210 protein-coding genes and 1 other RNA gene (2 of these 211 only partly in view) are annotated in these 230,686 nt (G+C 28.6%); 128 read left to right on the top strand and 83 right to left on the bottom strand.

The window, feature by feature from the left end:
* From rpsG to HRT41_01315, 7 genes are all read left to right on the top strand, one after another.
* Positions 1-92, top strand: partial view of a 30S ribosomal protein S7 gene (rpsG, locus tag HRT41_01345; protein ID NQY22655.1) — the 3' portion only. Its footprint begins 376 nt before the window's first position; only the last 92 of its 468 coding nucleotides appear in the window; its start codon lies off the left edge, out of view; its stop codon occupies positions 90-92.
* A gap of 9 nt (positions 93-101) precedes the next feature.
* Positions 102-2,210, top strand: coding sequence for an elongation factor G (gene fusA, locus HRT41_01340; protein ID NQY22654.1), 2,109 nt, complete (start codon positions 102-104; stop codon positions 2,208-2,210).
* 526 nt (positions 2,211-2,736) lie between these two features.
* Positions 2,737-4,710 (top strand): TolC family protein, encoded by a 1,974-nt coding sequence (locus HRT41_01335; GenBank protein ID NQY22653.1) that lies wholly within the window; start codon positions 2,737-2,739, stop codon positions 4,708-4,710.
* Positions 4,711-4,755: 45 nt separating this feature from the next.
* Positions 4,756-6,891 carry a type I secretion system permease/ATPase gene (locus HRT41_01330; protein NQY22652.1) on the top strand — a complete coding sequence of 712 codons (2,136 nt, stop codon included), beginning with the start codon at positions 4,756-4,758 and terminating at the stop codon, positions 6,889-6,891.
* Positions 6,884-8,224, top strand: a complete 1,341-nt coding sequence (locus tag HRT41_01325) for an HlyD family type I secretion periplasmic adaptor subunit (GenBank protein ID NQY22651.1) — start codon at positions 6,884-6,886, stop codon at positions 8,222-8,224. Before HRT41_01330 ends, HRT41_01325 begins: the two co-directional genes overlap by 8 nt.
* A 60-nt stretch (positions 8,225-8,284) precedes the next feature.
* On the top strand, positions 8,285-9,154 hold the full coding sequence (locus tag HRT41_01320; protein NQY22650.1) for an NAD(+)/NADH kinase: 870 nt from the start codon (positions 8,285-8,287) through the stop codon (positions 9,152-9,154).
* Positions 9,155-10,693, top strand: a complete 1,539-nt coding sequence (locus HRT41_01315) for an AAA family ATPase (GenBank protein NQY22649.1) — start codon at positions 9,155-9,157, stop codon at positions 10,691-10,693.
* A gap of 100 nt (positions 10,694-10,793) precedes the next feature.
* Here the strand turns inward: HRT41_01315 and HRT41_01310 are convergent, their stop codons facing one another.
* Positions 10,794-12,713, bottom strand: a complete 1,920-nt coding sequence (locus tag HRT41_01310; GenBank protein NQY22648.1) for an ankyrin repeat domain-containing protein — start codon at positions 12,711-12,713, stop codon at positions 10,794-10,796.
* Between the two features lie 267 nt (positions 12,714-12,980).
* Here HRT41_01310 and HRT41_01305 point away from each other — a divergent pair, with 267 nt between their 5' ends.
* The 12 genes from HRT41_01305 to rimM all read left to right on the top strand — a co-directional run bounded on the left by HRT41_01305 (position 12,981) and on the right by rimM (position 23,164).
* Positions 12,981-14,273: a U32 family peptidase gene (locus HRT41_01305; protein ID NQY22647.1), complete on the top strand. Its 1,293-nt coding sequence runs from the start codon at positions 12,981-12,983 to the stop codon at positions 14,271-14,273.
* Complete coding sequence (locus HRT41_01300) at positions 14,273-15,577, top strand: hypothetical protein (GenBank protein ID NQY22646.1); 1,305 nt, start codon at positions 14,273-14,275, stop codon at positions 15,575-15,577. Before HRT41_01305 ends, HRT41_01300 begins: the two co-directional genes overlap by 1 nt.
* Positions 15,578-15,625: 48 nt before the next feature.
* Entirely contained in the window at positions 15,626-16,120 is a 495-nt protein-coding gene (gene purE / locus HRT41_01295; GenBank protein ID NQY22645.1) for a 5-(carboxyamino)imidazole ribonucleotide mutase, read from the top strand.
* A gap of 120 nt (positions 16,121-16,240) precedes the next feature.
* Positions 16,241-17,170 (top strand): glycine--tRNA ligase subunit alpha, encoded by a 930-nt coding sequence (gene glyQ / locus HRT41_01290; GenBank protein ID NQY22644.1) that lies wholly within the window; start codon positions 16,241-16,243, stop codon positions 17,168-17,170.
* Positions 17,171-17,176: 6 nt separating this feature from the next.
* Positions 17,177-17,932, top strand: a complete 756-nt coding sequence (locus HRT41_01285; GenBank protein ID NQY22643.1) for a Nif3-like dinuclear metal center hexameric protein — start codon at positions 17,177-17,179, stop codon at positions 17,930-17,932.
* On the top strand, positions 17,925-18,644 hold the full coding sequence (locus HRT41_01280) for a hypothetical protein (GenBank protein NQY22642.1): 720 nt from the start codon (positions 17,925-17,927) through the stop codon (positions 18,642-18,644). Before HRT41_01285 ends, HRT41_01280 begins: the two co-directional genes overlap by 8 nt.
* Entirely contained in the window at positions 18,645-19,790 is a 1,146-nt protein-coding gene (gene waaA, locus HRT41_01275) for a lipid IV(A) 3-deoxy-D-manno-octulosonic acid transferase (GenBank protein ID NQY22641.1), read from the top strand.
* Positions 19,780-20,529 (top strand): RluA family pseudouridine synthase, encoded by a 750-nt coding sequence (locus HRT41_01270; protein NQY22640.1) that lies wholly within the window; start codon positions 19,780-19,782, stop codon positions 20,527-20,529. The genes waaA and HRT41_01270 overlap by 11 nt, the downstream gene beginning before the upstream one ends.
* 178 nt (positions 20,530-20,707) lie before the next feature.
* Positions 20,708-22,072: a signal recognition particle protein gene (gene ffh / locus HRT41_01265; GenBank protein NQY22639.1), complete on the top strand. Its 1,365-nt coding sequence runs from the start codon at positions 20,708-20,710 to the stop codon at positions 22,070-22,072.
* Positions 22,073-22,153: 81 nt separating this feature from the next.
* A complete protein-coding gene (rpsP, locus tag HRT41_01260; protein ID NQY22638.1) occupies positions 22,154-22,387 on the top strand; it encodes a 30S ribosomal protein S16 in 234 nt (77 codons plus the stop codon).
* 8 nt (positions 22,388-22,395) lie between these two features.
* The gene (locus HRT41_01255; protein NQY22637.1) at positions 22,396-22,635 is read left to right on the top strand and encodes a KH domain-containing protein; all 240 of its coding nucleotides are present in this window, start codon (positions 22,396-22,398) and stop codon (positions 22,633-22,635) included.
* A 4-nt stretch (positions 22,636-22,639) separates the two neighbouring features.
* Complete coding sequence (rimM, locus tag HRT41_01250) at positions 22,640-23,164, top strand: 16S rRNA processing protein RimM (protein NQY22636.1); 525 nt, start codon at positions 22,640-22,642, stop codon at positions 23,162-23,164.
* Between the two features lie 33 nt (positions 23,165-23,197).
* Here rimM and HRT41_01245 read toward each other — a convergent pair whose 3' ends face one another.
* The 3 genes from HRT41_01245 to flgG are packed head-to-tail and all read right to left on the bottom strand — an operon-like array spanning position 23,198 to position 25,953.
* Positions 23,198-24,742 carry a hypothetical protein gene (locus tag HRT41_01245; GenBank protein ID NQY22635.1) on the bottom strand — a complete coding sequence of 515 codons (1,545 nt, stop codon included), beginning with the start codon at positions 24,740-24,742 and terminating at the stop codon, positions 23,198-23,200.
* Positions 24,743-25,153, bottom strand: a complete 411-nt coding sequence (locus HRT41_01240; GenBank protein NQY22634.1) for a hypothetical protein — start codon at positions 25,151-25,153, stop codon at positions 24,743-24,745.
* Between the two features lie 11 nt (positions 25,154-25,164).
* Positions 25,165-25,953, bottom strand: a complete 789-nt coding sequence (gene flgG, locus HRT41_01235; GenBank protein NQY22633.1) for a flagellar basal-body rod protein FlgG — start codon at positions 25,951-25,953, stop codon at positions 25,165-25,167.
* A 145-nt stretch (positions 25,954-26,098) separates the two neighbouring features.
* Here flgG and HRT41_01230 point away from each other — a divergent pair, with 145 nt between their 5' ends.
* The 36 genes from HRT41_01230 to HRT41_01055 all read left to right on the top strand — a co-directional run bounded on the left by HRT41_01230 (position 26,099) and on the right by HRT41_01055 (position 63,983).
* Entirely contained in the window at positions 26,099-26,467 is a 369-nt protein-coding gene (locus HRT41_01230) for a response regulator (GenBank protein ID NQY22632.1), read from the top strand.
* 37 nt (positions 26,468-26,504) lie between these two features.
* Complete coding sequence (locus HRT41_01225) at positions 26,505-27,527, top strand: hypothetical protein (GenBank protein NQY22631.1); 1,023 nt, start codon at positions 26,505-26,507, stop codon at positions 27,525-27,527.
* A 3-nt stretch (positions 27,528-27,530) separates the two neighbouring features.
* Positions 27,531-28,250 (top strand): flagellar hook-basal body protein, encoded by a 720-nt coding sequence (locus HRT41_01220; GenBank protein ID NQY22630.1) that lies wholly within the window; start codon positions 27,531-27,533, stop codon positions 28,248-28,250.
* Entirely contained in the window at positions 28,250-28,654 is a 405-nt protein-coding gene (gene flgB, locus HRT41_01215) for a flagellar basal body rod protein FlgB (protein NQY22629.1), read from the top strand. Before HRT41_01220 ends, flgB begins: the two co-directional genes overlap by 1 nt.
* Before the next feature lie 16 nt (positions 28,655-28,670).
* Positions 28,671-30,374 (top strand): flagellar M-ring protein FliF, encoded by a 1,704-nt coding sequence (fliF, locus tag HRT41_01210; protein ID NQY22628.1) that lies wholly within the window; start codon positions 28,671-28,673, stop codon positions 30,372-30,374.
* Between the two features lie 2 nt (positions 30,375-30,376).
* Positions 30,377-31,387 carry a flagellar motor switch protein FliG gene (gene fliG, locus HRT41_01205; GenBank protein ID NQY22627.1) on the top strand — a complete coding sequence of 337 codons (1,011 nt, stop codon included), beginning with the start codon at positions 30,377-30,379 and terminating at the stop codon, positions 31,385-31,387.
* The gene (locus HRT41_01200; protein NQY22626.1) at positions 31,387-32,049 is read left to right on the top strand and encodes a flagellar assembly protein FliH; all 663 of its coding nucleotides are present in this window, start codon (positions 31,387-31,389) and stop codon (positions 32,047-32,049) included. The genes fliG and HRT41_01200 overlap by 1 nt, the downstream gene beginning before the upstream one ends.
* A gap of 138 nt (positions 32,050-32,187) precedes the next feature.
* Positions 32,188-32,472, top strand: a complete 285-nt coding sequence (locus HRT41_01195) for a FliM/FliN family flagellar motor switch protein (protein ID NQY22625.1) — start codon at positions 32,188-32,190, stop codon at positions 32,470-32,472.
* 9 nt (positions 32,473-32,481) lie between these two features.
* Complete coding sequence (locus HRT41_01190) at positions 32,482-33,162, top strand: hypothetical protein (GenBank protein NQY22624.1); 681 nt, start codon at positions 32,482-32,484, stop codon at positions 33,160-33,162.
* A 9-nt stretch (positions 33,163-33,171) separates the two neighbouring features.
* Positions 33,172-34,626 carry a flagellar hook-basal body complex protein gene (locus tag HRT41_01185; protein ID NQY22623.1) on the top strand — a complete coding sequence of 485 codons (1,455 nt, stop codon included), beginning with the start codon at positions 33,172-33,174 and terminating at the stop codon, positions 34,624-34,626.
* Between the two features lie 79 nt (positions 34,627-34,705).
* Positions 34,706-37,708 carry a flagellar hook-basal body complex protein gene (locus HRT41_01180; protein NQY22622.1) on the top strand — a complete coding sequence of 1,001 codons (3,003 nt, stop codon included), beginning with the start codon at positions 34,706-34,708 and terminating at the stop codon, positions 37,706-37,708.
* A 43-nt stretch (positions 37,709-37,751) separates the two neighbouring features.
* Positions 37,752-38,081 (top strand): hypothetical protein, encoded by a 330-nt coding sequence (locus HRT41_01175; GenBank protein ID NQY22621.1) that lies wholly within the window; start codon positions 37,752-37,754, stop codon positions 38,079-38,081.
* Positions 38,082-38,223: 142 nt separating this feature from the next.
* Positions 38,224-40,089: a tetratricopeptide repeat protein gene (locus HRT41_01170; protein NQY22620.1), complete on the top strand. Its 1,866-nt coding sequence runs from the start codon at positions 38,224-38,226 to the stop codon at positions 40,087-40,089.
* Positions 40,090-40,217: 128 nt separating this feature from the next.
* Positions 40,218-40,535, top strand: coding sequence for a flagellin (locus tag HRT41_01165; GenBank protein ID NQY22619.1), 318 nt, complete (start codon positions 40,218-40,220; stop codon positions 40,533-40,535).
* 2 nt (positions 40,536-40,537) lie between these two features.
* Entirely contained in the window at positions 40,538-41,446 is a 909-nt protein-coding gene (locus tag HRT41_01160; protein NQY22618.1) for a FliM/FliN family flagellar motor switch protein, read from the top strand.
* Positions 41,447-41,449: 3 nt separating this feature from the next.
* Positions 41,450-42,205, top strand: coding sequence for a MotA/TolQ/ExbB proton channel family protein (locus HRT41_01155; GenBank protein NQY22617.1), 756 nt, complete (start codon positions 41,450-41,452; stop codon positions 42,203-42,205).
* A gap of 8 nt (positions 42,206-42,213) precedes the next feature.
* Entirely contained in the window at positions 42,214-42,981 is a 768-nt protein-coding gene (locus tag HRT41_01150; protein ID NQY22616.1) for an OmpA family protein, read from the top strand.
* A gap of 1 nt (position 42,982) precedes the next feature.
* Entirely contained in the window at positions 42,983-43,294 is a 312-nt protein-coding gene (locus HRT41_01145; GenBank protein ID NQY22615.1) for a rod-binding protein, read from the top strand.
* Positions 43,284-43,661 (top strand): hypothetical protein, encoded by a 378-nt coding sequence (locus tag HRT41_01140; protein ID NQY22614.1) that lies wholly within the window; start codon positions 43,284-43,286, stop codon positions 43,659-43,661. Before HRT41_01145 ends, HRT41_01140 begins: the two co-directional genes overlap by 11 nt.
* Positions 43,645-44,043: a hypothetical protein gene (locus HRT41_01135; GenBank protein NQY22613.1), complete on the top strand. Its 399-nt coding sequence runs from the start codon at positions 43,645-43,647 to the stop codon at positions 44,041-44,043. The genes HRT41_01140 and HRT41_01135 overlap by 17 nt, the downstream gene beginning before the upstream one ends.
* Positions 44,040-45,209 (top strand): flagellar biosynthesis protein FlhF, encoded by a 1,170-nt coding sequence (gene flhF / locus HRT41_01130; GenBank protein ID NQY22612.1) that lies wholly within the window; start codon positions 44,040-44,042, stop codon positions 45,207-45,209. Before HRT41_01135 ends, flhF begins: the two co-directional genes overlap by 4 nt.
* Positions 45,210-46,043: a P-loop NTPase gene (locus tag HRT41_01125; GenBank protein NQY22611.1), complete on the top strand. Its 834-nt coding sequence runs from the start codon at positions 45,210-45,212 to the stop codon at positions 46,041-46,043.
* 70 nt (positions 46,044-46,113) lie between these two features.
* A complete protein-coding gene (locus HRT41_01120; GenBank protein ID NQY22610.1) occupies positions 46,114-46,431 on the top strand; it encodes a hypothetical protein in 318 nt (105 codons plus the stop codon).
* 9 nt (positions 46,432-46,440) lie between these two features.
* A complete protein-coding gene (fliE, locus tag HRT41_01115) occupies positions 46,441-46,740 on the top strand; it encodes a flagellar hook-basal body complex protein FliE (GenBank protein NQY22609.1) in 300 nt (99 codons plus the stop codon).
* A 9-nt stretch (positions 46,741-46,749) separates the two neighbouring features.
* Positions 46,750-47,211, top strand: coding sequence for a flagellar basal body rod protein FlgC (gene flgC, locus HRT41_01110; protein NQY22608.1), 462 nt, complete (start codon positions 46,750-46,752; stop codon positions 47,209-47,211).
* A 10-nt stretch (positions 47,212-47,221) separates the two neighbouring features.
* Positions 47,222-49,588, top strand: a complete 2,367-nt coding sequence (locus HRT41_01105) for a flagellar hook-length control protein FliK (protein NQY22607.1) — start codon at positions 47,222-47,224, stop codon at positions 49,586-49,588.
* Complete coding sequence (locus HRT41_01100; protein NQY22606.1) at positions 49,588-50,343, top strand: flagellar biosynthetic protein FliR; 756 nt, start codon at positions 49,588-49,590, stop codon at positions 50,341-50,343. The genes HRT41_01105 and HRT41_01100 overlap by 1 nt, the downstream gene beginning before the upstream one ends.
* 9 nt (positions 50,344-50,352) lie before the next feature.
* Positions 50,353-51,396: a flagellar biosynthesis protein FlhB gene (gene flhB, locus HRT41_01095; protein NQY22605.1), complete on the top strand. Its 1,044-nt coding sequence runs from the start codon at positions 50,353-50,355 to the stop codon at positions 51,394-51,396.
* A gap of 13 nt (positions 51,397-51,409) precedes the next feature.
* Complete coding sequence (locus HRT41_01090) at positions 51,410-53,404, top strand: hypothetical protein (protein NQY22604.1); 1,995 nt, start codon at positions 51,410-51,412, stop codon at positions 53,402-53,404.
* Positions 53,404-54,711, top strand: coding sequence for a flagellar protein export ATPase FliI (fliI, locus tag HRT41_01085; GenBank protein NQY22603.1), 1,308 nt, complete (start codon positions 53,404-53,406; stop codon positions 54,709-54,711). Before HRT41_01090 ends, fliI begins: the two co-directional genes overlap by 1 nt.
* Positions 54,708-56,831 carry a hypothetical protein gene (locus HRT41_01080; protein ID NQY22602.1) on the top strand — a complete coding sequence of 708 codons (2,124 nt, stop codon included), beginning with the start codon at positions 54,708-54,710 and terminating at the stop codon, positions 56,829-56,831. The genes fliI and HRT41_01080 overlap by 4 nt, the downstream gene beginning before the upstream one ends.
* Positions 56,832-56,846: 15 nt before the next feature.
* Positions 56,847-58,964 (top strand): flagellar biosynthesis protein FlhA, encoded by a 2,118-nt coding sequence (flhA, locus tag HRT41_01075; protein NQY22601.1) that lies wholly within the window; start codon positions 56,847-56,849, stop codon positions 58,962-58,964.
* Positions 58,964-60,421, top strand: a complete 1,458-nt coding sequence (locus HRT41_01070) for a BatD family protein (GenBank protein NQY22600.1) — start codon at positions 58,964-58,966, stop codon at positions 60,419-60,421. Before flhA ends, HRT41_01070 begins: the two co-directional genes overlap by 1 nt.
* Positions 60,418-61,125: a hypothetical protein gene (locus HRT41_01065; protein NQY22599.1), complete on the top strand. Its 708-nt coding sequence runs from the start codon at positions 60,418-60,420 to the stop codon at positions 61,123-61,125. The genes HRT41_01070 and HRT41_01065 overlap by 4 nt, the downstream gene beginning before the upstream one ends.
* On the top strand, positions 61,112-62,815 hold the full coding sequence (locus HRT41_01060; GenBank protein NQY22598.1) for a molybdopterin-dependent oxidoreductase: 1,704 nt from the start codon (positions 61,112-61,114) through the stop codon (positions 62,813-62,815). The genes HRT41_01065 and HRT41_01060 overlap by 14 nt, the downstream gene beginning before the upstream one ends.
* On the top strand, positions 62,757-63,983 hold the full coding sequence (locus tag HRT41_01055; protein ID NQY22597.1) for an MFS transporter: 1,227 nt from the start codon (positions 62,757-62,759) through the stop codon (positions 63,981-63,983). The genes HRT41_01060 and HRT41_01055 overlap by 59 nt, the downstream gene beginning before the upstream one ends.
* On the opposite strand, the gene bioD is transcribed toward HRT41_01055, so the two are convergent.
* Positions 63,980-64,618, bottom strand: a complete 639-nt coding sequence (bioD, locus tag HRT41_01050) for a dethiobiotin synthase (protein NQY22596.1) — start codon at positions 64,616-64,618, stop codon at positions 63,980-63,982. The two genes, HRT41_01055 and bioD, sit on opposite strands and share 4 nt — an antisense overlap.
* A gap of 72 nt (positions 64,619-64,690) precedes the next feature.
* On the opposite strand from bioD, the gene clpS reads away from it, so the two are divergent.
* The 6 genes from clpS to HRT41_01020 all read left to right on the top strand — a co-directional run bounded on the left by clpS (position 64,691) and on the right by HRT41_01020 (position 70,446).
* Positions 64,691-64,990: an ATP-dependent Clp protease adapter ClpS gene (gene clpS / locus HRT41_01045; protein NQY22595.1), complete on the top strand. Its 300-nt coding sequence runs from the start codon at positions 64,691-64,693 to the stop codon at positions 64,988-64,990.
* Between the two features lies 1 nt (position 64,991).
* Positions 64,992-67,205 carry an ATP-dependent Clp protease ATP-binding subunit ClpA gene (gene clpA / locus HRT41_01040; protein NQY22594.1) on the top strand — a complete coding sequence of 738 codons (2,214 nt, stop codon included), beginning with the start codon at positions 64,992-64,994 and terminating at the stop codon, positions 67,203-67,205.
* Positions 67,206-67,499: 294 nt separating this feature from the next.
* Complete coding sequence (locus HRT41_01035) at positions 67,500-67,766, top strand: c-type cytochrome (GenBank protein ID NQY22593.1); 267 nt, start codon at positions 67,500-67,502, stop codon at positions 67,764-67,766.
* Positions 67,767-67,837: 71 nt separating this feature from the next.
* Positions 67,838-68,275 carry a rhodanese-like domain-containing protein gene (locus HRT41_01030; protein NQY22592.1) on the top strand — a complete coding sequence of 146 codons (438 nt, stop codon included), beginning with the start codon at positions 67,838-67,840 and terminating at the stop codon, positions 68,273-68,275.
* A 205-nt stretch (positions 68,276-68,480) separates the two neighbouring features.
* Positions 68,481-69,416, top strand: coding sequence for a DnaJ domain-containing protein (locus HRT41_01025; GenBank protein NQY22591.1), 936 nt, complete (start codon positions 68,481-68,483; stop codon positions 69,414-69,416).
* Between the two features lies 1 nt (position 69,417).
* Positions 69,418-70,446: a leucine-rich repeat domain-containing protein gene (locus HRT41_01020; GenBank protein ID NQY22590.1), complete on the top strand. Its 1,029-nt coding sequence runs from the start codon at positions 69,418-69,420 to the stop codon at positions 70,444-70,446.
* On the opposite strand, the gene HRT41_01015 is transcribed toward HRT41_01020, so the two are convergent.
* From HRT41_01015 to panB, 3 genes are read right to left on the bottom strand one after another with little or no spacing between them, the layout of a single operon-like run.
* On the bottom strand, positions 70,443-71,495 hold the full coding sequence (locus HRT41_01015; GenBank protein NQY22589.1) for an AI-2E family transporter: 1,053 nt from the start codon (positions 71,493-71,495) through the stop codon (positions 70,443-70,445). The two genes, HRT41_01020 and HRT41_01015, sit on opposite strands and share 4 nt — an antisense overlap.
* The gene (gene ruvB / locus HRT41_01010) at positions 71,492-72,505 is read right to left on the bottom strand and encodes a Holliday junction branch migration DNA helicase RuvB (protein ID NQY22588.1); all 1,014 of its coding nucleotides are present in this window, start codon (positions 72,503-72,505) and stop codon (positions 71,492-71,494) included. Before ruvB ends, HRT41_01015 begins: the two co-directional genes overlap by 4 nt.
* Positions 72,506-72,552: 47 nt before the next feature.
* Complete coding sequence (panB, locus tag HRT41_01005; protein ID NQY22587.1) at positions 72,553-73,362, bottom strand: 3-methyl-2-oxobutanoate hydroxymethyltransferase; 810 nt, start codon at positions 73,360-73,362, stop codon at positions 72,553-72,555.
* 220 nt (positions 73,363-73,582) lie between these two features.
* On the opposite strand from panB, the gene trpA reads away from it, so the two are divergent.
* From trpA to HRT41_00985, 4 genes are read left to right on the top strand one after another with little or no spacing between them, the layout of a single operon-like run.
* The gene (gene trpA / locus HRT41_01000) at positions 73,583-74,323 is read left to right on the top strand and encodes a tryptophan synthase subunit alpha (protein ID NQY22586.1); all 741 of its coding nucleotides are present in this window, start codon (positions 73,583-73,585) and stop codon (positions 74,321-74,323) included.
* 2 nt (positions 74,324-74,325) lie between these two features.
* Positions 74,326-75,063 carry an arginyltransferase gene (locus HRT41_00995; GenBank protein ID NQY22585.1) on the top strand — a complete coding sequence of 246 codons (738 nt, stop codon included), beginning with the start codon at positions 74,326-74,328 and terminating at the stop codon, positions 75,061-75,063.
* Positions 75,053-75,268: a hypothetical protein gene (locus HRT41_00990; GenBank protein ID NQY22584.1), complete on the top strand. Its 216-nt coding sequence runs from the start codon at positions 75,053-75,055 to the stop codon at positions 75,266-75,268. The genes HRT41_00995 and HRT41_00990 overlap by 11 nt, the downstream gene beginning before the upstream one ends.
* Positions 75,261-75,587 (top strand): hypothetical protein, encoded by a 327-nt coding sequence (locus tag HRT41_00985; GenBank protein ID NQY22583.1) that lies wholly within the window; start codon positions 75,261-75,263, stop codon positions 75,585-75,587. The genes HRT41_00990 and HRT41_00985 overlap by 8 nt, the downstream gene beginning before the upstream one ends.
* 22 nt (positions 75,588-75,609) lie before the next feature.
* On the opposite strand, the gene HRT41_00980 is transcribed toward HRT41_00985, so the two are convergent.
* The 6 genes from HRT41_00980 to HRT41_00955 form a co-directional block, all read right to left on the bottom strand.
* On the bottom strand, positions 75,610-76,758 hold the full coding sequence (locus HRT41_00980; GenBank protein NQY22582.1) for a c-type cytochrome: 1,149 nt from the start codon (positions 76,756-76,758) through the stop codon (positions 75,610-75,612).
* Positions 76,748-77,644 carry a sterol desaturase family protein gene (locus HRT41_00975; protein ID NQY22581.1) on the bottom strand — a complete coding sequence of 299 codons (897 nt, stop codon included), beginning with the start codon at positions 77,642-77,644 and terminating at the stop codon, positions 76,748-76,750. Before HRT41_00975 ends, HRT41_00980 begins: the two co-directional genes overlap by 11 nt.
* Positions 77,644-78,612 (bottom strand): imelysin, encoded by a 969-nt coding sequence (locus HRT41_00970; GenBank protein ID NQY22580.1) that lies wholly within the window; start codon positions 78,610-78,612, stop codon positions 77,644-77,646. The genes HRT41_00975 and HRT41_00970 overlap by 1 nt, the downstream gene beginning before the upstream one ends.
* Positions 78,612-79,943 (bottom strand): thiol oxidoreductase, encoded by a 1,332-nt coding sequence (locus HRT41_00965; protein NQY22579.1) that lies wholly within the window; start codon positions 79,941-79,943, stop codon positions 78,612-78,614. Before HRT41_00965 ends, HRT41_00970 begins: the two co-directional genes overlap by 1 nt.
* A complete protein-coding gene (locus tag HRT41_00960) occupies positions 79,944-81,266 on the bottom strand; it encodes an imelysin (GenBank protein ID NQY22578.1) in 1,323 nt (440 codons plus the stop codon).
* Between the two features lie 112 nt (positions 81,267-81,378).
* Positions 81,379-81,786 carry a hypothetical protein gene (locus tag HRT41_00955; GenBank protein NQY22577.1) on the bottom strand — a complete coding sequence of 136 codons (408 nt, stop codon included), beginning with the start codon at positions 81,784-81,786 and terminating at the stop codon, positions 81,379-81,381.
* Positions 81,787-81,995: 209 nt separating this feature from the next.
* Here HRT41_00955 and HRT41_00950 point away from each other — a divergent pair, with 209 nt between their 5' ends.
* The 10 genes from HRT41_00950 to HRT41_00905 all read left to right on the top strand — a co-directional run bounded on the left by HRT41_00950 (position 81,996) and on the right by HRT41_00905 (position 89,586).
* Positions 81,996-82,442, top strand: a complete 447-nt coding sequence (locus tag HRT41_00950) for a transcriptional repressor (protein NQY22576.1) — start codon at positions 81,996-81,998, stop codon at positions 82,440-82,442.
* Positions 82,443-82,659: 217 nt separating this feature from the next.
* Positions 82,660-84,471: a GGDEF domain-containing protein gene (locus tag HRT41_00945; GenBank protein NQY22575.1), complete on the top strand. Its 1,812-nt coding sequence runs from the start codon at positions 82,660-82,662 to the stop codon at positions 84,469-84,471.
* 58 nt (positions 84,472-84,529) lie between these two features.
* A complete protein-coding gene (locus tag HRT41_00940) occupies positions 84,530-84,844 on the top strand; it encodes a hypothetical protein (GenBank protein NQY22574.1) in 315 nt (104 codons plus the stop codon).
* Positions 84,845-85,609: a DUF2202 domain-containing protein gene (locus HRT41_00935; GenBank protein NQY22573.1), complete on the top strand. Its 765-nt coding sequence runs from the start codon at positions 84,845-84,847 to the stop codon at positions 85,607-85,609. It begins immediately after the preceding gene.
* 3 nt (positions 85,610-85,612) lie between these two features.
* Positions 85,613-85,894, top strand: coding sequence for a hypothetical protein (locus HRT41_00930; protein ID NQY22572.1), 282 nt, complete (start codon positions 85,613-85,615; stop codon positions 85,892-85,894).
* Positions 85,894-86,223, top strand: coding sequence for a hypothetical protein (locus tag HRT41_00925; protein NQY22571.1), 330 nt, complete (start codon positions 85,894-85,896; stop codon positions 86,221-86,223). The genes HRT41_00930 and HRT41_00925 overlap by 1 nt, the downstream gene beginning before the upstream one ends.
* Positions 86,220-86,543 carry a YtxH domain-containing protein gene (locus HRT41_00920; GenBank protein ID NQY22570.1) on the top strand — a complete coding sequence of 108 codons (324 nt, stop codon included), beginning with the start codon at positions 86,220-86,222 and terminating at the stop codon, positions 86,541-86,543. The genes HRT41_00925 and HRT41_00920 overlap by 4 nt, the downstream gene beginning before the upstream one ends.
* 6 nt (positions 86,544-86,549) lie before the next feature.
* Positions 86,550-88,667 (top strand): heavy metal translocating P-type ATPase, encoded by a 2,118-nt coding sequence (locus tag HRT41_00915; GenBank protein NQY22569.1) that lies wholly within the window; start codon positions 86,550-86,552, stop codon positions 88,665-88,667.
* Positions 88,668-88,850: 183 nt separating this feature from the next.
* Positions 88,851-89,072, top strand: a complete 222-nt coding sequence (locus HRT41_00910) for a hypothetical protein (GenBank protein NQY22568.1) — start codon at positions 88,851-88,853, stop codon at positions 89,070-89,072.
* Positions 89,073-89,139: 67 nt separating this feature from the next.
* The gene (locus HRT41_00905; protein ID NQY22567.1) at positions 89,140-89,586 is read left to right on the top strand and encodes a transcriptional repressor; all 447 of its coding nucleotides are present in this window, start codon (positions 89,140-89,142) and stop codon (positions 89,584-89,586) included.
* Positions 89,587-89,618: 32 nt separating this feature from the next.
* Here the strand turns inward: HRT41_00905 and HRT41_00900 are convergent, their stop codons facing one another.
* From HRT41_00900 to HRT41_00875, 6 genes are all read right to left on the bottom strand, one after another.
* A complete protein-coding gene (locus HRT41_00900) occupies positions 89,619-90,116 on the bottom strand; it encodes a flavodoxin (protein NQY22566.1) in 498 nt (165 codons plus the stop codon).
* A 3-nt stretch (positions 90,117-90,119) separates the two neighbouring features.
* Positions 90,120-90,878 (bottom strand): hypothetical protein, encoded by a 759-nt coding sequence (locus tag HRT41_00895; GenBank protein NQY22565.1) that lies wholly within the window; start codon positions 90,876-90,878, stop codon positions 90,120-90,122.
* Complete coding sequence (locus HRT41_00890; protein NQY22564.1) at positions 90,868-91,206, bottom strand: DUF2325 domain-containing protein; 339 nt, start codon at positions 91,204-91,206, stop codon at positions 90,868-90,870. Before HRT41_00890 ends, HRT41_00895 begins: the two co-directional genes overlap by 11 nt.
* A gap of 271 nt (positions 91,207-91,477) precedes the next feature.
* Complete coding sequence (locus HRT41_00885) at positions 91,478-91,708, bottom strand: hypothetical protein (protein ID NQY22563.1); 231 nt, start codon at positions 91,706-91,708, stop codon at positions 91,478-91,480.
* Positions 91,709-91,821: 113 nt separating this feature from the next.
* Positions 91,822-92,115: a hypothetical protein gene (locus tag HRT41_00880; protein NQY22562.1), complete on the bottom strand. Its 294-nt coding sequence runs from the start codon at positions 92,113-92,115 to the stop codon at positions 91,822-91,824.
* Positions 92,116-92,450: 335 nt separating this feature from the next.
* Positions 92,451-94,736: a PAS domain S-box protein gene (locus tag HRT41_00875; protein NQY22561.1), complete on the bottom strand. Its 2,286-nt coding sequence runs from the start codon at positions 94,734-94,736 to the stop codon at positions 92,451-92,453.
* A gap of 202 nt (positions 94,737-94,938) precedes the next feature.
* Between HRT41_00875 and HRT41_00870 the strand changes: the two genes are divergently transcribed.
* Positions 94,939-95,133: a CPXCG motif-containing cysteine-rich protein gene (locus HRT41_00870; protein ID NQY22560.1), complete on the top strand. Its 195-nt coding sequence runs from the start codon at positions 94,939-94,941 to the stop codon at positions 95,131-95,133.
* Positions 95,134-95,260: 127 nt separating this feature from the next.
* Here HRT41_00870 and HRT41_00865 read toward each other — a convergent pair whose 3' ends face one another.
* The 3 genes from HRT41_00865 to HRT41_00855 form a co-directional block, all read right to left on the bottom strand.
* On the bottom strand, positions 95,261-96,019 hold the full coding sequence (locus tag HRT41_00865) for a hypothetical protein (protein NQY22559.1): 759 nt from the start codon (positions 96,017-96,019) through the stop codon (positions 95,261-95,263).
* Positions 96,020-96,202: 183 nt separating this feature from the next.
* The gene (locus HRT41_00860; protein ID NQY22558.1) at positions 96,203-96,895 is read right to left on the bottom strand and encodes a response regulator; all 693 of its coding nucleotides are present in this window, start codon (positions 96,893-96,895) and stop codon (positions 96,203-96,205) included.
* Positions 96,888-98,723, bottom strand: coding sequence for a hypothetical protein (locus HRT41_00855; GenBank protein ID NQY22557.1), 1,836 nt, complete (start codon positions 98,721-98,723; stop codon positions 96,888-96,890). The genes HRT41_00860 and HRT41_00855 overlap by 8 nt, the downstream gene beginning before the upstream one ends.
* A 179-nt stretch (positions 98,724-98,902) precedes the next feature.
* On the opposite strand from HRT41_00855, the gene HRT41_00850 reads away from it, so the two are divergent.
* Entirely contained in the window at positions 98,903-99,319 is a 417-nt protein-coding gene (locus HRT41_00850) for a DUF2779 domain-containing protein (GenBank protein NQY22556.1), read from the top strand.
* Here HRT41_00850 and HRT41_00845 read toward each other — a convergent pair.
* From HRT41_00845 to HRT41_00835, 3 genes are read right to left on the bottom strand one after another with little or no spacing between them, the layout of a single operon-like run.
* On the bottom strand, positions 99,303-100,415 hold the full coding sequence (locus tag HRT41_00845; GenBank protein ID NQY22555.1) for a HAMP domain-containing histidine kinase: 1,113 nt from the start codon (positions 100,413-100,415) through the stop codon (positions 99,303-99,305). The genes HRT41_00850 and HRT41_00845 overlap by 17 nt on opposite strands.
* Positions 100,397-100,765: a response regulator gene (locus HRT41_00840; protein NQY22554.1), complete on the bottom strand. Its 369-nt coding sequence runs from the start codon at positions 100,763-100,765 to the stop codon at positions 100,397-100,399. The genes HRT41_00845 and HRT41_00840 overlap by 19 nt, the downstream gene beginning before the upstream one ends.
* Before the next feature lie 2 nt (positions 100,766-100,767).
* Positions 100,768-103,323, bottom strand: coding sequence for a hypothetical protein (locus HRT41_00835; protein NQY22553.1), 2,556 nt, complete (start codon positions 103,321-103,323; stop codon positions 100,768-100,770).
* A 114-nt stretch (positions 103,324-103,437) separates the two neighbouring features.
* On the opposite strand from HRT41_00835, the gene HRT41_00830 reads away from it, so the two are divergent.
* Positions 103,438-104,133, top strand: coding sequence for an NYN domain-containing protein (locus HRT41_00830; protein ID NQY22552.1), 696 nt, complete (start codon positions 103,438-103,440; stop codon positions 104,131-104,133).
* Positions 104,134-104,160: 27 nt separating this feature from the next.
* On the opposite strand, the gene lipA is transcribed toward HRT41_00830, so the two are convergent.
* Both lipA and HRT41_00820 read right to left on the bottom strand, forming a co-directional pair.
* The gene (lipA, locus tag HRT41_00825; GenBank protein ID NQY22551.1) at positions 104,161-105,033 is read right to left on the bottom strand and encodes a lipoyl synthase; all 873 of its coding nucleotides are present in this window, start codon (positions 105,031-105,033) and stop codon (positions 104,161-104,163) included.
* The gene (locus tag HRT41_00820) at positions 105,020-105,772 is read right to left on the bottom strand and encodes a lipoate--protein ligase family protein (GenBank protein NQY22550.1); all 753 of its coding nucleotides are present in this window, start codon (positions 105,770-105,772) and stop codon (positions 105,020-105,022) included. Before HRT41_00820 ends, lipA begins: the two co-directional genes overlap by 14 nt.
* A 491-nt stretch (positions 105,773-106,263) precedes the next feature.
* Between HRT41_00820 and aceE the strand changes: the two genes are divergently transcribed.
* The 3 genes from aceE to lpdA are packed head-to-tail and all read left to right on the top strand — an operon-like array spanning position 106,264 to position 112,049.
* The gene (gene aceE, locus HRT41_00815) at positions 106,264-108,936 is read left to right on the top strand and encodes a pyruvate dehydrogenase (acetyl-transferring), homodimeric type (GenBank protein ID NQY22549.1); all 2,673 of its coding nucleotides are present in this window, start codon (positions 106,264-106,266) and stop codon (positions 108,934-108,936) included.
* 10 nt (positions 108,937-108,946) lie between these two features.
* Positions 108,947-110,593, top strand: a complete 1,647-nt coding sequence (aceF, locus tag HRT41_00810; protein ID NQY22548.1) for a dihydrolipoyllysine-residue acetyltransferase — start codon at positions 108,947-108,949, stop codon at positions 110,591-110,593.
* A gap of 37 nt (positions 110,594-110,630) precedes the next feature.
* A complete protein-coding gene (lpdA, locus tag HRT41_00805) occupies positions 110,631-112,049 on the top strand; it encodes a dihydrolipoyl dehydrogenase (GenBank protein ID NQY22547.1) in 1,419 nt (472 codons plus the stop codon).
* 39 nt (positions 112,050-112,088) lie between these two features.
* Here the strand turns inward: lpdA and HRT41_00800 are convergent, their stop codons facing one another.
* Entirely contained in the window at positions 112,089-112,733 is a 645-nt protein-coding gene (locus tag HRT41_00800; GenBank protein NQY22546.1) for an MOSC domain-containing protein, read from the bottom strand.
* 14 nt (positions 112,734-112,747) lie between these two features.
* Positions 112,748-113,389, bottom strand: coding sequence for a TetR/AcrR family transcriptional regulator (locus HRT41_00795; protein NQY22545.1), 642 nt, complete (start codon positions 113,387-113,389; stop codon positions 112,748-112,750).
* A gap of 134 nt (positions 113,390-113,523) precedes the next feature.
* On the opposite strand from HRT41_00795, the gene HRT41_00790 reads away from it, so the two are divergent.
* The 5 genes from HRT41_00790 to HRT41_00770 all read left to right on the top strand — a co-directional run bounded on the left by HRT41_00790 (position 113,524) and on the right by HRT41_00770 (position 119,796).
* A complete protein-coding gene (locus HRT41_00790; GenBank protein NQY22544.1) occupies positions 113,524-114,279 on the top strand; it encodes an outer membrane lipoprotein-sorting protein in 756 nt (251 codons plus the stop codon).
* 4 nt (positions 114,280-114,283) lie between these two features.
* Positions 114,284-114,847, top strand: coding sequence for an NAD(P)H-dependent oxidoreductase (locus HRT41_00785; GenBank protein NQY22543.1), 564 nt, complete (start codon positions 114,284-114,286; stop codon positions 114,845-114,847).
* Positions 114,844-116,052 (top strand): hypothetical protein, encoded by a 1,209-nt coding sequence (locus tag HRT41_00780; protein NQY22542.1) that lies wholly within the window; start codon positions 114,844-114,846, stop codon positions 116,050-116,052. The genes HRT41_00785 and HRT41_00780 overlap by 4 nt, the downstream gene beginning before the upstream one ends.
* Before the next feature lie 12 nt (positions 116,053-116,064).
* The gene (locus HRT41_00775) at positions 116,065-118,374 is read left to right on the top strand and encodes an MMPL family transporter (GenBank protein NQY22541.1); all 2,310 of its coding nucleotides are present in this window, start codon (positions 116,065-116,067) and stop codon (positions 118,372-118,374) included.
* 180 nt (positions 118,375-118,554) lie between these two features.
* Entirely contained in the window at positions 118,555-119,796 is a 1,242-nt protein-coding gene (locus HRT41_00770; GenBank protein ID NQY22540.1) for an MFS transporter, read from the top strand.
* Positions 119,797-119,801: 5 nt separating this feature from the next.
* Here HRT41_00770 and HRT41_00765 read toward each other — a convergent pair whose 3' ends face one another.
* Genes HRT41_00765 through HRT41_00745 form a run of 5 tightly spaced genes read right to left on the bottom strand, consistent with a single transcriptional unit; the run spans position 119,802 to position 124,029 of the window.
* Positions 119,802-120,230 carry a DUF3995 domain-containing protein gene (locus tag HRT41_00765; protein NQY22539.1) on the bottom strand — a complete coding sequence of 143 codons (429 nt, stop codon included), beginning with the start codon at positions 120,228-120,230 and terminating at the stop codon, positions 119,802-119,804.
* A gap of 57 nt (positions 120,231-120,287) precedes the next feature.
* The gene (locus tag HRT41_00760) at positions 120,288-121,535 is read right to left on the bottom strand and encodes an NnrS family protein (protein ID NQY22538.1); all 1,248 of its coding nucleotides are present in this window, start codon (positions 121,533-121,535) and stop codon (positions 120,288-120,290) included.
* Positions 121,532-122,281 (bottom strand): ATP-binding cassette domain-containing protein, encoded by a 750-nt coding sequence (locus tag HRT41_00755; GenBank protein ID NQY22537.1) that lies wholly within the window; start codon positions 122,279-122,281, stop codon positions 121,532-121,534. Before HRT41_00755 ends, HRT41_00760 begins: the two co-directional genes overlap by 4 nt.
* Entirely contained in the window at positions 122,269-123,051 is a 783-nt protein-coding gene (locus HRT41_00750) for an ABC transporter permease subunit (protein NQY22536.1), read from the bottom strand. Before HRT41_00750 ends, HRT41_00755 begins: the two co-directional genes overlap by 13 nt.
* A gap of 3 nt (positions 123,052-123,054) precedes the next feature.
* Positions 123,055-124,029 (bottom strand): ABC transporter substrate-binding protein, encoded by a 975-nt coding sequence (locus tag HRT41_00745; protein NQY22535.1) that lies wholly within the window; start codon positions 124,027-124,029, stop codon positions 123,055-123,057.
* A 146-nt stretch (positions 124,030-124,175) separates the two neighbouring features.
* Here HRT41_00745 and HRT41_00740 point away from each other — a divergent pair, with 146 nt between their 5' ends.
* Positions 124,176-126,428 carry a methyl-accepting chemotaxis protein gene (locus tag HRT41_00740; protein NQY22534.1) on the top strand — a complete coding sequence of 751 codons (2,253 nt, stop codon included), beginning with the start codon at positions 124,176-124,178 and terminating at the stop codon, positions 126,426-126,428.
* A gap of 36 nt (positions 126,429-126,464) precedes the next feature.
* Here HRT41_00740 and HRT41_00735 read toward each other — a convergent pair whose 3' ends face one another.
* Together HRT41_00735 and HRT41_00730 are read right to left on the bottom strand one after the other, a co-directional pair.
* On the bottom strand, positions 126,465-128,009 hold the full coding sequence (locus HRT41_00735) for a CDGSH iron-sulfur domain-containing protein (GenBank protein NQY22533.1): 1,545 nt from the start codon (positions 128,007-128,009) through the stop codon (positions 126,465-126,467).
* 131 nt (positions 128,010-128,140) lie between these two features.
* A complete protein-coding gene (locus HRT41_00730) occupies positions 128,141-128,443 on the bottom strand; it encodes a hypothetical protein (protein NQY22532.1) in 303 nt (100 codons plus the stop codon).
* A 172-nt stretch (positions 128,444-128,615) separates the two neighbouring features.
* Here HRT41_00730 and HRT41_00725 point away from each other — a divergent pair, with 172 nt between their 5' ends.
* On the top strand, positions 128,616-129,059 hold the full coding sequence (locus tag HRT41_00725; GenBank protein NQY22531.1) for a hypothetical protein: 444 nt from the start codon (positions 128,616-128,618) through the stop codon (positions 129,057-129,059).
* 41 nt (positions 129,060-129,100) lie between these two features.
* Here HRT41_00725 and HRT41_00720 read toward each other — a convergent pair whose 3' ends face one another.
* The gene (locus HRT41_00720; protein ID NQY22530.1) at positions 129,101-129,241 is read right to left on the bottom strand and encodes a hypothetical protein; all 141 of its coding nucleotides are present in this window, start codon (positions 129,239-129,241) and stop codon (positions 129,101-129,103) included.
* A gap of 132 nt (positions 129,242-129,373) precedes the next feature.
* Here HRT41_00720 and HRT41_00715 point away from each other — a divergent pair, with 132 nt between their 5' ends.
* The gene (locus HRT41_00715; GenBank protein ID NQY22529.1) at positions 129,374-129,622 is read left to right on the top strand and encodes a hypothetical protein; all 249 of its coding nucleotides are present in this window, start codon (positions 129,374-129,376) and stop codon (positions 129,620-129,622) included.
* Between the two features lie 9 nt (positions 129,623-129,631).
* Here HRT41_00715 and HRT41_00710 read toward each other — a convergent pair whose 3' ends face one another.
* From HRT41_00710 to HRT41_00685, 6 genes are all read right to left on the bottom strand, one after another.
* On the bottom strand, positions 129,632-130,864 hold the full coding sequence (locus HRT41_00710; protein NQY22528.1) for a Bcr/CflA family efflux MFS transporter: 1,233 nt from the start codon (positions 130,862-130,864) through the stop codon (positions 129,632-129,634).
* Positions 130,861-131,460, bottom strand: a complete 600-nt coding sequence (locus HRT41_00705; protein NQY22527.1) for a TetR/AcrR family transcriptional regulator — start codon at positions 131,458-131,460, stop codon at positions 130,861-130,863. Before HRT41_00705 ends, HRT41_00710 begins: the two co-directional genes overlap by 4 nt.
* A 103-nt stretch (positions 131,461-131,563) precedes the next feature.
* Positions 131,564-132,061 carry a hypothetical protein gene (locus tag HRT41_00700; GenBank protein NQY22526.1) on the bottom strand — a complete coding sequence of 166 codons (498 nt, stop codon included), beginning with the start codon at positions 132,059-132,061 and terminating at the stop codon, positions 131,564-131,566.
* Positions 132,051-133,634 carry a PepSY domain-containing protein gene (locus HRT41_00695; GenBank protein NQY22525.1) on the bottom strand — a complete coding sequence of 528 codons (1,584 nt, stop codon included), beginning with the start codon at positions 133,632-133,634 and terminating at the stop codon, positions 132,051-132,053. Before HRT41_00695 ends, HRT41_00700 begins: the two co-directional genes overlap by 11 nt.
* A gap of 2 nt (positions 133,635-133,636) precedes the next feature.
* The gene (locus HRT41_00690) at positions 133,637-133,936 is read right to left on the bottom strand and encodes a hypothetical protein (GenBank protein NQY22524.1); all 300 of its coding nucleotides are present in this window, start codon (positions 133,934-133,936) and stop codon (positions 133,637-133,639) included.
* Positions 133,937-134,027: 91 nt separating this feature from the next.
* The gene (locus HRT41_00685) at positions 134,028-136,067 is read right to left on the bottom strand and encodes a TonB-dependent receptor (GenBank protein ID NQY22523.1); all 2,040 of its coding nucleotides are present in this window, start codon (positions 136,065-136,067) and stop codon (positions 134,028-134,030) included.
* 151 nt (positions 136,068-136,218) lie between these two features.
* Between HRT41_00685 and HRT41_00680 the strand changes: the two genes are divergently transcribed.
* The 4 genes from HRT41_00680 (at position 136,219) to HRT41_00665 (ending at position 141,576) form a co-directional block, all read left to right on the top strand.
* Positions 136,219-136,962 (top strand): response regulator, encoded by a 744-nt coding sequence (locus tag HRT41_00680; protein NQY22522.1) that lies wholly within the window; start codon positions 136,219-136,221, stop codon positions 136,960-136,962.
* Positions 136,955-138,805: a histidine kinase gene (locus HRT41_00675; GenBank protein ID NQY22521.1), complete on the top strand. Its 1,851-nt coding sequence runs from the start codon at positions 136,955-136,957 to the stop codon at positions 138,803-138,805. The genes HRT41_00680 and HRT41_00675 overlap by 8 nt, the downstream gene beginning before the upstream one ends.
* A gap of 129 nt (positions 138,806-138,934) precedes the next feature.
* Positions 138,935-140,029, top strand: coding sequence for a saccharopine dehydrogenase NADP-binding domain-containing protein (locus HRT41_00670; protein ID NQY22520.1), 1,095 nt, complete (start codon positions 138,935-138,937; stop codon positions 140,027-140,029).
* A gap of 2 nt (positions 140,030-140,031) precedes the next feature.
* Entirely contained in the window at positions 140,032-141,576 is a 1,545-nt protein-coding gene (locus HRT41_00665) for an aldehyde dehydrogenase family protein (GenBank protein NQY22519.1), read from the top strand.
* 38 nt (positions 141,577-141,614) lie between these two features.
* Here HRT41_00665 and HRT41_00660 read toward each other — a convergent pair whose 3' ends face one another.
* Positions 141,615-142,910, bottom strand: a complete 1,296-nt coding sequence (locus HRT41_00660; GenBank protein NQY22518.1) for a sensor histidine kinase — start codon at positions 142,908-142,910, stop codon at positions 141,615-141,617.
* Positions 142,903-143,658 carry a response regulator transcription factor gene (locus tag HRT41_00655; protein NQY22517.1) on the bottom strand — a complete coding sequence of 252 codons (756 nt, stop codon included), beginning with the start codon at positions 143,656-143,658 and terminating at the stop codon, positions 142,903-142,905. The genes HRT41_00660 and HRT41_00655 overlap by 8 nt, the downstream gene beginning before the upstream one ends.
* A 22-nt stretch (positions 143,659-143,680) precedes the next feature.
* Here HRT41_00655 and HRT41_00650 point away from each other — a divergent pair, with 22 nt between their 5' ends.
* Both HRT41_00650 and HRT41_00645 read left to right on the top strand, forming a co-directional pair.
* The gene (locus HRT41_00650) at positions 143,681-145,819 is read left to right on the top strand and encodes a hypothetical protein (GenBank protein ID NQY22516.1); all 2,139 of its coding nucleotides are present in this window, start codon (positions 143,681-143,683) and stop codon (positions 145,817-145,819) included.
* Between the two features lie 82 nt (positions 145,820-145,901).
* Positions 145,902-146,156 (top strand): GIY-YIG nuclease family protein, encoded by a 255-nt coding sequence (locus tag HRT41_00645; protein NQY22515.1) that lies wholly within the window; start codon positions 145,902-145,904, stop codon positions 146,154-146,156.
* Between the two features lie 712 nt (positions 146,157-146,868).
* Here HRT41_00645 and HRT41_00640 read toward each other — a convergent pair.
* Positions 146,869-148,956 (bottom strand): EAL domain-containing protein, encoded by a 2,088-nt coding sequence (locus HRT41_00640; protein ID NQY22514.1) that lies wholly within the window; start codon positions 148,954-148,956, stop codon positions 146,869-146,871.
* A gap of 49 nt (positions 148,957-149,005) precedes the next feature.
* Entirely contained in the window at positions 149,006-152,197 is a 3,192-nt protein-coding gene (locus tag HRT41_00635; GenBank protein ID NQY22513.1) for a nitrate- and nitrite sensing domain-containing protein, read from the bottom strand.
* Positions 152,198-152,498: 301 nt separating this feature from the next.
* Here HRT41_00635 and HRT41_00630 point away from each other — a divergent pair, with 301 nt between their 5' ends.
* Positions 152,499-153,428 (top strand): AraC family transcriptional regulator, encoded by a 930-nt coding sequence (locus HRT41_00630; GenBank protein ID NQY22512.1) that lies wholly within the window; start codon positions 152,499-152,501, stop codon positions 153,426-153,428.
* Between the two features lie 79 nt (positions 153,429-153,507).
* On the opposite strand, the gene HRT41_00625 is transcribed toward HRT41_00630, so the two are convergent.
* The 8 genes from HRT41_00625 to radC all read right to left on the bottom strand — a co-directional run bounded on the left by HRT41_00625 (position 153,508) and on the right by radC (position 162,892).
* Entirely contained in the window at positions 153,508-154,356 is an 849-nt protein-coding gene (locus HRT41_00625; protein ID NQY22511.1) for a YitT family protein, read from the bottom strand.
* A gap of 84 nt (positions 154,357-154,440) precedes the next feature.
* The gene (locus tag HRT41_00620; protein NQY22510.1) at positions 154,441-154,668 is read right to left on the bottom strand and encodes a hypothetical protein; all 228 of its coding nucleotides are present in this window, start codon (positions 154,666-154,668) and stop codon (positions 154,441-154,443) included.
* 41 nt (positions 154,669-154,709) lie between these two features.
* The gene (locus HRT41_00615; GenBank protein NQY22509.1) at positions 154,710-154,994 is read right to left on the bottom strand and encodes an antibiotic biosynthesis monooxygenase; all 285 of its coding nucleotides are present in this window, start codon (positions 154,992-154,994) and stop codon (positions 154,710-154,712) included.
* Positions 154,995-155,651: 657 nt separating this feature from the next.
* Entirely contained in the window at positions 155,652-159,029 is a 3,378-nt protein-coding gene (locus HRT41_00610) for a DEAD/DEAH box helicase family protein (protein NQY22508.1), read from the bottom strand.
* 12 nt (positions 159,030-159,041) lie between these two features.
* Positions 159,042-160,226, bottom strand: a complete 1,185-nt coding sequence (locus HRT41_00605) for a restriction endonuclease subunit S (protein NQY22507.1) — start codon at positions 160,224-160,226, stop codon at positions 159,042-159,044.
* A complete protein-coding gene (locus tag HRT41_00600; GenBank protein ID NQY22506.1) occupies positions 160,223-161,677 on the bottom strand; it encodes an SAM-dependent DNA methyltransferase in 1,455 nt (484 codons plus the stop codon). Before HRT41_00600 ends, HRT41_00605 begins: the two co-directional genes overlap by 4 nt.
* Positions 161,678-161,831: 154 nt before the next feature.
* The gene (locus HRT41_00595; GenBank protein ID NQY22505.1) at positions 161,832-162,236 is read right to left on the bottom strand and encodes a type II toxin-antitoxin system PemK/MazF family toxin; all 405 of its coding nucleotides are present in this window, start codon (positions 162,234-162,236) and stop codon (positions 161,832-161,834) included.
* Positions 162,233-162,892 carry a DNA repair protein RadC gene (radC, locus tag HRT41_00590; protein ID NQY22504.1) on the bottom strand — a complete coding sequence of 220 codons (660 nt, stop codon included), beginning with the start codon at positions 162,890-162,892 and terminating at the stop codon, positions 162,233-162,235. The genes HRT41_00595 and radC overlap by 4 nt, the downstream gene beginning before the upstream one ends.
* 590 nt (positions 162,893-163,482) lie before the next feature.
* On the opposite strand from radC, the gene HRT41_00585 reads away from it, so the two are divergent.
* The 3 genes from HRT41_00585 (at position 163,483) to HRT41_00575 (ending at position 165,441) form a co-directional block, all read left to right on the top strand.
* Positions 163,483-164,256: an alpha/beta hydrolase gene (locus HRT41_00585; GenBank protein NQY22503.1), complete on the top strand. Its 774-nt coding sequence runs from the start codon at positions 163,483-163,485 to the stop codon at positions 164,254-164,256.
* A gap of 194 nt (positions 164,257-164,450) precedes the next feature.
* Entirely contained in the window at positions 164,451-164,831 is a 381-nt protein-coding gene (locus HRT41_00580; GenBank protein NQY22502.1) for a helix-turn-helix transcriptional regulator, read from the top strand.
* 10 nt (positions 164,832-164,841) lie between these two features.
* Positions 164,842-165,441, top strand: a complete 600-nt coding sequence (locus HRT41_00575) for a mobile mystery protein B (GenBank protein ID NQY22501.1) — start codon at positions 164,842-164,844, stop codon at positions 165,439-165,441.
* Between the two features lie 614 nt (positions 165,442-166,055).
* Here the strand turns inward: HRT41_00575 and HRT41_00570 are convergent.
* Together HRT41_00570 and HRT41_00565 are read right to left on the bottom strand one after the other, a co-directional pair.
* Positions 166,056-166,403: a hypothetical protein gene (locus HRT41_00570; GenBank protein NQY22500.1), complete on the bottom strand. Its 348-nt coding sequence runs from the start codon at positions 166,401-166,403 to the stop codon at positions 166,056-166,058.
* A 77-nt stretch (positions 166,404-166,480) separates the two neighbouring features.
* Positions 166,481-168,244, bottom strand: a complete 1,764-nt coding sequence (locus HRT41_00565) for an EAL domain-containing protein (GenBank protein ID NQY22499.1) — start codon at positions 168,242-168,244, stop codon at positions 166,481-166,483.
* Positions 168,245-168,889: 645 nt separating this feature from the next.
* Between HRT41_00565 and HRT41_00560 the strand changes: the two genes are divergently transcribed.
* The gene (locus tag HRT41_00560; GenBank protein NQY22498.1) at positions 168,890-173,815 is read left to right on the top strand and encodes a transporter substrate-binding domain-containing protein; all 4,926 of its coding nucleotides are present in this window, start codon (positions 168,890-168,892) and stop codon (positions 173,813-173,815) included.
* A gap of 182 nt (positions 173,816-173,997) precedes the next feature.
* Here HRT41_00560 and HRT41_00555 read toward each other — a convergent pair whose 3' ends face one another.
* From HRT41_00555 to HRT41_00530, 6 genes are all read right to left on the bottom strand, one after another.
* The gene (locus HRT41_00555) at positions 173,998-176,088 is read right to left on the bottom strand and encodes a HAMP domain-containing protein (protein NQY22497.1); all 2,091 of its coding nucleotides are present in this window, start codon (positions 176,086-176,088) and stop codon (positions 173,998-174,000) included.
* Between the two features lie 573 nt (positions 176,089-176,661).
* Positions 176,662-177,789: a Fic family protein gene (locus tag HRT41_00550; protein ID NQY22496.1), complete on the bottom strand. Its 1,128-nt coding sequence runs from the start codon at positions 177,787-177,789 to the stop codon at positions 176,662-176,664.
* Between the two features lie 300 nt (positions 177,790-178,089).
* Positions 178,090-178,483: a transfer-messenger RNA gene (gene ssrA, locus HRT41_00545) on the bottom strand.
* 70 nt (positions 178,484-178,553) lie between these two features.
* Complete coding sequence (gene lsrK, locus HRT41_00540; GenBank protein ID NQY22495.1) at positions 178,554-180,116, bottom strand: autoinducer-2 kinase; 1,563 nt, start codon at positions 180,114-180,116, stop codon at positions 178,554-178,556.
* 28 nt (positions 180,117-180,144) lie between these two features.
* A complete protein-coding gene (locus HRT41_00535; protein ID NQY22494.1) occupies positions 180,145-181,326 on the bottom strand; it encodes a class II aldolase/adducin family protein in 1,182 nt (393 codons plus the stop codon).
* Positions 181,327-181,332: 6 nt separating this feature from the next.
* Positions 181,333-181,617 (bottom strand): antibiotic biosynthesis monooxygenase, encoded by a 285-nt coding sequence (locus HRT41_00530; GenBank protein ID NQY22493.1) that lies wholly within the window; start codon positions 181,615-181,617, stop codon positions 181,333-181,335.
* Between the two features lie 101 nt (positions 181,618-181,718).
* Between HRT41_00530 and HRT41_00525 the strand changes: the two genes are divergently transcribed.
* The 5 genes from HRT41_00525 to ppk2 (HRT41_00505) all read left to right on the top strand — a co-directional run bounded on the left by HRT41_00525 (position 181,719) and on the right by ppk2 (HRT41_00505) (position 186,329).
* On the top strand, positions 181,719-182,918 hold the full coding sequence (locus tag HRT41_00525) for a saccharopine dehydrogenase family protein (GenBank protein NQY22492.1): 1,200 nt from the start codon (positions 181,719-181,721) through the stop codon (positions 182,916-182,918).
* A 114-nt stretch (positions 182,919-183,032) separates the two neighbouring features.
* On the top strand, positions 183,033-183,197 hold the full coding sequence (locus tag HRT41_00520; GenBank protein NQY22491.1) for a rubredoxin: 165 nt from the start codon (positions 183,033-183,035) through the stop codon (positions 183,195-183,197).
* Positions 183,190-184,326: a carboxynorspermidine decarboxylase gene (gene nspC, locus HRT41_00515; protein NQY22490.1), complete on the top strand. Its 1,137-nt coding sequence runs from the start codon at positions 183,190-183,192 to the stop codon at positions 184,324-184,326. Before HRT41_00520 ends, nspC begins: the two co-directional genes overlap by 8 nt.
* Before the next feature lie 9 nt (positions 184,327-184,335).
* On the top strand, positions 184,336-185,217 hold the full coding sequence (ppk2, locus tag HRT41_00510) for a polyphosphate kinase 2 (GenBank protein ID NQY22489.1): 882 nt from the start codon (positions 184,336-184,338) through the stop codon (positions 185,215-185,217).
* 5 nt (positions 185,218-185,222) lie between these two features.
* A complete protein-coding gene (ppk2, locus tag HRT41_00505; GenBank protein ID NQY22488.1) occupies positions 185,223-186,329 on the top strand; it encodes a polyphosphate kinase 2 in 1,107 nt (368 codons plus the stop codon).
* On the opposite strand, the gene HRT41_00500 is transcribed toward ppk2 (HRT41_00505), so the two are convergent.
* A complete protein-coding gene (locus HRT41_00500) occupies positions 186,326-187,990 on the bottom strand; it encodes a VWA domain-containing protein (protein ID NQY22487.1) in 1,665 nt (554 codons plus the stop codon). The two genes, ppk2 (HRT41_00505) and HRT41_00500, sit on opposite strands and share 4 nt — an antisense overlap.
* Positions 187,991-188,118: 128 nt before the next feature.
* On the opposite strand from HRT41_00500, the gene HRT41_00495 reads away from it, so the two are divergent.
* Genes HRT41_00495 through HRT41_00485 form a run of 3 tightly spaced genes read left to right on the top strand, consistent with a single transcriptional unit; the run spans position 188,119 to position 190,522 of the window.
* Positions 188,119-189,420 (top strand): trigger factor, encoded by a 1,302-nt coding sequence (locus HRT41_00495; protein NQY22486.1) that lies wholly within the window; start codon positions 188,119-188,121, stop codon positions 189,418-189,420.
* A gap of 2 nt (positions 189,421-189,422) precedes the next feature.
* Positions 189,423-190,007: an ATP-dependent Clp endopeptidase proteolytic subunit ClpP gene (clpP, locus tag HRT41_00490; GenBank protein NQY22485.1), complete on the top strand. Its 585-nt coding sequence runs from the start codon at positions 189,423-189,425 to the stop codon at positions 190,005-190,007.
* Positions 190,007-190,522, top strand: coding sequence for a peptide deformylase (locus HRT41_00485; protein ID NQY22484.1), 516 nt, complete (start codon positions 190,007-190,009; stop codon positions 190,520-190,522). Before clpP ends, HRT41_00485 begins: the two co-directional genes overlap by 1 nt.
* Positions 190,523-190,541: 19 nt before the next feature.
* Here HRT41_00485 and HRT41_00480 read toward each other — a convergent pair whose 3' ends face one another.
* The 14 genes from HRT41_00480 to HRT41_00415 form a co-directional block, all read right to left on the bottom strand.
* A complete protein-coding gene (locus tag HRT41_00480; GenBank protein ID NQY22483.1) occupies positions 190,542-191,585 on the bottom strand; it encodes a hypothetical protein in 1,044 nt (347 codons plus the stop codon).
* Positions 191,586-191,754: 169 nt separating this feature from the next.
* On the bottom strand, positions 191,755-192,294 hold the full coding sequence (locus HRT41_00475; protein NQY22482.1) for a pyridoxamine 5'-phosphate oxidase family protein: 540 nt from the start codon (positions 192,292-192,294) through the stop codon (positions 191,755-191,757).
* A gap of 51 nt (positions 192,295-192,345) precedes the next feature.
* A complete protein-coding gene (locus HRT41_00470) occupies positions 192,346-192,738 on the bottom strand; it encodes a biopolymer transporter ExbD (protein NQY22481.1) in 393 nt (130 codons plus the stop codon).
* Positions 192,735-193,238 (bottom strand): MotA/TolQ/ExbB proton channel family protein, encoded by a 504-nt coding sequence (locus HRT41_00465; GenBank protein NQY22480.1) that lies wholly within the window; start codon positions 193,236-193,238, stop codon positions 192,735-192,737. Before HRT41_00465 ends, HRT41_00470 begins: the two co-directional genes overlap by 4 nt.
* Positions 193,239-193,246: 8 nt before the next feature.
* Positions 193,247-193,978, bottom strand: coding sequence for an energy transducer TonB (locus HRT41_00460; protein ID NQY22479.1), 732 nt, complete (start codon positions 193,976-193,978; stop codon positions 193,247-193,249).
* Between the two features lie 73 nt (positions 193,979-194,051).
* A complete protein-coding gene (locus HRT41_00455) occupies positions 194,052-195,941 on the bottom strand; it encodes a TonB-dependent receptor (GenBank protein ID NQY22478.1) in 1,890 nt (629 codons plus the stop codon).
* Between the two features lie 140 nt (positions 195,942-196,081).
* A complete protein-coding gene (locus HRT41_00450; protein ID NQY22477.1) occupies positions 196,082-196,858 on the bottom strand; it encodes an ATP-binding cassette domain-containing protein in 777 nt (258 codons plus the stop codon).
* A 9-nt stretch (positions 196,859-196,867) separates the two neighbouring features.
* The gene (locus tag HRT41_00445) at positions 196,868-197,896 is read right to left on the bottom strand and encodes an iron ABC transporter permease (GenBank protein NQY22476.1); all 1,029 of its coding nucleotides are present in this window, start codon (positions 197,894-197,896) and stop codon (positions 196,868-196,870) included.
* A gap of 6 nt (positions 197,897-197,902) precedes the next feature.
* Complete coding sequence (locus tag HRT41_00440; GenBank protein NQY22475.1) at positions 197,903-198,733, bottom strand: ABC transporter substrate-binding protein; 831 nt, start codon at positions 198,731-198,733, stop codon at positions 197,903-197,905.
* A complete protein-coding gene (locus HRT41_00435) occupies positions 198,720-199,259 on the bottom strand; it encodes a pyridoxamine 5'-phosphate oxidase family protein (protein ID NQY22474.1) in 540 nt (179 codons plus the stop codon). The genes HRT41_00440 and HRT41_00435 overlap by 14 nt, the downstream gene beginning before the upstream one ends.
* Before the next feature lie 231 nt (positions 199,260-199,490).
* Positions 199,491-200,153 carry a response regulator transcription factor gene (locus tag HRT41_00430; GenBank protein NQY22473.1) on the bottom strand — a complete coding sequence of 221 codons (663 nt, stop codon included), beginning with the start codon at positions 200,151-200,153 and terminating at the stop codon, positions 199,491-199,493.
* A 161-nt stretch (positions 200,154-200,314) separates the two neighbouring features.
* Positions 200,315-201,388, bottom strand: coding sequence for a HAMP domain-containing histidine kinase (locus HRT41_00425; protein ID NQY22472.1), 1,074 nt, complete (start codon positions 201,386-201,388; stop codon positions 200,315-200,317).
* A gap of 107 nt (positions 201,389-201,495) precedes the next feature.
* On the bottom strand, positions 201,496-201,864 hold the full coding sequence (locus HRT41_00420; GenBank protein NQY22471.1) for a response regulator: 369 nt from the start codon (positions 201,862-201,864) through the stop codon (positions 201,496-201,498).
* 78 nt (positions 201,865-201,942) lie between these two features.
* On the bottom strand, positions 201,943-203,094 hold the full coding sequence (locus HRT41_00415) for an outer membrane porin, OprD family (GenBank protein NQY22470.1): 1,152 nt from the start codon (positions 203,092-203,094) through the stop codon (positions 201,943-201,945).
* A 520-nt stretch (positions 203,095-203,614) separates the two neighbouring features.
* Here HRT41_00415 and torT point away from each other — a divergent pair.
* The 11 genes from torT (at position 203,615) to HRT41_00360 (ending at position 214,635) form a co-directional block, all read left to right on the top strand.
* Positions 203,615-204,718: a TMAO reductase system periplasmic protein TorT gene (gene torT, locus HRT41_00410; GenBank protein ID NQY22469.1), complete on the top strand. Its 1,104-nt coding sequence runs from the start codon at positions 203,615-203,617 to the stop codon at positions 204,716-204,718.
* An 18-nt stretch (positions 204,719-204,736) separates the two neighbouring features.
* Entirely contained in the window at positions 204,737-206,251 is a 1,515-nt protein-coding gene (locus HRT41_00405) for a sugar ABC transporter ATP-binding protein (protein NQY22468.1), read from the top strand.
* A complete protein-coding gene (locus tag HRT41_00400; protein NQY22467.1) occupies positions 206,248-207,246 on the top strand; it encodes an ABC transporter permease in 999 nt (332 codons plus the stop codon). Before HRT41_00405 ends, HRT41_00400 begins: the two co-directional genes overlap by 4 nt.
* Before the next feature lie 10 nt (positions 207,247-207,256).
* Positions 207,257-207,988, top strand: a complete 732-nt coding sequence (gene pxpA, locus HRT41_00395) for a 5-oxoprolinase subunit PxpA (protein NQY22466.1) — start codon at positions 207,257-207,259, stop codon at positions 207,986-207,988.
* Positions 207,989-207,991: 3 nt separating this feature from the next.
* Positions 207,992-209,341, top strand: a complete 1,350-nt coding sequence (locus HRT41_00390; GenBank protein NQY22465.1) for an ATP-grasp domain-containing protein — start codon at positions 207,992-207,994, stop codon at positions 209,339-209,341.
* A 10-nt stretch (positions 209,342-209,351) separates the two neighbouring features.
* Positions 209,352-210,218, top strand: coding sequence for a carboxyltransferase domain-containing protein (locus HRT41_00385; GenBank protein NQY22464.1), 867 nt, complete (start codon positions 209,352-209,354; stop codon positions 210,216-210,218).
* Positions 210,219-210,228: 10 nt separating this feature from the next.
* Positions 210,229-211,212, top strand: a complete 984-nt coding sequence (locus tag HRT41_00380) for a biotin-dependent carboxyltransferase (protein ID NQY22463.1) — start codon at positions 210,229-210,231, stop codon at positions 211,210-211,212.
* Between the two features lie 9 nt (positions 211,213-211,221).
* Positions 211,222-211,443 carry an acetyl-CoA carboxylase biotin carboxyl carrier protein subunit gene (locus HRT41_00375; GenBank protein ID NQY22462.1) on the top strand — a complete coding sequence of 74 codons (222 nt, stop codon included), beginning with the start codon at positions 211,222-211,224 and terminating at the stop codon, positions 211,441-211,443.
* Positions 211,444-211,581: 138 nt separating this feature from the next.
* Positions 211,582-211,872 (top strand): cupin domain-containing protein, encoded by a 291-nt coding sequence (locus HRT41_00370; protein NQY22461.1) that lies wholly within the window; start codon positions 211,582-211,584, stop codon positions 211,870-211,872.
* Positions 211,873-212,189: 317 nt separating this feature from the next.
* Entirely contained in the window at positions 212,190-213,161 is a 972-nt protein-coding gene (bioB, locus tag HRT41_00365) for a biotin synthase BioB (GenBank protein ID NQY22460.1), read from the top strand.
* 178 nt (positions 213,162-213,339) lie between these two features.
* Positions 213,340-214,635, top strand: a complete 1,296-nt coding sequence (locus HRT41_00360; GenBank protein NQY22459.1) for an adenosylmethionine--8-amino-7-oxononanoate transaminase — start codon at positions 213,340-213,342, stop codon at positions 214,633-214,635.
* A gap of 173 nt (positions 214,636-214,808) precedes the next feature.
* Here the strand turns inward: HRT41_00360 and HRT41_00355 are convergent, their stop codons facing one another.
* Positions 214,809-215,645 carry an AraC family transcriptional regulator gene (locus HRT41_00355; GenBank protein ID NQY22458.1) on the bottom strand — a complete coding sequence of 279 codons (837 nt, stop codon included), beginning with the start codon at positions 215,643-215,645 and terminating at the stop codon, positions 214,809-214,811.
* Between the two features lie 564 nt (positions 215,646-216,209).
* Positions 216,210-217,511, bottom strand: a complete 1,302-nt coding sequence (locus HRT41_00350) for an aminotransferase class III-fold pyridoxal phosphate-dependent enzyme (GenBank protein ID NQY22457.1) — start codon at positions 217,509-217,511, stop codon at positions 216,210-216,212.
* A gap of 597 nt (positions 217,512-218,108) precedes the next feature.
* Here HRT41_00350 and HRT41_00345 point away from each other — a divergent pair.
* The 7 genes from HRT41_00345 (at position 218,109) to folE (ending at position 225,324) form a co-directional block, all read left to right on the top strand.
* Positions 218,109-219,623, top strand: coding sequence for a YifB family Mg chelatase-like AAA ATPase (locus HRT41_00345; protein NQY22456.1), 1,515 nt, complete (start codon positions 218,109-218,111; stop codon positions 219,621-219,623).
* Between the two features lie 112 nt (positions 219,624-219,735).
* Positions 219,736-220,614 (top strand): GTPase Era, encoded by an 879-nt coding sequence (era, locus tag HRT41_00340; GenBank protein NQY22455.1) that lies wholly within the window; start codon positions 219,736-219,738, stop codon positions 220,612-220,614.
* A 174-nt stretch (positions 220,615-220,788) separates the two neighbouring features.
* Positions 220,789-221,595 (top strand): hypothetical protein, encoded by an 807-nt coding sequence (locus HRT41_00335; protein NQY22454.1) that lies wholly within the window; start codon positions 220,789-220,791, stop codon positions 221,593-221,595.
* A gap of 106 nt (positions 221,596-221,701) precedes the next feature.
* Complete coding sequence (locus HRT41_00330; protein ID NQY22453.1) at positions 221,702-222,226, top strand: hypothetical protein; 525 nt, start codon at positions 221,702-221,704, stop codon at positions 222,224-222,226.
* On the top strand, positions 222,213-223,574 hold the full coding sequence (locus tag HRT41_00325; protein NQY22452.1) for a type II/IV secretion system protein: 1,362 nt from the start codon (positions 222,213-222,215) through the stop codon (positions 223,572-223,574). Before HRT41_00330 ends, HRT41_00325 begins: the two co-directional genes overlap by 14 nt.
* Complete coding sequence (locus tag HRT41_00320) at positions 223,571-224,743, top strand: type II secretion system F family protein (GenBank protein ID NQY22451.1); 1,173 nt, start codon at positions 223,571-223,573, stop codon at positions 224,741-224,743. Before HRT41_00325 ends, HRT41_00320 begins: the two co-directional genes overlap by 4 nt.
* Positions 224,744-224,754: 11 nt before the next feature.
* Positions 224,755-225,324, top strand: a complete 570-nt coding sequence (folE, locus tag HRT41_00315; GenBank protein ID NQY22450.1) for a GTP cyclohydrolase I FolE — start codon at positions 224,755-224,757, stop codon at positions 225,322-225,324.
* 14 nt (positions 225,325-225,338) lie between these two features.
* On the opposite strand, the gene mgtE is transcribed toward folE, so the two are convergent.
* Positions 225,339-226,691 (bottom strand): magnesium transporter, encoded by a 1,353-nt coding sequence (mgtE, locus tag HRT41_00310; GenBank protein NQY22449.1) that lies wholly within the window; start codon positions 226,689-226,691, stop codon positions 225,339-225,341.
* A gap of 8 nt (positions 226,692-226,699) precedes the next feature.
* Positions 226,700-227,869 carry a peptidoglycan DD-metalloendopeptidase family protein gene (locus tag HRT41_00305; GenBank protein ID NQY22448.1) on the bottom strand — a complete coding sequence of 390 codons (1,170 nt, stop codon included), beginning with the start codon at positions 227,867-227,869 and terminating at the stop codon, positions 226,700-226,702.
* Between the two features lie 190 nt (positions 227,870-228,059).
* Here HRT41_00305 and purL point away from each other — a divergent pair, with 190 nt between their 5' ends.
* Complete coding sequence (purL, locus tag HRT41_00300) at positions 228,060-230,273, top strand: phosphoribosylformylglycinamidine synthase subunit PurL (protein NQY22447.1); 2,214 nt, start codon at positions 228,060-228,062, stop codon at positions 230,271-230,273.
* A gap of 77 nt (positions 230,274-230,350) precedes the next feature.
* A protein-coding gene (purH, locus tag HRT41_00295; GenBank protein ID NQY22446.1) for a bifunctional phosphoribosylaminoimidazolecarboxamide formyltransferase/IMP cyclohydrolase crosses the window boundary here: on the top strand, positions 230,351-230,686 show its start. Its footprint extends 1,197 nt past the window's final position; the window shows 336 of its 1,533 coding nt (coding positions 1-336); it begins with the start codon at positions 230,351-230,353; its stop codon lies beyond the right edge, outside the window.

Below are 230,686 nucleotides of genomic sequence, written 5' to 3'. Positions count from 1 at the left end.
CAGCTAACGACAGAGGCGCATCATTCAAGAAAAAAGAAGATATGCATAGAATGGCAGAAGCTAATAAAGCATTTGCTCACTACAGATGGTAGGAATTTAATATGGCAAGAGTTACACCACTACACCAAGTTAGAAACATAGGAATCGCTGCTCATATTGATGCAGGGAAAACTACTACAACTGAAAGAATTTTATTCTATACAGGTGTTGAGCATAAAATCGGTGAAGTTCACGATGGTGCTGCTACAATGGATTGGATGGAACAAGAGCAAGAAAGAGGTATTACAATTACTTCTGCTGCTACAACTTGTCACTGGAAAAACCCAGTAGATGGTACGGATACTATGATTAATATCATTGATACTCCAGGTCACGTTGACTTCACAATTGAAGTTGAGAGATCTATGAGAGTTCTTGATGGTGCTGTTGCAGTATTCTGTTCAGTTGGTGGGGTTCAACCACAATCTGAGACTGTTTGGAGACAAGCAAATAAATACAGAGTTCCAAGAATCATTTTTGTAAATAAAATGGACAGAACTGGTGCTGATTTCTTCTCTGTTGAATCACAAGTAGCTGAAAGACTTAAAGCTAATCCTGTGCCTATTCAAATTCCTATTGGAGCTGAAGAAAACTTTGCTGGTGTTATTGATTTAGTTCAAATGAAAGCAATTGTTTGGGATTTAGATGCAGAAATGGGTTCTAACTACCACGTAGAAGAAATTCCTGCTAATTTAGTTGATAAAGCTAACGAATACAGAGAAAAATTAGTTGAAGCTGCTGCAGAACAAGATGAAGATTTAGAAATGAAATACCTTGAAGGTGAAGAAATTACTAATGACGAAATCATGGCTGCGATTAAAAAGGGTTGTTTAGCAATGAACATTACTCCTATGATTTGTGGAACTGCATTTAAAAACAAAGGTGTTCAAACGTTACTTGACGCTGTTTGTAGATATTTACCTTCTCCTGTAGAAGTTGAAGATATTAAAGGTGAAACTCAAGACGGCGAACCTGTTATTGTTGAATCATCTGATGAGGGTGAAGTTGCTGCTTTAGCTTTTAAAATTATGACAGATCCTTTTGTTGGACAATTGACATTTGCTAGAATTTATAGAGGTGTTTTAAAATCTGGTACTTACGTTCTTAATTCAACAAAAATGAAAAAAGAAAGAATTGGTAGACTTCTTAAAATGCATGCAAATAAAAGAGAAGAAGTTTCTGAATTATATGCTGGTGAAATAGGAGCTGTAGTTGGATTAAAATCAACAATTACTGGTGATACTTTGGCATCTGAAAAAGATCCAGTTATTTTAGAAAAAATGGACTTTCCTGAACCAGTTATATCTGTTGCAGTTGAGCCTAAAACTAAAGCAGATCAAGAAAAAATGGGTGTTGCTTTAGGAAAACTAGCTCAAGAAGATCCTTCTTTTAGAGTTAAAACAGATGAAGAATCTGGTCAAACTATTATTTCAGGAATGGGTGAGCTTCACTTAGAAATCCTTGTTGATAGAATGAAAAGAGAATTCGCTGTTGAAGCAGAAGTTGGTGCGCCTCAAGTTGCTTATAGAGAAACTATTAAAAATGCAACTAAAGTTGAGTACAAATATGCTAAACAATCTGGTGGTAAAGGTCAATACGGTCACGTATATTTAGAACTTACTCCATTACCTTCAGATAGTGAAGAAAACTATATCTTTAAAAACAACATTAAAGGTGGATCTGTTCCAAAAGAATATATTCCTGCTGTTGATAAAGGTTGTCAAGAAGCAATGGCTGGTGGAATTCTAGCTGGTTACCCAATGGTTAACATTCAAGTTGCATTATATGATGGTTCTTACCATGATGTAGATTCATCTGAAATGGCGTTTAAATTAGCTGCTTCTATGGGATTTAAAAAGGGTTGTAGATCTGATGCTGCAGGTCCTGTTATTTTAGAACCTATGATGAGAGTAGAAATTGAAACTCCTGAAGATTATATGGGTGATGTTATTGGCGATTGTAACAAAAGAAGAGGACAAGTTCAGTCTATGGATGACAGAGCTGGTATCAAATTAGTTGTTGCAATGGTTCCTTTGGCTGAAATGTTTGGATACTCTACAGATTTAAGATCTATGTCTCAAGGACGTGCAACTTATTCTATGGTATTTGATAATTATGCTGAAGTTCCAAGAAATGTATCTGATGAGATCATTAAAAAGAGAAATGGTTAATCAGGAATTATAAGAGTGAGTAATCTCACTCTTATCCTGATTAACGAGCTTTCTTTAATATAATTGAAATCGCAGATTTCATAATTATATAGAAAGGTCCGAGGGAAGTAATAATTACTTCTCTCATCAATTTCGATTATAAACCTCAATACTCTAAGTATTGAGGTTTTTTTTTACAAAATATTTTCCTTATAAGTATCAACTATTGATTCAATCTAATATTTAAATACGTAAAATTATAAGTAAATAAAATTCATGTTTTTTCTTCCTCTTTCTTTCATAATTCATAGAGTAAAAACTTTTATTAATACAAAAGATCTCTTCTTTAAAATTTCATATTAAAAACGTATTTATTAGTCAAAATGCAAAGATAGTTTTTTAAGTGTAGAATAGTCATCAAGAAATTAAGTAAAAATAATAAATAAATTATCTTACTAAGGCCAAAATACAAAAATAATAATAAAAACTTATATTAATTTAAAAGAGTTTAGCTAAAATAATTAAGACATAATTCATAGGATGCTGAATGTATACAAAGCTTATATTTGTTGGTTTTATCTTTTGTTCTTTACTAGAAGCCATTAGTCTTAAAAATGTGATAGAAAATACCATTAAAGAAAATCCAGAAATAAAATCTTTTCATAAAAATACCCAAGCCAATAAATATTATATTGACGAAGAACGTGCCTCTTTTTTACCAAGTTTAACACTTGATGCTTATTATGAAAAAAAAGACATTGAGGAAAAAACTCAAAACAGTAATAGAGACTCAACACAAAAGGGTCATAATGTAATTTTAAAAGTATCTCAACTTCTTTATGATGGTGGGAAAGCTGATGCCAGATACGATGAGCAAAAGAATTTGTATCTTTCCAAAAAACTAGCGAATGACTTTTTAATTGATAATATTATTCAAACATCACTTGAAACATATTTGGACTTAGTTAAATATGAAGAAAAATTAATTTTGGTTAAACATAATTTAGGGGTACATGAAAACTATTTAGAAATTGCAATCAATTCTGAAGAAGTAAGTGGTGAGAAATTAGATAGATTACAAGTTGAATCAAAATTAGCTACTTCTTATGTAAGGTATTATGAAGATGTAGAAGCTCAAAAAAACCTGAACCTTACGTTAAAAGAAGTCTCCAATTTAGAAATAAAAAATGAATTTATTTGCAGACCAATTGTTGATGAAAGTTTAATTGTTCTAAAAGAAGAAGCGTTTATTAAAGAAGCACTTTTTAACAATAAAGAAATTTTGGAGCAAATAACAAAGATTAGAAAACAAAATAACGTACTTTCACAAAACAGACTCTTTTTGCCAAGTATTAATGCTTACATTACACAAGAGTTTGATAAAGATTTGGACAAAGTGAATACTAGAAAAGATGAACTGTCTTTTAAAATTCAATTAACTTACAATTTGTTTAATGGTTTTAGGGATCAAAGTAAATATCTACAAGAAAAAACCTTTTTAAATGAAGCTCAGATTTTATTAGATTCACTTACTAATAAAGTTAAAAAAGAGTCTGCTCTTAGACATTTTATTTACTTTAATATAAAAAATAAGATTAAATATTTGAAAAATTATATTTTATATAACAAAGAAATACTTGGAATTTACCATCAGCAGTTTGAAGGTGGTACTAGAACTTTTCTAGATTTAGTTAATCAAGAAGCAGAAGTATTTAAAGCAAAAAATGATTTAATAGAACAAGAATTTTTGCATTTTAAAAATTACTACCAAATTTTAAAAGATTTAGGTTTATTAACTAGAACTATTCTAAAGCATCAAAATACTTTATGTGAAAAGATTGTACTTAGTTTTGATGAGTATAAAAGTGATTCCAATGAAGAAAATGATTTAATTGAAATATTAAATGATGACTTGAATGCTAGCGATACTTCGCTTTCAAAGGAAAAAAAACCAGATGAAAAAATAGATAGTATCACACAAGACAGTCTTAATCGAGCAAAAGATTTTACTAAAGATGGTACTGTTAATATGATGTTAGATGATATGTTAACAGATATTTATAATTTAGAAGTAGACAATGATAAAAAAAGAGTTGCTTCTTTTAAAATTAAAGTGAATAAAAAAGTCATTCCTCTTTCTTTTGAAAAAAAAGTGGAAGATAATAATATAAATAAAAAAATAGAAAAAAAACAAAATTATAATCTAAGAATTCTAAGTTCAGTAAAAGAGATTCTACCTTTAGAAATAAAAACTGAGTTCTTGAATGAATCATCAAAATTTTATACCATAGTTATTTTAAATGTTAATAAAAATATTAGCATGAAAGAATTTATCAGAAGATATTATTTAGATGATAATTATTACAATTTTAAAGTAAAAGGAAAAGAAAGAATACTTTATGGGGCATATATTTCTTCCAAAGAAGCCAAACTTGCAATTGAAGCTTTACATCCACATTTACAGAAAATGCAAGTTGTTGTTGATTTAATTAAAAATCAGAAATCCTTATATAAAAAATAAAGGCAAACTTTGAAACCTGAAATAAGCGAAAATGAACTCGAACAAATGACAAGCACTAGAAAAATAGATTCTCTTCTTGAATGTTTATTATTTTTATCAAAATATTATAATAGGCCCAGTTCTGCTGAATCCTTAACAAGTGGATTAGCTATTTATAATCAATTTATGAGCCCAAAAATGTTTGAGGAATCAGCCTTAAGAATTGGACTAAAAATCAAAACAGTAAAAAGAGAATTAAAAGAACTCTCTTCTTTAGCACTGCCTAGTGTATTAATTTTAGAAGGGAATTCTGCTTGTGTGCTTTTAGCTATTAATGAAGAAGATAATACATATAAAGTAATGATTCCTGAAATATCAACAGGAGAAATGACTATTACTTCTGCTCAAATGCACGGTATTTATGCAGATTTTACGCTTATTATCAAACCAGAATATAATTTTAATAATAGAATTAAACAAGATGTTAAAATTGATCAACCTAAATCTTGGTTTTGGGGAACTATGGTTAAGAGTAAACCCTTGTATATTAAAGTAATTATTGCTGCTTTAATTATAAATATGTTTATTCTAGCAACCCCTATGTTTACTATGAATGTATACGATAGAGTCCTGCCTAATAATGCTCTTTCAACCTTGTGGGTACTTGCTATTGGTATTTTACTGGTAATGACATTTGATTTTATTCTAAAATTAATGCGTGCTCATTTTATACAACTTGCAGGTAAAAAAAGTGATATTATAATGTCTTCTATGATTTTTGATCAGTTACTTAATATAAGGCTTGATCAAAAGCCTGCTTCAACAGGACAGTTTGTTTCAAGACTTCAGTCTTTTGAAAGTGTAAGAGAATTTTTCTCTTCAGCTACCGTTGCTGCTATTGTAGATTTACCTTTTATTGTTTTGTTTATTATTATAATTTTTATTATTGGAGGACCGGTAGGTTATATTTCAATTTTTACAGTTATTATAGCTTTTACTTTTTCTTATTTTATGCAAAAACCTATAAAAAAAGCAGTTGAAGCATCTGCAAAAGAAGATCAAATAAAACAAAGTACGTTAAATGAAACAGTTGCTGGTTTAGAAATAATAAAATCAGTACGAGCACAAAGCAGAATGAGAACTCATTGGGATAACTCCATTGAAAAAACAACTCATTATGGAAAAAAATCTCATTTTTTATCCCAAATAGTAACCTTTTTTACTGCATTTATTTCTCAGTTTTCTAATATCGCTATTGTAGTTGCGGGAGTATATTTAGCAAGTATTGGTGAGATGACTATGGGAGCTATTATTGCATCTATGATGCTAAATGGAAGGGTAATAGCACCTGTTTCCCAAATAGTTGGTATGATTATTCGTTTTGATAAAACAATATTATCTTTAAATAATATTGATGAAATTATGAAGATGCCAGTTGAGAGAGAGCATGATAAGAATTATTTATCCAGACCTGATTTAAATGGGGACATTGTTTTTAAAGATGTTGATTTTTCTTATAAAGATCAAAATTTCCTGGTTTTAAAAAATATTAATTTGACCATAAAACAAGGTGAAAAAGTAGGAATTATTGGAAAAATTGGATGTGGGAAATCTACACTTTGGAAATTAATCATGAATTTATATGAGCCTAAAAGTGGGTCTGTTTTAGTGGATAATTCTGATATTAGGCAAATCGATCCTGTTGATCTACGACGGGCTATTGGTTGTGTACCTCAAGAGCCATTTTTATTTATGGGCAGCATTAAAGATAATATTACTATTGGAGAAGAGCATGCCAGTGATACGGAAATTTTAGAAGCTTCTAAAATTGCTGGAGTACATGATTTTATTGGAAAACATGATGTGGGATATGATTTATTAGTAGGGGAGAGAGGTGAAGGATTAAGTGGAGGGGAGCGCCAAAGTGTTACTTTAGCAAGAGCCATTATTACTAACCCCAATATTTTAATTCTGGATGAACCTACTAACTCGCTTGATGGGCAAAGTGAAGAATTATTTAAGCGCCGTATCAAAGATATTGTTGCTGATAAAACAATGATTTTAATTACACATAAACCATCTGTTTTATCACTGGTTGATAGATTAATAGTAATGGATGATGGAAAAATAATTGCTGATGGGCCTAAAGAAGAAGTTCTTGAGAGTTTAGCAGGTAAAAGTAAAAGGGTAAATCATGCATAAAGAAGATGTTGATTTTGTGCATGCTTTGCAAGCACAAGTAAATGCGGAGCCTAGTAATTTTACAAATAGGTTTTTTTATTTAATAATAGGATTTTTCTTTATTGCAATTATCTGGGCTTATTTCTCAGATATAGATGAATTAGCAAGAGGTGAGGGGAAAGTAATTCCTTCTGAAAAAATACAAACCATACAAAGTTTAGATGGTGGAATTATTGCAGCTATTTTGGTTAAAGAAGGTAGTTTTGTTAAAAAAGGTCAAGCTTTGATCAAAATTGATACTACAAGATATAAAGCTTCTTTAGATGAAAACAAAAAAGCGTATTGGGGTTTGCTGGTTTCTAAAGTACGACTTAACAGTGCACATTCTATGAATATGAAGTATAAAATTCCTGTATTGAGATTTTCACGAGAATTAAAGCAGAATGTACCTGACCTGATTGAAAGTGAAAGAGTTCTGTACAGAGCAGAAGTAAAAGAACATAAAATTGCCTTAGAAATTCTAGAAAACCAATTGGGACAAAAAATACAAGAATTATTTGAATTAAAAGCAAAAAAGAAACAATTGTTAACTACCAAAATCTTAGTAAGAGAAGAATTTAAAACAATCAAGAGATTGGTTGATTCTAGGGCCAAATCTAAGATTGAACTTATTACTGTAAAAAAAGAATTAAATATAATTTCTGGAGATATAGCTGCAATTAATGCAAGTATTCCAAAAGCAAATTTAACCATAGAAGAAGCAAAAAATAGAATTATTGAAAAAATAAATAATTACAAAAGTGAAAACTTAAAACAGCTTCATGATGAAAACATAAAAATAAAAAAATACGAATCCATTTTGATAGAAGAAGAAGATAAACTGGATAAAACGGTTGTGAAATCGCCTGTAAATGGTGTTATTAAATTAATTAATGTGAATACAGTAGGTGGAGTTGTAAGATCTGGTGATAATTTAATAGAAATTGTACCTGAAAGTGATGTTTTGTTAATTGAAGCTAAAATTGACCCTAAGGATATTGCTTTTATTAATCCTGAACAAAAAACGGTTATTAAAATTACTGCTTATGATTTTTCAATTTATGGTGGATTAGAAGGCCAAATTGTTGAAATATCAGCGGATAGTATTATTGATAAAGAAGATAAAAACCAGAAACCATATTACCGTATTTTGGTAAAAACCAATAAAAATTATCTGGAAAGAAAAGGAAAAAAACATCCAATTATACCTGGAATGATTGCTTCAGTTGATATTATTACGGGACAAAAATCCATTCTAGATTTTTTATTAAAACCTATTTTAAAAACAAAACAAAATGCATTTCATGAAAGATAAGAATTATCTTTCATTTTGTAATACAAAGGGTTTCAAATAAATATTTTGTTATAATCGCATATGAAAATAACCAAAAACTTTGATAAACTAAAACAAATTAAAACAGTTGGCATTATTTTACGACCAAATTCGCCAGCACTTATTGAACAGTATGAAATAATTAAACAGCATTTTTGTGATGAAAACATTGAAGTACTGTTAGAAGACAAATCTTCTTTAATGATTTATAAGAAAAAAGCCTATTCTTTTGATGCTTTATGTCAAAAAAGTGATTTTTTAGTTTCTCTTGGTGGAGATGGTACCTTAATCTCAGTAGTAAGAAAATCTTTTGCCTGTGATATAGCAGTTTTAGGTATTAATCTTGGAACATTGGGTTTTTTAACGGATATTCCTTTTTCAAAAGTAAAACCTTTTATTCAAGATTTAAAAAAAGACATATATAAAATCGATTCTCGCATGATGATTGCAGGAGCAACAAAAGCGAATACTTTTGTTGCTTTTAATGACATAGTAATTTCAAGAAAATCTATTTCTTCAATGATTAGGATTAATGGCAAAATTGATGGAAAACCTTTTAACACTTATTATGGTGATGGTGTTATTATTTCTACCCCAACAGGTTCAACTGCTTACAATCTTTCTTTAGGTGGCCCTGTTGTATTTCCCTTAACAGATGCTTTTATTGTTACTCCTGTTGCACCTCATTCTTTAACACAACGCCCTTTAGTACTTCCAGCAGACTTTGAGATAGAATTTACTATTTTAAGCTCACAAGGTGCTGTTATTATTGTAGATGGGCAAGAATTTTACGGAATAGAACAAAATGAATCTATAAAAATAAAAATTGCTTCAAAAAAAGCAAAATTAATACACCGTGTTGAACGAAATTATTTTGAAGTATTAAGTGAAAAACTGCAATGGGGAAATTAAATGATTAGTAGGTTTTATTTAGAGAATTATTTATCCTTTTCAAAAGTTGATTTGGAATTTAAAAAAGGTCTTGTCGTTTTTACAGGACCTTCAGGTGCGGGTAAATCTATTTTAATGGATTCTTTGCTGGCATTGTTTGGTATTAAAGAAGGAAAAGCTACCTTAAGTGAAGTCGTATTAGAAGAGACAAATATATCAAATGATTTATTTGATATAAAAAACAATGATGATATTTATATCAAAGAAATAAAAAAAGATAAAACACGCTACTTTTTAAACAATCAAAGTCTTTCAAAAAAGAATTTAAAAGATTTTTCTTCTTCTTTGGTAAAACATATTCATGTAAAAGACAATTCTGATTTTGAAAGTGATAAACTTATTTATTTTTTAGATTTTTTATCTCAAAATGAGAATAAAAACTTTAATAAATTAAAAGAATCTTTTGCTATAAAATATGCAGAATTTATAAGCATTCAAAAAGAGTTAAATAAAATTATCCAGGATGAATCGAAACTAGATGAATTAAAAGAATTCGCTAAATATGAAATTGAAAAAATTGTTTCAATTGACCCTAAAATAAATGAATACGATGAACTAAAAGAAATCAGAAAAACCTTAAGTAAAAAAGACAAAATTGAAGAAGCAATTAATGAATCTAAAGAAATATTTTCTTTTACATCAAAAGTTTCAAAAACATTGAATTTAATGGAAAAAGACAGTTCTTTTTTTGATGAAGCGATAAATGAACTTAATAATATTTATGAGGGGTTTACTGATTCTTTATATGAGTTAGAAGATATGGATATCGAAGAGGTTTTAAATCGTATTGAATTATTAAGTTCACTTGAGAAACGTTTTGGTTCAATATCTCTAGCTCTTGAGTATAAAAAGAAAAAAGAAGAGGAATTAGAATCTTATGATAATATTATATTTTCTAAATCACAATTAGAAAAAAAAGTTCTTGTGCTTGGAAATGAAATTAAAACATTAGCAGATAAACTAAGTAATGAACGAAAAAAATCTGCTAAAATACTTGAAAAAAAGATAAATCACTATTTGAAATATCTTTATTTATCGAATGCAAAAGTAATCTTAGAAGAAAAAACACTAGATGGAACGGGTATTGACAAAGTAGTCTTTATTTTAAATAATGTTAAGTTGGATACTATTTCTAGTGGTGAATTTAATAGATTAAGGCTTGCTTTATTAACATCCATGAGTGAATACGAAATCAATGATAATGGTATTTTATTTTTAGATGAGATTGATGCGAATTTATCTGGAAAAGAATCTGCTGCAATTGCAACAGTACTTAAAAAACTAACACAAAAATATCAAATTTTTGCCATTTCACATCAACCCCAATTAACAGCTTGTGCTTCTCAACACTTTTTTGTTGATAAAAAGAATAATAAATCCAGTATTACGGAACTTTCCAAAATTGAACAGGAAAATGAAATTGCACGAATGATTTCGGGAGAAAAGATTACACAAGAAGCGCTTGTTTTTGCTAAGGATCTGCTTGAGGCTTCTTCGTAGTAATTGAGTTCTCTTGTTCTTTTGAGCTAAGATGCGCATATAAAAAGCAATCTCATTCGAGGGAAGTGATGCGCATATAAAAAGCAATTTCTATTGCTTTTTATATGCTTACATTAAACTCTTTTCTCATATTTTCAGTCAAAGACTTAAGTTTTGTCCAGTCTGTTGGGTTAGAAGTTTTCTCTAAAAGTGGGCTTAAGTTTTTGTGAAATTTTTTCAAAAAATTATGAATATATTCAGTTTTATTAAAAGGATTATTAATGTAAGCTCCATTATCAATTAATTCTACCACTAAATCCGTATAACCTAAAAAAGCCGCATAATTAATAGGTAAAACTCCGAATTTATCGGGTTTATTTAATAAATCTTTGTTAAAAGATAAAATTAATCTAAATACTTTAACTTTATTTTGCCACATACAGTTATGAATCATATTTCTACCTCGGGCATCAACAGCATTAATATCAGCTCCTGCATTTAGAATTATTTTGATGGTTTGAATATCATTGTCTAAAATTGCTTTATGTAAAGTAATGCCACCATGCGAATCTCTTGCATTAACATCAGCCCCTAAGGTAATTACTTGTTTTAACATTATGTAATACAAACGCTGATCAGAAACTTTTTTAAAGGCAATATTTTCTGCCATATACTTATAAACAATATTTGAATTCTCTCTGTCTCTTTGATTAATATCTGCGCCATATTTAGCCAAAGATTTAACCAAATCAATATTATTATGAAAAACAGCATCAAAAAAATAAGGTTGTTCTTCCGAATTTAACATTGTTAAATTAACTTCTCCATTTAATAAAATTTCATGCAATACTTGTCTATAGTTTTGTGTTTCATCTATATTTCTTTTTTCTTTTAATTTCATCTTTTTTTCATTGTGTAATACAAGCTCAATGGTAATAAGTTTTTCAATAATCGTTTTGTTATTATTATCTGTGATGTTGGGGCGTGCTCCATAATTAAGCAATAAAGAAACAGCTTCTATATTAGAACTACCTTTCATGGCAGCTGTTGATAAGGCTGTTGTATTTGAGGAGTCAATAAAGTTGGGATCTACGCCATATTCTAAAAGAATTTTCATGATATCTATATTGTTAATTGCTGTTACGTAGGTTAAAACATTTTCTCCATCGTTATTGTATACATTGTAATTTATTTCTTCTTCTATTAACCAGGGAATCATATCTATTAAATTGATTAATGGAAGTTTTTCATCTGCTGTTAAATCTTTAAGTCTGGGATAATCAGTGTTGATATATTTAATCAATTCCATTAAAACAGTATTTCCATCTTTATCTACATGGTTAATATCTAAACCCAAAGACAAAGCATACATAAATGTGTCTATGCTTGACGCACCCTTTTTAACTATATAAAATAAAGTTGATTTCCCATTTGGATCAGTTTCCTCTAAATTGAGTTTTGCTTTTGATAAAATTAATTTTAAAATAGCTGGTTTACTGTAGGTATTTTGATAAAATAAAATACTGCTATCAACTTTAACAAGTTTATTTACAATAATATCGTTTATAACTTCTATATTTTGTGAATCTACGGCATCAAAAATAAGGTTGTGATTTTCTAAATCAACATTATTGATTTTTTTAGCACTTTTCTTTAGAGAAATATAAATTGATTTTCTTGAATACTTTACTGCTTCTTGTATTGCAGTTCTTCCTTCATTATTTCTTTCATCAAGTTTTGCGCCTGCATTAATAAATAAGTTAGCTGCTTCAGTAGCGCCTAATTTAGAAGCTAATAATAAAGCAGTATTTCCATCTTCATCGCATAAATTCATATCAATCTTTTTAGATAGTAACCATGTAATTGCTTCTATAGAATTGTTTTCTGCACTCATGTGTAGAAAACCTTTTTTATGTTCATTTACATAATTTATTTTCACATCTTTTAAAATTGAATTTGCTTTTGATTCTGAGAATGTTGCATGATTAAGTACTGCTATTAAATCTTCTGCTGTATAAGTTTTAAATAATTTCGAAAACATAAAGGGTCCTTTGATTTAGATATTTTAGCAAAAGAATGTATTTTAAAAGATTAAAAAAATAAATAATTTTAAATAATTAGCAAAATAGCCTAAAATGGTAAAAAAAATGCTTTTTTCCTTATTATTTAATAATAAAAAAATAGATTTTATTTTTAAAAGACTGGATTTGCTTAAAATATTATCTATGATTTTATAACAAAGAAAAAATAAATAGAATTTAGCTATAATCGCGATAACAATATTACAGTGCAATGCACAAGGATTAAAATGAAGAAAGTAGAATTATTAAGTCCAGCAGGAAACTTAGAAAAACTAAAAATAGCAATTTCATATGGGGCAGATGCCGTTTATGGGGGTGTGTCACATTTTTCGCTAAGAATTAGATCAGGAAAAGAATTTACACTTGAAACCTTTCAAGAAGGTATTGATTATGCTCACGAAAGAGGAAAAAAAGTATATGTAACGATTAATGGTTTTCCTTTTAACTCTCAAATTAATTTATTAAAAAAGCATATTTTATCAATGGCAGCGTTAAAGCCTGATGCTTTTATTGTAGCAGCTCCTGGAGTTGTAAGGTTATGTAGAGAATTAGCACCCCAAATAGAAATACATCTCTCCACTCAAGCCAATGTACTTAATTATTTAGATGCACAGGTTTTTTGGGACATGGGTGTACGAAGAATAGTAGTTGCCAGAGAAATTTCACTAAAAGATGTTATTGAAATTAAAAAACATTTACCAGATATGGAAATTGAAATTTTTGTACATGGGTCTATGTGTTTTGCTTATTCAGGACGTTGTTTGGTTTCCGCTGTTCAAATGGGAAGGGTTCCTAATAGAGGAAGCTGTGCGAATGACTGTCGTTTTGAGTATACCTTATATGCTGCAAATGAAGATCATAGCTCACTGTTTAGACTAGAAGAAGAACCAGGAGTTGGTACGTATATTTTTAATGCAAAAGATATGAACTTAGCCTCTCATATTGATGAAATCTTGGAATCCGGAGCAGTAGATTCTTTAAAAATCGAAGGAAGAACTAAATCCCCTTATTATGCTGCAGTAACTGCAAATGCCTATAGAATGGCTATTGATGATTTTTATGAAGGTACTTTTGATGAAGCAAAATACCAAAAAGAATTGTTCACAACAAAAAACAGAGGTTTTTCAGATGCGTATTTAATTCATAAACCTTTTGATAGAAATGATACTCAAAACTATGATTATTCTTTATCAAAAGGTTCTTTTGAAGTATCAGGACTTGTTTGTGACGATGAAATACACTTTTTATGTAAATATAAAACATTACCTGGAATTGATGTTGAAATCTTTTTACCTCAAAATTCTTCTATTGATGAATGTGAAAATGAAATTGGAAAGATTTATAAAAAAGAGGATGGCAAATATTATATTAATTTCAAAAAGATTTTAACAGATAAAAATAAAGAGTTAGAAGCTGTTCATTCTGGAAATCTTAATAAAATTCAATTACCAGGGAAATTACCTTATTTAACCATGTTAAGAATAGAAAATGAAGGCGAAGCGGTTAATCCGTTCGCTTAATGGTTTATTTTAAAGTCTCGCAAAATATTAATATAAAAACGACGGATGGTTCTTTAGTAAAATATCATAAAGCTCCTCCTGGAATTACAAGTGATGACTTTATTTATTGTTCAACCTATAATGATTTTTTAGATTTGAAGAATGTATTTGCACGAGTAGACAAAAAATATCAAATTAAAGTTCTTCTTGAAGATCGAATTCTTTCTTCACATATTATGCCAATTGAATTAGGAATTACAAATAAGTTCGAATACCAAACTTTGAAAAAAATTGATTATCGCATGAAAAAAAACTTATATGTTGAAAAAAACTTAGAGCATAAAATAAAAGAAGTATCTTTTAATGAAGATGGTTTTGATTTTTATGAACAAATAAAACATTGTATAAAACCAGATATCAGCTTAGCAATTATTGGTGGAGTGGGTAGAAATATTGGAGAAATTATTTCTTCATGTTCTGCTTTAAGAATTTTATATGAAGAACTTGAACATAAATTTTTGAGTATTAAACTTGATATTTATTTAGAAAGTAGCGAGAATAAATACTATTCCAGAGATAAAGAACTTCTTCTTACTCAAGGTTTTATACATAAAATTGAGCCTTTGTCTTTGTCTTTAAAAAAACTTTTAAATTATGATTTTATTATTGACACTTCTTTATTGAATAAAAGAACCTACTTTTCTAATATGCCTTATGTTGACGCTTATCTTTATAAATTTGGAATTGACTATGAAAAAGTTAATAAACAAAGAAAATCGACTTTTATAGATAGAATTAGCACACCTTTAAATAAAAACTTAATTAAGAAAATAAAAGACCTAAAAAAAGTGGGAAAACTGCTTTTATTTCATCCTTATTCTGCAAACGAAAACAGAAGCATACCTAAAGAATTTGCAATAAAATATCTAAAAAAATTGATTAATAAAGCGGATGATTATACTATTGTATCTGCTTTAAATATTACAGAATTGCATGATGATCGTTATGTAAACTTAGCTGGATTATCTAAAAGTTTAAGTGAATTTATTTATATAATTTCGCAAGTAGACAAAATTATTACAGTTGATACTTCTACTTATCATATTGCAGATGCTTTTTTTGTTCCTACTTTGGTTTTGTTTACCGATGATAAAGCTGAAATCAGAACCAAATATTATCAGCAAACAAAAACCATCGAAATTGAAGACAAAACAAAAAATTATTCTACCTTTACTTTTGAGAATCCTAGTTTAGAACTTTATAAACATCAAGCATGGAAAGAGCTGAAAATATCGAAGGTTATGAAACTATTAGAAACAATTTGATATAATCCAAATATGTTCGAAAAAGAATTAATTATTAAGGAAAATATTATGAATTTTGTTTCAATTATAATGGGAAGTAAATCAGATTACGAAGTTATGAAAAACTGTAGCGATACGTTTGAAAAGTTTAATGTGAAGTATGAAATGATTATTTCATCAGCACACAGATCTCCAACAAGAACAAAAAACTATATTAAAGAAGCTGAAAGTAAAGGCGCTGTTGTATTTATTGCTGCTGCTGGAATGGCTGCACATTTAGCTGGAGCATTAGCTGCAACTACAACTAAACCTGTTCTTGGAGTTCCAATGAAAGGTGGAGCAATGGATGGAATGGATGCTTTGCTTTCAACAGTTCAAATGCCTTCTGGAATGCCTGTAGGTACTGTTGCTTTGGGACGTGCTGGTGCAATTAATGCAGCTTACTTAGCAATGCAAATTTTAGCTATTAGTGATAAGGAATTGGCAACTAAGTTAATAGAAGATCGTATTATTAAAGAAAAAGCAGTTGAAACAGATTCTTTAACTATTGAAGTTAGAATATAAAATCGTTAAAGAAAAAGAGAGATTTATCTCTCTTTCTTCAAATATAAATTAAAATATTTCTTTGATATGTTTTAGTTTTTATTTGTATTATATGAAATAATTTATTACAGGAAACCAAGCATGTTAACATTTTCACAAATGCTATTAAAACTACAAGAATTTTGGGCTAATCAAGGCTGTAATGTTCTTCAACCTTATGATATTCCAGCAGGTGCTGGAACTTTTCATCCCGCAACTCTCTTACGATCTCTTGATTCTACTCCTTGGTCTACTGCTTATGTAGCTCCATGTCGACGACCAACGGATGGAAGATATGGAGAAAATCCGAATCGTTTGGGTTCTTATTATCAATTTCAAGTTTTAATTAAACCAAGTCCTTCTAATATTCAAGATTTGTATTTACAAAGTTTAGAATTTTTAGGTTTAGATATTTCAAAACATGATATTCGTTTTGTTGAAGATAACTGGGAATCTCCAACACTTGGGGCTTGGGGTCTTGGTTGGGAAGTATGGTTAGATGGAATGGAAGTTTCACAATTTACTTATTTTCAGCAAGTAGGGGGAATTGTTTGTGATCCTGTTGCTGTTGAGATCACTTATGGTACTGAGCGTTTAGCTATGTATCTGCAAGAAGTAGATTCTATTTTCGATATTGTATGGAATAAAAATGCCCATGGAATTACTACTTATGCAGATGTGCATAAAGAAGGGGAATATCAATTTTCAAAATACAATTTTGAAATTGCAAATACAGAAATCTTATTCAGACATTTTGATGATGCTTTTGCTGAGTGTAAAGCTGCCTTAGAAGCACAATTACCTTTACCTGCATATGATCAGTGTATGATAGCTTCCCATGCTTTTAATACACTTGATGCAAGAAAAGCAATTTCAGTTACTGAGAGACAAAACTATATATTAAAAGTACGTGAACTTTCACAAGCTTGTGCTAAAATGTACAGTACACAAGAAGTAGAAAGAACAATAAGAATTGGAAATAAAAAAAACTTGGAAATTTTAAAAGAAAAATTTCCTGAAAAATTTGTTTAGGTAATTATGAAACTGGAATTAATTTATAATTTTTTAGATGAACTATCCCCTTTTTCTTTGCAAGAAAAATGGGATAATTCAGGCCTTTTGGTTGGAAATTTAAATGATGATATAAAAGAAGTGCATATAAGCATTGATTTAGATGAAGAGATGTTGGCTTTGATTCCTAATAACTCTTTGATAATTACTCATCATCCTTTAATTTTTAAAGCCTTAAAAACAGTAAATTATGATTCTTATTCTACAAAACTATTAAAAATACTTATTCAAAAAAATATTGCATTAATTTCTATGCATACAAATATTGATGTAAGTCATTTAAATAAATATGTAGCACAAGAAATCTTAGGTTTAGAAATAATTCCTAGTGAGGATTTTATTGTATATGCAAAAGTAAATATGCCCTTTGATGATTTTTCAAAATATATCAGTGAAAAATTAAATCTTAGCTATAACAAAGTTGTTAAGTGCAGTGATTATATTCAAAGCGTAGCATTAGTTACAGGTGCTGGAATGAGCTTTTTAGAAGAGGTAAAAGCAGATTGTTTTTTAACCGGAGATATTAAATATCATGAAGCTATGGAAGCCAAAAGTAGAAAAATCTCATTAATTGACATCAGACACTATGAAAGTGAACAGGCCTTTAGTACCCTTCTTATGGGACTTTTAGAAAAATATTTGGAAAATAATAAATTAAAAGCTATAATTACAGCTTCAAAAAACCCATTTGTGTTTTGTAAACAAGGAGAACCGATTGAATAAATATTTAGAAGACCTAGTTAAGTTATCAAGTTTTGATACAAAAATTTCAGCATTTGAACCCAGAATTGAAGATGAAAACAGTAAGTTGGCAGCATTTATTGATGTAGCAGAAGAAATAAAAGGTAAAATCAATACTTTATATGCAGAAATTGATGATATAAAATCAAAAACAACTAAAAATAACATTCACTTAGGTGAGTTAAAATCTAAATTAGAAGATATTGCTAAAAAACATTCTTCTGTTAAAACAGACAGAGAATTAAAAGCATTACAACTAGAAGAAGAAATTTCTAAAGAACAAATTACTTTTGCTAATGAAGAAATTATCAGATTTGACATTTTAAGTACTGCAAAAGAAGAACAATTAAAAGAGTTTCAATCAAAATTAAGTGAAGAAGAAGCTTCAATTGCTGAACTTAAAGTTCTAGTTGATGGTAATATTGAAAGCATTTCTAAAGAGCGAAATGAAGTATATGAAGACAGATCAAAATTATTAGAAAATTTTGATAATAAAATCTTAACATTTTACCAAAAAATCAAAAGATGGGCTACTGATGCAGCTGTTGTACCTGTACGAAAACAAGCGTGTTATGGTTGTTACATGAAAATAAATGATAAAATATATTCAGAAGTAATTAAATCTGATGAGATTGTAAACTGTCCACATTGTGGAAGAATTCTTTATAAAGAAAACGAATCTGAAGAGGCTTAATTGAGCCTCTTTAGTCTAATATACTTTTTAATTAGTCTATTTCTCTATCTTCTAGCACTTCCATTTTTACTGTACAAAGCTTCAAAAGAAAAATATAAAATTGCAATTCCTTCAAAGTTTTTTTTGAAAAATAATAAATTCTTTGATAAAAATGACATATGGTTTCATTGTTGTTCTATGGGAGAAACTAAAGCTATTGAAACAATAGTTAAAGAATTAAAAGAAGAAGTTAATATAAGTGTAATTACCAATACTGGATATGAAGAAGCTAAAAAGTTTTCTAGCAGTGTTAGGTATTTGCCTTATGAACTTTTTTTACCTTTTTGGATTAAACCCCAAAAAGTTTTATTGGTTATGGAAGCTGAGCTTTGGTATATGTTATTTTTGTGTGCAAGAAAAACAAATACAAAAACGTTATTAATAAATGCAAGAATCTCTGATAAGTCTTATAAGTCTTATTTACGATATGCATGGATTTATAAGAAAATTTTTAAAAATATAGATAAAGTTTTTGCACAAAGCGAAAAAGACAAAAAAAGGCTTCTTCAATTAGGTGCAAAAAATGTAGAAGTTATAGGGAATATAAAACTTGCAAATTTACCAAAAGTAAAACAAGAGTTAATAAAACCTAAAAGTTTTGTCCTCTGTGCTGCTTCTACACATGAAAAAGAAGAAGCACTTATTTTAGATGCGTATAACAAAGATTTAGGAAAACTAATAATTGTTCCACGTCATCCTGAACGTTTTGATAAAGTTGAAAAATTAATTAAAGAGTATTGTAGAAAAGAAGATTTGACATATAATAGATATTCTAAAAATGCCCATTTTAATGCTGATATTACATTAGTAGATGTTATGGGAATTTTAATTGATATAATGAATATATCAGATGCAGTTATATTAGGTGGCGCTTTTGAAAAAATTGGTGGACATAATCCAATTGAGCCTGCTTTTTTTAATTGTAAAATAATAAGTGGAGAACATATATTTAATCAAAAATCACTTTTTGAGTGTGTAAATGATTATTATATTGTTAAAAATGAAGAACTAAAAGATACATTAAAAAATGTTAAGAATTTAAAAAATTCATCACTGGTTCAAAAAGGTTCAATTGAGCCTATTATAAAGGAAATAAATGGAAACTGAAAAAGCATATAAATTATTAGCACAACAAGAAGGAATTTCTAACGGAAAAGCTAAAACATTAATTGATAAAGGACTTGTAAGAGTTGCTGGTAGAAAAGTAACAATTGCTAGGGGCGAAATAGATGTCAGGTCAAATTTTGCTATTAAAGATGTAAATGATTTAAGAATTATTTTTCAAGATGATGATATTATGGCTGTGGATAAACCCGCTTTTTTAACAGCGGATGAAATAAGCAGAAAATTCCCTGATTATATCTTGTTAAACAGATTAGATAAAGAAACATCAGGTGTTATGTTGTTTGCCAAAAATAAAGCTTTTCAAAACAAAGCAATAAGTGAATTTAAAGCTAACAGAGTTTATAAAGAGTATGTTGCTGTTGTTGAGGGAAAATTTATTGATGATATAGAAATTGATAAACCAATTTTAACTATTAAACACTCTGGAAAAGCAAGATCTACTATTGATAAAAAAGCAGGTAAACATGCTAAATCTACTGTTTATCCTATGTATGTAGAAGGAAATAAATCAAAAGTTAAAATTGTAATTGACACAGGAAGAACACACCAAATCAGAGTACATTTAAACTCAATTGGTTTTCCTATTATTGGAGATGCAACCTATGGTAAAACATCACCAAACGTACAAAGAGTATTATTGCATTCTAAATGTACTAAAATATTCGATTATACTTTTGAAGCAAAAGAACCAAGAGAGTTTAGAATTTTTGGACTGGAATAATCTTGTATATTTTAAGTATAAATGAAGTTTAATAAATTGCTACTAGCCCTAGTAATGGCTACTGCTAATATAAAATTATCAATTTTATATTAAATTTAACTTAAAACACACTCACTTTAATATTAAACAAAGCAAAATATCTGTATTATTACAAAATTAAAAATATGGAGAGATTATTTTGTTTGATGTTATAAGTAGTTCTATTAAAAATGCAGTTAATAAAATCAGATTTAAAGATGACGCAGCGTCTTTAAGTAAAGCCACAACTGAATTAAGAAAATCACTTTTAAAAGCAGATGTTTTTCATAAAACAACAAAAGAATTAGTAACACTTGTTGAAGCAGAAACAAAAAGATTAGGAATTGGGCAAGAGTCTTTTCTTAAAGCTTTAGCTACTTCTTTAGAAACAATATTAACAACGCCAGGTAATCAAGGTTTTGTTTATTCATCTACTCCTCCTACTACTATTCTTATGACAGGACTTCAAGGTTCTGGTAAAACAACGACAACAGGAAAACTAGCAAATTATCTTAAACTTAGAAAAAAGAAAGTATTAGTTGCTGCGTGTGATTTACAAAGACTTGCCGCTGTAGAACAATTAAAACAAATTGCTGCACAAATTGAAGTTGACATTTATTATGATGAGAATGAAAAAAACCCTGTAAAAATTGCACTTGCTGCAAAGAAAAAAGCGCTTGAGGGACATTATGATGTTCTTTTAGTTGATACTGCTGGACGTTTAGCCATAGATACAGAATTAATGAAAGAATTAAAAGAGATAAAAGACTCTTTAAACCCAGATGAAATTTTTTATGTTGCAGATTCATTAACAGGTCATGATGCAAGTAAAACAGCCAGTGCATTTAAAGAACAAATTGGTATAGATGGTGTTATTTTATCTAAATACGATGGAGATGTTAAAGGTGGAGTTGCCATTTCTTTAGCACATCAAGTAGGGGTTCCTTTACGATTCTTAGGAACGGGTGAAAAAATGCCTGATCTTGAAGTATTCATTCCTTCAAGAATTGTTTCTAGATTAATGGGTGCTGGTGATATTGAAGGTTTAGCTGAAAAAACATCTGTATTAATTGATGAAAAAACGGCAAAACAAGTAGCACGTAAGATTAAAAAAGGTGAATTTAATTATAATGACTTTTTAGACCAATTAGCTATGATGAGCAAACTAGGTTCTATGAAATCAATCATTGGTATGATTCCTGGTCTTTCTGCAATGACAGGAGGGCTTAAAGATATGGATTTTGATAATTCTGTTGAGATTAAAAGAATTAAAGCCCTTATAGGTTCTATGACACCAAAAGAGAGAGAAACACCCTCTTTAATTAATCCAAGTAGAAAAAAAAGAATAGCCAAAGGATGTGGCTTAAGTGAAGTTCAGATTAACAAAATCTTAAAACAATTTAAATCTGCATCAAAAATGGCAAAAAAACTTTCATCTAAGGGTGGAATGAAAGGTTTGGCTAATATGATGGGTCAAATGAAAGCACCTGGTGCTATGGGCAGTCTTCCTGGATTAGGAAGATAAAACAATAAAAATGTATAGTGTTGAACTGTAAACTCTAAGAGTTTAGAATTCAATACTATCGAAAATTAAAAGGAAAAAAACATGACAGTAATTAGATTAACACGAATGGGTCGAAACAAAAAACCATTTTATAGAATCGTTGTAACAGATTCAAGAAAAAGAAGAGATTCAGGATGGATTGAATCAATTGGTTATTTTAACCCAGTAGTTGAGCCTAAGGTTCTTAAAATTGATTTAGAAAGATATAACTATTGGTTAAGCGTTGGTGCTAAACCTAGTGAAAAAGTTAATAAATTAGCTACTTCAGCTAAATAGGTTTTCCTATGATAACAAATTTCATAGAAAACTATGCAAAGTTAATTGTTTCTTGTCCCGATGAAGTTAAGGTTTCAAAAGAACAAATTGATGAAACCTTTGCAGAAATTACAATTAAAGCCAATTCAAATGATATTGGTAAATTAATTGGCAAGAATGGTAATATGATCAATGCTTTAAAAACCATGGCAAATGGTTGTAAAGCTAAAGACGGTGTATCTTACAAGATACAAGTATTGGCAAACTAGTTTTATGGAAAATGTTTATATAGCAAAACTGGGAAAATCAGTTGGATTAAAAGGAGAAATTAAAATTTTTCTGGAATCCGACTTTCCTTCTCAATTCAAAAAAAACGCAAGTTTTACTACCAATAAAAATATTACATTAATAGTTGAATCCTTTAATGAAAAAAGAGCTGTGATTAAGTTTTTTGGAATTAATGACATTGATGCAGCTAAACGACTAACAAATACTGAGATTTATACAACAATTGAAGATACAAAAGATTCTTGTGCCCTAGAAGATGACCAATTTTTTTGGTTTGATATTAAAGAGTGTCAAGTGATTGAAAATGAGATTGTTCTAGGACTTGTTAGTGAAATACACCGTTATCCCTTGAGTGATTATTTAGAAGTTATAACGTCTAAAGACTTATTGGATAAATCTTTGGCTAAAACATTTTTAATACCTTACAATAAAGAATATATTCTTAGTGTAAATATTAATGAAAAAGAAATTATTGTGAAAGACTCTTTAATTATTTTAGAAAATAGCTAAGAATTTTATTCGTAATTACTAAGAAAAAAATTCTTAGTAGTTACATCTTTTGTCAAATTCTTCTTGTGTCAAATCAATTTTATAAGATTCATTCTTAAATGATTTTTGAAGTTTTTTAAGTACTTCATCTCTTTTTTCTTCACTATACGTACCCAATAATACTTCAACAGTATTGTTATTATCTCTACACAATTGTATATTATTATCAACTGCTTCAATTTTATCAATAAATGATTTGTATAAAAGGGTATTATTTGTTTCAACTTTTATAAAAGCTAAAAAAGAACTTTGCTCTATTATTTCATCTTGTTCTTCAACCATTATTTGTGCTATTAGGCTGTTTTGTATTGGTAAAGTACTTTCTTCAATAACTATTTGTGTATTTTTTTCTGCTTCAGTATCTACTTCAATTTCTTTTTCAATTTCTTCTTTTTGTTTTTCTAATAAAGTTATGGCTTCTTGTGCTTCTTCTTTTATCTTCTCATTTTCTTTTTCAAGATTATTTTCTTTATTTTGTGCAAGTAATAGTTCTTCTTGTGTGGTATTTAGTTCTTCTTTTAAGACCTTATTATTATTTAATAAATTATTATTCTCTTTTAATAATTGTATTTCTTTGTATTTGGCTAAAAGTTCTAAGTCTTTATTAATTTGCAATAATTGTGCATTTTTATCTTCAAGACTTGTTTGATATTCTTTTTTCTTTTTCTCTTTTAATTCTAAATCTTCGCTTTCAATGATTTGGTATTTTGTCAATAAATTTAATTTTTTGTTTAATCTTATAACATTAATATCTTTTATTTTAAAGTTATATTTTTCTGTTTTTTTGCTCATGCTTGATTTAATAATATTTTTCTCTTCAACTTCTTTTTCAAAAAATCCCAAAAAATATAAAATAACTAGAATAATAGAAAAAGAAGCAAGTACAGCCAGAACAATTAATAAATATTTTATATAGTTTGGTTTTTTCTTTTGAATATCTTTGTTTTCTTCCATTTTTTCACTATCAATTGATTCTATAGGTGTGCCAGTACCTGCTATTACAGAAGCCAAACCAAGTTCATTTAAATCATCTTGGGGTAAGGGGTTTTCTTCTTCTTTATCTTCTGACATGAAATCAAGGTTTTCTAATTCATCATCTGCTAAATCTTTTTCAGTGTTATTATCTTCTTCATCCAGATTCATAAGTTCATCTAATTCTTGATCTTCAGTGCTATTATCTTCTTCATCCAGATTCATAAGTTCATCCAAATTAGAGGCATCAGAAGGGTTATCTTGGATAAGTTCATCCATATCAGAAACAATACTATCCTCATTGTTTTCATCAAAATTCATTAATTCATCCATATTGGACTCATCTTCTTTTATCTCATTTGTATCTAGGTTCATTAATTCATCCATGTTATTATTATCATCAATATCATTGTCTAAATTCATTAGTTCATCCATGTCAGAAGATTCAGTATTTGCATCTGCATCTAAATCCATTAATTCATTCATATCCTCATTACCATTTTGAGGGATATCACTATCAAGGCTCATCAACTCATCTAAATCATTTGTATTGCTGTTTTCTGCCATTTATTTATCTTTATTTGAATTTCGTTTTTCTTTTTGTTTCTCTAATATTTTTCTTTTGTTTTTTTCATAATATTCTTTTCTATACTCTTTTAGTTCTTCTTTTCTTTTTTCTCTATAATCTTTATCATATTCTAAACGTTTATTTTTATTTAAAAAATAATACTCTTGTTTTTGTTTTTTGTATTGCGTTATTTTCTTAATGATTTTTTCTTTTCTAGAATCCACATGTTTTTTTTGTTGTTTAATTATTTCTTTTATTTTAAAATCAAAGTTTAAATCACTTAAATCATTTTCATAATCATGGGTGACTTTTTTTTCTTTGTTTTTATTTTTTAAATAATATTCTCTTTTTTTCCGCTTATGTGCCAGAAGTTTTTCTTTGCGAACATTTTTTAATTCTTCAAGCTTCATATTAATAATTATTAACTTTTCAATCTATTAACAATATCTAACATCTCATCTGTTGTTGTAATAGATTTTGAATTGGCTTCATAAGCTCTTTGTGCTGTAATCAAATCAACCATCTCCGTAACCAAAGATACATTTGAACCTTCTAGCATTCCTTGTCTTAAGGAACCAAATTGTTCAACTCCTGGATTTCCTTCAATTGGATCACCTGAAGAGGCAGAAGACATAAACATTGTTTCTCCAATAGGAGATAAACCAGCCGGATTAATAAAATCTACAATAGTGATTTGCCCCAACGTTACAAGATCTCCTGTTGTAGCATCTGTTGCACTCACTGTTCCATCTGTTCCAATAGTTAAATCAATTACATTATCAGGTTTTACAATTTCTGGTTCAAGTTTATAACCGCTTCCATTAACAATAGCACCCTCAGCATCAAATTTGAAAGACCCATTTCTTGTATATGCTATTTCACCATCGGGTAAAGTTAATGCAAAAAAACCATCACCTTCTATTGCAATATCCAATTCATTCCCCGTTGTTGCATTATTTCCAGGAAGGAAACTCTTTTGTACTCCTGAAAGCCTTACACCCATTCCCACATCTATTCCTGTAGGATTTGTAGTAGTTGCAGATGTTTGACCTGCAGTGTAATTTAATGATTCATACATTAAATCTTGAAATTCGGCTCTGTCTTTTTTAAAACCAGAAGTATTAACATTGGCAATATTATTTGACGTGACATCTATTTGATGTTGTTGCGCATTCATACCCGTTGCAGCAGTATATAATCCTCTAATCATTAGAAATCCTTTTGTAATTAAGATTATTATATTTAAAGAACTTTTAAACTTTCATAAATTACACTAATTATTTTAGCTATATTAAGTATAAATTCAATACAAATTTTATATAATTGATAAATAATGATTAGTACAAAGGTATAATATGAAAATTTTAATAGTTGATGATAGTTCAACAATGAGAAGAATAATTGGGAATGTGGTTCAACAATTGGGTTTTTCAAAAGATGATTTTGATGAAGCAGAAGATGGAGTTGTAGCATGGTCAATGCTTCAAAAAGGTCAGTATGACATTGTACTAACAGATTGGAATATGCCAAATATGAATGGTTTAGATTTGGTTAAACATATCCGTGGTGGCGGGGCTCATCAAAAAACTCCTATAATTATGATTACTACTGAAGGTGGTAAAATGGAAGTTATTACTGCTCTAAAAGCTGGGGTAAATAATTATATAGTAAAACCTTTTAATGCTGCAATATTAAAAGAGAAATTAGATGGTGTATTAAAATAAAAAGTAGATTTATTAAAAATATTTAAAAGGTTTTCTAATGAGTATGAGTCAAGAAGAGATTGAAGCATTAATGAGTGGAATTGAAGTAGAAGATACTCCTAACCCTGAAGAAAATAGCAAAGAAATCGAAATAGTAGACGAAAAAAACGAAATAGATGAGATATCTGAGCTAATTAATTCAGAAATAACAGAAGTTTCTTCTGCAGATGCATTTAATATGGATGAAACATCTGAAATAATGCATGAGAATGAAAATACCCAAGTAAATCAGTCTAAAGATGGTGATACTGGGCCAGATAAAAGTGTTAATAATTCAAACAATAATGAATCAAGTGAAGAAGAATTGTCAATTGATGAATTGGTTAACAGTATTGCTTCTGAAGATTCAAGTGCGCAAAATATGGAAATTGATTCAATAAATGATACAAATATGAATCAAATATTACCTGAGCCTGTAGTTGAGCAGATTTCTTCTAATCATGAAGAGATAGGAAAAGGTTGGGCTGAGAGTAAAATTGATCAAGGTGTTTTTCCTTTTCCTGTAGATAAAGATACTCAGGTTGTTAATCAATTAAGCCAAGTTGCAAGTGATTCGGAAGAAAAAGCATCTAAAATTTTAGATACTTTGTCTCTTGTTTTAGATAATAACGATTTTGTTACTAAAGAAATTAAACCTCTTGACGAATTTGTTATAAGTCAGATTGCTTTATTGGAAACATTAAATGAGAAATTTCCTAATATTGCACAATTTAAAGATAATCTTACACAAGCTAAATCCTTAGAAAACAATTGTAAAAATGTTTTACAAAACTGTGATGATGAAAACATGGAAATATATGGTGCTATGGAATTAATGCAATTTAATGATATTAACAGACAAAAAATAGAAAGAGTAATGTCTGTAATTAGAAAATTATCGACTTATTTAAATAATTTATTTGAAGATGATAATTCTCATAAAGAAATTGTGGTGGCAAAACATATTACAGGGGATACACAAACTGATCTTGTAGGTGCAGATGATTTAGAATCATTAATAGAAGAATATTCAAAAGGATAAATAATGAACCAAGGTACTTACCCACTTGCAGCTGCAATGATTAATCAAATTAGTCGTTTGGATGTAATATCGAATAATTTAGCCAATGTCAATACAAATGGTTTTAAAGAAGAAGGTTTAAGTGAAGGTACCTTTAACAATTATTTAAAAGAAGCACGAGAATCAAATTCAAGTACTATGAATGAAAGTGCAGCTATAAATAATATACCAAAAATTGATCAAAAATATATTTCATCTGCTATGGGCCCCATTGAGATGACCGGTAATAAATTAGACTTTGCACTAAAAGATCAAAATACATTTTTTAAAGTGCAAAATGCAAATGGCGAAGTTATGTATACAAGGGATGGTTCTTTTAAAGTACTAAATAACTCTTTATTGGTTGATGGAAATGGAAATTTTGTTTTAAACAATGACAATGAAGCAATATCAACAGAAGATGATTTTCTTGGCTTAATTGCAGTTGTAAAAACAGAGTTTACAAATTTAGATAAATTTGGAGATAATTATTACCGCGTTAAAGATGAAAATCAAGTAGAAGTACAAGAATTAAATGAAGGATTTTTTATGCAAGGCGCAGTTGAAAAATCGAATGTTAATATGGTAAATACAATGATTGGATTAATAGATGCCAGTAAAAGTTTTGCGCAATCACAAAAAGCCATTACTACTATTGATGAAATGAACAGAAGTTTAATACAAAAACTAGGTAGGATGGTATAATGGAAATTAGCCCTGTAAAAGCACTTCTTTTTGAACAATTGAGTTTTAGAAGTGAAAGACAAAAGGTTATATCATCTAATATTGCAAATATTAATACTCCTCATTATAAAACTAAAGAATTGATTTTTGAAGATGAAATGAAAAAAGTTGATAAAAATGACTTAAAAATGAATATTACTCATGAAAACCATATTGCTTTCCCTAGTGATGAAAAACAAATAAACAAACCAATATTACGTGAAGTAAGAGGGTTAGAAGAACAAAATGATGGTAATAATGTTAGTTTAGATACACAAATGGGCGAAATGTCAAAAAATCAAATGATATTTTCAGCCCTGCAACAATCAATTAAAACAGATTCAAGACTTTTACGTTCTGTTATTGAATCATCAGCTAAAAATTAAATAGGATAATTATTATATGGAACAACTTTTTAAGTTTGTAAATAATTTAACAGCAGCACAAAGAGCTGTTATTATGGGTGGAGTTTCTCTATTATTTGTTCTTTTAATTGCTTTGCTTGTATATTCAAGTGTAAAAGCTGAAGATAAAAAACTAAATTATATTATTGCAAGTAATTTAACCAAAAGCCAAGTCTCTGCTGCGTCTAATGAATTAGAAGCAGCTGGAATAAAATATTTAATTTCAGGAAATGGAGATTCTTTAACCTTAAAAACTTCTAAAGAATTTATTAATATTGCTAAAATTAAATTAGTGACTTCTTCAGCATCAGGTACAAAACATGTGGGCTGGGAAATATTTGAGAAATCATCATTAGGAACTACTAATTTTGAAAATAAAGTTAAATATTTAAGAGCTTTAGAAGGTGAATTGTCTCGTTCTTTAGAATCTTTAGTAGGTATTTTAAGTGCCAGTGTGAAAATTGCCATTCCAAAAGAAACTATTTTTACTGAACGAAAAGTTAATCCAACAGCCTCAGCAGTAATTGCTTTAAAACAAGGTGTATTTTTAACACAAAAACAAATTATTGGTATTAAAAAATTTATTGCCTCTGCTGTATCTAATTTAAAAATAGAAAATATTAATTTAATAGATCAAGATGGGGCTTTATTAGAAGAATCAGAAGATGACTCTAATAATAAAAAATCCATTGTTCAAGATAAATATAAAAAAAGACTGGAACAAGATTACGAAAATAAGATAATAGCATTACTTGAACCATTTGTAGGATTTGGGAGAGTTGTTGCTAGAGTCACCTTAAGTTTAGACTATGTTAATAAAAGAATTCAAGAAGAAATCTATGATCCAGAAGGTACAATCAGAAGTTCTCAAACCAATGAGAATATTTCTTCTTCACAAGGTGGAATAAAAGAAAAAGGTGGCATACCAGGTGTTCAAAGTAATATAGAAAATACAGGTGGCGAAGAAAATAATGGTAATATTAAATCTTCAAGCGAATCAAGTAAAAACATTGTAAATTTTGAAATATCTAAAAAAGTCATTGATCAAAGAGACAATGCGTATTCTTCTATTAAAAGAGTAACTGCAGCTGTTACTTTTGATAGCAGTGTTTTAAAAGATGTAGAATCTAAAGAAGAATTTTTACTTTCTATTGTATCACTTGTAGAAGAAACCATTGGTTACGATGAACAACGGGGAGATAAAGTTACTGTAAGAGATTTTAAATTCTTAGGTTTAGGCGAGTTAGGTGGAAAAGGTCTTGATTCTAATGGAAATGTAATTACTTCATCTGGTGCTGAAAGTACAGATGATATTGCACTTATAAAATCGCTTATGCGAGATTTTGGTGAATATGTACAATATATTATTGCTGCTATTTTGTTGTTTGTATTTTATAAAAAATTTATAGTAAACCATGAAATTGTTATTTTAGGTGATAAAGCGGACAGTAAAGTAGTAGATGACAGTGAAATAGATATCGATTTTAATGAAGATTTTGATATATCTGGTGCGCAAGGCAGGCTCAAAGCTAAAATTAAAAGCCAGATATTGAGTTCTTTAGAAGGAATGGATGATGAAAGTGCTGCTAAATATGAACTTCTAATAGAAGAATTAGACAGAGAAATACATGATAATCCTGAAGAAATAGCAAATATGATACAATTGTTATTATCAGAAGGTGATTCAAAGTTTAAAGGTTAAAAATGGATGTTGAAAGAAGAGACGAACTCTTAAGAGGAATGCCAATGATTGACAAAGTCGCAAGATTTTTTGTTTTAATTGGAGAAGATGCAACGGTTAAAATATTTCAGAACTTGCCCATTAATTTGGTTGAAGACATATCAACAGCTATTACCCAACTTTCTTCTATTGATAAAGAGATGTCATTAGCTATTTTAGCAGAATTTCATCTCTATACTAAATCTAAATCCTTTATAACTTCTGGGGGTTATGATTATGCAAAAGAAATTTTATATAAATCTTTAGGTAAGGGTGAAGCAGATGAAGTTTTAGCAAAACTTTCTCGTATGAAATTAGCAGCTCAAAGTTTTTCTTATTTGGATGCTATTAATCCTAAACAATTAAGCGATTTTATTAAAGATGAATCTCCTCATACCATTGCAGTTATTTTATCTCATATGGAGCCTTCAGGAGCTGCTGATGTTTTAATGCAACTAGAAGAAGATAACAAAGTTAAAGTTACTATGCAAATGGCAACAATTAAAGATGTTTCTCCTGATGTTGTAAGAACAATATCAGAAGTTTTAGAGAAAAAACTAGAGTCTTTACTTTCTTCTATTGTAGATGTTGGTGGAGTTAAAGTGGTTGCTGATATGTTAAATCGTCTTGGACCTAAGTCTCAAGATATATTAAAAAATATCAATGGGGTTGATACAGGACTGGCGGTTAAGATTAAAGAAAATATGTTTGTATTTGAAGATTTATTAGAACTTGAGAGCGAATATATTATGAAAATCTTACAAAATGTTGATACAGGAGATGTTGCGGTTGCTATGAAAAATGCTCCTGCTGAAGATATGGAGAAAATTACTTCTTCTATGAGTCAAAGAGCAAGTGACAGATTTAACGAAGAATTTGAAATGCTTAATAAAGTCAAAATTAAAGACATTGAAAGCGCCCAAAGAAAAATGTTAGATGTTGCCCAAAAACTTATGGAAGAAGGCTCAATTGAAAGAGATATGGACGAATCCTAATGAAAAATAATGTTTATTCAAATGCAAAAGTAATTAAAAGTGATAATGAAGTACATTCTTATGAATTAGGTACTTTTTCTAATACAGGTGAGCTTAATCAAACAGATCAAATGAAAAACGTTGCTAAATTAGAACACCGTAATGTGGCTGAAAAAAATGAGCCTTTAATGGAACAAATTGCAGCTCTTACCAACTCTGTTACAGATATTAAAAAACAATTAACTTTAATGACTACAAATGGTGTAAGTCAGCAAGTTATTGATAAACAAGTAGTTGAAGCCATAAAAGATTTAAAACATTATGCTTCGTTTTTTGAGCAAGCTTCTTTTCAAATGGAAACAAAACTTTTGAAAACATCAATGGCAATTGCTAAAAAAATAATTGCAATTGAAGTAGGCGCTAATTCAACGCAAATTGCGAAAGAAACCATTAGTCACTTATTATTAAAAATAAAAACTGCCTCAAAAGTTAAAATTCATTTAAACCCAAAAGATTATGAAATCTTAAAAAATGACCTTAATTTACAAGATTACATAGAATTGGTGCATGATACAAATGTCACCATTGGTGGTGTAGTTATTGCCAGTGATTTAGGAAATTTTGATGGGAATATTGAAGCAAAAGTTTCAACAATGTTTGAATCCCTAGAATCTTTAACATAATACTCCTAGATATATTATTCAATTCTTTCTTTTAGATTAAAGTACTGTTTACTCTGATATATTTATCGTATCTCTTTAAAATCTAGACTTTTCTTATGATATAATTTTTGTATATTAAATTTATGTAAAGAAGTAAGTATGGATATTAGTGAAAGAGATTATGATTTATTAGTTGATGCTGAAATTCAAGTTGATGTTATGCTTGGTAATGCTAATTTAACAATCAAAGAGTTTCTTGATTTGTCTGAAGGAGATATTGTTTCTTTAGATAAAACAGCAGGTTCAGGGGGAGATATTTATGTCAACTCAAGAATTATAGGAACCGGTGATATCATTGTAATGGAAGAAAAACTAGCAGTAAGAGTGCAAGAATCTATGGATTCTGATACCGTTGTTAGATATTTCTTTGAAGAAAGAATGTAGGAGATTATTATGGCAGTAGATGCAGTACAAACACAAACTAAAGTAGATGATTATGGAAATTCGTATACAACAAGAATATCAAACGATAATTTAACCAATGAAGATTTTTTAACGCTTCTTTTAGAAGAGATGAAACATCAAGATCCAACGAGTCCCATGGATTCAAATAGAATGTTAGATACTCAAATGCAAATGTCCAATATTCAAACCAACCTTGAATTAGCAAAATCTATGGAATCTTTACAAGCTTCTTATTCTTTGTCTGCTTTATCAACGGCTGCAAATGTAATTGGCAAAAATATTGAAGATGGAAACATTTCTGATTCTGGAGTTAATAAAGCATATACAGTAAGATCTGTTGAAAATACAGATGGAGAAGTTTTTGTAAGAGCCCAAGAAATATTATTTTTAGAAGATCAAGTTTTAGATCAAGATGGTAAGGTAGTTAATTATGATATTAAAGGAAATATTTTGGACAGTGCTGGTAATGCAACAGGCCATTATATTGCTTTAAAAAATCCAGGAGAAGTAATAAGAGATTCAGATAACAAACCAATTATTCTGGATTCAGAAGGTGAAGGCGTAACTCAAACAGATGATTATAGTTTTGAGATGGCGGGTAGTGTACAAGCTGTTTATTCAGATCAACTTATTACTATTCCTTTTACAAGTGTAACAAAAATATTCTAGGACAAAGATATGATAGGTTCTTTATTTAATGGTATCTCTGGTATTGCTGCTTTTGAAAAAGCAATTGATGTGCAAGCAAATGATTTATCAAATGTTAATACCATAAGTTATAAAAAATCAGAGATACGCTTTGATGATTTAATGTACCAAAATGGAGTAGGTAAAGGTGTTTCTGTTGAAAGTACCTTTAAAGTATTTTCTCAAGGTGATATTAAACCAACGGGAGTTGATTATGATGTAGCTATTAAAGGGGATGGATTTTTTCTTGCAATAAGCACTTTAGATAATCAAAGTTATTACACAAGAGCAGGTAATTTCAAAATGGGACCAGAAGGTTTTCTTCTAACTGCTGATAATTTACAAGTTCAAGGTGTACTTCCCACTGCTACTAAAGTTTTAGGAAGCAATGGAGCTACGTATTTTGATGATACTTTTACGCAGTTTTTAGGCTCTGCACTTATTACTTCAAATACGGAAACTATTAGTATTAATACTAAAGCCAGTAATTTTTATGATACAGCACAAAGTACAGGTACAAGTGGAAACTCTTTTAAATCAAAAAGTGCACTTATTGTAGATATTGAAGAATTAAAAGCGGATTATTCACAAAAACTTAATCTTTATATTAGTAGTGCAAATGACGTTTCAAGTCCTTCTGTTTCACAAGTTACAAAAATTGATTTTGATAGTTTGAAAAGTAACTTACTTCAAGAAGGTGATTTTGTTTCTGTTTATGTTGAGGGGGTCGAAGTAATACAAAAATTTGATACCAATGCAGATACTACTATGAATCTGTTTGCTGATAAACTTTCAGATATAAAAGGTTTAAGTGCTGTTGTTGATCCCAGTGGAAGTCTTGATATTACAGTTTTAGTGCCAGGGAAAGAAGTTTTATTTACAAGCCCTGCGATTAATTCTTTGTCGCCTACCATTACTAATACTATTGAAGCTCAAATTGGTACAGGATTAGGTTTGATTGAGAATTCTAGAGTAGCCTTGCAAACGGCTATTGAATTAGCCGGCGGAACATTATTAGAACTTACAAACTCAATTTCAAAGGCCAATGTAGAAGGTCTTACTACTTCGGCTATTCAATTACAATTAGATAATTTGAATCTTTCTTCTACAAAATTTTCTTCTTTAGAAATTATTGATGGAAATATTTATATGAAAGATGGAGAAACAAAGTTTTTAATTGCTAAGTTAGCTACCGTTCGTTTTTCTGATAACAGAGGATTATTAGCTGTTGGGGATAATAATTATATGGCTACCAGTCAATCGGGTGCTGCTTTGTATTCAGGAGATAATACGAGTATTATTTCTAAATCTTTAGAACTAAGTAATGCTAATATAGCTGATGACTTGCTTAGTTTGATGACATTTCAAAAAGCTTTTGAAGCCAATTCAAAAGTTATTACAACATCAGATGATTTTTTAAAAACAGCACTAGGACTAAAAAGATAGTGTGTTTAAACGTTAATATATTTTATATTAATGTTTAAGCATATAAATGTTTAATATTTTATTCCAAAAAGGGTAAATCATGATTTCAGCACTTTGGACAGGTATTTCTGGACTAGCAACACAACAAAAAGCTTTAGATAATGAAGCACACAATATTGCAAATGTAAATACTGTGGGATACAAAGCCACAAGAATTTCTTTTGCGGATCAATTGTACCAAGATAAAATTGGTAAAGGATCAAAAGTACTAGATGCTGAAAAAATCTTTACTCAAGGGGGTCGTAAACAAACAGGTGTTGCTTACGATATGGCTCTAAATGGAGAAGGTTTTTTTGCAGTATCAAATAAAAGTTCTGCAGGAACTTCAGAAGTCTTTTATACAAGAGCTGGAAACTTTAGAATGGGCGACAATGGAACCTTACAAGATGCCCAAGGAAATGAAGTTCAAGGTTGGGCTCTGAGTCCAATTGATCCTCAAAAAGATGTACTTTCAACCAATCCTGATACTTCAGTATTTACCGATTTGTATACAGAACTTTTATCTTCAAAAGTAGTTAAGTATTCAAATTATATAGAAACAGTAACTGCAAAAGCTACAGATTATACTGAAACAGCAGTTAAAGATGCAGAAATTATATTTAATGGGGGAGGAGCTAAATCAAAAGCTGCTAAAACTTCTGATGTTGATCTGTTAATTCAGAGTTATACCTCTTGGTTAGAAAAACTACAAGCAGAACCTGATGCATTATCTTCAAGTTCAAGAACTCAAGTTTCTCAATTAAATTTTAAAGGAGATACTCTTAAAAAAGAAAATGATCAAATTTATGTATTTATTGATGGGGATAAAATTGCACAAGATTTTATTAATAAGGTTGCGGATGAAACCCTAACACCTGCTTCTGTTGGAGATTTAACAGGTGATGGTATTATTGATGCTTCCGATGCGGATTTAGCAGCAAGTAGAATTGCTACGTATAAAGCACTTGCGGATAAAATATCTGAAAAACAAGGATATACTGCAACTACTATTACAAATGGGACTGCTTATGACAGTAGTGATCCATATTCTAATACCTATTCAGATACAGATATTTTTAAAAGTTCTACAAAAGATTTAGATGTTCTACATGGAATGATTCAAATTAAAGGTTTAGTACCTGGTGTTGAATTTACGATTAAAGAACATGCAGAAGTATCTGGAACACAAGTAACACAAGGTAGTCTTAATATTTCGGGAAGTCAAACAGCAGCTGAAGAAGGAAGTGGATTAGGAGCTGTTACATCTGCTAAACAAGCTTTATCTGATGCCATTGTTGGAAAACAAAGAGATGTATACAGACCTGAGGATTTAGGAATAGAATATAATGCTACTTCTTCTTTAATTACTTCTCCTACAGAATTTGATTACAGTATTTCAATTTACGATAAAGATTTAGGAAAAAACATTACACTTACAGCAGCCACTAGTCCTTTAGCTGAATCAATAATTGGTACTCCCTTACAAACTGTTTTAGAAAATTTAGCTGAAAAAATAAACAGTGATATTAATTTAAAATCTTATATTGAAGCAGAAGTAATTAATGGAAACTTAGTTGTTAAAACACTTGATAGTAATTCAGATGTAGAATTTTCAGGTACTTTAAAATCAAATGAAACTACTTATACTCCTTTGTCAAATCAAAATGAAACATATACTACTACTGCTTCAAATGATACAGCATCAGCTACAGATAGTACACTTGATCTTACGACTATGAATATTCCTGCTTTTCCAGTTTCTGGACAATTTGTATTTTCATATGTACAAGCAGGAACTACAATCAATGCAAATTTTTCTGGATCTTATGCTAATTTAGCTGCTATCACTACTGCTATGAATACTGCTGCTGCTGCTTTAGGTAACGGTGTTACGGTATCTGGTGCTGGAATTATTGCTCATGCAACGGATGTTATTACAAGTTCTAAACTATCATTTGAAAATGATGTAGTAAGAGGAATTGATGGAACTACATTAGTTACTGTATCTGGTACTGGTGGAACAGCTAGTGAAACAATTGATTTATCTGCTACTACTTTAAGTTTTCCTGTAAAAGAATTTACTTTTAATTATGTAGATACAAATGTTTTAGTTGGTACACAAGCTCTTACTGTTACAGGTCCTTTTGCTACTATGGATGAAATTGGTATAGCTATGCAAAATGCAGCAAATCTTGTAAGTACTGGTAGTGCAAGCTACAATAGTACTACAGATATTTTAACACTTACCGGAACAAGTATTACCTCTTTATCTGTTAATATTGATCAAGCAGATCGCTCTGTTTTAGATCTAAGTTCTTATACTTATCCTTTAACTACCAATGATACTATTGAATTTACTTACAATGATAATGGAACGGTACGTAATGTACAAATAAATCCATCCGCTTTTGTAGATGCAGATGCACTTGGTGCAGCTATTGCCACTTTATCAGGAAATAAAGTGACTTATGATTCTGGTAGTACTAGTTTAATTATTCTTGCTGCGAACAGTACAGATACTATGACTACTTCTAAATTAGTTATTACTACAAATAATGCTCCTTCAACTGCTTTAGCAATTTTAGATAAAAATGCAGATTATTCTGGCCGTCAAGGTGCAGGTGCTGAGTTTATGGAAATCGTAACTACTATTAATCAAACCACCACACAAGATTCCTTACAGCTAAGATTGGATACATTAAACATATCAGACAGTGCTTTTGGTGAATTTTCAGTTGATGAAACAGGCCTAGTAACTATGAAACAAGATGGGGCTGAATATGCTATTGGTCAAATTGCTGTTGCTAAGTTTAATAATATGCGTGGATTAGAAGCAATTGGTAATAACTTGTATCAAAAAACCAATAATTCTGGTGATGCCATTTTTAATGTAAACAACAATAAAACAGCTTTGATTGAGTCTAAATCTTTAGAATTATCAACTGCAGATTTGTCTGAAAGTTTGGTTAATTTAATGGTATTTCAAAGAGCTTTTGAAGCCAATGCAAAATCAATTACTACAGCAGATTCACTGTTAACAACATTAATAGCCTTAAAACGATAATATAATAAAGAGCTTTGGCTCTTTATATAAGAAGGAAATAAACGTGGAAAATCTTGTATTAGTAATGATATTAGGTGTTTTATCAATGTATTTTTTTTCGAGTATGAGTGTTTATAAAACTTTATACCGAAAAGTAAATGAAGAAAAGAACTTATTAAGCCAAGATGGTGATAGATACCATAATTTGGTCAAAAAACTTGAAAACCAATTAAAATCTGATGCAACTGCAATGAAAGCAAATCATGATAATTTACAAAGTGCACGAGATGAATCTCAGGAATTACGTATTGAGAATAATAATATCAAAGGTAAGGTTGTTGTTTTAGAAAAGAGAATTGAAGAATTGTATTCTCAAGTAAATACAATGGTTTAAAATGAATAAAAATATTTTTAAATTTTTATGTTTATTTCTTTGTTTAACTTCCTTAAGTGCAAAAAATGAAAATAAAAGTTTAACAGATTCTACTCCTGAAATAGTTTTTAAATACGATACCTTGAAAAAGAATCAAGAAAACATGACTTTGCAAGTGGAGTTTAATAAAGCCGTACTTCTTCTTGAAAAAGAAGAATATGAGAAAGCCATTGCTATTTTAAAACGAACAGCGCAAATAATTCAAATCCCCTCTTTTTTAAATATTGGAATTGCTTATTATAAATTAAATTCTATTCACAACGCTAAACTTTATTTAAATAAAATTTACAATTACAAAGCTGCAAAAAAAACTCAAACTTATTCTTATATGAGTGCAGCATATTATTTATATCAAATCACTAATGAAGTAAAATATTTGGAGAGTATTATAAATATTGGTCGTAAAAACAAAAATATGAGTGAACATTCTAAACGAATGATGGCAGATACTTATATTATTTTAAAAGAGTATGCAAAAGCTATAACAATTCTAAAAACAATGCATTTCCCTTTAAATCTTAAAACAGCAATGTTGCATTTAAAAGTAAAAAATTATATTCAAGCAGAGATTTTTTTACAACGTGCTTATGAAAATACAGTTAATTTAGATAAAAAACATAAAATTCTTTGGTTAATGGTTTTTAGAGATTTAAAAGCAAATGAACTTGTGAAATTAAAAGAACATCTATCAATAATTAATAAGAAAAAATCTATTTTTTCGGCCAATTTAAGCATGCCTTTGAAAATGTATTTTAATAAAAATAAATATAGTAGTGAAGAATATTTTTCTTTTATTAAAAATTTTTCTAAGGACCGTATGATTGATTATATTATTTATTTTGCGCCTTTTATATTTTCTGATAATGAAGAAATTATTTATGATTCGGCAAAAGGATTTATCTTTAAATCAAGACAAAATCTTGATTCTTTAGAAGAAATGTTAGATTATAATATTAATTTTTTAAATATAATAAAAGACGATCCCATTATTAGAATTAAAAAATTAAAAGCATTTATAAAAGAAGATACTAAATCGTATGTATACTACAATTTAGCGCTTTGTTATGGGCAAATCAATGATTATCACAATGCTTTTAAATACTTCGAAAAAGCCTATAAATTAAATCCAGGAAATAAACTCTATGCTGTTATGACTTTAATAACAGCAGATAAAATACACTTAAAAGTTAGAGATAAAGAATATATTCAAAGTAATGTTAAATCAAATGATGGCTTATTTATATATTTTGGACACAGTTTGTATAAATTATTTATGGATGAAAAGTTTAATGTCAAAGGAAACTCAAAAGATTATGAACACAGCGTTTTTTATAAATCTTTATCTTTTTTAGAGGCTATGAAGAAAGGTGAGCTTAGCATTAATGAACCCTTATTAAAAGATTATTTTAGAGATCCTTTTGTATATTTACTGAAATTAAGTATAAAACAAAAAAATGAAAGTGATTTTGAATATCGTATACGATTACAAGATACTATTCCTCTAGTACTTAATAATAATTTTTTAGAAGGCCCTTTAATTATTACTTCTTTTTATGTTGATATTTTAAAAGCACTTAGTTTATTTGATAGAGCACACTTAGATATTACGGGAAAAACTACTCCTTCTTATTTAAGAACAAAAGCTCTGCTTAAATTGCATAAGGGAGAATCCCAAGAAACAATTGATATTTTGGAAGAATTACAATTAAATTATGGTCTGGAAGATAAATATACTATGTACCTAATAGTAGCAGCTTTATTGCAAGCAAATCAGTATGCTGATGCTTCTATTCAAGTCTCTCTTATTAAGGCTATTTTAAATGACCAAGATGCTGATTTTTTGACAGGAGTGCAATTGATTCAAGATTTAAAAATTTCCAGTGCCACACAATATTTTAAAGGCCCTTATCATGATTCTTTAATTGATTTTACCTTAAAAAACTTTGATAAATATTTGGAATCTCTTTAAAGTCTTTTATTATTATAAAGAGGAATAGGCAATTTTTTATTGGTATTTTCTTATTTATATTAAAACATAATTATTTTAATTTTATTTTGGTATAATAATTGTTACTAGATATGAGATAGGAGGCTATTATGGAAGTTGGAAGAATACCAGATATTGACAATGCAAAAATAAGCAATGTTGAAAAAATACAAAAAGTCCCTGAAGTTGATGATAATCCAAAAGTCAAAGACAATGAAGAACATAAAAAAGCGAATAAAGAAGTTGTAGTTGACTTACCCAATGAAATTATTATTGATAATGTTAAGTTCGGTTATAACAAAGCTTCACAAGATTTTTTTATTAAAGTTACAAGAGGTGAAGCAGAATACCGCTTTCCTACAGAAGATATGATGAAAGTAAAAGCGCATTTATTAGCAAAAGTTGCTGAAGTGTTAGATAAAGGTTAAGATTGGCATCAGATTTATCAAATATTATTAAAGAAGAGCTTTCTAATACCTTAGAACAGTTGTTATCAAAAAGTTTCACTATTAATTCAACTAAAAATGCTGTGGCTTCTGATATTAGCTCTACACAAAGTATAGAAGTTGCTATTAAGTTTTCTTTTAAAGATCAAGTAAGTAATTGGAAATTTTATATACCTACTAGCAGTGCTACAAAATTTGAATACTTAATGTTAGGCGGAATGGGCGATTTAAAAGAGCATATAGATGATGAAATTGCAGATGCAATTAATGAAATCATTTCAAATGTTTGTGGTTCTATTTCTACTTCAATTAATGCCCAAGGTTTTGATGATATTGGAAGTATTAAATCAGAAGTCCTTAAGTCTTCAATAATAGAGATTTCGGCTCTTCCTTTTGGAGATAATACGTTTGATTTTGATATTTCAATGGACGATGAAAAAGTTTCCGTTTTAATTAATTTCGATGATGTAATATTACCTTTTATAGCTGAAATCACAGGAAAAGAAGTAGAAAAAACGCTTGAAACTGTTGAAAACGCAGCTTCCAGTACTGCACCAGCTGCTGAAGCACCTTCTGCTTTAAGCAGCGAGGTTTCTTCCGTTGCTGCTTTATTAAATGACACTTCTGCAAAAAACTTAAAACTGCTCTTTGATATAAAACTTAGATTAAGCGTACGCTTAGGAAGAAAGATATTTTTGTTAAAAGATATCTTGCGTTGGGATATTGGTGAAATTATTGAGTTAGAACAAATGGTGAATGAACCTTTAGAAATTTTGGTTAATGGAATTAAAATTGGAGAAGGTGAAGCCGTTATTGTTGAAGGAAAGTTTGGTTTAAAGATTAAGAACATTGGAAATGAAATGACACGCTTAAGTCAAATTGGATTAGGATAATATATGGATAAAAGTACCGTTATTGGACTTGGAGCTGGATGGAGTTTTGTTGCATTAGCAATTGTTCTTGGAGGGGTTGGTTTTGGTCCTTATATGGATATTCCTTCTGTTATTATTGTTATTGGAGGAACAACTGCTGTAACTGCTGGCCAATTTGAAAGCGCTGATTTAAAAAGATTTACTCCTGCTCTTAAAGCTGCTTTTAATGAGGTAAAAGTAGAACCACTTCCTGAGTTAGTAGAAAAAATCACTTTTTATGCAACTGAAATAAAAAAACATGGGGTTATGCAAATTGAGCAAAAAATCCTAGAAGAAAAAAATCCTTTTTTTAAAGAAGCTTTTCAATTATTAGTAGATGGCACAAAACCAGATGTTTTAGTACCAATGCTAGAGCTTAAAAATGAACACTTGGACAATAGACATGGAATAATGATTGCATTATTTGGTAATATTGGGGGAACAGCAGGGGCTATGGGAATGATTGGAACGCTTGTTGGTTTAGTTGCAATGCTTGCCAATTTATCTGATCCTGCTGCTGTTGGGCCGGCTATGGCTGTTGCTTTACTTACAACCATGTACGGTGCATTAATTGGTACACTATTTGCAGGTATCATTGAAAGTAAATTGGCTCAAAAACATAAGGTTGAGATAACTGCGAATGAAGTAGTTATTGCGGGAACTGCTATGATTGCTTCTGAAGAATCTATTGGTAATATTAAAATGAAACTAAATGCAATTTTAGTTGAAATACCTGAATAGACTGACTTATGGCTGATAAAAAATGTCCTGAATGTGAAAAATGTTTACCTGGTTGGCTGGTTCAATTTGGTGACCTAATGTCTTTGTTATTAACTTTTTTTATTCTATTATTGTCTATGGCTGTAATGGATAAAACTAAAGTTGAAGAGTATTTTGATGTAATGAAAAAAGCCATGGGTTTTTTAGATCAAAATTCGGATGTCAGAGAACAAACGGATATGTATGGTTCTAGTGATACAACGGGCTCAGAAGAATCTGATTCTGCAGATGTTAATGAACAAGCGGCGGCTGAAATAGAAGAAATTTTAGAAGAAATTAATCAAAGTACTAATATTGAAACCGAACAGTTAGAAATAACTAAGGGTAAAAATGAGTTTACTTTGGATATCCCTTCAAGTTTGATGTTTAATGAAGGTGAATATGAATTAAGCAATAGAAGTGCCAAAGTATTTATTGCTAAAATTGCAAGAGTAATTAGAACCATGCCTCAAAATTTCTCTATAGAAATTATAGGACATACTAATTCTAACACAGTAACAGGAAATTCTTTGCCAAGAGATGGTTGGGATTTATCTGCGTTAAGAGCTATTTCAGTTGTTAAAGAATTAATAAAAAATAGAATTGATCCTGCACAATTAAAAGTATCTGGTTATTCTTCTTTTCACCCAAAAAGTGAAGTTGCAGCAGAAAATAGAAGAGTTGAAATGAAATTTTACTCTGATGAAAGTCAAAGTAATTTACTAGAAGAAGAAAGTTTCTTTGATAGGTTGGAATAAGATGGATATTAATACAAATATTAGTTTACAGAATTTAAACAGTGAGAATCTTAAAAAAGTAGATGCCAGTAAACTTGAAGATAAAGCCATTAGAGCAGTAAGCAATGACTTTGAAGCATTTTTCACTCAGCAACTATTAGATATATCTCTAAAAGAGACAAATGTTGCAGGAGAAGGTGTGGGAGCTGATATTTTTAAAGGAATGTACACAGATGCAATTTCTAGAAACTCAGCAGGTAGTTTTGGTATTTCGGATATGCTTTATGAGTTTTTAAGCAGAGAAAACAAAAAAGGCAGTAATAATGATAAATAACAAAATTAATGCAATGCTTAAGATTATTACTAAAATGAAACAATCTATTTTGGATGATATTGAAGATATCAAAAAAGCAAAACATGAAAATCTACTTAATAGAAATGATGAAAAACAAGAACTTATTGATGCTTTGGGCCGTGAGAAAGAATTATTAAATGAAGAATTAGTAAAAGAAGTTCAAGCGGGTGGTAATATAGAAGATTATAAAGAAGTGATTGAAAATCTTGAAACAGAATTAAAAGACTTGTATTCTTTAAACCATAAATTAGCAAGTATTGTATTGCCTATAAAAGAAATGTATAAAGATATTGTAGACGAAATATCTGAACAAAATGGAGGAAAACTTATTGATATTAAGGTTTAATCTTCTTTTCTTAGTTTTTCTACTTTCTCCCCTTACTGCTGTAGATGTTTTAATTGCTATAAATAAAATTGATTATAATGCTCCTATTTTAAAAAAAAACTTGCGTTTTCTTTCTATTGAAAATATAAAAAAAAGATGTGTACCACTTACTATTAAAGCCTTAGATAATGAAAAATATATATCCAAACACTTCATCAATAAAAACTCTGTTATTTGTAAATCAAGTGTAAAAATCTACAAGAAAAACTCAGTAATTTTTAATTTTGGAAATATTCAAATAGAACAAAATGGTAAAATTATTTTCCAAAATGATGAATACATAACAATTAAAAAAAATAATGGAAAAGTAAAAAAGATTTACAAAAATGGACAAAATAAATGAATATGCTCTCTTTTTTAGGAAGAACACCAACTATTGCTTTGAAAAAAGCTCAAGAAGAGTGTGGAGAAGAAGCAATTGTAATTTCTACAAAAAAAATATCTTCAAAAGCTGATAATGGTGAAGATATGTATGAAGTTATGGTTGCTTTAGAAGATGAATACGATGCTAAGTTTGAAAGTAAATTCACTAAAAAAATACTAACCAAAAATGATGATAAACACAGCAATAAAAAAGATAAAAAATTTGCTGCATCTGTTTATGATTTTAGAACAGAAATCTTAAAAATGCAAGATTCTATTGCTCAAGTACAAGAATCTTTGTGGCATCCTAAATCACAACTTTTTGATTTAAGCATTCCTATAGAGTTTGCTGCAATGTATAATTTATTTGAAAAAAATGAATTTGATCAAGAAATGACCTATACTATTATGAAAAAAACAATTAAACAATTTCCTGTTCAAATGAAATCCAACAATAAAAAAGTAAAAGATTTTTTTAAATTAATTTTACGTAGAATTATTCCTATTAAACATGAAGTTCCTCTACGTAAGCACCAGCGTAAAATTATGATGATGGTTGGACCTACTGGTGTTGGAAAAACAACAACTATTGCCAAATTAGCAGCACGTTATGCCTATAAACTGGGACAAAATTATAAAGTAGGTATTATTACTTTAGACTCTTTTAGAGTAGGAGCAATTGAACAATTGCAAGCGTATACAAATATTATGCGTTTGCCTTTAGAAGTGGTTAAAAAACCAGAAGAATTAGTAGAAGCACTGTTGCGCTTAAAAGATTGTAATTATATATTTATAGATACAGCAGGATCCAGCCAATACGATGTAGATAAAATTGAAATGATTAATGAATATCAAAACAGAGTGGATGAAATTCCTATTGATAAAATACTGGTATTACCTGCTAATGTAAAACAAAGTGATCTTTTGGATATTTATACTAACTACTCTCGTTTAAATATTAATTATTTGACATTTACTAAACTGGATGAAACAAAGAGTTTTGGAAATTTAATTTCTTTTTCTCATAAAACGAAAAAATCAATTATTTATTTTTCTATTGGGCAAAATGTTCCTGATGATTTAATAGTTGCTGATGCTTCTTATTTGATTGAATGTTTTTCTCAATGTAAATTGGCGAGAAGATAAATGTTTAATTCTATTTCGACCCAAGCACATAAACTAATCAACCTGGCATCAAGAAAAGAAGAAGTTAACCTTAGTAATATTAAGTCTCGTACGAAACTGCTTACCATTACTTCTGGAAAAGGAGGAGTTGGTAAATCAACATTTTCTGCAAATATTGCTTATGTTCTTGCTTCAAAAGGCTATAAGGTAGCTATTTTGGATGCTGATATTGGTTTGGCTAATATGCAAGTATTGCTTGATTTAAAGCCTTCTGCTACTTTGTTTGATTATATAGAAGGAAAAGTAAAACTAGAGCGTGTATTATTAAAAACAAAATATCAAAATATTACTTTGATTGCTGGAAAAAGTGGTTATCAATACAGTAAAAATAACAGTTCTTTTGTTTTTGCACGTATTGTAAAAGATTTACTTGCTTTAAACCGTTTTGATTTTCTTTTAATTGATACAGGAGCTGGTTTAAATGAGTATGTTAAAGAATTTCTGGCTATTTCTCCTAATATCTTAGCAATTACTACAACAGATCCAAGCGCACTTACAGATGTATACGCTTTGATGAAAATGTTATCCAAAGATAAATCTAAGCTTATATTGTGCTATAACCATACTCAAAACTATAAAATTGGGGAATCTATCACAAATTCTTTGGTTTCTTTAGCTAAAAAGAATAGATTAAACAATAACTTTATGGTAGAATATATCGGTAATGTGTCGACATCTAAGTGTATTCCAACAACAGGAAGACTTAGAAAACTCTTCACAAAAGAATTTAAAAATGACCAAGTAAGTAAAGAACTTAATCTAATTATTAACGCTTTACTTAAAACAATTAAATAAAGGTAAATCAAGTGAATCTTTTTTTTATAAAAATATTTTTTACTGTTTTTACTAGTTCATGGACGTGTTCGTGCTAGTAGAAAGATTTACACAAAATATGATTAACTCTGGATTATTCAGGTTATATATTGCAAGTGGTTTTTTTGCAACGTCTGTTTTTTTTGTAATTAATGCAGAATTATTCTCACCTTTAGAAATGATTTTGGGTGTAATTGGTGTTACTATCGCATTAAAAGGTATAACAAACCTGATGTTATCTATGATAATATTATTATTTTCTTTAGATAATAAAAAAAGTGAAATGGAATTCACTTATCAAAGTGAACGCATTGATTCATTGTTAAGTGAGTTAAAAATAAGTACAAATACAACAGAAAATCCAAAATAAGGATCTTAAATGGAAATAAATTCTTTAAATAATTTAAACACTCTTTCTTTGGCTAAAAATGATTTAACAAATACGCAAGCAGTACAAGGAAAATCCTTTGATGACATGCTTAAGAATGCAATTAATGATGTTAATAAGACGCAAGTTGAGGGTTATGATGCTATGAGAGGAATCGCTACAGGAGATGTTCCTAATCTTCAAGAAGCAGTTGCTAAAATAACAAAAGCTGAAAGTACACTAAAACTGGCACTAGAAGTAAAGAATAAAGCTTTAGGCGCATATAAAGAAATTATGAGAATGCAAATATAGGAGATTGATATGGGATTTTTTGATGGATATAATATTGCAACATCTGGTATGGGAGCTCAGCGAACTCGAATTAATGTAGTTTCTGCAAACATAGCAAATGCAAAAACTACTCATACTATTGATGGTGGCCCCTATAAAAAACAACATGTTGTTTTTGAAGATTTATTGTTACAAGCAAGTAATAAAACAAATAAAAACGACAGCGAAATGTCACTTAATCTAAAGCAAGATTTATCCTTAAGAGGCGTAGGTGTTAAAACAATAGTAGAATCTAAAGATGAGCCTATTATGAGATATGAACCTTCTCATCCTGATGCAAACCAAGATGGATATGTTGCTTATCCTAATATTAACCCTGTAGTGGAAATGGTTGATTTAATTGAAGCAATGAGGTCATATGAAGCCAATGTCGCATCTTTTACAGCACATAAAGATATAGACAAAAAAACATTAGAAATATTAAGACAATAAAGAGTAAATGATGGATAAAAAACTAGATATACTTTTAGATAATAAAGCCACTGTTCTTTCTCTTAAAACGAATAATAAAACAAGTTCAAAAGAAGGCATGTCCTTATTTGATCAGCTTTTAAACGATGCAAAAAAAAGTATCTCTGTTCAAAAAGAATTAAATAACACCTCAAACCATAAGAGCAATAAAAAAATTGATAAATTAGAGAATCAAACCTTAGCTAATAAAAGTATAGGTTCTTCTTCATTATTAGATAAATTAATTTTTGAAACCAAAGAAAAAATTTCTTCACACGAAAAAATTGAAATAAAAGAAATAAAAAACAATGATAACTCAAACTCTTCTAAATTAGTAAAATCTCTTAAAAATACTAGTTCTGAGCTTAAAAACATTGATAATAATATGAACAATAGTCTAAATAATAAATCCAATGAAAATATCAAAACAGATAATCTAAATAATAAATCCAATGAAAATATTAAAACAGTTAACCCAAATAATAAATCCAATGAGAATATTAAAACAGATAATCCAAATAATAAATCAAATGAAAATATTAAAGCAGACACTATAAATAACAAAACTGCTGTGCTTGGTGAGATTAATATTAATAAACAAAACGAAAAAAATGAGTCTAGTGAAAATAAAATAGAAAATTCCAAAAATAATAAAATTAGCGATGTTGTGGATGTTAGCAAAAAGAATCCCAATATAAATGAAAATACGCAAAAAAGTGAAAAGAGTTTAAAGGAAGAAATTGAGATAAAAAGTACAAAATCTTCCTCTCCTCTACGTTCAAATAAAAATGATGTGAGTTTGTTAAATACTGTTAAAGATAATATAAAATCAAATACTTCTTCTGTTAAAATAGAAGAAAGTACGATCAAAGTAGATACAAAGAGTGATGAAATAAAAAAAGAAGTTTTTTCTGATATCAAAAAAGAAAATAAAGATGAAAAAATAGAAATAAGCAGCAAAAAAGTTAATGATAATCTCACTGTTCTTGAAAAGAATATTCCTTCTCTACTTCAAAAGAATGATAAAAAAACAAGTACAATGTCTCCTGTATTTTCAAATGATAATACAAAAGATATAAAACTACAAGTATTCGACACTGTTAGTGTTTCAAAAAATTTAAATAAAAATTTAGATGGACTTGAAAATACCAAAGATATAAAAAATGATGTCAAAATAATAAAAGATGAAAATCTAAAACAAGAAGAGCCAAAAAAAGAACTTAGAAATGACAAATCACAAATTGTTAAAGATAATATTGTTATAAATCTCAAGGATAAAAATAATAATTCTGAGAAAGTACTTAAAAGTGATACTAGAGATACTATCTTAGCAAACAATAATAATCTTAAAGTAAATGATTCAAATTCTAATAAAAATGCAGCAAATGAATTTTCAAAACTTTCTACAAATGGATTATCACCTGAAAAAATAAAGCTTAATAAAGAAGATATTCTAAACAAGAATAATACATCTTCTTTAAAAAATGACCAAAAAATAGAAAATAACTTAGAAAAAAACAGTGAAAAAGTTTCTTTTATTAGTGATAAAATTGATGTAAAATCCTCAAAAGAAAGTTTATTAAGCAATATTTTTCTTTCTTCTCAACAAAGAGTTGCCAGTAGACAAGAAATGCAAACATTATCAGAAAATAAAAAATCTATTATTGAAGATAAAAGTATTGTTACACTAAAAACGGTTGCAAAGGATTTAGAACTTGATTTAACAGAAGTCAAGATGGATTCTAAAAAATCAGACAAAAAAGTTTTAAGCAAAGAACTTGTTTTGGATAAGTTAGCATTCTCAAAAAATATATTAAAAACAAATATTGAGAATATTTTAGGAACAGTTAATGCTAATATTATAGAAAATGAATTAAATGATTTGCCTGATTTTACGTTAAATGTATCGGGACTCAATTTAAATTCTTTGGAAACCAAAATTATATCGGCAAGACAAAATGTTTCTTCGCTAATGTCAGATATTGCTAAAAAAATGTATGAAAATTATAAACCACCAGTAACTGCATTTAGAATGTTATTAAATCCTTCTACTTTGGGCTCAATTTCTGTTATTATGAAACATGATAAAGAAAATGGATTAAGTATTTCTTTAAATATGTCCAGTCAAAATACCCTTGAAACAATGAATGAAAATGAAAGTACTTTACGTTCTGCACTTTCTAAGACTTTTTTAGATGACAGTGAGTTTTCACTGGATTTTAATATGCAAGGTGATGCCAGAAATCAAGAAAAAGAAGAAAAACAAGAACATGCAAGAAATTCTACGAATGAAATTTTAGAAAGTTTAAGCAATAATATAAATGCTGAGTCTTTAGAGAATAATCAAAACTATATGTAATGGAAACACTGATCGCTTTATTAAGTGAGGAATTTTTATACAAATTTCTTTTACTTTTTGCTCGTATTTTAGCTTTTGTTGTTTTTATGCCAATTTTTGGGCATAAAAGTATTCCAATGAAAGTAAGACTGTCTTTGGCACTGTTTTTTAGTATTTTTTTATACTCATTTGTTAGTTTTGACACACAAAATATTATGAAAAATGATGTTTTTCTTTTGTCTTTATTAAGTGAATTGTCTTTAGGCTTTTTTGCTGCTTTTTTATTCAATATTATTTTTTCTGCTGTTAGAATTATTGGTGATTTTATTTCTTATGCAACTGCTTTGTCTATGGCTACAATGTTTGATCCTGCGTCAGGTTCAAATGATGGTGTAGTTTCAAGGTTTTTGTATTTGGTTTCTTTGGCTTTGTTTTTTGAGACCTCTATGTACGAAATGACTATAGTTATGATGGTAAAAAGTTTTTCTATGGTTACTTTAGGTACTTTTGATGTATTTTCTTTTAATGGAATTGAATTTGCTATGTTAGAAATTAATAGAATGTTTGCTTTTGCTTTTTCTTTTGCATTACCATTGTTTTTTATCTCCTTTATAATGGATATTTATTATGGTTATGGTACAAAAGCAATGCCTGCTTTTTCTCCTTTTGTTATTACTTTTCAATTGAAGTTTGCATTGATTTTTATTTTTATGCTTTTGGGTTTTGATATATTCGCACAGAATTTTATTGATTATTTTACCAGTAAATTTAGCTAGGAGAATTTTATGGCTGAAGAAGAAGATAAAACAGAAGAACCCACCGATAAAAAAGTTGAAGATGCTAGAAAAGAAGGTAATGTTGGTAAATCAGCAGAAGTTGTAGGGGCTTTAACCTTAACACTTGGTTCTGTATACTTATTGTTTTTTTCTTCTGCTACAACGAATAGTATTAAACACTTAATGTATTTTTCTTTTGATTTAATTGGTCATGAAATGGATGGCAATGCTTATTATACCTTGTTTGACACTACCTTAACGACTATGTTAGTAGCATTGTCTCCACTTTTTGTTTTGATTGTAGTATTAGTTCTTATAGGAAACTGGGCCCAGTTTGGCTTTTTAGTTAATCCCTTAAAATTGGATGTAGGTAAGATAAATCCTTTAAAAGGTATAAAAACTTTATTTGCACTTAAAAAAGTGATTGAAGCAGCAAAACTAGCAGCAAAACTATTTGTAATTATTGTTGTTATGTGTTTATTGTTTTTGTTAACGGGGGAAGCATTTTTAGCTATGATGGACAAAGAGTTTTATGCTTCATTAGAAGCTATGATTATTTTGATAAGCTATTTTTTGGCAGCCATTTTACTTATTATAATTATTTTTGCTATAATGGATTTTTTCTTCACAAAACATTATTATGTGAAATCATTAAAAATGAGTAAACAAGAAATTAAAGATGAGTATAAAAACATGGAGGGGGATCCTTTGATTAAGGGTCGTATCCGTAAGTTGCAAATGAAAATGGCGCAGCAAAGAATGATGCAAAGTGTACCAGATGCAGATGTAATTATTACGAATCCAACACATTATGCAGTTGCTTTAAAATATGATAAAACGGTTAATGCTTCACCTTTAATTATTGCAAAAGGAATTGATTTTTTAGCAATAAAAATAAAAGATATTGCCAATGAAAATAATATTCCAATTATTGAGAATCCTGCATTGGCACGTGCATTATATGATCAACTTGAAGTTGATCAAAGTATACCTGAAGAATTTTTCAAAGCTATTGCTGAAATATTCACCTATATATATGAATTAAAAAAATAATTAAAGGAAGAATGTGAGATTATTTTTACTCAGTATTTGTTTATTAAGCACCTTATTTGCGAAAAAGGATTTTTATTATTCTTTTATTGATCAAAGTGGCAATCAAATTTCGCAAAGACAAAAACAAAAAATAGTTGATGGTTTTGATGCTATTCTAAATATTAGAGAAATTGCAAAAGATGGAAAAATTGATGAAGCATATGGTGAAATTAAAGCCTTAATGGCTTTAAATAAAATCAATGTGTTAAAATCAGATATTATTATGTTATATGCAGAACTTTCTTTAAAGAAAAAAACAAAAAGACATGTTTTTGATGGTGCGAAAATTCTTGAAAAAGCTATTAATAGCTCTGATATTCATGAAGATGATTTATCAAAAGCCTATATGCTATTAGTGGAATTAAAATTAGATTCTAATAAAATAAAAGATGCTAAATACTTTGCAAAGATTATTATAGATAATTTTGATAATGAAAAAACCAAATCTTATGGAAAAATATATCTCTCAAAAGTATATAAACATACCAAACAATATAAAAAATCAATTCGTATTTTATATGAAATATTAACTCAAACAAAAGATGTTTTAGTAGCTACCATTGTTGCTGATGAACTCTTTGATATTTATGTTTTAAGTGGACAAAAAGATAAAGCGTATGACTTAATTTCTAAGGTTTTAATCAAAAATATTGATTATTATTCACAAGATTCTTATTTAGCAATTGAGAAAGTAAATAAACTTGTTCGTGCCAATATGCCAGAATTTGCAGTAGAGATTTTACAAGAACTATTATTACGAGCTAAAAAACCAGAAGTTATAGAAGATTTTAAATACAAACTTGCTAATACCTATATGTTAATGTATGACAGAACCAACTATTATTTATTTAAAGCAAATGAACTGTATAAAGATATTTTAAATGAGTTCCCTAATGGAATTTATACTAGAAAATCGAAAATTTTTATAGATGAGATATTAATGAGAGAAGGAAAAATATCTCCTGCTATTATGGCAAAAAAATATGAAAAATCTGAATCAATGAGACAAAAAATACTCTTGCAAGAACTTCTTAATTTAAAAAAAGAAGAAAAATTTGAATATATTTTAAGAATAAGAAAAATCTACAGAACAATCTCAGATTCTATTGCTAAACGTTTTGGTTATGAAACTATGGATGTCATTTTTGATGAAGTTCATCACTTAATGATCAAACAGTATTTGGAAAAAAACAGATGTATGTCCTTAAACAAAGTTTTACAAACAACAAGAAAAGAAACCTTAATTAAATTGATTAAAAATGATGAAATTAAGTATAAGTTTTTTGAATGTTTAATTGAAGTTCCTTATGAACGAGCTTTTAAATTAGTAAAAGAAACTTTTTTACGAAGTAGGGATGCAAATATTTATTTGTATTTAGAAAGAATGTCTCATAGTTTAGGTCTTTTAGATGAAGCTTTAGATTTTTCTGCAAAAGTTGATATGGTTAATGATGAAAAAGTTTTAAGCGAAGAGTTTTTACACCGGTTTGTAATTATCAATGAAAAAAACAATGATTTATTACTGGATAAGTTCTTTTTATATGCAAAATACAATGAACAATATATTAAAAACAATGAAAACAACCCTGTTATTATTGATTTTTATTATCAGTATTTTTTATATTTAAGCCAAAGAGATAAAACAGATGAGTCGCTTGATTATTTAAAAAAACTCTATTTTAAACAAAATGAAGTTAAAGCGTATGTTTATTCGCCCTTTGTAGAAATGGAACTTTCAAGAAACGAAAGAAAAAAGAATAATAAAGAAGAAGCTATTAGATATTTAAAAGAAGCGCTCAAAAATACAAGACGGATTAAAAACAATGATTTGGTACAAATTTATTATGATTTAATGAAATTATATGAAAGTTTAAAAAATGAGAATCAAGAAGAAGAATTTTTATTAAAATGTAAAAGTGTAAAGGATACAAAAGATTCTTTCTATAAAAAAATGTGTGATGAACTGTAATGATTGATTTAGAAGAATTAATAAATAATATAGATTCAGATAATTTAGTCGTTCCTTTTGGAAGAATTGAATATATTAGTACTACAACAATTACTGCAACAGGTATTGAAGTAGCTGTTTCAGATATTGTAAAAATCGAGTCTGAACAGCATACTTATAGTGTTTTAGGAATGGTAGCTACTATTTCTAGTGAGAATTTTACCATTGTGCCTTTTTCTTTCATTGATGGTTTTAGAATACATGATAAAGTTTATTTACAAAAAGAAGGTTTGAGTGTAAAATGTGGTTATGGAATGCTTGGGCGTGTTGTTAATGCTTTGGGAGAAGAAATTGATAATAAAGGAAAAATTACTGATTTAGAAGAAAATTCTGCAATTAATAAAGTTCCTATGCGAGCGCTTGATAGAGGTATTATTGATCAAAGGCTCTCCACAGGTGTAAAAGCAATTGATTCAATGTTAACAGCTGGAAAAGGCCAAAAAGTTGGTATTTTTGCAGGTTCTGGGGTTGGAAAATCTACTTTAATGGGAATGATTGTAAAAGGAAGTGAAGCACAAATTAAAGTTATTGCTTTAATAGGTGAGAGAGGGAGAGAAATTCCTGAATTTATTCATTATAATTTAAACAATGACCTTGAAAATACGATTATGGTTGTTGCTACTTCTGATGAATCCGCTTTAATGCGAAAATATGGTGCTTTTACAGCTATGGCTATTGCAGAATTTTTTAGAGATAAAGGCCATGATGTTTTATTAATTATGGATTCTGTGACCAGATTTGCTATGGCACAAAGAGAAATAGGCTTAAGCACAGGGGAACCTCCTGTATCAAGAGGATATCCGCCTTCTGTTTTTGCTTTATTGCCTCAATTAATGGAGAGAGCAGGAAACAATGACAAGGGCTCAATTACTGCATTTTTTACAGTACTTATTGATGGAGATGATTTAAATGATCCCATTTCAGATCAAAGCAGATCAATTTTAGATGGACATATTGTATTAACAAGAGAATTAACAGAACAAGGTTTTTATCCTCCTATTGATCTTCTCAAATCTGCATCTAGGGTTATGGACAAAGTCGTTAGTAAGGAACATTATAATGGCTTTTTAAAGTTAAAGAGAGTACTATCTTTAATAAAAGAGAATGAAGTTCTAATACGTGTGGGTGCTTATAAACCTGGAATGGATAAAGAATTGGATGCAGCTTTAGCTAAAAAAAATAAAATTCGTGAATTCCTGGTTCAAAATACTCAAGATAAATACAGTTTTGATGATATCTCAAAACTCTTTATGGAGGTTCTAAAATGATTGATTTAACAAGTAGTACTTTATATAGATTGGATAATTTAAATAAAGCACAAATACAATTGTCCTACCAACAAAGTACGGGTAAATTAATTGATAGAGGAAGTGATGATACACAAATATTTGCTAGTGAAATTTATGTTCAAGATAAAATCACAGTTTATGAAGGTATTACTTTTCAAGTAGAAAAAACAGCAGCTCAAAATTCAAATGCTGATTCTGCCCTGGCTTCTATGAAAACACTTTTAGAATATGTTAAAGCAGAACTATTAAAAGCACTGAATGATACAAATGGGGCAACCGAGAGATCAACAATTGCTGTTCAATTAGAAGGTGTAAAAGAAAATATGATTATGCTTGCTAATGAAAGAATTGAAGGTGAATATTTATTTGCAGGTTCAAATACTACTGTTAAACCTTTTTCACAAGACCCAAGTACTGGAAAAATAACCTACGAAGGTGATGGTTATTTAAGAGAAGTAGCTGTTGAGTACGGATCTTACCGCGATAAAGGCGTTACAGGTTTTGATATGATGAGTATGGCTACTTCCACTATTCTAGATAATAATGATTCTTCAAGAACATACCCCGTACAACAATCCGTTGAAGAATTTGATGAAAATTCTAAAATAATTTTTAAAACAGGAACAGATAAAATTCTTGACAGCAAAGGCAATGAATGGAAATTTTACGATGCCAATGCTGATGGTACAATAGATTCTACTGAAGATAAACGCTTGTATAAATTTGACTCTTTAGGCAAAACAGATGATTATTTAAATGTTGCTCCTACATCTAATGCAAATGAATATACAACAATTTCTGATTTGGGATATATTGATGTTGTTAATACAGATTTAGGAGATGTTAAAAGTTTAATTACGCCTAGTTTTTTTAAAGTAAATACTACTTTTACATCCAGTGAGATTACTTTTACTTATGGAGAAGAACGTATTGTTGATAGTAATGGAAATGAATGGAAGTTTCTTGATGACAATCAAAATGGTACTATTGATAGTAATGAAAAAGATAAAATTTATAAATTTGATCACAATGGTAAAACAGATGAATACCTTACTGTTACAGCTACAAGTAATTCAAATGAATACATAACGAGCACTCTTGATAATTCTTTTTTAGATTCAGGGGACAAAAAAACATTGATTAATCAAACTTTTTTTACCAATAAACTGATATATGAAAAGGATTCTGATTTACCCTTAAGTACAAATTCTGAATTTGTTTTTACTGATAATGAAGGTAGAATCATTGATCAAGATGGAAATGAATGGAGATTTCACGATGTAAATAATGATGGAGTTATTGCAGAAAGTGAAAAGAATAAACTGTATAAATATGATATAAATGGAAAAACACAAGAATATTACAATACCGTTTCTACAGATAATGCAAATGAATTTAAGATTAGCTCTTCTTTAACTGAAGTTAGTTTAGATTCAGGAAGTACAAGAACTGTTACTACACCTAGTTTTTCTCTATATACACCTGCAAGTGCTACAAGCTCTCAAATTCTATTTAAAGAAGGAGAAGGTCGAATTATTGATCAAGATGGAAATGAATGGAAATTTTATGATGAGAATGGCAATGGAGAGATCGGTGATGATGAGAAAAATAAATTGTATAAATTTGACAGTAATGGAAAAACACAAGAATACTATTCTGTTTTAAAAACAGGAAATGCTGGTGAATTTATTACTACTGACATAGGAACAGTTAATTTAGATTCTGGAGGAACAAAAGAGTTAATAAATCCTAGTTTTGAAGTGAAAAAAAATATATTTGATGTTTTAGATGACATTATTGAAGGTCTTAAAAACAACGATGTAGAACAAATGAGAACAGGATTAGATGAAATTACGAAGTCTTATGATGCTGTTAATCAAGCGCATGCGGATTTAGGAGCTAGAAATAAAGTATTTGAATTGTCTTTGGAACGTTTATCTACAAAATTAACTCAATTTAAGATTTTTTATTCTGAAGTTTCTTCTGCTGATCCAGCAAAAATTGCGATTGAAGCAAAAGCTTTAGAATTAACCTATGTTTCTTTGTACTCAACGATTAATCGTTTAAACAGTATGTCATTAGTAAATTATCTTAATTAGGGTTTAACAGAATAAATGGGTTTTAAAAAGTTTTTTTCAAAAGATTTAATTGTTGTTGCACTTTTTATTGCAATATTAACTATTATTATAGTGCCTTTACCGAAGATGATTCTGGATTTTTTTCTGGTCATCTCTTTGTCTTTATCTTTATTAATTTTATTAATATCTCTTTATATCCAAAAACCCTCTGATTTAACTACTTTTCCTACGCTGATACTTATTTTTGCGCTGTTCAGATTGTCTTTAAATATAGCTACTACACGTTCTATTTTAAGTGAAGGACATAAGGGTCCGGATGCTGTATCTGATATTATTGCTGCTTTTGGTGAGTTTGTAGTTGGTGGTAATATGGTAATTGGTATTATTATCTTTATTATTTTAGTATTAATAAATTTCATGGTTGTAACAAAAGGTGCTACAAGAGTTGCTGAAGTAACTGCTAGATTTACACTTGATTCTATGCCTGGAAAACAAATGGCTATTGATGCGGATTTAAATGCTGGTTTTATTGATGATATAGAAGCCCAAAAACGAAGACGTGCGCTTATTTCTGAATCTACTTTTTATGGAGCTATGGATGGATCTTCTAAGTTTGTAAAAGGGGATGCGGTTGCTGGTATCATTATTACTTTTGTGAATTTAATTGGTGGTTTATTAATTGGTTTTTTTCAACACGATTTAAGCATAAGTGAAAGTGCTGAAATTTATACTATTTTAACCATTGGAGATGGATTAGTAGCACAACTTCCTGCTTTGATTTTATCAACTGCAACAGCTATTATTATTACACGCTCAAATATGGATGAAGAACGTTTTGCGGATCAAACCATTAATCAATTGGTTAAAGACTCAAAAGCGTTAATTCTTGTTGGTTTTTGTATGATGTTATTTGGTTTATTACCTGGTTTTCCTATTGGTGTATTGATGTCTTTAGGTTTTATGATGATTGGCTTAGGAATTATCATTGCTATGGTAGAAAACAACAGTGATAATGCTGTAACCAGGTTTTTTAAACAAAGAAAAGTAGAACCAGGACGTAGAGGTTCTGCTGCTGAAGTTTCTCAAAAGAAACAACAAGCACAAGCCAATAAACCAAGTGAAAAAGAACTTATTGATACTATTATGAAAATGGAAGTTTTAGAATTAAAACTGGGAATTCGTTTATTAAAACTGGTCCAAGGTAATTCAGAATTATTAGATAAAATCAGAGGAATTCGTAAAACAATAGCCAGTGAGCTTGGTTTTATTATCCCACAAATTAGAATTTCAGATGATTCTTCTTTAAACCCCAATGAGTATAAATTGCATTTAAAGCGAATTCCAATATCTGTAGGACGTGTCGAGATTGATCGTTTTTTAGCAATGGGTGGAGATCCTAAAGCCAATTTAAAAGGTTTAAAAGTTAAAGAACCTGTTTTTGGTTTGGATGCTGTGTGGATTGATGAAGTGTCAAAAGAAGAAGCTTTAATGAAGGGGTTTACTGTTGTTGATGCTCCTACTATTATCTCTACTCATTTATCTGAATTAATTAAACAACATGCAGAAGATATTCTTACACGACAAGATATTGTTGATATGGTAGATGCTTTGAAAGCGGATTTTCCTATTGTTGTAGAAGAAGCTATGAAAGTAACTTCTTATGGAATATTATTAAAAGTGTGTAAAGATTTATTGCATGAAAATATTCCAATTATTGATATGTTAACTGTTGTTGAAGCTATTGCTGATATTGCTGAGTTTACTAAAGCACCGGATGTATTATTAGAACATGTACGCGCTAAATTGTTTAGATTAATTACTCAAAGATTTAAAGGTAATGATGGCGTTTTACATATTATTACACTAAAACCTGAGATTGAGCAAAGTTTTGTATCAAAATTACAAGAACAGCATGGAGTGACTCAGCTAATGTTATCCATTGGTGAAATTAATTCCCTTGTTACTAAAACCAAAGAGTTAATTGAAAACCTTGAGCAAAAAGGTTTTGCAAAAGTCTCTTTAGTGGTTGAACCTACTTTACGTAAAAGAGTATCTGATATATATGAAAAATTTGGTTTAGATGTGGCTGTTTTATCTCATGCTGAATTGGATTCTAAAGCAAACTTTGCAATTGAAGGCACCTTGGAGTTTTAATGTTAACATTGTTTAAAGTAGGCATTTTATTAGTATTCTTTTTTACAAGTGCTCTTTCAAATATAACGCTTAGTTCAAAAAATACGTTTTATGAGAATGAAGCTTTTATCGTTAATTATGAAGTAATTGCACAGGAAATTGTTTTTCCAAGTATTACAAAAATTGCTTCATATGATGTGCAAAATACTTCAAAACAATCAAGTTATTCTAATATCAACGGTAGAATAAGTAAAAAGCAAATTCGTCAATTTTTAATTTATCCTCAAAATGATTTTATAATTCCTTCTTTCGCTTTTGTTCTTGATGGAAAAACGGTGTATTCAAAAGAAAAAAAAATAAGAAAACAAAAAATTATTAAAACAAAAAACAATAATTTTGATTTAAGTATAAAACTATCAAAAAAAGATTTGTATTTAGGCGAAGATGCACTTTTAATCCTTGTTTTTAAATACAGAAAAAATTCCCAAATACTTGATTCTTCTTTAGAAACACCTCGTTTTGATAATTTCTGGTTTAAACAATTGTCTTCTTCTCCACAATATGAAGAGGGTCCTTATATTGTTCAAGAAATACCATTTTTGATTTTTCCTCAAAAAGTGGGACAAATAATTATTCCTTCTCTAAAAGTAAACTTACAAATTCTTGATACAAATAATACCTTCTCATTATTTGCTAATGAAAGTAAACAGCTCAATATTTACTCAAATTCTCTTAGTATTAATGTTAAAGCATTACCCAAAGGTATTGCTTTAATAGGTGAATTCTCAATTAGTTCTAGTATTAATAAAAATAAATTAAAAGAAAATGAAGCTCTTTCTTACCAAATTAAAATAGAGGGTTATGGAAATATTGATGATCTTGAAGATATTACTTTTAATATTAAAAATACTACTGTTTTCCAGAATAAAGCAGATGTAAAAAAAGAATTTATAAGTGGAAGATATCAGGTGTCTTATTCTAAAACTTTTTCTTTTCTCTCCTCTAATGATTTTATTATTCCTTCTTATTCCTTACGTTATTTTGATAAAAAAAGCAAAAGTATAAAAGAAATCAAAACAAAAGAATATCAAGTTTATGTGAATAAAGTGAAAAATAAAAGTATTTTACAAAAACAAAAAATAATAAAAAAGACTCAGTATAAAAATAGTGAGAATATTTTATTAAGTAGAGGTATTTTTTTCATTCTTGGTATCTTCTTTGCTGTATTAATCTTTAGTTTATTTAAATTTGTTACAATTAAAAATAAAAAAACCATAGAATCTAGTCTGTCCAAAAAAATAAAGAACTCTTCTTCAAAAAAACTCTTATTAAATATTTTGGCGGTATATATTTTAAAATTTCCATTGTTAGATGAATATATATACAAGCTCGAAAAATGTGAAGAAAAAGAGTATCAAAGTATCAAAAAAGATATTTTGATACTAATAAAAAAATTAGAAAAAAAAGGTAAATTATGAAAAAAATAATTGTATTTGTTCTTTTGGCTGTGAGTGTTTATTCTCAAGAGTATTACTCAAAAGTAAAAGCCTTAAATTCTTATGTGATTAAAGCAGCAGTTAGTGGAAAAATTACCTTTTCTAATGATGCTTTAGAAGGTAAGTTTGCAAATAATTCTTTAATTATTCAAATTGATAACTCTTTGGATTTGATTGATTTAAAAGAAAGTAAAAATAAAATGCTTTTGTTAAATGAGATGATAAGCATTGAAAAGAAAAACTATTCAAGACTAAAAAAAGTATCTTCAAAATCGATTTTTGAAAAAGAAAGCCAAAAACTAAAATACATTAATTTAAAATCAAATAAAGCAGATTTGAATATTAAAATATTTTCGCTGGAAGATAAAATAAAAAATAAAAAACTCTATGAAAAGAATAATTATATTTTTAATATAAGCGTAAAAAAAGGGGATTATGTTAATCCTGGAAATATTCTGTATGAAAGTAAAGATTTATCAGCAGGTAAATTAGAAATTTTTATTCCTATTTTAGATGCCCAAAGTATTTTAAAACAAGACATTTATATCAATGATGTAAAAAGTGACTTGAAGATTTCCAAAATATTTAAAGTTGCAGATGAAAAGCATATTTCTTCGTATAAAGCTATTATTATAATGCCAAAAGTAGATTTATTCTCAAAGCTTGTTAAAATTGAATTCAAATAATAGTATTGCTTGCCCCTTAGATTGTTTTGATACCTGTGAGGCAAGTTATAATGATGGAAAAATAAAAGCAAGTGCAAGTCATGTTCCTACGAATAAAAAACTGTGCGTTAATTTTGCCAAGCTTTTAAAAGAAGAAACTTTTTCTTCTGCATTTTATGATAAAAATGCAATTTCTTTAAAAAGTGCTTTAAACATACTTGTTGAAAAACTAAAGAGCACTAAAGCTTCTAAAACTTTATATTATAAAGGAAGTGGAAATTTAGGTGTGCTGCAGTCTTATCCTAAGACCTTTTTTGCTAAATATGGTTCTGTTTTCACACAAGGTGGTTTATGTGATAATATTGGCTCTCATGCTCTTGAAACATCAAGAGGAGGTGCTAATATAAATCCTCCTTTAGATTATTTGATAAATGCAGATGTAATTATATGCTGGGGAAGAAATTTTACTGTTACTTCTTCTCATATGTACAAACTTGTAAAAGATAAGATTTTTATTACAATAGATCCTATGACAACTCCAATAGCTAAAAAATCAGAATTACACTTACAAATTAAACCAAAAACAGATCATGAATTGGCTTTATTATTAACTCAAATGATTTATCTTAATAACATAGAAGACAAAGAATTTATTAATGAACATGAAGGGCATAAGTTTTATGAACTTGCTTGTAAACGTAGTATTGATTCTTATATTAAAACGCTTGATTTAAAGATTGAAGATATTCATAGTTTTATTAATCTCATTAAAGGCAAAAAAATTGCATTAATGTTGGGGTTAGGGGCTCAAAAATACTATGAAGGTGCTTCTATTTTTAGAAGTATTGATTCTTTTGCTGCAAGTATGGGTCTGCACAATACTAGCAGAAGTGCAGGGGGTGTATGGTATTTAGCTGATGGCTCTTATGGTTATGAAAAACAATTAATCGCAAACCCAAAAAAACGAGTTGATATTTCATGTATTGATTACAGTGCTTATGATCTTGTATTTATACAAGCAGGAAACGTATTAGTTTCTAATCCCAATACTTTTAAAATCAAAGAAGCACTTAAAAATACCTTTGTCGTATTTTTTGGAACAAGTAAAAATGAAAGCAGTGAATATGCCAATTTAATTATTCCCGCTTCTACATTTTTAGAAAAAAAAGATGTGCGTTTATCTTATGGGCATGAGTATAAAAGTGTTTCTTATGTACATGAATACAATAATGAAAAAATTTCTGAATACAACTTATGTAAATATTTATTTGATGCTTTTGATTATGAGGGATTAAAAGAAGAAGATGATGTTTTTAACTATTATAAAAATGCAAAAGCTAAAAGCTTTGAGATAAAAAACTATAATTTTATTAAGCATTTTAACATTAAAAATCTTTATGAAATAAAAAAAGAAAATGAATATTTTTTTATCACTTCTAAAGCAAAAAATTCATTAAATTCACAATTTGCTAAGGATGAGAATGTTTATCTTCATCCCAATAATATTTATGCAAGTGCAAAAAGAATAAAACTTCTTTCTTTATACGGCAGTGCAGAATTTTCTGTTGTTTTAAGTCCTGATATAAGAGAAGATTGTGTTTTGTGTTATTCTGGCAATAAATATGCCAACTATTTAACGCCTTCTTTGAGTGATGAAGTCGCTTTTTCTGCAATTTTACAAGAAGTATTGGTGCGTCTTGAACTACCTTAGTTTATTAAAACAATACCCTTTAATTAGAAAACTGTCTGTTTTACAATTTATTGCATATTTTGGTGCTTGGTTTTCTTCGGTTGCAATATATACAATGTTGGTTGATTTTTCTTCTTCTGCTTTTGTAATTTCTATGGTAACAGTGATGCATCTTTTACCAGCTGTTGTGATTGCACCTTTTTCTGGGGTAATTATAGATAAGTTTAAAATTAAGAATCTTTTATTTTCACTTTTACTTATTGAATTGTGTATGACTTTATTGCTCTTATTGATTGATGAACCCTCACAAATTTGGCTTTTAATGGTAATAGTTTTTATTAGAATGACTGCTGCTTCTATTTTCTTTTCAGCAGAAATGTCTTTATTGCCAAAATTAGTAAGAGGCATTGCTTTACAAAAAGCAAATGAAATCCATTCTATTATTTGGTCTTTTACTTATGCTGTAGGAATGGGATTAAGCGGTTTAGTGGTTAATTATTTTGGTATTAAAACAGCTATTATCTTGGATGCCAGTGTTTTTGTTATTGCTTTAGTTTATTTTTCTGGCATTGATTTTAAAATCGAAGTCGAAGAACACAAGGAAAAATTCTTTGCTATGATAAAAGACGGTCTTTTATATATCAAAAAATCAAAAATGGTAATACACCTAATTATTCTACATGCAAGTGTTGGTTTAACTTCTTTTGATACGCTAATTACTTTGTTGGCTAAAAATGAATATAAATATGTAATTGCTGTTCCTTTGGCGCTTGGAATATCAAATGCGGTACGAGCACTTGCTTTAATGATAGGCCCTTTTTTCATAAGTAAGTACTTAAACAAAGAATCTTTGGTCTATTTATTTATTTTTCAAGGATCTGCTATTATTTTGTGGGCAGTATTTCAAAACAATTTTTATTTTTCTTTAGTGACACTGTTTTTTGTAGGACTGTGCACTACAAGTATTTGGTCTTATACGTATGCTCTCTTACAAGAAAAAGTTGAAAGAAAATATTTAGGCAGAGTTATTTCTTACAATGATATGGTATTTATGTTAAGCAATGTTTGCACCACTTTGTTTGTAGGACTTATGTCCTCTTATCTTTCTTTGCAAATAATCTCAGGTATTTTAGGTGCAATGTTTTTTGTAGTTGCTTATTATTATAAATTTTTAGTAAAACATCTCTAAAATGTTATGTCTTTTAGAAACTTGATATTTGTTTTGCATTCTTTATAAAAAGGATAAGAGACTTCCATAAAAGAATCTTTATCAAGAAAAACATTGATATAACACTCATAAGAGATTTCATAAGTCTTTAATGCCATACAAGACAATAAAGTATCATTAATTCCTCCTAATTTACTTGAAGCAATAAGTGCTGTTGGTACATTAAAGGCTTTTATTAAATCAATAATATAAAAATCTTTTTCAATAGGAACCATTAATCCTCCTGCACCTTCAATAATTAAAAAATCACAGAACTTAAAAAGGTAATCCCTTTTTTCTTTTAAATAGGATAAAGAAATTTTTTTGTCTTTTTTCGCTACATAAGGTGCTGCTGCTAAAGTAAATTGATAAGGGACTATATCATCTATACCCACCTTAAAATCAGGGTTTAGCTCTTTTGTAAGTGCAAGCATTTTTGTTCCATCTAGGGGCGCATCCTTTACTCCTGTTTCAATGGGTTTAAAATATCCTACTTTAAAACCTTTGGAATGGTAGTATCTTAAAAACTTCTCAGAGGCATAGGTTTTACCTATATCTGTATTGGTTGCTGTAATAAATAAACTTTTTTTCTCTAAAGGCTTTTTTTCTTTAATCATGTAATATCTTTTTTGGTATAATTATTATATAAATTTGGGTTTATTTTATCCAAAGTATAGTAAAGGTTTTATGTGGCACACGAAATAGAGTTTGAATTACAAGATAGTACAGAAGTTGAAGAACCTAAAAAATATAAAGTTTTATTGTTAAATGATGATTATTCAACTATGGATTTTGTTATTGATGTTTTAACAAAAGTATTTCGTAAAACAAACGATGAATCAACGAATATTATGTTAAACATTCATAATCATGGAAAAGATATTTGTGGGGTTTATACTCATGAAATATCTGCTACAAAAGTTGCACAAGTAAAAACAATGGCAAGAGATAATGGGTTTCCTTTAAAAGCTGTCATGGAAGAAGAATAAAATGATTTCAAATGAACTAAGAACAATCTTTGGTCAAGCAGTATCCTATGCTAAAGACTCTAAACACGAGTATTTAACGGTTGAGCATATTTTTTTAATGTTATTAAGTGATGAATTTATTAAATCTTTATTTGTAGATTTAGGTTTAGATACAAATAATATTAGCAATGAAGTAAAAAAACACTTAGAGCATAATACTCCTGTTTTACCAGAGGGCATAAATGATGAGCCAATAGAAACAGTTAGTTTAACAACAGTAATAGAACATATGGTAGCCCATACCCAAGGTTCAGGAAAAAGAGTTGCAAATGTTGAAGATATGTTAGTAGCTATTTTAAAAGATGAAAAATCTTATGCTACGTATAAACTAAAAACCTTGGGCATTGAAAAAGTAGATATTTTGGAAGAAATATCACATACAGAGAACTCTCCTTCTGCTGAGGAAGAAAATGAAGAAGACAATGAGAATGAAGTTTTACAAAACAATGCAGTTGAATTAGTAGCTTTAGCGTCAAATGGTGAAATTGATCCTGTGATTGCAAGAGAAAATGAGATTAACAGAGTTATTCAAATTTTAGCACGTAGAAAAAAGAACAATCCTTTATTAATTGGGGAACCAGGTGTTGGTAAAACGGCTATTGCAGAAGGGCTTGCTTTAGAAATTGCTAATAAAAATGTACCTTCTATTTTATTAGATGCAAAAATATTTTCTCTTGATATGGGTTCTATGTTAGCTGGAACTAAATACAGAGGTGATTTTGAAAAAAAATTAAAATCTTTATTGACTGAAATATCTAAAATTCCTAATGCTATTTTATTTATTGATGAAATTCATACTATTGTAGGTGCTGGAAGTGTAGGGGGCTCTGCTATGGATGCTTCTAATATATTAAAACCTCTTTTAGCCAATGGTAAACTTAGATGTATAGGAGCTACTACTTTTGCAGAATACAGAAATGATTTTTCAAAAGACAAAGCTTTGAGCAGAAGATTTGCAAAAGTGGATGTAGATGAACCAAGTATCAAAGACAGTATTTCTATTTTAAATGGTATTAAATCTAAGTACGAAGAATTCCATAATGTAAAATACAATTATCAAGCCATTAAAAATGCAGTTGAATTAAGCAAAAAATTTATTAATGACAGATATTTACCCGATTGTGCTATTGATGTTATTGATGAAGTAGCAGCTACAAAAAAACTTTCTTTTGATGCAAAAGATCGAAAACAAGTATTGACAATTACAGCAAAAGATGTTGAAAATACTGTTGCGTTAATGGCTAATGTTCCTCCTAAAACAGCTACAAAATCTGATTTGACACTTTTACGTAATCTTGAAAAAAATATGAAAAAAAGAGTTTTTGGACAAGATGAATCTATTTCTAAAATTGTAGAAGCTATAAAAGTAAACAGGGCTGGTTTAAGTGGAGAGAATCATCCTGTTGGTTCTTTTTTATTCACAGGGCCTACTGGTGTTGGTAAAACTGAAGTTGCAAAAGAACTGTCTTTACAATTAGGTGTACATTTTGAACGTTTTGATATGAGTGAATATATGGAAGCACATACGATTTCAAGACTTATTGGAGCACCTGCTGGTTATGTTGGATTTGAAAAAGGTGGTTTATTAACTGAAGCTATTAGAAAACACCCACATTGTGTTTTATTATTAGATGAAATCGAAAAAGCACATCCTGATTTAATGTCTATTTTACTGCAAGTAATGGACAATGCAAAACTTACTGATAATAATGGGAATATTTCTTCTTTTACGAATGTTGTATTGATTATGACATCAAACTTAGGTACAAAAGAAGCTCCTGTTATGGGATTTAATAAAGATGAAAATTCCAATCAAGACAAGTCCATTAAAAAATTCTTTGCGCCTGAGTTTAGAAATCGATTGGATTGTGTTGTTAAGTTTAAATCTCTTAGTATGGAAGTTGTTGCTTTAGTTGCTGGAAAATTTATTGATGAGGTACAAAATCAATTAAGCGATAAAAACATCAAAATTAATATTTCAAAAAATGCAAAACTTCAATTAGCAATCTTAGGTTATGATGAACAAATGGGGGCAAGACCTTTAGGAAGAGTTATTGCTGATAAAATAAAATCAGTATTAACAGATGAGATTTTATTTGGTAAACTCAAAAAAGGCGGTATTGTTAGTATTGCTTACAAAGACGACGCTTTTACGTTTGATTACAGTAAAGAATAAATAGAAAACACATCTTATGTGTTTTCTTAATTAATAAAAAGGATTGATATGAAAAAAAGTTTTTTCCTAAGTATTTTAGTACTTATTGTATTTATTGCCTGTAGTGATAAAAAAGAAGAGAAAGAACTCTCTTCTATGCAAACACAAGAAAAGAGTAAAACGATAGAAAATAAAAAAACGATAGTAACAGAAGTTATTTTAGAAACAAAAGAACAAATGGATGTAATAATTGATGTAAAAAAAGAAGAACTTGTAAATGTTATTGAAGAAACAAAAAAAGATGTTCTTAATAAAATGAAGGAAGTTACTGTTTCCATAAATGCTCAAAAACTTTATGCAGCCTGTTCTTCCTGTCATGGGCTTAAAGGTGAAAAAGCTGCTTTAGGTAAATCAGAAGTTATAAACATCTGGAGTGAAGAGAAAATTTATTTAGCATTAATGGGTTATAAAGATGGCTCTTATGGAAAAATGATGAAAGGTTTAATGCAAGGGCAGGTTAAAAACTTAAGTAAAGAAGAAATACGTGCATTATCTTCTTATATCAGCAAAGTAAATAAATAATGAAGCTATGTTTATCTATAAGTTCTTCTTATGATACTTTTAATTACAATTTAAAAAAAAATGGAATATAAATGCTAAAAAATACTAATATAACATTCACAGGTTTTTCTAAAATGCCTAATGAAATTTCATTTTCAAATGACTCTTCTTTAAACAAAAAAAAGTGTCTTGAATTATTGGCTTCAAACTCACTTTCAGGGGATGAGTTAATTTCACTCTTAGCTGCAAGAGCAAAAAAGATTATTCATTTTTTATTGATTGATAACAGAGAGATGAATGAATATCTTCAACAAAGAATTGAAGGAACTGATTTTTTGGTACCTACAAGTTCTTTTTATGAGAGTATGGAAGTACTTAAAAATGAGAAAAACACACCTTGTATTGTATATTGTTTAAGTGGAGGCAGAAGTGCTCAATGCTTAAATATTATGAACGATATGGGTTTTATTAGTGTTTGTAATTTACAAGAAGGTTTATACACCTATAAAGGTGAATTTGTTTCAGGATAGAAGAACATTTCTTAAAATTAGTATAAATAATTTTAAGAAATACATTAAAATAAGATTCTTCCCCCTTAATAGCCTCTTTAAACACTATTCTTAAAAAAAACTAAAAACTAAAAAATTATATATTTTTACACTATCTTCTTGTATTATAAAAAAATCTTTAGATATTTTTGTATAATAGTTTAGAATAATATTTTTTAAGGTGTTCATGAAAGAAATAATAAAACGATTAGAGATAATTAAAAGCTCAATTATTATAGAAGATAATGAAATAGTAGATTTACAAGTTAAAAAACTACTGCTTTTAAAAATAGACAATAAAGTAGAGTCTATTTTATATCTTATTTCAAATACGAATTTTGAAAAAGTCATTCCTTTAATTGATGACTACTTAAATCAATTTCGTAGCCTTGTTATTTATGAAGATGAAAAAATACAAGGACTTAAACATGAACTGTCCATTTTAGAAAAAGAATTTTTACTTTATTCCAATAAAGTTGAAGAATATCATAATATCATTAATGATTTTAATATTAAGTACCACAAAAAATTGGGAGATTTAATTGAAGAGATATTAGTTTTAAGAGAAGAATATTATGAATATATGTCTAAAGAAAATGAAAATTTTAAAGAAGAATACAAAGAATCAAAAAAAGATTATGAAGATTTTCACAATGAATTTAAACAATTCTCATATGCTAACTCTTTTGATTTAAGTAAAGAAGATAAAAAAGAGTTAAAACGTTTGTATAAAAAAGCTTCGCGACTTTGTCATCCTGATATTCTAGAAGATGAGAAAAAAGAAGAAGCAGAAGAAATATTTAAAGAATTAAATGCAGCATATGAACAAAAAGACATTAAAAAAGTAAGTAATATTTTACATCAACTCTTAAGTGGGGAGAGTTTTATTAGTGCTTCTGATTCTTTATTTGATAAAAAAATATTAAAAAAGAAAATTTCAATTTTACGCGAGAAAATTAGAAAAATTAAAATTGAAATTACTTCATTAAAAGAAAATGAAACGTTTATAATGCTGAATAAAATTGATGATATATACGATTATTTTGTAAAAATGCAAGAAGAGTTACTTCTAGAAAAAGATTCTATTATGGAAAAAATTAAAAACTTCCTTCAAAAGCACTAAAATGACTAATCCCAATACTTCTTTAATTAAAAAACAGAGTTCCTCTCTTATGTTATACAAATCAAAAGTAATGATTGGTCTTACTAAAAAAATTCTTAATAATAAAATACAAATAATTGAGAATCAAGACTGGATTGATAAACTTTATTTGTGGGCAGATGAAAATAAAATTGATGATTTATATAAAAGTAAAAAAAGCTTTAATAAAGAATATACCAGAGGACTTCCTAGAAATAAGGAAGATTTACTTAATTTAGTTGAGCTTAATTTATATAAATATGATTTGACCTATTTACCAAAAGAATTGTGTTATTTAACAAAATTAGAAAAACTGCATTTATATAAGAACCGTCTAAGGTTCATTCCAAAAGAAATAAAAAACTTAAAAAATTTGAAAGAACTTTCTTTGTCTAAAAACCATTTAACAGTTCTACCAAAAGAGATTTTTGAATTAAAAAATCTTGAAATTTTAAGTGTTCTGGGCAATAAACTAAGTGAAGTTTCTGTTCATATCTCGCAATTAAAAAAACTAGAGAAACTAAATCTTTTAGGAAACAAGCTTCAAACCTTACCCAATGAAATTTGTTCTTTAAAAGCTTTACGCTCTTTGCTTATCTTTGAAAATAATTTAATTGAATTGCCTTATGATATTGGTAATTTATCGAATCTAGAAGAATTATTGGTAAACGATAATAACTTACGATTTTTACCTCTAAGTATTGGGAAACTCAAAAAATTAAAGTACCTGTGTTTGTTTAATAATAAAATTGAAGCTTTACCTAGTGAAATTGGACATTTACACAGCCTTGAAGAGCTTTGGCTCTCTAATAACCGTTTATTGTCCTTGCCTTTAAGTTTAGATGGTCTGCATAAACTTAATGAGTTTTCTTTATCAAACAATGATTTGTCTCTTTTACCTTCACAAATATTAAAAATGAAAGAATTAAAATGGTTAGAAGTAGACAAAGATGTTTATATTCCAGATGAATTGCATTCTTTAGTAAAAAAAGGTGTGATTACCTTTTCTTAATTAAGTTTATTTTTTTCCTCTTCTTGATGTTGGGAATACTGTTTTAGAACTTCTATTAGTGATATAAAAAATGTAACAGCAGCTGGCCCTATAATCATTCCCCAAAAACCAAAAGAAGATATTCCGGCAATTATTGAGAAAAAGATTAATAATTCATTTATTTTAGTTGGGGTTTTTACAATTTTTTTATTGATATATTTTATAATTACAGGTTTAATAAATGTATCTGCAAAAACAGATATTACTAAAACAGAATAAATTGCAATAATGAAAGCATTTCCTGAATTTCCTGCGTACAATTCATAAATTGCAATAGGTACCCACATTAGAACACCTCCAATTACGGGAATTAAAGAAGCAAAACCATATAAAACACCTAATAAAATCCCGTCATATGAGAAATAAGAAATAAAGATTCCAAAAAGTAAACCTTCAAAAATGGCTGTAACTAAAATGGAATACAATACTATACTCATTACATTTGAGCTTTCAAAAAATAAAGTATTTGAATCTTCTTTTTTTAAAGGCAGGGCATTTTTAAAATAACTGGCTAATTGGGAACCATAAAAACTGTAGAAGAAATAAAATATCAAAATCATAAACATGTCTATTATAAAAGAAGCCGAGTTTTTTCCTAAATAAGCTCCAAAAGCCAAAAGTTTTTGAATAAACTCTGGGATATTAACTTTTTCCAAAATACCTATTAACTGTTCTTTTAAAATAAGAAATTCATCGGGAATATTATTTACCCAAAGTTTGGTTGCTTCAAAGATTGATAATAAAATGTTTTGATCAATTTTATTAATGAGTGAAGCAAAAGAAAAAATACAATAAAGTACTGGTATGAAAAATATGGCAGTTAAAAAGATGGTCATAATTCCAGATGCCAATAATTTATTAAATTTTTTTTGGAAAAAAATATTCATTGAATTGGTTGCTACTGCTAAAAGTAAAGCAACCAATAAAGGTTTTAAATAAGGAGCAAAAAGTTGTTGTAAAAAAAACAAAGAAATAAGCAGTAAAGAAATTAAAAAGTACTGGGCTTTCATATTATTGCTCCTTCTTCATTGTTTGGATTTAATCTAAAAAGTTCGTAAGTTTTAAGACTTGCAATTCTACCTCGTGCAGTTCTTTCAATATAACCATTTGCCAATAAATAAGGTTCAATGGCATCTTCAATTGTTCCTTCATCTTCACTCAAGGCTGCTGCAATAGTAGATAAACCCATTGGTTTTCCTTTATTACTTACAAGAAGTTCAAGTAAGTTTATATCCATTTCATCAAAACCAGTTTCATTAACGCCTAATTCATTTAAAGCATATTTACAACGTGAGAGATTAATGTTTTCTTCATTATTAACTTCTGCGAAATCTCGAACACGTCTTAATAAACGTAAACTTACTCTTGGTGTTCCTCTGCTTCTTCTTGCTATTTCTAAAGAAGCATCGTAATTGGAAGGTTTTTCAAGTTTAAAAGAAGCTGCTTCAACAATTTTTGCTAAATCTTCATTGGAGTAGAACTGCATTCTAAAATGCATTCCAAATCTCTCTCTTAATGGGCTTGATAACATTCCTGCTCTTGTAGTTGCACCAATAAGTGTAAAACGAGGCAAATCGATTTTAACCGTTTGCGCTGCTGGCCCACTACCTATAATAATATCTAATCGATAATCTTCCATGGCAGGATACAAAATCTCTTCAACAGCAGGGGATAGCCTGTGAATTTCATCAATAAATAAAATATCACCTTCTTCTAAGTTGGTTAAAATAGCAGCTAAATCTCCAGATTTTTCTATCATTGGACCTGCTGTAATTTTTATATTACATTCCATTTCATTTGAAATTAAATAAGCAAGTGTTGTTTTTCCAAGACCAGGAGGTCCATAAAATAGAATATGATCCAAAGCTTCATTTCTTTTTTTAGAAGCATCAATAAAAACTCTTAGGTTTTTCTTGATTTTACTTTGGCCAATATAATCGTTCCAGGAACTGGGTCTTAAACTTAGTTCTGAATGTTCTTCTTCAAAAGATATTTGTTCTACTTCTACAACACGTTCCATATTATCTCTTTGTATTTAAATTATTGAATATTACAATATTATGCATATTAATATTCTTCTTTTTTACTTGGAAAAGATTCATTTTGCACATCGTTTACAAAATTATTGAGTGCTTCTTTAACTAAGTTTGCTCCGTCTAAATAGTGGCGTACAAATTTTGGTTTAAAATCTTCAAAGAAACCCATCATATCTGACCAAACAAGAACTTGCCCATCGGTATCTTTTCCTGCTCCTATTCCAATAGTTGGAATAGAAACTGCTTGTGATATTTTTTTAGCAGCAGGGCTTAAAACACCCTCTATTACTATACAAAAAGCACCTGCTTTTTCAACAGCAAGGGCATCTTTGATTAATTGATCAATATCTTCTTGTGTTTTTCCTCTTACTTTATATCCACCTTGAGATCTTACATATTGTGGCATCAGCCCAATATGTGCCATTACTGCTATTGAATTTTTGCACAAGTGCTCAATTATAAAAGCTCTGTCTTCTCCACCTTCTATTTTAATGGCAGCAGCTGGGCATTCTTGGTAAACTTTTACTGCATTATTTAAGGCTTGATCTTTGTTAATATAAGAACCAAAAGGCATATCTAAAATCACAAAAGCTTTAGGTGCTCCTGTACAAACTGCATTGGTATGATAGATCATTTGTTCCAAGGTTGCACTTAAGGTGTCTTTTTTTCCTGCAAAACTCATATTTAAACTATCACCCACTAAAATCATATCTGCCATTTCTTCAAAAAGTTTTGCAAACAATGCATCATATGCTGTTATTACTGTAAGTTTTTTATTTCCTTTTGCTTTTCTAATTTTATTAACATTCATTTTTTCAAAATCTGCTCTTATAATACTCATTGGACCTCTTTTGTATAAATTATTATCATTTTATCAAAAAGATAGTTTGTTTTTCTTTATTCTCACTTATTTTTAGCTTTTTTTTACTTTTAATAACGGTAGACATATTAATTATATGCTATGATAGGTATTAGCCTAAATACTATATAATATTATTGAAATTACTAAAACTATATTTTATGCACTTAAATGGCTTTATATTAAATAACAGGACGATATTTTGAAAAAACTTGTAGGGTACATTACTTCATCGTATCCAAATAATAATTTTACCGTGGATTTGGCTTTAAGCATGAAAGAAGCAGGTGTAGATACTATTGAATTAGGAATGCCTTTTTCAGATCCTGTTGCAGATGGACCTATTATTGAAAAAGCTAATTTTCTAGCTTTGCAAAATGGCTATGGCTTAAAAGATTTATTTGAAATAAGTGAAAAAATTGCTTGTGAAATGGATACTTTGTTAATGGGATATTTAAATCCTTTTTATGCTTATGGAATAAATGACTTTTTAAAAAAAGCAAATGAATTAAAACTATCTGGTTTGATTATTCCTGATTTACCTTATGAAGAAGCTTTAGTCTATAAAAATGAAGCACGTAAAAATAAACAAGAAATCATTTCTTTTGTAGCTCCTACTCACGATGAAGCCCGTATTAAAAAAGTGGTAAGCGATGCTAAGAAGTTTATTTATATGGTTGCATATACTGGAATTACAGGTTCTGGTAAAAGTGAAGACTTAAATGAAATAATCTCTTGCGTTAAAAAATACAGCCAAACTCCATTATATATTGGTTTTGGGGTAGATGAGCATACATGTAAAGAAAAATCAAGAGGTGTTGATGGAGTTATTGTAGGTTCTGCTTTTGTTAAAACCTTAATTGATGATTCTTTAGGTTTTGATGAACGAATTAAAAGAATCAGCTCTTTAGCAAAAGAAATAAAAGAAAAAATTAACGAGTAGTTATGCAAACAATTGATGAACACATAGAATTTGTTGAAAATAACAAACAATGCTCTTATTTTGATAATGAAATTTCTGACATAAGATATAAATTTATGCAGTCTTGTAGCGAATCTGAATATCAAGGTATGTTGGAACATGGCTGGAGACGTTTTGGAAAAATGCATTTTGTTCCAGAGTGCGCAGCTTGTACTAAGTGTATTTCTATGCGTATTGATGTAAAAAAGTATGTTTTTTCCAAATCAGAAAAAAGAGTAATTAATAAAAATAAAGATACAAAAGTCTATATTCAAACCCCCAGTTTAAGTATTGAACATTTGGCTTTATATGATAAGTATCATGAATTTATGCATCATAAAAAAAATTGGAATTATACACCTATTGAACCAATGGAATATCAACGCTCATACGTACAAGGTAAATCTACTTATGCAAAAGAAATACTTTATTGTGTAGAAGATAAACTAGTGGGTGTTGCTTTATCTGATATTTTAACTACTTCTATTTCTTCTATTTATTGTTTTTATGACCATGATTATGCTCACTTGTCTTTGGGTAAATATTCCATCTTAGCACAAATTAAAATCGCAAAAGAGATGAATGTAGAGTATATTTATTTGGGATATTGGATAGAAGATCATTTTTCAATGGGTTATAAAAAAGCCTACACTCCTTTTGAAATTTTAAAAAACAGAGTACCTTTAAATCAAAAAACAATTTGGGAACCTTATGAAGTATAATACGGTTGTTCTTATAGCTATTTTAATTACTACTGTTCTTGCTTTAGGTATTTCTTATTTAATAAGCAATTATTTTTTTTCTCAATATACTTTTTATAAAATGATTCAATTGTTTTTTGCAGTTCTTTTTCTTACAACATTTTATGCCCCAATAAAGTATTTTTTGATAAAATATATGGACAGTGAAGGACCCAAAGATGAATAAACTTTTTATTGCGTTTACTTTTTGTATTTCTATCTTAAGTGCGGCAGAAGATTTTTCTGGCGCTGATTGTTTGATTATAGAAGAAGAAAATTCTATTATTTGTAAATACTCTAATGTAAGAAAATCTTATGATAGAAATATTAAAATATTTTGGATAAATCCTAAAGAAAATATATCCAGAGAAAAAGAGGTCCTAGTACCTGCAGGTCATGGTTCTGTATATGATTTTAGGTATATTGAAGCAAGAATAAAAGGTTTGTGGAGCTTTAAAGTTATTGATAATGAAAAAGAGTTTTCAACAACTTTTGAGATTAAGTAAAAACATACTTAATCCCAGTTCTTTATTTTTTTAATAAAAGATGTTCATATCTTTTATCAGTAAGAAGTTTAAGAAACGCGACTAAAGCATCTACTTTTCTCTCACTTAGTTTTTTCATTTTTAAATCTTTTTTATTAATCGTATTTTCCCACTCCGCATTTCTCCATGCTTTATTTGTTTCAGGGTTTATAATATTCTTTTTATTATTGAATTTATCATAAAACAGTATTACTGTTTTTAAATCAGAAAACACACCATTATGCATATAAGGTGAAGTAATTGCCACATTTCTTAGCGTTGGGACTTTGTATTTTCCTTGATGTTTAATATCTTTTACCAAAGGATTATTAAGTAAACCATCATCTTTTTTTCTCACTCCATTTTTAGCTCGTAATGCAGTATTAATTGGGGTTCCAATATTATGAAATTCATAATTTGAAAAAGTTTCCCTTTTCTGATCTTCTTTTTTTAAAGTGTGACAGCTACTGCAATTGGTATTTGCATTTGAATAAAAAAGTGAGCGACCTAAGTCTTCTAAAGGTGTTAAATCATATCTTCCTTCTAAATATCTGTCATATTTTGAATCAAAGGGTGCAAAAAAGTCACTTTGCTCAAAAACTTCAATGGCTTTTGTCATTTTTAAATACGCAGTGTCATCGTTTTTGAAAATATTTTCTCCATATACTTTTTTAAAAATTTCAACATAAAATAAATTTTCTTTTAAACGCCGAACGATTGCACTTTTTGAAGGCATAGCCATTTCATCCGGATTAGTAGGTGGACCTCCTGCTTGGCCTGCAAGTGTTTTTTCTCTTCCATCCCAAAATTGTCCACCAATATATTCTTTTTTCTTTTTGTCATAATGAAAAGAGGGCGAGAACATAGCATAAGCTGCACTGGGAGCTTGTCTATCTCCTATTGAAGTGCCATTATCCCCTAAAGAGGCTTGCGCTTGTACTCCATTGTCTCTGTCATCTACGAAACCAGCTTCCGGATTGTGGCATGTTGCACAAGATTGTGTTTTGTTTAAAGAAAGATTTTTATCAAAATATAAAGCTCTTCCTAAACTTAACTCTTCTTTTTTTGTATCAATTATTTTTATCTGTGCTTTATTTTCGCAGGCTAAAAATAAAAAAGCAAGTGAAATTAGGAATATTGGTCTAAGTAACATTTTTTTTTCCTTTGTTTTTAAATGGAGTTGAAAATAATTTTAAAACTGAATTATAATTTTTTGTATCGTTTAATCCAAATTTTACACTTTTAATATTTTCACTTCCTTGATGTGTATCAAATATTTTGTCCCATATAGCCAAATAGCCGCCAAAGTTTTTATTATGGTATTTTGTACTGTGGTGAAGTTGATGCATAAAAGGTGAAATAAATACATTTTCAAGACTTTTATAATAGGACAATTTTATATGGCTGTGTCTTAAATTACTTCCCAAAATGGAGAATAAAAAAACAAATATATTTACACCCAAAACTGTATAAATATCAATTCTAGCACCGAAAAAATAAATAAAAACCCCCGTTACTAAACCAATGCTTAACGCATATCTAAAACCAAATAATATATTTTCAAGAGGATGAACCCTATAAAATGTCATGGGTGTTAATACTTTTGCACTATGGTGAACCTTATGAAAACGCCATAAAAATGGAATTTTATGCAAAGTTAGGTGAAGCAGATATCGTGTAAAATCACTAAAAATAAAAATACTTATTGTGTACAAAAATAATATAAGTTCATAAGATGTTCTAAGCCTTATATATCCAAAGGTTTCAATTAAAAAAAGTGCAATAAATAATGCCACTGTTTTAGCAGATAATACCAACGGATAAATTAAAAGAATTTTAATTATATTTGAAATAAAAAAGTACGTATAATCTATTTTTGCACTTGGGTGCAGCCAAAGTTTAGAGCTTAAGTTAATTCTCTTCTCTTTTGGATGAAAATACAAATATACTATGCTAATTAACAGTGAACTGAATAAATACACATAAAAAATTCTTTTATGTGCATCTATTAAATACTCAAATCCTAAGAATAAATCCATTAATCACCATCTGCATCCAAGATTTTGGAAGTAACTCCAAGGGCACTTACTAATGTTTTATAATACGTTACATGTAAATTATCCAAAGATTTGTAAAGTATTTTTACATTCTTTTTTGTAAAGTCATCATTTTTAATATATTTTAAATTATCTTGAGCGCTTTGAATGCTCTTTCTAATTAATATAACTTCTTTTTTATAATCATTGTCATTAAGCATATCCCCAAAATCATAAGTGTCTGAATTCATTACTTCTTTGTGAGAGTCTAAAATAGCTTTAATAACAAGAAGGGAATTTTGGCTAAGAAAATATTCTGCTCTTCTATTATCACTTTTTCCTCTGTACTTTCTTGATAAACCTGCAACATCACCAACTCTCCAATCTCTTAATTTAAAAGATGAGTCAATTAAAATATTTATAATAACATCATTGCTCCATTTAAACTCTTGTAAGAATCTTTCACTGTCATTAAGATAAACATGATTAATTTGATTTAATCTTAGAAGAATATTTTCAAGTATCATTTTTGAAATATTTCTGTGTCTTTGGGTAAAAGATTCATCAAATAAAATGATTTCTAAGGCATTTACTGTTTTATAAGAATGTTTAAACATAGCTAAATCCAAGCTGTCTTTAGAAGCTACAACTCTGTCCATATGTTCTTTTAAATTTTCTTTTAAATTATGAAAAATATCAATATATCTTGGGGTGTCAATATTATCTTCATTAAGATCTGCTGCAACATAAAATGCTTCAACTTTTTTCCAAGATATTAAAAGCTTAGAAAAGTCATTTTTTAATACATCAAGTTCTTTATTTTCTTCTAAATCTTTAATAAATTTTTCTGTTTTATTTATACTGTCTTGGGTATTTTTTATTAAAACATTTTTTAATAAATCTTGCATTACATTTGTTTGCGCACTAAGATTAACAAGCGCAATAAAGAGTATTATAAATATCTTTTTCACTAGAGTTCCTTTATATACTTTAATAAGTATTGTCTGTTTTTTTCATTAAGGCTTCTAAATGCTTCTTTGCTTTTTTTTGCCTCACCATCGTGCCATAAAATGGCTTCTTCAATTGTAGAAGCTCTTCCATCGTGTAAATAATCGACGTTCTTTTTTATCGCTTTTTTATAAGAATTAATACCCCATAAAGGGGCAGTTCTCCATTCTTGCGGACCTGCTTTATATTCACTTCTTCCATCACTTAACCCTTTACCCATATCATGCAACAAAAAATCAGAAAAAGGTTTTATGATTAAATTGTTTTTTGTTTTTAGTTCACTTACATGACAGGATATACAACCAATGCTTGCAAAAAGTTTTTCACCTTGTATGTTTTTAGTCTTTACAAGAGGTACTTTTAGATGTTTTAGATAAAAAGCAACTGCATTTAATCTTAAATCGGGAACATCTAATTTATGTCTACCTTTTGGTGCATTTTTACACTTTATTTGGAACTTTGTACAATTGTCCCTTGGAAAATAAGAACTCGTTAGTCCCATATCATTAATAAAAGCAGCAGCACTTTGATGTACTACACTGGGAGCACTTGCTTTATAGGTATATTTTCCTATCATAAATTTTTTATCTTTTATTGAATAAACGATATTAGCAACTCCTGATATGCCATCATTATTTTCATCATAAATATCTTGATTTTTCAATATTTCATCATCACTTAAAAGGTTTATTAATCCAAGCCCAACAAGAGCAGGAGCTTTTCGTATAGATATAATAGTATCTTTATGTAAAGGACCATAATTTAAATCTTTTAAGGAATAGATAGGTTTTCTCAATACTACTGTTTGCCCATCTTGATAGGTAGAGTAAATATTTTCATAAGATATGTTTAGTTTCCCCTCAAAAGGAACGTCATGGGTGCCATTAATTGCTATTTGTGCCCCATAAGTAGGTTCAGGTGTAAAGCCTCTTTGTAAATAAGATAAATCTTTTTTTGAATTAGGAATTGAGAGTCTAATAACCATTGCTCTTGAAATATTCTTTTTATTATAAACAGAACCAAGGGCATTATTGGGATGACAGGAAATACAGGTATTTGCATTAAATAAAGGACCTAAACCATCTCTAGCAGTAGTTGCGCCTGGGGCTAAAATCCAAGGAACTTTAAAAAAACTTTTTCCAAGCATTGCTGTATCAATTTCAGTATTACTTAAATTGGAATAAGGGGTGGTAAATGCATTTTTAGATGGGTGAGTATAATAATTTGTATCAAATGCAAAAAGCCCTGTGACAAAGAATGTCACAAGGCTTAATATATGAGCGTTAACTCTCATTTACATTTTTGTTTCGTCTGCATCAGTAACATCTTCTACTGATAATTGGATTCCATTTGCATTTGCAACATTAATCATTTGATCACCTAATTTTCTCATTTCATTTTTTAATTTTACAATTACAATAGATTGAGGATCATTTGCTCTGATTTGTTTATCAAAATGTCTTGACGTTTCAGCAATTATGTTAATTGATTCAATTTTATCTTCAATTGAAGACATTAATGTTTCAACCTTAGCTCTTGTAGCTGCATCCAGTGCATCAATTGGAGCTTTTCCATATGAATGACCTTCATAAGTACCTGTTAAGATATTTTTGAAACCTTGATAATTTTGTGCAATATCTCTGTGTGTATTGTCAGAAAAACAAGAATGCTCATCTTCTTCTGATGGTGTTAATACAGCAACAGCAATTCTTTCATTTGCTAATTCTGATTTAATAAATACACCCATTCCTGCAAAAATTTGAGTTAAAGCAGTTTTTCTATCAATGTTTTTATTTGCATCATCACCGCTTAATTTAGAGTTTAATGCTTGTGCATAAGTACCATTATTTGCCCAAGCTGAAGAAACTACGCTTAAATCTTGAACAATTTTTTCACTTGCAGCTTTTAAGAATGCTAATCTTCTTTTTGCACCTTTATCAGTAGTAAAGTCACTTAATGGTCGTTGACCTGCTGCTAAATCACCAGAAGTAATACCATCTTTAATAAAGTTAGAATAATCTTGATCTTGTCCCCATAAAATAAACTCAACAGCATGGTATCCAGTTGCAACATTTGCATCTCCACCATTTTCATTTAATGCAGTTAAGGCTTTTACTGTGATTTTTTTAATATTTACAGCTGAAGAATCTTCACCGCCTGGATTAAAAGAACCTTTTGTATCAATAATATTTCCAGATGTTCGTACACCTGAAGCATCTGTTGTGTAATCAATCATATTTTCATCTAAAGGCCAAGCATTTAATTGTCCTTCTAAAGAACCATATGCTTCAGCAATCCAACCTTCTTCAGCATCAATTGGACCATTTGAAAGTCTAAAAATTTCTGTTTGTCCATAAGATTCTCTTGAAGCTAACCATGCTTTTTTAGCTTTTGCTAAATTTGCATCTGTAGGGTTTGTAGCAAATGCATCAATTTGAAATCTTAAAGTAACTGCATCTTTTAATGCATCTGAATAATTTTTTGTAGCAATATTAGTATAGGTACCTACTAAAGTCTTACTCGAGTCATTCATTGACATATTGTTTGTAGTACATCCAGAGAATGCCAATACAGCAGCGATACTAATTGAAGCAGCAATTAATTTTGTTTTGTTCATATTATTCCTTTGGTTATTAATAATTTTATGTAGAATTAAAACATAAAGAATCTTTATTTAAACTTAATAGTGATAATAATTATCGTTTTGATTGAAATTTGATTAGACTTACTTATATTCTTTGAATATTTTTATTTAACAACATAATAAAATCCATTGCTATTATTTTAATTTGATTATCGAATTTTTCTTCATTAACAAATTTTTTATTGCTTAGTTTATGAAGGGCTAAAATATGCTCATCAATTTTTCGTATTAAATTTTTATTTTCCAACAATAAAACGATTTTTGCTGTATTTTGTTTAATACTTCTAATATTTTCATTAATATTTGTATTATCTAAAGACAATAAATCTTCTGATATTTTCGAAAACAGTTCAAGTTTAGTTGTTCTTAACCATCTTTTTGTTTCCATTTTATTGTTTATTTTTGATATGACTAAAGTATCAATGGCTTTAGTTACAATGGCTCCAATAAGAGCACTTCTTGCAACTGTTCCAAATAATGCTAGGCTTAACATTTTTTTCCTTTATCTTTTTGTAAATATATATTCAAGCTTATTTACATTTATTATAAAGAAGTATAGCATCTAATTTGTATTATTAATATTAAAACGATAATTATTATCATCATTAATATTTGGTTAAGCATAAAATGAGTAGAATTGTATATCTTATTAAATATATTGATAGTATATTTTCAATATTTGCATAAAAAAGGACGAGCCCCGTGAAAAAATATGACATTTCTTTTGATACATTTTTAAAAAATTTTAAAGAGCATGTATCTAAACTAGGTTTTAAAAACTCTATACAAAAAGATTATATTCTTAAAAATTTATATTACAGTGAAGATCATTTAACTGCTGAGGATATTGTTACTTATGTAAAAAGAGAATACAATATTGATGTGGGAATAGCAACTGTTTATAGAACAATGAAGTTTTTCGAAGAAATGAGTATCGTAAATTCTTTGGATATTGGTGATGGAACTAAACGTTATGAATTAAATCTTTCTTTACATCATGATCATATGATATGTACAGCTTGTCACAAAATTATTGAGTTTGCAGATGAAATTATTGAATCGCAACAAATTATAGTTGCAAAAGAAAATAACTTTGATTTAAAAAACCATGTTATGACAATATATGGTTTATGCGAAAACTGCCAGTAAAATATGTTTAGGCTAAAAAAAGGCAATTCTTTTAAGAATTGCCTTTTTTTATGCTTTAAAATTAGAGATATTTCACTCTAATTTAAAATGATAATTAATATCAATTTAATATAATTAAGTTATACTTCTGTAAAAAAAGTGAGTGCCAATGTCAATAAGTAAAAAAACTATTCTTTTTTTACTAACTATTGTCATATTAATTATAAGCCTTGTAGGTATGATATTAGTTAATAGAATAGACAAGATAGAAGTATTAGAAGATAAATTCATAGAAAAAAATATTAAGAAGTTCCAAAATGTTCTTGATTCAACCTCCCTTCATATTAAAAGTATTGCTTATGAATATTCTTTAAATGATGTTTTAGCAAAAGCCGTAAAAAACAATGATGTTAATGAAATTGAAGCGTATATGCTTAACAGAGATGATTTAATGCAAAACTTAAAACTAAGTTATTTTGTTTTATATGATAAAAATAAAAAACAAATATATGGAAACAGTTTTGATATTAATTCCAATGAATATTTATCTATTCCCGAAGAGTTAAATACTTTTATGAAACACGATTTATCTTCTTATATTAAAAAAAGTAATGATGTTTTTTTTATGACCTTAAATTACGAAAAAACAATTTTTGTTCTTGAGAAATTATTGTATAAAAATGAACATATTGGATATGTTTTTATAGCAAGAACCCTAGACGCTACTTTGTTAAATGAAATTGGGGAATTATTACAAGAATATATTTCCTTAATTTCTTTTTACGATGATAAAAATATTAAAGAATTGAGTTTCTTTGGTAAAAAAATATACTATGATATTCAAAAGATAAGTAAAGACCAAGTTTTTTCATATATAAAACTATACGATGATCTTGAAAAAAAGAGTTTTTACATCCGCATGAAAAGTAACAGACAAATTTTTGATTTTTTATTGAATAATATTGAAATTACTTTAATGGTATTTCTAATCATGATTGTTATTGTTTTGCTTATTTTTTATGTGTTTATGCAAAAGTTATTTACTTCCCGAATCGAATACATAACCACTATGGTAAAAAAAGCCTCAAAGAATGAAAGTCCCAGTTTGGAATTGAAAGTTGATTATGATGATGAAATTTCGTATTTATCACGAAAAATGAATCAAATGTTTAAACATATTAATTATCAACAAAGTTTAAAATTACAAAAAGAAAAAGATTTTTTGCAATCTGTTCTTGACAGTCAAAAAAATATTATTCTTATTACAGATGGTAATAAAATTCAAAGTACCAATCAAAAGTTTAATGATATTTTTCACTCAGAAGACTCTTTTATGACAAATATTGCTTTATTAGATGAAACATCCAGCGCAAACTTAATACGTGTTGCACAGAAGTATGGAACCTTAGAAGTTCCTGCCCAGCTTAAATGTATCGATGAAGACAATAAATATTTTACTTTTGATATTACACGTTTGGATATTAAGAATTATCTTATATGTATGAACGATGTTTCAGCAGTAAATAAAAAAATAATGACATTAGAAAATAAAGCTTCTATTGATGAACTTACTAATGCTTACAACAAAAATACGATTACAACATATATTAAACGCTGGCTTGAAAAACGAGACTTTTGTTTTCTTATTTTAGATATTGATCATTTTAAAAAAGTCAATGATACTTACGGTCATCCAGCAGGTGATTTTATTCTAAAAAATATGATATCTCTTATTTCGAAAGAATTGTCAAAAGAAGACCTTTTAGGACGTTTTGGAGGAGAAGAATTTTTGATTTTAATTAATGATTATTCCAGTAATAATATTATTAGTATAGCAAACAGAATAAGAACAATAGTTGATACACATGACTTTGTTTACGAAGAAATAAATATCGATATTAGTATATCTATTGGTTGTACTTTTTGTGAAAAAGGGGAAACGTATTCTGCTGTGTATAAACGATGCGATGCTGCTTTATATGAAGCAAAAAATACGGGAAGAAATAAAGTGATATACAAAGAAGTCATTATTGATAATGATTCTAAGTAGATATTAAGCACCACTTAAGATGAATACGGGAAATATTGAAGAATAAGAAGGATATAGATTGATTAAAACAGAAGACATTATAAAGATTGCTGGTTATTTTAGCGTAATTGCTCACACCCCTGGACGATTAAGAGTAAGAGTTTCTTCAAAAATTAAAAATGAAAGTTCTTCTATAACGATTAAAGACATAGAAAATATACCTGAAAAAATCAATGGTATCACCAGTATCAAAGTTAAAAAAATAATTGGTTCAGTAACTATTATCTATGATCCTGTTATTTTCCCTTCGTCTTTATGGGAAGATTTAATTAAGGGTGAGAATCTTGAAGAAATTACTTCAATGATGAATGCATTAGCAAAGGAGGTTATTTAGTTGAAAACAAATACTTTTGAAAAAGAGAGTTCCTTTACACAAGATTTGGAAACAAATGAAAACTTAGAAGATCTAGTGTTGAATAATGAAAATGTTGAAAAACTTGATTTTTCATATTTAGAGCAAAAACGTGTAGATTTGAACTTGAGTGAAACCGCACTTTCACAAGTTCTAAGAATTGCTGTTTATGATGAAATGCAAGCGTATGAAACCTATAGTGCAATACTTGAAAATTTAGGTGATATTGAGCCATTTTCAAGTATTAAACAAGCAGAAGCTGTTCATTATTCTGTTTTAATTTCTTTGCTTGAAAAATATGAAATTGATGTACCTCTTAATGACTGGACAAATAAACTTACTGTACCTAACACGTATATAGAATGTTGTGAAGTAGGAGTTGCTACAGAAATAGTAAATATTAAAATGTACGATGATTTACTAAAATATATCCAAGAAGAAGATGTAAAAGATGTTTTATATCGTTTACAAGCTGCTTCTTATAATAATCATCTTCCTTTGTTTAGGAATTGTGTAAAAGAGTACTACAACAAAGATGCAGGTTCTGCTTTGTTTAATCCTGAAGAAATGATGAATAAAGCAAGTGAGTATCAAAACTTATTAGAAGATATTGCAACAGGAAATATTGATCAAGATAAAATAACACAGTTATTAGGGAAAATGAATGTTTCAATGGTTTCAGGCGCTGCTCTAGGTGCAGCATCAAGTGCTTTTTTAAGTACTTATTTAAATAAAAATGAGGAGTAAGTTATGGCATTACCATTTATATTAGGATTGGCGTTAGGCGCAGGAGCAGTGGTTGCTTTTACTAAAAGCGATAAACTACAAGAACAAGCATGTAAGGTTGTTGATAAATCAAAAGCATTGGCCTGTTCATCATTAGAAAAAAGTAAAGAACTTGTAAATGAAGTTAAAAATAAAATCATGACAAGCAAAGAAGAGCTTACATCTGAAAATGAAACAAGTGATAATACTTTTTTAGAAGAACCTAAAAAACGTGTACGAAAAGTTAAAGCTAAGGAAGAAAGTTAATGAAAGAACTGTTAATTAATACGGGTGATGAAAGAAATGTTTTAGGTCATATTGTTAGTGGTGCCGTAGCATCCGCACTTATTTCTGGAACCATTAATTATAAAAAAGTTATGGAAAAAAAAGTTAAACCTACCTTTGCTTTAAAAGATACTATTAAAAAAACATCTCAAGGGGCAATTGCTACAGGTGCTGCAATTGCTACTTCTAATTACCTTGGTCAAAAAGGCGGTTTAATGAAAGCGTTAAGTGCTATTTCTATTGGAATGGCTGGTATTTATGCGCTTGAGATTTTAGATGAAAAATTCAATGCACAAGATGAGGCAAAATAATGCAAAAATATGATAATAATATAGAAAACTCTAGAACAACAAAAAATACACAAATTAATCCTTATATTAATCAAAATAATGTAGCGCAAAATAATAATACTTCAGACGTACAAAATCCTCTTAGCGGTTTTTCTCAAGGTGATTTTTTAAAAGGAGCACTTATTGGTGCTGCCGTGACTTTTCTTTTAACCAATAAAGGTGCACAAGAAAAAATGATGAATGCAGCAGCAAAAGGTAGTGAACTTTTTCAAGCTGGAATGGAAGAGCTAAAAGAAAGATATGAAGATGCACGGGCTCAAATGGACGAATCAGGCGAGTAAAATAAAATGAGCAATACTTTTAAAAAAGTCCACCAAACAGCATCACGAGTTAGATACCGTTTTAATTTGTTAAAAGAAGAATTTATTGATGACAATATTTTATCTTCTTATTTATCAAAAATTAAAGGGGTTAATAAAGTACGCGTAAATAAAAAAGCCTCTTCTATCATTTTTAATATAGAAGATATTGAAGTGTGTTACGAAATTGAAACTATTCTAGATAAATTATCTCTTGATGATTTATTAAACGATGGTTCTTATAATTCACTTAGTTTGGCGTATGTAAAAGAAGATGCTCCTACACTAAATGGTGTTATTCGTGCATCTTCGGCTTTAATTTCAGAGCGTTTTATTTCAAATGATTTTTTGAAAGCTTCTTTAACTATAGGGGCAGCTGCTCCTATGTTAATAGATGGAACTAAAGAATTATTTAGCGAAGGTTTAACTTCTAAGGTTCTAGAAAGTGCTGCCGTTGCAGTATCTGTATTTAGAAAAGATTATTTGGCTGCAAATTCAACCAATGCAATGTTAGAGCTTGGCGAATATATAGAAGAAACCACAGTACATAAAAGTGATGATTTATTAAAAGAGTTATCAAAACCAAATGTAAAAGAAGCCTGGTTACAAACGCAAGAAAATGGAAAAATTGTAGAAAATCTAATTCCTACAGAAGATATCAAAATTGGTGATATCATTGTTGTTGGAGCTGGAAGTACTATTCCCATTGATGGACATGTTGTTTCAGGCGAAGCATCTGTTAATCAAGTATCTATGACAGGAGAAGCAGAACCTATTTCTAAAAGTAGAGGGGATAGAGTAATCTCTGGTACTGTTATTGAAGATGGCCGTTTAAAAATATGGGCAGAATGTGTTGGTAATGATACCGCAACACAAAGAATTAAACACTATATAGAAAACTCTTTAAACGAACAAAGTTCAGTACAGTTAAAAGCAACAAAACTTGCAAATAAATTGGTACCAGTAACCTTGGGTTTAGCTGGTCTCTCTTATGTAATTTCCAGTGATTTTGAACGTGTAGCTTCTGTTTTACAAGCAGATTATTCTTGTGCTTTAAAACTAGCAACACCGGTGGCATTTAAATCAACTATTTCAAAAGCGGGGAATGATGGAATAATGATTAAAGGCGCAAAAGCAGTTGAAGCATTAGGTATTGCAGATACATTTATTTTTGATAAAACGGGAACATTAACCTCAGGGGAACTAGAAGTTATGTCTATTGATTCTTATGACAAAGCCTGGAGCGAAGATGATATTTTAAATTTAACAGCCAGTACAGAAGAACATTATTTTCATCCTGTTGCAGAAGCGGTTGTAAAAGCTGCAAAACAAAAAGGTTTTGTACATATGCATCATGAAGAAGTCGAATTTATTGTGGCCCATGGTGTTAAAACAGAAGTAAATGGAAAAACAGTGATTATAGGCTCAAGACATTTTTTAGAAGATGATGAAAAGATTCCTTTTTCTAAGCATAAAAAAGCCATAGAAAAGTCTTTAGAAGATGGACGAACCTTGCTGTATATTTCTTACGATGGGAAATTATTAGGAACTATTGGTTTAGCAGATCACTTAAGACACAATACAAAAGAAGCACTTGCTCGTTTAAGAACGCTTGGTGTTAAAAATATTATTATGCTTACAGGGGATACTAAAGAAAAAGCTGAATTAATTTCTGGTGAATTAGGAATTGATAAAGTATATGCTGGTCTCTTACCTACAGATAAAGCAAGAATAGTAAAAGAATTAATGAAAGAAGGGCATCAGGTCGCATTTATTGGTGATGGTATTAATGATGCACCTGCTTTAATTTCTGCTCATGTAGGTATATCTATGAGTAAGGGCGCTGATATCGCAAAAGCTACTGCTGATGTTTCTTTATTAAAAGATGATATTGAAGCAGTAGTTGAAGCAAAAGAATTTGCAAATAAAACAATGAAGTTAATTAACAACAATTTTAATACAACCGTGGCTGTAAATTCAGTTATTTTAGCGGGGGCTACTTTGGGATTTTTTACGCCCATTGTTACAGCTGTTTTACATAATGGAACAACCATTGCCTTATTATTAAATTCAATTAAAGGTGTTAAGTTAAATAAAGACAAGTAGTTTAATTTAAAAGGCATTCTCCTATTTAAGTTTTCTTAGATAGAATTCTGATTATTATTATCAAAAGGAAGTTTATGCCATTTATTTTACACCTAGCTACTATTTTAACTTTTGCTTTAAGCATTAAAACACTTGAAGGAAGTGCAAAAGTTATGATTAAAAGAAGTAAAAGGAGACGTAAAGATGGGACTTGATTTAGAAATTCAAAGAGAAGCTGCAAAAATTGCAATGAGCGCAACCTTAGGTGCTACTGTGGTAACATCAATGTTTATGAAAAATAAACTGGCAAAAAAAACACATATTATAGCAGGAGCTGCTTTTTGTGGTTTTGCATTGTGGCATCATATGTTATATCAGAAAAAAAATAAAGTAAGTAATAAAACTAAAGAGAAAATCAAAGCATAAAATTAACTTTCTTTTTTTCTCATCTTTGGTTATACTAATACAGACATATCAATAATAAAGGCTTTAAATGTCAAAACATGACGAAGTAATAGAACAACTAAAAATAATTGTTAAACAAAAAGGTTTAAAATACACTGAACAACGTGAGATTGTTCTTAGAGTACTTATGAGTGTTGAAGAACATTTAACAGCGGAAGATGTTTATAACCATATTAAATCTGCATATAAAGAGTCTAATATTGGAATTGCAACTGTTTACAGAGCACTTTCTTTTTTAGAAGATGTAAAATTAATTACTTCTATCGCTTTTGGTACTGAGGGTAAAAAATATGAAGCAAACCTAAAAGCACATCATGATCATTTAATTTGTACAGCCTGTGGTAAAATTATTGAATTTTTAGACGAAGAAATAGAAAAACGACAAGATAATATTGCAAAAGTAAATAATTTCAAAATTACTTCTCATTCTATGCAGTTATATGGAATGTGCCAAGAGTGTCAAGCCAAAGACTAAAAACTTAAGAAGCTAAAGGCTTCTTAAATTTATTATAAAATTCGCTCTTTAATCGTATCAATCCACGCATCAATTCTTTCTTCACTTAAATCATCTTGATTGTCTTCATCCAAAACCAAACCTACAAACTCATTTTCTATTTGTGCTGTTGATTCTTCATGCTCAAAACCGTCAACTGATGTAAAACCAATGATATTGGCCCCTGTATCTTTTAATGCCTCATACATAGTTCCTAGACCATCTACGAAGGTATCTGCATACGAGTCTTGATCTCCTAAACCAAACAAAGCAATTGTTTTATTAGAAAAATTTATATCACAAAAATCTCCCCATGAATCTTCCCAATCATCTTGTAAATCTCCATCTCCCCAAGTAGATACTCCAAAAATTATTTTTTCATAATTATTAATTTTCTCTATGCCTTCATCGCAGATATTATAGGTATCTATATCTCCTAGTTTTGTTGAAAGTCTTTTTGCTATGTCTTCTGTATTTCCTACGCTTGAAGCGTAAAATATTGCTGTAGCCATTGTTTATCCTTGTATATTTCGTATAATTGATCTAAGAGAATAAGGTACTACTTTTATTTCGTAATTTTTATCTTCTAGTTCATCTACTTTTATTTGTATATGTCTGTTAAAATTTTCAAGTTTTGGATACACCAAATACACTTGTTTAAATTCACTTTGTTTAATTGAATTAATAGCAGTATTGATATCATCTTCAATTTTTAAATTCTTAGGGTCAATTTTTTTCCATGAGGTATAAATTTTTAAAGGAACAGCGTCTTCTTTAAAAATACAAATTGAATCCCCATTATCAAGAACTTTATTATTTTTATGCATTTTTCTTATTTTATTTAATACATATTCATGGAAAAGCAGATTTTTATCAAAAAAGAGTTGTAATTTGTTGTTTATAAAACATGTTGCAATAACTTTTGCCATAGGCAACAGTTTAGAACTTGCATATATTTGTTTTTTCATCTCTTTATTTACGTAGTTATTTATAATTAGGGTTGAATGCAAACAGAAAATAAAAGACTCTTTTTTTACAAAAGGTTTGATATAAGAAATAGCTTTTAAAGAATTTATTTTGTATTTGAAAATTTCTTCAAAAGTATATTTACATAATGTTTTCTGCTCATATTTGGAAAAAATATAATATTCTTTAATTAAACTAGAACTTAAGGACAAAAATAATTGTCTTAGTTTTTCTTTATTATTAAAGTGATCAAAAAAATAAGGCAAAGATTCTTGTTCTTGAAAAAATCCAATAAGGTTATTTTGCATTTTTATAACTTTCACAATCCGCATAACAAGACGCACAATCTTTAAGATCCATTACTCTTACATATTCTTCATATACACATGAAATAGAACGTTTTGCACAGATAAAAGGTATTTTGTATTTTTTTGCTTGTGTTTTATACTTAAGCATTGTATTGTGATTTAAAAAAGAAGTTAACATTACAATACAATCTGTATCAATAGGAATTTTCTTTTTTGGAGCAGAAGATTTTTTTCTTGCATCCCAATGATTGATATTTTTAGCACCTAAATCTTCTAACATCGACTGAATGTGTGAAATTTTATCTCCACCTATAATTAATATACTCATTTTATCTCCATTATTAACAGGTGCAACCCGTAGGTTTTACCAAATTTTGTTTATTTTCAATAGCCACGTCAATCATATTTGATATCCTTAATGATAATCGTTATTAGATGGTAGTGTAAGTTTTCTTAAAGTATTATTAATAGTGAGAACTGTTATCATATTTATTGAAGTATGTAAAAAATTGTTTAAAAATAGAAGTTATATGAGTTTTAAAAGGAGTGTTTGAGATTGCAGCTTAGTTAAATTAACTAAGCGCTACGAATATTTTGTTTTATCTTTTTGCAGTTTTGTACAAATTAACATACCAGTCATCACTTGTATCTTCTGAGGTTAATTGAAATAATGAAATTTCAATTGTATCATTATGATATTCAACGGATTCAATTTTTTCAAGAGGAATCTCTAAAGCCATTTCACAGTATTCAAGCAATACTTCTTCATAAATGAACTCTTCTTGATGGTACCCTTGTTCAAAGTTTGTAATTAAAAAATATGTTTCCATTGTCTCTCCAAATTGTATTGCGGAATTATTATCAAATAAAGCTTAAGAAAGTTTTAAATTGATAGTAAATAGTGGGAAAATTACAGAAATCACTGTTTTTCATAGTAAATAACTTACTTCTTCTTTCTTGAAGGCAAATATTTGAAGAAAAAGTAAATAATACCTGTCATAAGTATGGCGAATAATAATGCTTCAAAACTAAATGTAACTTCTTTTGTTCTATCTGTTTGTATCTCTTTTGATGCAAATAAAAGCATAATTGAAACAAACATAAAAGTGGCAGTCATTATTGCAATAATATGTGCGAATAACATGTGAAATTTTGTTATATAAAAATCCTTAACCATTTTCCATGTAAAAAAACTGCTTAATAAAGTAACTACAAGAACAATCGCTCTATCATCCAATCTGAATCCTTTTGTGAGGCAAAGCGCTCATAATAAATTTTGCTTATTGTATTTTGTTATTACTTAAAGCTTAGTTATTTTTTTAATTATTCTTTAATCTTGAAGTGAGAGTATAACTATTTACCATTTATGCATAAAATAGAACGCTTAGTCCTGAAAATATATAGTATTAGGAAATAAAGTTTTTATTTCCTCTCTTGTAAAGAGAATTAAATTTAGCCACAGTGGCCAATTTAAGTGGAAGAAGAGGATAAGTATACAAAAACGACCAATATTGTTACAAATATTTATTATTCCATTACAAGCAAGCTGGAGCGTTTTTATGATTACCTTTTCTAATCTACATATAAATCCCTAATTTTAAAAAATATTTCTTTATTTTTTAAAAATAAATCCACTAAAATAGGGTCAAAGTGTTTTCCTTTTCCTTCTTCAAATAAAGCAAATATTTTATCATCACTCCATGCTTTTTTATACACCCTATCACTACCTAAAGCATCAAATACATCTGCAATTGCAGTTATTCTTGCGTAAATGTGTATTTTTTCTTTTTCCAAACCTTGAGGATATCCACTTCCATCCCATTTTTCATGATGTTCATGAGCAACAATAGCAGCAGCTTGCAGCACTTTTCTTTTTGAACCTTTTAGTATATTAAAACCAATTTGCGCATGTGTTTTCATTATTTCAAATTCCTCTACTGAAAGTTTTCCTGGTTTTTTCAATATACTATCAGGAATTCCTACTTTCCCAATATCATGCATGGGGGAGGCGGATAATAATATTTCTGCTTCTTTTTTCTCTAAGCCATATAATAAAGCCAAGTTTTTTGAATACTCAGCCACTCTTTTTACGTGGTTTCCTGTTTCTTCACTTCTGCTTTCTCCTACTTCCCCCATTTTATAAATGATTTCTTTTTGTGTATCTTCAATTTCATTGTGCAAATTAAAAAGTTCTGTTATATCATGTCTAATACCCATATATTTTATGACTTCTTTTTTTTCATTTTTGATAGCTACATAAGTAACATTTGTCCAAAATTCTTTATTGTCTTTAGTATAGTTTTTAACAGTACCTTTCCACGTTCCTCCTGCTTTCAAAGCTTTGAATACTTCTTTGAATATTTCTTGATTTTCGTTTGCACCTTTTATCATATTAAAATTATTTCCAATAAGTTCTTCTTTTTTATATCCTGTAAGTTGACAGTAGGCCTCATTTATGTAAACAAACTCGTAGTCTAAATTAAATACTGAGATAATATTTGCTTCATCAAGTGCATTTCTATATTCTTTGGCTATATTCATAGTATCACTGTGATTTCTTGATTCATCATGAAGTAAAATTTTAAAATACTCTTTCATATCTTCATGTTCTGTAATATCTGTCCTAATACTAATATATTCTATTATTTCATCGTTCTCATTAAGAATGGGCTTAATTATAGTTTTTACCCAATAAGCTGAACCGTCTTTCGCTAAGTTTTTAATATTACCTCTCCAGGTTTTTTTGTCTTTTTTTATTGTTTTCCACATCTCTTTAAAAACATCTTTTTTTGTATCTGGGTGTTTAATAATATTTTGGTTTTTGCCAATAAGTTCTTCTTTACTATAACCTGCAAACTTACAGAACTCATCATTAACGTAAGTGATTGTACCATCTGGAGTAGTTTTAGATACGATAGTACATTCATCAATAGCATCTTTATATTGATTTCTTAATTTACTTAAGGGTCCTAGAATACTTTTTATAACTATAACTAAAGAAAGAACAATAAAAAAAGTGATAATAAAAAAGAATAAATAAGTAATATCTTTAATTTTATGTATCTCCTCATGCACTACAATAATAAGGGTATCTCTTATGTGTTCACTTTGTTTATGTATTTTTTCTATATAGTTTTTTATTTCTTTTAACAAAGCAAAATTATCATTTAATCCAATTACTTTTTGGTAAATAACAAGTTTTGAGAAGTGATTTTTATAGGAAAGGAGTGCATTTTTGTATTCTATATGTTTAAAATGTGGACTGTTTAACAAAGCTGCTATTTTAATATTAAACTCTTTTGCATAAAACATATTTTTTCTTAACATAAAGTCTTTTTCATCTTTTCTTAAAGCATATACCGATGAAAGTAAAATGTTATCTTTTACACTCATTGCATGTGTTAATAAAATATCAACAGAAAGTCTTAGTTCCTTATGTAAAGCATCTTCTTCACTTAATCCTATTATTTTTTGCATTCTGACAATATCGTAAAAGGTTTTTTGATAATTGTTAATTAATGTTTTATATACAGTAATATCAGCAGAAACAATTTCATGTTTATCTAAGGATTCTTTTAGTTTTTTTAATTTTATTCTTAAGGTGTTTGCTTCTTTAGAAAATAATAAAGAGTACTTTAATTCTTTTTTTTGCATAAAGTCTTTTTGAACAGTGATAAGAGAATAAACGTTTGAATTGATTCTTTCAATATTCTCTAATACTTTATGCAATACGCTTGTTTTATTTACAGAAGAAATGATTAGAAAAAACAACCAAAGAAATCCAATAACTACAATTAAAGTACTTAAGATCAATTTAATTTTTAGTGAAAAATAATGATTTAAACTTGATATTTTCATAGTAGAATCTCTTTTCTAAGAACCCAAATATATTATCCTAAGCAGGTAATATAGCTCTTTCAATGCATTTTATTGTTTATCTTATTAAGTAAGTATAGAACTAAGTATCTTTAATTATAATTAAATATACACTAAGTGTTAAGCTACATAAGTAGGAGTTTATTCCTTAGTCTTTTGCTATAATAATTAAACAGGAGTTAGCGTGCATGAAATGAATATTCAATGTCCTTATTGTTTACAAGCAATAAGTGTTTTATTAGACTTAGGTGTTTACAATTATACAACGGTTATAGATGACTGTGAAGTATGCTGTCGTCCTATTGAGTTGTCTTATAATGTGCAAGAAGGCGAAGTAACTACTTTTTCTTATTCTTCTATGGAAGGAAATGAGTACTAGTTTTCTTATTGTTTTTTTTTAAGTATAGAAAATACTGCCTTTAATATTTTAATATTTAACATTATTAGGTGTTAAATGAAAAAATATAAAGGCACATATTTAAAGTAATAGTTCTTCTTTACAATACTTATTTTAAGAAAAGTTTTTTAAAAAAAGCAGAAGCATTTTGTGGGTTCCAAGATACAATCACACAAGGAAGGTCTAAACTTCCATACGAGCTTATTTCTTTTATAATATTAATATCTCCAAATTTGCTAAACAATTTAAAATGTTCTTTTTTTATTGCAAATACATATAATTCAATATTATTGTCAATAAAAATATTATAAGTAGCACGCATTAAATATTTAAATTCCAAATTTAAACCCTTATTCGTATGATTGATTACATTTCTTGATATTTCTGCTAGTTTATTATGACTCTGTCTTTGAGTATTAAAAGAGTAGATTGAATCTGAGGGCAAAGTATTGTATTGATCAAATATAATACGACAAGTAGCAGTTAGTTCCTTGTTTTTTCTATAAGTAATAATGGCTGAGTTTTTATCGTGTGTATCAAAATTAAGATATTCAATAAGGTCTTTAAATTCATTGTCATAAGAAAGAGAAGAGAAAACAGTACTTCTTAGCGTAAATACTTCTATTAATTCTTCTGCATTTGCAATAAGTCCTAAGTTTTTATTTGTATCTTGCCAACTTAGTTTTTTGTTAAAAGAAATACTTTCTTCAATGACTTCTTCTAAAAACAATCTGTTTTTAAATAACATTAATGCTTGGTATTGTTCTTCATTAAAAGCTTCACTCATATAGGGAAGCGATCGTTGAATACTTTGTTGTACTAACTCATTTAAGTTTGTTAAACTTTTATTTTTATTTACATAAATCATTTTAATCCTTTGTATTATGTAGGATTAGTTTAATGAATATGTGTCACAGTTAGCGTCACAAAATTTAATTATTTATTTAGTTATTTATTGTAAAATTGCTTATTAGTACAGTTATGATAGGAATTATTAGTGAGTTTTATTTATTATTTATTTGTTTAAAAAGGGGAGATGTAAAAAGAAGAACTATTTTTTTTGTATGTTTATTTTACATCCAAGGGAGGGAATAGTTTCTATTAATCGGTGTTCTAGTTTTGTTCTCATTCTATAAATAAGTGTTCTTAATGTACTTTGAGAAATACTTTCTGCTGGCCATAATTGGTGTTCAATATCTTGAAAACTTAAAATACTCCCACGTGCATGAATAAGAAGTTGCAGTAGGTTATTTTCTTTAATACTTAAACGAACAGGTAGATTTGTTAAATACAATTGTTCTTGTTTTGTATTGTAATAATAATTAAAACCTAAATCAATGGTATTTTTATCTGGAATAATTTCTTTACTAATATTCATTTTATGAATAGCTAAAATTAGGCTTGATTTTAATTCAGCCCTCGTAAAAGGTTTAAGAATATAACCTAAAGGATTCGTTTTAACTGCTCTTTGTAAGGTATCATCATCCGAAAATGCGGTTAAATAAACGACTGAAATATCCATCATTTTTTGCAACTTTTTAGCAATAGCGATGCCATCTTTTGAATTTTGTAAATTGATATCAAGGAGGGCAATATCAGGACAATTGTTTTTAACACTTTGTATTGCTTGTTCGTAAGACGTTACCATGTCAGTTACTTCATAATTTAGTTTACGTAACGCACTTCTTATATCTAAAGCAACGATACTCTCATCTTCAACAATCAGTATTTTTATTCTAGGCATTTTCATTCCAGGTGATTTCAACATATACTCCATTTTTTGAATTTATATTTATTGTTCCTTTTAGTTGTGATACGGCAAGTGTATTAACTAAAACAATACCCAAAGAGGTCCATGAAATATTTTTGTCATATCCAATACCATCATCGCTTACTTCAAGTTTGTATTGTTCTTTGCTTTTTGATAAAGAAATATTAATATTGCCTTCTTTATTAATAAAAGCATATTTAAAAGAATTTGAAATAAGTTCATTTAGAATCAAACCACAATAAATAGCTTGTTGCATTTTTAGTTTGCATTGAATATTGTAATGAATACTTATATTATTAGCATAAGAATCTTTTAATTCATTGATTAAAATGTCAAAGTATTCATAGGCATTAATATGCGAAATATTATCTTGGGTATATAAAAGTTCATGTAAGTGGCTCATTGCAGAAATTCTATTTTGTATAGTAAGAAAAAGATCTTTTGTATTTTCATCGTGTATTTCGTCACTTTGAAGGCGTATTAAAGATACAATGGTTTGCATATTATTTTTAACACGATGATTTAACTCTTTTAATAATAATCCTTTTTCATTCAAAGCAATTTTTAAATCCTTTGTTTTTTCATTCACTTTGATTTCTAAACGGTATTTTTCATTTTCTTGTTGTGTAATAAGCTTATTTTTTGCTTCTTCTTTGTCTTTTTGCAAATAATTAATTCTGTCAGCTAAAGCAATAGCGAATATAATTACTTCACCCAAGAGCATAGATTCAATCATATAAGGAAAATATTCATAAAAATCAAATATTCCAGCACTTGAGATAAACATTAAAACAATTGCAAGCGTTATTAAAAACCATCCAAATAAGATAAAATAAGCAGCACGTACTTTTTTAATTACAGCATAAATAGTAATAAAAACCAAGTACAATAATAAGAGTAAGTTGAGTACATTTCTGTATTTATCATAGGAGTCACTTAAAACAAAAACCAATACAGACAAAGGAATAAGTATTAAAAAGGTATTTAATATAAAATTTATGCGCCTGTATTTTTTAATATTAAGGGATTTTTTTGTAAATAATGCCAGGGCGAAAATAGGAAAAGAAACAATAGCAGAAGCTAAGTTTACTACAACAGGAAGAGCGGATGGATCTAAAAGATAGATGTTTGCCATACCCACATACATTAAATGATGTATAACTATTCCAAGCACGTACAAAACATAATAAAAATAAGAAATATCTTTTGTAAAAAAATAAAGAAATAAATTGTAAATAGCTAGAATTAACATAGCCCCAAAGAATAAGGCTAAAATTACTTGATGCTGTATTTCTTGTGCGTAAAAATCATCTTCTTCCCAGAGTTTTAATTTTACAATTAAGGACGTAATATGGGAGCTTACTTTCAAATAATATGTTTTCTGCTCATAAGCATTCAACTGAATCTTAAAGGTTGGATTTATGGTTCTTCTTGCGCTGTTTATATTTAATAAACCATCCGTTTCGTGCCTATTTTCTGCAAAAAAATCAATATTACTTGTTAATGAATTCTGATATTCTAAAATTTTTTCAATGCTTTTATTGGAAGTATTTTTAAGACTAAATTTAAGCCATACATTAAAATTAGGAGAATAACCATAACTTAATACACTTTTTTCATTCTTTATAAATAAGAGTTTCTTGTTTTTTATTTCTTCTATATTTTTTGATTTACTCTTGTCAATATAAATAAAAGAAGAAGAAAGCAAATTGTAAGATGAGGTGTTTTCATCAATTAATACAGCGTTTGCGTGAATAAAGTTTGAAAGAAACACCAGCAAAAGTAAAAGACTTTTTTTCATTATTTAATGCCTGTTTTTCCTAATTGTACTTAAAATAAAGTCAATAAAAGCTAATAGTTTCATTAAATTTCATTAAAATCTTTAGAATTAATAAATTTGAAAATTTTGCTTTTCTGTGACGCAAACTGTGACGCAGATATGATATTGTATATAAACGATACAGATTAATAAGAAGTGAAATGACAAATAAAATTATAAATAAAACATACATTAAAACCCATACGAAGCTGATTAGAGATTATTTCTCTCACCTTACTTTCCCTATTTATTATTTAGAATTAAGTGAAGTAAAACAAAGTGAAAAAGAATGCTCTTCTTTTTTTTATTCTTTACATATTGAATATGAAGACAAAAGTATAGAACATAAAGAACTAGATATAGTGGATAATACAGATTCCTATTTAACCTTGGCCGCTATTTTATGCAAAGATATTCCCAATAACGTTAGTATATTAAGCAGTAATATTAAGATGCAAAAAAAGATTATAAAAGATTTGGCTATTAAATACGAATCTTTAAGCCCTAACTTAATTTCTATTTATGAAAACAGCGAAGATTTACATTGTGCATTTAAGGATACTAAGGCGTTGTTTTAAAATGAATTTCAAAAACAGCTTCTTGTTTTTGATTATAGGCTTTTATACTTCCCTTATGTTCTTTAATGATTTTTTGAGCAATATTTAAGCCTAAACCAATGCCTGAATAGTCTTTTGTACTCACAAAAGGTTCAAATATTTCATTAATAATATCCTTGTTAATACCCGTACCTGCATTGTCTCTAAACGTAAGAATGATGTTTTTTTTATTTTGATAAATAAAAATATTTAAAACTCTTTGTTTTAGCTCTTTTTTACTTTTAAAAAACTCATCGTATGCATTACTTAATATAATAAGAAATACCTGCTCAATTTTATCTTTGTTAAAATCAAAAAATATTTTTTCATCATCTTTTCTTGAATCCAAAGAAAAAGCTTTATTATTAATAAATATATTCATGTGATTTTTACTGTGGTGAAAAAATAAACTTAAAGATTGAATTAGAACAGCATATAAGTTATAGTTTTTTCTTTCATTGGGACTTTTTTTAAGTAATTCATTGCTATTTCTTACTATGTTTTCCATACGTGTGATACTTGATTTAATGGCGTTTATATGATGTTTGTTTTGTTTATTAACAGCACTTTTTTCCTCAAGTTCCAGTTCTAATAGTTCAAGGTTATTTTTCATAATGGTTAAAGGCGTATTTATTTCATGGCTCATACCAGCAAACATTTTTCCAATGGATTCTAATTTAATACGTCTTATTTGTTTTTTTCTTAGGCTGTTTATTTTAGAGATATTTTTAAGTATAACAATGGTTAAATCTTTGCTTTTAATGGCTTTTATTTTAAATTCAAATGTTTTGTTTTCTTGTTCAAGAATTAAATTATAGTTCTTATTTTTTGCAAGCAATAAATCGAACCAGCTTTTAATTGCATACGCATTGAGATATTGTCCATTTGTTTTAAGAGGAAAGTGTTTTTTTATATCTTTTTTATTTTTAAATAAAAGTTTAAAATTGAAGTGTTTGTTAAAACTGTTATTGCTTAATAAAAGCTCATTATTCTCATTAAATAAAAGAACCAAATCATTGCTGTTATCTAATAATAAATCAATAAATGTTTCTTGGTACATTAGTGTATTTCTAGGCAATCTAAAACTTTGTTTTCTACATCTCTTAAAGAAACAAAAGGTTTTGTTAAATAATCATCTGCGCCTATTTCTTTGGATAAAATAGCCTTATCTAAGGTTGAATAAGCAGTCATCATAATTACTTTTGTTTGTGGTACTTCTTTTTTAACCCTTTGCAAAAAATCTATTCCATTAAGCTCTGGCATCATAATATCCAATACAATAAGTTTGTACTTAGCTCTTAGTACCTCTTTAAGTGCTTCTTGGGGATTCGTGAATGTATCTATTTTAAAACGTTTACTTCTTGATAAGTACTGTTTTACCGAATCAAGTATTAGTTCTTCATCATCAATTATCGCAATTCTTTTCATGTTTATCCTTTTTTACAATTAATTATTTTACTTGTGTCTAATGCTTCAAAAATTAAATTACTGGCTTCTTGAATGTCATTGTTTAATGCTAGAAGTTGTTCATTGCTTGCACTGTTTTTATTTAATTCTAGGTAATTATTTATTTTTTCATGCACTGAAATATTATTCTTTATTAGTATTTCCCAATGTTCACCCTTCGCATAATTTTCTTTCTTTAAAACAGAAACATCAATCCACTTTCCAAGACTTGTTTCATTGCTTTTTAGTATGTTAAAGGTTTCTTTGTTAATAAGATTTAAAAAAGATTCTTCTTTAAACTTAATATGATCAAGTTTTAAGCGGTTTAACTTATTTGAAAAATCCATATCGCAAACTTGTAAATGAGCTTTTTTATTATAGGTACTCGAACTTGCTACTTGAATTAATTTATGTGATAACTTTTGTACTTCTTTTGACATAGAAGAAATAGAAGTAGCATCAGAAGCATTTTTTTGTGTATTTTTATCCAAATTTGAAATTGCATTGTTAATATCTTGCATAGAATTATCTTGTTTTTTTGAGGCTTTTGTTACTAAATCAATAATATCTTTGGTTTGTGTGATTTTATCTTTTAAGTCATCGTATCCCTCAATCATAGACTTTGAAATTTCTTTTCCTTCTTTTGATGTTATTGTTGCTGAGGATACAAGTGTTTTAATATCTTTAGCAGCTTGAGCAGAAGAGTTTGCAAGGTTTCTTACTTCTTGGGCAACTACGGCAAAACCTTTTCCTGCTTCGCCTGCTGTTGCTGCTTCAACGGCTGCATTTAAAGATAAAATATTGGTTTTAAAAGAAATGCTATCAATAATGCTTAAAGCCGCATTTATACTAGAGATTTTTTCTTCTATTTCTTGCATTGAAACAGAGGTTTTAAAAGCAAGTTCTTTTCCTTCTTGGGAAGTATGAATTAAACTGTCCGCTAATTTGCTCATGTGTATAATATTCTTAGAATTTTCATTATTCTCTAAGGTTATTTCTTCAATAGTAGCTGCCGTTTCTTCCAAAGATGCTGCTTGTTGTGTTGCGCTTAAGGATAAAGAATTCGCAGAAGAAGACAGGGTATTAATATTATTTGAAAGATCTTGTCCTGTAATCATAATAGTTGCTAATAACTCAGAAACATTTGAACCAATGGTATTACTAGCACTTACAATAGAAGAAATAGTTCCCCCTACATTATTTACTTTCATTTCATGTTGAAAGTTTGTATTCCCGTATTCAACCAATGCAGTTGTAATTGCAGAAAACTTGTCATTAAAATCATAAATCATTTCATTAACTGCATTTTTTAAATCATTGGTACTCCTGTTTTTACTGCTTGCACTTATGGTGTAAAAAAAGAAACCAGCTTTTGCCATTTGAATGGATTTTTCCACTTCTTCAACAATTTTTTGATCTTCTATAACCACAGAACGTAAAGATTTCATATAGGTATTAAAATTGTTTGCTAAATCATTTAGTTCATCTTTTGTATTTATTTTAATTTCTTGATCTGCACTTGAGTAAGCCATTAAGGTATTAACCCCAGCTGACAAGCGCAAAATATTTGATATGATTTTTCTTGTAATTACAAATAAGATAATCAAAAATACGATATAAAAAAAAGTCGATATTGATGCTGTATTTTGCAAGGTTTCTAGTGAAGACTCATTTTCAACTAATTGCTTGTTTACATTTTTCTTTAGTTGTAGAGATAAAAGGTCTAATTCTTTAAAATAGTCTTTTACTAATTCACTAGCTGTTTTTCTTGCTACATCTTGCTCTTTAGTGTATTTAACGTAGTTAACACCATGAGTAGATAAATCATCCCCAATTTGGGACAAAGCTTCAATATGTATTATTTGTTGTTGCACTATTTTTAGATATTCTGCTTTGTCTTTATTTTTTCTTAATGCTCTGTTTAATTTTCGCATTATTTTCTTTTTTAATTTTTTTGCAGAAGCTAAGTTTGAATTGTCTCCACTTGCAACAACTGCAATATATATACTTTGCATCGATGCCAATTCCATTTGTAGTTGTGTAACATGAGAACGTATTATTATTCCATATAAAGATACTATTGTATCTTTAGCATTATCAACAGCCAGTGTAAACTCAAGCAACATTTCATTGTTTAATTCTTTTTCTTTTTCTTTTTTTATACCCAGTTCTGCATTTTTAAATAAAGATAAAAACATGCCCTCAAAAGTTTTTTCCATCTTTAAAAGTGAAAGTTTAACTTCTTTATTTAAGTTAAACTTTTCAAGTTCTTTTATTTGTATCCAAAAATTTTCTTTTAATACAAGAAGTTTTTTTAAATCCTCTTCATCTTTGCTAAGTGCAACGTCTAAACTTTTTTCTTGCAAAGATTTGATAATAAATTTTAGGTTTTGAAATTGTTTGAAAATACTACTTTCATTTTGTACGGAATGATTTAATACAGAAATATTATTAATTGCATAAAAAATACTTCCCGCATTAATGCTTATGATAATCACAAAGGTTAGTATTAAATAACGTATCTTATTCTTAATGCTCATTGTTTTTCCTTTGCATTTTAATATTGAGTGAATGTTAATAAAAATTAGTTACTACTTGGTTACGAAGGAAAATAACACTATACTTTTGTTTTAATTTTAATACAAAGATATACAATGATAAATGATAAAAAAATAGCAGTTTTTTTTGATTGCGAGAATATAAGCTCTAAATATCTGGATGAAATATTTTTTGAATTAGCAAAATCTGGGGAAGTGATGATACGTCAGGCCTATAAAGATTGGAGTTCTAATCAAAGTAAGTCTTGGAGCGAAAAAATCCCTATGTTTGCTATTAAACCAATACATTCTAATTCCAATGTTTCATCAAAAAATGTTTCAGATTTTCAAATTGTAATTGATGTTATGAATACTATGCATTATTCAAATATTAATACTATTGTATTGGTTTCAAGTGACAGTGATTTTACCTCTTTAGCCATAGAAATTAAATCGAAAGGTTTTGAAGTTATTGGTTTTGGGGAGAAAAAAACACCGGATTCTCTAATCAATGCTTACAGTACTTTTTTTGAACTACCTATTAAAAAAGTAGATGCTTTAAAAGATGAAGATGAAGATGAAACAGATATTATAAGTATTTTAAAAGATGCTATTATCTCTACAAGAGGGGATGAAGATTTTGCTTATTTATCTCAAATAGGAACATTTTTGAAAAATAAAAATGCTTCTTTGCATCCTACTAATTATGGGGCAAGTACTTGGAGTAAAATCTTAAGACGCCATAAAGATATTTTTTATGTATCGCATAAAGATCACAGAGGAAAAATTATTATAGTAAGTTTAGTAGAGTAAAATAAAAGAGTTTATCTCTTTTATTTTTTAGTCTTCTTTATTGCTTAAATATTCATGTGCCATGTAAGAAGATCTAGCATACGGCGTTGAGTGAACAAATTCAAAACCCATATCTAAAGCAGTTCTTTTATATAAAGCAAATTGTTCTGGATGTACAAATTCTTTTACTTTTTCAAACTCTCCTGAGGGAGCTAAGTATTGACCAATACTTAAGAATTTACAGCCAACCTCGATTAAATCTTTAAAAACCTGCTCCATTTCTTCAGGTGTTTCTCCAAGGCCTACCATTAAAGCACTTTTTGTTTTGACTTTATCTCCACCTAAACGCTTCAAATCTTTTAAAACTTGTAAAGAGCGTTTGTAAGAAGCATTTTTTCTAATTCTATAAAGTCTTGGAATGGTTTCAATATTATGTCCAATAATAACAGCGCCTGAATCTACTACTTTTTGAATAGATTCAATTTTACCTTTAAAATCTGGAATTAATAATTCAACTTGAGTTCCTGGTGATTTTTCCAAAATATCTTTTGTTACTTTATAGAATTGAGAAGCACCGCCATCCCCTAAGTCATCTCTTGCAGGAGATGTAATTACAACAAATTTAAGCCCTAAGCGTAAAACAGAAACAGTTACTTGATTAATTTCTTTTGGATTAACTTCTTCTGGTTTACCTGTTAATACATTACAGTAAGAACATCTTCTTGTACAAATATTCCCAAGAATTAAAAAAGTCGCATTTTTCTTTGAAAAACATTCGCTTATATTAGGACATTTTGCTTCTTGGCAAATAGTATGAATTCCTACTTCTTCTAATAATTGATCCATTTCTTTTTGTGCAGAAAAATTAATCTTTTTTCTAAGCCATTCTGGTTTTCTATATTTGGGTTTACTTTCTTTCATAGTCATGTTTGTCCTTTAACAAAGAACGTAAGTTCTCTTCTTCTGTTTTATTTAATGTAGATATTTTAAGATTTGTATTAAATGTTTTTTCAAAGGCATTTACAAGCCTAAGTTTAGCGTCTTCGTATGTCAAATGAATGTCAAATTCATTTAAACAATGTCCGATCTCATTTTTTCTGTTTTTTGAATCCTCATCTTCTAGGGCTTTAATTGGAATCGAGCCATGTTGAAAGATAAGTTTTTTGGTTCTTCTTTGTGCATTACCACCAATCTTAATTCCGTTTACTAATATATCGTAGGCTTCAAAACCAACTTGACAAAAGCTACTTTTAGAAAGTTGTGTATTTTTATCATCTTTTGCATATATTGCATCTAATCCAAGTTCTTTATAAAACTCAAGTAAAAAAGTGCATATTTTTTCATAAGACTCTTTTACGTTTAAATTTTTCATAAAAGATACGGGGATAATAAGACAGTAGGATAAATCATGTCCATGAAAAAGTACTCCACCCCCAGTAATACGCTTTGCATAATTGTTTTTGTATTGTTCTAAATAAGCATAATCTTGTATTTTTTGGGAAACTCCTATAGTAAAAGATTTCTCCCAAGAATACAGCCTTAAAATTGGCAAATCGTTTTCTTTAAAACTTTTTACTAAAGCTTCATCTTTTGCCATATTATATGCTGCAGATTCTGTATCGTCTAACAATAATCTATAGTGTTTGTTTTTATCTAACATATAACTCTTTTTCTTTTCTTGATTCATTTATAAGTATATAAAATCTTTCAGATATATTTAAAATGATATAGAGTACTATTATATTGTTTTGTAACAAAGTAATATTTATAGTACAAATTACTGCAAAATTATATCAATTAATGAAATTTACTTTTATTATTACAAAATATTAATTAAATTTTGTAATTTTAATTTAAGTTAAAGAATCAAAATAATTTTTTATTTTATTTATTTCTCTTTTTTTAGAATAATTTTGAAAAAAAGCGCATTAATCTGCCTAAACTTAATCTTATATAAAAAATAATAAGTAAAATCAAAAATATATTTTTGTATTTTTTTTAAAAAAGCCGAATAAATTGTAAATCTTATCTCAAATGTTTACTTTGGTGTATGCAGAAATACGTAAGTTTATTAGAGTATAATATTAAAAATTTTAACTAAGAATAAATTAAGTATTAAATTTTGTTAACAAATTATTATAAGGAATATATATGTCAGGTATAAATTTAAGTGATATTGACCCAATAGAAACTAAAGAGTGGATAGATGCCCTTGAAACTGTATTAGAAGAAGAAGGTAAAGAGAGAGCCCATTATTTATTAGAACAATTAATAGATAAAGCAAGAAGAAATGGTGCCTATTTGCCTTACACAGCAACAACAGCTTATATTAATACAATTCCAACAAGCCAAGAGCCAAAAATGCCAGGAGATCAATTATTAGAGCGAAATATTCGTTCAATTATTAGATGGAATGCACAAGCTATGGTTTTAAGAGCATCTAAGAAAAACTTGGATTTAGGTGGACATATTGCCTCTTTTCAATCTTCAGCTACTTTATATGATGTAGGATTCAATCACTTCTTTAAAGCACCTAATGATAAAGATGGAGGAGATTTAGTTTATTTTCAAGGACATATCTCTCCGGGTATTTATGCACGGTCTTTTGTTGAAGGAAGAATTACGGAAGAACAAATGGATAACTTTAGACAAGAAGTAGATGGAAAAGGTTTATCTTCTTATCCTCATCCAAAACTTATGCCTAATTACTGGCAGTTTCCTACTGTATCTATGGGATTAGGACCTATCCAAGCTATTTATCAAGCACGATTTTTAAAATACTTAACAGACAGAGGTATTAAAGATTGTAGTGGTCAAACGGTTTATTGTTTCATGGGAGATGGTGAATGTGATGAGCCTGAATCGCTGGGTGCAATTGGATTAGCTGGACGTGAAGGTTTAGACAACTTAGTATTTATTGTAAATTGTAACTTACAAAGACTTGATGGACCAGTACGTGGAAATGGAAAAATCATTCAAGAACTTGAAGGTGAATTTAGAGGTGCTGGTTGGGAAGTTACTAAGGTTATTTGGGGAAGACAATGGGATCCATTGTTAGCTCGTGATAAAACAGGTAAATTAGTTGAACTTATGGAAGAAACGGTTGATGGAGAATATCAAAACTTTAAACAAAAAGGTGGGGCTTATACAAGAGAACACTTCTTTGGGAAACATCAAGAAACAAAAGAACTTGTTGAAAACATGGGTGATGATGAAATTCTTAGATTAAATCGTGGAGGACATGATCCGGTTAAAGTATATGCTGCTTATAAAAAAGCGCAAGATACAGTAGGGCGTCCAACTGTTATTTTAGCTAAAACCATTAAAGGGTACGGAATGGGTGAAGCTGCTGAGGGTAAAAATATTGCTCACAGTGTTAAAAAAGTAAACCTTGAAGTATTAAAACAATTTAGAGACAGATTTAATATCCCAATTCCGGATGATAAATTAGAAGAAGCTCCGTATTATTTACCAGCAGAAGATTCTCCTGAGATGATATATATGAAAGAACGTAGAGCGTCTTTAGGTGGATATATTCCACAAAGAAGATCAAAATTTTCTGGTGAAATGGATGTACCTGCTTTAAGTTTATTTGATGCAGTATTAAAAGGATCAGGGGATAGAGAAGTATCTACTACTATGGTTCTTGTAAGGATTCTTAACTCACTTGTAAAAGATAAAAAAATTGGTAAAAACATTGTTCCTATTGTTCCTGATGAAGCAAGAACTTTTGGTATGGAAGGTATGTTTAGACAAATTGGTATTTATGCTCATGAAGGTCAAAAATATATTCCACAAGACAGAGATCAAGTGGCTTATTATAGAGAAGATAAAAAAGGTCAAGTATTAGAAGAAGGTATTAATGAGCTTGGAGCTATGGGTTCTTGGGTAAGTGCTGCTACTTCTTATTCTGTTAATGATTGTCCAATGATTCCTTTTTACGTATATTATTCAATGTTCGGATTTCAGCGAACAGGTGACATGATGTGGGCCGCTGGAGATTTACAAGCAAGAGGTTTTTTAATTGGAGCTACTGCTGGACGAACTACATTAAATGGGGAAGGTCTTCAACATCAAGATGGACATTCTCATATTTTAAACAATACTATTCCAAATTGTGTAACATACGATGCTTCATATGGATATGAGCTTGCGGTTATTATTCAAAATGGAATCGAGCGAATGTATGGAAAAACACAAGAAAATATTTTCTATTATTTAACTACTTTAAATGAAAACTACAAACAACCAGCAATGAGAGATGGTATTAAAGAAGGTATTATCAAAGGTATTTATAAATTTGAAACTATTAAAGCTAAAAATAATTATAAAGTTCAATTATTAGGGTGTGGTACTATTTTAGAGCAAGTACGAAAAGCAGCTGTTATTTTAGCAAATGATTTTGATATAGCATCAGATGTTTATTCTGTTACTTCTTTTAATGAGCTTACTAGAAATGGTCAAGAAATTGAGAGATACAATATGCTTCATCCAAATGAAAAAAATAAAACAGCTTATATTACTGATGTTTTAGGGCACGATGATGATAATATTGTTATTTCTACTACAGATCATATGAAAGCATATTCTGAGCAAGTTAGAGCTTATGTAAGTGGTTCTTTTAAAGCTTTAGGAACAGATGGTTTTGGACGATCTGATTCCAGAGCTAATTTAAGAGCACACTTTGAAGTAGATCCTAACTTTATTGTATTTACTACTCTAAGCCAACTAGTTCAAGCTTCAAAACTTGATAAAAAAGTATTAGTAAAAGCGATGAAAAGCTTAAATATTGACTCTGAAAAAATAAATCCATTTAAAGCATAAGGTAAATAATATGAATGAATTAGAAGAAATTTTATTGCCAGATGTTGGTGGTGAAGAAGTAGAAATTATTGAAATCACAGTTAGTAATGGAGATTCTTTAGAAGAAGAAGATGCTATTATTACCGTTGAAACTGAAAAAGCATCTATGGATATTCCTGCTCCTTTTTCTGGAACGTTAGTTGAACTCAAAGTAAAAGTTGGGGATAAAATTAAAGATGGCAACGTAATTTGTACTATGAAAAGAGAAGGGAAAGCAGATCTTGAAGTATCTGCTCCTGCGCCTAAAGTTGAAGTAGAAGAAATAAAAGTAATAGAAACTCCTGTTGAAGTTGTAGAAGAAACACCAGCAGAAGATTCTATTGAAACAGTTATTTCTGATGTTTTTGTTCCTGATATTGGAGAAGATGGGGAAGTAGATGTTATTGAAGTTCTAGTTTCTGTAGGTGATAGTATTTCAGAAGAAGATGGTTTATTTACACTCGAAACAGATAAAGCAACAATGGACGTACCTGCTCCTTTTTCTGGAACAGTAAAAGAACTTTTAGTAAAAGAAGGTGCGAAAGTTAAAACAGGAACGTTGGTTGCTAGAATTGAAAAAACAATTGTTATTAAAGCAGCTACTACGCCTAAAAAAACGGAAGCTGCAAAAGAAGTAAGTGTTGTTAAAGCAACTGCACCAGCTGTAAGTGTTGCCGCATCATCTGCTATTAATGAAAACTCGAACAGAAAAGCACATGCTTCTCCCTCTGTACGAAGAGTTGCACGTGAGTTTGGTGTTGATTTATCACAAGTTAAAGCAAGTGGTCCTAAAAACAGAATTATGACTATTGATATTAGAGCTTACGTAAAAGAAAGTTTAGCAAATATAGCAAATGGAAGTTCTGTTTCCTCATCAAAGGGTTCTGGTTTTGGATTTAATTTACCCGCACTGAAAACAGTAGATTTCACTAAATTTGGTGAAATAGAAATCAAAGAATTGACAAAAATTCAGAAAATTTCTGGACCTTCTTTACACAGAAATTATGTAGGTATGCCTCATGTAACACAATTTGATGAAGCAGATATTACAGAATTAGAAAACTTCAGAAAAGAACAAAATGCAATAGCTGCTAAAAAGAAATTAGATTATAAAATCTCTCCTTTAGTATTTGTTTTAAAAGCAGTTGCAAAAGCCTTAGAATTACATCCTATTTTTAACTCATCATTAAGTGAAGATGGTGCCAGTGTTATTCTTAAAAAATACATTAATATAGCCGTTGCTGTTGATACTCCAAATGGTTTAGTAGTTCCTGTTATTAAAGATGTTAATACAAAAACAATTTCACAATTATCAAAAGAATTAGTAGAAATTTCAGTAAAAGCAAGAGATGGAAAATTAAAGATCCAAGATATGCAAGGTGCTTGTTTTACAATTTCTTCTTTAGGTGGAATTGGTGGAACTGCATTTACTCCTATTATAAATGCTCCCGAGGTTGCAATTTTAGGTGTATCTAAATCTAAAATATCTCCTGTATGGAATGGAAGCGAATTTGAGCCTAAATTAATGTTGCCATTGTCTTTATCGTATGACCACAGAGTTATTGATGGAGCAGAAGGTGCTAGATTTTCAACAACAGTTTCTAATATCTTAAGTGATATTCGTTTAATAGTATTATAAAAACAATTATTGCAAATGCAGTAGTAGAAGGTAAAAAATGAGTAATGAAATTAAAACTCAAGTCTTAGTAATTGGTTCAGGTCCTGGTGGATATTCAGCTGCTTTTAGAGCGGCTGATTTAGGTTTGGATGTTGTTTTGGTTGAGAAATATAAAGCGCTTGGTGGCGTATGTTTAAATGTAGGATGTATTCCTTCAAAAGCATTGTTACATGTTGCTAAAGTTATGGAAGAAGCAGAACATATTGGTGCTCATGGTGTTAGTTTTGCAAAACCGGAAATTGATATTAAAAAAATAGCTGCTTATAAAGATGGTATTGTTAATAAACTTAGTTCTGGTGTAGAAGCTATGGCTAAGATGAGAAAAGTAAAAGTAATCAAGGGTTATGCTGATTTCACATCTGCTAATTCTGTACTAGTAAAAGGTGATGATGAAACAATTATTACTTTTGAAAATGCAATTATAGCAGCAGGTTCAAGACCCATACAGCTTCCTTTTATTCCTCATGAAGATCCTCGAATTTGGGATTCTACATCTGCACTAAATTTAGACACACCTCCTTCTAAACTTTTGGTTATGGGTGGAGGAATTATTGGTTTAGAAATGGGTACAGTTTATCAAAAACTGGGTTCTTCAATTGATGTAGTAGAAATGTTAGATCAATTAGTGCCTGCTGCTGATAAAGATGTAGTTAAAGCCTATACCAAAGCCAATAAAAACAGATTTAACATTATGTTAAAAACAAAAGTGGCTAAAGTAGAAGCACAAAAAGATGGTATTCATGTAACACTTGAAAGTGCAAGTGGTTCAGAAGTTATTGTTTATGACGCTGTTTTAGTTGCCATTGGAAGATCTCCTAATGGAAAACTTCTTTCTGCCCAAAAAGCGGGAGTTGAAGTAAATAAATGGGGTTTCATTGATGTTGATAAACAAATGAAAACCAATGTGCCACATATCTATGCTATTGGGGATATTGTTGGTCAACCCATGCTTGCTCATAAAGCAGTACATGAAGCACATGTGGCAGCTGAAGTAATAGCTGGTAAAAAACACTATTTTGAACCAGTTTCTATTCCTTCTATTGCTTATACTTTTCCAGAAATGGCATGGGTAGGACTAACTGAAAAAGAAGCAAAAGAAAAAGGTATTGATTATGAAGTATCTACATTTCCTTGGAGTGCATCTGGACGTGCATTAGCTGCTGATGTAAGTGATGGTTTTACTAAATTAATTTTTAATAAAGAAGATCATACTTTAATAGGTGGTGCATTAGTTGGTGATAATGCAGGAGAGTTATTGGGAGAAATCTCATTAGCACTTGAAATGAATTGTGATGCAGAAGATATTGCTCTTACTATTCATGCTCATCCAACGCTTCATGAATCAGTTGGTTTAGCTGCTGAGATTTATGAAGGAAGTATTACCGATCTTCCAAATGCAAAAGCAAAAAAGAAATAATTCTTTTATCCTAAGGTTTTTCCTTAGGAGCTTAGCATTTTAGGATTTTAATCTTTTTTCTAACTCTTCTCTAAAATTAATAGATAACTCAACACATGCTAAAACTTTTTTAATATTCTCTTGATTGTTTTTGGCATCAAAAAAACATTTATTTATAAACTCAATTGTAATACTTTCATGTACTCTTTTAATTAATTGCAAAGTAGAGTCTTTTTTTATTGTTCCTTCTTTTAATACACGTAAATAAAAACCAGTTTTTAAATTTTTAACAGTTAATGCTGTTAAGTTTTTAATGCCTGTAACATTTGATATATGAGAACAGGGTTGTCTTGGTTGCGTAACTTCAACAATAGCATCTTCAAAAGAGAACTGATCCCCTAAACAAATGTCACTGTCATCATAAGTTAAAATAGTGATATTCTCACCAAAAGAACAGTCTTTTAAATCCAAGTCGTGCTCTTTTTTAAAGTATTCATACGTTGCATAGGGATACACACATAAAGCTCTATTTACTCCACCATGATGTTTCGTATCACTTTGTACATCATTTATAAAACCAGTTTTGCTAAGATATTCATCTTGTGTGATGGCTTTTTTCTTATAAGCACTTTTAAATTCTTTTTTAGGAGTTTTGATTGTTTCTACTTGTCCTAAATATATATTATAAACAGCAATATTTTCCACTTCTATCCTTCGTTTTATTTCATTAATCCTTGAGTCATTATTTTATAATGAACTTCAAATACTTTTTCTATATTGTCTTTAATATCAATATGTCCATCTATATAAAGAATAGTTAAACCATGAATCATGGCATGTACTGTTTGCGTTATTAATAAAGCATCTTCATCTTTTTTAAAGATATCTTTTTCTTGGGCTTCTGCAATTAAACTAACCAAAGAATGATAACCTTTTGCTTGTTCTTCATCATTTATATCACAATTGTCTTCTCGTAAGTCCCTATATTTTTCACCAAATAACATTCTAAATAAATTGGGATTATTTATACCAAAGGTCAAATATTCTTTTCCCATTAAATATAATCGCTCTACAACATCCTTATCTTTTAGTTCAAAAATAGGAGTTATGCGTGAATCAAAACTTTCAAAACCATAGATCATAACATTGTCCATTAAATCACTCTTAGAGGAAAAATGTCTGTAAATCGCAGATCTTGAGGTTCCTAGTTTATTTCCAAGGGCCTGTAAAGTTACAGCATCAACACCCTCTTCATGAATAATTTTTAATGCTTCTTGTAAGAGTTCTTCTTTCAAGTTCCCATGATGGTATGTTTTACTTTTACATTTATCTATTAATTTTGTGATTATACATTTAGCCATGCCCGTATTATAGCATAATTATGAACTTAATCAAAAAATGTGAACATTGTTTACATTTTATGTTGACATTGTTTACATCTTATGTTAACATTGCACACATTAAAAGTAATCACTGTTTACATTAAAGGAAAATAATGAAAAAATTAATAATATCAGGACTCTTTTTGGCTGCAAATATTTTTGCAATGACAGATTTTGAATTGGCACAAAAGAATGATGCAGTAATGAGTGGTTTTGAAGATTCAAGCTCAATTATGACTATGACGCTTCTTAATGCAAAAGGTCAAACACGTATTAGACAAATGAAATCAATTTCTTTAGAAAAAGACGGAGGGGACAAATCCTTAATAGAGTTTTTAAGTCCAGCTGATGTAAAAGGTACAAAATTCTTAAACTATGAACATGCTAAAAAAGATGATGATCAGTGGTTGTATTTACCTGCACTTAAAAGAGTAAAAAGAATTTCATCTAAAAATAAATCAGGTTCTTTTATGGGAAGTGAATTTTCTTATGAAGACTTGAGCTCTTTTAATATTGACAAATACGATTTTAAAAAAGAAGAAGCAGAAAAAGTAATATTAAATGGTAAAGAAGTATATAAAGTACAGAGAATTCCTAATTACAAATACTCAGGATATACCAAACAAGTATCCTATATTGATGTAAATACTTTTTTAAATTATCAAGTAGATTATTATGATAGAAAAAAATCCCTTTTAAAAAGTGCCTATTTTTCTGAATATAAAAAAATAAATGGTGTATACAGAGTAGGAAAAATCCACGTTAAAAACTTTCAAAATAATAAAGAAAGTATTTTAGTTTGGCAAGATGAAACAATAAAAAATGGCCTTCAAAATAAAGATTTTCATAAACGTGTTTTAAAAAAGTAAGAGAATGAAAACAATAAAAAACATACTTATAATTATTGCAAATCCTTTAGAAGAGAGTTTTTCGTTTGCAATGGCAAATGCTTATAAAAAGAAGTCTTTAGAGCAAGGGGACAAGGTCGAAGTTCTTGATTTGTACCGTGATAAAAATCAACAAGATTTTTATCTAAGGGAAGAATTTCAAACAAAAGAGATGGATTATTATCAAGCTAAGATTTCAAAAGCAGATGAGTTAGTATTTGTATTTCCTTATTGGTGGGGATCAATGCCTGCTATTTTAAAGAATTTTATTGATTGGAATTTTTCTTCTGGTTTTGCATTTAAATATGTCAATTCAAGACCTATTGGTTTATTAAAAAATAAAAAAGTTAAAATATTAGCAACATCAGGAGCGCCTTATTTGTATTATTTTTTGACAGGTGCAAATAGGCGTTTAAAAAATATGTTTAAACAACAAATAATTAATTTAACAGGTATGAAACTTGAAGTTTTTAAACTTTATGGTTCCATGGATACAAAAAATAGAAATACACAAAAAATACTAGTAAATATTGAACAAGGAAATTTATGAAAAAAGTAATTTTATTTTTATTTCTTGGAACCTATTTATTCGCAGAACTGTCTTATGAAGGGTATTTAGGTGCAGATATGCAAGCCTATAATAAAAGCAGTAATAAACACAGCTCTAATTTTACTTTAGAGCAAAAATTAAAACTTAGCTATGAGCGTAATAATTTTATTTCCGTTTTAGAACTTTATGCGCAAGAAGACAGCAGCGATTATAATTCTAAAACAAACAATGATCGTTCTTATCTTCGTATAAATGAGTTATATACTTCCTATGAATTTGAAGACTCTAAAATACTCTTTGGAAAAAGTATTTTGTTTTGGGGTGCATTGGAAGTAAAAAATATTGTTGATGGTTTTAATATTCAAGATAAAAGAACAGATCCCAGTAAAACAGACAAAATAGGGGCCTACAATATTCAGTATTCACACTATTTTGAGGAAAGCGAACTCTCACTTATTGTTAAATTATATGAACAGAAATCAAAAATGGCAAATGCCTCTTATACCTATAGTATCTTAGGTGAGAATGAACGTTTAAAAAACAAATTAGAAAGTGAAAAATCTTTGTACCGACCAAGTGTTTATGTAACATACACAGGTAGTTTAAGTGATGATATCGCTTTAGATTATGCTTTTATAGTACAAAATGGATATGACTCACAACGCTATTTAAGAAAAATTGCAAATGAATACAGTGAACATGCTTATTTAGTTAATAAGTTTTCAACCTATAATACTTTAGTACTTGGATCTGCTTTAATAAAATTAGAATTCTTGTATACAGATGTTCTTGATGATAAAAATGTAGCTGATTATTACCACAGTGCTTTTGGTTTAGAGTATACGCTGGAGCAGTTTGAAGCTGGCAGTGAACTTGCAATATTAGGTGAGTATTATTATTATAAAAGTAAAGATGAACGAATTTCCAGTGATTTAAGTAGGGGAGAGATATTTCAGAATGATTTGTTCTTAGGACTTAGATACAGCCTTAATGATTATGGTGACTCTACCGCTGTAGGTGGGGTTATTATTGATACCGATTATAAAGAAGAGAATTATTACGTAGAATTTGAAACAAGGCTATATGATGCGTTTAAAGTTAAATTAGACCTATCCTATACTGAGCCTTCAAAAACACACAATACAATATATGCACAACAAGGTCGTTCTAAAAAAATTGGCCTAAACATTGCATATTATTATTAAAAAAGGAAAAGAATGCAAAAGTTTATAAATTTAGTTATAAAATTTAGATGGTTAATTGTAATACTTATACCTACCATTGCTTTAATTATGGCAATGCAACTTAAAGACTTGGCTTTTGAAGGTTCTTATAGAATCTGGTTTGCAAAAGACTCCAAAATATTAAAAGATTATGATAATTTTAGATCTGTGTTTGGAAATGATCAAGCAATTACAGTAACATTTAAAAATGAAGATGGGGTCTTTAATAAAGAAAGTTTAGGGGTAGTTTCTAGAATCACACAAAAATTCTGGCAAACGGAATACATTGCTAGAGTAGATTCTATTACAAATTATCAATATGTACATACAAGTACAGAAGATCCCGATGATGTAATTGTAGAAGATTTTATTGATGAAATAGATTCTTTAAGTAAACAAGATTTAGAAAATAAAAAGAATATTATTTTAAAAGAAGATGCAATAGTAGGGCGTTTAATTAGTAAAGATGCTAAAACTACAACAATAGTAGCAAGACTGGCTCCTAATGCAGGGGAGGGACCTGAGGTATCATTAAGATTAAAAGCCCTAACCGAAGCTATTTTAGAGCCAGAAATTAAAAAATATGGTATTGATTTTCAATTAAATGGAGGACCTATTGTAAATTCTTCTTTTATTGAAATTGCACAAGCTGATGGTGCTTTATTTACGCCTTTGGTTCTTGTTTTAACAATGATTTTATTATTGATTATTTTTAAAAAATTCTCAACAATGTTTATTAGCATATCTATTGTTATTTTTACTTTTTTAATTGTATTATCGGTTCAAGTAATGCTTGGATATAAACTAAATAACTTTACAGTAAATATGCCTGTATTTATTACTGCTATTGGAATAGCAGATGCTATGCATATTTTTTGGATTTATACGGTGGCTAGAAAACAAGGACAGAATAATGATGAAGCCATTCATTATACAATGCAAAAAAACTTTTTGCCTATTTTGTTTACCTCATTAACAACAGCTGTAGGTTTTGCATCTTTGGCTATTTCAAATGTAATTCCTATTAAAACACTGGGAATTGCAACCGCAAATGCTGCATTATTAGCTTTTGTTTTAACTATGTTATTTATTCCCGCAATTTTAGCAATCATTAAACCCAAAATAAAAAAAGTAGATGAAGCTCAAAATAAAAGTACTAGATTTGCAAAGTGGTATGGTAAGTATATTGTAACAAATGATAAAAAAATATTCCTTGCAACCTTACTTTTATTCCTTGGTTTGGGTTATGGTATTTCAAAAGTTCAAGTAGATTCAAATACTGTACGTTATTTTAAAGAAGATGTTCCTTGGAGAAAAGCCGTTAATTTTATTCAAGATAATATTTCTGGTCCTATGACTTATGAAATTATTGTTGATACAAAAATTAAAGATGGAATTAAAGATCCTAAGTTTTTGAAAACGACCGAGCGTTTTTATGAAGACTTTTATGCAGCTTTTCCAGCTGAGGTTAGACATATTACTTCTTTATTACAAGTAGTTAAAAAGTTTAATGAGGTTATGAATAATTCTAAAAGCGTACCTGATAATCAAGGTTTGATTGCACAATATTTATTATTGTATTCTTTATCTCTTCCTCAAGGAATGGAAATCAATGACCAAATGGATATTGAAGAGAGACAATTACGAATTACAGCTGCTATTAATGTAGTAGATACAACTAAAGATTTAGAAATGATAGCTTGGGCACAAGATTGGTGGAAAGATACACCCTATAGCGCAGAAGTTAATGGACAAACGGTAATGTTTGCACATATGCAACATGATGTTACGGCTACGCTTATTTCTTCTATTTCAATTGCTATTGTAGCAGTTACTTTAATGATGTTGCTTATTTTTAGACGCATTAGATATATCGTTTTATTTGTTTTACCCAATGTTCTCCCTATTATTTTAGTAATTGGTATGATGGGATGGTTAAGTATTTATATAGATATAGGTGTTGCTATTGCAGGCGCCATTATTATAGGTGTTGCTGTTGATGATAGTATTCACTTTTTTGTAAAATACTTTGAAGCAAGAAAACAAGGCAAAAACATGCAAGACAGTCTTACTTATGTAATGCAATATGCAGGAAATGCTATTATTTTTACAACACTTATTTTAAGTATATCTTTTTCAGTGTTTGTCTTTTCTGATTTTTTACCTAATTATATGTTTGGAGTTGTAACTGCATCTGCTTTAATCATTGCAGTAGTAGCTGATTTATTAATGCTTCCTGCTATTTTATCTATGTTAGATAAATGCAAAACAAAGTGTAAAAATAAAGAAATAAATACACCATAAAAAGAAAAAAGCCTAGGCTTTTTTCTTTTTCAAAAAAGACGATATTCGCTGCAAAATCAGTTATACTAAAACAACTTATTTTATCTATCACAAGTTTATTCCATAAATTTATAACTGCTAAAAATATTCCAAAGAACAAACTCATATTTACATAATTTAGGTATTTTAAAAGGAGACTTTATGTTACAAGAAACAAAATCATTTGAGCCTAAGGTCTGGTATATTATTATACAAACCTTTTTTAATCGTTTTACTATGTTTATGGTTTGGCCCTTTTTAGCCCTATTACTGCATAATGAATTTACTTTAAATGAACTAGAAATAGGATTCTTTTTATCTGCTTCTTTATTTATTGGTATTATTGTGGGGTTTTTTGCAGGCAATTTATCAGATCGAATTGGCAGAGAAAAAGTCATACTGGCGGGTCTTGTTATTTCAGTTTTTGCTATGATTCTAATGGCTTTTTCTAATACTCTTGAGGGTTTTTTTATAGGAACGTCTCTTCAATCTATTGGACGTGCACTGGTTGAGAATCCAAGTAAAGCGTTGATGACGGATAGTTTAAGCAGTCAAAAAGCAAAAGAATTGTCTTTACATCTTAGATATTATGCGATTAATCTGGGTTCCGCTTTTGGTCCTATGTTTGGTTTGACTTTGGGTTTAACGGCTTCAAAAGAAACCTTTTTTTTAGTGGCATTAATTTGTTTTTTCTCTTTTTTAACGGCTTTAGTACTTTTTAAAAAAAGTATGAGAGCAAGAAAAAAAGAAAAAAAAGTCAATACTAATTTTAAACTTTTATTTTCTATTGTAAAACAAGATCATGCTTTTTTATTATTTATATTGGCTCAAGCCCTTATTATGGTCGCTTTTATACAAATTGATGCGGGATTATTACAGTATTTACGAATGTATGAATTTGAAGATTTAACCGCTTTATATGCTTCTTTAATTTTTGCAAATGGAATGACTATTATTATTTTCCAGTTTCCAATCTTGAGAATATTACAAAATGTGGCTGTTTTTAACAGAGCTTTTATTGGAGTGTTTTTATTTATTATTGCTTTTATTGTTTTTGCTAATGTAGAAGCCAAAAATGCTCAAGGTATTATGTTTGCCGTCTTGATTTTAAGTATGGGGGAGTGTATTTTATTTCCTACAGTTAGTATTATTATTGATAATATGGCGCCTAAACATTTAAAAGGGTCTTATTATGGGGTTGCTGAACTTGCTTTAATGGGAATAGTATTAGCACCTCTTATAGGTGGTTTTTTACTGCAAGTATATGGAGGTTTTGTATTATGGATCACTATGTCTTTCTTATCTTGTTTGGTAGCTGTTTTATTATTGTTAGCCAAAAATGCGAAACGCCCTACTTTTGAAGAAGACACAGATTTAATGCCTTCTTGCAAAGAAATAAAATAATACTTTTATACTGTTCCTGCAAGAATTAAATACGCAAAAGAAAGAGAGAAACATAAAGGCGCATAATAACGTTTATTGTATTGAATAAATATCTTATGTGCTCTTTTTTCAATTCGAGGAATAAACATCAACGAAGCTCTAAGAAAAAAAATACCTGAGAAAAAATACATAATATAAGAAGCATAGGTATTAATAAAACCAAGCTCAAATTTATAATAAATCCCAAGAGGGAAAAGTGCCATTATTACAAAAACAATAATGACTCCCAAACAAGAAAGTGCAGAAGGAAAAATATTGCCTTGCCCTATGACTTTATTAATTAAATCTTGTTTGTTCTCTCCAGGCCACAAACCGCCTTGCATCCAATACATATGTATTTTTGCGACAGCACTCATAATAATAAAAATATAAAACGTAAGTAAAGTAATAATCATAAATCTTCCTAAAGTAATTATGAAATTTTATCTGTTTATTTATTAGTATTGCTTAAGTCAGCCCTTTAAACCATCAACTCTTTTTTGCAGTAAAAAAGGAAAAAATATTTTCATATAAATTATAAAAGCACTGGCCCACAATACAGATGATATTATATATGCCTGCATGGTGTATTCTTCGTAATAAGGAATAAATACTCTAATCAAAGTAGCTAGTATAATAAATACTAAACCTAAATTAGTATAAAAATTTGTAAAAATATTTCTTCCTGTGTGAATGGTAGAAATAATAATCATCACAATATAAAATACCAAACCAAAAACACCTGTAGCTAAAAAATGTCTAAAATGATTTAAAGCATTAATACTGTCATTTAAATAATCATAAGCCATAAAACCATAACCCAAAGCCATGAAAATCAAAATACTCATAAGATATATAACAAAACTTTTAAATACAATTGTATTTTCTTTTAAAATAAAATCATTTAATATCCCTAGAATACTCGCAGAAGAAGCAAGTGCTAACCAAGCTAAAATTGAATTATTAGGATATAAAAATTCAATTCCTGTATATAAAAGAATACAAAAAATACTTAAATTATAACGAGGACTTCGTGAATAAAAGGTTTCATCAATATTTTCTTTATGTAAGAGCTCATTAATAGACTCCATATTCACACGCTTAATAGCAAGTAGAATTAAAAGCATAAAAGCTCCCAATGCCAGTTTTAGAATATCCATAGTACTTATGTTTATATAAGAAGCAATACTTAAAAAGAAAAGTACTTGTATGCAAATTAAAAGTAATAAAATATACGCCAAAGAAAAATGTCTTCTTTTTTTATCTTTAAATACAGGAATAGCTACAAGACTGGTAATATATACAAACAAAGAAATATTAAGAAATGCTACAAAATATACACCTAAATAATCCATAAACCAAAAAGAAAAACGTCCTACTAACCAATAAAGTGTAATATACAATAATGGTTTTCCAACTAGGGGAATTTGCTCTTTAAACATCTCTGGTAAACCTGTTAGAAAAAAAGCAATAATACCAGCAATACCTAAACCATAAATCATTTCATACATATGCCAAGATAAAATATCATTAATAAAATTAAGTTCAATCAAACCTGCAAATGCAAAAGACCAAAGAGTTATACTAAGAACAATATAAGGGGCTAAAAGTAAAAACATAAGTCTAAAGGCATAAGACAGCACAACAGGGTATTCTCCTTTTGGATAAGAACTGTAATGGCTTGTTAAAAAGTCTTTTTTTATATTCGTATCTTTTTTCATTTATTCTCCAAATCGAAGGCTTGTATGATATGTTTATCATTCAAAAGTTCTGCTGTTTTTTCATAAACATAAATATTGTCTCTTTTTTCTTTTTCTAAAAGAAGTTTATAGTTATTAACAATATGACCTACAGGTTTAGAGTCTAAAAGTAATATTTCATCACTTAATTTAACCGCTTCCATTAAATCATGAGTAATAAATAAAACAGAAAGTTGTTTTTCTTTTATTTCCTTTAATAATAAGTTTTGCAGTTCTTTTTTTAAGCCGATATCTAAAGCAGAAAAAGGCTCATCTAAGAACAGTAAAGAAGGTTTAATTATAAAAGCTCTGGCAAAAGAAACTCTTTGTGCCATTCCTCCACTTAAATCTTTGGGAAACTTATCAAAGTCTTTTTTTTCTAAACCAAAACGAAGTGCCATTTTTCTTGCTTCATTTTCTCTTTGCTCTTTTTTAATGCCCTTTGCTTTTAAACCCAAAGCAATATTCTCAATAACATTTTTCCAAGGCAATAAACGTGCTTCTTGAAAAGCACAGGCACAGGAAGTAAACGTGTTTTTAATACTGCCTTGTTCCAGTTCTAATAATTTTGCACATAAATGTAAGAGTGTTGTTTTCCCACCTCCACTTGGTCCTACAATTGAAAGTACTTGTGCTTTTTTAAGGGTGAAAGAAATGTCTTTTAAAATATCATTAAAAGCAAAAGAATGACTGACCTTAGATACTATTAATTCTTCTATTTTCTCCATAACTCCACCTCTCTTTTTAAAGGTTCTAAAAGAACATATTCAATAAATAATAAAGAAATAATCATAATTAAAACCAAAGCTAGTGCACTTGGTGTATCTAATTGTGATCTTGCAATGCCAAGTGCTGCTCCAATACCATCATTACTGGATAAGAGTTCTGCCATAACAACTATTTTCCATGACATTCCTAAAGCACTTACCCATGCAGGAAAAATATAAGAAAAGATATGAGGGAAATACAAGTCAAAAAGTTTTTGAGAAAAACTTAAATTAAAAGAATCTGCCATTTGTTTTAAATCACCTTCTAGTGTTCTCGTACCTTGTAATGCACCTACAAAAATAATAGGGAAAGAGGCAACAACAACGGTAAAAATTACTGTGTAATCTCCCATTCCAAACCAAATCATTGCTAATACAATCCAAGCAATAGGAGGCATTCCTACTAAGACAGTTACAATTGGTCTACTCATCATTGAAGCGGTTAAAAATAAACCAGAGATTAAGCCTAAAAAAGAGCCTAGTACAGCAGAAATTAAAAATCCCCACAGCGCTCTTTTAAGTGTAATGATAATATCAATCCAAACACTATCATTACCTAACATAAGATACAAGGTATAAAATGTTTCTTTAGGACTAGGCAATGCCAAACTTCCATACATTTGGTTCCCAAAATCCCATAAAGCCACAAATAAGAGTATTGAAGCCAAAGAACTTAAACCAGAAAACAGATATGCTGGAAAGTCCTTTATTAATTTAATTAAAAAATTCATACTTTATTCTTGATAATAAAATGCATCATTTGGAAGTTTTCCTCCAATGGTTTTATCATTGCTTTTTTTAAGGATATTAAAAAAATCAATTAAGTCTTGTTTTGAATCTTGAGCATTTACAAAGTCTATTTTCATATTAGGAATAGATGAGGTAATAGCATTGGCATCCAGCATTTTTAAATATGAAGCAGATAAAACGCCTGCTTCTTTGGCATTGTTTTTATACCAAAGTATGGCTTTTTTATATTCTTCTTGAAAACGTTTGATTATATGTTTTTTTTCTATGCTTTTTTCAAGAACTGCAATACCTGCTTGTGGTAGTTTTGCTTGTGTATGAAATACTTTTCCCCATTCTTCTTGTAAATCAACAGATCTGTATAACGTAGGAGCTATTACTTTCATTGGAAATGTTTTTGATTTTTCAATTGCCATAGAAATAGCAGGTTCAATTAATAAAGCATGATCAATTCTTCTTAAGATTAACATCTGAATTGCATCAATAGGAGAGCTTACATATTGTAAATCAAAATCTTTTTTGTGATCTAAACCTTGGGCTTTTAAGAGTTCTTTAAAAACAATATCTGGCATGTCCGCTCTAAAAGGAATGGCAATTTTTTTTCCTTTAAAATCTGCCAGAGTTTTTATGCTTTTATCTCTTGAAATCATGCCTAATATTCCCCAAATTGAAACATTTAATAAGGCAATTTTTTGTTCTTTATTGTATAAATTAGCAGCAACATTAGTAGGTAGCGCCATAAAATCAACATTACCATTAATAACTAAGGCTCTTAGTTCATCGGGAGTTTTCCACAGTCTGAATTCAACTTTTTTAGCAATATCATTTAAAGCGCCTGTTTGAATCATCCTAAAAAAAGGGTGAGATACAGAAGCAAAAGGTCCTGAAAGTACAATTTTTTCAACTCTTTGGCTTGCAAATAAACTACTTAATAAACATAAGCATAATAATATTTTTTTCATACATTTCCTTTTTAATTTTATGTAATACTACTATTAATAATAGTGAGAATCATTAACTTGAATCAAGGTTTTTATTTACATTAATATATTTACATTATCCTTACATTTTATTTTGTTAAGTTATTTAATTAACTATAAGGATGTTTATGATTTTTAAAAATTTAACGCTTAGTCTTAAAACCACTATTATTATGGGTCTTGTTCTCTCTTTTTGTCTTTTGGCATTTAATATATTTTCCGTTATTTATACAAAAAGCTTAATTACCAATAAGGTGCAAACGCAATTAAAAACACGTTTACATGAAATTGAACAAAGTATTGTAAGTTATGATGAATTATTAAAAGACACGGCAAATTCTTTGTATATTTCATTTGGCGAACAGTTTGAAGAAATTTTAATTAATCCTAAACGAATAATAAAAGTAAATGGAGTCAAAACACCTTTAATGGCTAGTGACGGAATGGCATTAAATAATAAATTTCATTTTGTAGATAATTATACGAGTATTCCAGGTGCAACAGCATCGATTTATGCCAGACAAGGTGATGATTTTGTGATTATTTCAACATCAATATATGATGCAAATAAAAAAAGAATTCAAGGACAAAAACTTGAAAAAAACTCAAAGGTTTATAAAACAATTTTAAACGCAAAAAAAGCTTATTCCCTTGAACATTGGCTTGAAAATGATTATATGGCGGTGTATAATCCTATCATCAAAAACAAGAAAGTGATTGGTATTTTATCTGTAAGGTACAATTATACAAGTAGTTTTACAAATTTAAAAAAACGTCTAAAAAATATTAAAGTAGGGCAAAATGGTTATCTTTATATCCTTGATACTAAAGTACAAAATAAAGCCAAGGTTCTATTACATCCCAGTTTAGAAGGTAGTGATTTATACAATACAAAAGATGAAAATGGAAAATATTTTGTAAAAAATATGTATAAGACTAGTATGGGATATGAGAGTTATTTATGGAGAAACAAGGTAGAAAAAACTGCCTTTCATGAAAATTATGATGAACGAAACTGGAAAATAGTATTAGGTGCTGTACAAAAAGACTTTTTACAAGAAAGTACTGAATTTGCTTATATATTAGGTTTTTTAAGTTTTATTTTGATTGTTTTAATAATCTTATTTATATATTTGATTATCAAAAAACTAGTTATTACGCCTTTACATAATTTGCAAGATGGACTTGAAGAGTTTTTTGATTTTTTAAATAATAAAATCGAGAATACTACTTTAATCAAAATTTCATCAAACGATGAATTGGGAGTAATGTCTTCTTTAATTAATAATAATATTCAACAAATAAAAGAAAATATTCTAATTGACCAAAAACTTATTAAAAATACAGTAGATGTAGCAAATAAAGTAAAACTAGGATATCTAGACTCTCAAATTGAAAATCAATCCAATAATCCATTATTAAATGAACTTAAAGATGTAGTTAATTCTATGTTACAAAGTATTCAAGATAATATATTCAATGTTCAGAATGTACTTTCATCTTATTCTTCTAGTGATTATACAAAACGTGTACTTATAAATAATACGGAAGCCCAAATTAAAAAACTTTATGAAGATATAAATACTCTGGGTGTTGTTTCTTCCTCTATGTTATTGCAAAATTTAAACAATGGATATTCTTTAAAAAATAATTCACTTGAATTATCAAGTCTTACAAAAAAATTAAGTTCTTCTTCTACTACACAAGCTGCATCGTTGGAAGAAACAGCTGCTAGTATTGAAGAGTTAAGTGCTACTATGAATACCAATAAAACAAGTATGAACAATATGTCAAATAATGCTAAAACTCTTCAGGGCTCAATTGTATCAGGGCAAGAACTTGCATCTAAAACAGCAACAGCAATGGATTCTATTAACTCTCAAACACAAGCCATTGCCCAAGCAATTATAGTAATAGATCAAATAGCATTTCAGACAAATATCTTATCTTTAAATGCAGCTGTTGAAGCTGCAACTGCTGGGGAAGCTGGAAAAGGTTTTGCAGTTGTAGCTCAAGAAGTACGTAATCTTGCCTCACGCTCAGCTGATGCGGCAAAAGAAATCAAAGCACTTGTTGAAAATGCTACTTCTAAAGCAGAAGAAGGAAAAGATATTTCACAAGATATGATTAAAGGCTATGAAGAACTTAATGAGAATGTGAATAAAACTACCGCACTAATTGAAGGTGTTTTACTTAATTTTAATGAACAAGTTATTGGTATTAATCAAATCAATGATGCGGTAGCTTCTTTAGATACAATGACTCAAGAAAATGCAAATATTGCTTCTAAAGCAGAACAAATAGCAAATATTACAGATAACTTAGCAGGACAAATTGTTGAAGAATCTTTAGCTAAAAACTTTGATGGAAAAAAGATTTAAGCCTTTGAAATAAAAAAACTACTTTTAGTAGTTTTTTTAAAAATTGCCTAAACCTGAATATTTTATGCCTGATAATTCTGCCATACTTTTATGCCAAGTCGCTAAATCATTTTTATTAAATTGATTCAAGTGATTATGTCCACAGGCTCTTGCCATTACTTTCATAAGTTCATTGGAAGCTTCAAAAAAGTTTTGAAGTTGTTTTGAGGCTTTGTTTATATTGAGTTTTCTTCTTAAGTCTTCTTTTTGTGTAGCTACGCCAACTAGACAATTATTTGAATTACACATACGTGCCCCAATACAGCCAATCGCTTGCATAGCACTATTTGAAAGTGCAATACCATCTGCACCTAAAGCCAGTGCTTTTACAAAATCAATAGGAACTCTTAATCCTCCTGTAATTATTAAAGTAACCCTTCCACTTGCTTTTTGTTTATCTAAATAAGCACGAGCACGTGCTAGTGCAGGAATAGTTGGTACTGAAATATGATCTCTAAACATTAAAGGCGCAGCTCCTGTTCCTCCACCTCTTCCATCTAAAATAATATAATCCGCACTGGCATCTAAGGCAAATTGGATATCTTTTTCTATGTGATTTGCAGAAAGTTTAAACCCAATAGGGATTCCTCCTGTTATTTCACGAACTCTATTCGCAAACTTTTTAAAATCAGCAGGAGTATTCAAATCTTTGAAAGTAGGTGGAGAAATAGCATCTACTCCTTCTTCTAAACCACGAACCAAAGAAATCTTACCTTTATTTTTAGATCCTGGAAGATGTCCTCCTGTTCCTGTTTTCGCACCTTGTCCACCTTTAAAATGAAAAGCTTGCACTTTTTTTAATAATTCTTCTTTATATCCAAAAGCCGCACTTGCTAGTTCATAAAAATAACGCGTATTGTTTTCTTGTTCTTCACTTAACATACCGCCTTCTCCTGAACAAATACCCGTACCAGCTAAGTTTGCCCCTTTTGCTAAAGAAACTTTTGCTTCTTCACTTAGAGCACCAAAACTCATATCTGAAACAAATAAGGGCATATCAAGTTCAAGAGGTTTTTTACATTGGGGCCCAATAATAAGTTTACTTGCAACTTTGACATCTTCAAACAAGGGTTTAGTATGCATTTGTGCTGCCATGATTTGTATTTCATCCCAATGAGGTAAAAGATGTCTGGGAACTCCCATAGATGTCATCTCTCCATGATGTCCAAGCTCACTTAGGCCTTCTTTTGCTAAGCGATGAATAAAAGCAAGGGTAGGTTCTTCAAGGGTATTAACGCCAAGGGGAATTGCATTCGTATCTTTTTTCTTTTCTGGCCCTTCTTTTCCAATTAAGTCTTTACTTAAAGAACTATGCGAACCGTCACAATAAGGAGCATTATTGCTCTGTTTACAGGCGCAAAGAAGTGTACTTTTATTTTCTTTTGCTTTAAAAACTAAGGGTTTAAAGCTACTACCACTATGAGAACCATCACAAAAAGGTTGTTTGTTGGATTTACCACAGCTGCAGTAATAATATTCATCTTCTTTTTTAAGTGTTACATTTATTGGTTTATTATCTGCAATTATTGGATTGTTTTGCATGAAGAGTCCTTTAATAATTTTAAATAAGTTTATATTAAATAACCTTATAAATTATTAAAAAGAAAGTATTAGTAGAACTCTTTTAGTTTATTGAAATAAAAACAAAGAATATAAAATCTTCTTTGTTTCTTTTAACTTAAGACAGTGACTTTAAGTAAAGCATAAATTGCACTTAAATAAATACATGTAATAATAATGTATTCAATTTTTGTAGATTCTCCTGTTATATAAAAGTTTGACGCATCATTATTGATAACGTTTTTCTTTGACATTGTTAGGTTATATTGTGAAATAAGCGCGTAACAAATGAGGGTAACAATTGAAGCAGAACGAATAATCGTTAAATTTAAATCTCCCGCGGTTCCAAATATAATGGCTAATAAAATAGCATATAACAAATATGAATTCATTAGAATATTAGAAATTTTTTGCATAGTAGGTCCTTAAAATATATTCATTATTGTACTAGAAAAAACTTAATAATTCAAGTTTTTTTAATTTGACACTATAATAATTTACTTTAAGTTAGATTTGATATTAATAAAATACTTCTGCTCTTAAATATTACTTAGATACAATGCGTTTATAAAATAAAGGAGCGCTTGCGTGAAATTAAAAATACTATTATTGTCTTTATTCTTAGGCTTACTTTTAACTGCTTGTGGAAACAAACAAAAAGATTATGAAGCAGAAATTAAAAACATTCCTAATGAAACAGTAGCTGATATGTTTACAAAAAAAATAGCACGAACTTTACCTGCTAAGTACAAACAAGGTACACTAAAACTCGATATGCAAAAAGCCTATTCAAAAGGCTCTGACATGTATTTTACGGGAGTTATTTCAAATTTTGAACAAGTGCAAAAAGAAGAACATTTATTGATAAAAAGTATTTGTTCTGATACTGCTTTTAGAGCCATGTTCAATAAAGGAATAGAAGTGCATTATGTGATTTCTAAAAACTTTGTAGATGAAGATCATGTTAATTATGATATTACAAAACAAACATGTATAGATGCGGGTTTTGATACCGAACTTTTATTAGAATAGTATATTCAAAAAATAAAGATTCTTACTTTTTATAGGCTGTTTTATTTTTTTATACTTTGAGAAGTAGGAGCACTTTGCAGCAGTTTATTATAATTAGAAGCTGCTTCTCGTGCGCCTCCCATGTTATCAGATAAAATAGCATACAAAATAATTATGAAGAAAATAATTATTGCATATTTCATGATATCTACCTTTCTTTATATATTTTAGCTAAAAATGTACTTACTTAAAAGATAAAATTAAACTACATTTTTTTAATAAGGCTATATATTAAAAGAAGATATACTTGCAAAAACAAAAACAAGTGAGTAAGAATGAGCAATAAAACAAAACATATCTTAGTTATACTTATTGCTTTTCTCCCAATAGCATATTTAACAATCTCATCTGCCATGCAAAACAATCATACTTTTTTTGAAGCTCTGCAATTATCTGCCGTCATTATTTTTATCTTTGGTTTTTTCTTATATGTTTTTACTCTAATTACTTTCCAAATGTTTTTTGGCCTTAAGGTTAGAAAATCACATGTAAATGAAGAAGAAAAAAACAGTACTAAAGAATAAAGATGTTTATTAAGATTTGATAAACATCTTTTTTCTTCTTTTGAACAATACATACGCAAAAAGTACAATAAGCGCTAAACCTGCAAAAACAAAGGAAAAAGCTTTCGAAGAGTTTAGATCCAGGCTACTTGCTAAATAACTAGCACTTAATGATGAAATAGTAAAGTTCAAAGCAGAAAATAAACCAGCAGCTTGCCCTGCATTTATTTTGAAATCTTTTAATGCATAAGCAGGACAAGCGCTAAGAAAGATAGTACAACCCATAGCATTAAAAGCCATTGGAATAAGAAAACTTTCCCAGGTATCATAAAAGCTTATTATTACCCCTAAACTTCCTCCTATAAAATAAGCAAGAACAGCAAAACTAAGGGTTTTTTTAAGTCCAAATTTTTCCACAAAAATAGGTACAGAAAAACTTCCAATCATAAAAATACAAGCAATTGACATAAACATAAAACCAAAATCTATTTTGCTTATATTTAAATGTCCTATTAAATATAAAGGTGCAACGGTTATATAAAACATAATTCCCAAAAATCCGATAATAGATAAAAAAAGATAAACAAAAAAGTTTTCATTTTTTAATATATTTGCATAGGATTCAAAAAAACCTTCTTTATTTAAAATTTTATCTTTTTTTGTTTTTACAAGGGTTTCTGCGCTTAAGACATAAATCCATAAAATACTCAATAATCCTACATAGGTAAAAACCATAAATAAATATTGCCAGTCATTATTTTGCAGTAAAAATGCCCCAATTAAAGGTGCAGAAATAGGAATAATGGCTAAAAATCCATTCAAATAACTGTAGGCTTTTGTAAGTTTAATACCATCAAAAGTATCTCTTATAATGGCAAAAACTGCTGTAAAACATGCAGATCCTCCAAAACTTTGTAACGCTCTGTACAGTAAAAATAAATCCGCATCTTCTTTATTAACGGTAGAAATTAAATACGCAAAAAGAGTGAAAAAAAACAATCCTAAAAGCGCTACTTTTCTTCGTCCTATAATATCTGCAATTTTTCCCCAAAATAATTGCCCCAGACCCCAAAATAATAGATAAATACTAATGGCGTATTTTTCTATATCGTCTTTATTAAAATAGTCATGTATGTCATTAAGTGCAGGCAAAAATAAATCCACCCCAAGAGGCAGAAGTGTAAATAAGGGCAGGGTAAAAAGAAGCGTTAAAAAAATAGATTCGCTGCTTTTGTATTTTAGTATTTTATGTATATGTTTCATTCATTTCCTAATAGTTTAATAAAATTATTAATGTGTTTTTTTATATTAGATGCCAAATCAAAATCTTTAACAGTGAAAGAATAAAACATCATTCCATCCGCTGTCATAAGTAAAGATTCAGAGAATTCCAAGGCTTCTTTTTTCAGTTGTTTTTTACTGATTGCATCTTCTATTATTTCTTTTATGATTAACTGAAGATTAGTAAAATAATACTTATTTAAATTGCCTATATTTTTGTTGTTAAAGTTTTGATAAATTACAAAATATTCTTTGTACAAACTCAAGTTATTTGAGCGTTTTTCATTTGTATTAATATAAGTGTCAAAAACAAGATATAAATTTTTTTCATATCCCAGCGATAAATCCAATTTGTTTCTACATTCTTGAATGTATTCTTGTGTTATTAATAATAAAACATAATAAATTGCTTCATCTTTGGAAGAAAAATAATTATAAAACGAGCTTTTTCCCATTTTATGTTCTTTTATAAAAGCATCAATAGAAAAACTCTTGATACCCATTTTTATAATAGAATCATAAACCATAAGGCCTAATTCTTCTCTTCTTTTGTCTTTATTTACAAGCTTTGGCGCCATTATTTTTCCTTGATAGACTAACCGTCCCTAAAAGAATAGTATAAATTAGATTATAAAATGCTAAATAAGTAAAAGATAAGGACTATTCGTCCTTATATTGTAGTTATTTAACGTTTTGCAGTTCTTTAATGAGTTTATTTGTATTCCTAGAAGATAAAATAATAGATAGAATGATAAGAAAAAAAGCAAAAGCAAAAGCTACTTGTATTTGTATATTTGTTATTAGAACGGCATTGTTTTTTTCTTTTGTTTGTGGAGCTATTTTATTTCGCACCCCTTTATTTTTAAAACCTGTTTTTGCTTCGATACCTGCTTTTATTATACGATGCCCCGAACCCGCATCAAGTACAACTTGATAAGGTTCATCTGGAATCTTAACTCTTAGTTCACTTATTTCTGGGAGTCTTTTTTTATACAGTATTTTTCCATCACTAAGTGCTTCTAATGTGATTAATGCACCTTGCGCTTTTTGACCTGTACTAAAAGCACCTTCAATGCTAATCGTATTATCATCATTAAGAAATACATTTAACAATAAGGTATGAGCATAAAGGTTAGCGCTAAAGACTAATAAAAAAATTAATATATGTTTAGGGTTCATTTGATAATCCTTGGTGTTTTTTATTCCAAAAGTATTGGCTTTCTTTTCTTGTTTTAGGAAGTTTATAAGAAATAAAAAGAAGTATAAGTCCTACTAAGGTTAAAACAATATCTACACTTAGAATACTTATCATGTTTTTTTCATATAAATCCCAAGCAGAAAAACCAGAAGAGCTAAAGTGAACAAGGGGAGCTAATATAAATAAAATTCCGGCTAAATATAAAAACTCTTTAGCTGCTTTATAGGAACTTAAACGATAAAAAGACCAAGTAAGTGTTGCTAACCACAGATTAAAAAAAAGAGCTTGTTGCACAAAAATTCTATTGTTCATATCAAAAGGTAAAAGCCACTGAAGATTAAATAACAAGGCAGTTGCAGGAAGAACTCCTATCATTAAAGCCAAAGAAAACTTTCCTAGACCATGATAAAAAGGAATCTTTTCATCAAATATTTTGGCTTGTTTTTCTAAGTAATGCATAACTCCAAAAGCAATAGCAAAACAAGATAACAACATCAAAAAAGAAACAAAAACTTTTGTAAATATATCCACTCCATAAAGTAAGTGCAGGAAATACAAAGAATCTGTAAGTAAAACACTCCATGACCTATCTAGGACTCGAATGTTTTTAATAAGCGATGCATCTACGGCACTTAAGATTATTTTTGGTCTGTTATAAATTCCATTCAAAAAAGGTTTATAAGGGTTATATCCTACAAACTCTATTTTTGCTGTTTTATCTTTCCAGTTGATTAGTTTTAGTTCTTCTATATTTAATTGGGGATTTATTTTTTTTGCTTTTTTTAAAAGAACTTTGATACTAAGCATTTCTGCGTTTATATTTTCTCTTTTTACGCTTTTTTCTTTTGGCATTAAAACAGGACGCACCAGAGCAAAAACATTGTTTTTTTCGCCCTTGCTTATATAACTTGCAAGTGGTGCTGCCCCTTTAAATCCTACATTCATTAAAGCCCCTGTTAAAGTAATAAGGAAAAGTGGAATACATGTAAGAATAAAAAGATTACGATGAAGTTTTGAAAAAGTAGATTTTTGATTTTTACCATTTTTTTGAAATTTAATATAAACTAAAAGAAGAAGTCCTCCGACAATTAAAAACATGACTCCGACAGCTACAAAACCAAAAAGCAAACGTCCAAAAATAGAAAAAAATTGTCCATAATGCATTTGATTTAAAAAGAATGCGAGTTTTGATTGTCTGTTTTCATTCTCTTGTTTTATACCTGTACTTGGATTATACACCTCTTCTTCAATAAATTGATGGCTAATTCTTAACGCAGGATCATTTTTATAGCCTGGTAATTTAACTTTTATATTATTCTTTGGAAAATCGGGCTTAGAAATAACAGCATCAATAATAGATGAATAGTTAATTTCTTTAGTATTGTTGACCTCAAAATGTCTAGAGGGTTTTTCCCAGACTTGAATGAAAGGAAGAAAAATGGCAAATATTCCAAAAAATAAGCAGACGTACATAAATAAAGAAAGAAAAATTCCCAGACTGGTATGTGCTCTTAAAAGGCGTTGTTTAAATAGTTTTAATGTTGGTTCTAACATCTTTAGCCCATTTGTGATAAAAAAAGTGAAAATATAAATATAGGTATTATCACACGAAGTAAGGCACTTAGTTTACTCGGCGCTAAAACTATCCATAAAGCGGAACAGGCCCAAACAAAAGTGTAAAATAATACAAATACAACAACTAAGTCCAAAAATGAACCAGGAGAAACAAAGAGAAGAACCATCATTCCTAAATAAGCAACAATCAAAGCACCAAAAATAGCAAGAAAGGTTCTAAACCAACCTATTTTTTTGCCAGATTTTTCTGGGGTGATAAAATTATAATACATCTCTTTTATAGAAATCATTGCTGTCCTTTTAAGCACGTAAATTTTTCTTCTAATATGGAAATAAGATTCCTTTAGGAATCTTATTTTTAAGTAAGTAGATTTAGAATTTGTAAGATAATTTAATTTTGTAGTTTCTTCCTGTTTCATTGGATGCTGAACTTGCATATCCAGAATTAGTTCCAAAAGATGTATGTGTTGAATATTTTGTATTAAATAAGTTATCTATTCCAAAACTAACTTTAATACCTTTTATACTAGCTGGTGAGTATGTTGTAGATACGTTATGAACAGCATATCCAGATCTTTTTACTTCATAATCATATGCATCGCTGTAGTAATAATCAAATTTATTTCCACGTACAAATTCTGCATTGTAATTAAAAGAAAGATTCTTAGAATAATTATAATCTGTATCAATTTTTATTGTATGTATATTTGCTGTCATTGGCTCATAAACAGCTCCTGTACTTAAAGATTTTGCTTCTCCAGCATTATAGGTATGACTTATGCTTGAAGATACGTTTTGGGTTTCATATCTAAATACAGACTCTACTCCCCACATCTTAATATCTTCTTGATTGTTAAGGGCTGCATTATGACTTGGATCCATATATCCATCTACATTATAAGAATACAGAGTAAATCCAAAAATGGAATTTTTTGTATTTAAAGCGTTTGATAAATCATAATCAAACCCTGCCTCATAGTTATGACCTCTTTGTGCTTGTGCATTATCATTTTGAGTACTAGTAGATTTTAACAAATAGGTTTCACTTAATAATGGACCTTTAAAAATTCTACCGTAGCCAAGTCTAAGACTTAGGTTTTCACTGGCTTGATACTTGGCTTTAAGTTTTGGAGAAAGTTGTTTATGTTCGCCAGAATAAATACCCCCTAATTTATAAATATCGTATCTTGCCCCAATAGTAAGGACTAAACTATCTAAGTCAATTTCATCTTCAAGGTAGATTGCATATTCTTTTGAAATACCTCCCTTAACTGATAAATCAACAGTATTTCCTGTATTTACGCCACTTGTATACACAGCTAAACCGTCTGCTTCTACAATTTGTTCTTCTTTATCATAACTCAGACCATAGCTTACTTTATGCGTATTAATAATAGAAGTATTTCTTATATCAATACCACTTGTTTCATTTCCATATCTTGTTTCAGGTTCCGTTGAATTTTGAACTACATTTTTTTGCCAAAGTAAATAGGCTGCTTTGTTTGTTTGTCCGGCCATCAATAATTCTTCAGAAGAGTGATAAATTTTTGTTTCTAGGTTTATCATGTCACTTGCGGGAGAATAAATATGACTTAAGGTAAAAGTGTTTCTTGAAATTTCATTGTAGTGATCAGATACATCGGCCAAATCCCCACCCACTTTTTCTGCACCAAATTGTCTCTTTCCGCCATCTTCATATTTGTTATAAGATAATTTAAAGGTATTGTAATCATTTGCTTTAAATACCACTTTTAATAAAGCACTGGTAAAGTCGCTTTGTTTTGAGGTAACATCTTTAGAATCAGGAATTTCTATTCTGGTATCTTCTGATTTATTTATAATTCCAACTACTTCTACTTTGTCATTTATTTTAGAAAATAGCGCTAAATCAATAGATTTTCTACCATAGGCACTTTGATACCCAGTAGAAATTTTTCCACCAAAAATTTCACCTTCTTCTAAATAATCACTTGGATCTTTTGTTTCATAAGAAAAAGAACCATTAATTACCCCAGGTCCACTAAGTGCAGAGTTAGGTCCAACTTCAATGGAACCTACTTTTAATGTTTCAGCATCAATGGTTTGAGATCCCATGTGATGAAATATTTCTCCTCCAATACTCGCACCATCAATGGTAATATTAGATGCTTTATCTTCTAATCCTCTTAAATAAACTTTTTGAGAGTATCTTGCACTTCCACTTACACTAACCCCAGGCATACTTGATAATATATCTTGAATATCACTTGCTTGTAAGTTCTCTAATTTTGAAGAGGTAATACTTTTAATTTGTGCTTCTAAGGCCGTATCATTTACAATTACGTCCCCTAAGTTTTGTGTTTCATTTGCTACTGTATTTAATGCCAGCCACGTACATAAAGACAGAGAAATTAACAATTTATTATTTTCCATTTTCTTCCTTTTGATTTTAATATTGAGAATCATATCCATATATAATCACGAGATAATCACGTTCTTTCTTTATGTCCCTAAAAATCGGCTCTAATTGTATCTTAAACTGATTCCTAGTATCATTATCCCTGAGCAAAATAAAAGGATTTTTTTGAAAAATAACATTAATGTAGGGAATAGGGACAATTCTCTTAATGTCTTGATAGTAGAAGATGAGATAATCTTAGCATTAGCAATAGAGCTAAGTTTACAAAAAATGGGTTTTGATGTTTGCGCTATTGCAACATCAGCCCCCAAAGCAATAGCATATGCCAAAGAGAAAAAACCCAATATTATATTAATGGACATTAATTTAAATAAAAAAGAAACAGGTATTGATGCGGCTAATGTTATTTGGGAAGAATATAAAATACCTATTATTTTTCTAACTTCTTTTGCTGATGATGAAACGCTAAAAGAAGCCATGGTTTGTCAACCTTACGCTTATTTGGTAAAACCATACAGAGATGAAGAACTCAAAGCATCAATAAATACGGCAATGCATAAACATGAATATATTTTTAAAACAAAAGAGGCCAAAGAAGAGAAGAATCAAAATATTTTATATTTAGAAGAAGGTTTTACCTTTGATAGAGCCAAGTCATTTTTATATAAAAATGACAATAAAATAGAGCTTACTTCAAATGAAAATAAGTTCTTCGATATTATTACTAAAAACCCAGGAGATATAACTCCTTTTGAAACACTGTATGCTTATATATGGGGAGAAGCCGCTTATAATAAAGGAAAATTTAGAACACTGTTATACAGACTCAGATTAAAACTAGGCATTGATATTTTTGAAAATATGTATGAACGTGGATATAAAATCAAGATAAGAAAAAACCTTGTTTAGGTATTTTGATCTTAAAAAACATTATTCCTTTAATGCAAAAGTTGCCGCATCTCTTTTACTTGTTACTGTTTTTTTAATCAGTATTTTATCGCTACTTATTATTCCTAAGATACAAGAAGATGACTACAATAGCAGTATTCAAGAAATACAGAAGATTCTATTAATTACAAAAGAACAAATTAAACTTGCAGGTGTTGCTTTAACTGTACAAACACGATTAGAAGTGAAATACACCAAAAAAGCATTTGAACTTGACTTATTAACATTAATAAATAAAATAAAAGAAGAAAAATTATCTTTTCTTAATATTAAAAATGAGTTTGAAAAACTAGAAATCAGCAAACATTGTTCTTATGCAATTAAAACACCTTCAAAACTTTTTGTAAATAAAAAAGAAGATATTTATAAGCGTCATACAATTAAGGACTATGGTTTATGGGAAAAATATACCAGCAAAGAGATCAATATAAGTTATAGTTCTATGCTAAAGTACCATTTTTATACACAAAAAGTTGATACTACACGCTTAAGTATCTTTTGTGAATACAGTGCGTTTAATCAAAATCATGATATTTTTGAACAAAGAATAAAAAAATTTGTTCAAAATACCTTTAGCACTACTTCTGCTTTACATAAGGGAAAAAGCTATTTGTTTTGGTTAAATACAAAATATGCGAATGATGATAAACCCTTGTTTGAAGAAGATGAGAAAAAAAGAAAAAATAAATACACTGTAAGTAATATGTCCAATGTTAAGAATATATTTACAGGAAATCTAAGTCCCAAAGATATTATTAATGCAAGCAATAAAGAGCCAATTTCTCATCTTTTGGATGGAAAAGAAGCGCTTTCTTGGGTCATTGATGTATACAAAGGTGAATATGAGAATTATATGTTAATGCTTGTGAAAACAGTTTTTAAAGAGGACTTAAAAAGTCAAATTGATTCTGCATTTTTAAAAATATTACCCGCTTCTATTATTTCATTATTACTGGCTTTAATTATTGGTTTTGTTTTATTCAAACGTTTATTTAAAAGTATCAATATACTTACACACACGGCACAAGAAGTAAAATTAGGCAATAGAAAAATACGTACGCAGGTAAAAGGAAAAGACGATATAGGAAATTTAGCCAGTATTTTTGATTCTATGCTTGATTCTTTTGAAAACAGTATTAAAAGCTTAGACAGTAAAGTAGAAGAAAAAACAAAAGAATTAAAAAGATCTTTAGAAGAAAAAGAAATCCTATTAAAAGAGATTCATCACAGAGTTAAAAACAATCTGTCTTTAACGATAAGTTTAATTAAACTGCAACAAGAAGAAATCAAAGATGAAAGTTCAAAAAAAGTACTAAATGATATTCAAGAGCGAATTTACACAATGGAACTTCTTCATAGAAAACTCTATGAATCCACTAATTTAAACCTAATTGATTTTAAAGAATATGTGCAAAATCTCGTAGAGAATATTTCAATCACTTATGCTATGAAAAAAAGCGTAAAACTTAATATTGAGATAGAACAGATTTATATAAACATAGAAACAGCAATGCCTTGTGGTTTGATTTTAAATGAAATCATAACAAATGCGTATAAATATGCATTTAAAAACAATGAAAATCCAGAATTAAGCATCTCAATTAAAAAAGAAAACAATAAATATATTTTAATCATAAAAGACAATGGGAAAGGAATGAAAAAAGGCATGAATATTTCAAATGCTTCTACTTTAGGTTTACGATTAATAAACTCAATTGCTACTTTACAATTAGAAGGAGAATTAAATTACAGCAATGACAAAGGAACAATGTTTAAATTAGTCTTTAAAGAGAAAATTATTTAAGCATAAAAATGACTCTTGTACATACTCTAAAAGGAAACTTTAAAGATTATATTAAGATTAAATAAAATTTTTCAAATATCTTATTATGATAATATAGTGTATATATTCCTAGATTCTAAGGAGGAAGATATGCATAAAGTTATTATTTTAGGTTCCGGAAACATTGGTTTTGCTTTGGCTTTATTTTTGTCTAAATCTAATTCTTATGACGTTACTGTATTAGGAAGAAAAGCTAAAACACTAAAGAAAATTCAAAAAAACTTAAAGATTACTGTTCTTAAAAGAGATTTAGAAGACAAAAAGTCTTATGAAAATCTCTTGGAAAATTATGATACTGTTATCTCTGCTTTACCTTATTATTTAAATATCTTTATTGCCAAACTTGCATTAAAAGCAAAAATCAATTATTTTGATTTTACCGAAGATGTGAAAACCACACAGGCAATCAAAAAAATAGCCAAAAAAGCCAAGGAAAATCAAGTTTTTATTCCTCAATGTGGTTTAGCCCCAGGTTTTATCTCTATTTTAGCCTATTCTTTATATCAACAATTTGATGAGGTTTACAGTATTAAAATGAGAGTAGGGGCTCTGCCTTTAAATCCTTCTAATAAAATCTTATACAATCTTACTTGGTCTACGGAGGGTTTAATTAATGAATATTGTAATGAATGTTTCGCAATAAAAGACTCAAAATTAGTCTCTACACAAGCCCTAGAAGGTCTGGAAAAGTTTTCCTTAAATGGGCTTGAGTATGAAGCGTTTAATACCTCAGGAGGTCTTGGAACCTTATGTGAGACCTTAGAAAATAAAGTAAAAGAATTAAATTATAAAACCATACGTTATAAAGGTCATAAAGCTTTAATGGATTTTTTAATCAATGATTTATACTTAGGTAAAAATAAAAGAAGAAAAATCTTAAAAGATATCTTAGAATATGCCATTCCTACTACAAAAGAAGATCTGGTTTTGATATTTTGTACCGTAATTGGTAAAAAAAATTCCCTTCTACAACAAAAAACAGATGTAAGAAAGATTTATAATGAAACATTTTATTCTCATAAACTAAGTGCCCTTCAAATCACAACAGCCCTCTCTTTATGTACAGTTTTAGATCTTTATGTGAATAATAAACTTAAAAAAGCGTCTTTTATTAAACAAGAAGATATTTCTTTAGAAGATTTTGTATCCAATAGATTTGCCCAAGAATTTTTAGAAAAGGATTAATTATGAATAAGGATATTCTTAAAAACTTAGGTTTGACTAAGATCAAAAAAGATGGATATTATCCTTCTGTTTTAATAGCTAAGGATTATATCTATTCAAAAGGAACTAAAAAACCTGTTTTCTCACCTATTAACAATGAAAAAACAGCTTCCTTTAGAGAACTAAAAGCCTATCATGTAGATGAAACCCTAGATAGATTGCATAAGAGTTTTAAACAATGGAGAAAAGTACCTGCTCCTAAAAGAGCGTTATTAATAAGTGAAATAAAAACGCAAGCCATAAAAAATAAAAAAGACCTGGCGTATTTAATCACGTTAGAATCAGGGAAAATATATGAAGAAGCGTTGGGGGAAGTGCAAGAATTTATTGATATCTGTGATTTCGCCATTGGACTATCTAGACAGTTATACGGTTTAAGTATTACTTCTGAGCGATATAAACATAAAATCATAGAACAATGGTATCCCTTAGGAACCATAAGTATTATTTCCGCTTTTAATTTTCCCATGGCAGTTTGGGCTTGGAATGCAATGCTTGCTTTAGTATGTGGTAATACTATTTTGTGGAAACCCTCAAATCAAGCTCCCTTGTGTGCACTTGCGTGTTTTTTACTGGTGCAAAAAGCCTTAAAAAAATTCAAAGACTATCCCCAAGATATATTTGCTGTAATCATAGCCTCAAGAAAAGCCTCCAAAAATATTCTAAAGAATAAAAAATCTTCGTTAATCTCAGCAACAGGTTCAGTAGCCATGGGTAAAAAAATAGCACCCATAATAGCAAAACGTCTGGGCAAATCCCTCTTTGAACTGGGTGGAAACAATGCTCTAATCGTATGTAAGAGTGCTGATTTAGACCTGGCATTAAAAGCAGTAGTGTTTTCTGCTATTGGAACAGCAGGACAACGATGTACTTCTTTACGACGACTCTTTGTGCATAAAAGCATTAAAAAAGTCTTCCAAGAAAAACTAATAGCTGCTTATAAAAGTTTAAAGATTGGAAATCCTTTTGAAGCAAAAAACATTATGGGACCATTAATTAATAAAAAATCCTATGAAAATATGCAAGAAGCCCTACATTTAATCGAACAACAAAAAGGTGAAATTCTATATGGAGGTGAGCGAATCTTCAAAAAAGAAGAAACAAACTCTTATTATGTAAAACCAGCTTTGGTTAAAATAAATCACAAAGCCTTAATTGTTCAAAATGAAACCTTTGCACCCATTTTATATTTAATGGACTTTGAAAACATAAAAGAAGCCATAGAAATGAACAATGAAGTAAATCAAGGTTTATCTTCTTCTATTTTTACAAACGATTTAAAAGAAGCAGAACTTTTTACATCTATCTTTGGTTCTGATTGTGGGCTTGCTAATGTAAATGTGGGAACCTCAGGTGCAGAAATAGGTGCAGCTTTTGGAGGAGAAAAAGACACAGGGGGAGGAAGAGAAAGTGGAAGTGATGCCTGGAAAAACTATATGAGAAGATTAAGTTCAAGTATAAATTATGGAAATGAAACGATTTTATCTCAAGGTATCAATTTTTCTTAAATAAAAAAGTATTTGTTAAGAGAGCAAATACTTTAATATTAATTAAAAGTAATAATAAAAATGGCCCCATTTTTAGAGTTTTTAGCAGTAATATTGGCAGCGAAATTTTTATTTAAAATCATTTTACTCATATACAAACCAATTCCATTTCCATTATTTTTTGTTTTACTTGTGACATAAGAATCAAAAATTTTATCTATAATCTTTAAATCTATTCCTTTTGCATTGTCTTTGATACTTAAAATATTTTTCTTCAATAGAATATCTATTGTTGGATTTTTGATCTTATTTTCAACTAAAGCTTCTTTTGCATTTTGAAGAATATTCAAAAGTACTTGGGCCAGTTCTTTGGGATAAGAATACAGTGTATAGTCTTGCTGTATTTTGATGTTTAACGTGATATACGATGAGTCTAAAGAAGAACTGATAATTTTATTGGAATGAGAAATGACGGTGGAAATCAAAAAGGTTTGTTTTTCTTTATCTTTTGTATAAAAGTTTGAAAAATCGTCAATAGTATGGGATAAATATTCCAGTTGAAATTGTGCTTCATCTAATTTGCCTAATAAAAAATCTTCTTTTTTATAATGATCCATAATATGGAGCTGCATATTCATAATAAAAGAAGCAATTCTATTTAAAGGTTGTCTGTACTGATGGGAAATATTACTAAGCATTTCCCCCATTGATGCAAGTCTGCTTTGATGAATTAATATTTGTTCTTGCTGTTTTTGTTCTTTGATTAGAATTTTTGTTTTATACGAGAGTGCAAAAGATAATATTAGGGCTTGCAAAAAGTTTCCTATATACAAAAAAGGAAAATTATCTAAATGTATAATATTGAATATTTTGATTATATCTGTTACAAAAATACTGAGAACAAAAACACTCCATGCCAAAACATAATACAGTGCAGGTTTAAAGCCTTTTTTATAAATCAAATATGAGATAGGAATGAAAGGAAAAAATAAAATAGAATAAGCCTGTCTGAATATTTCATAATTTTCAAAATACAAAGAAATGATGGTAATACCTACAATAACAAAAATAATAATATTAACAAAAGTATATATGTTTTTATAATAGGTTTTTAATTCCAAAAATTCTTTTGAAAATAAAAGAGCAAATACAATAGCCAGTATGGCAGTTATTATAAGACAAGCAGTATTTAAAAATATAATTTGATATTTTTGTAAAATAAATAAAATCATAAAAAATTGTAGAAAACTGTAATATAAATAAGCGATTTTTTTATTGCTAATATACCACTGAAAATTGTATAAAATAACCATAAAAAGAGAGCCTATATAAAAACCAATTAAAATATTATTCATTTTTATCCAAATGTATTTTATAACCAAAACCAGAAACATTTGAGATTATATTTTTGGAGGTTTTTTCTCTGAGTGATTTTATTAATAATTTAATAGCATTTTTGGAAGAGCAGGAATCGTATACATCATTTTCAATGCTTTCATATGAGAGGGAAGAGGGATGGTTTTTTATAAAAAGCTCTAACAAAGCCCTTTCTTTTTTAGATAATGAAATGATTTGATTTATTTTACTTAATTCTTTTTCTTGGGTATTATAAACAAGATCCTTAGATAAGTACACTTTATCCTTGGGTTTTTCTTCTAAATAACTTTCACAGCTAAGTAAAGCTTCTTTTATTTTTATAATACTTAGAGGTTTTATTATATATTGAATCAGATGTAAATTGATGGCTTTTAATAAATACTCTTCTTGTGAATAAGCAGAGGTAATAATAATTTGTGTTTTTATAGATATTTTTCGTATCTTTTTTGCCATTTCAAGACCATTTAGTTTTGGCATTTGAATATCTGTTATTACGATATCTGGAGTATTTTTAACAAAACTGTCATAACCTTCTTTTCCATTGCTGGCTAAATACAGTGTTTTACATTGCCTTTTTAAATAAGAAGAAATATTCTCTTGTGTAATTGGATCGTCTTCGACATATAATATACTACAGTGTTTTAATTTATGCATCAAAATTATCTTTTTATTTATTATATCAAGTAAAACGTTTATTCCAACACCAAAGCCACACATAATTTTCATAATATCGCTTTAAAGGTTGGATATGGAAATTTTACTAACACAAGAAAATAATGATACAAAGACTATAGTATTCAAAGAATCTTTGATTCTGGATGCATCTGAATTTTCGCACATTGAAATCAATTCTTTCGTAAAAGAACTGGATTTTAAAGTCCTAAATGAAACAGATATCATTATTTACAATAAAGAAACCAAGTTTATAAAAATAAAAAATGCACTTCTTCTCCTGCAAGAAAATGACGATGTTTCAAATGCAGAGGGAAGTTATGCTTTTAGTCTGTCTTTTTTAGATTATGAGGTCAGCAGTTATATTCATTATCTTGATTTATTAGAATCTTCAAAAGCAACAGCCTATGATTTTAATACATCTTTTTTGGACTATATATTTTTAGAAGAGAATGCGATTGATGAAAATATCTTAAATCCAAGAATACAAGTAGAGGAAGAAATAATAGCGCTTAAAATAGAGACAGAAAAAGAAGATTCAAAAAATGGTATTTTTGATGAAGAAAAACTCTCTCCTGTTTTAAAACCTGAACCAGAGCCTGAACCTGAGCCAGAACCTGAGCCAGAACCCATTCCAGATAAAGAAGCACAAGCTCCTCTTTTAGATTTAATTATTGATAAAAATCCTAAAGAAATACCAATAACATGGCAGGGCATTGAAGGACTTGAAGATCATTTTATTAAAAAACCTACACATTTTTATTGGGGGGACTCAAACAGAGCTATCAAATGTTCTTGGGCTGATGATCAGATAATTATTACAAATAATGCAAATCAAAAGATTAGTTTAGGAAATGGAGACAATAAACTAGATATTGGAAATGATGCCAATAAAAAAATCACCGCAGGAAATGGGGATGATGTCATTTATATTGGAAATAATGCCAATGATAAGATTGACTTAGGCCATGGGAATAATATTTTAGAAATCAATAACGATGCCAATAAAAAAATTACGGCAGGAAAAGGAGATGACAGTATTAAGATTAATGGAAACAGTAATTCTTCTATTACTCTTAATGAGGGAAATGATTCTTTACACATAGGTGGAGACAGTAATGGTAAGCTTGATCTTGGCAATGGAAATGACAATGTTTTAATAGAAGGAAATGTTAATAATTCTGTAGATTTAGGAAAAGGAGATGATTTTTTAGAAATAAAAGGTGACTCCAATGGGCGTATAGATATGGGCAGTGGAGATGACCATGTACTTATCAATGGAGATGTCAACAAAACATTAAACCTAGGAAAAGGAAATGACTCCCTAGTCGTCAATGGCAAAATAAATGCTGATATTATTGGGGGCTGTGGTAAAGACAGTATTGTATTAAACAATTATACCTATGATGATTATATTAATAATGTAGATGATATTCAAAATAGCCTAGAAGGTTTTGAAGCCATTAAATTCTCAGATGGAACAGTAATAGGAGATGAAACACTTTTTGAGGAATACAATACTTATTCATATGAATTGAAAATTACTGCGAAAGTCACTGATATAGATAGTGAGAGTATTGACTCAATAAAAATTGACGCTTCAACGTTACCAGAAGGAGTAAAACTTTTTGATGAAAACGGAAATGAATTAGAATTAATTGATGGTTATTATGTTCTACAAATAGATGAAAACTCAAAATACATTGATGAAGCAATAACGATAGTATCAACAAAACCGTTAAGTGAAGAAGAGCTTAAAAAAATCGAAGTTACTGCAACGTCTAAAGAAGAAAATGGCGGAGATGAAGAGAGTATTATAAAACAACCCATTCTAGAAGATAATGAGCAAAAAGAAGAGAATGAAAATGAAAATGATGATGAAGGAAATAACAGTAATAATAGCACTGAGAATAGTGGTGATTATGAAAACATTAATATAGATGAAATAATAGAAAAATTAAATGAAATCTCTTATAAGAATTATCATTTAGTTCAAACCCCAGAGTTTGATATTGACTTCAAAGACTTGTTTACGCTTGAAAATGAAAATATATTCCTAGAAGATACAGACTTCAAAGAAAGTGAAGTAATAAAAACTATGGATACTGCAAGTAAAGATTTAACAAATGCTGAACCTTCTCCTCTTTTTTTACCTACTTTTGAAACGGTATTTAATGCAGAATCTGAAAATAAAATACTAACAGACAGTTTTTAATAGGAAAATCACTTCTTTTGAATACTCTTAAAAGAAAGAAGGAAAACTTTGATTCGATATAATAAGAATAAATAGAAGGAACATAATGTCGTATTTTGTTTATATTCTTGAGTGTAATGATGGAACCCTATATACAGGTATAACAAAAGATATTTCTAAACGTTTGGATGAGCATAATTATAAAGATAAAGGTGCCAAATATACTAAAGCAAGACGCCCTGTAAAACTCTTATATGAAGAAAAAGCAGAAAATAGAAGTGTTGCTTCCAAACGTGAATATTGTATTAAAAAACTAAGCCGCATAAAAAAACTTCAATTAATAAACAATTCTCTTTAAAACACACAGTAAAACTAAGTCTAAAAAAGGAAAATCGCAAAATATTCCTTTTAGATTTTTTTAGGAGAGATGATAGTTCGCTTATCATCTTGAACAACTTCTTTAGACAAAGATGCATAAATGCAGTATATAAAACAGAAAGGATTTTGAAAAAACAAAACTCTGTACTTCTTTGAAGTAAGAGCATGTGTCTCTGACATTTAGAAAAGAAACACATGCTAATGAAAAAAAGAAAGATACCTACCTTTTTATTTAATTTCTAAGTTCAGGGGTTTCTCAAGCAATGATGATATAAAACCATTGATTGTTTCTCTTCCTGTATCTGTTACTCGCTAATTAGAACAAACAAAAAGTAATATAACTAATACTTTTGTTTTAATATATAATCCTTTATTGTTTGCACGTAATTATAGGTTTTAAATATATTAAAAGAATAAAATAATCAATTTAGTTTTTATTTTAAGCTGAGGTATAGAAAATAATTGAGACTATATATTTGTCCAAACTTAGATTTTAGAATAGTTTTATTGTTTTGTTAAAATAATGCAAGATGTATTTTATGAAAAAAAGAAGAGAATAGAACTTATGTTTAAAGAGAGAATATGGGATTAAACAATGCACAGAATCTAAAAAAAGAGCTTATAGAAGAATCCCTCATCTAGAACAAGGTTTTTTTCTAAATTAAATTCTAAGATGAAATTATAATTATTTCTTAGTTTAATGCTTCTGGTTTATGAAATAAGTAACCTTGTGAATATGTAATACCAATCTCTTTAATGATTTGATACACTTCTTGACAGTGAACAAATTCTGCAACAACGTCTATATTTAATGCTTTTGCAAAACTTACAATACTACGAACTGTAATGAGTAATTTTTTGTTTTTATGAATATTTTTAATTAAGGAACCATCTATTTTTAGAATATCAATATTTAGTCTAGTAATGTATTCAAAGTTAGAATAACCAGTGCCAAAATCGTCAATCGCTACTTTACATCCTATTTTTTTCACTTTGTTAATAAATCTTGAGACTTCTTCAAAGTTTTCAATTCCTTCTGATTCAACAATTTCTATTAAAACTCTATTTGAGGTATTTGTTTGTTTTAATTTATTTATTAAAAATTCAATGGTATCTTTATTTGTTATGTCTTGTAGTGTTAAATTAATGGAGAACTTACTTGTTTTATCTTTAAAATATTCACAGGCTTTATTAATCATAATTTTTGTCATCATTGGGTAAAGTTTTGCTTTTTTTGCTTGTTTTAAAAAATCAAAAGGAGAAAGAATTCTACCGTCTTTTTGTTTCATTCTCATAAGTGTTTCGTATTTTACTTCTTGCGTAATATTGTTAATGATTTTTTGCCCATAAAGCAATATATTATCATTGTTTATAGCATATTTAATTTCTTGTGTTAATTCTATATTCTTTTTTAGATTTTTAAAATCATCAATTTCTTTATCAAAGATGAATAACTCTACATCATTTTTTTTTGCATAAGACAGTGCCATTTCACTATGAGTGAATAGTTTTTTATTATGGTCTGAGATGCCAATACTACAAGATAAATTAAATACATTATTATCAATAATAAATTTACTGTGATGAATATGTTTTAAAAAATTGATGCATGTTTTATGCAGTTCTTTAAAAGAATAATTACCATGACTTAAAAGAGCAAATTCATCAGCTCCAATTCTGTATATGTTTAAATTTATACTTTTAAATAAAAGAAGTTCTCTTGAAAAATTTTTCAAAACTTCATCTCCAATGTCTAAACCATAGGACTCGTTTATATCTTTAAAACTATCAATATTAATTATTGCCATTTTAGGAAAAATATTTTTGTTTATATCTTTAATAAGTTTTTGCCTATTTGGCAAGCGAGTTAAATCATCAATAAATTGTTCGTATATAATTTTATCTTTTTCATATAAAGAAGTAACATCATTTCGAATTCCAATATATTCAATGATATTATCATTATTGTCCAAAATAGGCATAATTGTAGAATCAACATAATAAGTACTTCCATCCTTTTTAGTATTTTTAATTATGCCCTTAAATGTTTTTTTATTTTTTATTGTAGTCCATAGATGGGCAAAAAAATCTTTCTTATTATCGGGATGTCTTACAATATTGTGTTTTTTACCAAGTAACTCTTCTCTTGTATAGCCAGATGTAGTACAAAACTTATCATTTACATAAGTGAGATTTCCTTCTAAATCTGTTTTTGTTACTATGGATGTTTCATCAAGTGCTTTTTTATATCTATCAAGCAAAGTAAGTGTTTTTAATAAATCAGTACTTTTTTTATTTGTTTTATCTAATTGAGTTTGAATTTTTTTTAAATTCTTATTATTTTTTATTAATTCTTGATTATATGTTTCTAGTTCTTTTTGTTTTTCTTTCTTTTTACTAATCTCTCTAAATGTTACATACAGTAGTTTCTCTTCTTTAATATTAATTGTTTTTAATGAGACTTCGGTCCAAAACTTTTTACCTTGAAGTGTTTGATGTAACCATTCAAAACGACTGTGTCCATCTTTATAACACTTATGTATTATTTGGTTTGCTTTCTCCTTAGATGTCATGCCACAGGGTTGATACTCTGGCGAGATTTGAGAAGGATGAATGTGAAAAAGGTCTTTTTTATTAGCCATATCTAACATTTTCAAAGCAGCTTTATTACAATCAACAAAATAGTCATCTTGAATTACAAGTATGGGATTATAGGCATCTTCAAATAAAATCTCGAAATTGATAACATTTTCTAAAATAAAATTACTGTCATATGACATTATTGGGTTTCCTCTTTACATAATAAACTACTAACATGAATAAAAAAGACTAGAAACTTTCCCATTCACTTAATTCTTCATTTTCATAGCTTTTTTTATTAGCACTAAGTGTTTGTACTTCTTTATGGTTTGTATTTTTCTGTTCATCAATCGTGAGTATTTCGCTTTTAGAATGTTTTTTATTTTTAATTGGCATCTTTGATATCTCTTGTGCAAATGTTCTTATATTGGTTTTTTCTGCTTTAATACTGTCTTTTCCTTCAAATTCTTTTTCATTGGCATCTTGAACAATTTTATTTGCAATATGTATTGTTTCATCTGCTATTTCTTTGGTTTGATTAGCCACTGCTGCATTTTTTTGTGTTTGTTGGTCAAGTAAACCAATAGCATCATTTATTTGTTCTATTCCTTTTTGTTGCTCTAATGAAGCCGTTGATACATCATTTATTAGTTCAATAGTTCTAGATATATTACTATTTAGAGAGCTGTATCCTTGAATCATTTTATCAGCAGTTTTTTTACCCCCGTCTGCTTTAATAGTCGCATTTTCTACGAGGGCCTTTATTTCATTTGCTGCTTCTGCACTACGAGAAGCAAGGTTTCGTACTTCTTGTGCAACAACGGCAAACCCTTTGCCTGCTTCTCCAGCAGTTGCGGCTTCAACAGCAGCATTAAGAGAAAGAATATTTGTTTGAAAAGCAATTTGATCAATAACGGCAATAGCTTCACTAATAGCTAATACTTGAGTATTTATCTCATCCATAGAACGTGTTGTCTCTTTTGCAAGCTCTTGGCCTGCATTAACAGAGCTTGTAACTTCTTTTGCATAAGAAGACATTTTTATAACAGTTTCAGTATTATGAACAATGCTACTGGTTATTTCTTCTAAAGATGCTGCCGTTTCTTCAAGAGATGCAGCTGCTTCATTGGAGGATGTATTTAAAATATTTACATTTTCTAATAGTACTTTGGCTGATTCATTGATAGTAAGCCCGTTTTTTTTGTTCTCAATTAGCATGTTCGTTATAATATTTCCAACATCTAAAATGTTATTTTCAACTTTACCTTGGGCATTATTGATTTTTGTCCTAAAATCCAGCTTTGAATACTTATTTAATACCTCAGTTATTTCGTTAATATCTGATCCAATGGTATTATTCATAACATTTAACATTTCATTTATTTCTGTTTTTAAATCTTTTAAATTAGAACTTTTTGGATGATAATTAAGCCGTTTAGATAAATTACCATCTTTAATTTGCGACACAATATCTTTTACTTTTTCCATAAATTTCATATCATCAAGAATAATCTCTTTTGTATTTGTAATATTTTCATTAATCTTTTCTGCCATACTCCCAATAAGATCTTTTCTTTTTAAATCTATTAGAACAACCTCTTTTGTTTCTTTATTTAAGAATCTAAAAAAGTCATTGACTCCTACTTCTAGTGTACGTATTCCATATAAAAGATTATTGACTACTAGTTGAGCAAAAATCAATGTAACAATTAGAATAATAAAAGATAAAACAAGATAAAAAAGCATTTCATTTTCAGCTTCTATTGATAATTCTTCGGAATTTTTGATGAGATTATTTGCCAAATAATCATCGACTTTTTTAAGTAAGTTAATTTTATTACTAATCATTTTAAACCAATAATCAGAATCTATGCCAAAACCACCAATTGTATTTGCCTCAAATGCAATTTTTCTCATTCTATTTACTTCATCAATATCTTTACCTTTTAAGGTTTTGTTGTAAAAATCTTTTGTTTGTTCATTAGCAGAGGCCAAAAATGATTGAATAAAAGTATTTTGTTCTGTAACAAGATTTAAAAATCTATTTTTTAAGTTTCCAGAAAATTTATTTACAGAAAATACATTTGTCATAACAGCTCGTTCAATTCCCGCTCTTTCTTTGTTCATCAAAAAATTATAAAAAGAGATGAGTTGGGTTGCTTCAATTGAGTTTTTAGGCAGTTTCGCGATATTTGCAATAGTATGCAAAAACTGTGCGTTCATTGAGGTATATGAACTAATTGCTTTTTCTGTACTGATACTTAGTTTGTCAATGTTATTTCTTAGGGCTAAAGTATTTTTTAGTTTTAAGATTGAAGCGTTAAGATCTTTTTGTATATAAAGAGGGTAGAGGTCTTTATTTAAATTTTTAACCAGTTTTTCAAGTGTAAACCTTTTTTGATTGGTAGCTTCTCTTTGCATTGGTAATTTTGTTTTAAATTTATTTCCTTTACTTCCAAGATAAGCTGCTGTTGCCCCTCTTTCTTTTTGTGTTTCATGAAGCAACGCAGATAATGACTGGGCTATGATAACTATATTTTGTAGTTCTTGATTATTTACTTTAATATTTGAACTTATATAGTTCTCAACTTCTTTCAATTTATTTATCTTTTTACTAATTGAATCAAACCAATAAGAAGCATCAATACCAAAGCCACCCTTGTCTTTTGCTTCTAAAGCAATGGCTCTCATTCTATTTACTTCTTCTATACTCTTTCCAGATACAGTTTTAATATAAAATGTTTTATTTTCTTCATTTGCTAATTGAGTAAATTGTTCTAAGTAGGTATTTTGTTGGGCAATTAGACTGTTCAATTTAGTTCTAACACCTGGAAAATATTTATCATTTTTAAATGTTGAAGTTGCCAGTGCCCGTTCGATTCCTGTTTTTTCTTTAGCATATAAAAAGTGCGAATAAGCACTGATTTGCTGTGAAAACGATGCATTATTAGAAAATTTACCCAGATATACGATTGTTTTTAAAAATGCATTGTTCATATTTGTATAATATTTAAGGGCATTATTGGAATTAATACTGAGCGATGATACTTGTGATCTTTTTTCTGATAAGTTTTTTAATAAGGTAATAGACTTTTTTACTTGTTTGCCAAAAGCATTGTTTAATAATTTTTTATCTAGTGTTTCTAAATAAGTATAAAACGCTTCTTTTTTAGAATCTGTAAGCTCTCTTTGTATTGGTAGTTGCTTTTTAAACGTAATGCCTTCACTTCCAATAAATCCAGCTGTCATACCTCTTTCTTTTTGTAGTTCATGAACAAGAGAAGTAATTTTGCTAGCTAATTGAATGCCATTAAAAAGTCCATTGTATTGTTTATACGCATTGTATCTGTCATAACTGATATTACTGGCTAAAAATATTAAACCCACTATTGGTAAAATCAGAAGAAATATTAATTTATTTTTTATAGAAAAGTTATTCATTTTAAGCCCCTATTAAATTCAATTAATTACATATGAGATAATACTAATCATTAATAACTAACTTATGTATAAATATTACATATATAAAAAAACAATAGCTATAAAAAAACGGAAAATTATATAATTCTTTTAAATATAGAGTTTAAAACAGTGATATAATCGTATACTGTTCTTTATTTTTAATAAAAATAATTTATTAATAAAATAATATAAGAATTTTTTTTAAAATAAATTGGGATTATGAATAGTTATTCTTAAGATTTTTAACTATTTATTGTAGTAAGGAAAAACATGATTAAAGATGATTAAACATACATGTAACAATATTGAAGAATATTTAGAACATATTAAAAAAATCGACATTAAGTATATGCAATTAAAAAAAGGTGTATTCTTGAACGAATTAATATCTGTTTCAAATAATGAAATAATAATACAATATGTTAAATCTACTCTTTCTTCTAAGATATTTGCAGTAGTACCAAATTACTATACTTTCTTTTTTGTTAATTCTTTTCATAAACAACAAAATAATGGAATAGAAATTGACAAAGAAACATTGGTTATAGTTGCACCAAACAAAGAGTTTGAACGAATCTCTTATGGCGAATATGAAGTGATGTCAATTAATATCCCTAAATTAATAATAGAAAAAAGACTTGGACCTTTGTTATCTGGTATATATAAGTCAAATAATTGTAAACATATGAATGCATTACAATCTTATTGTAATGAAAATATTTTTCAAGGTTCTTTTAATCCTTCTACCTTTGATTATTGTCTTGAAAATATATTAGATTGTATTGAAGGAATAATATCAGAAACAGAAATAAAAAATAAAAAAAATACTTATAGCCTGCAGTATAATGAAATATCCACATTCATGAAGAGAAATTTAAAAAGTGATTTGTATATACCTGAGATTGCAGAGAAATTCAAAATTACAGATAGAACATTACGTAATATTTTTAGAAGTGAAGTTGGTATTTCTCCAAAAGAGTATAAAAATGCAATAATTATGAATCGTTTTAAAACTAAACTTCTCAAATGTAAAGAAAGTAATATTAATGATGTTTGTATTCAGTGTGGCATAGCAGATCATAGTTTACTTTCAAAGAATTTTAAAGAGTTCTTTACTGTCTCTCCTTCTGAATACAGGAGTTTATTTATGAATCAAAAAATAAAAATAAATGTAAAAGAAAATAATCCCTTAAAAAAAAGAAGAGAATAGAACTTATGTTTAAAGAGAGAATATTGGATTAAAAATTAAATTTAGTATTGATAAAAGAAAGGATTGAATCCTTCTTTTATTAATGTCCTCGTCCTAACATTTCATTTGCTTCTGAAATAATCATAAAAGCATCTTTATCATGTTCAATAATCATTTCTCTCAAGCTTTGTAATTTTGTTACTTCTACTACAAGAAGAATAATCTTTTTTTCTTCATTATTTGAAAAACCTTGACCCGAAATTACTGTTCCTTCAGGCCCTAATTCTTCTTTAATTAGTTTTGTAAACAAATCAACTTTATTGGTTACCAGATGTACTACTTTTTTATTAAGACTTCCCGTTAAAATAAAATCAATAACTTTTGTTGTGACATAAATACTGATAATACTCCATAAAATACTTGTTTTATCCTCAAATATAAACAAAGCAGAAGTAATAATAATAAAATCGATACATAATATTACCGTAGAAGGTTTGATCTCACTCTTAGAAGAAACAATTTTTGCAATAATAGTAGAACCCCCAGCAGAAGAGTTTCCTTTAATGACTAAAGCCAACCCCAAACCAATAAAAGCGCCTCCAAAAATACTTGCAAGGGATTTGTCTAAAATGACTGCTTCAAGTTCTAATACTTCTACAAAAAGATCAATAAAAATGGATATTAAAACAATAGTAACAATAGTTCTAAAAGCAAACATTTTTCCTAAATACTTATATCCTATAAGTAAAAGAGGAAGATTAACAGCAATCATTAATGTACCAATTGAATACGGACTTACATAATGTAATAAAAGAGATAAACCAGCTGTTCCTCCTGTTAATAAATCATTCGGAACAAAAAACCAGACTACGCCTAAAGCTAAAAAGATACATCCTGTGATAATAAATGCATAGTTTCCCAGTTCTTTTTTTAATATATTATTATTCATTTTTTTCCTGTAATATTTTTCTCGTATTGTAGCTTATTCTAATCAAAAATTATTTCATATAGCTATGATTGTTTAAATTTTATTTTAATAATACTTATTTTTGTTGTGAAAGTACTTGATGATTATCAAGCTGATAAACCATAGAATAGAAAGTATAAAGATAGTAGTTATAAAAGGAATGGTAAAATCGAAGAAAAACTGAATAAACAGGCTTATAAAAGCAGCCGTTAGGGTGGCATAAGCAACTGCAAAAAGCAGTACAATTGGCAGAGTTAAGATAAATTCTAATATTTTTTTTGTTTTATTATTCATGTTTGTTCCTTAGGGATATTTTACTGTATTAAAAGTTTTTATTATAAAACTTCTAATTCAAAAGGTTCAACATGAGCGTTGTATTGTTTGAAATTATTTATAAAAAAAGAATAGTGCTCAGACTCGTAGTGTTTATCTAATGCTTCTTTATTTTCCCATGAATCAATTTGAATAAATTCAACAGGATTGTTTTTTGTTTGAAAAACATCATACATTAAACATCCATCTTCTTCTTTTGAAGGTTTTACTGTTGCTTTAAGTAATGCTTTTAGCTCTTCTATACAGTCTCTTTTTGCCAAAAATATAATTTGTCTTGTAATTATCATAATACTCACTTTTTCTAATAGTTAATTTTTTGTATTGTATTAAATATTTACTTTAGTTTAAATCAGAATGTTGGGAAAACAATAGTAGATATTGTTTTAAAGAGCTCTTAAAATGAGCTTTGCTCTTATTTTAGTCTACACGTAAAATTTAGTTATTAGATTACATTTCATTCTTGTGAAACAATAGTAAATGTTAGAGCTCATACAAAGTACCTTTGCGCTTTTTTCTTTTTCTTAATTGTCAGAAAAAGAAACAAAAAGAAGCAACTGACGAGTTGATAAAGCCCTTCGGGTACCTAAAGATTTTTATTGTTTAACTAGGCTGTGGAACCTACTAAAATGTGCTAAAGAGCACATTTCTTCACGCTCGAACAGTCCTCGCCTTTTTCCGTTAAAAAATAAAAAGATTTAGCTTTATCAAAGTCAGGGAAAAGAGCCGTTGGGAATGTGGTTTTATTGTTAATTGGATTAATTTACAGATTTTGAGTTTTTTGTAGAATTTTTGGCATAAAATAGCAAGATGTTATTTGAAATGTTTTCATATCAGATTTCAAAATAAATAAAAAATCTAATTTGGCACTCTGTGAGTGCCAAATTGAGGAATGAAATATTAAGTGATATAAAAACTCTACACATTGTGTCGAATTTTATAAATAATTAGCTATATTCTACTTTTTCTTCTGCTACTAACAGATTATTATCTTTTGTGATTTCATAGTTATTTGAAATATAATCTTTATCATCAATCTTTTCAATTAATTTAATTACGCTTATTACTTCATCTTGCTCATTTTCATTTAATGAATCGTATATATTAGAAATAGGGTGGTTGTCATTACCTAAAAGGTCATTTATATTTTGTACTGAATTTTTGATATTTAAATATTGTTTTCCAAATACTATGTTTTTCACTTTATTCATGACTTCAATTTGTTTTGTACTATATTTGTTTTGTGATATGAAATTATCTAAAATTGTATTTGCTAACTCTTTTGAAGAGCTGTTTATAATACCTTTTATAAGATTATCAAAATCATAATTTTCGTTTATTTTATTATCAATATTTTCTTGAAGATTAAAAATAAAAGCTTTTAAATGATCAATGTCACCTTGGGTTATTAAAGGAGATTGTTCTAAGTCTTTTAATTTATGTAATTTCTTTAAATATTCTTCTATTACTTTTTGTGCTTCTGTTTGTATTGAAGCATTTTTTATATGAGAGCTTGAATCTATTTCTCTTACATTTATTACTTTATCAACAAAGATTGTTTTCACTATTTTCTCTTTTTTCTTTAAAGCAAGATTTGCTAAAGAAGATATATTTGTTTTTATTTTCTCAATTTCATTAATATTTGTGAACTCAAATGTATCTTTTATTATTGTGTTTATAAAATCTTTTTTTTCATTTACATCTTTAATATCTCTTGTTCTTAAAATACTTGCTTTTTCTTTTAAGTCTTTTATGTTTTTGTCATTGTTTTTTTCATTTAAAATATTTTCTTGTGTATTTAAAATAAGCATTTCAAATCTTTGTACTTCAAAATCATTAGGGTCTTCAATATATTGTGAAATAGTACTAATATCATTTAATAAATCATCATTTATATATTCAAAAGAGTTGTTTTGTAATTCTTGAATTAAAGGCTTGTGTTTTTTTACATAATATTCTTTTGCATTAATACATAAAATTTGCTGTTTTACTATTTCTTGAATACTATTCTTTAAATCACTTTTATCTAAAGACATTAGAAGTTTAACTCTTTTTAAAAATAGTCGCTCTTTTAGAGATTTATTAGCACTTGTTTTTAATCCTTCGGTTATTACATCAAAGTATGTAAAGTTCTGGCAAAAGTCAAAGATTTTAAATGAGTTCTTATCAACACCGTCTCCAAATACATTAGGACATAGTCTTGTTCCTCTTCCAATCATTTGCCAAAATTTAGTTTTTGATTTGATTGTTTTGAAAAAAACTAAGTTAAGTATTTCTGGTACATCAATTCCTGTATCTAACATATCTACACTAATTGCTATGTAAGGATTTCTTGAAGGGTTTTTAAAATCATCCATAAGTGAATCTACATGTGCTATTTCACTGTGTATTATTTGAGCGGTATCACTAATTTTAGGATATTTTAAATCAAAGATTTCTTTTATATATTCTGCATGTATTTGGTTCTTTGCAAAGATTATTGTTTTTCCTATTTTATTACCATCTTGAATATGTAATCCATATTCAAATAAATGCTCTAATACTTTTTCATTTGTATCTTTATTTAATATTCTTTTATTTATCTCTTTTGCTTCTATATTTTTTTCATCATCTTTTGTATCTTCATCAAATTCATTCTCAAACTTATCTTCAAACTCTTCTTTTTCATCAGAGCTTAATTCAGAATATTTAATACCTCTTGATACAATTCCTAAATCAATCTCAAAAGCTTCAAAATTAACTAAATATTTATCTTCTATTGCTTGATTAAGTGTGTATGAATCAGTAGGTTCTTCAAAATCTGTTTGAAAAAAGTCATATGTGTTTCTATGAATTTCATCTGTAGGAGTAGCAGTAAGTCCTAGTACAAGTGAGTCAAAATATTCAAATATTGCAGTATATTTTTTATATATACTTCTATGTGCTTCATCTACTATTATTAAATCAAAGAATCCACTGTTGTATTTGTTTTTTCGTATTAAATTATGAACCGTTTCATATGTTCCAAAATGCATACGATTTTGTAAATCTTTTTCTTCTACTAGATTAACAGATGTCTCGCTTAGAAATTTATCAAAGTTTTTTCTTGCTTGTTTTACTAACTCTTTTCTATCTGCTAAAAAAAGAACTTTTCTTACCCATGAGGCTTTTAATAAAATATCCGTAATACTAGCAGCTACTCTTGTTTTTCCAGAACCTGTTGCCATTACAAGCAATGCTCTTGTTTGTTTTGCTTCATAGTTTTTCAGCACTGATGTAATTGCTCTGTGTTGGTAATACCTATCTGTGATATCATCATTTATTCTAAAAGTTGAGGGTTTATTTATTTTAATAGCTTCTAATTTATTTAAAGCTCTTAATATTTCATTTTTTGGGAAAAAACTATGAATGGCTCTAAAAGGGTAGAGTTCATTTTTATACTCAATTACATGACCATTTGTTACAAATATTAGAACTTCTACTCCAAACTTCTTTTTTAAAGCATTTGCATATACTTGCGCTTGGTGTTTTCCTTTAGTTACATTTACAGATGTTCTTTTAGCTTCAATTACTGCTATTGGAATATCATCATTCCAAAGTACATAATCAGCATATCCAAATGAGCCATCTTCAAGTATAAGTTTATACTCTAATTCTTTTTTATTTTTAAAATTATCTACATCAAAACCAACATCTTTTAACTCTAAATCAATTAAGTTTTTTCTTGTAGTTTTTTCATCTATGTCTTTTACTTTGATAAGAGTTTGTTTTTTCTTTTGTTTTTCTTCTGGAGTTTTTAAATCTAGGGCATCTTGTAGTTTTTTAAGTTCTTTTACTAAGTATTCATTTTTTTCTAGTAGTTTTAAATCTTCGTTAGTTTGTTTTATAACGTCTTGTTTGTCTTCTTTTAGAGTTTGTGGTCTTTTTAGAACTTCATAATCACCTGAAATTTTATAATCACTATAAACCTCTACAATCCATCGTTGGAACTTGTATAAACATTTATTAGCATATAAGCTCTCTTTGTTACTTATACTTTGTGAACTATCATGAGTAGCTATGTTTCCTACTTTTCTAATATAATGAAGTTCATCTAATAAATAAGTAGGAAGAATATCTTGAAAGTCAGTATTTTTTAAATAAGAGTTTAGGTTTTCACTTGGGTCAAAGATTATTTTTTCATCTAAATCTTCATCAACTCTATAAACAAATTTTATAGAGTTCTCCAAAGCTTTTCGTGAATAAATAGCTGAAATCTCAGGATCGTCTAATACATTAGATTCAGCTTTTATACTTTGTGCTTGTAAAACTGCGAACTCATTTTCTAAAAAACTAAAGTTACTCATATTTAAACCTTTTTAGTTAAAACTTTTTTGTAGTAATGCTTTGAAATTTTCTTCTAGTTTGTTTAATTCTTCTTCATATAGACTTTTTTGTTCTTCTATTTTTTCTATTATTTTTGCGAATTTATTTTGTATATTTAAATCAGGAAATATAATTTTTATGTCTTTCACAATATTTAAATTTAGGTTTTTCTGATTTCCACCTCTTGATAAACTTCTTATATGACTATACATATTTTCAAGTAATGAGAATAAAAAAACAGTATTATATGTATCATTTTTAAGTATGGCACAAAATGCTTGATTTATTGTACTTTTATTTTTTAATAGTGCAACTTTTCCTCTAGTTTTTCCTTGTCCATACATCGCCATAAGAATTGTGTCAGGTTCAAATTTTTGTAGATTGTTTTTTTCTACTGCATAAACTGTTATTTTTTCATTTGTATCATAAATAAATCTTGAATTAACTTCAGTAGTAGTTGCCCATAATTCAGTTCCTTCCTTCCAAAAGATAGGATTATCTCTTGATGGAGTTTTTCCAGTTTTTACATTAGTAAACTCTGAAATTTTTTTCAATTTTATTTTCTTAGGATTAGAAACTGGGTCACCAAACATATCAATAAAAACAGATTTTGAAAGTTCATCTAGTTTTTTTATTGACTCTTTTCGCAAAGATATCAGCTCTTGTGCTTTATCCAAAACAGAAGCAATCTCTTTTTGTTTTGTAAGTGTTGGTAAATGCAGCTTGATTTTTTTTATATGACTTGGGCCAAAATTCAACTGTGCGGAACCCGTTATCAACTTACCTATTTGTTTTTTAAAACTAGTTGTCATCAAAAAGTAATAAAAGAAATTTATATGTAGTTTATTTTCATCTAGTGACTTGAATCTCATAGTACTAGTATTTAAACATAATGGTAAATCACTTTCAGTGATAAAAGAAATTTTATTATGAAAATTATTAATAACTATACCAGAACAAGCTATGAGTAAATCGCCATCATCAACTAAAAAATGACTATATTTCTGATAAGCTTCTTCTTCTGAAATGTATTTTTTTGTAGTGCTTAAATTAATCTTGTTATTATTTATATTTCCTACATTTAAAAGCTTTACCCCTTTATTTGTAAATTGCGATTTTCTGACACCTGGACCTTCTTGAAAAAATAATACATCAGGGATAGTAACCATCTTATTCAAATCAAGTCACCTAGTTCATCTATACCTTTACTTATCTTCTTATTGATAACTTTTATTTCTTTTAATATATCTTGTGGTTTTTCGTATTCTACTGTTTCATAAACTATTTCTTTGTATCTATTAATACTCAAATCAAAGTCATTTTCTTCTATCTCTTTTATTGGAACTAAAAAGCTTTTAGATGTTCTTTTATTGTCTTTTTCATTTTTTAGATTTTCATATCTATTTAAAATATCAGGTATATCAGAACCTTCACAAGGATCTCTATTATCATTTAATGTAAATCCATCATTTGTCATATCATAAAACCAAACATTATCATTTTTATGACCATTTGTTTTAGTAAAAAGCATAATTGCAGTACTAACTCCTGCATAAGGTTTAAATACTCCAGAAGGCATAGATATAATTGCATCTAGTTGTTGATTTGAAACTATTTCAGCTCTTAATTCTTTATGTGCTTTTGTTGAACCAAAAAGCACGCCATCAGGAATAATAACAGCACATTTTCCACCAATTTTAAGAGATTTTAAAATCAATGATATAAATAATAGTTCCGTTTTTTTAGTTTTTGCTACATCTAAAATAGGTTTTGCCACTTCATCAAAATCTAATGAACCTTTAAAAGGAGGATTTGCTAAGATTAAATCATATTTTTCTTCTTCATTTATATCAAACTTTGATAGTGCATCATTGTTTAAAATATGAGCAGCTTGGATATTATGAAGCATCATATTCATTGAAGCAATTCTTGCCATTGAAATATCAAAATCATTTCCATAAAAAAGATTTTCAAACTCTTTAGTATTTAATTCATCTAAAACTTCAGCTCTACTTTCTTTAATATATTCAATAGAATTAATTAAAAAACCAGCAGTACCACAAGCAGGATCATATATTTTATACTCACTTGTAATATTTGCATTTTTAAGCATTAAAGTAGTCATCATTTTAATAATATGACGGGGAGTTCTAAACTGTCCATTAGTACCAGCACTTGCTAGTTTTGAAAGTAAGTACTCATATAAATCACCCTTAATATCTTTATCTTCAAGATTAAGCTCATGAATTAAATCCACAACTTTTTGAAGTAGTTTTGATGTAGGAATTAAAAAACTTGCATCTTTCATATAATGAGAAAATGAACTTTGATTTGAAGATAAGTTTTTAATAAAATCAAATACATCATCTTTAAAGATTTTATACATATCTTCTGATGTTTTATCTTTTAAAGTATCCCATCTTAAGTGCTGTTTATTTGAAGGAAAGATATCAATAACAGTATCATCAAGTTTCTTTTTTTGAGTAATTTTCTTTTGGGCAGTATCTAAGCTTCTTATAAATATAAGATAAGTAAATTGTTCAATAACTGTCAAAGGATTAGAAATCCCACCAGTTCTAAATGTTTGCCATATTTTATCAACATTACTTTTTAGTTCATTTGTAATCATTATTATCCATTTGTATTTTGTTTTAAATTTTGAAATAATTTTACTATAACTAAGTAACTATTTTGCTTGAAAATTTGTTATTTTATTGATATTGACTAAAATGTATATATTTGATATAATTACGCATAATTCGCCTTCGGGCACACCCACTTTTTTAAGTGGGGCTAATAATATTTTTTAGTTTAACTACTATTTCAGCAAAATCATCTTTATTTATCATTCCTATTTTATTCATCAGTCTTTTTATGCTAAATACTTTTATTTGTAAAATCATTGCAGAATTTAAAACCTCTCCATTTTGTTTGTTTTTATATTTAAAACTATGAAAATAATCATTGCTTTTAATTGTACTAGTAAGAGGGACTCCTATAAATAAATCGTTTGTTAATTTGTTTATAATAATTACAGGTCTTGCAAAATTCTTATCTTTTCCATACTCTTCACTTCCAATATTTAATCCTATTTTTGCCCAAAATATTTCACGAGGTTTAATACCTATTTTTCTATTATTCTCATCGCAAACTTTTTTAATTTCATTCCATTTATCAAATTCTTTCATAACAGTTCCTCATCTTTAAACGATAAAAATCCATTCTTTGTAATAATAATATGATCTAATAGTTCAATACCTAAGAGTATTCCACATTCTTTGAGCCTTGAAGTTATATTTATGTCTTGAGTACTTGCTTTTAACACTCCACTTGGATGATTATGAGCTATTATTATGCTATTGGCCCTGTCTTCTAGTGCTGGGCTAAATACTTCTCTTGGATGAACCAAGGATTGATTTAATATACCTATACTTATGACTCTTTTTTTTATTATCTCATTCGCACCATTTAGTGTGATTAAAATAAAATATTCTTGTTGTTTGTTTTTGTATTCTTGCAGTTCTATATAAACATCACTGGCTTTTGTGATTTTAGCTTCGTGATGAGTTAAATATCTAGAAAAAAGCTCGTAAGAGGATAATAAAGTAGCTATTTTAGCTTTTCCTAAGCCTTTGATTTTAATCAAGTTTTCATAGTTTAAATTCTCTAAGTCATTATTGATAAGTTTTGTTACTTCTTTAGACAATACTAAAACATCTTTGTCTTTTGTTCCACTGGCAAAAATAACAGCAAAGAGTTCATATTCTTTTAAAGCTTTTGCCCCTTTTTTAAGAAGTTTTTCTCTGGGTTTATCAATATTTTCAAGTTCAATAATCTTTTTCATTTCTTTGCTTAATAATTAAATTTATTATATATTGTAGCAAATAAATACAATACTTACATCGTAAGTTAATAAAAATTAAAAATCACAACTCTAAAATAGGATTATTTTTTATAAAAAATGTATATGTAGATAATATTTAGTAAAAAAACAATCTTTCACAAGGCTCTTCCCCTGACTTTGTGAAAGCTAAATCTTTTTATTTTTTAACGGAAATAGGCGTGGACTGTTCGAGCGTGAAGAAATGTGCTCTTTAGCACATTTTCTCACAGAGAGTGCAAGCACAAGAGTAGGTTCCAGAGCCTAGTTAAACAAATAAAAACATTTAGGGACCCGAAGGGCTTTATCAATGTGTCAGTTGCTTTCTTGTTTCTTCTTTTCAAGAAAAGAAGAAAAAAAAGCGCAAAGGTAACTTTGTATGAGCTCTTTGTAAAATAAATATAAGAGTCATATTTACTCTTTTACCTGAATCCTTATTATCAAATAGAGCTCTTTAGAAACTTAATTAAAAGTTTTCAAATTTTGTCTTTAATTTATTCTTGCTAAGAGGATAGATGTTAGAATAGTATTACTTAATACTATAAGGAGATTAGATGTTTGGAATACTTAAAACTTTACTATTTTTAATTTTATTCTTTTATTTACTTTCTGCAATTATTCTTTATATTTTTCAAAGAACTTTTATTTATTTTCCTTCTGCTTTTGTAACTCATGATTTTAAGAATGAAGTGTTCTTAAATGAAGGGGAGAGTATTAATGTTATTGTTTTGAATGAAAACAAAAAAAAGGCTCTTGTGTATTTTGGTGGTAATGCAGAAGCAGTTGTATACTCTGCTTTATCTTTGCAAGTGTTATTTCCTGATCATAGTGTGTATTTAGTTAATTATCGTGGATACGGTGGCAGTACTGGAACGCCCAAGGAAAAAGCACTTTTTTCGGATGCTTTATATATTTACGATGAACTTATCAAAAAACACGCTTCTATTTCTATTATGGGAAGAAGTCTGGGATCTGGCATTGCCACCTATTTAGCTTCCAAAAGAAGTATTGATAAATTAATTTTAATTACGCCTTATGACAGTATTCAAAAGCTTGCACAAAAGAGATTTCCTCTTTATCCTATGGCTCTTTTATTAAAAGACAAATACGATTCTATAAAAAGAATTAATAAAATAAAAGGAAAAGTACTTATAATAATGGCACAAAATGATAAAACAATACCTTTTAAACATTCCCAAAACTTAATAAAAAACTTTCCAAAAGAACAAATTACAGTAAAAATGATTTTAAATAAAGAACACAATGATTTATCAAACGACAAAGAATATGATGCAGTTATAAAAGCTTTTATTCAAAATGATAAATAATTGCGAGAACTGAATCGGAAGTGATGTAAGTAAAACAATCTTTCAAAAGGCTCTTTCCCCTGACTTTGATAAAGCTAAATCTTTTTATTTTTTACCTTATTGCAAAGATATTTGACTTTTACAGTCACTTATGACATAATAGAAGTATTAAAAGGTCATTTATGACCTATTATATTATTTGATAAGGTTTTATTATGACTAGATTACAACTATTAGAAAGAGTAAAAGCAAGAAGAAAAGAACTAGGGATTACAATAGATAATCTTGCTCAAATATCACACTTAGGGTATAAGACATTATCAAGATTTTTTGCAGGTTCAGATGTAAAATTGAGTACTGTTGAAAAAGTGACCCAAGTATTAGGTTTAGATTTTGCAGGAAATGAAACAGTTAGTATTGATGATTTAAGAGATAAAAGAGCAGAAAAAAAAGCTATATATATTATTTCTTTAGTTCAAGATACTTCTGCGCTGGAAATGCAAGGTTTAGAAAGCGATGCTATTAAAATTTTAATTGCAGATACAAAAAAAGAGTTTCTTGTAGGAGAATACAAGAAAAACTTATGGGCAAGTTAATTAAATCAATATGAAAGATACAACAAAAATAAAAGGTGCAACATATAATGATGATATATCTGGTTTATTACTTGATACATCTAAACAATATACGATTCAAGATATTTATGTTTATGAAGCTAAAAATATAACAAAAGCTACATTAAAATATTTATCAGCAAAACCTGATAATAAAATGGCACCATTATCTTTTGAATGGTTTGTATTCTTGCATAAAGAAATGTTTGGAGATGTTTGGGACTGGGCAGGTAAATTAAGACAAGTAGAGTTAAGTATAGGAGTAAAAGCTTATTTAGTTTCTACTGAATTAAAAAAACTAGTAGATGACTTAGAATACTGGCATAAAAATAAAAGTTTCGAAGTAATAGAAATTGCTGCTAGAACTCATCATCGAGCAGTACAAATTCATCCATTTAAAAATGGTAATGGTAGATGGTCAAGAATGATTGCTAATATATATTTAAAACAAAATGGTTTAAGTCCCACTAAGTGGAATGAAAATCTTTTGGCAAAAGTAAATCTTCATAGAGATGATTATATTAATTCACTAAAAGAAGCAGATAATGGAGATTATAGTAAATTAATTCAATTACAAAGTAATAGAATTTGACAAGAGTTCAGGGGAAACAATATTAAATTATTGCACTAGTATCTTGAACATACATTTGAGGATTAAAAAGGGCAGAACCACTCTTCATATTAATCTAGAAAATTGAATTGTTTTTTTATAAGAAGTGATGTAAACATATAGAATACTTAGTAAGTAAAACAATCTTTCAAAAGGCTCTTCCTCCTGACTTTGAGAAAGCTAGATCTTTTTATTTTTTAACGGAAAAAGGCGAGGATTGTTCGAGCGTGAAGAAATGTGCTCTTTAGCACATTTTAGTAGGTTCCACAGTCTAGTTAACAAATAAAAATATTTAGGCACCCGAAGGGCTTTATCAACTCGTCAGTTGCTTTCTTGTTTCTTCTTTTCAAGAAAAGAAGATGCCGGAATGTAATGACTAAATTCTGCTTGCAGACCAAAAAAAGCGCAAAGGTTACTTTGTATGAGCTCTTTAGTAATAACGAGAGTAAATATGAAAGATAACTTATGATACGTAAATTATTTTTGTTTTAGTACTTTTGCATTTGTTTCTTTTATGCTGTCATACTTATCTGACATAAGTACAAACATATAAGCAAAAGAAGATAGAATCACTATAATTATTACAATATTTCTCATTATTTTTCTTTCTTGTTTTTTGAGGTTTTTATACTTGAAATAAGAAAACTTTTACAGTTTTTTATAAATACAAAGGTAAAAACACATAAGCTAAAAGTAATAAGAAGAAGGGCGTTTACAGCACTAGGAAAGAGGCCTAAACTTGATGCTAGAAGCAAAATACTTAGACTTATAATGAAAGGGAAAACCATTTTGATAAGAAGTGAGAACGTACTGGAAGAAAAAATCAGAAGTTTTATACTTGCATAAACGCCAGTACTCATATACGTTAAAAGTTCATCATGCCCTTCAAGTGTTTTTATATTAAATGTAAAAGTATTCATTTCTTTATGTATTTTGCCAAACATTTATATCCCTAAATTATTCAAAAATTTAGCTTTAGTCTACTTTAATTTTGCACTGTTTTTGATTAAACATTACATTCTTAAGCTTGCTTTAAATATCTGGCTTTTTTATGCAAAAATTCTGTCATATCCTCGCTTGAAAGAGGTTTAGAATACAAATAACCTTGAATCACGTTACAGCCATTTTCTAACATAAACTCTTTTTGTTCGTTTGTTTCTATACCTTCTGCAATGACTTCTAGGTTTAAACTCTTGCATAAAGTAATAATTGTTTTACTAATAGCTGCATCTTGAATATCTTTTGGCAGATTATTAACAAATGATTTGTCAATTTTTAATTTATTAATAGGAAGGTTTCTAAGATAAGAAAGGGACGAATAGCCCGTTCCAAAATCATCAATTGCAATTGAAATACCTAAGTTATTAAGATCTTGTAAAAGTTGGATTGCTTTACTGGGATTTTGCATAATTTGACTTTCTGTGATTTCAAATTCAATACACTCATAAGCGCATTTTTCATCACTTAACAATTTTTTAATAAAGCTGATTAAATCATCTTTCTCAAGCTGTTTTATTGCCAGATTAAGAGAAAGTTTTCCTGTTTCAAATCCTTGGTCATGCCAGATTTTTAATTGGGCTAATGCTTTTTTCATAACAATTCTATCCAGTTCTATAATCATGCCACTTGCTTCTGCAAGAGGTATGAATTTATCAGGAGATATTAATCCAAGCGTTGGGTGATTCCATCTAACCAGCGCTTCCATACCAACTAAGGTATTATCATTGGCATCTATTTGGGGTTGATAATAAACAATGAGTTCATCCTCTTTTAAAGCTTGTCGTAGTGCAGTTTTTAAAAGTACTCTTTGCAATGCTTTTATTGTCATTTCTTCATCATAAAAACAGTAGTTACTATAATCATCTTTTTTTGCTTCATACATAGCTGCACTAGAGTTTCTTAAGAGTGTGTTTGAGTCATACCCATCACTTGGATAGATGGAAGCACCTATACTTATGGTTGTGTAAAGCAAATTATCACCTACAAGAAAAGGTTCTTTAAAAAGTTTTAGAATATTGTTTATAAAAGAAGAAATATCCTCAAGGCTTTGTATATCATTTAAAATAATAGTAAATTCATCTCCCCCTAGTCTTGAAAGGGTGTCACTGTCTCTTATTTTACTTTTTATTCTTTGTGCTACTTGCACGAGTATTTCATCTCCTACTTGATGGCCTAGAGAATCATTTATTTCTTTAAAACTATCCAAATCTATGAATAAAATGGCCAGTTTATTGCGGTGTCGTCTTGAAAATTTAATTGCTTGTTCCAATCTGTCTAAAAAAAGAACTTTATTGGGCAAAGAAGTCAAAGAATCATAGTTCATTTGATATTCTAATTCTTTTTTTTGTATGTCCAATATTTTCAAACTTTTTTCCAGATCTTGGTGCGTACTTTTTAATTCCAGTTCTTGTGTTTTTTGTTCTGATATGTCAATATCCAAACAAAACATTTCTGGAGAGTCACTGTTTTCACCCAACATAATGTGTGAAGAATATACAAAGATACTAGAACCATCTTTTTTATGTAACAATAATTCACCTGAAGGAATAGGAACTCCTTTTTGGCACCAGTTTGCATGAAATAGAATTAAATCCTCTTTCATATAACTAGGAATAATTAGATCTTCAAGTTTTTTTCCAAGAGCTTCTTGTTCTAAAAAACCATACATATCTTCACTTGCTTTATTCCAGTAGATAACTTCTCTGTTTTTATTATATCCTTGAACTGCTATATTTGGTATTTTACTAATGAGCTCAAGAAATTTGCTTTCATTATCGTAAATCATAGGCTTTTCCTATCAGAACATATTTGATATTAAAAGTTTATCATGGCTAGACTTGCGCAATATTAATTTATAAGGTAGTTCAATTTCATTATACTTATTGGGAATTTATTTAGAATAATGGTAAAAATAAAATTACTAATATTCTTTAAAATGGTAGTAAATAAGCTGTACATAGTCTTTAGATTATAAATATGAAACTTTAGTATGCTTTTTATATAATTTTATCCTTAAATGATACACAGAATGGAATAAAATTATTTTTATCCATTATATATTTACTTGTTAATATATATATTGATACAGAGTGTGCTTGCTTTGAACATAAATTTTATCTAATAATCTTTTATCTTTCAAGTATGAATAAAATTATCTTTTTTTTAAATAGAATGATAATTAATAGAAAAGGCTTGTTCAAATTGAATCTTTTTTATTTAAGGTTACTAAAATTATTTTTATTTTATTCTGATAGAAAATTTGGATATTTTCTATCAAGAGTAGCTTGAAATAGATGTGTAAAGAGCAAGATGAAGTAAATATTACTAAAATACTTACAGCTTCATAAATCTTTTAAATATATTATTTTTATTATTATTTTTAAAGTTTATTTAACTAATATATAATATGTAATATCTAAGAAGGAATAATGTGAAAAATTTTGTAAAATATTTTTTAATTATGTCTATATTGTTCTCTTCTTCTTTATTTGCCAAAACATTAAAAATTGCAACTCCTTCTGATATCCCACCTTATTCTTTTATTAATGCTGAAAACGAAATTTCGGGAATGTTTATTGATTATTGGCGTTTGTGGTCAGAGAAAACGGGTGTTAAAATTAAGTTTATCCCCTCTTTTTGGAATGAAACCTTAGATAATATAAAAAATAAAAAAGTTGATATTCATTCTGGTTTATTTAAAACGAAAAATAGAAAAGAGTATTTGAAATATTTAAATGCAATTTATAATGTGAATTCCAGTATTTTTGTATTAAAAAACAAAAATATACATACAATAAGTGAGCTAAATGGAAAAACCCTTGGTTTCTTAAAAGGAACATATTTTGAAACATATTTTGCCAAGAACTATCCTTTAATACATACCAAAACATATCTTGATTATAAAGATTTTAAAGAAGATGTAATGAACAATAAAATAGATGCGTTCATTGATGATGATATTATTACATGGATGAATATCATTAGATATTTTGATTACAATAAAGTTAAAAAAATAGAAGATTTTTCTTTGAATAAGTCGTTTTATGCTGCTATTAAAAAAAATGATAAAAACTTAGAAAAAATTGTACTTGAGGGTATGAATAAAATTAATACGAAAGATTTGATAAAATTAGAAAAAAAATGGATTATAAATAAAGACCAGCATTCCCTTTCTTTGATAAAAGAAAATGATATTTTAAGCCTTGAAGAAAGAATATATTTAAAGAAGAATACAAATGTTAGTCTTGCTTTATTAAAAGACTGGAAGCGTATGAGTTTTTATAATAAAAAAATGGAAATATCTGGTTTTCATGTAGATTTATTAAATCAAATAAATGAAAATCTAAATAGCAAAATAGGATATAAGGTATTTGATTCCTGGTCAAAAGCGTATAAAGCCAGTAAAAACGGCCAAAGTAATGGAATATTTGGTTTATCTTGGACAAAAGAAAGAGAAGAGTTTTTTTCCTATTCTTCTGCATATTTTTTTTCCCCAATGTATTTAGTGACCAGAAAGTCAGATACTTCTATTCAAGATATAGAAAACCTTGATAATAAAATAGCAATTGTTCATAATAACTCAATAGCTGAGGACATACTTCAAAAAAAACAAAAAAATGTAAAAATTATATATTCCAACAATCAAATAGACATACTCAATAAGATTAAAGATAAAACGGCTGATTTTACTATTCAAGATGATCCACATGAATATGATTTAGAAAAATACAAACTTCAAATTAAAAAAATGTTTTTTCTTAAAGAGGGTGAATTCCATATTGGAACAAAAATAAATGATAAAATTTTTACCTCTATTATTGATAAAGGTCTTAGATCTATTAGTAAAAAACAAATGCAAATAATTAAAAATAAGTGGGCAAATCAAAAGATAAAAAATTCTGTTTTTACGAATGAAGAATTAAAATATATAAAAAATTCCCCTGTTCTTAATATTGGAATTGAAGAGTGGAAACCGGTTCTTTATGCTACTGATGCTAATAAAATGGGAGGTTTAGCCGGAGAAATCTTGGAACTCATTTTTAAAAAATCATCTTTAAAAATCAACTTAGTTAATAATAACTGGAATAATTTATTAAACGATTTTAAAGATAAAAAGATTGATATTTTACCTGTGGTGTATTATGTAAAAGAGAGGGAGTCTTTTGGATTATACAGCGATCCGTATATTAGTATCCAGGATTATATTTATGTAAAAGAAGAGAATAAAGATGTCTCTTCTTTCAAAGATCTAAAAGGGAAAAAAATTGCTCTTGTAAAAGGTTATGCAAGTGTAGGTTTTATAAAAGAAAAATTTCCAGCTATAAATATAATAGAAACATCAAGTGTGGAAGAGTCTATTTTAAAACTTATTAATAATGAAGTAGATGCTATTTTTGAATCTCAAATTGTAGTTGAGCATAAATTGAATGAATTATTAATTAAAGGCTTAAGAGCAATTCGGCAAAGCGAGATTAAAATAAATCAAATACATATGTTTTCTAAAAAAGATGATTTTATCTTGCAAAGTATTTTACAGAAGTCTTTATATCTGATTTCAACAGAAGAGAAAAATAGAATTATCTCAAAATGGTTAAAAAAAGAAAAAATAAAAAAAGAGCTAAATATTATATTTGATAAAAAAAGAGAACCTTTTATCTTTTCTAATTCGTATTTAAAAGGAATTGAATTCGATTTAATTAAAGAAGTTTTTAAAGACTATAAAACAAAAATCAATTATTCTAGTTCAAATTATGAGAATATTTACAATACTTTTAAAAATAATGATTCCTTTGATATGCTTTCTTCTATTAAAGAAAGAAACGATGAATTTTATTATTCAAATGATTTTATTACTTTAAGTAATGTTTTTATTACAAGGGTAAAAGATAATATTACGATTAACAGTGTAAAAGATTTAAAAGACAAAAAAATAGTAGCATTTCCCAATGCCCACATGTTTTCTAGTAAAGAATTTTATTCTATGTTCAAGCCTGAAACAAGAGAAGATAACTATACAGAAGAAGAGGATCACAAAGCAATAAAACTTTTTTTAGATAAAAAAGTTGATATTATATTAATGGACAATAATATTTTTAAATGGCACTTGAAATATATGAGTAATACCCAATTATCTGAGTATAAATTTAATTATCTTAAGGGCTCGAATAATACCTTGAAACTTGCTTTTAAAAATGAAAATCTACGAAATATATTTAATAAGAATTTAGAAAAAATCAAAGAATCAGGTACTTATCAAAAAATTATCAATTCTTATATCTTATATGATAAAAAAGCTAAAGTTGAAGTACTTACGCTTTTATCCAAACTCTTGTCAAAATACATCTTTGATCATAATACGCTTGAAATTAAAAATATTATAAATATTTTTACTTCAATGTTTTATATCAAAAACATTGAAGTTTATGATAATAATGAACTTTTATATTCTTCTTCAAAAGAAGTACTGAAAGAGGCAATGATTTTTGATAGTTTTTATTTCCTTTATAATCATCCTACTAAAGTAGGTTATTTAAAGCTCACTTTTAATGAAAAACTATTATCCTCTTCAACCCTTATTCCTGATATAAACAAGTTTAAAAATCTTCTCTCGTATGAATATGTAAAAAATATATATAGGGAGTTTTCTTATTTATCAAACAAAATTGAATTTTCAAAAAAAGAGAAACTTTTTATCAAAAATAATCCCATTATTAGATTTTCTGAAACTAATTTAGAACCTTTGGTTTTTATCAATGGAGATAAAATAATTGGTTTAGTAATGGAATATATCAAAATAATAGAAGATACAACATCCTTAAAATTTGAGTTTGTTAAAAAAGATACACGACTCGATGTCATAAAAGGTTTTGAAAACAAAGAATTAGATATTTTACCTTCTTATTCAAATTTAGCATTAAAAATAAATGATGCAGTTTTGTCAAATATTTATGAACGTTTTAACTATATTCTTGTGACAAAAGAGGATGAGAATTTTACTAATAATATAAACGATTTAAAAAATAAAACCTTGGTGTTGCCTAAAGATTTGACTGCCTATCATTTTATTAAAGAAAACTATCCTTTTATAAAAATAATTGAGACCAATACACTTAAAGAAGCTTTTGACTTAGTTGCTAAAAATAAAACGTATGCAACGATAGAACACTCTGCAATTGCATCGTATTATATTAAAAATTTTTTTCCCTCTTTAAAAATAACAGGTGTATTAGAGAATAAATATCAGCACAGTTTTTTAGTACAAAAAAACAAAACGGAGCTTTTATCTATTATAAATAAAGTCCTTGACTCTATTAGTTTTGAGAAAAAAAATGAGATAAGACATAAATGGATTAAAACAAAAATAAATACAGCCGTAGATTATGAAATCATCTATGAAATGATTTTTGTTTTTGTGCTCATTTTATCAATCATTTTATATTTTTTAAATAAAATATCTAAAAATAAAAATCACATAGAAAAAATAAATCTTAAACTAAATGCGAGTGTAGAAGACTTATCTCTTATAAAAGATGAACTTGAAGATTCAAATGAAGAATTACAAAGTACTATTGAAAATTTAAAACAGACACAAGAACAATTAATTGATGCAGAAAAAATGGCATCTTTAGGAAGTTTGGTAGCGGGTGTGGCACATGAAATTAATACCCCAATAGGCATAGGGCTAACAGGAATATCTCATTTGGAAGAGCTTACCTCTGAAATTAGTAAAGAATATAGTAATCAAAAAATGACGCAAAGTGAGTTCGAAGAATATTTAGACAATAGCAAAGAATTGAGTTTTTTAATACATAGAAATCTTGAAAAAGCAGCGGCACTGGTACGCTCTTTTAAACAAGTTGCTGTGGATCAAAGTAGTGAAGAAAAAAGAGAGTTTAATTTAAAAAAATACTTAGATGAAATATTACAAAGTATTCATTCAGTGACTAAAAAATCAAATATTAAGATAAATATATCTTGCCCCAATGATATAAAAATAAATTCTTATGCCGGTGCTTATTCTCAAATTATTACAAATTTAATAATGAATTCACTTATACATGGTTTTAAAGAAAAAGAAGAAGGTGAGATAAGTATTACTGTTTTAAAAGATCAAAATGAGTTAAAAATTATTTATAAAGACAATGGAAAAGGGATAAAAAAAGAAAACCTTAGTAAAATATTTGATCCATTTTTTACAACAAATAGAAATAATGGTGGCTCAGGTTTAGGACTAAATATCATATACAATATTATTGTATCCAGATTAAATGGTAGTATTAAGTGTTTAAGTCAAGAAAATAAGGGAGTAGAATTTATTATTCTATTAAAACTAACTAATAGTACAAATACTCAGTAAATGATGTTAAGGATTTTACTAGATTGTTAGATATCTGAAAGCCAAGATATGAACCTTGTTTTAATACAGCCCTTAAAAGTACATGAAAACTAAGTTATATTCTTATGTTATTTAATAAATTATTTTGACACTGTTTTCTTGAAGTTCATTAATTCTTCAACTCTTTTATAAATAGGAGGAGCTTAAAAGCTCTCCCATTCTTCATTGTTCTTGTTTTCACGTATTTCTTTATTGGCTGGTTTTATTGTTGTTCTTGAGTGAGGGGCTCTTCTTTCTTCGTATTTAATCGTGCTAATATTTTCAGATGGTTTTTCAAGCATATTTTTACTTACCATTGTATCTTTTCCTATAAACTCTTTTTTGTTTGCATTGGAGACAATAAGTTTTGCAATGTTATCTGTTTGATTGGCGATATCTTGAGTTTTACTTGAAATAGCAGCATTCTCTTGCGTTTTTTTATCAAGTGACGCCACTGCAGCATTGATTTGTTCAATACCTGTTTGTTGTTCTTTACTGGCACTCTCAACATCTTTTATTAAACTAATTGTTTTAGAGATATTGCCATTAAGCTCAGAATACCCAATACTCATTTTAGCTGCTATTGATTTACCATCATTTGCTTTTTTAGTTGCATTTTCTACGAGGGCCTTTATTTCATTTGCTGCTTCTGCTGATCTTGATGCCAGATTTCTGACCTCTTGAGCTACAACGGCAAACCCTTTACCTGCTTCCCCTGCAGTTGCAGCTTCAACAGCAGCATTAAGAGAAAGAATATTTGTTTGAAAGGCGATTTGATCAATGACGGATATCGCATCATTAATAGCACTTACTTGTTTATCTATTTCATTCATGGCTGTAGTTGTTTGTCCTGCTAAGGACTCTCCTTCTTTAGCCGAAGTATTTAAGGCGTTTGCATAACCTGCCATTTCTACTACATTTTGCGTATTACTAATAATACTGGCCGTCATTTCTTCTAGCGCTGCTGATGTTTCTTCAAGAGCACTCGCTGATTCATTTGAATTATTATTTAAGATATTTACATTTTCCAGTAAAACTTCACTACTGTTGCCAAGGGTTAAACCATTGTCTTTATTCTCTACTAACATTTCATTAATAATATCTGCGAGGGCATTTAACCCTTCTGCTGTTTTTCCCGTTTCTCCTTGAATTCTATGAGTAAAATCAAGTTGTTGGTATGACTTAAGTGCATCAGTAACTTTATTTAAATCTTCTGTTACATTTTTAGCCATTACTGCTAACATTTCATTAATAATTGTTTTTAACTCTTCAAGTCCTACGTTTTCCGTTGATTTTTTAACCGTTTGTTTAATCTTGCCATCTTTTACAAGAGAAACAACTCTTTTTACATCATCAATTAATGCAGCATCTTGGTCTTTTAAGGATTTGATTTTTGTGATGTTTTGATTAACGGCATGTGCCATTTCACCAATTTCATCATTCGTATGCACATCAATGGTTCCAGAATATTCTGTTTCATTGTTTAAATATTTAAAGAAATTAATTAATGAATCTTTGAAAATATACATATTAGGAATTAATTTTCTATTAACATAAAATAAAAACGCGAAGAATAAAAACGCAAATCCAGAAAAGATAAATAAGATCAATAAATAGTTTGCATTGGTTTCACTGGCACTTTGCACTTCTTTTGATGTTCTTTCATCAAGTGCAGCCATAAAATCATCAATTGGTTTTACAATTTTTGCTTTTTCAGCATGGTATTTATTAGAGTGTGTAAGTTTAACTGCCAGCGCATTATCTGGGTTCTTTTTAATTGTGAACTTACCATTTGCATCCTCAAATAAACCTTTTGCAGCATTCATTGCTACTGTCTCTAATTGTATAAGGTCATTGGAATTCTTTTGTGCTTCGGCTAAATATGCGAACTCTGCTTTTGTAAATCCAGCATCTTTCATCATTTTATTTAAGGATATCTTTTCCCCATCAGGTTTAGGTTTTTGTCCATATTCTAATACTAAATCCCAGTAGATTCTATTGTAATTTTGAGGTCTTTCTTTCTCTCCATTTCTAATATTAATAATATCCCAGTACATCTTTTCGTATTTAGAATCACTTGTAGCAGAAAATGTTCGAGCTAACCTCGTTAAATCATCAGAACTTTGCCTCATTTCATACGCTAATAATAGCGACTGTACTTTTCTATCTTGAATTTTTTTAACTTCACTTGCCTGATTATTAATCAAACTTACTAAAAATAATATTGTAGCGATTACTACAACTCCAGCTAACATTAAAGATCGTAAAAATAGTTTGAAACTCATGACATATCTCCTATTTATAATTTTTAAAATACTGAAAATAGACGTATTTTTTATTATGTAACTTAGAGTATTCTCTAAATAAACTTTTGATAATGTTAAGATAATATTATATTAAGGGGTGTTAAGTTGTGTTTAATAAACTGTTAATCATTTATTAATAGTCATATAGTTATTTATTTACCTAGAATCACGTAAAATTAGCAATAATATCTTGATTAAATAATAAATCAATTTTTTAACTTGATTGGATATGTGTTTAATTTCTTTACAATAGTTTTTACTCATAAGAGTATTAAACTAATTGACTTAAGTTTTAAGGGTTTTAAAAAGAGAGTATAAATATTGGATTGTTGGATCTTTTTCAGAGTGTTTAAGTGGAGCTGTAGAGGATTGAACCATGCTTTATAAATGGCTATACATGGGTTTTATTTTCCGTATACCCCTAAAAGTACCCCATAAATATGAAGTTTTTTATTTTAAGGAATAGATCTTTTATCTAATAAAAATATTATCTTGTAGTTTTTGTATCTTAAAAAGTGTATTTTAAGTGCATATTAAATACTTTGTTCCTCTTCCTGCTGTATTTTCTTTTTGATAAATACATTTTTTATCTAATAATTCTTTTATATCTCTTGTTGCAGTTGCCGAACTAGCTTTACTCATACTAATATATTTTGCTTTTGTTAAGTCACCTTCAAAATTATTAACACCTATATCCAAAATTTTATTTAAAACTTTTTGTTGACGTGCATTTAAATTGTCATCTTTATGAATATCCCAAAAATTTGTTTTAATTTTAATATATGTTAATTTATTTAATATTTCATTTATTGATTCTATAAATGTTTCTAAAAACCAAATAAGCCAAGTTGTTATGTCCAAAGGATCTGTTTTCTTTTTAAATCCAGTAGTTGCTTCTAGTGCTTTATAATAGTTTTTTTTATTTTTATTTATTTCTTTTGAAAAAGAATATAGTTTTGAATTAGATGATTTTTCAATTCTAGAGAATACTAGATCTCCAATAGCTCTTGAAATTCTTCCATTTCCATCATCAAAAGGATGAATAACTAAAAACCATAAATGTGCTATTGCTGATTTTATTACAGTATCTTCTGTTTTATTAAACCATGTTAGGAAATTATGAACTTCATCAAAAAGAATATTACTTGGAGGTGCTGTGTAAAATAGTTTTTCACTGCCTGTTCCTCTTGAACTTACAATATTCATTTCACCTTCATCTCTAAAGTTTGCAACATTAATTTTAATACCTTCACTATAACCACTAGGAAATATAGCCGCATGCCATGCAAAAATCTTTTCAATTTCTAGTTCTTGTGAAAAGTTTTTGTTAATGTCAAATTGAATAGAGACTAAATTATCTGTTTTATGTTCTGTATCTTCATATCTATAGTCACCAATCCCAAGTTTTTTTCTTATGGAAGCTCTAACACTTTCTCTTTTAAGATAATCACCTTCTATTGCAGAAGTACTCATTGTTTCATCTATAATCGCTTCTTCTTTAAAATCATCAAGTTTTTCTTTATTAAGTATGCTTAAATATCCACTTAATTTACCTTGTTTATAAGAAGCATGTGTATATAATTTTTCAATTATATCTCTGTCATAGGTAAAATTTGGATAGTTTTTTTGTTCCCAAATCCATCTTTTTATAAGCACTTTTAATCCTTCTCTTCCCATAATTTTATTAATGATGTGTATTTTTAATATTTACACATCATTTTTGATTCGTAATAATAACACAAATGATGCGATAAGTAAAGTTTTGCACATCATAAATGATTCGCAAATTAAATTATACTTATTCAAAAGGAATATATTTTGATTCAAATTTATTTTTAACCATGCATCAATTTTATCTTCTGCTCAAACGATAATTCTTGGACTTAGTTTTATTAAAAAACATATATAAAAAGGTAAATATAAGGAAGTGTTTTTGTTGGATAGTGTTTTTGGTGGAGATGTGGAGGATTGAACTCCAGTCTTAAAACAAATCAAATTAGCGTCTACATGTTTAGTAAAAGATTGATTAATTTCACTTTATAAAAGATCAACCTGCAAGGCTCTTAAAAAGCTAAGATTCTAAATGTTTTCTAAGAAGCAAATCAACTTTCTTAAAATAAGCTATTGGGGGTGAGCCCATTTAGTTCTACCTATATAGCATCAGTAGAATGGACCTCCTAGTCTACGACCCAATAAAGGGGAGTCTAAATTAAAACTTACGCTGCTGCGTAAGCTGGAGAATAATTATTATTATTTGCGTTTAAAAAAAATGAACCGTCTAACGGCATGTTCAGGCCGACATGCAACTAACCCTCTTTGCTCCAATCGATACCATGTCATCCCCGATTGTAGTGTTTGAGTGTTAAAAACGAAGTATAACCTAAAACAACTGAAAGCTTGATGAATCTATTGGCTTAAAGCCCCGGAGCTTTCCACATTGAAGTAGTAAGATTCATATCTACTAGTTTTAATTGCTCTTCATACACTTGAATCCATTTTTCTCTTATTATTCTATAGGTTTGAGTATTTGCTCTGTTTGCTTCATATTTTCTATCCCATTGAACTAATTGAGAGGAGGCGTCTTCTAAACTTGAAAATATTCCAGCTCCAACTCCAGCACTCATAGCAGCACCTAAAGCTGTAGCTTCTGTTACTTTTGGAATCTTGATTGTGCATCCTGTTACATCTGCTAGAATTTGAGGCCATAAAGTGCCTTTACTAGCGCCTCCTGCAAATACTATTTCTGTAATTTCAATTCTTGAGAATTCTTTTATCTTTTCTAAATTTATAGCTGAAACAATACAAGCATTTTCTTCTAAGCTTCTAAACATTGACGCTTTATTACACGTACTAGCATCTAATGAAAGATTAATAAAACTAGGGCTTGCATGATACCACTTGCCGTATTTCATTGAATCTGAAAAGATTGGAATTATGCCGTATGAACCAATAGGTACTTCTTTTGCTTTTTCTTCTAAAATCTCATAAACATCTACATCTTTTTCTTTGGCTTGAAGTTTTTCTAAATCACAAAAAGCATCTCTGAACCATTTCATTACAAGGCCTGAGAAAAAAGTAATTCCTTCAGCTTGAGAAAGTGAAGAAATTACATGAGGGTTTACTCTAATATTCATAGAAGAAGGAGGAGGAGTGTTTTTAGGAATATTTACAATTTGTTGCCAAAAAGAACCGCCTAAGATTGCAACATCTCCCTCTTTTACTACTCCTAAACCTGCACTTCCTAATTGAACATCACCACCACCCATTACTACTTTTGTAAGGGTTTTAAGGCCTGTTAATTCTGCTGCTTCTTTTGTGACATATCCAATAGAAGTACCTGTTTCATAAATAGGAGGAAAAATATCATCTTTTATTCCCGCTTTTTTAGCAAGCTCTTTTTCCCAAGTTCTTTCTTTGAGATTAAAAATACCAGAGGTTCCAGCATTACTAGGTTCGCAGGCTATTACGCCTGATAGTTTGGCTAAAATCCAATCTGAAAGCATGGACATAGTATGCACTTGGGCATAAATCTCAGGTTTATTGTTTTTAAGCCATAAAATACGAGGAAGTGCTCCTAAAGCAAAGGTTTGTCCTGAGATATCGTAGGCATCTTTTTCAAAATACGCATCTTGTTTTTGCAGCTCTTGAACTTCTTTTGAAGCCCTTGAATCTACATTAGCAACTGCCCATAACTCAACACCATTTTTATCGTATAAAACAATTCCTTCTCTCATACTTGTAGCACTTAGAGCTAAAATATCATTGGCATTAATAGACGCTTTTTCTATACATGTTTTAATACAAGATATTACTAAGGGCCAGTTCTTTTGATAATCAAAACTCATAGAATTAGGAATACCACTTTCTTCTAAGTGCATCCATTCTTTTTGCTCCATTGATATCTGATTTCCAATCATGTCAAATAAAACGGCTCTTATACTTCCAGTTCCTGCATCTATTGCTAATAAATATTTCATATTATACTTTCATATTTGATTTTAGAATTTATTTTTTCTTTAATTTAATTTGTTCTAATTCCCAATATTCCATTTCAAAACAATCTTTTAATGAAATGGCTTTATACGCACCTAAATCTGCTGCTTTTAGTACGGCTTCAAGGGTATGAGAAACAATATCATTGATAATTGAAGCTTCTTTTTCATTCTTTCCAAACGTAACCACACCTACATTTTGAATTACTGCATAATTGGGAGCTGGGTTTAAACAAATCTCATCTGTTTTAAAAGACTCAAAGTATTTTTTGTACTCAATAATATAGTTTTGTAACTCTTCTTGAATGTTTTGATTTTCTTCTAATACTAAAGGATTTCTTTTGGTTCTAATAATATGCTCAGGCGTTAATAAACCTTGAGTTACTTTTTCTCTTAGATTATTTTGTGAAGCATAATGCAGTGCAAGTGGACTTTGGTTTATATGTAAAGTAACATCAAAACCTTTTGTTAAAGAAATGGCTTCTTTTAATGTTTCGTAATCAAAGTCATTTGATTTAGGCTCTTTTTCAAGCTTGATACAGGTGTTTTTTTCTAAAAAGTCTTCTGCTAGAGATACTGCCGCAATCATTTTGTCATAAGCTTCTTTTGAATGTTCATCAAAAGTAAATATTCCATGATTGTGTAAGATTATACCTTCACACTTGTCCCAATCATATCCACGTGTATCATCATATATTTGTTTTGCAAGAATAAAACCAGGCATTACATAAGGAATGATTAGGAAGTTAGGATATAACTCTTTTATTAATTTAATTCCATTTGTAGTATTTGAAATAGTTACTACTGCATCTGCATGAGTATGATCTACAAATTTAAATGGAATTAGCGCATGTAAGATTGCTTCAACAGAAGGATTGGGTGCTTCTTTATTTATCATGGCAACTTTTTGTTGAGATACCATATCTTTATCACTTAAGCTTTCAAGTTTTGCCATCTCTAAAAGTACATCCAGTTTAACAGGAGCAAAACCTTCTTCTTTAATAGAAACCAAATCCCAACCGCTTCCTTTTACTAAAAGAATATCTTCTTTATTGATTATTGTTTTAACAGAAGTGTTTCCACCTCCATGAAGTACCAATTCATCTGAACGTCCTAAGAGATTTGAGGTATATACTCTTTGCTCTAAATCACTTTTATAGTTTTTTGCTTCTTCTTGTGTCCATAAATTTTTCATAATTACCTACAGTGTTTCTAATTCTAGAGAGTTTTTGTCTGCACAAAATACTTCAAAATTTGCTTTATAGTGTTTATAATGCGCGCTTATTTTATGTCCATCTAAAGATGCTTCGTTTTCCCATGATTCTAGAACTATGAATTTTTCTTTTTGTGAGTTTACTTGGCAGATTTCGTAAAATAAACAACCTTTTTCGTCTTTTGAGGCTTGTACCATTGTTTTAAGTAGGGCTTTTAATTCTTCTATCTTGTCTTGTTTTGCTATAAATGTTACTTGTTTTGTAATAAGCATAATTAATCTCTCTTATTTTTTCTTTTATTGTAGTAGGTTTTGACTTTAAATTTTATATGGTATTAGCTATAATCGCTCCATGAAACAAATGGAGAATTGACATGAGTAAAAAAGGTATTTTAATTATAGGTGCGGGTGGAGTAAGTAGGGTTGCAACTACTAAGTGTGCTATGAATATCGAGACATTTGAGAATATTACTTTGGCTTCACGAACACTTTCTAAATGTGAAGCTATTAGAGATGATATTAAAAAAAGACAAAATGTACAAATAGAGGTACGACAAATAGATGCAGATGATGTACCTGCACTGGTTTTATTAATAAATGAAATCAAACCAAAACTTGTACTTAATCTTGCATTGCCTTATCAAGATTTAACTATTATGGATGCTTGTATTTCTTGCGGGGTTGATTATGTAGATACTGCTAATTATGAACACCCTGATGAGGCAAGTTTTGAGTACAAAGAACAGTGGGCTAAACATGATGCTTTTAAAGAAAAAAACATTAAAGCTCTTTTAGGCTCTGGTTTTGATCCTGGTGTTACTTCTGTATTTTGTGCATATGCGCAACAAAACTTATTTGATAGTATTGAGTATATAGATATTATGGATTGTAATGATGGAGATCATGGATATGCTTTTGCTACAAATTTTAATCCAGAGATTAATTTAAGAGAAGTTAGTGCAAATGGTAGGTATTGGGAAGAAGGTAAGTGGATTGAAACCAAACCTTTAGAAATACGTATTGAACACGATTATCCTGAAATTGGTGTGAAATCTTCTTATTTGTTATACCACGAAGAACTAGAGTCTTTATGTAAGAATATTAAAGGCTTAAAACGTATTCGATTTTTTATGACTTTTGGTGATTCTTATATACAGCATATGAAGTGTTTAGAAAATGTAGGAATGTTGGGTATTAAAGAAGTAGAACATAAGGGTATGAAAATTGTTCCTATGGAATTTTTAGCTACGCTCTTACCAGATCCTGCATCATTAGGTCCACGAACAGTTGGTAAAACCAATATAGGCTGTATTATTGAAGGCCTAAAAAATGGGGTAAGAAAAAAAGTTTATATTTACAATATTTGTGATCATGAAGAGTGTTATAAAGAGACACTGGCGCAAGCTGTTTCTTATACTACAGGAGTACCTGCAATGATTGGTTCAAAACTTATTTATAATGGTACTTGGGATGGCAAGGGTGTTTTTAATATAGAAGAGTTTGATGCAAATGTATTTATGGATGAAATGATGCATCAAGGTTTGCCTTGGAAAGTTATTGATTTACCCTTGTAATTAAAAACTAGTATGGTAAATAAAGCATCATAATAAAAAACAAGATTAAAATAAAATACTCGTATACTACACATAAGAGTAGTATAGTTCAATATCTTTGTGAAGGAGGATGTTATGCAAAAGTATATTTGTCAAGTCTGTGATTATATTTATGATCCCGAAATTGGAGATGAAGATTCTGGTATTAAAGCTGGAACTGCATTTGAAGATATACCAGATGATTGGGAATGTCCTGACTGTGGTGTAAGTAAAGAGGATTTTAAAATCTATAATGAATAAAGTGTATAAAGACTACAAAGATTTACCAAGTCCCGCTTATATATGTGACCTAAGTTTGTTAGAGAAAAACTTAAAACTTTTAAACCGTATTCAAGAAGAAAGCAATGTGAATATTCTTCTTGCTTTAAAAGGTTTTGCTTTATGGTCCACCTTTGATTTATGTAAAAAGTATTTAAAAGGCTGTTGTGCTTCTGGTTTACATGAGGCGCTCTTAGCTAAAGAAGAGTTTGGAAAAGAAGTACATACTTATTCACCTGCTTTTAACGACGATGAGATTGATGAGGTTTTAGACTTATCCAATCATGTTGTTTTTAATTCTTTTTCTCAGTGGAAACGATACCGTGAAAAAGCCCTAAAAAAAACCTCTTGTGGTTTAAGAATTAATCCCCAATATTCGGAGGTTGTTGTAGATTTATACAATCCTTGTGCCCCTTACTCTAGGTTAGGAATTACAAAAGAAAATTTTGAAGCTGATGAGGTAGAAGGTATTGAAGGTTTGCACTTTCATGCTTTATGTGAACAAAATGTAGATGCGTTGGAAGGTGTATTAAAAGCTTTTGAAAAAGACTTCTCACAATATTTTTCACAGCTTAAGTGGGTGAATTTTGGAGGAGGGCATCATATTACAAGAGATGATTATGATGTAGAAGGACTCATTACACTCTTAAAAAACTTTAAACAAAAATATCCCCACTTAGAAGTTTATTTAGAACCAGGGGAAGCTGTGGGTTGGCAAACGGGTTATTTAATGGCCAGTGTTTTGGATATTGTTTCTAATGATAAAAAAATAGCCATTTTAGACACATCAGCAGAAGCTCATATGCCGGATACGCTGGCTATGCCTTATCGAGCAGATATTAAAGGCGCAGCTTTAAAAGAGGTGAAAAAATATTCTTATGTTCTTGCTGGAAATACCTGTTTAGCAGGGGATATTATTGGTGAATATTCTTTTGATTCTCCTCTTCAAGTAGGAAGTAGAATTATCTTAGAAGACATGATTCATTATACTATGGTTAAAACCACAACCTTTAATGGTATTAAACTGCCTTCTATTATTTTGAAGGAAAATGATTGTTACCGTCTTGTAAACGAATATGGCTACAATGCTTACAAAAGTAGATTATCTTAAAGGAAAAAGATGGGCCAAGAAAAAGATCTTATTAAAAATGATACAAGTAACAATGAAAATTTTCTAAATACTAAAAATAAAAAGTCCAAAGTAAAAAAAGTTCGGATTTGGGTAAAAAAAGATACCTTGGCTTATCAAAATGAATTAAAATCTTTACAAATTGAATTATTGAAACTGCAAAATTATGTAAAAGATAAGGGTTTAAAAGTACTTATGATTTTTGAAGGAAGAGATGCTGCTGGTAAGGGTGGTACGATTAAACGTATTACGGAACACCTAAATCCTAGGGGTGCAAGAGTGGTTGCTTTAGGAAAACCAAGTGATATTGAAAAAACACAATGGTATTTTCAGCGTTATACTGCTCATCTCCCAAGTGCAGGTGAAATGGTGTTTTTTGATAGGTCATGGTATAATAGAGCCGGTGTTGAACCTGTAATGAGCTTTTGTTCATCTTCCGAACACCATGAGTTTTTAAGAGAGGTTCCTGACTTTGAAAAGATGCTGGTTAAATCTGGTATTATTTTATTCAAATTTTATTTTTCTGTTTCTAAAAAAGAGCAGTTAAGACGCTTTAAAAAAAGAGAAACAGATCCTTTAAAACAATATAAACTTTCACCTGTAGATATGGAATCTCAAAAACTTTGGGATAAATATACTGTTGCTAAATACTCTATGTTAATGTCTTCAAATACAGAAGTGACTCCTTGGTCAATAGTACGAAGTGATGATAAAAAGAAAGCAAGAATTAACTGTATTAAACAAATATTATCTCATGTTAAATACGAAAATAGAATTGATAAAAATAAAATAAAAGTAGATCATAAAATTTTAATCTCTGGTACCCAAGAGATAAGTATTATGGAAAAAGAAAATAAATTTACAAGGGCGTAATTAAGATGAACTTAGGCGATTTTGATAAAACAAATTATAGTGGATTATATATTTCTAAAGATACTCATCCAAGTTATGGAAAAAAATATATAGTACGTTTTCAATACAATAAAAAAAGATATGTAAAAGTTTTAGGATTCACTAAAAAAGACAATTTAACAAGAAGAAATGCAGTTAGTCAAATGAAAGAATTTAAAGATTCTGTTTCTGTAAAAGACAGTGTTGCTACAGCACCTATAAATACTGTAACTTCATCCCATCATGATGATGTGATTACAGAGCTTAATGAACTAAAATTATTATTAGGCAATGCTAAAAAATTGGATAAAAAAGCCTTAAAAGAAGGTATTGAAAAACTTTACAATGCAGATGTACTAAAACCCTATCAAATTGAATTAATTAAATTACAAAGTTATTTAGAAACAGCCAATAAAAAACTAATGATTTTATTTGAAGGAAGAGATGCTTCTGGAAAAGGGGGAGCAATTAGACGAATTACACGTTATATGAATAACAAACATTACCGTATTGTTGCTCTTGGTAAACCAACTGAAACACAAAGAAATCAATGGTTTTTCCAGAGGTATGTACAGCATTTTCCAACAAGTGGAGAAGCAGTATTGTTTGATAGGTCTTGGTATAACAGAGCGATGGTTGAGCCTATTTTTGGATTCTGTAGTGAAGAAGAACATGAAATATTTATGGAAGATGTTGTTAATTTTGAGCAAGATCTGGTTCGTCAAAATATGATTTTGGTAAAACTGTACTTTTCAGTATCTAAAGATGAACAAAAAAAGCGTTTTGACCGCCGGATTAATGATCCTTTACGACAATGGAAGTTTTCAGAAGTAGATATGCAAGCGCAAGATTTGTGGCATGAGTTTTCTGAGAAAAAATATGAGATGTTAAGACGAACTAATTCGCGTTCAGCTCCTTGGCATATCATTAGAAGTGATGATAAACATGTAGCACGCTTAGAAGCTATAAAAATCATCTTAAATTCAGTAGATTACGATGGACGAAATCATTCTTTAGACTTTGAAGGCAATGAAGAAGTTAATATCTCTGTTCAAAAAGAACTCATGCAAATGAGAAAAACACAGAACTACTAATACGGCTTCAAAGAATCATTTTCTTGATTCTTTGATTTTACTTTTCGTAATAAAATAGGAACTTGTTTATTCTCGAGTTCTTTTAACCATTTTTTTTCTTCTAAATCAGAAATAGAATCTTTTTGTTCTGCTGATTTTTGTTTTTGTGATTTTTCCTGCTGTTTTTTTTTGTCACTTTTTTCTTCTTTTTTATCTTTAGTGTTTTTCTTATTCTTATCTTTGTTGTTTTTATCTTCTTTTTCTTTATTCTTATCTTTATTTTCTTTCTTATTTTTATTCTTATTTTTATCATTTTGCTTTTTCTTCTTTAGTTCATCAAGGACTTTTTCCAAATTTTCTTTTGTTTCTTTATTTTCCTTTATTTTTAAGGCTTCTTCATAAGATTTTTTTGCTTCTTGTAGTTTATTTAATTTTACATAGCTATTTCCAAGATTATGAAGTGTTTTGTAATTAAGCTCCTTCTGCTCACTTTTAGCTTCTTTGTATAGAGAAATAGCATCTTTGTATAGTTTTTGCTTATACGCAGCATTTCCTTGATTGTAAAGCGCTTCTTTTGATGTGTTTAAACTTTTATAAAGTGTTTGAGCTTTTTTATACTCTTGTTTTTCATAGGCTTCTTTTGCTTCTTGTATGGATGAAAATTCAAAAGTATTGGCATAAATATTGTCATAAGGTAAGCTAAAGAAACTTAGGAAAATAATTGTACGTTTGGGAAAAGAAGAAAAACATAACAATAAGAATAACATTCCAAGTGCTAGAGGATAATAAAAAAGCTCTGTGTAAATTAAGAATTTTTTTGATTGAATACTGTCTTTTTTTATGTTTGTAAAAATATCATTTAAAATAGCATCTATATCGCTGTTATCCAGCGAATAATTTATATATGCACCTTTATTTTGAAGAGAAAGCGTTTTGATATTTTCATTTCTTTTAACCGTAATAATTTCGCCTTTTGTATTCGTTAAATAAGCACCATTTATAGGAATAGGGCTTGGTTTTGATGTTGCAAGTGCCAAGGTATAAAGATTAAGTTTTTTTTCATTGATATAAACTATTTCTTCTTCAAAAGTGTTTTGATTTCCTCCATCGCTTAATAAAATGATATTTTTGTATTGATAATTCTTCAAAAGTTTATTTGAAGCTTCTAACATGGCATAAATATTTGAACCGGCATCAAAATTAAGACCAGAATCAAAATTATTTACAATAAAATTCAAAGAGGTAAAATCTTGTGTAATAGGAGATAAAATAAAAGCAGATTTAGCAAAAATTACCACACCTATTGCATTGGATGAACTTTGTTTAATGATATTAAGCAGTTTTTGTTTTGCCATTTTAAGACGAGATGGAAATATATCTTGGGCTAACATAGATTTTGAAACATCAATTGCTACAACTATTGCATGTACTTCTTGAGAAAGATTTTTTTCTTCTTTATTCATAACCGGACGTGCCAAACTTAAAATAAATAAAAACAAAGTAAACAAGAATAAAATATTTTTAGTTTTTGGACTTAGTCCTGCATTTTTTACTTTTAATTGCTGTAAAATTTTGGGATTAAAAAGTTTTTCAAAAGAGTCTTTTTGTCTCAAAATATAATAAGTCAATAATATCAACGGTAAAAAAGAAATATAAAGTACGTATGAATATAAAAAAGTCAAGAATAATGCCTTAAAAGATAATTTTATTGTTTATAAGATACAAAATATACATATAAAAAATACATTTTATTAAGACTTTAGTAAATCTAAGGTAAAATCGCATAAATTATATTTAATGGAGTAAATTTATGGAATTTAACGCAAAGAAAGTTAATACAGCTAATGCAGTTGTAACTGCAACTATTACTAAGGCTGTTATTGATACAAATATCAATAAATTAGCTAAAGAAGCTGCAAAAACTATGGACATTCAAGGGTTTAGAAAAGGTAAAGTACCTGCACACATTGTTAAAGCCAGATATGGTGATAAACTTGTTAAAGATGCTGAGAGTGATGCTTTAAGAGCTATTTTAAGTGATGCTTTAAAAGAATTAGCAATTGCTGATGATGCTTTAATTGGAGAACCTACAATTTCTAAGTTTGATAAACAAGATTCAGGTGATATTGAAATTGAAATCAAAGTGGCTAACAGACCTCAAATTGATTTAGGTGATTATAAAGGTTTACTTCCAGAAGTTAAACTTAAAAAAGTTGCTAAAAAAGATTTAGATGCTAAATTACAAGAAATCGCTTCTCAAGGTGCAGAATTAACTAAAATAGCTAGAAAAAGAATGGTTAAAGATCAAGATTATACTTTAATTGATTTTGAAGGTTTTGTTGATGGTGTTGCTTTTGATGGTGGAAAAGGTGAAGGTCATTCTTTACAAATTGGTTCAAACTCATTTATTCCAGGATTTGAAGATCAAATCATTGGTATGAAATATGAAGAAACTAAAGATGTTGTTGTTACTTTCCCTGCTGAGTACCAATCTAAAGATTTAGCTGGTAAAGAAGCTACATTCAAAGTAACATTAATTGAAATTCAAGAGAAAAAAGAAGTTGAATTAACAGACGAATTCGCTGCTAAAATGTTACCAGATGAAAAAGATGCTACTGTTGCAACTTTAACTGCTAAAATCGAAGAAAACATGGTTAATGAAACAAAATCTGTATATTACAGAGATGAGTTAAAACCTGCATATTTAGATACTTTAGTTGAAAGTTTAGCATTTGATTTACCAGAATCTGTAGTTGATCAAGAAGTTAATTATGCTTTAAACAATAAAGTTAAAGAATTAAAAGAAGATGAAGTAAAAGCTTTACAAGATGATGCTAAAAAAGTAGATGCGATGAGAGACGATTTACGAGAAGACGCTGCTAAATCAGTAAAAGCTACATTTATTATAGATGCATTAGCTAAAGCTGAAGGTGTTGAAATTAATGATCAAGAAGTATCTCAAGTAATTTATTACGAAGCAATGCAAATGGGACAAAATCCTCAAGATGTATTAAAACAATATCAAGAAGCTGGGTATTTACCAGCTATTAAAATGTCTATGATCGAAGACAGAGTTATTTCAAAATTATTAGATGAAAAATTAGGAAAATAATTATGAGTTACATTCCATACGTAGTAGAACAGACTGGCCGAGGTGAGAGATCTTATGATATCTTCTCACGGTTATTAAAAGATAGAATTATAATGTTAAGTGGTGAAGTAAACGATAGTGTTGCTTCAACAATTGTGGCTCAACTTCTATTCTTAGAAGCTGAAGATCCAGAAAAAGATATCTACTTATATATAAACTCTCCAGGTGGAGTTATTACGAGTGGAATGGCAATTTATGATACGATGAATTATATTAAAGCACATGTTTCTACTATTTGTATAGGGCAAGCTGCTTCAATGGGAGCTTTCTTATTATCAGCAGGAGAAAAAGGTAAACGTTATTCTTTACCACATGCTAGAATTATGATTCACCAACCTTCAGGTGGTGCTCAAGGGCAATCTACTGATATTCAAATTCAAGCGGCTGAAATTCAAAGAATGAAAGACGAATTGAATGCATTAATTGCTTCTCAAACAGGTCAAGAAGTATCTAAAGTTGAAGAAGATACTGAAAGAGATAACTTTATGTCTGCTACTGAAGCTTGTGCATATGGTTTAGTTGATGAAGTGATTACAAGCCATAAATAATGATTAAAGAAGTTTTAACCTATCCCAATCCTATCTTGCGGAAAAAATCCCAGGATGTTTTGGTTTTTGATGAAAAATTGCATGCATTATTAGATGATATGTATGATACGATGATGGAATACGCAGGCGTTGGTCTTGCTGCTATTCAAATATCTGTGCCTTTAAATGTTCTTATAATTTCTTTACCCAATGAAGAAGATTTTCAAGATAAAGAAGATTTAATTGAAGCTATTAATCCTAAAATTACCCATAAAGACGGAGAACAAATTTCTCAAGAAGGGTGTTTAAGTATTCCTGGTTTTAATGAAGATGTTAAAAGAGCCCAGCATATTGTGTTAGAATATTATGATAGAAATGGCAAACTTATAAAAATTGAAGCCGAAGATTTTCCAGCTGTTGCATGGCAACACGAAATGGAACATTTATCGGGACATGTTTTTATTGAAAACCTATCTGTAACCAAACGAAAAAAGTTTGAAAAAGATTGGAAAAAAGAAATGAAGAATAAAAAGTAAAACTTTTTATTCTTTTTTTTTATGCTTTAAAATTTAAAGCAGATACTATTCCTGCTTTAGTTCCCTCATTATTAATAAAAATACTCGAAGATTGTAATTGTGCAATACTGTTACTTAAATCTTTTTTATATTCAAAACTTGAAGTAATATCATTTAAATAAATAGCTCCTATATCTGCATGAGATAAAGTAATCAGTTCATTTTTTTCTTCTGATCTGCTCCATATTTTTAAATTTTTATATATTGAATCATTTTCATCTATAAAATTATTACCATCTTCATCATAGGCTCTTAATTCTTCAAAGCCTAAATTTGTACTAGGACCAAAGAGTTCACTTCCATTGTCAATCTTATTGTTATTGTTTTTATCCAAAGCTAAATAACCAATACCTTCTTTAAGCATAGGAATATTGTTCATTTCTCCATCATTGTTTAAATCAAATTCAAAACTCATATTACTTAAAGAATCAAAGCCTGCATCATCATTGCCATAATTGATTACTAAAGGATCAAGAACTACCATTTCTTCATAAGAAAGCATGGTATGGTGTTTTTCGTAAAATTCTTGTGTAAAAGAAATATCTAAATCTATATTGATTGTTTTATCATTGTTAGTTACAGCAATGCTACTTTTAAAATCAATAGTCGTTTTGCTGTAGTATTCAATAGTACTTTCAAACTTAAAAGAGGATTTTATTGCATCAATGTCAGGCATTTCTGTAGCGCTTTGATTATTTTGATCGTTTTGTGTTTCTTGCATGCACATACAAGATCCATCAAGAGGAAAAAGTTTTTGTTTTTCATCCTTTTTCAGAAAAGTTTGCATTATAATTTCTATTAGAAATTTTTGAACATAATCTTTTATGCTTAAGTTTTGTTCATTGTTTGTTATTTCAGACATATTTGTTTCTATGTTTAATGCTTGTAATTCCTTCGAACTTTCTTTTTGTCTTAATTGTAAAAGATCTTGTTTGAAATTATGAATAGCATTTACCTGTACTTCCATACTTGACTCTTTTGAACTCTTTGAGCTCATTTCTATTTGTGAAGATAGGATTGTCATATATTCTCCTTTCTTTTATCATAGGAAAATTTATAAAAATTAACCAGCAAAATAATAAGAAAAATAGGAATATTTTAGAAAAAAAGAAAAAATTAAGTTAAATTTAAGAATTGATTATAATAAGAATAAAGAGCTAAAGGCATATAAAATGCCTTTAACGTGGGGATAACTACTTGTTTTCACCTTTTTTAAGTCCATGTGCATGTGACTTTGAATGACCCTTGTCATTTAATTCTAGGCTTTTTCTATCACTTGCAATTTTATATGCCGCTCCAAAACCTAAAACAAAGTTTCCATCTTTTGGACTTAGTTTATAAAAACGTGAATCTTTCATCATTGAGAAAAAAGATACTTTCTCACCAAATCTTTCTTTGAATAAGTTATGAATCTTTTCTTCTCTTTCATCGTTTTGCTCAAATGCACTTGCATCTGCTTTAAAGTACATTCTTCTTCTTGCATAAATATGATCTGTTACACTTTCATCTTCTAAAAACATGATATGTGCTTTACCTGTTGCGCTCATATTGTGTGAATGATTAACAGCAGTAGAAATAAATACGTAAAAGTTACCTTCTTCATCTTCAACATAAGGAGAATAAGAAACGAAAGGTTCTCCTTCTTTGTTTACAGTTGATAATAATACAGATTGAATATTATTTAAAAAAGGAACAAGTTCTTTTTGAGCATCTTCTATAGTAGTTCTTTGCATAATTAGCCTTTAGTAGTTTTAAGGAGTGTACTAAAATTGTGCTTAAGATATTTATGGATTTTTAATTTTATTAGTAATTAATGATATGTTATTTAGTTCATGTTTTTGCAAAGAGTCAAGAATATTTATAAGATTTTCATAAGGTGTTTTTTTATCTATTCTTAGTTGAATAGAGGAGTTTTTATTTTTAATATTTTCTAATTCTTTATTTAGTATATCTTTGCTAATTTTTTTTCCATTTAATGCGATTGTATTGTTTTTAAGTTCAATAATAAATTCTTTTACATTTGTAACTTTTAGTTTTGTACTAGAAGAGGGCAAAGATAAATTAAGGACTAATTCCTCTTTTTTTATAACAGAAGAAACAATAAAAAAGATTAATAAAATAAAAACAACATCAATTAAAGGCGTTAGATCGGGAACTAACATTTCTCTTTTTCTCATAGTTTATTTATCACACTTTCTTCAATACTGTGTTCAAGTTTATTTAAAGAAGAAATAAAATAATTATAAGCTATATAATGAGGAATAGATACAATAAGTCCAGCTACAGTCGTAATTAACGCAATAGAGATTCCAGCTGAAAAAATACTTGGATTTCCTAATCCTAGTTTTGATATAGCATCAAAAGAGTTCAATACTCCAATAACAGTTCCTAATAAACCAAGTAAAGGAGAAATGGATGCAATTATTTTAATTGTATTTAATCCTGTTTCTAAGTCGTAAATTTCTTTGTTAAGAAGATTGTTAAAAGAACGTTCCTCAAACTTATTTGTACTTAGGGAGAGTTTATTTACAATATGTTCTACAATAAGTCTTTTTTTAAATTTAATTAATGTAAATACAATTAATTTCCACAAGATGATGGTAAAACCAAGAATATTTAAAAATATTAGTATATATACTATTATTCCACCTCTTTGTATATAGTCTAATATTTCCATTTATTCTCCTAAGAATTTTTGATTATAAACGAAATGGGTATCGTTATTTTTAATGTTTTTTTATTGAGTGCTTTTGGTATTGGCTCAAATTTTATGATTTGTTGTATGGTTAATAAAGCAGCTTTATTTAATCTTTTGTAAGATGATTTTGTTTTTAAATATAAAGAATGAATGCTACCATTTTTATGAATATCAAATTCTACAACAACTGTTCCTTCTTGTTGTAAACGTCTTGCTTTTTTTGGATATTGTTTGTTTTTTTCTATTTTTTGTTGAATTTTAGAGAGATAATTTTCTTTTATTTTTTTCTTTTCGTTAGAAGATAGGATTTCTTTTTTTGTGGTTTTTTGCAGTAAATTTTTTACCATTTTTTCTTCTATTATTTGTTTATTAATTTTTTTAAGTGTTTTTGTTACGATCTTTTTTTTATGAGGAGCTTTATTTGTTTTTTTTACTTCAAAATCTTTTTTAATATTTTTTATTACTTTTCTTTTTGCATTTTTCACTAACTTTTTTTCACTAACTTTTTTTTGTTTAAGAAGTTTAGCACTGTGTTCTTTTTTTATTTCTTCTTTTATGTGTTTTTTTTCTTCAAGATAATTTGTTTGGAAGGATATTTTAAAAATATTTTGCTTAGGTATTACTATACTATCTTCTGTTTTTTTCATAGTTATAAAAAAACTTGCATGTAAACACATAACAGTAGTAAAACATAAAACTAAGGTGAATTTATTTTTCATAAGTGTATTCTATAATAGTATTGATAATAATAATCTTAATCATAAAATAGATAAGCAAAAGCTTATCTATTTTTTAGAAACTGTAATCAAGTCCTACATAAAGTAAACGACCTTTAATATTATAATCGCTCTCATCACTTAAAATTTTATTGCTTAAGTTATCAACACCTACTTTTCCTGAGAAACTTTTTGTAAAGTTTTTTGAAAATTGTAAGGAATAAGTAGTATAACCACCTAAGGGATCAGATGAAGTATCTAATTGACTTCCTGTATAATTAAGATGCATATTTGAATGAATACCATAAGGAAGAGCATAGGATAGATTCATAGCTACATTTTGTTTTGGTTTTCTTGTTAATTCTTTATTGGTATCTTTATTTTTTGTTCTTAAATAATCATAAGCAATACTTACATCAAGATCTTGAAATAAGTCTTTTTGTGAATATTCTAGTTCAATTCCACTCATTGTTGATTTATTAATGTTTGAGTACTGATTAACTGTAGGAGAAGTACTAATCACTTTAGATGAAATTAAATCTTTTACATTTGTATAAAAAATTGCTGATTTGAAAGATATATCATTAAAATAAAATTCGTATCCCAGTTCGTAGGTATCAGATTTTTCTGCTTTTAAATTGTCATTACCTTGATAAAAGGTACTAGGACCATGGCCTACTTTATAACTTGATGAGTTTTCCGTTACGGTAGGTGCATTAAAACCATGACCATAAGATGCTTTTAATTTATGATTTTCATTTATGCTGTATACAATATTAGCTTTTGGACTTAGTTCTGCTCCAAAACGTTCATGTTTATCATAACGTGTGCCAAGCGTTAAAACTAAAGCATCATTAACTTCAATTTCATCTTGTACATAAGCAGACTTGTAAGAAATTTTATCACTAAAATCACCAGTAGAACTTGTATCATATACTTTATCGTATGCTTCTGTTCTGTACTCTAATCCTGCAATAATGAATTGATTATCAAATATATCTATAGCAAATTCAGTATTTAAAACACTGTCTTTTAATTCATGTGTATAATTATATTGATCTGTATGGGAATCAGATTGATTAATATAATATTTAATGTCCATAGTAAGATCTGAAAAGTTCTTTTTATAAGCAAGGGAATAATTTGTTTTGTTTATCTCATAGTATTCATCGTAAAATGTTGTAATTCCTGTATGTCCAGGTGTAACAGTATTGCTTCTAATTTCTTTTCCTCTTAAATAAGAAGCAGAAATATTTTGAGTATTATCAATCTTATAATCCAAATCTAAAAGAATGTTTTTTATTTTTTTTCCTTCTCTTAGAATTTTTGTATTATCACTTTTTTTGTATGTTGCTTTTATTTCTTTGTTTTCAGCAGCTAAAGAAAGTTTTAATTTCTTAGAAATTTTACCTCCTAAATTTAAAGAAATATCTCTTTCATTTCCACCATTGGCTGAACTGTTTGCTCCTAAAAGTGAAATTCCTCCATGAAAATTTTCATTGGATTTTTTGGTAATAATATTTATTACTCCTCCAATTGCTTTTGAACCATAGATTGAACTCATAGGGCCTCTAATAATCTCTATTTTTGCAATACTGTTAATTGGTACCCAATTGTATTGAAAATCTGAGTGAGAAATTTGTGCATCTGTTCCTGAAATTCTTTTACCATCAATTAGTATAAGGGTATGTTTACTTTGAGCCCCTCTAATTGAAATAGATTCTCTTCCTGATATTGAACTTGAATTTACTCCCAAACTTACACCTACGGTTTGTACTAAAATATCTTGTACAGAAGATACATGCATTTGTTTAATTTGCTCTTGGGTAATAACAGTAATACTGCCTGCTGTTGTTTCCACGTTTTGTTTAGTTTTTGCTGTAACTATAACTTTTTCTAAATTATTTGCCTGTAATAATGTAGATGATAGAATTGTACTTAATACAATACTTTGTAATTTTTTCATTCTGCTTTCCTTTTGATACTAATTTTGATAATTAATATTGATATATTTTCAATAAGATTTAAGAAATTGAAAATAAATATACTAATTATTAATTAATTTGTTGAATTATAATATTTAATTAATAATGATTCTCTTAATCATTAAAGAGAATTCACTAAAATTGTTTTATTTAATGTTTTTGAATAAATAAAATCACTTTTTACATGAAATATTTCATAAATATGTTCACTGTTTAATATTTCTTTTGTTTTTCCTTTGTATTTAATTTCTCCTTCTTTCATCATAATAATTTCATTTGAATAGTGATAGGCTTGGTTTAAATCATGTAAAATTGCACAAACTCCAATGCCTAAGTCTTTAACCAGTTCTTTGCTTAATTCTAAAATTTTGTACTGGTAATAAATATCTAAATTCAAAGTGGGTTCATCCAAAAAAAGATATTTTTCTTTTAAAGGGCTTACATAAATTTGAAGCACTACTCTTGCTAATTGTACTTTTTGCTGCTCCCCACCCGAAAGTACTTGATAATCTTTGTATTCTAAGGATGAGATGTCCAGTTTATTAATAATATAAGCTAAGAGTTCTTTTTTCTTTTTATACTCAAGCTCATAAGAATATAAACCCATTTCAATAATCTCTATGGCTTTAAAACTATAAGGAAATGAAAAAGATTGATTTAAAACGGATCGTTTTAAAGCTAATTCTTTTGGCGAATAAGAAGCGATATCTTTTTTATCTAAAAAAATACTGCCATCAAATAAAGTTATAGCACCATTAATGCTTTTTAACAAAGAAGATTTTCCACAACCATTTGGGCCTACAATAGCTAAAAAGTTATTGGCTTTTATATCTAAAGAAATATCTTTTAGTATGCTTTTTTTTTGTATTTTATACGTTAAGTTTTTAATTTCATACATTATTGTTCTTTATAGTAAAGTATTTTGTTTGTTTTTCATAAGTAAAAATAAGAAAAATGGAGCACCTAATATTGCAGTAATAATACCAATAGGCAGTTCAGCAGGAGAAATAATACTTCTGGCTATTGCATCTGCCCAAATAAGAATAAAAGCTCCAAGTAGGGCACTTAGTGGTAAGAGGTACTTATGATTTGAGCCTACAATTGCTCTTGATATATGGGGTACGACAAGGCCTACAAAACCAATAATTCCACAAAAAGCAACACTTGCCCCAATAGCTAAAGATACACATACAATTATTTGTTTTTTTAAGCGCTCTGTATTAACACCTACATTTTTAGCTTCTTCTTCTCCTAATAAAAGTAAGTTTAACTCTATTTTTTTATTCATTGCAAAAAAACAAACAAAAAGTACAATAGGAAAAATCACCATAATATTAAGCATTTCTCCATTGGCCAAACTTCCCATGGTCCAAAAAGTAAAACTTCTTAACTCTTCATCGGTACTAACATAAGAAAAAAGTCCAATAAGTGCACCTAATAAAGAATTAATTGCAATTCCAGCTAAAAGCATAATGGTAACGGCTACTTTATTATAAATTGTTGCTAATTTATAAATAGCAGCAATAGTAATAATAGCACCAAAAAATGCACTTAATGGAAGTGAAAAATAAGACAAAGTACCTTGGGTGAAAATAAGAGGTAAATAAGAACCCAACATCATAAACAAGACAACGCCTGCTGATGCTCCTGCTGATACTCCAATAATGGAAGGATCAGCTAAAGGGTTTCTAAATAATGTTTGCATCATAGTCCCAGATACCCCAAAAGCAATACCTACAAGTAAGCCTAAGAGTATTCTGGGAATTCGTATATCAAAAAGTACTTTATGATTAATCATATTTTCTTCAGGCTTTAAAAGAGTATTTATTATCTCAGAAAAGCTTATATCAAAAGCTCCAATGCTAATGTTAATAATAAAAGACGCAATCAATATAAATAATACAAAGAGTAAAATTATTTTTTTATTTTTTTTCATTGATTTTTATTTGCAAAAAGTTAATTCATTTTTATTTAACATGCACGTTAAAGAACTTAAGGCTTCATCTATTCTTACGGTGAACCCAGAAATTAATAACATGTCCATAGAAAATATTTGTTTATTTATTCCTGCACTTGTAGCCAAAATACTGTGATCTTTTAAATTATCTTTATTTTTTTTATTTGAAAAGATAATAACATCGGGATTCATTTGCAGAATTGATTCTTCAGAAATAGTAGTGAATTGTTTAAAAGTTACTGCATTAATTCCACCTGCAAGTTTAATCATTGTTCCTGCTTTTGTTTCTTTTCCTGCTGCCATCATCATTCCATTTCTTCTGTTTAAAATGAAAAGAACTTTTGGTTTTTTTGTAAGTTTTGCAATGTGAGCATCTAAGATAGAAATGTTTTTTTCAATTCTATTAATAATTCTTTGTGCTTTTTCTTTTTCATTTAAAGCAAGAGCAACTTGCATTATTTTCTTTTTTGCTGATTCTATACTTGCCCCATCAGAAATAAAATGTGTTGTAATACCGTATGAGGGAAGTACACTTAAGAATTTTTTAGGTTTGGATCTTTCACTTGCTAATACCATAGTTGGTTTTAACGATAATATTCCCTCTTTTGGTAATTGCAACCAATATCCGATTTTAGGAATATCTTTTACAATTTCTTTTGGGTAAATACTGGATAAATCAATACCAATTAAATCACCCTCATGCCCCAAAGCAATTGCAGTTTCAGTGATACTACCTCCCACAGTTACTAGTCTATGTTCTTTTGCACCAAGAAGAGTAAGACTTAAAATGAATAAAAGAATTTTAAACTTTTGCATGTTTTTTTAATCCCTCTTCATGTGATGATGAATGTCCTTTATCATTTAATGAAAGGATTTTTCTATCAGGAGATATTTTGTAAGCAGAACCAAAACCCAAAACTAAATTTCCATTATATGGACTTAGTTTATAAAATCTTGAATCTTTCATCATTGAAAAAAAGGATACTTTATCTTGAAATTTTTCTTTAAATAAGCTGTGAATTTTTTCTTCTCTTTCATCGTTTTCTTCAAACTTTTGTGCATCTGCTTGAAAATACATTCTTCTTCTTGCATAAATATGCTCACTCTTACTTTCATCTTCCAAAAACATAATATGTGCTTTTTTAGTGGCATTCATATTGTGAGAATGAGCAACAGCAGTAGATATAAAGATGTAAAAGTTTCTTTCCTCGTCTTCAACAAAAGGAGAATAAGAAACAAAAGGTTCTCCTTCTTTACTTACGGTTGATATATTAATTGATTGCATATTGTTTGTAAAAGAGTCTAATTCTTTTTGGGCTTCTTCATTTGAAATACGTTTCATTGTTTATCCTTCTAATTTCTTAGAATTCTAACAAATCTATACTTTGATAGTAATTATTAATATTGATAAATGTAAAAAAAGTGTTTTGGAAAGAATGTCGAAGCGAGAGAAGTATTTTAAGTTCGCGCTTAATATATTTCGAAATATTAGGAGTTGTACTTCGACATAATTTTTTGTTATATTAAATAACTGGGATATTATATTACATTCAAATGTAGTTAGCGTGTAGTATCAAGCTATTTTAAGCATATATCCCAAGCCTTTTATTGTTTCTAAACTTGAGTCATTTAGGATTTTTCTTATGTTTTTTATATAGGTTCTAATTGTGGCAATTGAGGGTTCTTTTGAATAATCCCAAATATTAATAATAAGTTCATCAATAGAAATCAGTCTGTTTTTATTTAATAATAAATATTTTATAATTTCAGCTTCTTTTTTTGGTAATTTGACTTCTAAGAGATCTTTAATAATAGACATGTTCTTTAAATTAAATTGTATGTTTTTGTTAATAGTTAATATTTTTTTAGACTGAATATTGAACATTTCTTTTATATATTCAATTCTAATTTTTAATTCCTCAAGTTTAAAAGGTTTTCTTATAAAATCATTTCCCCCATTTTCATAAGCAATTTTAAAATCACTGATATTAGTAGAGCTACTTATAAAAATTATTGGAGTTTTAAATCCTGCTTCTCTAAATTCTTGAAGAATTTTTAAACCGTTAAGTTGTGGTACATTTATATCAAATATTAATAAGTCAAACTTATCTGAATAAAGCAATTCTTGTGCCTCGTTTCCTGCATAAACAATAGTTGTATCATAAGAGAGTTTTTTAAAGTATTCCGAAATTATATCTGCAAGGGTAAAATCATCTTCAAGTAATAATATTTTCATAAAAATTTTCCTTTAGCTTATAAAGCCAAAAAGATTATACTCCTACTTGAATAAAATGTAGCTTACTTACCTAAAGTATTGTAATGAATATTAATGTATATTAGTATAGAAATAAGGATTGACAAGCTAATTAATATAAAAATTCCAAATAAAATAGATTTTTATAAAAATAAAGTAAAAGAAGTACCTTCTTTTAGTTGTGAAGTAATCTCAATTTTAATACCATATTTTTTACAAATAAGATGTACAATTGAAAGTCCTAAACCAAAACCACCTTCTTCCATCGTACCTCTAAAAGACCTTTTAAACACATCTTGTAGTTTCTCTTCTTCAATTCCAATACCAGTATCTCTTATTTCAAGGCTATTATTTTTCAAAGTAATAATAACAGAGCCCGCAAATTTATTGTATTTAATAGAATTAGATATTAAATTATTTATTAATCGTATAAATTCATTTTTATTCATTGAATAATAGGTGTGTTCTAAATTAGAAGTAATTTTAATTCTTTTTTGTTTTATAAGTGGCTGAAAATATTCTAACTGTTCTGTTATCAGTTCATTTAAACAAAGGTTTTCTAGGAATAGTTTTTCGCTCTTATTTTCAAGAAAAATATAGGACAAGTCTTGATATATTTCAGACGCTCTAGTAGCACTTGATCTGATTCTTTCAATTTGTTTTTCACTTATATCTGTATTTTCAGAAGACATCAAAATAGCAGTAATGGGGGTATTTAACTCATGTGTTGCATCTTTCACAAAATTGCTTAAGCGTATTTTTTCGTTTTTTAGTGGTTTTAAAAAACTTTTTATTAAAAAGTATATTAAAACAGATGTAAGAGAATAAATAATAAGAAAAAGAAGAATTATCTTTAATTTTAAAACAGAAACTTTTTTAAAATAAGTATTTTCTTTGAGAAGAATATACTTGATAGAAAAATGTTCAAGAGCATAATCATTAAGAAAAATAATATGTTCTTTTTGAAAGATAATATCTTTTGAGAAGTTTATATGATTTTCTAAGGTTCCGAATATTTTTTCTTTTTTTTCATTATACAAAGAAATAGAAAATTCTTTTGAGTTTAAAAGCTTAATGTCTTTAATTGGATCTTTGTTTTTATCTGCGAAAGATATTTTTGATTTTATATCTCTAATTAAGCTATTTGCATTTGTTTTACTTAGATTTAAATAGTGTTCTTTTTTGTTCTCATAATACGAAAAAGCAAGAACAGACATAAAAAATAAAGAAGAGAGTAAATAAAGAGCGAGGAATTTTATTCTGGTACTTTGTTCAATACATTTAGAAGTTATAACTTACTCCTTTTTGAGTATAGTTTAGTGATTTATGCAACATTAGAAAGTATTTGTATTTTTTTGATTCGTGCATCTAGGTCTTTTAATTCAAAAGGTTTTTTCAAATAATCATTACAAGGTGAATTGATATCTTTTTTTGTATCTTGAAACATAGTGGTGGAGGTTATAAAAATTGCAGGAGTTTGTATATCTTGATCTCTTAATGTTTTTAATAAATTACAACCATTTATATTAGAAACATTTACATCTATTATTAATAAGTCAAAACTTTGTTCATGAAGCACTTTTTCTACTTGAATTGCACAACAAGATGATATCACTTCGTGTTTGTTTTTTTCTAAGTGTTCAAACATTATTTCATTTAACATTGCATCATCTTCTAATAATAATATCTTCATTCTAAATCCTTGGGCAATTTTAACATATATAATATTTAAGAATATAAAGGTTTATTAAAAAACCTCTATATTTCTGTATTAGAATGAATAAATAATTCTTGTTCTTAAATCCGTTTTATCCGCATTATCTGCTTCATAATCTAAGATTGAAAAATCAACTTGTGCTGTTAATGTTTTGTTAAATTTATATTCAAAATTTAATGTAATTTCTTCTAAGTCTTTATTATCTTCTGCTCTATCAAAACTAGAATATCTTGCTTTCATTTTTAATTTTTTATAGGTATATCCTGCCCCTATTTGCCATGCATCGGTATCTGCTTTTAATGCATCTTCCCCAGATGATTTAGTGGTAGAAGTATATTGAGAAAATGAACCTCCTCCAATTCCGTGAAAAATATCACCCTTATCATCACTTGAAGTAAATGCTGCAAATAAATCAACAGAAGAAATTTTAGTTCCAACTTTTAAACCAAACAGTGATCCACTCTCAATTGCTCCATCATCATAATTTGTATCAAGATATTGTGCTGAAACATAAGCTGGTCCGAAATCATATTTTGTATCAAAGTATAAATTCACTTGATCATCCACAAAATCTGCATATTGAAATTTAACATCTAAATTAGAAATAGATGTATTTTTAACATAAACAGTTTGGATTCCATCATTTCCTATTTTATTAAATTTACCAACATTACCATCACCATCTGTTCTTTTTTGATATTTAGTAATAAGCCCTGCAACAATAGTAGTATCTGGAAGGTCAGTATTTTTTATTAAATATGCTTCAAAAGATTCTTTAATTAATCTTGAACCAGAACCAGCAATCATAGGTGTTGATACATATTGTCTACCACCTTTAACACTTGTATTATCATAAGTATATTCTACATAAGACTCAGATAAAACACTACCGCTTGCATCCAGAGTTCCTTTTGTTTTATCACTTTCATCATCTATTGATGTAACATGAGATGTTTGAAGAGTTGCTCCAAGAACTAAACCGTTATATGGAGCAGTAACATAGTTTAAACTTCCACCATTTACCCAAATTGAACTGTCTTTTGTAGCTGAATCATCAAAGGATTGAGCAAAATAATATGATTTTAAAGCACCTTTTAATGTTCCATTTTTAAATGCTTCTGATATTGAATCTGCTGCAAAAGCATTTGCGCTGAAACCTGATACTGCAATAGCAGCAATTAAACTAAGTCTTGTGAATTTTTTCATGTATTCTCCTAATAATTTATAAATTTGCAAAGAGTAAAACTAAATACAAATATGTTTTAACACGGCATACTTTAACGAAGCAGGATGTAGTTAACATGTAGTTTTTTAATGAATAAATATATCTTAAATACTTTTTTTTGTGCTGTAAGCGCATATTTTAAGGATTCTTATATTTTTCTAAGCATAATAATATACAAGGGATGTCTTCTTTTGTTTTTACTCTATACGTATATTTAATGCATTTTTTGAATAAAAAAGACAAGAATTGTAGACTTTTACATCAAGTATGGTGAAGAATAGTTTTTTTAATACTGCTAGAATATTATCAATTATAATTAAACTTATTATTAAGAAATAAGTTCTATTAGTTATTTTCTAACTATAAGTAAGTAATTAAATTTAATATTGGAGGTTATAAAATAAACACATGAATGTACTAGGATTAATTTTTGTTAGAAAAACCCACACTTTAAGTGTTTTATTTTATCAAAGTTAAATTTTCAAAAATAAAAGGAAAGTTATGTCAAGAATATATACTAACATAAAAAAAAGTTTGTTAACAACAGTAGTTGTATCAGTAATAAGTATTATAGGAATGAATCAAACTGCATTTGCAGCACAAGATAACTGGTATCCATATACGGTTGATGTTTGGTTAGAGTCATTCAATATGAAATCTGAAAGAGCATCCTATAGCTACATTCCCTTAGATAAAGCCAAGAAAAAACACAAAATTTGTGTTTCTTTTCCTCACATGAAAGATGCTTATTGGTTAGCAGTTAATTATGGTGTTGCTCAAGAATCCAAAAGACTTGGCGTTAGGATGCATTTAGTTGAAGCAGGGGGATATACTAATTTGAAAAAGCAAATTAGTCAAATTGAAGATTGTGTTTCTGCTGGGGCTAAAGCAGTGATTATTGGTGGAATATCTGCAAAAGGTTTACGAAATACTGTAAAACAATTAAGTAAAAAAGGAATTCCAGTTATTGATGTAGTAAATGGAATTAGTTCAAGTAAACTTTCTGCAAAATCACTTGTTTCTTTTGGTGAAATGGGATTAAAAGCTGGTAAGTATTTAGCTGAAAAACATGCTTTAGGTACTGCTGAGGCACAAACTGCCTGGTTCCCTGGACCTGCTGGTGCTGGTTGGGTTGAAGCAGGAAATAAAGGATTCTCTAATGGAATTAAAGGTTCAGCAATTAAACTTGTCACTACTAGATATGGAGATACGGGAAAAGGTACTCAGGCAAAACTTATTGAAGATGCAATTAGCACTTATCCTAATTTAAAGTATATTGCAGGAACTGCAGTTACAGCAGAGGTTGCAATTGGAATTTTAAAAAGTAAAGGATTAAGTGATAAAATTCAAGTAATTGCGTACTACATGACCCCTGGTGTATTCTCTGGCATTAAAAAAGGTACAGTACTAGCAGCACCTACAGATTCAACTGTAATTCAAGGAAGAATTGCAATCGATCAAGCAGTTAGAATTTTAGAAGGTAAACCTTATGTAAAACATGTTGGGCCATCGTTATATATGGTAGATAAATCTTCCCTTGAATCCTTTGATCAAAGTACGGCATTGGCACCTAAAGGTTTTAAACCAGTATTTGATGTTAAGTAGAGCTTTAAGGAGAATATATTGAGTCAGAAAATTATTTTAGAAGTGAAGAATCTTAGCAAAGAGTATTTTAGTGTTACTGCATTAAGTGAGCTTAGTTTTGATTTAAGAGAAGGGGAGATACATGTGCTATTTGGTGAAAATGGTGCTGGAAAATCAACTACTATCTCAATCATTGCAGGTGCTACAAAAGCAACAAGAGGGGAAGTTTTACTTGACGGTAAAATAATTTCTCTTGACTCAGTCCAAGTAGCAAGATCTCATGGAATCTCTGCGGTTTTTCAAGAGTTTAGTTTAATTGAAAATATGACAGTTGAAGAGAATTTATTTTTAAGTGCAGAAAAAAATACATTTGGATTACTCAATAAAAAAGAGTTGCATGATGCAGCTGTAAAAATTTTACATGACTTAGATTTTGATTTAAATCCTAAATCTAAAGTAGCTTATTTAACACGAGCAGAACAACAAATGGTAGAAATCGCAAAAGCATTCAGAGAAGATAATTTGCGAGTGCTTATTTTAGACGAACCAACTGCATCTTTAACAGATAAAGAAACACAACAATTATATAAATTAATTGATAAAGCAAGGTCTAAGGGTGTGGGCATAATTTATATTACACATAGAATGGCGGAAATAGATTACTTAGCAGACAGAATTACTATCTTGCGTGATGGAAAATTTATTACAACTGTTAACAAAAAAGATGTTTCTGAAAAAGAATTAATAGAATTAATGACTGGACGTGTTATAGATCAAATTTTTCCAGATATTAACTGCAATCCAAAAGACTTATTATTAGAAACACAAAATTTAAAGACGCAATCTGGCATTGTAAAAGATGTTTCAATAAAAGTACACAGAGGTGAAATCATCGGACTAGCTGGTCTAGTTGGAAGTGGAAAAAGTTTTATTGCGAGATCCATATTTGGATTAGATAAGGCATTAGAAGGTAAGGTAATATATAAAAATGAGGATTGCACAAACAGTACTCCCAAAGAAATGCTTAGTAATGGATTAGTTTATTTACCTCCTAATAGAAAAGAAGAAGGTTTACTGATGGATAGAAACAGTATAGAAAATATTTCCTTAAGTGCGATTCACAGCAATGAATTTTCTGACTACACTTTAATTAATGCTAAAAAAGAGAAAGAAAATATTCAAATTTTAGCTGATAAATTGTCTTTATATCCAAATAACATTACTTTAAGTCCTAAACATTTTAGTGGTGGAAATCAACAAAAAATTATGCTTCTTAAGTCCTTGGTTGAAGATATGGATTTAATTATATTAGATGAACCTACTGTTGGTGTTGATGTTGGAACAAGAAGTGTTATTTATAATCTTATAAAAGATCTCTGTGAAGCTGGAAAAGCAATAATAATTATCTCATCTGATTTACCAGAAGTATTGAATCTAGCATCTAAGGTTTATGTTTTTTATGGTGGTTATATTCAAGCAGAATTAGAAGGGGAAGAAATTACAGAACAAAATGTATTAAACAATTTTTTTGAAAAGAGGAATGACAAATTATGAATAATAGTATAACGGGTAATTTAAAACTATTTTTTATTAAACTAGGGGTATTGCCATTTTTATTGATATTGGCAATAGTAATTTTTAGTGTTTTATCAAGTAATTTTTTAACAGTGGAAAATTTTACAAATGTAGCCAGACAGTCAACCTACCTAGTAATTGTTGCAATAGGCCAAATGTTCGCATTGTTAACAGGTGGGTTTGATCTTAGTGTAGGCTCGATAATGGCTATAAGTTCTGTAACTACTGCAATGGCAATTGTTTTTTTTACTACAATTTTTCCAGATTCAGTGTATTTCGTAATATTTTTAGGACTTATGAGCGGGATTTTAGTTGGGATTTTAGTTGGTGCAATTAATGGACTGGGGGTATCTCTTTTTGATGTGTCTCCCTTTATTATGACTATGGGTGTTAGTTCGACAGTATTTGGAATTGCTCTATATTTGACAGGTGGAGTACCAATTTCTGATTTACCGGATGAGTTTTCGGATTTTTTTGGATACGGCACTTTATTTGGCGTTCCCATTCCAGTTCTTATTACACTTTTTATAGCTTTTAATATGTATATACTTGTTTCTCATACTATTTATGGAAGATATTTTTATGCAACAGGAGGGAATATAAAAGCAGCGAAACTTTCTGGTATTAGTACAAAAAAGTATTTATTCATGGCTTATATTATATGTGCGATATTGGCTGCTGTGGCAGGTTTATTATTAACCGCAAGAATTGGTAGTGGTGAAGCAAATTTAGGTTCCAGCTTTCCATTAGAATCAATAGCTGCATGTATTATTGCGGGAGTCTCTTTGCGAGGTGGAATTGGCAATGTTCAAAGTGTTGTATTGGGTGCATTCTTTATTATTTTAATGCAAAACGGAATGAACTTAGCCCAAATTGAATCTTATCTTCAAATTGTCGTAATTGGTATTTTACTTATTGTTGCAGTTCTTGCAGATAAGTTAAGAGAAAGACTATTAGATAGAACAAAAATTTAAAGGCTTAAAAATGAAGGTTACATTAAATGCAGATATGGGTGAAAGTTTTGGATTGTATAAGATGGGTGATGATGAAGCACTTATTCAATATGTAGATATTATTAATGTGGCATGTGGATTTCATGCAGGTGATTTTATGGTTATGGATCACACAGTGAAATTAGCCAAAAAACATGGAGTAAAAGTAGGAGCACATCCTGCTTTGCCAGATTTACAAGGTTTTGGAAGAAGAGAGATGAAGCTTGAACCTGATGAATTGAGAAATTGTATGACCTATCAAGTTGGCGCTTTGGCTGCTTTTTTAAATGCAAATGATATGCCTTTAAATCATATTAAACCTCATGGAAAACTTTATGGAATGACAGCTAAAGATAAAGCACTTTCAAGAGCTATATGTCAAGTTGCTTTAAATTTTAATGTTCCTATTGTTGGCATGAAAAATACATATCATGAAAGTGAAGCAAAAGATATGGGAGTAGAATTTATTGAAGAATTTTTTTCAGATTTGGATTATGATAATAACGGAAATTTACTTATTACTAGAGTTCACGGAACAGTTGATGTTGAAAAAGCTATTGTAAAAATTAAATTAGCTTTAAAAGATGGAAAAGTATTATCCACTGATGGGCAATTAGTTGATACAGGCTGTGATAGTATTTGTGTGCATTCTGATACAAAAGATGCAATAATACTTGCAAAATCATTGTACTCAGTTGTTCAAGAACATAATGAGAAGGGGTAATTTATGAAAAGAGTATGTGTTATAAATAGAGGAGAAATTGCTTGTAATATTATTAAAGCAATTCATGAACTTGGAATGACAGCTATTGCTTTATATTCAAAAGCGGATGAGTATTCAATGCACGTACGTATGGCTGACGAAGCTTATTTTATTGGTGATGCAGCTGCAAAAAAAAGCTACCTTAATGTTCCCGTTGTACTTCAAGTATTGAAAGAAAACAATATTGATGCTGTGCATCCTGGTTATGGATTTTTAAGTGAGAACAGTGAATTCTCTAATGCTGTTATTGCTTTAGGAATTAAATGGATTGGCCCAAGTTCTGATAATATGAATTTAATGTCTAAAAAAGATGTAGCAATAAAAGTTGCAAAAGAAGCAGGTGCAAGTGTTTTGGAAAACAGCGAATGTCTAGATATAACTTCAATAAGCGATATTGTTTCAAAAGCAAAAGAAATCACTTATCCTTTATTAATTAAAGCAGTAAGCGGTGGTGGTGGAATAGGAATGAAACTTGTTGAAAATGAAGAACAACTAAAAGTTGATGTTTTATCCACAGCTAAGATGGCCCAAGCAGCATTTGGTGATGGCAGTATTTATTTGGAAAAATATATTCAAGAAGCACGCCATATAGAAATACAAGTATTTGGGTTTAAGGATGAAGTGCTTCATTTTTATGAAAGAGAATGTTCTATTCAAAGACGTTTTCAGAAAGTACTAGAAGAAACACATGCTTGTAATATTAGTGCTGATAAAATATCTCAAATTGCAGATGATGCAGTTAAAATAGCTAATCATATCTCCTATCAAGGTGCAGGTACTGTTGAGTTTATTTATGACAATATTAGTAAAAAACATTATTTTCTTGAAATGAACACTCGTATTCAAGTTGAATATCCAGTTACTCAAAATTGTACGAATACAAAACTACTTGAATTGCAAATTCAATACGCTTTTGGTTTGCATAAAAAAATTAAACAAGAAGATATTGTTCATAAAGGACACAGTATGCAATGTAGAATATATGCAGAAAATCCAAAGCTTAATTTTATGCCATCCCCTGGTATCTTAAGTAAATTATCTTTTATTGAAGATGAAACAATTGAAATTAAAACGGGTGTTAAAGAAGGCGATAAAATTACGCATTATTATGATCCCATGATAGCAAAAGTAGTAGTAAGAGGAAAATCTAGAGAAGATGTAATTAAGAACATGTTAAGAGCATTGAACAATGTTATTATTGAAGGTGTTGCAACTAATGTTGAATTTTTAAAAAATATTTTAAATACAGAAGAATTTAAAAAAGGTGAAATCAGTACACAATTTATATCTAAACATTTAAAAAAATTAATTTAAGGAGCAAAACATGATTTATGATATTCCGCATTGTTCTCCAGGAGGAGATAGACATATATTAGTCGAATTTGGTAACGAAATGAATATTGAACTTAATTTTGTATCTCAAAACTTAGGTAAAATATTATTAGAACATGTAAAAGGAGTGATTGAAACTGCACCATGTTTTGCCTCACTATTAGTTCATTATGACCCAGATATAATTACTTATAATAGTATAAAAATAGAAATCTTAAAACTATTTTCTTCCTTAGGGCCCTCAGATAATATTGAGTTAAAAAGTAGGTTATTCTATTTTCCAACTGTTTATTTAGATCCTTGGACAGAAGAATGTGTTGAGAATTATTGTAAAACAATTGCAAAAAAACAGCCAGATCCAGAAATGATTGCAGAGTTAAATAATTTAAAAGATGTCGAGCAATTTAAGAGAGTTCATAGTGGAACAGAATACTGGATTGCAGCACTTGGTTTTTGGCCAGGATTACCTTTTATGATGCCTTTAGATCCTCGTTGTAAACTTACTGCTCCCAAATATAATCCACCTCGTTTAACAACTCCTAAGGGCGCTGTTGGAATGGGTGGAGGTAGTACTGCTATCTATCCTGAAGCATTGCCCGGAGGATACCAAATATTTGGGAGAATTCCAATGCCTATTTGGGACCCAAATAAAAGCTTTGATGTTTTTGAAGATAGTATTTGTTTATTTCAGCCAGGAGATAGAGTGAAATTTGTTCCTTGCACAGTTGATGAATTCAAAGAAATTGAAGCACAAGTGGAAGATAAAACCTATAACTATAATGTGGTTGATTATCAAAAATTTTCAGTGAAACAATATAAAGAATGGCTTGAACAACTAGATTTAGATAAAAGATTTTAGGAGGAATGAAATGATTAAAGTAATAAAACCAGGTCTTGAAACATCACTTCAAGATTACCCCGGAAGAGTTGGCTACAGAAATCAAGGTTTTCCTATTTCAGGACCCTTTGATAGTTGGTCATTTAGATTGGCCAACTTACTCGTTGGAAATGAAGTAGGTGCGGCTGCATTTGAAGCACAATTTATTGGTCCAGAACTTGAGTTTCAAGAAAATGTTGTTTTTGCTATTACTGGCGGCAATATGCAACCCAAACTATGTGGTGTTGCTATTTCGCTTAATGAGAGTATTCAAGCTAAAAAAGGTGATGTTTTAAGTATGTCTTTCTCTTTGCAAGGTGCAAGAACATATATCGCTTTTGCAGGAGGAGTAAAAAGTACTCCCTGGCTTGGATCTCAATCTACTTTTCACAAAGCTGGAATTGGTGGAATAGATGGCAGGGCTCTTAAAGCTGGTGATACAATTACTTTAAATAATAGTACTACGGCTATAGTAGGACAAAGAGTAAAAGAAGAGTTTTTACCAACGTTTAGTAAAAATAAAATATGGGAAATTGAAGTAGTTGCAGGTCCTAATGATGATTGGATTGATGAAGAAGGGCACAAAAGATTTTTAAATGAGCCTTGGAAACTTGATGCAAAAAGTGATAGAACAGGATTCAGATTAAATGGGCCAGATTGGACATTTACCAAAAAAGCACTTAATAAAACTGCGGATCATGGTAGTGATCCTGCAAATATTATTGACCATGGATATCCTGTTGGTGGAATAAATTTGGCAGGACAAACGCCCATTATTTTAGTCAGTGATGGCCCAAGTATGGGCGGATTTATTTGTCCATATACTGTTCCTACTTGTGCCTTTTATAAATTAGCACAATCAAAATCAGGAGAAATATATAATTTCAAGTTAATTACTGTTGAAAAATCTCAAGAAATGGCACGAGAAATTAGTAAAAAATGTTCAATTGATGCAATTGAACTAATTAAAGTATAAGGGGAAATTATGATTTGTGAAGTACTTACAATGACACCAGGTAATATGTGGAAAGTAGAAGTGAAAGTTGGTGATAAGGTTCAGGATGGAGATCTTTTATTTATTATGGAAGTTATGAAAACTGAAGTTAATCATGTTGCAGAAATAAATGGAACTGTAACAGAAGTTAATATTATTCCAGGAGAAGAAGATTTAGAAGCGGGTTTTATTGCAATGAAAATTGAAGAATAATAAAATCTCAAAATAATTCATTTTAGTGAATGAGTAAATTTCTATTGAGTGGGGTTGTAGTATTTATCAACTTTATGCTAAGTGTGATTTATGTCTACTGCATGTAGATTAACTATTTATATATGGAAAGGAATACTCATGAAATCAAATAGACCGCAAGCAAAAGCCAAATTACAAATTGAAAATGAGCGGGTCATCATTACTGAGTGGAGTTTTGCTCCTGGCGCAGAAACAGGTTGGCATAAACATGCATATGATTACATTGTTGTTCCAACTCTAAAAGGTAACTTACTTATGGAAACCAAGGAAGGTCTAAATATCGTCGAGTTAGAAGGAGGGCAGTCTTACTATCGTCCTGTCGGTGTGGAGCATAATGTAGTTAATTCTAATGATTATTCCTTTTCATTTGTAGAAATAGAGTTAAAATAGAAATTAAAACATAAGTATTAAAAGAAGTTAATATTTATGTTTACACATTTTAAATAGGACAAAATATTAAAAATATTACTTTGTCCCCATCACTTCAATTAGATAAAAAGAATAGAGTAGAAGGTGAAAGAAACTTGAGTGCATATTTTAGTACATAAGATAACAATGGTTTAATAAAACATGCATGAGATAAGATTGCTCTCTTTGCACCTTTTATTATATTAAAAGAACAAATTGATGAAATGCTTAGAACAACGCAAGAACGTTTGAAAAAGTATTTTAGTGTAAAAGGCTAGAAAATGAAAAAAACAAATGATATGAACGAACTCCTAAGTAAAAATGATATCACTGATATACGTCAAGACTGGACAAAAAAAGAAATTGAAGAACTGTATGAAAAACCTTTTATGGATGTAATTAGTCAAGCTTCTTTACTGCACAGAAAGTACAATCCTTTAAATAAGGTGCAACTAAGTAGTTTAATTAATATTAAAAGTGGTGGATGTAGTGAAGATTGTAAATACTGTTCACAAAGTTCAAGATATAATACAAATGTCGAAAAAAGTAAACTACTTGATAAAGAAGAAATTATGAAGTTGGCAAAAAAAGCGAAAGAAGCTGGAGCAAGTAGGCTTTGTTTAGGAGCGGCATGGAAGAGTCCTAGTAAAAAAAGTATTGAAATGCTGGGTGAAATAATTAAGGATATTAAAGAGCTTGGAATGCAAACTTGTATGACTTTAGGAATGATTAATCCGGAACAAGCAGCTTTGTTATCAGAAAAAGGTTTAGATTATTACAACCATAATATAGATACTTCAGAGGAATATTATAAAGAAATTATTACAACAAGAAGTTATCAAGACAGACTTGATACTATTAAAAATGTAAGAGATGCCAATATACACGTATGTAGTGGTGGAATAATTGGCATGGGAGAAAGTAGAATGGACAGAATCGGTATGTTGTACACTTTATGTACAATGCCTTCTCATCCTGACTCTGTTCCTATTAATAAACTTGTTCCTATGCCAGGTACTCCAATGGAAAATAGTACGCCTATTAGTATTTTTGAATGGATTAAAACAATTGCAGTAGCAAGAATTGTTATGCCAAAGTCATATATACGACTCTCTGCAGGAAGAAGTGATATTTCAAAAGAAGGACAAGCATTATGTTTTTTAGCTGGAGCAAATTCAATTTTCTATGGTGAAAAACTTTTAACTTCATCTAACCCATCTCAGAATGAGGATTTAGATTTGTTTGTGGAATTAGGAATAACTCCAGAATAAATATTATTTAATATTTTTGTAAAAAGAAAAAGAAAAAGAATACAAAAGAAATAAAAGCGAAGCCAAAGTAATAATAAAACTTTTGTATTAATTAATCCTATGGAACAATGTTATTAATACTAATAACATGAAAACTCATTTATAGATATAGAGATTAAATAAATTTAAAAGGATACTTTTGACTAATAAAAAATTAATGGATGAAGACTTAAAATATATTTTTCATCCTTGTTCTCAAATGAAAGATTATGAGACACTTCCTTTAATTCCAATCAAAAAAGGGAAGGGGTCATATATTGAAGATTTTGAAGGAAATAGATATTTAGATTGTATCTCCTCTTGGTGGGTTAACTTATTTGGACATTCTAATGATTATATTAATGGGAAAATCAGTGAACAACTTGAAGATCTAGAACATGTTATATTTGCAGGATTTACACATATGCCTGCTATAACACTTGCCAAACGAATAATTAAATTAACTCCAGAACCCCTTCAAAAAGTTTTTTTTGCTGATAATGGTTCCTCTGCAATAGAAGTGGCTCTTAAAATGGCTTTTCAATACTATAAAAATAAAGGGGAGTCGAGACCTTTATTTGTTTCTTTAAGCAACTCTTATCATGGCGAAACAATGGGCGCATTAGCTGTTAGTGATTCTGGTATGTATAAAGAAATATATGAAGACATTTTAATTAAAACTTTACACGCAAAGTCACCTGCGCTATTTGATGAAAACGAAGCTTTAGAGGATATGAGAAATATTTTAAAAGCTAACAATGGTAAAGTAAGTTCAGTTCTTATTGAGCCCTTAGTTCAATGTGCAGGTTCAATGAAAATGTATAATGCAAGTTATATAACAGAACTACGAAAAATTTGTGACGAATTCGATGTGTTTTTAATAGCAGATGAAATTGCCGTTGGCTTTGGTCGTACGGGTACATTATTTGCTATTGAACAAGCTAATATTTCACCAGATTTTTTGTGTACTTCTAAAGGCTTAACCGGAGGATATTTACCTTTATCGATGGTATTATTTACAAATGACATTTACGATGCTTTTTATTGTGACTATAACGAAGGAAAATCTTTTTTAGATTCTCATTCTTATACAGGAAATACTTTAGCTTGTGCAGTTGCAAATGCTGTTTTAGATATTTTTGAAAAGGAAAATACTCTTGAACAAAATTTAAAAAAAATAAAATTTATAAAAGATGAAACCAGAAAGTTTAAGAAACTAAGTAATGTTTTGGAAGTGAGACAAACGGGCATGATTTGTGCGATTGAACTTCTCCCTTTTCCAGAAGGAAAAAGAGTGAATCTAACAATTTTTCAAGAAGCCTTAAAAGAGGGTGTTTATATTCGCCCATTAGGTAATGTCATTTATTTTATGCCTCCATATTGTTTCACAAAAGAAGAGTTAAAAAAGATGATTGATACTACATTTACGATTGTAAAGTCACTAAAATATAGTTAAGTTTGGAATTGGAGGAGGAGGTAAATCTTAAAACATTAATTTTAAGGATTTTAATTATAGCAATATTAAATTTTAAATGCTGACAGAATTTTATACCTATCATTATTAAATTTCAAGTATGAATTTGAATTCTCTCTCCTTAATTATTTATACAATTTATAGAAGAGTTCATATCAGAAAATAGGGCTTACTGGAATATGAAATGTTCCCTTAATTATGCCATTCTTATTCTCAATATAATCATTTTTAAAAATAATATATGAAGGAATAATTGTTTTATCATATTCACTATTTGGCAACCATTCATGATAAACCCATTTAGTAAACATTAAAATGTCTGCATCTGTCCCTTCAATTTCAAAAGTAACGCATAAACATTCATCTATAACCAATACTGGTAAATTATTATTAATTAATTCTATTTCGGGATCTTTTGGTATTACACATGCCACGTAATTACCCTCATGTAATTGTGTGATAGTTGGATTATCATGATATATACCAATTTGTTCATATTCTTTAATTTTATGCGTATATATCCATGCATCCATTTTTTTCCAAATATTATTATAGTTTGAACTATATCCAACTTGCCTGCAATAATACGCCATTCGGGGTTTGACTTTTACTAAATCATGTTTTAAACTGTTAAAATTAATATTTGTTGTATATTGTTTTTCATACTCGTTTAAGATTGAATTTGAGTATTCAATGAATCCTCCATTTCTCCAGTATTTTGGTGTTTGACCAAATCGTTTTTTAAAGGCTCTACTAAATGAGGTGTACGCACTATATCCACACATATTAGAAATTTCACTAATAGTTAAATGATTATTAGCAATTAATAAATTTGCAGCTTTTTGCAGCCGAATAATCTTTATTGTTTCATAGATAGCTCGTCCTCTTTGTTTTTTGAAGATTTTATAAAGATGAAATTTATTAATTCCATATTCATAAGCTAACTCATCTATGTCTATATCAAATTCGATATTATCATAGATATAACTCATCAAATTATTTACAATTTTGCTGTTTTTTAAGTTGGTAGACTTTTTATACATATTCTATTATAGCACTTTTATAATAATAAAAATAATAAAATAAATAATAAAAAAATAAGGTGTATGTGTATATACATTTTCGTATGCTATATCCTCTTGAATTTTTCAATATTTTATTTACAAGGATTATCTTTGTTAATTGAAGGTTTTTTAATATTATAATATCAAATATATATTTGTAAGTTTTTTCAGATTGGAAATAACATGACTATAACAATCTTTAATAACGTATTTTTTGATTTTTGTTCATTTCTTATTGATAAAGCCAATACTTTTAATATTCTTCAACCTTTTTTTTTGTAAACACTTACCTTGAATCAATTTTATAATCTTCCTAAATGTGACTTTATCTCTATTTTAATAGTATATTTCTTTATATAATTAAAAATAATAATTTATGTGCCAATATTATTAATTAAGGAACAAGTTTAAAGATTAATTAAAGAGGAAGAATATAATCTATCCTTCCTCTTCTTTAATTATATATTTAAGATGAATAATAATTTATTATTCTTATTTTGTGTTATTTATTACTTCCTTTAAAGTAGTAATAATTTGGTGGATTTGTTCTTTTGAAATTATAAATGCAGGTGACAATGCAATAGTATCAGCAATAGGACGAATTAAAACACCTTTTTTATAACATGCTTCATATATTTCTTTTCCTCTCTCTCCTACTTTATTCTCTCTTGAACTTAATTGAATTGCACCAACTAATCCAATATTTCTGATATCTATTACATTGTTACAATCTTTTAAAGAGTGTATTTGTTCTTGAAAGTATTCTTCTAAAGAAGCAACTCTTTGAATTAAATTTTCTTCTTTATACGCTTTTATTGTAGCAAGTGCAGCAGCACAGGCAAGTGGATGACCGGAATAAGTATATCCATGAAAAAACTCAATGGGAGTATTACTATTATTAACAATTTGATTATATATTTTTGTATTAGCAATTACTGCACCCATAGGTATTGCGCCACTAGTTAATCCTTTTGCTGTTGTAATAATATCTGGATTAACATCAAATTTATCGGCAGCAAAGGCTGTTCCTAATCTTCCAAATCCAGTTATCACTTCATCAAATATAAGCAAAATGTCGTTTTGTTTACATATTCTCTCAATTTTCTTTAAATATCCTTTGGGTGGAATATGCACACCAGCTGCACCTGCAACAGGCTCAATTATGAGTGCGGCAATATTCTCCGCCCCATGCATATTGATTAAATCTTGCAAGGCATCTGCTTTATTAGCACCAAACTCAGGAATACCTTTTGAAAATGCATTTTTTTCTATATCAAGTATTGTAGGGATGTGAAATGTATTTATAAGATTATTATAATCTCTTTTATTATTCACTAAACCTCCAACAGAAATTCCTCCAAAATTCACACCATGATAAGAATGTTCTCTGCCTATAATAATATTCTTATTTGCTTTTCCAAGAGATTTTTGATAGGCTAATGCCATTTTTAATGCACTCTCAACTGATTCTGAACCAGAGTTTGTAAAAAATACATGATCTAAGCCATCAGGAGCAAGTGAAGTTATTTCTTTTGCTAATTCAAGCTCTAAATTATGTCCAATTTGAAAAGGAGGAGAATAGTACATCTCTTTTACTTGTTTTGTTATTGCTTCAACTATCTTGCTGTGATTATTTCCTAAGTTACAGCACCAAAGTCCGGCAAGAGCATCTAAGATTTTCTCTCCATTTTCATTTGTATAGTACATTCCATCTGATTTAACAAAAATTGTAGGGTTTTCATTAAATGCTCTATTTGCAGTAAATGCTTTCCATAATACGTCTCTGTTTTTCATTGTTTCTCCTATTCTACTAATAATTTTTAACGCTCATATATTAATTGAAATATATAAACTGACTTCTCTTATGTGTATTTAATTTATAGGCTAAGTGTTATTAATTAAAAAAACTACTTGCTCTATACACTCAAGTAATACTATGAATATATTTATGCTCATTTTCTTTTCTTATAACATAGTAATAAATTTTAAAATGAGTAAAATATAATTCTCATTCCTTAGTTAGATAAGTCTTTTGTAACTTCAAATATTGTAGCAGTATAAAAAAAACTATTCTTCCCATCATTTGATAAAAAAGTTTACAATTCTTGGCTTTTTTAAGTTATTCCAATTAATCGGGGTTTTCTTATCAATATTTACACTAAAAATGAAAATGAGCTGCTATTTTAAACATCTATACTTTATAATTGTTTTTTTGTTATCTCTAATCGTACTTTTATGCTTTTGCATGTGTGAGCATGACTACGTGCATTATTAATTGAATATGTTTAAATTCATTTGTTCATGTTAAATTACCGTTCTTGATTTTTTTAAATAATGTAAAGTATTATTAATTAAGACTTGACTATAATTTAATAAAGACAAAGGAGTTTTATGAAAACATTAAAATCTGCATCGTTAGACTCTTTTGATGCTTTTTGTGTTGATGTTGAAGTTACATTTACAAAAGGTATGCCTGCTTTTTCTATTGTTGGACTTGCTGGGTCTGCTATTATGGAATCACGCGATAGAATTAAGTCGTGTTTGTTAAGCAATGATTATAAATTTCCCGCATCAAAAATAACTATTAATCTCTCTCCCAGTGATTTAAAAAAAACAGGTTCACATTTTGATTTGTGTATAGCTTTACTTATTTGTTTGTATGATAAACGAGCCAGTTTTGAAGATTTTTATATTTTTTCTGAACTTGGATTAGGAGGAGAGCTAAAAGATACTCAAAGTATTTTTTCTTTGGTTCTGTCCTTATACAAACAAAAGCGTTTAAAAAAAGTACTTGTTTCTAAAAAAAGTGCGCAAAAGTTGGCTTTGATTCCTAATATAGATATTTATTGTGTTGAAACATTCAAAGAAGCCTGCGATTTTTTTCTGGAAAATAAAAAAGAAGAAAAACGTTTTACGAATATTAATTTTGAATATGACTTTTTTACAATCAATAATAAAAGGTATTTTTTTAATCATTCTTATAAAGAAGATTTTAAAGAAGTTCTTGGACAAACACAAGCTCTAAGGGCAGCGTTGATTTCAGCTTGTGGCAATCATAATATGCTTTTATTAGGCAGTGCTGGGTGTGGAAAAAGTATGATATCAAAAAGACTTCAGTATATTATGCCTCCCATGAGTGAAGATGAAATCTTAGAAAAAGCAAATCTTTTAGCTATTAATAATGAAGATATATCTTTTTCACCTCTTCGCGTAATGCGCTCACCCCATCACAGCTCAACAAAAGCTTCTATTTTTGGAGGAGGTACAACTAATGCTAAAATAGGAGAAATCGCTTTGTGTAATAATGGAATATTATTTTTTGATGAATTGCCTCATTTCCCTAAAATGGTTCTTGAAGCATTAAGAGAACCTTTAGAAGATTACAAAATTTTAATCTCTAGGGTTAATTCTAAAACAAAATACACAACAAAGTTTTTATTTATATCTGCAATGAATCCCTGTCCTTGTGGAAATTTATTAAGTTTGCTAAAGGTATGCAGATGCTCAGACCTAGAAATAAAACGCTATGAAAATAAAATATCAGAGCCTTTAATTGATAGAATTGATTTGTATGTATTGATGAATGAAATAGATGAAAATAAAGTAGAAACCTATAGCTCCTCTTTTATGCATGAAGAAGTTTTAAGAGTATTTAAAATACAAAAAAACAGAGAACAAGAAGATTTAAATGGCAAATTAAATGATCAGGATTTAAAAAAATATTGTTTTTTAGATGAAAAATCGAAAGAATTATTAGATAAAGCAACAAAAACTTATTCTTTGTCTTTTAGAAGTCAAAATAAAGTACTAAAAGTTGCAAGAACTATTGCTGATTTAAACAAGAATAAAAATATAGGTCTTAATGACCTTTTTGAGGCACTTAGTTTTAGATATAAAAGAAAATAAAAAGGATTTAAGGTCTAAGTGGATATTTCTAACAAAAAAGGTATAATAAGCAAAATAAATATGAAAAGATTAAACAAATTAAAAGTTTAATCTGCAATCATAAGGAAAATAATTGAATAAATGTGGTTATGTATCAGTAGTTGGACGTCCTAATGCAGGGAAAAGTTCACTTGTAAACTGGCTAGTAGGTGAAAAAATTGCGATGGTTTCTCATAAAGCCAATGCAACAAGAAGAAGATCAAATATTATTGTAATGCATGAAGACGATCAAATAATTTTTGTAGATACTCCAGGACTTCATCAAACAGAAAAACTTTTGAATCAGTTTATGTTAGAAGAAGCGTTAAAAGCTATGGGAGATTGTGATTTAATTTTATTTCTGGCTCCTATTACAGATAAAGTTGAACATTATTTGGACTTTTTAGAAAAAAATAAGAAAAATGTACAACATCTTTTATTGTTAACTAAAATAGATTTTGTTTCAAACAGTGAAGTACTTACAAAAATGGAAGAATACGAAAAATACAGTGATAAATATGAAGCTATTATTCCTGTATCTATTAAAAAAGCAACAACACATGCTGACATCTTGGATGTAGTGGTTAAATATTTACCAGAACATCCGTATTTATTTGATACTGAAATTATGACAACGGAACATATGCGAGATATCTTTAAAGAATTTATTAGAGAGGCTATTTTTGATAATATTTCTGATGAAATCCCTTATGAAACGGACGTTATCATTAATAAAGTTGAAGAAAAAGAAAATATCGATGTTATAAAAGCGACTATTGTTGTTCAAAAATCTACTCAAAAAGGTATGATTATTGGAAAAGGGGCGGTTGCTATTAAAAGAATAGGTAAAGATGCCAGATTAAAAATAGAAAAACTTACGGGTAAAAAAGCTTATTTAGAACTTTTTGTTTCTGTTAAAAAAGGCTGGACGAAAAATAAAGAAGGACTTGAAGAATTAGGTTACAATTTCTAGTCTTTAATAAAAGTTAGGAAAACCTAACTTTTATTCTTACAAAAATATAAACACTCTCCAATATATAAATCATTTTTTACAATACTATTAATGCTATTTTTACGTATTTAAATTAATTTACATTTAATCAAAAGTAAAATATAATCTAAAACATTATTTATTAAGGTTATGCTTATGAATAAATTAAATTACATTAATAATCTACATCCTCATATTATTAATGTCAATGAAAAAATACAAAAAAAATATCTTCATGATTTTTTGAAAGATAAAATAAGTGTAATAGGTGCTTTGGAAAAAGATATTTATTATTCCTATTTGTTTTTTAGCAAACAATATCAAATAACCTATTCTAAAGATAAAATTCCTTTTGTGTATATATTTGAGCTTTATTACGTGAATAAAGCCCTCAATGATAATATTGATCTTTTTTTTACGAAGGATTATTTTGTGATTTATTATCAACAAATGATATATTTTTATAAAGAAAACAAACAAAATTTACTTGAAGATATTCTTGAGTATGTGAAGTATGAATTAAAATTAGAAATTACAAATGTTATAAAAATCAAGCCAGAACAGTTTTTACAGTACAAACAAGAGTTTTTGAAAAAAACACAAACTTCTTTTAGAACTTCTTTTACGCTGTATGCTTTTTTTGTATATATAATAATATTTATTTTTGTTTTTCAGTATTATTACTCTACTAGAAGTTACGTAGAATCAATTACGATTCAAAAAACAAATGAAATTAGAACAAAGTCTTTTACAAATAATATATCTCTTTTGTTTGTTAAACTGGATAAACATCACTTAAAAGTTAAACATTTCCAATATCAGAACAATGAATTGCGCTTAAGTATACAAAGTAAAAATATCAATAATTTTTATGATTTTTTAAAGAATGAAAAAATAGAGATACCTTTTACTTATGAAAAACATAACTTGGTATATGAAATTAATGCAGTTTTTACTTTTTAGCAAAGAATACTTTATAAGCTTAAGCTTTTTTCAAAAGTTTGAAGTTTATTTCATTTCTAGCTGTTTGATTTTTTCTTTATTTTATTTTAATAAAGAGAGCGTAAAAATGACTACAGTTAAATATGTAAAAACACAAAATATTTCATCCATAAATATTCTGCATATTTTAGAAGAAAAATTAAAAAGCTATAAGATCAATGTAAAAAAGTTTGATTTTTTATCTTCTTCTTTTAATTACGAACTGGAAGGAACGTATCTTAATTTATTGAATTTTCTTCATTATTCTCAAACTATTACTAGTAAAGTAGAGATTGAATATCTCGAGTTATTTTATGAAAAAGAAAAGAAAAAATTTAAAATGCATTTAATCATTTCTTTTAATTCAATAAAAAAAGAAAATGAAAATCTAAGTAATTTAAAATTTGTAGATGTTTTTAAAGAAAATAAATTCAAAAAAGCACTAAAACTTGAGGCTATTGTTGGTAAATATATAGTGATTAACAAAAAAATATATTATTTAAACGATACTATTTCTTCTTATGTAATAAAAGAGATTAGCCCTTCTTTGGTACGTTTAAAGAATAAAAATAGTGAAAAAATATTAAGGATAAATGATTATGTGCGAAATTAATAAATACATTTTGAATTATAAACTAATACAATCTTTTAATAGTGATATTCTTATAAAAAACCTCATATTACCCATTTATAAAGACGATTTATTTACCTTTTGTTTCTCTATTTTACAGGAGAAAGAAATATCACAATTATTAAATACTCCTGTTAAAACACTAAATCATGATTTATTAAAAGAAGATTTTCTATTTTATTTAAATGAAATAGAAGTAAAAGAAAAACTCTATTCTTTGAGTATTTCTTCTTTATTTGAAGAACATAAGAGTATCAATAATTTTATTTACTCTTTGCTTACTTATGCGAATAACACCGGTGCAAGTGATATCCATTTTGATGTAAATGAACAATTTTTTTACATTCGTTTTAGAATAGATGGACGCTTAAAACACTATTTTAATTTTGACAAAAAATTGTTTTTAATAGTATCTTCTGTATTAAAACTCTATTGTAAAGAAGATATTACACAGTTAAGAAAACCACTTAATGGAAGATTTACAAAAAGTATTAACAATAAAGAAGTGGATTTTAGATTTTCTTCAATGCCCACAATATTTGGGGAATCGCTTGTGTTAAGAATACTAAATAAAGCCAATATTTCAAAAAACCTAAAAGAGCTTGGGTTTTCAACCCAATCACATGATTTAATTAAAAAAAGCCTGACTTTAAGTTCTGGAATAATTTTAGTAACAGGTCCAACGGGATCTGGTAAAACTACAAGTTTATATGCAATGTTAAATATTCTAAAAAACCTAAATAAAAAAATTATTACAATAGAAGATCCTGTTGAATATCGTTTGGATTATATTCAACAAGTAGAAATAAATGAAAAAATCAATTTAACTTATCATGAAATATTAAAAAATATTTTGAGACAAGACCCCGATATTATTTTAATAGGAGAAATACGTGATGAAGAAGCTTTAAATATAGCTATTCAAGCTTCTTTAACAGGACATCTAGTATTAGCTACACTTCATACAAACAGTGCTTGTGATACGCTTAACCGTTTAAAGGATTTAAACGCGCCTTCTTATTTATTAGCAAATACTTTAAAAACAATTGTTTCTCAACGTTTAGTACTTAAAAAATGTGAACGGTGTTTTGGTAAAGGTTGTGCTTCTTGTAATTATACAAAGTACAAAAACAGAGAAGTTATTTCAGAGACTTTATATATCAATGAAGAAATAGCAGCTTTTTTGTTAAACAATAAAGACAGTTCTTTCATCAAAAAATATCTTCATTCTAAGGGTTTTGTTTTTATGGAAGAAGATGCAAACAATAAAATTAAAAACAATAAAACGACTTTAACAGAAGTAAATAATGTATTGAATCAGGAATTATGAAAAAGTATAGAATTTATTATCAAAAAAACAAACAATTATTAAATAAAGTAATTTATTCAAGCGATATAAACAATGAAATCATGCCTCCAAATACAATTAAAGTTAGGCTTTTAAGTAAAAAAAACAGTAAATATATTTCAATGAAACGTATATTATTATTTGTTTCAAAACTTTCAAGAATTCTACAAGTGAATATTGCTTTAGTAAGCGCTATTAGTATTTTACAAAAAAGTGAAAATGACTTACTTTTAAAAGAGCTTTTAGAAGAACTTTCTTTTTGTCTTAAAAAAGGAAATACTATGGATATGGCTTTGGAGGAATATTCTTTTTCGCATAAAATATTGATCTTACATTATTTTAAAATGGCTTCAAATAAAGGCGATGCTAAGCGTATTATTAAAGCACTTTTTTCTCTTTTAAAAAATATAGACAAACTTAATGAAACTTTTTTGTCCACGCTTAGATATCCTCTTATTCTGATATTTGCTACATGTATATGTTTTATAAGTATTTTTATTTTTGTTGTACCTAATTTGGAAGCCGTTTTTTCACAAAGAGATAATTTGCCTATTTTTACTAAAAGTTTATTCTTTTTTAATGAATTGTTTAAAGACTATCTTTTATTTATAGTGATTTTTACTTTTTTAGGAATTTTTCTTCTTTATTATTCTTTGCATAAATATGCCTTGTTTAGGTATTTTATTGATAGGATTTTATGTACATATATCCCTGTTTTAAAAGAGCTTATTTATATAAAAAACATGTATGTTTTTTTCTCTTCTGTAAGAACTTTGATTAAATTAAACTATGAAGTAAACGTAGCAATCGATTATTCTCTTGTTTTAATAAATAATAAATATTTATTGGCTAAAATGTCTTTTATTAATACAGATTTGCAAAACGGCTTAAGTATTGAAGAAGCATTTAGAAAAACAAATGTTTTTGACGAAACAAGTTTATCTTTGCTTGATCTGGGACAAAGAAGTAATAACATTGATTTAATAATGAATGATCTTGTAAAGAAATATAAAAAAGATTTTAAAAAAACAGTGAATAATATCTCTGTTTTAATTGAGCCTCTTTTTTTCTTTATTATTTCACTCTTAATTATATGGATAGTACTTGCAGTATTTCAACCTATTTGGAGTATTAGTGAGTTTATGAATTAAAAGGCTAAAATTTGAGTGAAAAAGTATTTGAAGATTCTATAAAGAATATATTGGGTCATATTGGTGAAGATATTAATCGTGAAGGTTTAAAAGATACACCTTCAAGAGTTAGAAAAGCATACGATTTTATGTTTTCAGGATACAAAGAGGATCCTGAACAAATTATCAAAAAAGCCTTGTTTACTTCAACAAATGACGAGATGGTAGTGGTAAAAGATATTGAGTTTTATTCTTTTTGTGAGCATCATATGTTGCCAATTATTGGAAAAGCACATGTAGCTTATATTCCTAATGGAAAAGTAATTGGTTTATCAAAAATACCAAGAGTTGTTGATGTGTTTGCAAGAAGATTACAAATACAAGAACAATTAACAGAAGAAATTTGTGATGCGTTAAATGAACATTTAAAACCAAAAGGTGTGGCTGTAATTATTGATGCCAGACATATGTGCATGGAAATGAGAGGGGTTCAAAAGATTTGTTCCACTACTGTTACTTCTGCATTAAGAGGTTTGTTTAAAAGGGAAAAAACAACAAAAGATGAATTTTTAGCTATTGTATCTTCTTCTTTTTCTAAATAATCTAAGTCATTCTTTTAAAGAAGAATGACTTTTGCTAACATTAAAAAAGAGAAAAAACCCACAATATCTGTAACTGTTGTTAATAAAACAGTACTTCCTAAAGCAGGATCAATATCAAAACGTTTTAATATTAAGGGTATAGATGCCCCAAATAAACCTGCTGAAAACAAATTAATAATCATTGAAAGTCCAATTACCACACCTAATAGTGCTGTATCAAACCAGAAATAAGCAATAAATCCCATTAAAACAGCGAAAATACCACCATTAATTAGTGCAATTAGTACTTCTTTTTGTATGGCTTCTTTTGAATTTTCTAAATCAATATCTCCAAGAGCTAATTGTCGCACCATTACGGTTAAAGTCTGCGTTCCTGCATTTCCACCCATGGAAGCAACTATTGGCATTAAAATGGCGAGTGCTACATAGGCTTTTAAGGTTTCTTCAAAATAACCAATTACTAAAGATGCTAAAATAGCAGTTCCTAAGTTTAAACACAACCAAATAGCTCTTTTTTGGGCGGTTTCACTTATTTTATCTTCGTGTTCATAATCTTCATTAACCCCTGCTAATTGGTACATTTGTTCTGTTGCATTTTCTTCAATAACATCAATGATATCATCAGAAGTAATTCTTCCTATTAACATGCCTTGATAACCAACAACAGCAACAACAGATAAATCGTATTGTTCAAAATCTTTCGTAACTTGATCAATATGTTCATTGTCGTTTACTTTAAAAGGTTTAAACTTATTTTCTTCGTGTTGATTAATTAGGTCTTGGTATTTTGTATCAAAATCATAAATAATTAAATCTTCTAAAAGAATAGTAGCAATAAGAATTTTGTCATCATTTACAATAAATACTTGATGAATATTTTCCAGTTCATTTTCTTTTTTTGCTTCTTTTAATACAGCAATAGAATCCCCAATGGTATCTTTAATATTTGCAGAAAATAGCTCTGTTTGCATATATGAACCGGCGTCATCTTCATCATAACGTTTTAACCAAGAAATTTCTTCTTGATCTTCTTCTTCAAGACCTTCAAAAATTTCTTTTGCTTTTTCTTCATCTATTTCTTCAAGTTCTTGAATAATATCCGTTTGATCATCTGATTCAAGTTCATCTACAGCATGGGTTAATTGTTTGGAACTTAATTCTTCATAGGCTTTTTCTCTTAAGGTATCAGGAAGTTCAAGTAAAACATCCCCTAAAATATCATCTGGTATATTAATTAGTACATGTATAAAATCTTTTTCAGATTTATGCTCAATCTTTTTTAAAGAGTTTGCAATGTCACTTGGATGTAGATCTTCTATTTTTTTTAGAAGTTTACTTGGATTTTTAATAATTAGATCGGATGACATATCTTCTCCTACATTGATAAAATAGTTTTTACTTCAATTGATTTTAAATTAAGAGCTTTTGCATCTGAGTGTTTTATACTACGTAATAATTCTTTTGACAAAACTTTTGTTTGTGCTAAAAATCTTCTTTTTGCTTTTCCTCTTAGTTTTGTTTTTGTAATTCGAACTACTTTTAAAGGATTAACCGCGCGTCTGTTTTTATACAAACCAAAGTGTAAGTGAGGTCCTGTACTTCTTCCCGTACTTCCTACATAACCAATAAGCGTTCCTTGTCTTACTCTTGAGCCTCTTCGTAAACCACCCTTAAAACTTTTCATATGAGCATATAAGGTTTTATATCCATTTTTATGAGATATTTCAATGACTTTACCGTAACCACCTTTTCTTCCTCTAAAAACAATCTTTCCTGCAGCCGAAGCATAAATATTTCTACCTCTTGGAGCTGCAAAATCGGTTCCTAAATGGGCTCTGTAACGTTTTAAAATAGGGTGCCATCTTTTTCGTGTAAACTGAGAGGAAATTCTTTTATAACGTAAAGGTATTTTGAAAAAATAAGAGGTCAGACTTTTCGCTTTATCATTATAGTATTTCCCATCATCATCATTTTTAAAAATAAAAAACTTTCTTTTATTCACTTCAATCAGTGCTGCCAATAAAGTTGGGCTTCCAAAGTATTTGCCTTCTCTTATTTTTTGTTTGTATTTTAAAACAAGATTATCGCCTTTTTGAATACCTCTAAAATTAACACTTTTTTGATAGGCTCTAATAAATTCATTGGCAAGTAATTTATTATTTGTAGTATCCAAAATATCTTGATAGGGAGAGTATTTAATTTTAATTGCGATAGTTTGTTCTATTTCATCATAAGAAATAGGTGAAAACTTTAAAGAATATTTTTCATCAATATATCTAATATGTATCTGCAATTCCTCAGAAACAGGTATGAGTATTTGTTTTATCTGTTTTTTATCATCGTACATTATTTGATAATCAATGCCTGCTGTAATCTCTGATAATAACTCTTTATCTTGTTCATCTTTATCAAAATATAATGTATGTGGAATGTCATTTTTTTCTAAAAAGTTTAAAAAACTATCGCCTTTTGGCCACTGTAGGGTCTGTACTTCGTTCGCATATAAAGTACTAATAAATAATAATATTGTCAATAATAGTTTCAAATCATCTCTTTGTGCTTAAGTGGGCACATTATATCAAATCAATTATAAAAACAAGAGCAGGCTAAGTTTTTTTATTAAAACTTTTTTTAACTCTTTGTTAGATATAATCGCAATATATATCAAAATAAGCTCAAAAAATTAATTATTTAATTGATTTTATTTTGGTATATCAACAAGGTAAAGGCAAAAAATGCAAAAAGAAGAGTTAAACCTAGAAGAAATGGCGTTGGCACATTCATTAAGTCTTGAAGAGCTAGAAAACATTAAAACGATTTTAAAAAGAGATCCTAATTATGTTGAGATAGGTATTTTCTCTGCTATGTGGAGTGAACATTGTTCTTATAAATCAAGTAAAAAATACTTAAATGGTTTTCCTACTACTGCTCCATGGGTAATTCAAGGCCCTGGTGAAAATGCGGGTGTTATTGATATTGGTGATGGTTATGCAGCTGTTTTTAAAATGGAATCACATAATCACCCTTCTTTTATTGAACCTTATCAAGGAGCTGCAACTGGTGTTGGTGGAATATTAAGAGATGTATTTACTATGGGTGCACGTCCAATTGCTAATATGAATTCAATTCGTTTTGCTGGAATTGAAGGCGATAGTGAAACTGCTAAAAAACACAGATTTTTACTTAGAGGCGTAGTTGCTGGTATTGGTGGATATGGAAATTGTATGGGAGTTCCTACTATTGGAGGAGAAACTACTTTTGAAGAATGTTATGCCGGAAACAATCTTGTAAATGCTTTTACACTTGGACTTGCTAAAACAGATGAAATCTTTTTAGGTTTGGCTGAGGGTGTTGGAAATCCTGTTATGTATGTTGGTTCTAAAACAGGTCGTGATGGATTAGGTGGAGCTGTTATGAGTTCTGCTGCATTTACAGAAGACAATGAAGACAAACGCCCAACTGTACAAGTTGGAGACCCTTTTACTGAGAAACTATTATTAGAAGCGTGTTTAGAATTATTTAAACATGATTATATTATTGGTATTCAAGATATGGGAGCTGCTGGACTTACTTCTTCTTCTTTTGAAATGGCAGGACGATCTGGTTCTGGTATGAGAATGGATTTAGAGAAAATTCCAGCAAGAGAAGAAAATATGACACCTTATGACTTTATGCTTTCTGAATCACAAGAAAGAATGTTAATTTGTGCTAAAAAAGGTTGTGAAGATAAAATCATTGAAATTTTTGAAAAATGGGAATTAGATGTAGCTGTTGTTGGAGAAGTAACAGATACTGGAAATATGGAATTATATTGGCACAATGAATTATGTGCAGATATTCCTATTCAACCTTTATCAGAACAAGCGCCTATTTTAGATAGACCAACGTCTAAACCAGCTTATTTAAAAGATATTGAATCTTTTTGCATGGATAAAGATATTTCAAACCAAGAAGCCTATGAATCAATGTTTTGTGATATGGAAATTGTTGATAAATCATGGGTTTATAATCAATACGATTCTATGGTTCAAACCAATACAATTAAAGGTCCTGGTGTTTTAGATGGTTCTACCATTAGAATTAAAGAAACAGGAAAAGCTTTAAGTATGAGTGCTGATTGTAATACACGTTTATGTTATATCAATCCTGAACTTGGAGCAGCAGCAGCTGTTATGGAATCAGGAAGAAATGTAGCAATGACAGGAGCTGTTCCAAAAGCAATCACGGATTGTCTTAACTTTGGAAATCCAGAAAATCCAGAAGTAATGTGGCAATTTGCTGCTTCTTGTGAAGGTATTAAATCTGCTTGTAAAGCCTTAAATACTCCTGTAATTGGTGGAAATGTTTCTTTATACAATGAAACTAATGGAGTAGGGGTTTTCCCAACACCTTCAATTGCTACTGTTGGAATTAATGCGGATGCGAATAATGTTCTTCCTTCTGCTTTGCAAAAAACTGGAAATAAGATTTTAATTTTAGGTGAAACAAAAGGAGAATTTGGTGCTTCTTTATACATGAAAAAAATGTATGGAAAAGTTGCAGGAACTCACCCTAAAGTTGATTTTACAAAAGAATTAACATTATGGAACTTTGTTATTAAAGCAAATGATTTAAAATTATTAAAAGCTTCTAAAGATGTTAACTTAGGTGGAATTGCTGTTTCATTATCTAAAATGGCTGTTGTTGGAAACTTAGGAGTTAATGTTAATATTAAATTAGATGATTCAAAAGATATTTTCTCAGAAACGTTATCAAGAGCTTTAATTGAAGTTGAAAGTTCAAACGTTGAAGAAGTACTAACACTTGCTAAAGAGATGGGTCTTCCTTGTCTAGAAATTGGTGAAGTTGGTGGTGAGAGTATTACCATAAATGATGTTAGTTTGAGTCTCAAAAGTGCAAAAGATACTTATTTTAATAAGTTTCAACGCGTAATCGAACAAGATTTATAAAAAGCTGAACCTTATGGGTTCGGCTTTTTTTTTAGAGTAAATTTAACAAGTATATTAATAAAAGGGATTAAGAAAGAATGAGAGCATTAATTAGTGTAAGTGATAAGAGTGGTGTTGAGAATTTTGCGCGTGAGTTAGTTGGTTTAGGATATGAGATTATTTCAACTGGTGGGACGTATAAAAAACTTCAAGAAGCAGGAATAGCTGTAATTGAAGCAGATGAAATTACAAAATTTCCAGAATGTTTTGAAGGGCGAGTTAAAACACTTAATCCTTATATCCATGGTGGAATTTTACACAGAAGAGACAAACAATCTCATTTAGATCAAGCAAAAGAGCTAGGTGTTGTTGGTATTGATTTAGTATGTGTGAACTTATATCCTTTTAAAGCTACTATTGAAAAAACAAATGAT

The sequence above is a fragment of the Campylobacteraceae bacterium genome (assembly GCA_013215945.1).
Classification (GTDB): Bacteria; Campylobacterota; Campylobacteria; order Campylobacterales; family Arcobacteraceae; genus NORP36.
This window is presented reverse-complemented; position numbering and strand designations above follow the sequence as displayed.

Bases quoted from the DNA above. Each gene is read 5' to 3' on its own strand.
- HRT41_00440 (NQY22475.1), bottom strand. From the start codon at position 198,733: ATGCAAAAGTTTAAAATTCTTTTATTCATTTTAAGTCTTACTCTTCTT.
- HRT41_01035 (NQY22593.1), top strand. From the start codon at position 67,500: ATGAAGGAAGTTACTGTTTCCATAAATGCTCAAAAACTTTATGCAGCC.
- HRT41_00555 (NQY22497.1), bottom strand. From the start codon at position 176,088: ATGTTAGCTGGAGTTGTAGTAATCGCTACAATATTATTTTTAGTAAGT.
- HRT41_00630 (NQY22512.1), top strand. From the start codon at position 152,499: ATGATTAAACATACATGTAACAATATTGAAGAATATTTAGAACATATT.
- HRT41_00435 (NQY22474.1), bottom strand. From the start codon at position 199,259: ATGAAACGTATTTCAAATGAAGAAGCCCAAAAAGAATTAGACTCTTTT.
- HRT41_00875 (NQY22561.1), bottom strand. From the start codon at position 94,736: ATGAAAATATCAAGTTTAAATCATTATTTTTCACTAAAAATTAAATTG.
- HRT41_00570 (NQY22500.1), bottom strand. From the start codon at position 166,403: ATGTTTGGCAAAATACATAAAGAAATGAATACTTTTACATTTAATATA.
- HRT41_01240 (NQY22634.1), bottom strand. From the start codon at position 25,153: ATGAAGCTTGAAGAATTAAAAAATGTTCGCAAAGAAAAACTTCTGGCA.
- HRT41_01155 (NQY22617.1), top strand. From the start codon at position 41,450: ATGGATAAAAGTACCGTTATTGGACTTGGAGCTGGATGGAGTTTTGTT.
- mgtE (NQY22449.1), bottom strand. From the start codon at position 226,691: ATGTCATCCGATCTAATTATTAAAAATCCAAGTAAACTTCTAAAAAAA.
- HRT41_00370 (NQY22461.1), top strand. From the start codon at position 211,582: ATGAAATCAAATAGACCGCAAGCAAAAGCCAAATTACAAATTGAAAAT.
- HRT41_00580 (NQY22502.1), top strand. From the start codon at position 164,451: ATGACTAGATTACAACTATTAGAAAGAGTAAAAGCAAGAAGAAAAGAA.
- HRT41_00990 (NQY22584.1), top strand. From the start codon at position 75,053: ATGAAGTATAATACGGTTGTTCTTATAGCTATTTTAATTACTACTGTT.
- HRT41_00450 (NQY22477.1), bottom strand. From the start codon at position 196,858: ATGTATGAAATTAAAAACTTAACGTATAAAATACAAAAAAAAAGCATA.
- HRT41_00530 (NQY22493.1), bottom strand. From the start codon at position 181,617: ATGCTTATTACAAAACAAGTAACATTTATAGCAAAACAAGACAAGATA.
- HRT41_01020 (NQY22590.1), top strand. From the start codon at position 69,418: ATGACTAATCCCAATACTTCTTTAATTAAAAAACAGAGTTCCTCTCTT.
- HRT41_00840 (NQY22554.1), bottom strand. From the start codon at position 100,765: ATGAAAAGAATTGCGATAATTGATGATGAAGAACTAATACTTGATTCG.
- HRT41_00350 (NQY22457.1), bottom strand. From the start codon at position 217,511: ATGAAAAACAGAGACGTATTATGGAAAGCATTTACTGCAAATAGAGCA.
- HRT41_00945 (NQY22575.1), top strand. From the start codon at position 82,660: ATGATATTAGTTAATAGAATAGACAAGATAGAAGTATTAGAAGATAAA.
- HRT41_00915 (NQY22569.1), top strand. From the start codon at position 86,550: ATGAGCAATACTTTTAAAAAAGTCCACCAAACAGCATCACGAGTTAGA.
- HRT41_00835 (NQY22553.1), bottom strand. From the start codon at position 103,323: ATGAGCATTAAGAATAAGATACGTTATTTAATACTAACCTTTGTGATT.
- HRT41_01315 (NQY22649.1), top strand. From the start codon at position 9,155: ATGATTAGTAGGTTTTATTTAGAGAATTATTTATCCTTTTCAAAAGTT.
- HRT41_01080 (NQY22602.1), top strand. From the start codon at position 54,708: ATGATTGATTTAACAAGTAGTACTTTATATAGATTGGATAATTTAAAT.
- fliI (NQY22603.1), top strand. From the start codon at position 53,404: ATGATTGATTTAGAAGAATTAATAAATAATATAGATTCAGATAATTTA.
- HRT41_00525 (NQY22492.1), top strand. From the start codon at position 181,719: ATGAGTAAAAAAGGTATTTTAATTATAGGTGCGGGTGGAGTAAGTAGG.
- HRT41_00470 (NQY22481.1), bottom strand. From the start codon at position 192,738: ATGAGAAAAAGAGAAATGTTAGTTCCCGATCTAACGCCTTTAATTGAT.
- HRT41_01300 (NQY22646.1), top strand. From the start codon at position 14,273: ATGGTTTATTTTAAAGTCTCGCAAAATATTAATATAAAAACGACGGAT.
- HRT41_00620 (NQY22510.1), bottom strand. From the start codon at position 154,668: ATGAATAATAAAACAAAAAAAATATTAGAATTTATCTTAACTCTGCCA.
- HRT41_00635 (NQY22513.1), bottom strand. From the start codon at position 152,197: ATGAATAACTTTTCTATAAAAAATAAATTAATATTTCTTCTGATTTTA.
- HRT41_00455 (NQY22478.1), bottom strand. From the start codon at position 195,941: ATGAAAAAATTACAAAGTATTGTATTAAGTACAATTCTATCATCTACA.
- fliE (NQY22609.1), top strand. From the start codon at position 46,441: ATGGAAATAAATTCTTTAAATAATTTAAACACTCTTTCTTTGGCTAAA.
- HRT41_00600 (NQY22506.1), bottom strand. From the start codon at position 161,677: ATGATTACAAATGAACTAAAAAGTAATGTTGATAAAATATGGCAAACA.
- HRT41_01140 (NQY22614.1), top strand. From the start codon at position 43,284: ATGATAAATAACAAAATTAATGCAATGCTTAAGATTATTACTAAAATG.
- HRT41_00860 (NQY22558.1), bottom strand. From the start codon at position 96,895: ATGCCTAGAATAAAAATACTGATTGTTGAAGATGAGAGTATCGTTGCT.
- HRT41_01180 (NQY22622.1), top strand. From the start codon at position 34,706: ATGATTTCAGCACTTTGGACAGGTATTTCTGGACTAGCAACACAACAA.
- HRT41_00650 (NQY22516.1), top strand. From the start codon at position 143,681: ATGGAAATTTTACTAACACAAGAAAATAATGATACAAAGACTATAGTA.
- HRT41_00720 (NQY22530.1), bottom strand. From the start codon at position 129,241: ATGAAATATGCAATAATTATTTTCTTCATAATTATTTTGTATGCTATT.
- HRT41_00400 (NQY22467.1), top strand. From the start codon at position 206,248: ATGAATAATAGTATAACGGGTAATTTAAAACTATTTTTTATTAAACTA.
- rpsP (NQY22638.1), top strand. From the start codon at position 22,154: ATGACAGTAATTAGATTAACACGAATGGGTCGAAACAAAAAACCATTT.
- HRT41_00745 (NQY22535.1), bottom strand. From the start codon at position 124,029: ATGAAAAAAATATTATTATGCTTATGTTTATTAAGTAGTTTATTTGCA.
- HRT41_00415 (NQY22470.1), bottom strand. From the start codon at position 203,094: ATGAAAAAATTCACAAGACTTAGTTTAATTGCTGCTATTGCAGTATCA.
- HRT41_01305 (NQY22647.1), top strand. From the start codon at position 12,981: ATGAAGAAAGTAGAATTATTAAGTCCAGCAGGAAACTTAGAAAAACTA.
- HRT41_00890 (NQY22564.1), bottom strand. From the start codon at position 91,206: ATGAGTATATTAATTATAGGTGGAGATAAAATTTCACACATTCAGTCG.
- clpA (NQY22594.1), top strand. From the start codon at position 64,992: ATGATTTCAAATGAACTAAGAACAATCTTTGGTCAAGCAGTATCCTAT.
- HRT41_00700 (NQY22526.1), bottom strand. From the start codon at position 132,061: ATGAACCCTAAACATATATTAATTTTTTTATTAGTCTTTAGCGCTAAC.
- lsrK (NQY22495.1), bottom strand. From the start codon at position 180,116: ATGAAATATTTATTAGCAATAGATGCAGGAACTGGAAGTATAAGAGCC.
- HRT41_00735 (NQY22533.1), bottom strand. From the start codon at position 128,009: ATGCAAAACAATCCAATAATTGCAGATAATAAACCAATAAATGTAACA.
- HRT41_00390 (NQY22465.1), top strand. From the start codon at position 207,992: ATGAAAAGAGTATGTGTTATAAATAGAGGAGAAATTGCTTGTAATATT.
- aceF (NQY22548.1), top strand. From the start codon at position 108,947: ATGAATGAATTAGAAGAAATTTTATTGCCAGATGTTGGTGGTGAAGAA.
- HRT41_00975 (NQY22581.1), bottom strand. From the start codon at position 77,644: ATGGATTTATTCTTAGGATTTGAGTATTTAATAGATGCACATAAAAGA.
- HRT41_01220 (NQY22630.1), top strand. From the start codon at position 27,531: ATGAACCAAGGTACTTACCCACTTGCAGCTGCAATGATTAATCAAATT.
- HRT41_00900 (NQY22566.1), bottom strand. From the start codon at position 90,116: ATGGCTACAGCAATATTTTACGCTTCAAGCGTAGGAAATACAGAAGAC.
- HRT41_00995 (NQY22585.1), top strand. From the start codon at position 74,326: ATGCAAACAATTGATGAACACATAGAATTTGTTGAAAATAACAAACAA.
- HRT41_00355 (NQY22458.1), bottom strand. From the start codon at position 215,645: ATGAGTTATATCTATGATAATATCGAATTTGATATAGACATAGATGAG.
- HRT41_00785 (NQY22543.1), top strand. From the start codon at position 114,284: ATGAAAACAATAAAAAACATACTTATAATTATTGCAAATCCTTTAGAA.
- HRT41_00625 (NQY22511.1), bottom strand. From the start codon at position 154,356: ATGAATAATAATATATTAAAAAAAGAACTGGGAAACTATGCATTTATT.
- HRT41_01310 (NQY22648.1), bottom strand. From the start codon at position 12,713: ATGTTTTCGAAATTATTTAAAACTTATACAGCAGAAGATTTAATAGCA.
- purL (NQY22447.1), top strand. From the start codon at position 228,060: ATGCAAAAAGAAGAGTTAAACCTAGAAGAAATGGCGTTGGCACATTCA.
- HRT41_00330 (NQY22453.1), top strand. From the start codon at position 221,702: ATGACTACAGTTAAATATGTAAAAACACAAAATATTTCATCCATAAAT.
- HRT41_00475 (NQY22482.1), bottom strand. From the start codon at position 192,294: ATGCAAAGAACTACTATAGAAGATGCTCAAAAAGAACTTGTTCCTTTT.
- HRT41_00925 (NQY22571.1), top strand. From the start codon at position 85,894: ATGAAAGAACTGTTAATTAATACGGGTGATGAAAGAAATGTTTTAGGT.
- HRT41_00695 (NQY22525.1), bottom strand. From the start codon at position 133,634: ATGTTAGAACCAACATTAAAACTATTTAAACAACGCCTTTTAAGAGCA.
- HRT41_00325 (NQY22452.1), top strand. From the start codon at position 222,213: ATGTGCGAAATTAATAAATACATTTTGAATTATAAACTAATACAATCT.
- panB (NQY22587.1), bottom strand. From the start codon at position 73,362: ATGAGTATTATAAGAGCAGATTTTGAAAAAATGAATGTTAATAAAATT.
- aceE (NQY22549.1), top strand. From the start codon at position 106,264: ATGTCAGGTATAAATTTAAGTGATATTGACCCAATAGAAACTAAAGAG.
- HRT41_00850 (NQY22556.1), top strand. From the start codon at position 98,903: ATGACAAATAAAATTATAAATAAAACATACATTAAAACCCATACGAAG.
- HRT41_01170 (NQY22620.1), top strand. From the start codon at position 38,224: ATGACTTTGCAAGTGGAGTTTAATAAAGCCGTACTTCTTCTTGAAAAA.
- flhF (NQY22612.1), top strand. From the start codon at position 44,040: ATGAATATGCTCTCTTTTTTAGGAAGAACACCAACTATTGCTTTGAAA.
- HRT41_00670 (NQY22520.1), top strand. From the start codon at position 138,935: ATGCATAAAGTTATTATTTTAGGTTCCGGAAACATTGGTTTTGCTTTG.
- HRT41_00420 (NQY22471.1), bottom strand. From the start codon at position 201,864: ATGAAGATATTATTATTAGAAGATGATGCAATGTTAAATGAAATAATG.
- HRT41_00985 (NQY22583.1), top strand. From the start codon at position 75,261: ATGAATAAACTTTTTATTGCGTTTACTTTTTGTATTTCTATCTTAAGT.
- HRT41_00465 (NQY22480.1), bottom strand. From the start codon at position 193,238: ATGGAAATATTAGACTATATACAAAGAGGTGGAATAATAGTATATATA.
- HRT41_01195 (NQY22625.1), top strand. From the start codon at position 32,188: ATGGATATTAGTGAAAGAGATTATGATTTATTAGTTGATGCTGAAATT.
- HRT41_00885 (NQY22563.1), bottom strand. From the start codon at position 91,708: ATGGAAACATATTTTTTAATTACAAACTTTGAACAAGGGTACCATCAA.
- HRT41_00320 (NQY22451.1), top strand. From the start codon at position 223,571: ATGAAAAAGTATAGAATTTATTATCAAAAAAACAAACAATTATTAAAT.
- glyQ (NQY22644.1), top strand. From the start codon at position 16,241: ATGTTAACATTTTCACAAATGCTATTAAAACTACAAGAATTTTGGGCT.
- fliF (NQY22628.1), top strand. From the start codon at position 28,671: ATGGAACAACTTTTTAAGTTTGTAAATAATTTAACAGCAGCACAAAGA.
- HRT41_00760 (NQY22538.1), bottom strand. From the start codon at position 121,535: ATGAAAAAAGATACGAATATAAAAAAAGACTTTTTAACAAGCCATTAC.
- HRT41_00480 (NQY22483.1), bottom strand. From the start codon at position 191,585: ATGACAATCCTATCTTCACAAATAGAAATGAGCTCAAAGAGTTCAAAA.
- HRT41_00345 (NQY22456.1), top strand. From the start codon at position 218,109: ATGAAAACATTAAAATCTGCATCGTTAGACTCTTTTGATGCTTTTTGT.
- clpP (NQY22485.1), top strand. From the start codon at position 189,423: ATGAGTTACATTCCATACGTAGTAGAACAGACTGGCCGAGGTGAGAGA.
- HRT41_00705 (NQY22527.1), bottom strand. From the start codon at position 131,460: ATGGCGCCAAAGCTTGTAAATAAAGACAAAAGAAGAGAAGAATTAGGC.
- HRT41_01285 (NQY22643.1), top strand. From the start codon at position 17,177: ATGAAACTGGAATTAATTTATAATTTTTTAGATGAACTATCCCCTTTT.
- HRT41_00575 (NQY22501.1), top strand. From the start codon at position 164,842: ATGAAAGATACAACAAAAATAAAAGGTGCAACATATAATGATGATATA.
- HRT41_00535 (NQY22494.1), bottom strand. From the start codon at position 181,326: ATGAAAAATTTATGGACACAAGAAGAAGCAAAAAACTATAAAAGTGAT.
- ppk2 (NQY22489.1), top strand. From the start codon at position 184,336: ATGGGCCAAGAAAAAGATCTTATTAAAAATGATACAAGTAACAATGAA.
- HRT41_00495 (NQY22486.1), top strand. From the start codon at position 188,119: ATGGAATTTAACGCAAAGAAAGTTAATACAGCTAATGCAGTTGTAACT.
- HRT41_00640 (NQY22514.1), bottom strand. From the start codon at position 148,956: ATGTCATATGACAGTAATTTTATTTTAGAAAATGTTATCAATTTCGAG.
- HRT41_00655 (NQY22517.1), bottom strand. From the start codon at position 143,658: ATGAAAATTATGTGTGGCTTTGGTGTTGGAATAAACGTTTTACTTGAT.
- flhA (NQY22601.1), top strand. From the start codon at position 56,847: ATGGGTTTTAAAAAGTTTTTTTCAAAAGATTTAATTGTTGTTGCACTT.
- HRT41_00770 (NQY22540.1), top strand. From the start codon at position 118,555: ATGTTACAAGAAACAAAATCATTTGAGCCTAAGGTCTGGTATATTATT.
- HRT41_01030 (NQY22592.1), top strand. From the start codon at position 67,838: ATGCTAAAAAATACTAATATAACATTCACAGGTTTTTCTAAAATGCCT.
- HRT41_01270 (NQY22640.1), top strand. From the start codon at position 19,780: ATGGAAACTGAAAAAGCATATAAATTATTAGCACAACAAGAAGGAATT.
- HRT41_00430 (NQY22473.1), bottom strand. From the start codon at position 200,153: ATGAAAATATTATTACTTGAAGATGATTTTACCCTTGCAGATATAATT.
- HRT41_00820 (NQY22550.1), bottom strand. From the start codon at position 105,772: ATGTTAGATAAAAACAAACACTATAGATTATTGTTAGACGATACAGAA.
- torT (NQY22469.1), top strand. From the start codon at position 203,615: ATGTCAAGAATATATACTAACATAAAAAAAAGTTTGTTAACAACAGTA.
- HRT41_00765 (NQY22539.1), bottom strand. From the start codon at position 120,230: ATGATTATTACTTTACTTACGTTTTATATTTTTATTATTATGAGTGCT.
- flgB (NQY22629.1), top strand. From the start codon at position 28,250: ATGGAAATTAGCCCTGTAAAAGCACTTCTTTTTGAACAATTGAGTTTT.
- HRT41_00565 (NQY22499.1), bottom strand. From the start codon at position 168,244: ATGATTTACGATAATGAAAGCAAATTTCTTGAGCTCATTAGTAAAATA.
- bioD (NQY22596.1), bottom strand. From the start codon at position 64,618: ATGATTAAAGAAAAAAAGCCTTTAGAGAAAAAAAGTTTATTTATTACA.
- purE (NQY22645.1), top strand. From the start codon at position 15,626: ATGAATTTTGTTTCAATTATAATGGGAAGTAAATCAGATTACGAAGTT.
- HRT41_00965 (NQY22579.1), bottom strand. From the start codon at position 79,943: ATGAGAGTTAACGCTCATATATTAAGCCTTGTGACATTCTTTGTCACA.
- HRT41_00660 (NQY22518.1), bottom strand. From the start codon at position 142,910: ATGAATAATATTTTAATTGGTTTTTATATAGGCTCTCTTTTTATGGTT.
- HRT41_00730 (NQY22532.1), bottom strand. From the start codon at position 128,443: ATGCAAAAAATTTCTAATATTCTAATGAATTCATATTTGTTATATGCT.
- HRT41_00665 (NQY22519.1), top strand. From the start codon at position 140,032: ATGAATAAGGATATTCTTAAAAACTTAGGTTTGACTAAGATCAAAAAA.
- HRT41_00905 (NQY22567.1), top strand. From the start codon at position 89,140: ATGTCAAAACATGACGAAGTAATAGAACAACTAAAAATAATTGTTAAA.
- bioB (NQY22460.1), top strand. From the start codon at position 212,190: ATGAACGAACTCCTAAGTAAAAATGATATCACTGATATACGTCAAGAC.
- HRT41_01335 (NQY22653.1), top strand. From the start codon at position 2,737: ATGTATACAAAGCTTATATTTGTTGGTTTTATCTTTTGTTCTTTACTA.
- HRT41_00445 (NQY22476.1), bottom strand. From the start codon at position 197,896: ATGAAAAAAAATAAAAAAATAATTTTACTCTTTGTATTATTTATATTG.
- nspC (NQY22490.1), top strand. From the start codon at position 183,190: ATGAATAAAGTGTATAAAGACTACAAAGATTTACCAAGTCCCGCTTAT.
- HRT41_01065 (NQY22599.1), top strand. From the start codon at position 60,418: ATGAAAAAAATAATTGTATTTGTTCTTTTGGCTGTGAGTGTTTATTCT.
- HRT41_00685 (NQY22523.1), bottom strand. From the start codon at position 136,067: ATGGAAAATAATAAATTGTTAATTTCTCTGTCTTTATGTACGTGGCTG.
- HRT41_01070 (NQY22600.1), top strand. From the start codon at position 58,964: ATGTTAACATTGTTTAAAGTAGGCATTTTATTAGTATTCTTTTTTACA.
- HRT41_01150 (NQY22616.1), top strand. From the start codon at position 42,214: ATGGCTGATAAAAAATGTCCTGAATGTGAAAAATGTTTACCTGGTTGG.
- HRT41_00740 (NQY22534.1), top strand. From the start codon at position 124,176: ATGATTTTTAAAAATTTAACGCTTAGTCTTAAAACCACTATTATTATG.
- lipA (NQY22551.1), bottom strand. From the start codon at position 105,033: ATGAAAGAAAGTAAACCCAAATATAGAAAACCAGAATGGCTTAGAAAA.
- HRT41_01145 (NQY22615.1), top strand. From the start codon at position 42,983: ATGGATATTAATACAAATATTAGTTTACAGAATTTAAACAGTGAGAAT.
- HRT41_00780 (NQY22542.1), top strand. From the start codon at position 114,844: ATGAAAAAAGTAATTTTATTTTTATTTCTTGGAACCTATTTATTCGCA.
- HRT41_01055 (NQY22597.1), top strand. From the start codon at position 62,757: ATGAAGTCGCTTTTTCTGCAATTTTACAAGAAGTATTGGTGCGTCTTG.
- HRT41_00795 (NQY22545.1), bottom strand. From the start codon at position 113,389: ATGGCTAAATGTATAATCACAAAATTAATAGATAAATGTAAAAGTAAA.
- HRT41_01325 (NQY22651.1), top strand. From the start codon at position 6,884: ATGCATAAAGAAGATGTTGATTTTGTGCATGCTTTGCAAGCACAAGTA.
- HRT41_00380 (NQY22463.1), top strand. From the start codon at position 210,229: ATGATTAAAGTAATAAAACCAGGTCTTGAAACATCACTTCAAGATTAC.
- HRT41_01100 (NQY22606.1), top strand. From the start codon at position 49,588: ATGGAAACACTGATCGCTTTATTAAGTGAGGAATTTTTATACAAATTT.
- HRT41_00715 (NQY22529.1), top strand. From the start codon at position 129,374: ATGAGCAATAAAACAAAACATATCTTAGTTATACTTATTGCTTTTCTC.
- HRT41_01125 (NQY22611.1), top strand. From the start codon at position 45,210: ATGTTTAATTCTATTTCGACCCAAGCACATAAACTAATCAACCTGGCA.
- HRT41_01230 (NQY22632.1), top strand. From the start codon at position 26,099: ATGAAAATTTTAATAGTTGATGATAGTTCAACAATGAGAAGAATAATT.
- HRT41_00750 (NQY22536.1), bottom strand. From the start codon at position 123,051: ATGAATTTTTTAATTAAATTAATAAAGGACTTTCCAGCATATCTGTTT.
- HRT41_00520 (NQY22491.1), top strand. From the start codon at position 183,033: ATGCAAAAGTATATTTGTCAAGTCTGTGATTATATTTATGATCCCGAA.
- flgC (NQY22608.1), top strand. From the start codon at position 46,750: ATGGGATTTTTTGATGGATATAATATTGCAACATCTGGTATGGGAGCT.
- HRT41_00865 (NQY22559.1), bottom strand. From the start codon at position 96,019: ATGATTTATGTAAATAAAAATAAAAGTTTAACAAACTTAAATGAGTTA.
- HRT41_01165 (NQY22619.1), top strand. From the start codon at position 40,218: ATGGAAGTTGGAAGAATACCAGATATTGACAATGCAAAAATAAGCAAT.
- HRT41_00955 (NQY22577.1), bottom strand. From the start codon at position 81,786: ATGTTAAGCCTAGCATTATTTGGAACAGTTGCAAGAAGTGCTCTTATT.
- HRT41_01245 (NQY22635.1), bottom strand. From the start codon at position 24,742: ATGGCAGAAAACAGCAATACAAATGATTTAGATGAGTTGATGAGCCTT.
- HRT41_00980 (NQY22582.1), bottom strand. From the start codon at position 76,758: ATGTTACTTAGACCAATATTCCTAATTTCACTTGCTTTTTTATTTTTA.
- HRT41_00855 (NQY22557.1), bottom strand. From the start codon at position 98,723: ATGAAAAAAAGTCTTTTACTTTTGCTGGTGTTTCTTTCAAACTTTATT.
- flgG (NQY22633.1), bottom strand. From the start codon at position 25,953: ATGATTAGAGGATTATATACTGCTGCAACGGGTATGAATGCGCAACAA.
- HRT41_00595 (NQY22505.1), bottom strand. From the start codon at position 162,236: ATGAAAGAATTTGATAAATGGAATGAAATTAAAAAAGTTTGCGATGAG.
- HRT41_00375 (NQY22462.1), top strand. From the start codon at position 211,222: ATGATTTGTGAAGTACTTACAATGACACCAGGTAATATGTGGAAAGTA.
- pxpA (NQY22466.1), top strand. From the start codon at position 207,257: ATGAAGGTTACATTAAATGCAGATATGGGTGAAAGTTTTGGATTGTAT.
- radC (NQY22504.1), bottom strand. From the start codon at position 162,892: ATGAAAAAGATTATTGAACTTGAAAATATTGATAAACCCAGAGAAAAA.
- HRT41_01330 (NQY22652.1), top strand. From the start codon at position 4,756: ATGACAAGCACTAGAAAAATAGATTCTCTTCTTGAATGTTTATTATTT.
- HRT41_00385 (NQY22464.1), top strand. From the start codon at position 209,352: ATGATTTATGATATTCCGCATTGTTCTCCAGGAGGAGATAGACATATA.
- HRT41_01255 (NQY22637.1), top strand. From the start codon at position 22,396: ATGATAACAAATTTCATAGAAAACTATGCAAAGTTAATTGTTTCTTGT.
- rimM (NQY22636.1), top strand. From the start codon at position 22,640: ATGGAAAATGTTTATATAGCAAAACTGGGAAAATCAGTTGGATTAAAA.
- HRT41_00830 (NQY22552.1), top strand. From the start codon at position 103,438: ATGATAAATGATAAAAAAATAGCAGTTTTTTTTGATTGCGAGAATATA.
- HRT41_00610 (NQY22508.1), bottom strand. From the start codon at position 159,029: ATGAGTAACTTTAGTTTTTTAGAAAATGAGTTCGCAGTTTTACAAGCA.
- HRT41_01190 (NQY22624.1), top strand. From the start codon at position 32,482: ATGGCAGTAGATGCAGTACAAACACAAACTAAAGTAGATGATTATGGA.
- HRT41_00335 (NQY22454.1), top strand. From the start codon at position 220,789: ATGAATAAATTAAATTACATTAATAATCTACATCCTCATATTATTAAT.
- HRT41_00895 (NQY22565.1), bottom strand. From the start codon at position 90,878: ATGCAAAATAACCTTATTGGATTTTTTCAAGAACAAGAATCTTTGCCT.
- ruvB (NQY22588.1), bottom strand. From the start codon at position 72,505: ATGGAACGTGTTGTAGAAGTAGAACAAATATCTTTTGAAGAAGAACAT.
- HRT41_00790 (NQY22544.1), top strand. From the start codon at position 113,524: ATGAAAAAATTAATAATATCAGGACTCTTTTTGGCTGCAAATATTTTT.
- HRT41_00930 (NQY22572.1), top strand. From the start codon at position 85,613: ATGGCATTACCATTTATATTAGGATTGGCGTTAGGCGCAGGAGCAGTG.
- HRT41_01015 (NQY22589.1), bottom strand. From the start codon at position 71,495: ATGAAAGCCCAGTACTTTTTAATTTCTTTACTGCTTATTTCTTTGTTT.
- HRT41_01185 (NQY22623.1), top strand. From the start codon at position 33,172: ATGATAGGTTCTTTATTTAATGGTATCTCTGGTATTGCTGCTTTTGAA.
- HRT41_00960 (NQY22578.1), bottom strand. From the start codon at position 81,266: ATGAACAAAACAAAATTAATTGCTGCTTCAATTAGTATCGCTGCTGTA.
- HRT41_00485 (NQY22484.1), top strand. From the start codon at position 190,007: ATGATTAAAGAAGTTTTAACCTATCCCAATCCTATCTTGCGGAAAAAA.
- HRT41_00615 (NQY22509.1), bottom strand. From the start codon at position 154,994: ATGATAATTACAAGACAAATTATATTTTTGGCAAAAAGAGACTGTATA.
- HRT41_00460 (NQY22479.1), bottom strand. From the start codon at position 193,978: ATGAAAAATAAATTCACCTTAGTTTTATGTTTTACTACTGTTATGTGT.
- HRT41_01025 (NQY22591.1), top strand. From the start codon at position 68,481: ATGAAAGAAATAATAAAACGATTAGAGATAATTAAAAGCTCAATTATT.
- HRT41_01200 (NQY22626.1), top strand. From the start codon at position 31,387: ATGAAAAATAATGTTTATTCAAATGCAAAAGTAATTAAAAGTGATAAT.
- ppk2 (NQY22488.1), top strand. From the start codon at position 185,223: ATGAACTTAGGCGATTTTGATAAAACAAATTATAGTGGATTATATATT.
- HRT41_00710 (NQY22528.1), bottom strand. From the start codon at position 130,864: ATGAAACATATACATAAAATACTAAAATACAAAAGCAGCGAATCTATT.
- HRT41_01320 (NQY22650.1), top strand. From the start codon at position 8,285: ATGAAAATAACCAAAAACTTTGATAAACTAAAACAAATTAAAACAGTT.
- HRT41_01105 (NQY22607.1), top strand. From the start codon at position 47,222: ATGGATAAAAAACTAGATATACTTTTAGATAATAAAGCCACTGTTCTT.
- fliG (NQY22627.1), top strand. From the start codon at position 30,377: ATGGATGTTGAAAGAAGAGACGAACTCTTAAGAGGAATGCCAATGATT.
- lpdA (NQY22547.1), top strand. From the start codon at position 110,631: ATGAGTAATGAAATTAAAACTCAAGTCTTAGTAATTGGTTCAGGTCCT.
- HRT41_00755 (NQY22537.1), bottom strand. From the start codon at position 122,281: ATGGAGAAAATAGAAGAATTAATAGTATCTAAGGTCAGTCATTCTTTT.
- fusA (NQY22654.1), top strand. From the start codon at position 102: ATGGCAAGAGTTACACCACTACACCAAGTTAGAAACATAGGAATCGCT.
- HRT41_00585 (NQY22503.1), top strand. From the start codon at position 163,483: ATGTTTGGAATACTTAAAACTTTACTATTTTTAATTTTATTCTTTTAT.
- flhB (NQY22605.1), top strand. From the start codon at position 50,353: ATGGCTGAAGAAGAAGATAAAACAGAAGAACCCACCGATAAAAAAGTT.
- HRT41_00910 (NQY22568.1), top strand. From the start codon at position 88,851: ATGGGACTTGATTTAGAAATTCAAAGAGAAGCTGCAAAAATTGCAATG.
- HRT41_00775 (NQY22541.1), top strand. From the start codon at position 116,065: ATGCAAAAGTTTATAAATTTAGTTATAAAATTTAGATGGTTAATTGTA.
- HRT41_00425 (NQY22472.1), bottom strand. From the start codon at position 201,388: ATGTCTGTTCTTGCTTTTTCGTATTATGAGAACAAAAAAGAACACTAT.
- HRT41_01225 (NQY22631.1), top strand. From the start codon at position 26,505: ATGAGTATGAGTCAAGAAGAGATTGAAGCATTAATGAGTGGAATTGAA.